Origin of the sequence: Pantoea sp. Mb-10, from assembly GCF_021272205.1 — a bacterium.
Classification (GTDB): domain Bacteria; phylum Pseudomonadota; class Gammaproteobacteria; order Enterobacterales; family Enterobacteriaceae; genus Pantoea.
In genome coordinates, this window is sequence record NZ_JAJSDX010000001.1 from 1 (window position 1) to 230,686 (window position 230,686).

Below are 230,686 nucleotides of genomic sequence, written 5' to 3' on the forward strand. Positions count from 1 at the left end.
ATATCGCCGTGCTCAGCGGTGAGAGAGGAATCAACAACCAGCATGTCGCCATCGTTTATGCCACCCTCGATCATTGAATCACCGCTGACCTTGATGAAATAGGTCGCGCTTGGGTGCTGCACAAGCAAATCATTCAGGTCAATACGCTGTTCAACGTAGTCCTGTGCAGGTGAAGGAAAGCCGCACGGCACGCGGCTTACGTAGAGTGGCAATTCCAGAATGGCGCGGATATCCGCAGGTCGTAAAAGCTCCATTTTCATTATCTCAATGAGTTACTGTATATAAATACAGCAATATCAATCAGTGAAAATGATCAAGCCGTCTCGCTCGGGGGATTTGTAAAGTGTTTGGTGGGAAAGGAGATTTATTTGATGGGTCGGGTTATTGCTGGCTGCGCTTTAATCACTCACCCCGTAGCTCGCTTACAGATGTGCGCGGTATACCTCTGCCCCGTCGACGGGGCTTTTTTAGCCGTCCAGACCATCCAGGTCTTTGAGGCGGCCCCCCATCGCTTTGATGATTTCATATTGTTTTGAGTTATCGCTTTTTTATTCATCAATAATATCCATCAAAGATAGGATCGCCTCGTGGTGGAGCGCTGCAGCCACACCTGATGTGTCTGGACTAAGCACATTCTCAATTAGTGTTCCATCTTCAAGGCTTCTGTTCCCCATAGATGTAACACTGTCGGGGAAAACTTTCTGAACGCTTGCGCGATAAAACCAATCCCCGGAGCGATATCGTCCAGCCTTTCCCATGTTACGCCTTTAATAAGGCGCATTTTTTCCAGCGGGTCTTAGATCCTTTGGATATTTTTTTAAGCCTCATATCCGACAAGGAAACCCATGAGTCTGGAGCGTAAGCACTGCGCGACTGGTTGGACTGATATCGGGTATAGGCGCCTCCTGTAATGGTCTGAACTGCAACAATGCCACTTGAGCCAGAACCTTCTACAACAGAGGTATGGAACAATGACCTTATCTGCGCATATGCGCCAGAGTTATGAATGTTGAAGGCAAAGTAATGAAAATTCTTTGCTATCATTTTGATTTATAAATGGTAACAGAGAATGGGTATTATTTTTTGTACTCATTTATGCACGCAGCTCAATGGTTGAAATTTCAACAAATTTTTGGGTTGGGATGGATCAATCATTTCAAAGAGGATTTATAAGATGTGGAAAAAGCATGAGTTCGTGGATTTGCGCCTTGGACTTGAAGTAACGCTGTACATGTCCAGTCGCTGATAATGATGCTCGCGAAACTGCGGGCATTTTCATCCAATAAACATTTTTACCTTGAACAGCGCCAACAACATTGATCTCAAAAGCATAATAAACAATACTTTTTTTTAAACAGTTTTTCGCGGGTTTTCAATGAGTGATATTGATAAATAAAACATTGGCCGCATGCCGGAGCTCACTGACTTTGGGATGATTTATAGCGCGTGGGGACGGATTCTGGTGCTGAACCTCAAGATGAAAGACTTACTGACGGATCATATCTATAACACGCAGATTCTTCCAGATATGGCAATCAGCATCCCTACTGAAATTGCGAAATGGTTTGTGAATAAATTGCTAGGTGTTGTTGAAATAATTGAAGCGGGAAGGCACGATCCTATCCTAAAAGTGCTTCATTGAAACCTGATTACATACAAAGGGATTTTTATGAATAAAAAGTCAAAAGAAACACGCGATCCTGTAAGAGTAAAAAAATTACAAGGTTTTATTGGTGATAGTACCTTAGATTATCTAGCGTCTAGAATGTTGTTTCTTAATTACATGCCTGTACAGGCATCTATCCTTGCAAGCACTGCAATTGAAAAAGCTTTAAAAGCTTACTTATCTTTTAATGGAAATGAAAGTCATGGGCATCTCAAAAAGGCTCATTGGACAGCTTTGAAAAACTTTGATAGAAACTTATACTCTTCACTCAGTGAAGATTTCTTACTCTTAAATCAGAAAGTGTATAAAATGAGATACACTGACGACCTCACCGCTGGGTACAATGTTGTTATTGCTACAAATGAGTATCTCGCTGAACTCGATTACACAATAATGACGCTGCTAAGACAGTTTGAAGCACACACTCAAAATCCCCAAGACTACAGGCCCGACAGATTACAAACCATGATAAATCAAAGAGATGCAAGATTGTGGCAGCGTAACCATGTTTTACTTAATCAAGATAAAAATAATTTCATTTACTCTACACCCCAATATGTGCATGAACTTAGAAATTATAAAGGTGCCGTCGTTGAAGCATCTTATAGCACAAATAAAAAAGCTTTTGACCCAAGCTTCCTTCGAGAAGCGCTAATCGCTGAATCGGGTGAGCATTTAAGCTTTAGAATGAGTCATGACCGTTAACTCGTAAAGCCATTAAGCTTAACGTAGCTGTTAGCCCCGTCGCCGGGGCTTTTTTACGCATCCAGTCCATCCAGTGCTTTTGGACGCTTCTGCAGTTCTTCTATTGCAGAGTCACGCGCCATCAACTGTTCCTGCTGGGCCTATATGGCATGTGTCAGCTTGGCGACCATCGCTATAACGTTTAGCGAGTACGCATCTGGGTTATTGGGGTCGGTCACAATATCGTAATCATCGGGCAGGCCTTTTCCGTTAACGCACTCTGGTGACGCAATCACCAGATTGTTTGCGATAAAACCCAGCGTGTCGTCACTTTCAGGAATTATACCCCTTTCTTTCATTTGAATCGCCACGGATAATCTAGACACTTCTGAGCCGTTAATGATACTGGTTTTCATATTCTGTCGGTGACATCTTATCGCTCGAACCATGTCGACGCTTACTGTTATAGAACATTTCGATGTAATCAAAAATATCGCTTCTGGCTTCGTCTCTCTTTCCGTAGATTCTTTTCTTAATTCGTTCGCGTTTCAGTAACTGGAAAAAGCTTTCCGCAACCGCATTATCGTGGCAGTTACCGCGACGGCTCATGCTGCTCTCCAGGCATTGTGATTTCAGGAACGGCTGCCACTCATGGCTCGTGTACTGACTACCCTGATCAGAGTGAACAAATACCTGTTTTTGAGGATTACGCCTCCACACCGCCATAAGTAATGCGTTCAGGACAATCTCTTTTGTCATACGGGGTTGCATTGACCAGCCAATAATTTTGCGTGAGAACAGATCAACTACCACGGCAAGATACAGCCATCCTTATTGGGTCCTGATGTAGGTTATGTCCGTTACCCAACGCTTATCCGGAGCATCCGGATTGAACTGCCGCTGGAGCCAGTTAGGCGACACGATACTGGCTTCGCCTTTACGTGCCCGTGGGCTACGGTACCCAATCTGAGCTTTTATTCCGGCACGCTTCATCAGCCGCAAGACCCGGTTCACTCCGCACTGCTGCCCGGTATCACGCAGCTCGAGATGGATCTTGCGATAAACATAGACGCAGCCAGACTCAAGCCAGAACCGTTTGATCTGCCCGGTCAGCATCTGGTCTGCATGGTGACGCTGTGAATGTGGTTGCTGAAGCCAGAAATAAAATCCACTCGGATGTACATCCAGAACCCGACAGAGCAGGCGAACAGGCCAACAACGGCTGTTGGCGCGGATAAAGGCGTACCTCACTCGGACAGCTTTGCGAAGTACGCCGCGGCTTTTTTAATATGTCCCGTTCGTCGGTAACCCGCTTCAGCTCCTTCTGGAGTCGGTGGATCTCGGCCTGAGCATCTGGCTGTTCTTTATTAGTGGAAGAATCCGGACCGTACTTCTTTGTCCAGGCTTAAGTGCTGTGGGTGGTGATATCAAGACGTGTTGCAACGCTGGAAACAGAGTAACCACGATCAACAACCTGTTTGACTGCTTCAATTTTAAACTCTTAGGGATAACGCTTACCGCTAATTGGCACCTCTCTTTAAGTCATCTTAAATGACTCTGAGATGTCTGTTAAACCCGTGGCGATTCAATCTCGGTGCAGAGACAGAATTTTAAGTAAGTTTGTGATCCACCATCATCACACCACTGCCCAAGCAAAACGCGGTGAAGCCCTTACCATTAGCTCAATCACTACCGGATTTAGCAAAGCAAGGAAGATGACCACTATTGACTGGAAAAATGGAAGCCCCCCAACATTCCATGAACAGCGTTCGCTTGCAGAGCGCCTCTGTCGAGATCAGGGATGGGCACAAAGCGTTTGCTCGGACATAAAAATCAGGTCCAAACAGATAAATCTAATGATGACCGTGGTAAGGAATGGTTGATTGTCGCCATTTGAATTAGGTGGATTTATCACCCGTTTTGCAGAAAGGTTTTGCAGAAGAGTTTTTAGGCTGGGGAAATCACCCCAACTTCCAGACAAGAAATTGGGGTTACAATAACTTACGTTATTACATGTTAGCGATGATTGCGTCACCAAACTCTGAACATTTCAGCAGTTTAGCGCCATCCATCAGACGCTCGAAGTCATAGGTCACGGTCTTAGCAGCGATTGCGCCTTCCATGCCTTTAACAATCAGGTCCGCCGCTTCGAACCACTCCATATGACGCAGCATCATTTCTGCAGACAGGATCACGGAACCGGGGTTCACTTTGTCCTGGCCCGCGTACTTCGGTGCGGTACCGTGGGTGGCTTCAAACAGCGCGCACTCGTCGCCAATGTTAGCGCCCGGTGCGATACCGATACCGCCAACCTGCGCTGCCAGCGCATCAGAGATGTAGTCGCCGTTAAGGTTCATACAGGCGATAACGTCATATTCGGCCGGACGCAGCAAGATCTGCTGCAGGAACGCATCGGCAATCACGTCTTTCACCACAATCTCTTTACCGGTGTTTGGATTCTTGAACTTCATCCATGGACCGCCATCGATCAGCTCGCCGCCGAACTCGTCCTTCACTAACTGGTAACCCCAGTCTTTGAAAGAGCCTTCGGTGAACTTCATGATGTTGCCTTTGTGTACCAGCGTCAGCGAATCGCGATCGTTGGTGATGGTGTATTCAATGGCCGCACGCACCAAGCGCTTGGTGCCCTCTTCCGAGCACGGCTTCACACCAATACCGCACTGCTCAGGGAAGCGAATTTTCTTCACGCCCATCTCTTCGCGCAGGAACTTGATGACTTTGTCTGCTTCTGGCGTGCCCGCTTTCCACTCGATACCAGCATAGATATCTTCTGAGTTTTCACGGAAGATCACCATATCCGTGTCTTCAGGGCGCTTAACCGGGCTTGGCGTGCCTTTGTAGTAACGCACCGGGCGCAGACACACGTAAAGATCCAGCTCCTGGCGCAGCGCAACGTTCAGAGAACGAATACCGCCGCCAACGGGCGTCGTCAGTGGGCCTTTGATGGCAACGCGGTACTCTTTAATTAAATCGAGGGTTTCCTGCGGTAACCAGACGTCCTGGCCGTAAAGTTCGACCGATTTCTCGCCGGTGTAAATTTCCATCCAGGAAATTTTACGCTCGCCGTTGTAGGCTTTCTTCACAGCGGCGTCTACCACTTTCAGCATGACTGGGGATACGTCAACGCCGATACCGTCACCCTCAATGTAAGGAATGATGGGATTGTTAGGGACGTTGATTTTTCCCTCATTCAGGGTGATTTTTTGACCTTCCGCCGGAACAACTACTTTGCTTTCCATTAACCTCTCCTTCGAGCGCTTTTTTGTTAATGATTTGTAAGATGCGCGTCAATACTACTTGAATATTTACGCCACGCCAATCACCACGGTTTCGCGCTATAATGCGCCGACTCAGACTAACTGCAAAGCCCATGCGAAAAACTTCTCAACGACATCAGCCGGATAGACGTCCCAGTGGCGTTTCGCGTCGCCCTGCGCGCCCGCGCGGCCCGCGGCGCGTCATTCTTTTTAACAAACCTTTTGATGTACTGCCGCAATTCAGTGATGAAGCCGGCCGCCAAACGCTCAAAGATTTTGTTTCCGTGAGCGACGTCTACGCCGCAGGCCGCCTCGATCGCGACAGTGAAGGACTCATGCTTTTAACCAACGACGGTGCGCTACAGGCGCGGCTGACGCAGCCCGGCAAACGCACCGGGAAAATCTATTACGCGCAGGTTGAAGGCGTACCTCAGGAAAGCGATTTACGCCGTTTGCGCCAAGGCGTGACGCTTAACGATGGGCCGACGCTGCCGGCGGAGGTGGAGTGTGTGGCGGAACCCGCGTGGCTCTGGCCGCGCCAGCCGCCGATTCGGGCGCGTAAATCTATTCCGACCTCGTGGCTTAAAATCACCCTGTACGAAGGGCGTAACCGCCAGGTGCGCCGGATGACGGCACACGTAGGGTTGCCGACGCTGCGCCTGATTCGTTTTGCTATCGGCGAACACCAGTTGGATAATCTGGCACCGGGCGAGTGGCGCGACATTAGCGCAGCGGTGTAATCTGCACCTATTCGATAACGTTAGGTTAACAATGATGGAGTTACGATGTTTAAACCTCATGTAACCGTCGCCTGTATCGTGCAGGCGGAGGGGGAATTGCTGGTGGTCGAGGAGCGCGTTAAAGGCCGCATCACCTGGAATCAGCCTGCGGGCCACCTCGAAGCCAACGAAACCCTGCTGGAAGCGGCGCAGCGCGAACTGTTTGAAGAGACCGGCATCAATGCAAAACCCGAGTATTTTCTCGGTGTCCAGCAGTGGATCGCCCCAGACGATACACCTTTTGTGCGTTTTCTGTTTGGCCTCGATCTCCCGAAAAAATGTGAGACTTCCCCGCACGACCGCGATATTGACTGCTGCTGGTGGCTGCCGCCAGAGCAGATTTTGTCTGCCAACCGGCTGCGCTCGCCGCTGGTGGCCGAAAGCGTCCGTCTTTGGCAGCAGGGCGCGCGCTACCCGCTGCAGTTGATTGCGCCGTTTCAGTGGCCGTTTCACGAAGGTGCGCGCCCGGCTTCCGCATGATAGAATGCGCCGCCTGTTTTTAATGTAATTGTGAGTGCGTCATGTCTGACAACAGCCAGAAAAAAGTGATCGTCGGAATGTCCGGCGGCGTCGATTCCTCCGTATCCGCCTGGCTTCTGCAACAGCAGGGTTATCAGGTAGAAGGCCTGTTCATGAAGAACTGGGAAGAGGACGACGGTGAGGAGTACTGCACCGCGGCTGACGATCTGGCTGACGCGCAAGCCGTGTGTGACAAGCTCGGCATTAAACTGCATAAAATCAACTTCGCGGCGGAGTACTGGGACAATGTGTTTGAGCATTTTCTGGAAGAGTACAAAGCCGGACGCACGCCCAATCCCGACATTCTGTGCAACAAAGAGATCAAATTTAAAGCGTTCCTCGAGTTCGCTGCCGATGACTTAGGCGCTGACTTTATTGCGACCGGTCACTACGTGCGCCGCGCGGACGTTGCGGGCAAGAGCCAGCTGCTGCGCGGCTTAGACGGCAATAAAGACCAAAGCTATTTTCTCTACACGTTGAGCCACCAGCAAATTGCACAGAGCCTGTTCCCGGTAGGCGAACTGGAGAAGCCCGAAGTGCGCCGCATTGCGGAGCAGCTGGACTTGATCACCGCCAAGAAAAAAGACTCTACCGGCATCTGCTTCATTGGCGAGCGGAAATTCCGCGATTTTCTGGGCCGCTATTTACCCGCACAGCCGGGTGAAATTGAAACGGTCGAGGGTGAGATCGTGGGCGAACATCAAGGATTGATGTACCACACGCTCGGCCAGCGTAAAGGCCTGGGCATCGGCGGGCGTAAAGAGAGCAATGATGACCCGTGGTACGTGGTGGACAAAGACGTGGCGCGTAACCGTCTTATTGTTGCACAAGGCGGCGACCATCCGCGCCTGATGTCAGTGGGGCTGATCGCACAACAGCTGCACTGGGTTGACCGTCAGCCTATTACCACGCCGCTGCGCTGCACGGTGAAAACGCGCTATCGCCAGCAGGATATTCCCTGCGAGGTTATCCCACACGAGGACGATCGTATCGAAGTCCGCTTTGACGAGCCGGTTGCTGCGGTGACGCCTGGCCAGTCGGCCGTGTTTTATCAGGGTGACGTCTGTTTGGGCGGCGGCATCATCGAACAGCGCCTGCCGCTGGCAGAAGGCTAACGTCGGCGCTGCCGACGCGGTTACAGGAGGTGAGCGTGGCCCGCAACTATTATGACATCACTCTTGCGCTGGCGGGCATTTGCCAGTCGGCGCATCTGGTGCAACAGCTGGCGCATCAGGGCCAGTGTGACAACAGCGCCCTGCGCGTCTCGCTTCAGAGCCTGCTGGATCTCAATCCGGCCTCGACGCTTGCGGTTTTTGGCAATAACGAAGCCAATCTACGCTTAGGCTTAGAAACCTTAATGGCCGTGCTTAATAGCGGCGCGCGCAAAGGCGCTGGCGCTGAGCTCACGCGCTACACGCTGAGCCTCATGGTGCTGGAGCGTAAGTTACACGGCAACAAAACGGCCCTTAATACGCTGGCCGAGCGCATTGCACAGCTTGACCGCCAGTTGGAACATTACGCCCTGGATTCCGATACCCTGACCGGCGCCATGGCCAGTATTTATGTCGACGTCATCAGTCCGCTTGGCCCGCGCATTCAAGTCACCGGCTCAGCCCAGGTGCTACAAAACACGCAGGTCCAGCATCGCGTGCGTGCGGCCCTGCTGGCCGGTATTCGTGCCGCCGTGCTGTGGCAGCAGGTAGGCGGTGGTCGCTTGCAGCTGATGTTCTCGCGCCAGCGGTTGCTCAATGAAGCCAAAACCCTTTTATCTCGGCTGGATCCGGCGTATTAACCGTCGCCCAGCCCCATTTTGTTAACGATTCAGGAGTTGCACTGATGGAATTATCCTCTCTGACCGCCGTCTCACCTGTCGATGGTCGTTACGGCGATAAAGTCAGCCCGCTGCGCGCAATTTTCAGCGAATTTGGTCTGCTGAAATTCCGCGTTGAGGTTGAAGTTCGCTGGTTACAAAAACTGGCTGCGACCGCAGAGATCAAGGAAGTTCCTGCATTTGACGCTGACGCAAACGCTTTCCTTGACGCCATTGTGGCAAATTTCAGTGAAGAAGACGCTGCGCGTATCAAAACCATTGAGCGCACCACCAACCATGACGTTAAAGCGGTGGAGTATTTCCTGAAGGAAAAAGTGGCAGACGTCCCCTCACTGCACGCCGTATCTGAATTTATCCACTTCGCCTGCACCTCTGAAGACATTAATAACTTGTCCCATGCGCTGATGCTGGAAACCGCGCGCCGCGACGTTATCCAACCGTTCTGGCAGCAGCTGATTGATGCGGTGAAGGGACTGGCGCACGCCTATCGCGATATTCCTCTGCTGTCGCGCACCCACGGCCAGCCCGCCACGCCTTCTACCATCGGTAAAGAGATGGCTAACGTCGCCTACCGCATGGAGCGGCAGCTGCGGCAGCTGGGCAAAATCGAAGTACTGGGTAAAATCAACGGCGCGGTGGGCAATTACAATGCGCACATTGCCGCGTATCCCGAAGTGGACTGGCATCAGCTGAGCGAGCAGTTCGTTACCTCGCTGGGCATCACCTGGAACCCGTACACCACCCAGATCGAGCCACACGACTATATTGCCGAGCTGTTTGACTGCGTGGCGCGCTTCAATACCATTCTCATCGACTTCGATCGGGATATCTGGGGCTATGTGGCACTTAATCACTTCAAACAAAAAACTGTGGCCGGTGAAATTGGCTCCTCGACCATGCCGCATAAAGTTAACCCGATTGATTTTGAAAACTCTGAGGGCAATCTGGGCTTGGCCAATGCGGTGATGCAGCATTTGGCGAGCAAACTGCCCGTGTCGCGCTGGCAGCGCGATCTCACCGACTCCACCGTGCTGCGCAACCTCGGCGTGGGCGTGGGTTATGCGCTGATTGCGTACCAGGCTACGCTGAAAGGTATCGCAAAACTGGAAGTGAACCGTGAGCGTCTGCTGGACGAACTGGATCACAACTGGGAAGTGCTGGCGGAACCGATTCAGACCGTCATGCGCCGCTACGGCATTGAAAAACCGTATGAGAAACTCAAAGAGCTGACGCGCGGTAAACGCGTTGACGCCGCCGGCATGCAGGCCTTTATTGATAGCCTGGCGCTACCGGAAGCAGAAAAGACGCGACTGAAGCAGATGACGCCGGCTAACTACCTTGGCCGCGCGGTACAGATGGTTGACGAGCTAAAATAAGCGCGTTGCGCGAACGTCAGGCCACGGACGTGCCGTACTGGCACCCGTTGCCTGGCGTTTTAAGCACTCGAGCGCGTTGCTCTCCGGTTTAGCTCTTTTCACGTATACTTTTCGCCATCATCATTGCGTTTGAAGGTAAGGAAATATTATGCGTGTCCTGGTTGTGGAAGATAATGCGCTACTGCGCCATCACCTCTCCGTTCAGCTGCGCGAGATGGGACATCAAGTGGATGCCGCGGAAGACGCCAAAGAGGCCGACTATTTCCTTCAGGAACATGCGCCGGATATTGCCCTGGTTGATTTAGGCTTGCCCGACGAAGATGGTATGTCGTTGATTCGTCGCTGGCGCGGTGACGCCGTGCGCCAACCCATTCTGGTGCTGACAGCTCGCGAAGGCTGGCAGGCAAAAGTTGAGGCGCTGGAAGCGGGTGCGGATGATTATGTGACCAAGCCTTTCCATATCGAAGAGGTGGCCGCACGTCTGCAAGCGCTGATGCGCCGCAACAGCGGACACGCGTCACAAATTATCGCTATGGCGCCTTTCCAGGTGGATCTCTCCCGCCGCGAGCTCACCGTCAACGATGAACCCGTAAAGCTCACCGCGTTTGAGTACACCATTGTTGAAACGCTGATCCGCAACGCAGGCAAAGTGGTCAGCAAAGATTCGCTGATGCTGCAGCTCTATCCCGATGCTGAACTGCGCGAAAGCCACACCATCGACGTGTTAATGGGACGACTGCGCAAAAAGATCCTCGCGCTGCATCCTGTGGACGTCATTAACACCGTTCGCGGCCAGGGTTATCGCTTTGATCTGTAATGTATGCGCGGGTTAGGCCGCCTGCGTCCGTTCTCACTACGCGCGCGCTTTCTGCTGGCTACAGCGGCGATTGTGCTGTTTTTATCGCTCTCCTACGGCATGGTAGCGGTGATTGGCTACGTGGTGAGCTTTGATAAGAACACCTATCGCGTTATGCGCGGTGAGAGCAATCTGTTCTTCACGCTCGCCCAATGGCAGGACAATAAGCTGACCATTGCGCAGCCCGAACGCATGACGCTGAACTTCCCTACGCTGGTGTTTATCTACGACGAAAGCGGCAAATTGTTGTGGCAGCAGCGCGACGTGCCCGCCATTCGCAAGCACATCCGCCGCGAGTGGCTACTGAAACCCGATTTCTATGAAATCGACACCAGCAATCGCACCAGCCTGGCCGCCATTGGCAACAATTCCGAAGTCAAAGAGCGTCTGCACAAGCTGGACAGCAACGACAACGACACCTTTACGCACTCGGTGGCGGTGAATCGCTATGACGCCACCGTAAATCTGCCGGCACTCACTATCGTGGTGGTGGACTCCATCCCTCAGGAGCTCCAGCACTCTGACGTCGTTTGGTCGTGGTTTAGCTATGTATTGGCTGCCAATTTATTGCTGATCATCCCGCTTTTGTGGCTAGCGGCGCACTGGAGCCTGCGTCCTATTGGCGATCTCACCGCGCAAGTGCGCGAACTGGAGACCGGGCACCGCGAAAATCTCGATGATAATCCGCCGCAGGAACTGCGCAGCCTGGTGCGCAATCTCAATTTGCTGCTGACCAACGAACGGCAGCGCTACACGCGCTACCGCACCACCCTTTCCGACCTCACCCACAGCCTGAAAACGCCGCTTGCGGTGCTGCAAAGCACCCTGCGCTCGCTGCGCAACGGCAAGGCGCTCACGATTGAAGAGGCGGAGCCGGTGATGCTGGAGCAAATCAGCCGCATTTCCCAGCAGATTGGCTATTACCTGCACCGCGCCAGTATGCAGGCGGATCACAATCCGCTGCAGCGCGATCTCCATTCGGTGTCGGCGCTGCTCGATAGCCTCTGCTCGGCGCTGAACAAGGTGTATCAACGCAAAGGCGTGGCGATTAATTTGGATATTTCGCCGGAGCTGACGTTTATCGGCGATCAAAACGATTTTATGGAAGTGCTGGGCAACGTGCTGGATAACGCCTGTAAGTACTGCCTTGAGTTTATCGAAGTGACGGCGCGCCAAACCGATAAAGCACTGCATTTGTATATTGATGATGACGGGCCAGGCATTCCCGAAAGCAAACGCGACCTGATTTTCGTCCGCGGTCAGCGCGCCGATACGCTGCGCCCTGGTCAAGGGCTGGGGCTGGCGGTGGCACGCGATATCCTGGAACAGTACGCAGGTAACATTGTTGCCACCACCAGTCCGCTGGGCGGCGCACGCATGGAAGTGGTTTTTCAGCGCCAGGAAGTTGAGCATCATCGCGAGTAGAACGGGCCGCAGGCTGTTATACTTGGCACCATTCATGCCCCTTACCGGAACCTCCGTATGGACTATCAGCTCGATATTAATTGGCCCGACTTTCTTCAGCGCTACTGGCAAAAACGGCCGGTGGTGCTCAAGCGTGGCTTTAAAAACTTCATTGATCCTATTTCTCCCGATGAGCTGGCTGGACTGGCAATGGAAAACGAGGTCGACAGCCGCCTCGTGAGCCATAACAATGGTAAATGGCAGGTAGCTCACGGCCCGTTTGAAAGTTACGACCACCTTGGCGAAAACAACTGGTCGCTGCTGGTACAGGCAGTTAACCACTGGCACGAACCTTCCGCAGCCCTGATGCGGCCGTTCCGCTTCTTGCCTGACTGGCGCATTGACGATCTGATGATCTCCTTCGCCGTGCCGGGCGGCGGCGTCGGACCCCATTTCGATCAATACGACGTGTTTATTATTCAGGGAACCGGCCGTCGCCGCTGGCGCGTGGGTGAAAAAGTGGCGATGAAACAGCACTGCCCGCACCCCGATCTGCTGCAGGTTGAGCCGTTTGACGCCATTATCGATGAAGAGATGGAGCCGGGTGACATTCTCTACATTCCACCGGGCTTCCCGCACGAAGGGTATTCGCTGGAAAACGCCCTCAACTACTCCGTGGGCTTCCGCGCGCCCAATGGCCGTGAGCTGATCAGCGGTTTCGCTGATTATATGCTGGCGCACGAACTGGGCAGCCGCCGCTATAGCGATCCTGAGGTGCCAACGCGCGACTGCCCTTCGCAGATCCTGCCGTCAGAGATTGAAGGTATTCGTCAGGTGATGCTGGATGTCATTAACCAGCCTGAGCAGTTTTCGCAGTGGTTTGGCGAATTTATCTCCCAATCGCGCCATGAACTCGACATTGCGCCGCCAGAACCGCCTTATCAGCCGGACGAAATCTACGATGCACTGCAGCAAGGCGATGCGTTAACCCGCCTTGGCGGCCTGCGCGTGCTGACGCTGGGCGATGCGGTGTATGTCAACGGTGAACACGTTACCTGCAATCATCCGCAGGTACTGGCCGCGCTGGCCCGCAATCACGTGCTAACGCTGGACGATTTCGGTGATGCGCTGGATGACCCTTCGCTACTGGCGCAGCTCGCCGCGCTGGTCAACAGCGGCTACTGGTTCTTCGCTGAATAACCGGCGTCATCGCAGTCAAAAAGGTGCACCCTGGTGCACCTTTTTTTTCATCTGCCGTCCGCCAAACGCGTTACTTTTTCTCTGCGGCCAGTGCGGCGAGTCGCACGATCACCTCTACCGCCTGCGACATGATATTCAGCGAGGCAAACTCATGCTTGCCGTGATAGTTGTAGCCGCCGGTGAACAGATTCGGACACGGCAAGCCTTTCCAGGAAAGCGCTGAACCGTCAGTGCCGCCGCGAATCGGCTTCACATTCGGCTCAATGCCGCACTCGCGAATCGCCTGCAGCGCCAGCTCGATAATTTGTGGATGGGGTTCCACTTTTTCGCGCATGTTGCGGTAGCTGTCGCTGATCTCAACGACCACGGCGCACTCTTGCTGTAGTCCTTTACCCACGCGCTGTGCGATATCCTGCAGCTGCTGTTTGCGTTGCGCATAGCTGTCGGCGTCAAAATCACGAATCAGATACATCAGTTCCGCATGCTCTACCGTGCCTTTGATGCTGTGCAGATGAAAGAAACCCTCATAGCCATCGGTGAACTGCGGCTTCTCTTTCGCAGGCAGCTCGGCATGAAAGCGCATCGCAAGATCCAGCGCGTTAACCATCACATTTTTGGCGCTGCCTGGATGCACATTGTTGCCGGTGATCTTCACGATCGCCGTGGCGGCGTTGAAATTTTCAAACTCAAATTCGCCCAAATCGCTGCCGTCTATCGTATAAGCCCAGTCCGCCGCAAAACCTTCCACGTCAAAATGCGAGGTGCCGCGCCCAATTTCCTCGTCAGGCGTGAACGCCACGCGGATCGCACCGTGCGGAATATCGCCCTGCGCCAGCCGCGCCAAAGCCGTCATGATTTCCGCAATGCCCGCTTTGTCGTCGGCGCCGAGCAGCGTTTTACCGTCGGTGGTGATCAGCGTATGGCCGATGAGTTTGTGCAATACCGGGAACATCACCGGCGAGAGGACTTCCTCACCCGTGCCCAGTGCAATGTCCCCTCCGCGATAGTTTTCAATAATTTGCGGTTGCACGTTTTTTGCCGTGTAGTCTGGCGAGGTGTCCATGTGTGAAATAAAGCCGATCACCGGCGTTGGCCAATCGACGTTCGCAGGCAGGGTGCCCATGACGCAGCAGTGATCGCTTAACGACACATCCACACAGCCCAGCGCAATGAGTTCTTCCTGTAGCTGACGCGCCAGCGTCCACTGCCCTTCACTGCTCGGCACCTGCCGCGCCTGAGGTTTTGCCGTTGTCTCCACGGCGACGTAACTGAGAAAACGCTCAAGTAACTGTTCCATCTGCCAACCCTCTTAAAAACCTGCATTATTATTGCGGCGCCATGCGGACGCCGCGTTGCGTGAAATCATTATCCCTTAGGTTAGCGTGTTACGCGTTAATTTCTGAAGATATTGTCCTGAGCGGGGTCCGGCCGCTCATCCGGTATTATTCCGCGCGGGTGCCGGCCCGCTATGCCGGTTTTTAGTTGCGCGGACTGGCGCGTTGACCGCTGAGCTGGCCTGACTCTGCGCAGGTTCCGGCCGCTCAGTCGGCATTGCTCTGAGCGGGTTCCGGCCCGCTATGCCGATTTTTAGTTGCGCGGGCTCGCGCATTGGCCGCTGTGCTGGTCTGACCCTGAGCGGGTTCCGCCCGCTAACCGCACGGCAGTTTCATCCGCCCCGCTGCGGCGTACGGGCAAAGGGCCGATGGGCGCGGCCCTTTGCAATCCGCGCCCTGCGCCAGCCTGCGCTGTTCCCTCACTCCGCCGCAACGGCCTCACGGACCGCGCGGATTCGCCATCCCTGGCTCATTCCGCCCTCTCAGCGGCATCCATGCCGCTTCGTCCTGGCCGTCACGCTCCGTTCGGCGCTCCGGATAGCGCTCAACACCGCCGCCTTTAAGAGCCTTTTTCTTTTTTCTGTCTGGGGTTGTCTGGGTGGCCGTAAACGCGTCTGCGAAGACAATGGCTGGCTGAAAAAAACAGAAGACAGAAGGTTTCTGATGAACACCGCGCGGGCGGGATGGTACTTAAAAGTCTTTTCAGCCACGCGCTGGCGTCTACGGGCAAAAAACGCGAAAGAAAGGTTTTTGCTTAACACAGCGCAGTCTTAACGCATATTAAAATCTTCCCGCCACGCGGCGGCTGCGAAAAAAATCATGGCTTACAGCAGGAGTTGTGAAGCGCCATCCCCACTCGCTGAACGAATGAAGGCTTCCAGGACGAGCGGCATGGATGCCGCGAGAGGCGGCGTTGAGCAGGAGCGAATCGACGCCGGTCCGTCAGGAAGGCTGAGGGAGTGAAGGCACCGCGCAGCGGCGAGCGGGGCTGGCGCAGGGCCGGGGAGTGCAGAGGGCGCGGCCTGGCGCCCTCTGCTCGGTCGCCGCACCGCGGCAAAGGCACCTGCCATTGCTATGGCGAACGAAAGATGCACCGCGCCAGCGAGAAAGCACCCTGCCGCTGCCTGCGGCAAAAGCCTCGCCACGGCAAGTGGCAAAGGCACCTGCCAGTGCCAAGGCGAACGAAAGCCGCTCCGCCCCAGCGAGAAAGCACCCTGCCGCTGCCTGCGGCATAAGTCCCGCCACTGCAAATGGCTAAAGCCCCCCTGCCACTGCCCGTGGCAAACAAACCGTTACGGCTTATGAAGACTGTCGATGAAATCATGCACGAATTCCGGCACCACCTCGCTGGCAAGACCATATTCGCTCTCGGCGAACGCACTCCCTACCTGACTGGGCTCAAGATTCAACTCCAGCGTATGCGCGCCGTGCAGCTTGGCTTCGTGCACAAAACCGGCGGCGGGATAGACGTGACCGGAGGTGCCAATTGCCACAAACAGATCGGCCTGTTCGAGGGCGTGATAAATCTCCTCCATGCCGAGCGGCATTTCGCCGAACCACACAACGTGGGGGCGCAACCTTGCGGGGAATTGACAGCAGGTGCAGCGATCTTCCGGGGTAACATCGTCGGTCCAGCTCACCACCTGGCCGCTGTGTTCGCAGCGAACTTTAAGCAGCTCACCGTGCATATGCAGCACGCGCTGGCTTCCGGCGCGCTCGTGCAAATTGTCGATGTTTTGCGTCACCAGCAGGAAATTATCCCCCAGCACCTGCTCCAGTTCTGCCAGCGCGCGATGCGCCGCGTTGGGCTGAATGTCCGGCTGCTGTAGCTGACGCCGACGCGCGTTGTAAAACGCCTGTACGCGCGCCGGATCGCGCTGGAAACCTTCGGGCGTCGCCACATCTTCAACGCGGTGCTCTTCCCACAAACCGTCTTCGGCGCGGAAGGTGCGAATACCGGACTCGGCTGAAATACCCGCCCCGGTCAGGATCACCACACGCGGCAGCGGGTGCGCAGCCAGTTCAGCTTTGCGATCGCGCTCAAAGATTCGCTGACGAAAGCGCTGATGCACTTTACGGCGGTTCTTTTTATAACGGGCGAGTCGTAGGCGGCGGCGCGGTTGGCGCATAAAAGCTCCTTTATCTTCGGCGGTGATCGCCGTGCGTCGGTGTATCGTCGGTTGAGATTGCGATCATAACGATTACGGCTGCGCTCTGCATGCTCTTGGCGCTGAAAATATGCGCAGTCGCGATCGCGACTGCGCGTTTCGCTTTACTGACCGCTGAGCACGCGCGCCGGATCGATACGGCTGGCGCGGCGTGCCGGGTACCAGCTGGCGATCAGACTCAGTACGATGGCGGTGGCCAGCACGGAGAACACATCCAGCCAGTGCAGCTCGGAGGGCAGAAAATCAATAAAATAGATGTCGCCCGCCAGCAGCTGATGGCCGGTCAAATGCTCAAATCCGCGCATCAGCGGCGTCAAGTTGAGCGCCACCAGCACGCCAATCACCACGCCGCTAACGCTACCCAGCAAGCCGGCCAGCAAGCCGTACCAGATAAAAATGGCGCGAATCAAACCGTCTTTTGCCCCCAGCGTACGCAGCACGGCAATATCACTGCTCTTGTCTTTCACCGCCATCACCAGCGTAGAAACGATATTGAAGCAGGCGACACCGATCACCAGCACCATGGCTAAGTACATAATGGCGCGGATCATCTGGATGTCACGGTACATATAACCGAAGGTGCCGATCCAACTTTTGATGTAGACATAGGCATGCGTGACTTCTCCAGCATCGCGTACAAGCTGCTGCGCCTTGAAGGGATCGGCCATTTTCAGGGCAATACCGCTCACGCTGTCCCCCAAATCCAGATAGCGCTGCGCATCCGCCAGCGGCACCAGCGCCAGACTGTGGTCAAGCATACCGCTGAGCTGCAAAATCCCACTCACCTGCAGGCGGATGCGTTTGGGCTGCAGCAGTTTATTGTCACCGTCATTATTAGGGATCATGATGGTGATCCAGTCGCCCTGCTTCACGTTCAGTGACTGAGCGATGCCACCGCCCAAAATGATTTGCTGCTTGCCCGCGGCAAACTGCGACCACGCGTTATTGGCCACGAAGTGCGGTAAGGCACTGAGGCGCGGCTCCTGCTGCGGATCGACGCCTTTAACCTGCAGCGCCTGCAGCTTGGCTCCGCTCTCAATCAGGCCCGTGAAGTTAACGTAAGGCGCAGCGGCGGCAATACCCGGCACCTGCTCAATCGGCGCAATCAGCGGCTGCCAATTGCGGAACGGCTGATTGACCGGCTCGATTTCACCGTGAGGCACCACCGCCAGAATGCGGTTGTTGAGTTCACGTTCGAAGCCGTTCATGGCGCTCAGCCCGATAATCAGCACCGCAACCCCCAGCGCAATCCCGAGCGTTGAAATGATGGAGATCAGCGAGACCATGCCACCGCGCCGCCGACCGCGGCTAAAGCGCAGCCCGAGCAGCAGAGACAATGATGAATGCATTACAGCGCCCCCAGCGTCAGGTGATCGCTCAGCTGCCCGTCGCGCATCTCCATTTGACGACTCAGACGCTTCGCCAGGTGAAGATCGTGCGTCACCACCAGAAACGCCGTGCCCTGCTTGACGTTTAGCTCGCCCAACAGTTCAAAAATGGCGTCCGCGTTGCGCGCATCCAGATTGCCCGTAGGCTCGTCTGCCATCACTAAACGCGGGCGATTCACCAGCGCGCGCGCAATCGCCACGCGCTGGCGCTCACCGCCCGACAGCTCAGACGGGCGGTGCGCCGCACGCTTGTCGAGACCGACCGCCGCGAGCATTTCGCGCGCGCGCGATTCCACTTCGGCTTTGCCGATTTTGCCAATCAGCAGCGGCATCGCCACGTTTTCCAGCGCGCTGAAGTCAGGTAGCAGATGGTGGAACTGATAGATAAACCCGAGCTCGCGGTTGCGCAGCTCCGCTTTGGCCGAAGAAGACATGGCATTGAGCGATTTGCCGTCGAAAATCACGTCGCCGGAGGTGGGCGCATCGAGCCCGCCCAGCAGGTGCAGCAGCGTACTTTTGCCCGATCCGGAGCTACCAACAATGGCGGTCAGTTCGCCCGGTTGCAGGCTGAAAGCCACATTGCGCAGCACATCGGTCTGCACGCTGCCTTCCTGATAGCGTTTACACAGGTCGCGACACTGCAACAAAGGGGTATTACTCATAACGTAAAGCCTCAGCGGGTTGAACGGCGGCAGCGCGCCATGACGGATAAAGGGTTGAGAGCAGCGCCACAGTCATGGAGACGAGCGCAATGGTGACCACCTGCCAGACATTAATATCCACCGGCAGCGCCGCGCCATCCAGGAACAGCCCCAGCACCGGCAGCAGGTGGTTAAGCTGGCTGGCCAGCAGCACGCCCAGCAGCGTGCCCAACAGCGCACCGATGATACCCGCGCTGGCGCCTTGCACCATAAACACCGCCACAATCTGGCGCCGGGTAAGGCCCTGCGTTTGTAAAATAGCCACTTCCGCCTGCTTCTCCATAATCAGCAGGCCCAGCGAGGTGATAATGTTGAACGCCGCGACCGCGATGATCAAACTCAGCAGCAGGCCCATCATGTTTTTTTCCATGCGCACCGCCTGGAACAGATCGCCTTTGCGCTCGCGCCAATCTTTCCAAATCAGCCCCTGCGGTAGCGTCTGATGGCTGAGGGCATCGACGTCCAGCGGCTTGTTCAGCCACAGGCGCCAGCCGGTGATATTGCCCGACGGATAGCGCATGATGCGTGAGGCATCTTGCTGATTCACCAAAATCTGGTAGCCATCCACTTCACTGTTCGCGGCATAAGTGCCTGCCACCGTGAAAATGCGCTGGCTCGGTAAGCGTCCTACCGGCGTAAATTGGCTAACGGAAGGCACCATCAGGCGCAGCGTATCGCCACGTTTCACGCCGAGTTGCGTGGCAAGCTGTTCACCAAGAATCACGTTGTATTGACCCGGTTGCAGCACGCTTTGCGGCGTATTGACCAGATAAGGCGTCAGCGGATCTTGCTCATCTGGCTGTATGCCGAGCATCACGCCCACCGACACATTGCGTGCACTTTGCAGCACCACATCCGCGGTGGTAAGCGGCGCAACGCGGCGGACACCCTGTAACGTAAGGTGATCAGCGGGAATCTGCTGCGGGTTGATACTGCCTTTGTCACTGGTGATCAGCGCCTGCGGCATCAGGCCAAGAATGTTGCCTTCCAGCTCGCGCTCAAAGCCGTTCATCACCGACAGCACGGTGACTAACGCCAGTACGCCAAGCGTAATACCGATTGTGGAAAGCCAGGAGACGAAACGCCCAAAGCGGTCTGAAGCACGTCCACGCATGTAGCGTAAACCAATGAATAACGCGACTGGTTGATACATAAGATCCGTCTTGGCAGTTGCCTGAAAAAGAGTAGAGGGATGATAAAGGAGCCGGGTGCTTTATGAAACCTTTAACCCACGGCGCGGGCGGCAAAGTTGCATCGAAATGCATATGACGGCGGCTTGCAAAGACCCGCGTTGCCCCGCACAGGGTGCAACACGCCCTTCGTATTGCGCGCCGCGTGACTGACAAAAGCACAGAAAAAGCGGCGTTACGGCACGGTTATTGCCTGTGAGGCCGATAATCGCGGCTATCATTAACCAAAAGCCAGAGAGAGGATGGCGCGCGCGTCCCTGTCACTGCTTTATACCGCCGCCAGTCCGTACTGCTCACCGAGAAATCGCACCGCGACAGATGATCCTCGGGTCGGATTATGGAATGATGGCGCCCTTGAATGAAAAGGAGAGAATGTCGAGTCCTTATGTCGGAACAGCCTCGTTATACCCTGCCCGCTAACGCTGGCGATCATCGTCAGCTTGGCCAACTGGCCGGTGCCGCGCAAGCGGTTGAGTGCGCCAGCATCACCGAGCGTCACTCTGGTCCGGTGCTGATGATTACGCCGGATATGCAATCTGCCCTGCGTCTACAGGAAGAGATCCGCCAGTTTACCGATCTGCCGGTGATGCATCTTGCCGATTGGGAAACGCTGCCGTATGACAGCTTTTCACCGCATCAGGACATTATTTCCGCCCGTCTCTCCACGCTTTATCAGCTGCCCACCCTTACGCGCGGCCTGTTAATTATGCCCGTGAATACGCTGATGCAGCGCGTCTGCCCGCACAGCTTCCTGCATGGTCACGCGCTGGTGATGCAGCAAGGACAGAAGCTGTCGCGCGATGCCCTGCGCGATCAGCTCGAACAGGCAGGCTATCGCCACGTGGACCAGGTCATGGAGCACGGCGAGTACGCCACGCGTGGCGCCCTGCTGGACCTCTTTCCGATGGGCAGCGACCAGCCGTATCGCATCGACTTCTTTGATGATGAAATTGACAGCCTGCGTCTGTTTGACGTGGACAGCCAGCGCACGCTGGAAGCGGTAAGCGCTATCAATCTGCTGCCTGCCCACGAATTTCCAACCGACAAAGCCGCGATTGAGCTGTTCCGCAGCCGCTGGCGCGAGATGTTCGACGTGCGCCGCGAGCCGGAGCACATTTATCAGCAGGTGAGTAAAGGCACGCTGCCCGCCGGGATCGAATACTGGCAGCCGCTGTTTTTTGAGCAGCCGCTGCCCACGCTGTTTAGCTACCTGCCCGCCAACGCCCTGCTGGTGAACAGCGGCAACTTAACACAGAGCGCCGAGCGCTTCTGGCAGGATGCCTGTGCGCGCTACGACAATCGACGCGTTGATCCGATGCGACCGCTGCTGGAGCCCGCCGCGCTGTGGCTGCGCCCTGACGCACTGCTGGGTGAGCTAAAAGCCTGGCCGCGCGTCCAGCTGAGCGCGGAAACGCTGCCGGAAAAAGCGGCGAACACCAATCTGGGGTATGAACCGCTGCCTGACCTCGCCATTCAGGCGCAGGCGAAAGCGCCGCTTGATAATCTGCGCCAGTTTCTGGAGCAGTTCGACGGCAGCGTGGTGTTCTCGGTGGAGAGCGAGGGGCGCCGCGAGAGCCTGCAAGAGCTCCTGGCGCGGATTAAACTGCGGCCTCAGCCCATCACCGGCTTTAACGAGGCGCACGCGCATCCCTACAGCCTGATGGTGGGTGCCAGCGAGCGCGGTTTTATCGACCACGCGCGTCAGCTGGCCCTGATCTGCGAAGGCGATTTGTTGGGCGAGCGCGTCAACCGCCGCCGCCAGGACACGCGCCGCACCATTAATCCGGATGTGCTGATCCGTAACTTGGCCGAGCTGCATCCCGGTCAGCCGGTGGTGCATCTGGAACACGGCGTAGGCCGCTATATCGGCCTGACCACACTGGAGGCGGGCGGCATCGTTGCCGAGTATTTGATGCTCTCTTACGCGGGTGAGGCCAAACTTTATGTCCCGGTCTCCTCGCTGCACCTGATTAGTCGCTATGCAGGCGGTGCCGATGAAAACGCCCCGCTACACAAGCTGGGCAGCGATGCCTGGTCGCGCGCGCGGCAAAAAGCGGCGGAAAAAGTGCGCGATGTGGCCGCTGAACTGCTGGATATCTACGCCCAGCGCGCGGCGAAAAGCGGCTTTGCCTTCAAGCACGACCGCGAGCAGTATCAGCTGTTCTGTGAAGGTTTTCCCTTTGAAACCACGCCGGATCAGGCGCAGGCCATCAATGCGGTGCTCAGCGACATGTGTCAACCCTTAGCGATGGATCGCCTGGTGTGCGGCGACGTGGGCTTCGGGAAAACCGAAGTGGCGATGCGCGCCGCCTTCCTGGCGGTAGAGAACAACAAGCAGGTCGCCGTCCTGGTGCCGACCACGCTGCTGGCGCAGCAGCACTTCGACAACTTCCGCGATCGCTTTGCTAACTGGCCGGTGCGCATCGAAATGCTGTCGCGATTCCGCAGCGCGAAAGAGCAGACGGAAGTGCTGCAACTGGCCCAGGAAGGCAAGATTGATATTTTGATCGGCACGCACAAGCTGCTGGGCAACGAGATGAAATGGCACGATCTCGGCCTGCTGATCGTGGATGAAGAGCACCGCTTCGGCGTGCGCCACAAAGAGCGCATCAAAGCGATGCGCGCCGACGTGGATATCCTCACGCTGACCGCCACGCCGATTCCGCGCACGCTGAACATGGCCATGAGCGGCATGCGCGATCTGTCAATAATTGCCACGCCGCCGGCGCGGCGCCTCGCGGTGAAAACCTTTGTGCGTGAGTACGACAGTTTGGTGGTGCGAGAGGCGATTCTGCGTGAAGTGCTGCGCGGGGGCCAGGTGTATTACCTTTACAACGACGTTGAGAATATCGAGAAAGCGGCGCAGCGGCTGGCTGACTTAGTGCCCGAAGCGCGCATCGGCATCGGCCACGGCCAGATGCGCGAGCGCGATCTTGAGCGCGTCATGAACGATTTCCACCATCAGCGCTTTAACGTGCTTGTCTGCACCACCATCATTGAAACCGGTATCGACGTACCGAGCGCCAACACCATTATCATTGAGCGCGCCGATCACTTTGGCCTGGCGCAGCTGCACCAGCTGCGTGGGCGCGTTGGCCGTTCCCACCATCAGGCCTATGCGTGGCTACTCACGCCGCATCCGAAAGCCATGACCAGCGATGCCCAAAAGCGTTTGGAGGCCATTGCCTCACTCGAAGATCTGGGCGCCGGTTTTGCGCTGGCGACGCACGATCTGGAGATCCGCGGCGCGGGCGAACTGTTGGGGGAAGATCAAAGCGGACAGATGGAAACCATTGGCTTCACGCTCTATATGGAGCTGCTGGAAAACGCGGTGGACGCGCTAAAAGAAGGACGAGAGCCGTCTCTGGAAGATTTGACCAACAATCAAACGGACATTGAGCTGCGTATGCCTGCCCTGCTGCCGGACGACTATATCCCCGATGTCAGCACCCGTTTATCGCTGTACAAACGCATCGCGTCGGCCAGCGATGAGCAGGAGCTGGCTGAACTGAAAGTGGAGATGATTGACCGCTTCGGTAAGCTGCCCGATGCCGCGCGCAATCTGCTTGATGTGGCCGCATTAAGGCTGGTGGCGCGTGAGCTGGGCGTACGCAAAATCGAAGCCAGTGAGAAAGGCGGCTTCTTCGACTTTGCCCCGCAAAACCGGGTCGATCCTGGCTGGCTGATCGGCCTGCTACAAAAAGCGCCGACGCAGTGGAAACTGGACGGGCCTACGCGGCTGAAATTCACGCGTGATCTCGCTGAGCGCAAGCTGCGCATGGAGTGGGTACAAGAATTTGTGCGCGAGCTGGCCGCGCATCAGGTTTAAGCCGCCGCTGCCTGATGCCCCTAATAAAAAAGCGCCTTTCGGCGCTTTTTTTATTACATCATGTTATTGCAGCTGTGCGTGTGCTTTGCCCAATTAGGCCTGATTCGAATTCAAGATCAGCTGACCATTACGGTCCAGCGGAATGCGGGTGCCAGGGTCGTTTTCCATACGAATTTTGCCCTGCTGGTCACCAATTTTATAGGTCACGTCATAACCCAGCATTTTATCCTGCTTGTCATATACCGTTCTGCAGCGCTGTTCGCTGGTGGTGTAAGTGTCGCGATCCTGCAGCGCACCCTGCACCTGGTTACCACCGTAGCCACCTGCCAGCGCGCCCGCTACCGTCGCGACGTCGCGTCCACGTCCACCACCAAACTGATGGCCCAGCACGCCACCGGCCACAGCGCCCAGCACTGAACCGGCGATGCGGTTTTCATCCTGCACCGGACGACGATGCGTGATGGTCACGTTGCGACACTCCTGTCGCGGCTGCTTGATACTCTCTTTTATCGGCGTGGCCGAAAGCACCTGTGCATATTGCGGACCACGATCAAAGACATCCATGCTGGCTACCGCGGCAACACCCAAGGCTGCTGCTACACCGATCCCGATACCCGCTAACATTGATTTATTCACAGGAATGTCCTCCTGAAGATGGTTATCGCGCATTCCTGCCGCTACACAAATCTGTGTAACCGAGGCATAACCGGCGTGCGCGCCGCGCCGTTTTCGTTGAGATAAGTTTTACAGATGGTCCGTAATTGCAACATCAGATTAATGGAAGAAACGCAGCGGAAAGGGAGTAGTACCGTTTTTTCGGAGAGTTCTGAACGGCGAGGACATCCTGCTGTAATGCGTCAATGCACGTGCCATTTCAGCGCGATACAGCAGGAAATCGTGATGGGCGGCAGCAGGCCGCCCGCGAGGCTTAGTGCAACTTCAGGCGTGGACGCAGTACGCGGTTCAAGCTGCCTACCAGCATCATCAAGCCGGTCTTGAAATATCCGTGGAGCGCAATCTGGTGCATGCGATACAGCGAGATGTAGACAAAACGCGCGATGCGCCCTTCCACCATCATTGAACCGCGCATCAGGTTCCCCATCAGGCTGCCGACGGTGCTGAAGCGTGACAGGGAGACCAGCGACCCGTGATCTTTATAGACATACGCCTTCAGCGGCTTGCCTTTACGCTGCGCCAGGAGGTTTTCAAGCACGCGTGAAGCCATCTGGTGCGCAGATTGCGCGCGTGGTGGCACAAACCCGCCGCCCGGTAGCGCACAAGATGCGCAGTCCCCGATAGCGTAGATGTCATCATCGCGCGTGGTTTGCAGTGTCTCTTTGACCACCAGCTGATTGATGCGATTGCTCTCCAGCCCGCCGATCGCCTTCAAGAAGTCCGGCGCTTTGATGCCCGCCGCCCACACCATCAGGTCGGCCTCAATGAACTCGCCCCCTTTGGTGTGCAGCCCGTTTTCTGACGCGCTGGTCACCATGGTTTGCGTCAGCACGCGTACGCCAAGTTTGGTGAGCTCCTGATGGGCCGCAGCTGAAATACGCGGCGGCAGCGCGGGCAGAATACGCTCGCCCGCTTCCACCAGCGTGACGTTCAGCGCCGCGCTGTCCAGACCTTTGTAGCCATAGCTGTGCAGCTGCTTCACGGCGTTGTACAGCTCCGCAGAGAGTTCCACGCCGGTCGCCCCGCCGCCGACGATCGCAATATTCACTTTCTCCAGGCGCCCTTCGCTGGCGGAGAAGCGCAGGAACAGATTGAGCATTTCATTGTGGAAACGGCGCGCCTGATGCGGATTATCAAGGAAGATGCAGTGATCTTTGACGCCTGGCGTACCGAAATCGTTGGAGGTGCTGCCCAGCGCGATCACTAGCCGGTCATAGGCCAGGGCGCGCTGCGGCACCAGGATTTCGCCGTTGGCGTCGCGTATTTCCGCCAGCTCAATGGTTTTGCTGTCGCGGTCGATCTGGGTCAGCGATCCAAGCTGGAACTGGAAACCGTGGTTGCGCGCATGCGCCAGATAGCTAAGCGCATCAATGCCTTCGTCCATCGAGCCGGTGGCCACTTCATGCAGCAGCGGTTTCCACAGGTGACTGTGGTTGCGGTCCACCAGGATAACCTCAGCCTTCTTTTTACGGCCAAGTTTATGGCCAAGCTGGGTTGCCAGCTCCAGCCCACCTGCACCACCGCCGACAATGACGATTTTTTCCATAGATGTAGTCAACAAGGACCCCCTCAAAGTTGTAAACCAATAGTTAACTAAAGGTTAATAAAAACCTTAGTAAACATAGGGTTGGCGACATTACTCGCAAGCTGAGGCCAGAATATCACGGCGATAGGGGCTGTACAGGGGAAATTTGATGCAGATCAATCTTTCAGCAGCATTATCAGAATGTTACACATTTTGTGAACACCATCACACAGTAAACGGATGCCCGGCTCGGCGCGCGGCCTGCCGGGTTCATCTGCACCTCAGCCCTGCGCTGCCTTGTGCGCCAGCCAGCGCGCCTGCAGCGCGCCGAGTGATTGATAGTTTGCTTTCCAACGCGTTGAACGCTGCAATGTCTCGCGCGTGACTCGTCCGCGATGATAGAGCTGCGTGACGCGTTTGGCCTCAACGGGCGCAAGGTTATCCAGCACGCTGATCGCCCCTTCCCGCTGATTGCACACCAGCACCATATCGCAGCCCGCCGTCAGGGATTGCTGCGCGCGCTCCGCATAGCTGCCCATGATCGCCGCACCTTCCATTGAGAGATCGTCCGAGAAAATCACCCCATTGAAACCCAGCTCCTGCCGCAGCACAGTCTGCAGCCAGTAAGGCGAGCCGCTGGCAGGCAATGCGTCAACCTCAGTATAGATAATATGTGCAGGCATTACGGCGTCGAGCAGCTGTTCGTCGATCAGCTGTTTAAATATCGTCATATCGCGCTGGCGCAGCGCCTTCGCATCCCGCGCATCGCGCGGCGTCTCTTTGTGCGAGTCGGCACTCACCGCGCCGTGACCCGGGAAGTGTTTACCGGTGGTTTTCATGCCCGCTTCGTGCATACCGTGAATAAATTCCCGCGCGACCTGCAGCGCAATCGCCGGATCCTCGTGGAATGAACGATCGCCGATCGCCGCACTGATGTGGCCAATGTCGAGCACCGGCGCAAAGCTGATGTCGATATCCAGGGCGATCATCTCGGCCGCCATCTGCCAGCCGGCCTCACGCGCCAACGTTCCCGCTGTGGGGAGATCGTTCAGCGCCGCGAAAGACTGCATTGCCGGCAGCGCCGTAAATCCTTCGCGGAAACGCTGCACGCGCCCGCCTTCCTGATCCACCGCCACCACCAGTCGATGACGCGAAGCCGCGCGGATCTGCCGCACCAGCTCCGCCAGCTGATCGGCATCATGGAAATTGCGGGCAAACAAAATCAGCCCGCCGGTCAACGGGTGTTGCAGAATCTCGCGCTCTTCAGCGTCCAGCGTGTAGCCAGCGACGTCGAGCATTAGCGGTCCGGGTGAGGTCATGGTCATGGTTCGGGTCCTGAATTAAAGATCGTGCCAGCTGGCCTGCGCCAACTGCTGTAAAAAAGCGTCTTGGGTTTGCTCGGCGCGCAGCTGATACCAGCTGGCCATGAGCAGATGCAGCCAAGGCTGCCAGCGACGCACCTGCTGCAAGAGTTGCGTCGGGCTGAGATTAGCACGCTGAGCGTATCCAATGATCCAGTGCGTCTCTTCGCCGTTCACCGCCGCGCACAGCGCCGCCACTTCCAGCGCTATATCGCCGTCAGCGGCGTACTCCCAGTCAATCAGCCGCAGGCCGTCGGCGGTGGCGACCACATTCCCCGGGTGGATATCCATGTGGAGCGGGGCCAGCCGTAGCGGTGACGGTTCGCCCTGCGCCAACAGGCGGCTTAACTGCCGCTGCCAGCGCCAGTGGCGCCGTTTACATAGCTGCCAATACCGCAGCAGCAGCGGGCCGAGTTGCAGACGATAGCCGGTTAACGGTTGTTGATGCAGCCTACGCACCAGCGTCAGCACGGCCTCCTGCTGCTCGGTAAATTGCTCGGGCGTCAGCGCCTCTCCGGACAGCCAGGTTTGTAGCAGCCACGGCGCGCGCCACGCCAGCGGTGCCGGGCCAAGCGCCGCGCCGCGCATTTTGCGCAACACGCGAAACTCCCGTTGCCGATCCACAAAAGGGATGGGCTGTGCGGGCGCACGGCGCGCCAGCAGCGTGCGGTTCGCCTGTTCTACGCGAACGCTGCCGCCGCTCAGTCCCGGCAGCGCGAAAAAATGACCGGCGGCTTGCGCCGTCGGCCAGGTGTGCTGCAGTGTCTCAAGCAGATACGGATCAGGGTTGTGCAATACCGTTTCCTGACCAGACGATTTCACCGGTTTGCACCAGCATCAACTGCATTTGCAGCGTTGGGGATTTCACGTCGCCTTGCGCATTACTGTAGAGCACGTACTGCGCGTTGACGTTACGCGCCAGGCCGATCGCCTTGCTGCGTGAATTTAAACTGTCATCCGCTGAGAGCCCCAGCGCCTGCTTAGCCTGTGCCAGCTGTTCAGGCGTGACCAAGGTGAACTTGCCGTTATTGGCCAACGCGTTTTGAATCGCGTCTGTGGCTTTATCACTTTGTAAGGCACCGTTGGTGCTGTTTTTGATGCGATCCACCAGCAGGACGCTGCCGGGGTTTACGCCTGCCGACTGCACCATATTTGCCACCAGCGGCTGCACGCTGGCGCTCCAGTTAATGGTCTTCAGCTTGGGAGGCTGTGGCACGGGCTGCGGCTGCGGCACCGGTTCGGGTTGCTGTTCAGGTGTCGGTTGCGGTGTTGTTGGCGTCGTGGATTCGACCGGTGCCGGGGTCTGTTTTTGCACCACACAACCGGTAAGCATCAGCGCAAACATGAGCGCGCTGGAACGTTTAAGACTGCGAATCACAGATTACTCCTCAGAGATAAAGATAAAGACGCACGCGGCTAGCCGTCAGGTTGCCGATTTGCGAAGAGACTTCGACACTGCCGTGCGCCGGAACGATTTGCGTCTGCGCAGGCTCTTCCGGGGTAATTTCCAGGCCCTTATCGTCGTACCAATAGAAACGATAATGGACCTTCACCGGCGTTTCACGCTGATTATAGAGCATGCTTGACGCACGCTGCTGCCCATCGCTACCCGTGAGCGTCGGTTCATCAGTGATAATGCCCGCTGATAGCACCGACGACTCCATCACCAAAGACTGTGAGGTATTGATCATCGGTTTGTCGCTGCTACAGCCCGCGAGGGTCAGTAAAACTAAGCCACTCAGCCATTGACGCATCTGGAGCTCCGTCCGAAGTTAGTGAGCCAGCATCGGGCCCAGAGGCTTACCGCCGACCAGGTGCATATGGATGTGATACACTTCCTGCCCGCCATGCTTATTGCAGTTGACGATCAGGCGATACCCATCCTCCGCAATGCCTTCTTCACGCGCAATTTTTGCTGCTACCGTTATCATGCGGCCCAGCGCCTGCTCATGCGCTTCCTCTACGTCATTGGCCGTGGGGATCACCACGTTAGGCACAATCAGAATGTGCGTTGGCGCTTTCGGGGCGATGTCGCGGAAGGCAGTCACCAGCTCATCCTGATAAACCACGTCGGCGGGAATTTCGCGACGAATGATCTTACTGAAAAGGGTTTCTTCAGCCATGGGGCATTTCCTTAAACAGGGAGTTTAATCAGGCAGTATGCGTGAGAAATTCTCTTTCTTTCAACCTCGACGCCACTTTTCTTATGCTGACCGGCTGCCTTAGCAGCAGTTTGGTTTCCGCTAGCCACGTGATTACCCATCGGCACTCCCGGACGCAAAAAGGAAACGCCGTATCATAAACGCGATTTTCCCCGCTTTTCTTTCTTTGCAGGCCGGATGAGGTCGATCCCGCGCCGGACGCAACGGTTTTGTGCCGCACGGATCGCTTCTGTCTGTAGATAAAAAAAAACCCCTCAACGAGGGGTTTTTTAACGATTCACAGAGAGTTACAGACTGCGAATGTAGTCGTCCATTTCGGTTTTCAGGTTATCCGATTTGGTGCCAAAGATAGCCTGAACACCCGAGCCTGCTACTACCACGCCGCGAGCGCCGAGGTTTTTCAGCTCGGTCTGATCGACCTTCGCGACGTCTGCCACGCTCACGCGCAGGCGCGTAATACAGGCGTCGAGGTTGGTGATGTTCTCTTTACCGCCAAAGGCGCTCACCAGTTTGCCCGCCATTTCGCTGCCGGTCGCGCTGCTCTGCTCGGTAGCCGTATCTTCACGGCCCGGCGTTTTCAGGTTCAGCTTAGCAATCAGTACGCGGAACACGGTGTAATAAATCAGGCCATAAATGATCCCTACGATGGGGAACAGCCAGATCTTACTGCTGTTGCCGCTCAGGACGATGAAGTCAATCAAACCGTGCGAGAAGCTGGTGCCATCGCGCATGCCCAACAGAATACAGATAGGGAACGCCAGGCCTGCCAGAATGGCGTGGATCACATACAGGATCGGGGCCACGAACATAAAGGAGAATTCGATCGGTTCGGTGATACCCGTCAGGAACGAGGTCAGCGCAGCGGAGATCATGATGCCGCCCACTTTAGCGCGGTTTTCCGGCTTGGCAGAGTGCCAGATAGCAATTGCCGCGGCTGGCAGACCGTACATTTTGAACAGGAAGCCACCTGACAGCTTACCTGCCGTTGGGTCGCCCGCCATGTAGCGAGGAATATCGCCGTGGAACACCTGTCCTGCTGCGTTGGTGAATTCACCGATTTGCATCTGGAAAGGTACGTTCCAGATATGATGCAGTCCAAACGGCACCAGTGCCCGCTCAATTACGCCGTAGATACCAAAGGCGACCACGGGGTTCTGATACGCAGCCCACTGTGAAAAGTCCTGAATTGCGGTACCCACTGGCGGCCAGATGAATGCCAGTACGACGCCGGTAAAGATCGCGGTCAGACCGGAGATAATCGGCACAAAACGCTTACCTGCAAAGAAGCCAAGGTATTCAGGCAGCTTAATGCGATAAAAGCGATTAAACATATACGCGGCAATGGAACCGGCAATAATGCCACCCAACACGCCGGTATCCGCCAGGTGCTTGGCCTCTATTTCCGCTGCCGGCAAATGCAGCACCAGGGGGGCGACCACCGCCAGCGTTTTCACCATAATGCCGTAGGCCACCACGGCCGCCAACGCAGACACGCCGTCATTATTGGTGAAACCCAACGCCACGCCAATGGCGAAAATCAGCGGCATGTTAGCGAATACCGATCCGCCCGCTTCGGCCATCACGTGTGAAACCACAGCAGGCAGCCAGCTGAAATTGGCTGAACCAACGCCTAATAAAATACCGGCAATCGGCAAAACCGATACCGGCAACATCAGCGATTTACCTACTTTTTGCAGGTTCGCAAATGCGTTCTTGAACATAAAAGCTCCTGAGTATGAGTGCAGTTTTTTTGCGCGATGCGCATGGCAAAGGGGGAGGACCTTTACCGGGATGACGCTGAGCGCCTTTTGATTTATTACGAAGGGTAAAATAAATAGCGTTTTTTTAACTTGACGGCCATCACGTTTCACTAAGGATCCGCACCGTTTTTCAGTGATTTCTGGCGTGCCTGCGCAGATAAGCGCCATAAAAAATGGCCTGCGGGCGGGTATAGCGCCTGCAGGCCGGGTTAAAGATTTATTACAACCTATGAAATAAAAGGCGTTACCCGCCGAGGCGCTCCATCGGCACCTTGAAGAGGCGCGAGAAGTTGGCGGTTGTTGCGGCCGCAAGCGTAGCCAGATCAACCCCTTTGACTACCGCCATGTACTCCGCGACATCGCGGGTGAAAGCCGGCTGATTCTCTTTGCCACGGTGGGGTACCGGTGCCAAATAGGGTGAGTCCGTTTCTACCAGAATCCGATCCAGTGGAACGTAGCGGGCTGCCTCACGGATCTGCTCGGCGTTACGAAACGTCACAATACCGGAGAAAGAGATATAAAAGCCGAGATCCAGCAGCTTGGCCGCTGTCTCTTTGTCTTCGGTGAAGCAGTGCAGCACGCCGCCACATTTCTCTACCTGCTCTTCACGCAGAATGGCAAGCGTATCTTCACGCGCGTCGCGCGTATGCACAATGATCGGCTTATTGAGCGCAATCCCGGTGCGAATATGTTCGCGGAATGATGCCTGTTGCTGGGCCTTGGTTTCCTGCTGATAAAAATAATCCAGTCCGGTCTCTCCCAGCGCAATGACCTGCTCTTCTGCAGCCAGGCGGCGAAACTCTTCGACATCGTAAGGGGTTTCTTGATTCAGCGGATGTACGCCGCAGGCCAGCGCGATATTCGGGCGAGCGCCTACCAACTGTTTGATTTTGTAGTAATCCGGCAGCGTGGTGGCAATCGCCAGCATAAACTTCACGTCGCGCGCCGCGGCTTTCGCGATCACGTCGTCCAGATCGCGGTGCTGTTTTTCGTAATCAAGGCCATCAAGATGACAGTGCGAATCGACAATAAACATAGGTTTCTCTTTTCTCGCTTAATCGACCGCGGCCGGGGACAGCAGACGCCCCCACATCAGCAGACGGTCGGTCAGGATAAGTTCTCGGTTTAGCGCGGCCACGTGCAGCAGCTGCGCGCGACACGCCATCCAGAGCTGCACGCTGGCATGCAGCGCACTGCCGTTAAGCTGCTGCGCGAGCTGGGCGACAACTTCGGGCCGATCGCTGTTTGTCAGCCATTGACCTGCTCCCTGCTGGAGCTTCATGGCGTCGACCAATAGCGCAATGAGCCAGCTCAGGCGCTCAGCCGCGTTATCGTTGTTCAGGACGGGCAGCAGTTGCAGGATATCCGTGCCAAGAGCGCGGTTAAGGGCTTCACACAGCGCGTCACGCGTTTGCCAGCGTGTGGGGTCGAGCAGTGCCAGCGCCGCGCCGGGCGCGCCATTGCACAGGCGCAACGCCGTACGCAGCACGGCATCGGGCTGCGTGACCTGATGCTGCAGCCAGCTTACCCCTTGCGTTTCATCCGGCGGCGGCAGGTGCCACGTCATGCAGCGGCTACGCAACGTCGCCAATAACTGCGACGGTTCGCGCGCGCTCAGGAAAAACCAGCAGTTTGCGGGCGGCTCTTCCAGCGTTTTCAACAGTGCGTTGGCGGCAGCTTCGGTGAGCTGCGCTGCATCAGGCAGCCAGACAATTTTTGCCCCCCCCTGCTGAGCAAAGTGGTAAAGCTTTTCGGTCACGTCGCGCACCGCGTCGATTCCTAGCGAAACTTTGCCTTTCTCGGCCTCCAGGCGGTACCAGTCTGGGTGCGTGTGGGCCTGCATCAGTTGACAGCCATGGCAGTGACCGCAGCTTTTCAAGCCATCCGGTTTCTGACACATCAGCCAGCGGCTTACCCCCCAGATCAGCGCCTCATCGCCCATGCCATCAATAGCGTGAACCAGCAGGGCATGATGCGCCTGCTGTTGCTGATGACGGGCGATAATATTGCGATAGGGCTGATTCAGCCACGGATACCACTTCATTGGGTTTGACCAGCCAGCCAGGCGTAGACAGCCGTTTTTAGGGATGCTGTTACGTCATCCAGCGCCTGCGTCGCGTCAATCACAAGAGTGTGAGGATCGGCGGCGGCCAACGTCAGATAACGCTCGCGCGTGCGCTCAAAGAAGCGCAGCGACTCCTGCTCAATGCGGTCAAGCGCACCGCGCGCACGGGCGCGCGCCAAACCCACTTCGGGCGTCACATCCAAATACAGCGTCAGATCCGGGCGAAAATCGCCCAGCACGGTATCGCGTAAGGTGGTCATCAGCTGCATGTCCATTCCGCGGCCGCCACCCTGATAAGCTTGTGACGAGAGATCGTGACGATCGCCAATGACCCAAGCGCCGCGCGCGAGCGCCGGTTTAATGACATTGTCCACCAGCTGAACGCGTGCGGCATACAGCATCAGCAGTTCCGCTTTATCGGTTATCTGCTCTCCTTCGATGCCTTGCTTGATTAACTCGCGCAATTTCTCAGCCAACGGGGTGCCGCCGGGCTCACGGGTGAAGACCACCTCATGGATGCCCTGCTCACGCAGCACCGCAACGACCGCGTCCCGCGCTGTCGTTTTGCCCGCCCCTTCCAGGCCCTCGATGACAATAAACTTACTGTTCATTTTTATCCTTAATAGCCTGCCGGTATGCCTGAACCGCCTTATTGTGACTGGCAAGGTTAGTGGTAAAGGTATGGCCACCTTTGCCGTCGGCAACGAAATAGAGGAAATTGCTTTTTTCCGGGTGCGCGGCGGCTTCCAGCGACGCCCGGCCGGGCATGGCGATCGGGCCCGGTGGCAGTCCACTGATGGTATAGGTATTGTACGGGGTAGGTGTTTCCAGATCGCGCCGCGTCAATGTCCCGCTATAGGCGTCACCCATACCATAAATTACCGTGGGATCGGTTTGCAATTTCATCCCGGTGCGCAAGCGATTAATGAAAACGGAGGCCACGCGCGCGCGCTCTTCGCTCACGCCGGTCTCTTTTTCGATGATCGAGGCCATCGTGACCATTTCCTGCTTGTTTTTATAAGGCAGATCGGGCGTTCGTTCCTGCCAGAGTCGATCGACCAGCTTCTCCATTCGCGCATGCGCACGCTCAAGCAGCGCCACATCGGACGTATTCGCCGTGTACAAATAGGTATCAGGATAGAACGCGCCTTCAAGCTGATTCGCGTCGAGCTTCATCGCCGTGGCCAGCGTCGGCAACGTATCATCGCTGAGCGTGTGTTTGATGTAAGGTGCTTTGCGCAATTCCGCCAGCCACTCTTGCAGGCGCAGCCCCTCCACAAGACGCAGCGGAAATTGCGCTTCCTTCCCACTTGCCAGCAGCTGTAACAGCTGGCGTACCGTCATGCCCGTCTCCAGCCGATAAGTCCCCGCTTTGAACTTGGCCAAATCAGGTTCGAGCTTGAGTAGCGGGCCAAACCAGAAGGTTTTTGGAATGATATGCTGGCTTTCTAACTGCGCTTCCAGTACCACGCGCCCACTGCCGGCAGGCAGCGTGTAAATCGTTTCCTGGCTGATGGTCAAAGGCGTATCGGCTAAACGTTCAATCTGCCAATAGCTAAAGGCTGCCGCAAGGCCAGCGATCGCCACGGTGCTGGCGATAATCTTTTTCATTCGAGTCATGATGCTTCCATCGTTTGGCAACTGGCGAGCAGCTGCTGATACAGCGTGCGGGCGGTAAAGGCCACCTCATCAATGTATTTTACGGGCAGAACCGGCATCAGTGCATTACAGATCACCACTTCATCGGCGCCAAGTAGCGCGTCCCGCCCGATGGCTTTCACCTCACAAGCGTGGCCGTTTGCGGCCAACTGCGCCATCAGATAACGACGCATAATGCCGTCAACGCCAGCCTGGTCAACCGGCGGCGTGTAAATGTTTGTTCCAACGCGCCAAAACAAATTGGCCGCACAGCATTCCACTACGGTCCCGGCAGTGTCAAGCACCAGCGCTTCGTCTGCCTCACACTGATCAAGCTGCTGTCTTATCAGTACCTGCTCCAGCCGATTAAGATGTTTAATTCCCGCCAGTAGCGGATTCCGGGCTAAGCGAACGTCGCTTGTGATCAGGCGAACGCCGTCACCCAGCGTCGCGTAATGGTGCGGCCAAGGCGACAGTGAAATGATGCGCGTTGGTGTACTGCAGCCCGCGCGGCTGTAACCCCGTCCGCCGGGACCGGGGGTGAGAATAACTTTAAGAACCGCCTGAGGCTGATCCGCTGCCGCGTGGCGCATCTCATCGGCAAGCTGCACCCTATCAGGCTCCGGCAAATACAAGCGCGCGCATCCTTCTCTAAGGCGCTGGAGGTGCGCATCCAGCAGCTGGATTTTTCCTGCAATCACGGCGGCCGTGGTAAAACAGCCGTCACCAAACTGCACGGCGCGATCGCGCGCAGAGAGCATTGATTCCGGGTGCCCATTAATCCACATGCGTTATTCTCCTGGCGAAGATGTCTGCTTGATGTCGCATCGACGCGGGTAAACCTTTACGCCGCAGCGCGATAAAATACAAAAAAGGCCCGCTAAGCGGGCCTCGATTTGATGGGATGTGCCGTTTACACCTTGCGGAAGATAAGCGACCCGTTAGTGCCGCCAAATCCAAAGGAGTTACACAGCGTGTACTCCAGCCCGCTGACTTGACGCGCCGTATGGGGCACGAAATCCAGATCGCACCCTTCATCCGGGTTATCAAGGTTGATGGTCGGCGGTACAGCCTGATCGCGCAGTGCCAGAATCGAATAAATCGCTTCTACCGCACCCGCCGCGCCGAGCAAATGGCCAGTCATCGACTTGGTCGAGCTCACCATCACGCTGTGCGCGGAGGCCCCAAATACCGATTTCACTGCCTGTGCTTCCGCTTTGTCACCCGCCGGCGTTGATGTGCCGTGCGCATTGACATAACCGATCTGCTCAGCGTTAAGCTGGGCATCACGCAGTGCATTCACCATCGCCGCCGCAGCACCAGAACCATCTTCAGGCGGAGACGTCATGTGATAGGCGTCGCTGCTCATGCCGAAACCAACGATTTCTGCATAAATTTTCGCGCCGCGCTTTTTCGCATGCTCGTACTCTTCCAGCATGATGATGCCCGCACCGTCACCCAACACAAAACCATCACGGTCTTTGTCCCATGGACGGCTTGCAGCCTGAGGATTTTCGTTGCGCGTTGACAGCGCACGTGCAGCGCCGAATCCACCTACGCCCAGTGGCGTACTGGCTTTTTCAGCACCGCCCGCCAGCATCGCGTCGGCATCATTGTACGCAATGATACGCGCCGCATGGCCGATGTTGTGCACGCCAGATGTACAGGCGGTGGCAATCGAAATGCTTGGACCTTTCAGGCCGTACATGATCGTTAAATGTCCCGCGACCATATTAACAATGGTAGACGGTACGAAGAACGGGCTGATTTTTCGTGGGCCACCGCTGACCAAGGCGCTGTGGTTGTCTTCGATCAACCCTAGTCCACCGATGCCAGAACCAATAGCTGCACCAATTCGACCGGCATTTTCATCGGTTACGACCAGACCGGAGTCCGCCATAGCTTGAATACCAGCCACAACGCCGTACTGGATAAAATCATCCATCTTGCGCTGATCTTTGCGAGAGATATATTCATCGCAATTGAAATCTTTTACTAAGCCAGCAAAACGCGTTGCGTAGGCACTAGTATCAAAATGGTCGATCAGGTTAATGCCGCTCTGACCGGCAAGGAGAGCACTCCAGGTAGACTCTACGGTATTGCCGACAGGAGACAACATGCCAAGACCGGTCACAACTACACGACGCTTAGACACGTTCTCGTCCTCCAGGGAGGGAAAAAATAACGCTATGTGGGGCAAAAATAAAACTCAGGCGGTCAATTGACCGCCTGAAGATATTCATTAGCCTTGATGGCTAGTGATGTAGTCGATCGCTGCCTGAACGGTAGTGATTTTCTCAGCTTCTTCGTCTGGAATTTCAGTATCAAACTCTTCTTCCAGAGCCATTACCAGCTCAACGGTGTCAAGAGAATCTGCACCCAGGTCTTCCACGAAAGAAGCAGTGTTAACAACTTCTTCTTCTTTAACGCCCAGCTGCTCAGCTACGATTTTCTTAACGCGTTGTTCGATATCGCTCATACTATTTAATTTCCTATCAAAACTCGCTTTCGCGATGGTTTTCGTAGTGTATAAAATGTTGAAAAAGATGCAACAAAATCCCGGCTGGTCGAACCACGATTTTGCGCTATTCTGCGGTCTTTACCGCAGATAATGCAAATGTTTTCGTGATTATCAGACCATGTACATTCCGCCGTTGACGTGCAGCGTTTCACCCGTAATGTAGGCTGCTTCGTCAGAGGCTAAGAATGCAACAGCATTGGCAATTTCCTGCGGATCGCCTAAACGACCTGCCGGCACTTCTGCCAAAATGCCCGAGCGCTGATCTTCGTTCAGTGCACGCGTCATGTCCGTCTCAATGAAGCCCGGTGCCACGACGTTTACGGTAATGCCACGTGACGCAACTTCTCGCGCCAGTGATTTGCTAAAGCCAATCAAACCTGCTTTTGCTGCCGCATAGTTTGCCTGACCCGCGTTACCCATAGTTCCAACCACAGAACCGATGGTGATGATACGGCCCACACGCTTTTTCATCATTGCACGCATGACCGCCTTGGACAGGCGGAACACCGACGTCAGGTTGGTATCAAGGATATCCGCCCACTCGTCGTCTTTCATGCGCATCAACAGATTGTCGCGCGTAATGCCTGCATTATTGACTAAAATATCCACTTCGCCAAATTCAGCGCGCACTTTTTCTAACACGCTCTCAATGGAACTGGCATCAGTGACATTCAGAACCAAGCCTTTGCCCTTATCGCCGAGGTAAGCGCTGATGGCTTCCGCACCGCTTTCGCTGGTCGCGGTTCCTACTACTTTGGCACCGCGCGCAACCAGCGTTTCCGCTATGGCGCGACCAATGCCGCGGCTTGCGCCCGTAACCAGCGCTACTTTACCGTCAAAGCTCATTTTTTTCCTCTCATTCCTGCGTAAGCGCAGCGCTCAGTGAAGCGGGGTCGTTCACGGCCGCTGCGGTCAGGCTATCAACAATGCGTTTTGTCAGACCGGTCAGGACTTTACCCGGACCCATCTCAAAAAGCTGCTCCACGTTTTGCGTGGCAATGTATTCAACGGCTTCTGTCCAGCGCACCGGGCTATAAAGTTGGCGAACCAGCGCGCTGCGAATTGCTGCGGCGTCGGTTTCGCATTTTACATCCACGTTGTTGACCACCGGTACGCGAGGCGCGCTGAAGGCCACGTTTTCCAACGCCAGCGCCAGCTTCTCAGCGGCCGGTTTCATCAGCGCGCAGTGAGACGGTACGCTGACAGGCAACGGAAGTGCGCGCTTGGCGCCAGCGGCTTTGCATGCAGCGCCCGCGCGCTCTACGGCTTCTTTGTTGCCCGCAATCACCACCTGGCCTGGGGAATTGAAGTTCACCGGCGAAACAACCTGACCTTGAGCACTCTCTTCACAGGCTTTGCGGATGGATTCATCGTCCAGGCCAATAATTGCCTGCATCGCACCCGTGCCTTCCGGCACCGCTTCTTGCATCAGTTTGCCACGCAGTTCAACCAGTTTTACCGCATCAGCAAAGTCAATGACACCGGCACACACCAGCGCGGAATACTCGCCGAGGCTGTGGCCCGCCATCAGGGTGGGCTGCGGTCCCTGCTTGCTCTGCCAGACGCGGTACACCGCCACGGATGCCGCTAACAGCGCGGGCTGGGTCTGCCAGGTTTTATTTAACTCTTCCGCCGGGCCCTGCTGCACCAGTTGCCATAAGTCGTAGCCTAAAGCCTCAGAGGCTTCGCGGAAGGTTGCCTCAACCTGCGGATTTTCCGCAGCAAGTTCCGCCAGCATGCCAAGGGTCTGCGATCCCTGTCCGGGGAAAACAAAAGCAAATTGCGTCATCTTTCGTTCCTGTCAATCAAAAGCGAACCAGTGCCGAACCCCAAGTGAAACCACCACCAAAGGCTTCCAGCAAAATCAGTTGTCCCGGTTTAATACGGCCATCGCGTACCGCTTCGTCCAGCGCGCTCGGTACGGATGCAGCGGAAGTGTTACCGTGACGATCCAGCGTTACCACGACTTTCTCCATGCCCATGCCTAATTTTTTGGCGGTGGCACTGATGATGCGCAGGTTCGCCTGATGCGGCACCAGCCAGTCGAGTTCAGCGCGGTCAAGGTTGTTAGCCTCAAGCGTTTCGTCAACGATATGTGCCAACTCGGTAACAGCAACTTTAAACACTTCGTTGCCTGCCATGGTCAAATACGCTGGCTCATCTTGGTTCGCGCGATCCTGGTAAGGCAGCGTCAGCAGTTTGCCGTAGCGACCATCCGCGTGGAGATGGGTAGACAAAATACCCGGCTCTTCGCTCTGGCCAAGCACCACAGCACCGGCTCCGTCACCAAACAGAATAATGGTACCCCGATCGTTCGGATCCAGCGTGCGGGCGAGCACGTCTGCACCGATGACCAGCGCATGTTTGACCACGCCATTTTTGATGTATTGGTCAGCGACACTCAATGCGTAGGTAAAGCCGGCGCAGGCGGCGGCTAAATCGAACGCCGCACAGTCGTTGATTTCCAGCATCTGCTGAATCATGCAGGCTGAACTGGGGAAAGCGTGACTTGAAGAGGTCGTGGCCACGATGATCAGGCCGACGTCGCTGGCGGCGACGCCAGCCATCTCGAGCGCACGCTGTGCCGCCGTGAAACCCATGCTGGCAACGGTTTCTTCCGGTGCTGCAATGCGACGTTCACGGATGCCGGTACGGGTGACAATCCACTCGTCCGAAGTCTCCACCATTTTTTCCAGGTCCGCATTTGAGCGAACCTGTTCAGGCAAATAGCTGCCCGTACCGATAATTTTGGTAAACATCTACGCTTTGTCACTCCTGGCTAATACAGCGTCAAGGCGCGCTGCAATCCTCGCGGGAACTTGCTTACGCACCGCCTGCTCTGCCTGTTCTATCGCCACGGCAAAGGCGCGTTCATTGGCCGCGCCGTGGCTTTTGATCACTGTCCCGCGCAATCCTAACAGACAAGCGCCATTGTACTGGTCGGGGTTGAGATGGCCGAAACGTGCAGCCAGACGCTTTTGTATCAAGCGCCCGAGCAATGTCATCCACCAAGCCCGTTTTTTTCCTTCACCTGACGATTTGAGCAGGGAAAGAAACATTCTTACCACGCCTTCCATGGTCTTCAACGTGACATTACCCACGAAGCCATCACAGACCAGCACGTCCGTTTTGCCGGTGAGGAGATCGTTCCCCTCGAGGTAACCAATATAGTTGAGATGCGGCGTCTCACGCAGTACCGCAGAGGCGGCGCGGATGGTTTCCAGTCCTTTGGTCTCTTCCTGACCAATGTTCAAGAGCGCCACACGCGGTTGCGGAATGTCCAATACCTCTTCCGCCATAACCGCCCCCATCACGGCAAACTGCACCAGCATCGTGCTGTCTGAATCGACATTCGCGCCGAGGTCCAGCAGCACCGTTTTGCCATGCTGTTGATGCGGCAATACCGTCATCAACGCCGGACGTTCAATGCCATCCAGCGGCTTCAATAATAGTTTTGCCAGGCCCATCAGCGCCCCGGTATTTCCGGCGCTCACGCAGGCCTGAGCGGTGCCCGCTTTTACCAGCTCCAGTGCCACGCGCATTGACGTTCCACGGCTGTTGCGAACCGCCTGTGCGGGTTTAGCATCGCTTGCAATAACCGATTCGGCAGGAACAACCTGCACACGCCCCATTAAAGAGGAATCCGCTTTGGCAAGAAATGACGTGATGATGTCGGGATCGCCGACCAGAAGAAGATACAGCTGCGAATGAGAGGCCAGTGCCTGCAAGGATGCAGGCACTGTCACGCAGGGACCGAAATCCCCGCCCATGGCATCAACTGCCAGGGTCAAACGTGTCAAGGTATCGCCTTGCGTAAACGCAAAGAATTACTTGGTGATAACCTTGCGACCGCGGTAGTAGCCATCCGCAGTGATGTGGTGACGCAGATGAGTTTCACCAGAAACTTTATCTACTGACAGAGTGGTAGTGGTCAGCGCATCGTGCGAACGACGCATACCACGCTTAGAACGGGTTGGTTTATTCTGTTGTACGGCCATGGACCTTACTCCTATTACTTACGCTTTAAACTGGCTAATACGGCAAATGGATTTGGCTTTTCTGCCTCTTCAGGCAGCTGGCCAAAGACCATGTCCGCGTCGGACACTTCACAGTGTTCAGATTCATGCACCGGAACCACAGGCAGCGCGAGAATGAGCTCATCCTCGATAACTGCCAGCAAGTCGATTTCACCGAAATCGTTGACATCAACTGGCTCGTAGGCTTCCGGCAGCGCTTCGGCCTGTTCATTAGAGGAAACAGGACTGAAGCAATAGCTTACGTGAACGTGTTGAGGGAAAGGTTGGTTGCAGCGCTGACACGACAACGTAACCCGCACTTCGGCAGTTCCCTGCAGAACCGCGAGACGCTGGTTGTCAACCGCAAACGACATGGCACATTCCACATCACTGTCCACACTCACGACCGATTCGTTCAAACGCGCCACCAATTCAGGTGCATAGACACCCTGATAATCAAGGCGTTTTTGCGCGGCGCGGACCGGATCGAGCGTCAGGGGTAATTTTACCTTTTGCATAGGGCGCGCATATTAACTTTGTAACGTCTTAGAGTCAAAGAAAAAGGCCGGATTACAGCATCTTTCACCCGTTAGTCGCATCCAGTGCGGCGCATAGTTTAAAATGCCTGTCACCTTTACGCTATCTATTCTGTAAAAAAATGATGATACCGCTCGTTCTGGCCTCAACCTCCCCTTTTCGTCAGGCTTTACTTAGCAAGCTGGGCCTGCCTTTCATTAGCGCCGCGCCAAACTGCGATGAAACACCGCATCCCGGCGAACCTGCCTCGGCGCTAGTTGAACGCCTGGCGCTGGAGAAAGCCCGCTCGCTAGCGTCGGCCTATCCCGAAAGCTGGATCATTGGCTCCGACCAAGTCTGTGTTGTCAACGGGCGCATCACGGGTAAACCCCATACAGCGGAAAATGCGCGATCGCAGCTCGCCGCCGCCAGTGGACAAATCGTGACGTTTTATACCGGACTGGCGTTGATCCATCCTCAGCGTCACCAACAGCAGGTCATCTGTGAGCCCTTTAATGTTCATTTTCGCAGCCTTTCACCGAGTGAAATTGAACATTACGTCGCTAAAGAGCAGCCGCTAAACTGCGCCGGCAGTTTTAAAAGTGAAGGCATGGGGGTTTGTCTGTTTGATAAACTGGAAGGGCGCGATCCCAACACGTTGATTGGATTACCGCTTATTGCGCTCAATGACATGCTAAGAAGCGTGGGCATCAATGCATTAGCATGATGCCCGTCATGGCCACTATTTTTTGCGCAACTGCGCGAGGCACGTTTTCAACGCCGCATCAAGCGGCGCTTCCATGCGTAAGGTTTCGCCGGTATGAGGATGCGTGAAGGTGAGCGCGGCCGCGTGCAAAAACAGGCGCGCCAGCCCTGTACTGGCCAGCTCACGATCAAACTCGCGGTCGCCGTAGCGATCGTCGAAGGCAATGGGATGTCCACCATGCAGCGTATGGACACGAATCTGGTGCGTCCGTCCGGTCACCGGGCTGGCTTTCACCAGCGTCGCGAAGCCGAAACGCTCTTCCACTTTAAAACGCGTTTCAGAGGGTTTCCCCTCCGCACTCACGCGCACAATGCGTTCACCACTCTGGAGAATATTTTTCAGCAGCGGCGCCTGGACGACTTTCAAATGTGAAGGCCAGTCGCCGCGCACCAGAGCCAGGTAATCTTTCTGCATGCCCTTTTCGCGCAGCTGTTCATGCAATGCGCGCAGCGCAGAGCGTTTTTTGGCGACCAGCAAAATACCGGACGTATCGCGATCGAGCCGGTGAACCAGCTCCAGGAAACGGGCTTCAGGACGCAGCGCACGCAGCCCTTCAATCACGCCAAAACTTAATCCGCTGCCGCCGTGCACGGCCGTACCGGCCGGTTTGTTAAGCACCAGCAGATAATCGTCTTCGTACAGGATGGCATGCGCCAACGCGGCAACTTTATCCAGCTTCGGCGATACCGCTTGCTCCTCGCGCTCTGCGACGCGCACGGGAGGAACGCGGATCTCATCGCCGTCTTCCAGTTTGTATTCGGGTTTAACGCGCTTTTTATTTACCCGCACCTCGCCTTTACGCAGGATGCGATAAATCATGCTCTTGGGCACGCCTTTCAGCTGAGTGCGCAAAAAATTGTCAATGCGCTGCCCGGCATTTTCAGCCGTAATGGCGACATATTGTACGCCAGGATTCTCTGTTTTCATGGCGGCGATTCTAATTAGTGTCCCCTAATAGCGCCACCCCTTTTTCTATGCTTAACTCTCAGCGTAACGCGTTTAAGCGCGTTAGATTGATGACTTTTGCAGCGTTATGATGAATAGCCCGGCAAATGAATCAGTTAAGGATCGACAAACTTCACAGCTCGGTAAAAGTCGCCTTGCTATATGTTGGTCAGCAATGGAATAATGCAAAGGTTTCTGACCTGGAAAGTATCAGGCGGAAAAAAGAGCGAAATTAAGGTATTTTGCCCGATGAAACGAACACGCGGCAATGGCGTAAGACGTGAAGTTAAATCAGGCACTTAGCGGGCTGCGGGTTGCGGCCTGGACGACAGACTGGGATGTGTGGATTTTTTGATTACCGTGTAGCACTTCCACCTTCAGGCGCTGGTTTTCCTTATGAAAAACAGGCCACCGACAAGATTTGCGCCTCTATAGCCGCCGACAACCGTGAGGTTGACGTCAGTGCATGCAGACACGAGGCCATCGGTTGATTCTCGTCCAGGGTAACGATGCCCGCAGCTTTATCACTCATGTGAGAATAACGAGTAAGTCACGATGAAAAGAATGTTAATTAACGCAACTCAGCAGGAGGAGTTGCGCGTTGCCCTGGTTGATGGACAACGTCTGTACGATCTGGATATCGAAAGCCCAGGACACGAGCAGAAAAAAGCCAATATCTACAAAGGAAAAATCACCCGCGTTGAACCTAGCCTTGAAGCGGCATTTGTCGACTACGGTGCAGAGCGTCACGGTTTTCTCCCTCTTAAAGAAGTTTCCCGCGAATATTTTCCTGCTAATTACAACGCGCACGGTCGCCCTAATATCAAAGATGTGCTGCGCGAAGGACAGGAAGTTATCGTTCAGATAGATAAAGAAGAGCGCGGTAACAAAGGCGCTGCGCTAACGACCTTTATCTCCCTGGCGGGCAGCTATTTAGTGTTAATGCCCAACAATCCCCGCGCAGGCGGTATTTCACGCCGCATTGAGGGCGATGACCGCACCGAGCTGAAAGAGGCGCTGTCGGCGCTGGAACTGCCGGACGGCATGGGCCTGATCGTGCGCACGGCGGGCGTTGGCAAATCCGCCGAATCCCTGCAGTGGGATTTGAGTTTCCGCCTCAAGCACTGGGAAGCCATCAAAAAAGCCGCTGACAGCCGCCCTGCTCCGTTCCTTATCCATCAGGAAAGTAACGTGATCGTGCGCGCCTTCCGCGACTATCTGCGCCAGGATATCGGTGAGATTCTGATCGACAACCCAAAAGTGCTTGAGCTGGCGCGCCAGCATATCGCTGCACTGGGCCGTCCCGATTTCAGCAGCAAAATAAAACTGTACACCGGTGAGATCCCGCTGTTCAGTCATTATCAGATTGAGTCGCAAATTGAATCAGCCTTCCAGCGCGAAGTGCGTCTGCCTTCAGGCGGTTCGATCGTTATCGACAGCACCGAAGCGCTGACGGCCATCGACATCAACTCGGCACGTGCGACTCGCGGTGGCGACATTGAAGAAACCGCCTTTAACACCAACCTGGAAGCGGCGGATGAAATCGCGCGCCAGCTGCGCCTGCGCGACCTGGGTGGCCTGATTGTTATCGATTTTATCGACATGACGCCTGTGCGCCATCAGCGCGCGGTTGAAAACCGTCTGCGCGAAGCCGTCCGTCAAGATCGCGCCCGTATTCAAATCAGCCACATTTCTCGCTTTGGTCTGCTGGAGATGTCGCGTCAGCGCCTCAGCCCGTCGTTGGGTGAATCCAGCCATCATGTCTGCCCGCGCTGTAGCGGTACCGGCACCATTCGCGACAACGAATCGCTGTCACTCTCTATTCTGCGCCTGATTGAAGAAGAAGCGCTGAAAGACAACACCAAAGAAGTGCACGCCATTGTGCCCGTTCCGGTGGCGTCTTACCTGCTGAACGAAAAACGCGAAGCGGTCAGTGCCATCGAAAAGCGTCAAGGTGGCGTGCGTGCGGTGATCGTGCCAAACGAACAGATGGAAACGCCGCACTATTCGGTGCTGCGCGTGCGTAAAGGCGAAGAAACGCAAACGCTCTCTTATCATCTGCCAAAACTGCATGAAGCAGAAATGGCGATGCCGTCAGAAGAAGAGCACGCTGAGCGCCGCCGTCCTGAACAACCGGCTTTAGCCGCCTTTGTCATGCCTGATGCGCCGCCAGCGCCGGTTGAGGTGGAAAAACCCGCGGTTCAGCCGAAGATGGAGACCAAGCCAGCCGCTGCCCCTGCCGCAACGGTGACGACCGGCTTCATGGGGCGCCTAATTGGCGGCCTGAAAAAGCTGTTTGCGCCTGAAGCCGCCGCACCGGCACCTGTTGAAGAGAAGCAGGACGTTCAGGCTGAGCAGAGTGAAAACACGCAGCAGCGTGGTGAACGCCGTAGCAACAACAACAATCGTCGTAATAACAATCGCCGTGAACGCACGCCGCGCAATGGTGAAAACGCTGGACGTGAAGCGCGTGAGCCACGCGAGTCACGTGAACCGCGTGAAGCCCGCGAATCGCGTGAACCCCGTGAGCCGCGTGAAAACAGCGACAACCGCCGCAATAAGCGTCAGCAAGAGCCGCGTGGTGAGCGTCCTGAACTGACGGAAGAGCAGCTGCAGCAGCGTGATGAACAGCAGCAGCAGCGTCGTGAGCAGCGCGCTGAGCGTCAGCGTCGCCGTCAGGAAGAGAAGCGCAATCAGCAGCAAGAAGCCAAAGCCGCTGAGACCGTACAGCCTGAGGTGGTAGAAGAAGCCGCTACGCAGGAAGACGATCGTGTTCAGGTGATGCCGCGCCGTAAACCGCGCCAGCTTAACCAACGCGTGCGCGTGGGTGAGACCCGTGAACAAACGGCCGACGTTGCGCCAGTTGCTGCAGCTGCAACCGAACCGCATGCTGACGTGCAGGCGCAACCCGAGGCAGCGCACGATAATCAGGATGAGAACGAGAACCGTGATGGCGCAAATATGCCACGTCGTTCGCGTCGTTCGCCACGCCACCTGCGCGTAAGCGGTCAACGTCGTCGTCGCTATCGTGATGAGCGCTACCCGACCCAATCGGCAATGCCGCTGGAATCTGCCGCCGCTTCGCCAGAAATGGCCTCGGGTAAAGTGTGGATCAGCTACCCTGTCGCACAGACCCAAGACGAGCAGGCCATGCAGGCGGATGCAGCCGATGCCGCTCAGATCGACACCGCTGCTGCGGTGGCACTGCCTGCCGCAGAAAGTGTTGCGCCAGCAGACGTGACCTCAAACCGTGCTGACGAAGCGGTGCATCAGGCTGAACCGCAGGCACAGGTTGATGTGCCAGTGGTAAACACCGATGACCTGACGCCGGTTGCCGCCCCGGTTAACGCCGAGCCTGCTGTTATCTCTGCCGCTGACGACGCTGTCGCCCAGACGATTGCGGCACAGGCGGAACCCGTAGCTGAGACGCCAGCGCACCACGGTGACATGGCTGCCGAGCAAGAAACGATCGCGCAGCAGGCGCCCGTTGAGGTTGCACCGGCGCTTGAAGCGCAAGTGGATGAGGTGCTGAGCGCGCCGGTCGCCGCTGAGGCACCGTCAGCGCCGATCGCCGAACCCCATGCGCCTGTCGCTGCGCGTGACACTGCCGTTAACGGTGATGAGACGCGTTTCAAGCATCACGCTACCGCGCCGATGACCAAAGCGCCCGCGCCAGCATGGGAACCGGAACCGGCTCGCGCTAGCGACTGGGTTCGCCCTGCATTCGCCTTCGATGGCCGCGGTTCTGCGGGTGGTCACAGCGCGACGCATCAGGCCACCGCGCCAGCTACCCGTCCGGAAAGCGCATAACTGCGCCACGTCCGTCTCGGTAAACCCCGGCTTGTCCGGGGTTTTTTTATGGCCTGCGTTTACCGCCCTGCCACCTGACCGCTCTCACCGTGATGCCCGCACTTCCTGCACCGCTTCCCTGCCGGTTTAGCCGATTGTAGTGCCCTCTTCTCATTCACCCTGCGTCACGCTCGCGGCTCGCCCCATCGGCATAATGACGGGCGGCCGACCACCAAGCGGTAAAGACCCCGCCATCTCCTGGCGAGGCGCTGGGCAGCTTGACCACAAAAGATCGTCACCGTATCGGATGCCCCGAAGCCGTCCGCGCTTGGCTGTGCGTGCCAAGTATGATGGTTAGCAACCCTGCGTCATCGACAACACCCGCTCAACAGACAGGCAAAAAAAATCCCACGGCCCCGAAGGGCGGTGGGAGAAACTAAGCGCACCCGGTTTAAGCGCGCTCAAATATTCAGGACAGGTTAATTAAGAGTTAAGCTGGAACAGTGACATCTTAGACATGTCTGTAAAGGTTTTATAAGAAGCCTGCAACGCCGTCTGCTTCATGGTGTAGCTGGAGATCGCGGCGGTGTAATCCACATCCACCAGGTTACTCATCTGCGAGTCCAGGATCAGCTTACGGTCGTCAGACTGCTGTCCGAGCTTATCCAACTCGTCCATTTTGGTACCGATATCGGAACGGACCTTAAGCACATTATCCAGCGCGTTGTTCAGGCCGCGGTTGGATTTCGCCATGGTGTTTTTTGCGCTTTCGATGTCGGCATCACTGGCGTTGGCCAGCGGCACCTTCAAGGACGCAATCGCGCTATCCAGCATATTAAAAATGTTTTTCTCGCTGGCAGAACCATCGGGCTCAGGCTTGGCATTGCTGGTCAGCGCCATAAACACGTTGTTGCCCGTATCACCTACGTTCATGGTGCGGCTGTCATCCACTTTCTGCGAGATAGCCTCGGTGCCACCCACGTAGGTGACTGCACTACCGGTGTCACTGAACGGCGGCTGATCGGTTTTGTAGCCAGCAAAAATATAGCGTCCATTGCCGTCACGGCTATTGGCTTGGCCCAGGATCTGATCGCGTATCCCTTGCAGCTGCGTAGCATAAGAGGCGCGGTCTTCATCATTGAGCGTGCCGGTTGAGGCCGCCACCACAATCTCTTTGGCTTTCGTGATGGCCGTCGTCACGCTGCTCAAAGCGTTCTCTTCCATCGACAAGCTTTGGTCAGCAAAATTGCGGGCGGTGCCATACTGGCTGCTCACCGCCTGCGCCTGCGATAACACCACGGCGCGCGAAGCAGCGATGGGATCGTCGGAGGGATTATTGACCCGACGGCCGGTAGAAAGTTGCTCACCCACTTTCAACCAGGAGGATTGCGATTCACTGATTCCGCGCACCTGCTGGTCAAAAATCATACTCGTACTCAGACGCATACCTTACTCCTCTTATTAGCGAATGCTGATCAGCGCGTTAAAGATCGCACTGGCCGTCTGCAGAACCTGCGCATTCGCCATATAGAACTGCTGATATTTCGACAAGTTGGCGTACTCTTCATCAAGGTTAACGCCCGATACGGATTGCTGGCGATCGCTCAGCTGCGTCACTACGCTTTTCTGCGTGGTGCTGGCGGTATCCAGAGAGTTCGTCTTGTTCCCCACCGTGCTCACCAGGCTGGCATACGCCTGCGAAACGGTCGCGTTGCCATTAACAATTTTGGTGTCCTGCAGATTCAGCAGTTTTTTGGCATTGGTGTTATCACTTTCACCGCTGGTGGCGCTGGCCGCGGCGGCAATTTGCGACTCATCGGTAATGGCGACGGTCATGCCGTTGATCACGTCCTGAACCGGCTTCACCAGGAAACTGTCTTTGTTGCCCGGGGTGCCGCTTGGCGTCAGCTTCAGTCCGTCAAAGTTCAGCGAGCCATCGGCAGCAGGCGTCACGTTAAAATTCACGTTGTCTGACATGCGCGTCACAGACCAGGTGCCGCTGTTGTAGCTCACCGTGTAGTTAGATGCCTTAATGGCGTTGGTGTCAGACCAAGCCGCGGTAATACTCACATTAGAGCTGTTTTTGGTATTACCCAATACCGTTGGAGAACCAATGGTGAAAAAGTCTGTACCGGCGTCGCCGTTGCTGTCGAAGCCCTGCTTGTGCACGGTATTGAAGCTGGTCGTAAACGCAGCAGCCAATTGTCCAAGCTGGTTTTGCGCGCCATCCAAATCCTCAGAACGGAATTTAAACAGGCCGCCCAGTGAACCGGTGGGAATGTTCTTTTCCGCGATTTGCACGTTGCCCGCTTGTTTATCAACGTAACCGACCGTAAGGCGCGAATTATCAGCGCTGGACGGCATAGCGACCAAACTGGTGGCATTGCTGCCGTTGACCAGCGTGATGCCATTCATCGATACGATATAGCTGCCGTCCTGCTGCGCCACGGTCACACCGACGACGTTGTTGAGGTTGTTCACTAGCTGATCGCGCTGATCCATCAGATCGTTCGGTACCGCGCCGCCGCCAGTAGAGAGCTTCGCGATCTGTGTGTTCAGGTCAGCAATCTGGCTGGTGAAGGTATTGATCTGATTAACGCTCGACGACACATCGGTGTTGACGTTGTTCTGCATGTTGCTTAAGTACTGCGCCGTGGTCTGGAACTGATTCACGAGCCCCTGCGCATAGCCGAGCATAGACTGACGGGCAGACGGATCGCTGGCGTTGCTCACCACGTTCTGTACGTTATTGAAAAAGTTTTGAATCGATGAAGAGAGGCTGGTCGTCGACGTCGACAGCAGGTCATCGATATTCGAAATCTGGTTGTACTGCGTATTCACTGCATTGTAATTGGCGCTGGAACCACGCAGCTGAGCGGTAATAAAGTCATCATACTCACGCTGAACGCCAGACACCTTCACGCCGTTACCGTAATAGCTGTTACCCTGCAGGGTGCTGTTCGCCTGAGACAGGATAGTGGTCTGACGCGAGTAGCCCGCCACCGAGTAATTACTGATGTTATTGCTGGTGGTGCTTAAGGCAGCCTGTGCGGCGCTCAGCCCACTCATCGCTGAGTTAATTATGTTGGACATCTGGGTTCCTTTATTTCCCGTTAACCGGGCTGGCAGTCATCAGGGTAATCTGGCGGGCGTTGCGGCCCGCGTCATGAGACAGTTATCGGCGTGCTTAAGCGAAACTTGAGGTGAAAGATCAGAACAATGTGGTGATATCCTGGCTATAGGCCTTCACAACTTTTTCACCCATGTTCTTGAATTGCTGAATCATTCCCACCAGTTTTTGGGCGTATTTAGGATCGGTTGCGTAACCCGCCGCCTGCAGCGCGCGTGCGCCCTGCTCAGGGCTGGTGGCATTGGTTACCGCGGCATAGCGCGGATTGCGCGACAGCAGCTTCACGTAGTCGCTAAGCGCTTCCATATAAGAGCCATACACGCGGAAACTGGCGCGCACTTTTTTCGCCACGCCGCCGTCATACTCGGTGGTCATGATATCAGTGGTCTCCCCCTGCCAATCGCCGGAGGCTTTAATCCCAAACACGTTATAGCTCGGCTTGCCGTCGCGCGTCAGAATCTGGCGCTGGCCCCAGCCGGATTCCAGCGCGGCCTGCGCCAGAATCAGGTGGTGCGGAATGCCGCTCTGCTGGCTGGCCACCTTCGCGGGCTGCGCCAACTGCGCGATAAAATCGTTGCTGTCAGAGGGCAAGCTGGCGGGTGAAACCGGCAAGCGCGGTACCGCTTTGCGCACCATCTGCTCCAGCTGCGTGGTCGGAAGGTTACTGTAGATGTAGCCATTTTCCAGCGGCATCGGCACGGTGCCCGCGCTTTCATCGGGCGCTGCGTTAGGCTGCATCTGCTTGACGATCATATCGGCCATCCCCAGACCGCGCTTGCCAATCTCTTGGGCAATCTGCTGATCGTACATCGATGTAAACATGCGTGTGGAGTCGTTGCTAAAGACGCCGTCTTTCGGCAACGCATCACGCATGCTCTTCAGCATCATCTGCACGAACATCCCTTCAACCTGCTTCGCCACCTGCAGCGCCTTGCCTTTCGGATCGGCACTGGCTTCACGTTTCAAGTCGTTAAGTGAGCGGCTGTCATAAGCCGCGTTCATCAGCGATTGCGTATCCATGATTAGATGATTTCCAGCTTGGCGCGCAGGCAGCCTGCACTTTCCATCGATTGCAGAATCGACATCAGCTCAATGGGCGTTGCCCCCAGCGCGTTAAGCGCACGCACCACGTTGTTCAGGTTGGCGCCCGCATTCACCCGCTGCAGTGCACCGCCGCTCTGGCGTACGTCGATCTGCGTTTGCGTGGTCGCCACAGTCTGCCCACCGGCAAACGGCGTGTTCGGCTGACTGACGTTCTGCTGCTGGTTTACCGTCACCGACAGGTTGCCCTGCGCCACCGCACAGGTGTTCAAGGTCACTTCGCGGTTCATGACCACCGAACCCGTGCGTGAATTGATGATCACTTTGGCATCTTCAAGCGGTACAGACACATCGATATTCTGGATCTCAGACAGCACACGCACCTGCGAACTGTTATTCGCCGTGACGCGGATCTGCACCGTGCGCGCATCCAAGGGTTGCGCAAAGCCAAGACCGCGGCTGTTGACCGCATCAGAAATGCGCTGCGCCATGGTGAAATCTTCATTATTCAGCTGCAGGTTAATGGTGTTCTGGCTGCCAAAGTTGCTCTGTAGCTCACGCTCAACCGTTGCGCCGTCGGTGATACGCCCGCCGTTCAACTGGTTAACCTGTACGCTGCTCCCGCCTGCCGACGCGCCCGCGCCGCCCACCAGAATGTTGCCCTGTGCCAGCGCATAAACCTGGTTATCGACCCCTTTCATCGGCGTCATTAACAGCGTACCGCCGCGCAGACTTTTGGCGTTACCCAGTGATGACACCACCACGTCAATGGTCTGGCCCTGACGGGCAAAGCTGGGCAGCTTAGCCGTGACCATCACGGCGGCCACGTTTTTCAACTGCATATTGGTGCCGGTTGGCACGGTGATGCCCAGCTGTGACAGCATGTTGCTTACCGTCTGCGTGGTAAATGGCGTTTGGGTTGTCTGGTCACCCGTGCCATCCAGTCCAACCACCAGACCGTAACCGATCAGCTGGTTTTCACGCACGCCCTGTATCGAGGTCAGGTCGCGAATGCGGTCAGCGTGGGCCAGCACGCTAACACCGAGCAGCAAGCTCAGGCCCAGACGCAGCAGTGTGTTCATCTTCATCATTACCTCAATTACATCGGCGACACGTTCAGGAAAAAGCGCTGGAACCAGCCCATGGTCTGCGCCTCATTGATATATCCGTTTCCGACGTACTCAATACGTGCATCGGCCACCTGCGTTGACAACACGGCGTTGCTGGCGCTGATGGTGCGCGGGTTAACCACACCCGAGAAGCGGATAAACTCTGTTCCCTGGTTAATTTCAATTTGCTTCTCACCCACCACGCGCAGGTTGCCGTTGGACAAGACCTGATTCACCGTGACGGTGATGGTGCCGGTAAAGGTGTTGTTGGCGGTTGCGCCGCCTTTACCTGCGAAATCGTTTTTACCGTCGGCGGACAGGTTGGCTTTTTCGCCGCCTGCGCCCACTAAACCGGCCAGACCGGTCGGCACGCCCGTGACGCCGAAGCTGTTGCTGCCATCGCGCGAGGCGTTGGCGGACGAGCTCTTACTGGCGCTGACGTTCTCTTGCAGCGTAATGGTTAGCGTGTCACCGATGTTACGTGGACGGCGATCCTCAAACAGTGGCTGATAACCGTAGTTGAGTGGCGCAACGCCCTGAAAAATGGAACCGTTTACCACAGGCGGGGCAGAAGGCGTCGGCTCAGCCGTCGTCGAACCCTGTACCAGTGGCGTGCGCGGAACCAGCGCACAACCGTTAAGTGTCAGTAGCAGCGTGGCTACTAACCAATGCCCAGGCTTGAGAATCACTTGCTTCGCCACGGAGTTCTGACCTTTTTCATGTTCTTACACAGGCCAGTCAAGCTGGCCTGATGCCACCAGATTAAATCTGGGTTAACTTCGCCAGCATCTGATCGGAGGTGCTGATCGCCTTGCTGTTAATTTCATACGCGCGCTGCGTCTGGATCATCGAGACCAGCTCTTCCGCCACGTTGACGTTAGAGGTTTCAACATAGCCCTGATACAGCAGCCCGGCGCCGTTCTGGCCCGGCGTGCTTTGTGTCGGCGCGCCTGACGCCTGGGTTTCCTGATAGAGGTTTTCCCCGACGCTGTTGAGACCCGCATCGTTAATAAAGGTGCTCAACGTCAGCGTACCGACCTGCGCCGGGTTGGTTTGTCCCTGCTGCGTCACGCTCACGACGCCATCACGCGACACGGTGATGCTGGTGGCGTTCGCGGGAATCGTGATCCCTGGCTGCACCGGAAAACCCGAGTTGGTTACCAGCTGACCATTTTGATCGACCTGGAACGAGCCATCGCGGGTATACGCGGAGGTGCCATCGGGCATCTGCACTTCAAAATAGCCCTGGCCGTTGATCGCCACGTCTTTCGAGTTGCTGGTCTGCGACAGGTTACCTTGCGTGTGCAGACGCTCCGTGGTCACGGGACGCACACCGGTACCGATTTGCAGGCCCGACGGCAGCGTAGTCTGTTCGGAAGACTGCGTACCCGGCTGACGCAGGGTTTGATACATCAGATCTTCAAATACCGCGCGCGAACGTTTAAAGCCGTTGGTGCTCACGTTGGCGAGGTTGTTGGAGATGACGTCCATATTGGTTTGTTGGGCGTCAAGACCGGTTTTAGCGATCCACAAAGAACGAATCATGGTGTTTTCCTTACGCCTTAGCTGCTCATGTTGAGAAGCTGGTTGGCTTTCTGTTCGTTTTCATCGACGTTGCTGATGACTTTCATCTGCATCTCAAAACGTCGGGCGTTGGCGATCATGTCGACCATGGTTTCCATCGGCTTCACGTTACTGCCTTCAAGCACACCCGGCATCACGCTCACCGTCGCGTCGTTGGCCAGGGTCGCGCCGCGCGTGGCCTGTGCGGCCTGCGTGGGTCGAAACATGCCGTCGTCACCGCGCTGCAGCTCTTTGCCGGTGGCGCGCACCAGCTTCAGGCGGCCAATTTGCACCGTGGCGTTGGGCGCATCGCCCGCGTTACGCGAGGTGATGGTGCCATCGGCCGCGATGGTCAGTTCGGCACCTTGAGGAATGGCGATGGGGCCGCCGTCGCCCATCACCGGATTCCCCTGAACGGTCAGAATGCCGGTAGGGCTGATCTGCATGTTGCCGTTGCGGGTATAGGCTTCTGTGCCATCTGCGGTGCGCACCGCCAGCCAGCCATCCTGCTGTACCGCCACGTCCAGAGAGCGGCCAGTGTTATCCATGGCGCCAGGGCTCATGTCCGCGCCGGGCGTCGAAGCGGCGACCATGGTGCGCGTGGGCAATGACCAGCCGGTGACCGGCACGGCGCGCAGCGCGTTGAGCTGGGCACGAAAGCCCGGCGTAGACGCGTTGGCAAGGTTGCTCGCCGTCACCGATTGCTGTTCCATCGTCTGACTGGCGGCGCCCATGGCGGTGTATATCGCGTGATCCATAATGCAATCCCGTTAACGTTGTCGTATCAGTGACCAGGGTAATAACCGACTGGCCGTGCGCGTGTCAGAGAATCTGACGAACCTCATCCAGGGTGGCGGAACCCAACGTGCCAAGATCCAGCTTGCTGGTGCCGTTCACGGTGGTAACGCCATTGACGTAAGCCAGGTTGAGCGGCTGCGCCACCAATTGGTTGGTGCCATCGCTGGCCGCCAGGCTGAAGCTGTATTTGCCGTCTGGCGCGACGCTGCCATCATCCAGCTTGCCGTCCCACGAGAAGGTGTGCACGCCCGCGCTGAGTTTGCCCAGATCGATGGTCCGTACCGTTGTGCCATTGCTGTCTTTCACCGTGACGCTGCTGCTGGTCGCGGCGGAAGCCAGCTCCAGGCCGAACGGCGTGGTGGTGCCACTGCCAACCAACACCTGCGAACCTTTCACCATCACACCGTGACCGATCAGCGTTGAACTCTGCAGTGACTGGCTGGTGCTGATCTGCCCAGAGATCGATCCCAGCGTGGTATTGAGTTTCTCAATGCCGCCCAGGGTATTGATTTGCGCCAACTGCGTGGTGAGCTGGCTGTTGTCCATGGGATTGGTGGGATCCTGGTTTTTTAACTGCGCCACCAGCATGGTCAGAAATTGATTCTGCAGGTCGGCAGAGCTGTTGGTGCTGCTTGTACTGCTGGACGACAGAACCGTTGGGTCCAGATTGTCTTTAATTCCTACTGATAAACTCATGTTCGCGCTCCGTTACTGGCCGAGTGTCAGGGTTTTCATCATCATCGACTTCACCGTATTCAGCACTTCCACGTTGGCCTGATAGCTGCGCGAAGCGGACATGGTGTTCACGCTTTCTGCCACCACATCCACGTTAGGCATCTTGACGTAGCCCTTTTCATCCGCCATGGGATTGCCTGGGTCATAGACCAGCTTCGCCGGCGAGGGATCGTCAACGATGCTGGCGACTTTCACCCCGCCAGTTGCGCTGCCGGGGGCCGCATTGGTCTGGAAAACCACTTGCTTGGCGACGTAAGGCTTGCCGTCTGGCCCGGTCACGCTGTCGGCGTTTGCCAGGTTACTGGCGCTGACGTTCAGGCGCTGAGACTGGGCCGTCATCGCCGAGCCCGCGATATCAAAAATGTTTAGCAATGCCATGCTTATTGCCCCTGCAGTACGCTCATCATGCCTTTGATTTGGCTGGTGATGAGAGTGAGATCGGTTTGGTATTTCAGGCTGTTATCCGCAAACTGCGTACGTTCACGATCCATATCCACGGTGTTGCCATCCGCGGCAGGTTGATCGGGAATGCGGTACATCAGGTCCAGCGACGCTGGCGTAGCGGCTTCAGCGGCGATGTGGCGCGAGGACGTCACGTTTAGCGCCATGCTGCTGCCGGCAACGCGGCCATTTTCCATCACCTTGCTGAGCTGGCTGGCAAAATCGATATCCCGCGCCTGATAGCCTGGGGTGTCAGCGTTGGCGATATTAGACGCCAAAATTTCCTGGCGCTGCGCCCGCAGGTTTAACGCTTCTGTACCGAATCGCAGCGCGGCATCGAGTTTGTCGAGCATGCTTCCTCCGCGAATGAGAATTTTGAGCTGACAGCTTAAGTGGAGGAATGCAAGAGCGATCGTCTGAATAGCAGCAAAAATCGCAGCTATTTTCGACATTGATTTTTTCAATACGCGCGTAAACTCTGCCCATCATTGTTCAGGAGGCGTTTATGCGCAGAACCCTTCCCTTCATCGCTGTCTGCTGTTTGCTGCTGGCGCTGCCCGCTGCGGCGGCGGATTTAACGGCACAGCTGACGCAATTTTTTAAAGCGCGCGATCCCCAGCATGCGGCAGGTATGACGGTGGTGATCCGCACACCACAGGCACAGTGGCCCACGTGTGACACGCCTGCGCTTGAGCTGCCCGGTAACAGCCGCCAATGGGGCAATTTGAGCCTGAAAACCAGCTGCGATCAGAATCGCCGTTTTTTGCAGGTGCAAGTGCAAGTGACCGGTGAGTATTTAGTGACCAGCCGCCAGATTACGCGCGGCAGCACGCTGACCGCTGATGATTTCAAACTGGAGAGCGGCCGCCTCGACCAGCTGCCGCCGCGCGCGCTCTTTGATAACAGCAGCGTTGTGGACGGCATCGCGCTGCGCGACATCTCGCCCGGTCAGCCGGTTACCGCAAGCATGCTGCGCCAACCGTGGCGCGTGAAAGCAGGACAAAATGTCATGGTAGTGGCAAGCGGAAACGGCTTTAACGCCAGCAGTGAAGGTCAGGCGCTTAACAACGCCAGTGCCGCGCAACAAGTGCGGGTACGCATGGGAAATGGTCAGGTGGTTAGCGGTCGCGTCGATGCGGATGGGAATATTCTGATATCACTCTAAAGCGAGAAAGAACACTAAAGAACACAGGTGTTCTGCCGATAGAGTTATCAACGAAGACATTACCCTAGGCTGATTCAGCAGGTTAACTCCCGCTGACCCCACAAGGAGCAAGACCATGAGCATCGACAGAACGCAGCCCCTTAACCCGGTTAGCACTGTTCAATCACGCGACGCCAACGATAACAGCGGTAAAGTGCGTCAAAATGCCGCCCCCGCTGCTCGTACTCCTACTGAGAACGGTGCGGAGGTCAAGCTGAGCAGCGCCCAGGCGCAGCTGATGCAACCCAGCAGCAAAGATATTAACACAGCGCGCGTAGAGCAGCTGAAAACCGCCATTCGTAATGGTGAACTGAAAATGGATACCGGTAAGATCGCCGATGCGCTGATTGCCGATACCAGGGCATATTTAGAGGGGAACTAATCCCAATGGATAATCTGCAGACCACGTTAGATAAAATGCAGGATGTGCTGTCGTCGCTGAGCCACGTCATGGACGAAGAGCAACAGCAGCTTTCTGCCGGCCAGGTTAATGGCAACCTGCTGCAGCGCATTTCAGAAGATAAAAGCGCGCTGCTCACCACGTTGAACTATCTGGACGAGATGCGCCGCAACGCTGAAAAGACGTGTGGCGCGCAGGCACCTTACAGTGGTCATAGCGACATTGCCCGTCGCTGGCAGAGTATCCAGCAGCACACCCGCCGCTTACGCGATACCAATACGCATAACGGCCTGCTGCTGCAGCAGCAACTCACCTTTACCCAAGAGGCGTTGGCGGTATTGAAACCGCATCAGACCCAGGCGTTTTATGGACCTGATGGCCTTGGGAAAGGGCATTCAACCCTCAGTCACAAAGCATAAAAAATCCCGCCGCGGCGGGATTTTTTTTACGCCTGCGTACGGCGGGCGAAATCTTTGGGGCGGAACCCTAACAGCGCCAGCATCACAAAGTAGCTGCCGCCGCCTACCGCACACACCGCCGCAAGCCGCAGCAGTCGCCATACCATTTGGCCCTCTTCCCACGCGGGCATCACCTGCAACAGACCTAACAGCGCGGCGGCCATAACGCCCACCGCCAGCATCAGGCGCAGCAGGAAGCTGAGCCAGCCCGGCTGCGGCTGAAAGATATCCTGTTTACGCAGTTGCCAGTAAAGCAAACTGGCGTTAACGCAGGCCGCGAGACCAATCGACAGCGATAAACCGGCGTGTTTCAGCGGTCCGATAAAGGCCAGATTCATGAGCTGCGTCATGACCAGCGTCACAAGGGCGATCTTCACCGGGGTTTTGATGTCCTGACGGGAATAAAAGCCCGGCGCCAGCACCTTCACCACAATCAGCCCCATCAGCCCCACCGAGTAGGCGATCAGCGCGCGCTGCGTCATGGCCGCGTCAAACGCGGTAAATTTACCGTACTGGAACAGCGCCACGGTGAGCGGCCCCGAGAGAATGCCCAACGCAACGGCGCACGGCAGCGCCAGCAGGAAGCAGAGGCGTAACCCCCAATCCATTAGTCGCGAATACTCGGCCTGGTTGCCGCTCGAGAAACTTTTTGCCAGCGACGGCAACAAAATGGTACCCAGCGCGACGCCAAGCACGCCGGACGGGAACTCCATCAGGCGGTCAGCGTAATACATCCATGACACCGAGCCGGACACCAGGAACGAGGCAAAGATGGTGTTAATGATCAGCGAGATTTGGCTTACCGAGACGCCGAGAATAGCGGGCCCCATTTGCCGCATCACGCGCCACACGCCGGCATCGCGCAGGTTGAGGCGCGGCAGCACCAGCATGCCAATTTTTTTTAGGTGCGGCAGTTGATAGCCCAGCTGCAGCACTCCGCCTACCACCACCGCCCACGCCAGCGCCATCACCGGCGGATGGAAATGCGGCGCGGCAAAGACCGCGAACCCAATCATGCTGATATTCAGCAACGTCGGCGCAAAGGCCGGCACCGAGAAGCGGTTCCACGTATTAAGAATGGCCCCCGCCAGCGAGGCCAGCGAGATCAACAAAATATAGGGGAAAGTGACGCGCAGCAGCGAGCTGGTCAGCGCGAATTTATCGGCGGTGTCGGCAAAGCCCGGCGCCGTAACGATGATCACCCACGGCGCCGCGATCATGCCCAGGATCGTCACCACCGCCAGCACCAGCGTGAGCAAGCCGGAAACATACGCGACAAACACGCGGGTCGCCTCTTCTCCCTGCTTGCTTTTATATTCCGCCAGGATGGGCACAAAAGCCTGTGAAAATGCCCCTTCGGCAAAAATACGCCGCAGTAAGTTGGGCAGTTTAAACGCCACAAAAAAGGCATCGGTGGCCATACCGGCACCAAAGACGCGCGCCACAATGGCATCGCGGGCAAAGCCCAGCACGCGGGAAAACAACGTCATCGAACTGACCGCAGCCAGCGATTTCAGCAAATTCATAATGTGAGGCACACCCTGAAAAGTGTCGGAAAAATGAGCGACTTAGCGCGGGCATCGGCAGATGCCCGGCGATAGTCTACTGCGGTGCAGGGAAATGACCAGCGTTGAGTGTTACAAGGGGTTATTCCTGCTCGGCCTGACGAATCAGTTTTTCTACCAGACGCTGCGCCGCCAGCGCCTGTTCACCGCTGGTTTCAGGCATCGTCTGATTTTGCACGCAGGCAATAAAGTGCTGTGCAGCGCCGGTGAAACCGCGCTGCGTTAAATGGCTTTGCCACGACGGCGGCAGATCCAGTCTCAAGCCGCTGGCGCTCTCCTGCTGCCACTCGCGCATATCGTTGATCTGGATGTAATCGCCGTCGCACACCGCCGTGACCACTTCGCGCTGCGTACCGGCGCGGCGATGCATGCTGGTGGTAACCTGCAACGCGCCAGCAGAAAAATGGTGCTCTGCATAGCGCATCTGGCCGTCGTCGTTGGTGTCCATATAGCCATGCTGATGCGCGAGTTTGCCGCCCGCCAGCCACAGCGCGGTATCCACGACGTGCAGGTAGTCATCGAGCAGCGTGAAGCGCAGATCGTGCGGACCGATGCTATCGGTGCGGTGCTTCTCAATGCGCAGCGCGGCGGCGTGCGGCATCGCGGCTTTGAGCTGCTGATAGTGCGGGGCAAAGCGACGATTAAAAGCCACCATCAGCTTTCGCCCCCGTTTCTCGGCCAGTGACACCAAGGTTTCGGCCTGATGCAGCGTCTCGGCCAGCGGTTTGTCGACGCAGACATCTTTGCCCGCCAGTAACAGCGCCTGTACCACCTCAAAATGCGAGGCGGTGCTGCTGTGTACAAACACAGCGTCGCTGGCCGCGGCCAGCGCGTCCAGCCGGCTAAAGCACGGCATGCGATAGCTGGCGCACAGCGCCTGTGCCTTCTCCTGATTCGGCGAAAAAGCCCCGGCCAGCTGCCACTCCGTGGCCTGCGCCAGCACCGGCAGCCAGGCCTTTTGCGCGATACCGCCCAATCCCACGATTCCTATCCGCAGCGTCATCTTAAGATTCCTTATTCAGTAACTGCTGCAGTTGCAGCTGCATGTGCTGTACCGTCGCCTCGAGCTGCGCCACGCGCGCTGCCAGGGGGTCGTCATCCAGGCGCTCGCCGTGATCCAGGGATGGCGCGACGGGCTCTTCATCGCCAAACAGGTGCATGTAGCGGCATTCGCGCTTGCCGGGCTCACGCGCCAGCCGCACGACCATTGCCCCCTCGTCGCGGGCGCTAAGCTGCGCCAGCGTATACTCCACCTCCTCAACATCGCTGAACGCATGCAGACGCCCGCTGCGCGAACGCAGTTCGCCCGGCGTCTGGGCGCCGCGCAGAAACAGCAGCGTCAGCACCGCCACTTCGGCACTGTTTAACCGTATATTGCCGAAGGCTGAATTGCAGAAGCGCTGCTCATATTTACTCACGCGCTGGCCAAAACCACTGTTGGCGGTGACCAGATGCTGCTTTTCCAGCGCGTCGAGCTGCGCCTGCACATCCGCTTCGCTCAGGTTCATCACGGGCTCGCGATTGGATTTTTGATTACATGCGCTCACCAGCGCATTAAGCGAGAGCGGATAGAGTTCCGGCGTGGTGACCTGTTTTTCCAACAGCGAGCCGAGAATGCGCAGCGCCTGCGCGGATAACGCCATTTTCATGAATTTTCCTTAAAATTGGCCGCGCTGACCTGGCGTCCACTCCCGCCAGGTCAGCGCGGTGAGCACGTGATCCTGCCAGCGGCCATCAATCATTAAATAATCTTTCGCGTAGCCCTCTTTCTCAAACCCCAGACGCGCAAGAAGATCCCCGCTGCGCTGATTGTGCGGCATGTAGTTGGCCATAATGCGGTGAATATGCTGCTGACGCTGCATATAGCGGATCGCCGCCTGCAGTGCTTCAAACATCATGCCTTGCCCCTGCCACTTTTCCCCCAGCGAATAACCGAGGTAACAGGCGTGAAAAGAGCCGCGCAGCACGTTGCTGAAATTCGCCACGCCACGGACTTCGTTCTCTTCCGGGTCCATCAAAATAAAATAGAAGGCCGATCCCTGTTTATGCATGTCGGCAATCAGGCTTAGCCGCGCCTGCCAGCCGGAGGGATAGCAGTGGCTGTCATCACGCACCGGCTCCCAGGGCTTGAGAAAGGCGCGGTTTTCCGCGTAATAATCTGCCAGTCGCCAGGCATCTCGCTCGTGGACTAACCGGACAACTAATCTATCGGTGGTAAGGCGCGCACGTGGGCCGGCAGAACGATAGCCAAACATCTTTTCTCCTGAAATCCATGACGTGAGAAGGGATCGCCAACGGCGATACGCTCCACTATAACCGCCTGTCCGGCTGCGGTAAAACGGTGCGGCGACCGCGTGCAGGTGCGACGCGTTTGCTGCCCTTCTCGATCTCTTCCATACTTTTCTCGCAACCGGAAAAAAAGGTGACGGCGGTCACCCCATAACCTCAGGAGATGCGAAATGAAACTCTACATTTACGAGCACTGCCCTTTTTGCGTTAAAGCACGCATGATTTTTGGTTTAAAAAACCTACCGGTAGAGCTGATTGTGATGCAGAACGACGACGAGCAGTTGCCTAACAAGCTGGTGGGGCAAAAAATGGCCCCTATCCTGCAAAAAGAGGACGGCAGCGCGATGCCCGAAAGCATGGATATCGTGCATTATATCGACAACCTGGATCGCCAGCCTTTGCTGCAAGGCAGTACCAATCCTGCCATTCAAGACTGGCTGCGCCGCGTGAATGGGTATATCAATAAGCTGCTGATCCCGCGCATTGCAGAGGCCGGCTTTGCGGAGTTTGCCACGCCCGAAGCGCGTCGCTACTTCCGTGAGAAAAAACAAGCGAGCCTGGGTGACTTTGCCGAACTGCGCAAGCACGCGCCGGGACTGATAAAAAATATCAGCGACGATTTACGTCAGCTGGATAAGCTGATTGTGAAGCCCAATGCGGTCAACGGTGAGCTGTCGGAAGACGATCTGCATCTGTTTCCTCTGCTGCGCTCCCTCACGTTAGTTGCTGGCATTGAGTGGCCGAGCCGCGTGGCCGATTACCGCGACAACATGGCAAAACAGACGCAGATTAACCTGCTCTCCTCACTGGCGGCTTGATCTTTTGCGATGGGAAACGCTGCGGCGTTTCTCATCCCTCTCCTGGTGACACCTCAATCCGATTCAGGCAGGCTATGGCTGTTTTGCCGCACAGTTCAGGATGAGGGAAAAAATGAAAAAGGCACTTTACGGGCTCACCGCCCTGTTTTTCGCGCTGACGTTGAGCGCGTGTAATCAATTAACGCAGTACACCATCAGCGAACAGGAAGTGAATCAGGCGCTGCAAAAGCGTAATAACTTTGAGAAAGACATTGGCGTGTCTGGCCTGGTCAACGCCCATATTGTTCTGAGCGAGCTGAACAGCCAAATCGGCCGGGAAGAGCCGGGTAAAGTGACGTTATCCGGTAAAGCGAACATCAGCGTTACGTCGCTGTTTGGCCCGCAGCAGGCTGAAATGCTGCTGAAAATGAAAGCCCAGCCGGTGTACAACGCCCAGGAAGGCGCCATCTATCTGCATGATTTGCAGATTATCGATGCGCAGGTGCAGCCGGAAAAAATGGCGTCGATCATGAAGACCCTCACGCCTTATCTCAACCAATCGCTGGCGCGCTACTTTAATGACAATCCGGCTTACGTGCTGAGCGCCGATCGCAGCAAGGCCGAAGCGCTGGCGAAAAAGCTCGCCAAAGGCATTGAAGTCAAACCGGGCGAGCTGGTGATTCCGTTTACCGAATAAGCGTTACCGCCGCACCTGCGGGTGCGGTTTTGTTCCCTTGAACAAAATCCCGTGCAAACGGTTGCTTACAACTCTATGATAACGCCCCGACCTAAACGCGCCCTTTCGTTTTCCTATCAGTCGGAGCCCAACAATGACAGCCCAACCCCAGCACCTCACGATTCGCCGCCCTGACGACTGGCATATTCATCTGCGCGACAACGCCATGCTTAATGCGGTCTTGCCCTATACCAGCGCGGTCAATGGGCGAGCGATTGTCATGCCCAACCTGGTTCCGCCAGTAACCAGCGTTGAGGCCGCTGTGGCCTATCGTGAACGCATTTATGCGGCGTTACCTGCAGAACACGCTTTCACACCGCTGATGACCTGCTACCTCACCGATTCACTGGATGCGGACGAAATCGAACGCGGCTATCGCGAAGGGGTGTTTACTGCGGCAAAGCTCTATCCCGCCCACGCCACCACTAACTCCAGCCACGGCGTCACCAACATTGCATCGATCGCCAAGGTATTGGAGCGTATGCAGCAGATCGGTATGCCGATGCTGGTACACGGTGAAGTGACCGCGGCGCATGTGGATATCTTCGATCGCGAAGCGCGCTTTATTGAGACGGTGCTGGAGCCGCTGCGCCAGCAGTTCCCCGCGCTGAAAGTGGTAATGGAGCACATCACCACCAAAGAAGCCGCGGAGTACGTCGCCGCCGGCAACGAGCTGTTAGGCGCAACAATCACGCCGCAACATTTGATGTTTAACCGCAACCACATGCTGGTGGGCGGCATACGACCTCACCTTTACTGCCTGCCGATTTTGAAGCGCAATATTCATCAGGAGGCGCTGCGTCAGCTGGTCGCCAGCGGCAACCGTCGGGTGTTTCTCGGCACCGATACCGCGCCGCATTTGCGCCATCTCAAGGAAGCCAGCTGCGGCTGTGCAGGTGTGTTCAACGCCCCAACCTCGCTGCCCGCCTATGCCACGGTGTTTGAGGAGCTGGGCGCGCTGGCGCATTTTGAAGCCTTCTGTTCTGAAAACGGCCCCCGTTTCTATGGTCTTCCGCTGAATGAAGGCACCCTGACGCTGGTGCGCGAACCGTGGACCGTGCAGGAGACGATCGCGCTGCCGGATAACGACACGCTGGTGCCGTTCCTCGCCGGAGAAACGCTCAACTGGCGCATCAAAGAATAAGTGCGATTCGCTTGCCTTCGAAACGGCAATACTGTACAAATAAACAGTAAACTGTTTCGGAGGCGCTTATGCGTGTTGAAATTACCGTAGCAAAAACGCAACCCCTACCTGCGGGTGCATTGGACGCGCTTAGCGCAGAACTTACTCGCCGTATTCACCGCGATTTCCCCGATGACGATCACCACGTAAAGGTGCGTTATGCAGGCGGCAATCAGCTCAGCGTGTTCGGCGGCTGTAAAGCATCTCGCGAACGCATCACGGATATCTTGCAGGAAACGTGGGAGAGCGCCGACGACTGGTTTGTTACCGATTAACCGCCACTGTGCCGTTTTTGCCGGGCGTCGCCGTCCGGCTTTTTTATGCCCGCAACTCAGCGTCCTTGAAAAAACAGAACGGGCTCTGGACGCCGGTTTAACGATCTCCTATTCTTGCCAGGTCATGCTTACAGGAGATGTTTTACATGACCACTGAAAAACCCGAAGAGGCGATGACCTTTGGCGAATTGCTCGCCTTGATTGCCGATCAGCAGCGCCGTCTGACCGTGCTGGAAAACGCCTTTACCAGCTTGACCGTATGCCTCGACGATCGTGCCAGCCAGCTGCTCGTGCACAGCCTGCTGCTGGAGGCGCAAAATCAGAATTACGACGCGCAACTACAGCAGCATTTCAGCCAGCTGGCGCTCGCGATTCAGAAGCGTAACGGACACGCTGCGCCAGAATTGTCCTCCGGAGCGTGAACACATTTTCGTTTTGCTGCGCGTTAAAGTTTTTAATTCTCACAACCGATAACTCTACTGTGAACGCAGCAAAAGCCGATTGATAAGAGACCCGCTGTTCTGGCATCTTATTATCTGCTGGTAAACAGAAGGCAAGACGCAAAAAATGTTGTCGTTTACGCGCGTCTTTGCATTTCAACGAATGAACCGTCTGTTTCATGTTATAATTACCTGGCTAGTGTAAGCATCAGCCGCATTGAACCTCAAGAAGCACTTCGTTTAACGAGTAATAAGGAGGTTATAATGGACAGAAATAAAGACGTCATTCAGACGCATCCGCTCGTGGGATGGGACATCAGCACTGTAGACAGTTATGATGCCATGATGATTCGCCTGCACTCGCTGTCATCGCAGGATCAAAAAGAAGAAGAAGCAGATGTTGGCCCAACTTACTGGCTAACCACCGATGTGGCCAGGCAGTTCATCTCAATTCTTGAAGCGGGTATCGCTAAGATTGAGTCCACAGAAGAGTACCTCCGTGATAACCAAAAGCATTAACTGCTTGCTTCGTGTAAAAAGGCACCCCCTGGGTGCCTTTTTCATATCTGCACTCTTTTGGTATGCTGTTGAAAAATTTCAGCGTTTTCGGGAGTGATGACGTTATGGTTTACGATCTGATTGTGGTTGGCAGTGGCTCAGTGGGCGCAGCGGCGGGATTCTATGCCACCCAGGCGGGCTTATCGGTGCTCATGATCGACAGCGCACATCCGCCACACAGCCACGGCACCCATCACGGAGAGACGCGCCTGATACGTCATGCCTATGGCGAAGGTGAACGCTATGTGCCGCTGGTCCTGCGTGCCCAGCAGCTTTGGGATGCGCTTGAACGACAAAGCGGAGAACGCATCATGCACCGCAGCGGTATCCTGAATCTTGCGCCGCGCACCTCGCCGTTTATCCACAATGTCGTCAAAAGCGCCGAGCAGTATCAGTTGAATGTGCAGGTGTTGCAGGCGGATGAGGTGCAGCAGCGCTGGCCGCAAATCACCGTGCCAGAAGGCTATATCGGCGTTTTCGAACCTGACTCCGGCTTTCTGAAGTGTGAGCAAGCGGTGCGGAGCTGGATAATGCTGGCCGAACAGGCAGGCTGTGCGCAGCTGTTTAACTGCGGCGTCACGGCCATTGGCCGCGATGGCGACTTACAGCAGGTCACCACGCAGGAAGGCACGTTCCGCGCCCGTAAGCTGCTGGTCAGCGCGGGAACGTGGGTAAGTCAGCTGGTCGATAACCTGCCGATAACGCCCGTGCGTAAGGTATTTGCCTGGTATCAGGCGGATGGCCGCTACAGCGAGAACAATCAGTTCCCAGGATTCACCGTTGAAATGCCGAACGGCAGCCATTTTTACGGTTTCCCGGCCGATAATAACGCCCTTAAAGTGGGGCGACACGATGGTGGCCAGCCAATGCGCGCGCCGGGCGATCGTAAACCTTTTGGCAGCGTTGCTGCGGACGGCAGTGAAGCCTTTGCTTTCTTGCGTCAGTTCCTGCCCGGCGTGGGCGTATGCCTGCACGGTGAAGCCTGCAGCTATGACAATACGCCAGACGAAGATTTCATCGTGGACACGCTGCCAGGTGAGCCTAACCGCCTGATCGTCACTGGCCTGAGCGGGCACGGCTTCAAATTCGCCAGCGTGTTAGGCGAAATCGCCAGCGATTTTGCCCAAGACAAACCTTATGCGTTTGATCTCACGCCATTTTCCCTGGCGCGCTTTGCCTAATCGCCCTGCTGGCGCCGCAGTGCGCCGGCAAAAATTGTCATCCTTACAATACGTGACACTTCTTTAACTAAGTTGACAGCAAAAGGCGCGTTTGGTTAAGACGCGCGAGACCCCTGCTATTCTCCTGGCTTTTAACACTTATCCTGTTCAATATATTTGCCTGTCTACGCGACTACTCGCTCATTAATTCTGAATGGCCCTCCCCAATTTATAGAAGGGTAAGCATCGTTGATTTTATATTTCAAAATGTAGATTCTCATTAACTCTTATTTCTTTTGAGTTAAGACTATGTGGCGTAATTCACCGCAGCATTACGGTGCCGTCTCTATTGCGCTGCACTGGGCAAGCGCGTTAACGGTCTATGGGATGTTTGCGCTCGGGCTCTGGATGGTGGGGCTGGGGTATTATGACAGCTGGTACCACACTGCCCCCGAGCTGCATAAAAGTATCGGTATTTTACTGGTTGCTGCCCTGCTGTTTCGCCTGCTATGGCGCGTTATCTCTCCACCGCCTGCGCCGCTGCGTACCTATTCTGTGACGGTACGCCGCGCCGCCGTCGCCGCGCATTGGCTGCTTTACGGCCTGTTATTCATGCTGTTCATCAGCGGCTATCTCATTTCTACGGCCGATGGCAAAGCCATTAGCGTCTTTGGCTGGTTTGCCCTGCCCGCACTTTTGCACGGAGCAGGCACGCAGGCGGATCTGGCAGGCGAAGTGCACCTTTGGCTGGCGTGGTGCGTGGTGCTGTTTTCCGCGCTGCACGCGTTAGCAGCCCTCAAACATCACATTATCGATCGCGATATCACGTTGAAAAGGATGCTGGGCTACCGCATCGCCGTTATCTCTGAAAAGGAAAAGTAATATGCTAAAGAAAACCCTGATTGCGCTCAGTGTAATGGGCATGATGAGCACCACTTATACGGCCCAAGCGGCAGAATATAAGATTGATAAAGAAGGACAGCACGCGTTCGTGCAGTTCCGGATCCAGCATTTAGGATATAGCTGGCTCTACGGAACCTTCAAAGACTTTGACGGTGCCTTCACGTTTGACGAAGCGAATCCCGCAGCGGATAAAGTCAATGTCACCATCAACACCAACAGTCTGGATACCAACCATGCGGAACGCGATAAGCATCTGCGCAGCGCGGATTTCCTGAATACAGAAAAATATCCGCAAGCCACGTTTACCTCCACATCCGTGCAGAAAAACGGCAGCGCTTATAAAATTAACGGTGATCTTACGCTCAATGGGGTCACAAAACCCATTACGCTGGATGCCAAACTGCTGGGTGAAGGCAAAGATCCGTGGGGCGGTTATCGGGCCGGATTTGAAGCCAGCGGCGAAATCGTGCTGAAAGCGTTTAACATCGATAAGGATCTTGGTCCAGCGTCGCAAAAAGCCGAACTGATTATTTCCGTTGAGGGCGTCAAGCAATAACCGCGAGCAGCCTGATGTTGATGAACATCAGGCTGCGTCAGGCTTACTTTTTCTCGGGCGCGGGAATGGTCATGCTCAGCAAGCCGCGCGACTTGTTAAACACCTTATTGCCGTTTTCACGACCCGCACGCCGCGCGCGCTGCTCTTCAGGTGGCAGCTTTGCCTCTTCCATGCAGAGCGGACTGCAGCAGTTTTCATATTTTGCCGCGCAGCTGGGGCACTGAATAAACAGCAGGTGGCAGCCATCATTTACGCAGTTGGTGTGCGTGTCGCACGCTGCACCGCACTGATGGCAGTGAGACAGGATGTCATCCGTGATGCGCTCGCCCATACGCTCATCGAAGACAAAGTTTTTACCTTTGAAGCGCACCGGCAAGCCCTGTTCACGGGCGCGACGGGTGTACTCAATGATGCCGCCCTCGATGTGGTACACATCATCAAACCCGTTGTGCTTCATCCAGGCGCTGGCTTTTTCGCAACGAATGCCGCCCGTGCAGTACATCACGATTTTTTTGTCTTTGTGGGTTTTAAGCATATCCACGGCCATGGGCAGCTGATCGCGGAACGTATCGGCAGGCACTTCAAGCGCATTGTCAAAGTGGCCCACTTCGTACTCGTAGTGGTTACGCATATCGACAAACACCGCGTCGGGATCGTCGAGCATGGCGTTAACATCGGCCGCCTTGAGGTAAGCCCCGACGTCACTGGCGTCAAAACTGCTGTCTTCAATGCCATCGGCCACAATGCGATCGCGCACTTTCAGGCGCAATACCCAGAATGATTTTCCGTCATCGTCCAGCGCGATATTCATCCGCAAATTTTCCAGCGCCGGATCGAAGGCGTACAAAGCCGCTTTCATATTTTCATACTGGCTGGCCGGCACGCTGACTTGCGCGTTGATGCCTTCCTGCGCCACGTAAATACGACCAAACACCTTGAGTTTGGTCAGCGCCACATATAGGGCATCACGGAATGCTTTGGGATCGGCAATCTGGAAGTATTTATAAAAAGAGACTGTGGTACGCGGCTCGGTTTCAGCCAGCATACGTTCTTTCAGCTCTTTATTGGAAACGAGGTTATGTAACACTGGCATGGTGAACACCTGTTAGCAATCAGAGAAATTTAGCGCGCATATGATACCTGAATTCACTCTGATGCAAACCCCATGCTGCAATTATCCTTGTGGCGCGCAGCCTGCGCGCGCGCGCAGGCCAGCATGACACGATCTCGCATCTGCCCACGCCTCGCCCGCGCCGCTGGATTTCAGTCAGCCAGAAAAAATGGCATAATCGCGCTCAACAACAGAAACCGGACTCTCTGGCACAAGACGCAGGATACTGACTTTTCCATGACGCAACTTCCGCAATTCAGACGTGAACTTCTTCATCCCCGCTACTGGCTCACTTGGCTTGGTATCGGATTTCTTTATGTTCTGGTTCTCCTGCCCTACCCTGTCCTGCACGCGCTGGGTTGCGGACTCGGCAGGCTCGCCATGCGCTTTATGAAGCGCCGCGTTCAGGTCGCACAGCGGAATTTGCAGCTGGCTTTTCCTGATATGCCCACCAGCGAGCGGGATGCCATGGTAAAGCATAATTTTGAATCCGTTGGCATGGGGCTGATTGAGACCGGCATGGCGTGGTTCTGGCCAGACTGGCGACTGCGTAAGTGGGTGCACGCCACAGGTTTGGAGCATATCACTCACGCGCTGGCTGAGAAGCGCGGCATTTTACTGATTGGTATGCACTTCCTCACGCTTGAGCTGGGCGCGCGGGTATTCGGTATGCACAATCCCGGCATTGGTGTTTACCGCCCCAATGACAATCCCCTGCTAGACTGGCTGCAAACGTGGGGACGTATGCGCTCGAACAAAAGCATGCTGGATCGCAAAGATTTAAAAGGCATGATCCGCGCCATGAAAAACAACGACATCATCTGGTATGCGCCTGACCACGACTACGGTCCGCGCAGCAGCGTCTTCGCCCCGTTCTTTGCCGTGAAAGAAGCGGCCACCACCACCGGCACACATATGCTGATTCGATTGGGTAACCCCAGCGTGGTGCCGTTCCTGGCACAGCGCCTGCCGCACGGTCGCGGCTACGAATTAAAAATCCTGCCGGATATTCGCGACAAATTCTCTCTGGAGAATGAACTTCATACCGCCACCGTTATGAACAAAGTTGTTGAGGAGACGGTGCTGCTGGCCCCTGAACAATATATGTGGCTACACCGTCGCTTCAAAACGCGGCCGGAAGGCCAGCCTTCGCTTTATTAACGCAACGGGGCAGATTTCTGCCCCGTTTTATTTCTTCCGCACTCGCTTCTCAACTGACTCGGTATTTAGCGTTTCGCTAATATTGTTATTTCCGCTCGTCAGGCCCAGCGTTCATTTCAGTAACTGCACGTTATGTTTTGCACATTGCGTTTTATTTAATGAATAAAAGGCAAGGGTAAGTTCTGTGCGTGCCTCACAGGCAGTGCAGGCCGCTCAAAAGGTAAGCCGGTTTAATAAATAACGTTGGAGCATACTGGCCCTGATTGCCTAATATACCCGGCCAATTCCTATTTAATATTGACGGAAAGGTTTAGCACGCTTATCAATGCTTTAAAATTAACTTACTTTACAAGCAATTGTCTTATTCATGAGTGTGCTTATATTAATAAAAACAAAAAACAAAGCTTTTTATTACTTTCTGTAATTTGTCGGTGAAATCGATTCCCGCTAGTTTCGGAAACGGCAGTTAGCACAAAAACTGCACAGCAAAAAAAATAATAAGACGACACCCAGCAAATCTCTCAGGATTCTATTCTATGAATAAAGGCATCTACTACTACGTGACTATCGGGACCGATCATGACGGTTATCATTTGTTGCACCGAAAAGAGTGTAAGCGGCTGCCTGATAAAGCCGACATCATTTTTATCGGCACGCTGTATAACCTCAATCAGGCATTAGCCACTGCCAGAATTAACTTCAAAAAGGTGAAGCCCTGTATCAAATGTTGTATCCGCTACGCTGCCCCCGTGCGGCATGAGTCCGTACGGCCAGTGCTGCATTTTCCGCAAAAAGTGCTTTAAGCGGCGAGGGGCAGTGGTGGCTTAACTGCCCTTTCGCTTCGCTGCGCCAGCACGCTGTGATTTTTCGTCTATTCTTCTGGAAATCACTTTTATTAGACAAGGAGTTTACCATGAGCCTGTTTAGCACGCTGGAAGAAGCGATTGAAGCCGCACGAGAAGAGTTCCTTGCCAACCAGCCGGGGACAAATCAAGAGGAGGCTGATGTCAGCCAGTTTGCACTGCAAAAATATGTGATGCAGGACGGCGACGTAATGTGGCAGGCGGAATTTTTTGCCGACGAAGATGAGCAAGGCGAGTGCCTGACCATGCTCACTGACGAAGCCGCTCAGGCCGTGTTCGACGGCGATTACGATGACGTTGAACTGCGACAAACGTGGCAAGCGGAAAATACCCTGCACGAGTGGGATGACGGCGAATTTCAGCTTGAGCCGCCGCGCGAGCTGGAAGAAGGTGAAGCGGCTGCGGAAGAGTGGGAGGACGACAATAGCCCTTCCGACAACCTGAGTTAAGGGTTATTCATACGGACCATGGTGGGCATCGACAGGCAACAATAAGGTGTCCATCACCAGCGAGAGCGGAAGATCCAGAATGGTCACCAACCGCCATGGTCCATCACGCACATCCCATTGTACGCCGGGAAAATACTGATTACCGTGGCCTTGTCCCGGCACCGTCCGGCTGATAATGCTGCCGCAGCCGCTCAACAGCAGGGCTAGCAAGCCCATCGCAATGAATCTGAACAAGCGTTTTACGCTCCCTTTGATTCGCACGAGAGTGCGTAATCTGCCCTTGCCAGCGACCTTATTTTGCCAGCCCCGAAATGAAAAAAAGCGGCATTGCTGCCGCTTTTTGGTGTCATCGTTTAGCGCTGTGGCAGCGCCTGCGGATTCAGCGTCAGTTTCTGATAGCTCTCAACCCACTGATGATATTTATCGGCGCTCTCCCACAGTCGGGTGTGAACGCGCGCCAGCACCACGGGATCGCTGATCAGCTGCAAACGCTGTTCGCGATTCAGCTTCTCAGGCGCCTCGCTCAACGCCTGATCGACCCGGCGATCGCGCGCGTGATCCAGCAGCGTACTTTGCTTGTGGCGCGACGTCGCCAGCGCGGTCGCCAGCGCGTTGAAGGCAGGGTTAAACAGCGCGTGCATAAAGCCGTGCTTCAACGCCCGCTCGCGGTTGAGCTGCAGGTAATGATCGGTATCCACCAGCTCTTTCGGTGGCTCAAACTCTTCCGGGATCAGGAACAGCTTCGCGCGCTTGCTTTTCAGACCCACGGTTGAGCGACTCGACATCACCGAGACAAACGGCGAGAGAATCAGCGACACCACGATAGGCGCCAGCCACCATAGGAAGTTGAGATCCAGCACGCCCATACCTACGGCCCACACGATACCCAGCAGCATCTGAGAACCGTGGCGACGGAATGCTTCGCTCCACGGCGTAGCGTCATCATCGCGCTGCGGAGAGTTCCAGACCACTTCCCAGCCCAGGAACGCGCTGACCACAAACACGGTGTGGAACAGCATGCGCACCGGCGCCAGCAGCACCGAAAACAGCATCTCCAGCAGCAGCGAAACGAACAAGCGGATTGCGCCACCGTAAGGCTTCGCGCCTTTGAACCAGATCAGCACAACGCTGAGCAACTTCGGCAGGAACAGCAGCACCAGGGTGGTCGAGAACAGCGCAATCGCCAGATCCGGACGCCACTGCGGCCACACCGGGAACAGCTGACGCGGCTGCAGGAAGTAGGTTGGCTCCATGAGCGTATGCACCACCTGCAGCGCGGTAGAGAGCGCAAGGAACATAAACCACAGCGGCGCTGACAGGTAAGACATCACGCCCGTCAGGAACACGGCGCGGTGCACCGGGTGCATCCCTTTAACCAGGAACAGACGGAAGTTCATCAGGTTACCATGGCACCAGCGGCGGTCGCGCTTGAGTTCATCCAGCAGGTTTGGCGGGAGTTCCTCGTAAGAGCCCGGCAGATCGTAAGCGATCCACACGCCCCATCCAGCGCGGCGCATCAGGGCAGCTTCCACGAAGTCGTGCGACAAGATGGAACCGGCAAACGACCCTTCACCCGGCAGCGGAGCCAACGCACAGTGCTCGATGAAGGGCTTCACGCGGATAATGGCGTTGTGGCCCCAATAGTGCGATTCCCCCAGCTGCCAAAAGTGCAGACCAGCGGTAAACAGCGGGCCGTAGACGCGCGTTGCAAACTGCTGGCAGCGTGCATAGAGCGTATCCATGCCCGACGCTTTCGGCGACGACTGAATAATACCGGCGTTGGGATTGGCTTCCATCATGCGTACCAGCCCGGTCAAACATTCACCGCTCATGACGCTATCGGCGTCCAGTACCACCATGTAGCTGTAGTTGCTGCCCCAGCGACGGCAGAAGTCATCGATGTTGCCGCTTTTGCGCTTCACGCGACGACGACGACGACGATAGAAGATTTTCCCTGCGCCGCCGACATCACGCACCAGCTCCATCCACGCTTTCTGCTCGGCGATGGCGATGTCAGCGTCATAGCTGTCGCTGAGGATGTAGACATCAAAGTGCTCGGCATTGCCGGTGCGCTTCACGGATTCCCAGGTCGCGCGCAGGCCAGCGAACACGCGTTCGACGTCTTCATTACAGATAGGCATGATCAACGCGGTGCGATGCGCCGGATTGATTGGCTCATCGCCAGTGGTGGAGTACGAAATACTGTACTTGTCGCGGCCAATCAGCAGCTGCAGGAAGCCCATGAGCGCCGTCCAGAAACCGGCCGACACCCAGCAGAACAAAATGGCAAACAAGAAGAGAATGCCGGTTTGCAGGATATAAGGCAGCACCAGCTCCACCGACTCCAGCCAGTTCTGATTAAACAGCTCAAGCGGATCCAGCAGCGTCCAGCCTTGATAAGGCAGGATGGTCTTCATGTACCACGTCGCCACGATCGTCTGCGCCAGCGTCAGAAACAGCAGCACGTAGCGTCGCATGGACCCCACGTGACGCCACTTGTCTTCAGCCTTTTGCTCTTCTACCGTTGCGTAGCGCGGCGTGTTCTTCTGGCCGCGCAGCGAAGCCCAGGCGCGCGCAAGCGGGTTGGTACGCCAGGCTTCCGGGAACATCAGAGAACGCTTCACTTTCGGCATGGCCTTAAGTGTGGTGCGTCCAAGATAGTCTTGGCTGAATTGCTCACCGTCCGCTACGGCATCTGGCCAGGCCATCTGCACGCGGGAGGAGACCGATTTTAACGGCGCGTCATCAGGACGTTCGCTGGCGGCAATGTCATGCCCCAGCAGCGTATGAATGGCGTGAAACGCCTGGGCGTTCTGCAGCGAATCGCTCAGGCGGGCGCGCCCCGCCGCATCAAGCGGCAGGGCTTCCACATACGATTGAGGTAAATAAGTCGATTTATTCATTGGCAGGTAACTGATAGCTCCAGGTTTCCGTCAATGTCTTGTCACCGCTAACCAGCGCGGCGCGCATTTCCGTCGGCTGTTTGGTATCTTTCACACGCAGACGCAACACCAGGCGCCAGCCTCTTGTGACCGGGTTGTAGCGAACATTCTGATCGACCACTTCGCCATTTTTCCCCACGCTCACCTGCGGCGCAACTTGGGTATCTTCTGGCAGTTTGCTCATGTCTTTGCCGGTGAAATCCACGGTAAAGGCAATTGTGCCGTCCGGCTGACGCACCAGGTTGGACTGCTTCACATCCCCCGCCGAGCGCAGCGTGTCTTTCACCCAAGCCACGTCATTCTGATGCAGCTGATTCTCATCGCGCGTGAAATGCAGGCGATACTGGAAGTTCATCTCTTTGCCCGGTTCCGGCAGCGTTTCCGGCGTCCAGAAAGCAACGATGTTGTCGTTGGTTTCGTCTGCGGTTGGAATCTCTACCAGCTCAACGCGCCCTTTGCCCCAGTCACCCTGTGGCTCAACCCAGCCGCTTGGACGTAAATCGTAGCGATCGTCCAGATCCTGATAGTGGCTGAAGTCACGACCACGCTGCAGCAGACCGAACCCTTTTGGATTCTCGACGGTGAAGGTGCTCACGGCCAGATGTTTCGGATTGTTCAGCGGACGCCAGATCCATTCGCCGTTACCGGCATGAATAGACAGACCGTTGGAATCGTGCAGCTCTTCACGGAAGTTTGCTACCGGCGAAGGCTGGTTAGCCCCAAACAGGAACATACTGGTAAGCGGCGCTACGCCCAGTTTGCCGACGTTATCACGCAGGTAAACTTTCGACTGCACGTCCACCACCGACTCTTTGCCGGGCTTGATCACAAAGCGATACGCACCCGCCGCGCGCGGCGAGTCCAGCAGCGCATAAATCACCAGCTGTTTGTCCTGCGGTTTTGGCCGTTCGATCCAGAATTCTTTAAAGCGCGGGAACTCTTCGCCGGACGGTAACGCGGTATCAATGGCCAAACCGCGCGCCGACAAGCCGTAGACCTGGCCTTCGCCAATCACGCGGAAATAGCTGGCGCCGAGGAAGCTGGAAATCTCGTCGTCTTTCCCTTTTTTATTCAGCGGGTAAAGCACCTTAAAGCCCGCAAAGCCCAGGTTCTTCACCGCATCAGCGTCGTGTTTTACGTTGCCGAAATTGAAATAGTCCGGGTTGTATTTGATTTCACGCACCGAAGATGCAGTGACTTCATTGATTTTTACCGGCGTATCGAAATACATGCCCTGATGATAAAATTCGAGCTTAAACGGCGTGCGCAGTTTGCCCCAGTATGCTTTATCGTGGTTAAACTGAATTTGCTGATAATCAGCAAATTTCATTTCACGAAACTGAGAGGGTAAATTGCTTTTCGGCGCTTCAAAACCTTTCCCTGCCAAGGCCTTAGCCTGTTTTGCAACGTCATCAATGTTGAACGCCCAGCTATTATTGGCATACAACGCCAGTAGAACAGCCGCGCCTACCCAGCGCATCGGCATCAGTCCAACTTTATTTTTTTCAGTATTCAGCACATCCCCCCCTTTCGTGTGCTTAGATCAAACTCGCTCATCTTAATTGATAATTCCGTTTTCCGACAGCGTGCGGTTAAGATTGTTCCGCTGATTTGTAAGCAAAAAGTGAACTTTTCAGATAATTAAACCCAACCCGTTCAGATACAGATTCACCTGATAGTATACGCTGTTTACGACAGGTAGAATTTTGATTCGCCATAATCTGGTTTCAGGGTGAAACCGGCATAAAACTGACTAACTGGAAGCTTATGAGTTCAGCAAAACCCGAACGCGAATATTTTCTCGACTCAATCAGAGCGTATTTAATGCTGTTAGGCGTGCCGTTTCACGTCTCCTTGATTTACTCAATGCAGCGCTGGTCGGTAAACAGTCAGGAAGCGTCGCTGTGGCTGACCGTATTCAATGATTTTATCCACTCTTTCCGCATGCAGGTTTTCTTTGTTATCTCCGGCTATTTCTCCTACATGCTCTATTTGCGCTATGAGCCGCAGCGCTGGTTGAAAGTACGTATTGAACGCGTGGGGATCCCCTTGCTGACGGCGGTGCCGCTGATCACGCTGCCGCAGTTTTTTATCCTGAAAAATCTCACGGATAAAATTGGCGACTGGAACAGTTTTTCCCTGTACGAGAAGTACAACACGCTGGCGTGGCATTTAATCTCCCACCTGTGGTTTTTGCTGGTCCTGGTGATTCTTACCGCACTCGGCACGGTGACGTTCCGCTGGTTACGCGCGCAGCGCAGCGCCCGTAATTATGACCACGTGGGCTGGGGCAAAGTCACGCTGGCCCTGATGGGCTATGCGCTGGCGTGGTGCCTGCTGCGCCGCGCACTCTTTTACACGGTGCCCGCTGTCTTCGCCGATGGCGTGTTCAGCATTGCCGTGATGCAAACCCTGACGTTCCTGCCTTTCTTTATGCTGGGCGCCCTGTGTTGGAAACATCCGGCGCTGAAGGCGCTGTTTATCCGCTTTAATCCGGTGATGTGCTTCGGGACGATCGCGGTGTTTGTGGCGTATAGCTTGAATCAGCGCTATAGCAGCGGTGAGGGTTGGCTGTATGAGATCGACGCGCTGGTCTCGACGCTAATGGGACTGTGCATGCTCAACGTCTGCTTTAGCTTGGGGCACAAGCTGCTCAACAGCCACTCGCCGCGCATTATGTATCTGGTGAACGCATCGCTGTTTATCTACCTGGTGCACCATCCGCTGACGCTGCTTTATGGCATTTACGTTGCACCGCACATCAGCAGTAATACGCTCGGCTTCTTTGTCGGCCTGATCCTGGTGTTTGGCGTGGCGTTTACCCTCTATGAACTGCATCTGCGCGTGCCGCTGCTGCGCTTTTTATTCTCGGGTAAGCCGCAGCGTAAAGCCTGAACTCGCCTACCCCATTAAGGGGTGGGATTTACAGCAGCCACTCCACCGGCAATCGCCATACTAACCGCACTAATAGCCGCTGTAGCCACGTGCACTGCGGCTCGTGTTTATGCACGGTCTCATGCGCCTCACCGGGGTACTCCACCCAATTCACGCGTCCCCATTTATCCAGCCGCAGCGTCCAGGCACGGTCGCGCATCCCGGCGATAAAGTGCTGGTGCGTTTGCTGCGCCAGGCTTTCACTCTCAATCACCAGCCCCATCTCGGTGTTAAGCACGGCGGATCGGGGGTCGAAATTAAACGAGCCAATGAACACTTTGCGATTATCCACGGTAAAGGTTTTGGCGTGCAGGCTGGAGCCAGAGTTACCCGTTAAGCCGCGATCGTGCGGCGCCTCGCCGCTCTGCTGCTGCGGTTTCAATTCATACAGAGCGATGCCGTGGCGCAGCAATTTTTTTCGCCAACGCGCATAGCCCGCATGCACCACTGACACGTCATTCGCCGCCAGCGAGTTGGTCAATATGGCGATTTTCACCCCGCGCCGCTTTAGCGTCAGCAGCTGCGCCACGCCGGCGCGGGTTGGCACGAAATAGGCGGAAATAATGTCAAACTGCTGCTGCGGCGCGCCAATTACCTCCAGCATGCGCTGCGGAAGCAGGCTGCCACGCCTGGCTTTACCCAGCCCTTTACGCGGGTCGTCGCTCAGCAGCCGCGCGGCGGCCCACGTCACCTCCAGCGTGCCCTGCGCCATCTGGTTAACAAACTCAGCATGCTCCAATCGTGCCAGGTAGCGCTGTACCGCCTCACTCTGTTGCCACTCTGACGGTAAACGCACCGCCTCTTGCGCCGTCTCCGTCACATCCACGACGCTGCGCAGCGGTGATACTGCCTTGCTCTGCCAATAGCGGGCGAAATCCGCTTCCACCTCCTGCACCACCGGCCCCATTGCCAGCACGTCGAGATCGGTAAACAGCGGCTCATCGCCCGTACCAAAATACTCGTCGCCGACATTGCGGCCCCCCACCAGCGTCACCGCGCCATCCACCGTTAAACTTTTGTTATGCATACGGCGATTCAGGCGGGCGAAATCCGTGAGGTAGCCCAGCGCGCGCAGCGTCCTGAAGGAGAAAGGATTAAACAGGCGCACGGCAATATTGGGATGGCGATCGAGTTCTGCCAGCGTGTCATCGAGACCTGGCGTATTGTTGTCGTCCAGCAGCAATCGCACTTTAACGCCGCGCTCCGCCGCGTCCAACAGCGCGCTAAACAGCAGGCGCCCAGAGAGATCGTTATGCCAAATGTAGTACTGCACATCGATGCTGTGCTGGGCCATCCCCATTAGCAAATAGCGCGCGGCGAAGGCATCCAGCCCATCATTCAGCGGATAGATGCCGCTCAGGCCGGGATGCATCGCACAGCGGGCCTCCGCCAACGCTTTTAGCCCTGCGCCCTCCGGCGGCAAAGACGCTGCTTCACTCATAGTAAGTCCCTGAAATAAATTATTTTATATAATACGTTAGGATGCCGGGTACCGAAACGCCGCGTGATGCTGACGCCACATTCATTTAGAGTCTAGACTTAGCCTTGCATTCTGCACCCGGCGTTAACCGTGAGGAGAGGATGATGAGCCAGCAATCCCCGCGCTATCACCCGCAGCTGTTCCGCAGTTTCTTTCAGGGCAGTTTTCCCTGTTCCACTGCCTGCCGCACCGGTGGGCGGCGGTTAGATATGGTGGTCAGCAGTGGACACGACATGCTGCTGGAAAAAGATTACGCCGCTCTGGCCCAGCTGGGCCTGCACACGGCACGAGACGGTGCCCGCTGGCATCTGATCGAAGCCACCCCCAATGAATATGACTGGCGTACTTTTCTTCCCATGGTGCACGCCGCAGCGCGCCACGATATGCAAATCATCTGGGAATTGGCCCATTTTGGCTATCCCGATCACCTCGACATATGGCGCGCGCCTTTTGTGGATCATTTTGCACGCTTTGCTGGCGCCATGGCGCAGCTGATGCGCGATGAAGGCGTGACTTGCCCCTTTTTCACCCCCATCAACCAAATTTCGTTCTGGTCGTGGGCAGGGGCCGATGTCTCTTGGCTCGATCCCTATGCCAGCGACTGCGGACGCGAACTCAAGCGCCAGCTGGTGCGCGCCTCGTTGGCGGCCATGCATGCTATTCGTGAGGTTTACCCGGACGCACGCTTTGTGCTTACCGACCCGCTGGTACAGATAGCCGCCGATGCAGACAACCCGGAAACCAAACCCTACGCCGATGAACAGCAGCAGGCGCAATTTGAAGCCTGGGACTGGATAGCGGGCCGTGCGGCACCGGAGCTGGGCGGCCAGGCCGATTTCCTCGATATACTGGGCCTCAACTACTATCCCGATAATCACTGGTTTTTTTCTGGCGATACCATCCCGGAAACCGATCCTGCTTACCAACCGCTGCATCAGCTGTTAGCGCAGTGCTGGCAGCGTTATCAGCGCCCGCTGCTGCTGGCAGAGACCGGTGCGGAAGGCGACGCACGATCGCGCTGGCTGCGCCATGTCACTGAACAAGCCATGCTGGCGCTGGATAACGGTGTTGCCCTTGAGGGCATTTCGCTTTATCCGGTGGTCGAGTATCCGGCTTGGGCGGACGATCGGCGCTCGCCAGGCGCTTTACTGGGGCTGGGCGATCCTAATGGCAATCGGACGGTATACGAGGCGCTGGCGCTGGAGTTACGCAGCCAGCAAATTAAGTGGCAAAACCGGGAGCAGGCTTAGCTGTGCTGAGGGGAAGAGGCCTGCGGCGTGCAGGTTTTGACGTCTTGTGGCGCCTCAACAGGGTGACGATCCGCCGTGAGCCAGGTCAGGGTAAAGAGAAACACCACGCCAATTAAACAGGCGGCCAATAAGCCGATGATGGCGATGAGTTTGTCATCCCGGGCTTCCATTGACATGTTTACAGCCTCCCCGATGTGTCTGACGTTACCCCATCCAGAGCGTGACTATCAGCACCGCCGCAATCAGCATGACGGAGGTGACAGTGAGCACCACGATAGCAAAGTGCGCGTCGTCCAGCTGCTGCCGTAAAGGCTCGTCGTGATCGTCGGGTGGCGCAGGTGAACGCATGTTGACTCAATAACACAGGGTGAAGTTTCGCGCAGGATTGCCTTGACGAGTGTAATAGAAAGCGCAGACAGAAGCAGGATTTTTTGCAGCCGTTGAAAAAACGGGGCGTCACCGCCCCGCTTACCGATCAGAAATCGTAACTCATCGACACTTTTACCGTGCGCGGTTCACCCTGCGTGAGATAGGTGCCGCTGTCATCCACGTTGGCCCAGTACTTCTCGTTGGTGACGTTATCCACGCCTACGCGCCAGACAACCTCGTTCTGCTTAAGCTTCATGCGGTAGCGCAGTCCCAGATCCAGCGTGGTGTAGGCGTCCAGCTTCATGGTATTCGCCAGGTTTGCATACTGCGAACCGGTATAGTTCAGCAGCGCAGTTGCCGTCAGTCCATCCACGGGCTTAATGTCATACTCGGCACCCAGCGCCGCAGTAAACCGCGGCACGCCAATCGCGTTTTTGCCGTCTTCGTTGCTGTCGCCCGTTTTGGTCATACTCGGGTCGATCCACGTGGTGCTGCCGTTAAGACGCAGTCCCAGCAGCGGCTCGCCAAACACATTGAGCTCGACGCCGCGGTTACGCTGCTCCCCGTTCAACTGGTAGACGTTATTGTTCTTGATGCCCACCGGCTGCTTGATCTCAAACAGCGCCAGCGATCCGCCGACGCGACCAAAGTCCGCTTTGACCCCGACTTCGTTCTGTTTAGCATGCACAATACCGGTCACGCTGCCGTAGTTATCGGTGCCAAATGGCGCAGCCGTACCCGGCGTCAACGACTCGGTGTGATTCGCATACAGCGACAGGTTATTGGTCGCCTTGTACAGCAGGCCATAGGCTGGCAGCCAGCGCGCGCTGTCAAAGCGCGTTCCCACATCCTCTTTGCCGTCATAGCCGTAGTTGCGCACCACGACCTTTTGATGGCGCGCCCCCAGCGTTGCTAGCAGGCGGTCGTCAAAGAAGCCCAAGGTATCGCTGAGCAGATAGCCCTGCGAGCGTGAGCGATAGGTGGTCAGCGGATCGCCAAACTTGTCGCCGCCGGCGAACACGGTGGCAGGCTGCAATACGTCGTCAGTGTCGTAGATGTTGGTGGCAGCATCGTTTCCGGACGACATGCGATAGCTGTTTTTCGCGTTGGCGGTCATGGCGGCGTAGCCGAAATTCACCTTGTGTGTCACCGGGCCGGTGGCAAAGGTGCCGCGAAGCCCTGCCATGCCGCTCATGTTGTCCTGAATACGGTTGGTCTGGAACCGACCAATGGTGGCGTTCCCTGCTGCATCCTCAATCTTAGGCGTCCCGTAGTTGCCCACTTCATGCGTGTGCTGGGCGCCCAGCGCCGCATAGGCTGTCCAACTGTCGGTAAGATCGTACTCCGCTTTGGCCAGACCAAATTCCGACGCAATGTCGCTGAAAATCCATGGCTGACTGTAATTGCGTCCATTTTTCGGCACGGCGGGAATAAAATCGATGTCGCTGATATTGATGCCGTTGACCGCGTGGTGGAACGTCTTTTTCTGGTAGCCCATATCCAGCGACGTGCGCAGGCGATCGCCACGGTAATCCAGACCCAGCGAGGCCGCCGTGGTGCGTTTTTTCTCGCCGTCGATTTCCGTGCCCCCTTCGCGGTTCACCGCGTTGAACCGCACGCCAAACTGATCGTTATCGCCAAAGCGGCGACCGATATCGGTGCTGGCGCCGACTTGGGAACCGGAGGTGTAATCCACGCCCACGCGGGTTAAAGGCAGATCGTCGGCGTGTTTGGGTTCAAGGTTAATCATGCCGCCCACGCCGCTTTCCGCCGAGCCGTTCAGCAGCGCATTGGCACCTTTGAAAATCTCTACCCGATCGATCATCGATGCATCCATGACCTGACGCGGCACAATGCCCGCCAGGCCCCCATAGGTCATGGCATCGCCGTCAAGTTTGAAGCCGCGAATGCGGTAACTTTCAGCAAAGTTGCCGTACCCCTTCACGTTTTGCACGCCCGCGTCATTGCGCACCACATCCGCAATGGTCTGGGCCTGCTGGTCCTGGATCATCTTCGCGGTGAAGCCAATCACGTTAAACGGCACGTCCATGGCTTTTTGCTCGCCAAGCATGCCCAAGCGGCCGCCGTGCGCGACCTGACCATCGAGAAAGGCAGGAACCGGATCGTTACCGCCTGCGGTGAAATCTGCTTGCGGTGCGGCCGTCACCGTCAGCGTAGGCTGTTCGGTGTGCGTTGAATTGCTGGTGGCAGCCATCACTGGCCAACACGCTGCGCTCACCATCAGAGCAAGCAGCGTCGGTTTCCGACCGGGGTTGAAAGGCGTCGTGCGCATAAAAGCCCCCTAACACGAAATTGATAATCATTATTATTACGGTTTGCGATTATGCGCAGGCCGGCAGCGAAATCAAGCAGATTTAGCAGCGGGGTAAAAAACAGCCGGGCGGAAGGTTGAGATAACCCCACCGACCAGCGTGAAGATACCGTCGTTCAGGCTGAGAGAGAACGCGTAGCCTCGTCTGACGAAGCTACGCGAATCGGAGACTGGGTTTAGCGGCGTTACGCTTGCCAACCGCCGCCAAGTGCGCGATAGAGATCGATCTGGGCCAGCAGGAGCGCGTTTTTCACCGAGACAATATTCAGCTGCGTACTGAACAGCGTACGCTGCGCATCCAGCTCATCCAGATAAGAGGCATAGCCGTTTTGATAACGGTTGTGTGCGATACGGTAGGCTTCCGCCACGTAGCGCGCCTGTTGCTGCAAGGCTTCCAGCTGCTGTTGGTTACGCTGAATCGCGTCCAGGGCATCATCCACTTCCGAGAAGGCGTTACGAACGGTTTTCTCATAGCCATAGAGCGCTTGATTGCGCGAGGCGGTAGCCACATCCACCTGCGCCGTCAATGCTTCGCGATTGAATATCGGGGCCAATATGCTGCCACCCACGCTCCACAGGCGGAAAGGATTGTCCAAAAGCTGGTGCAGCGCGCCGCTTTGTAGCGTTCCGCTGGCGGTGAGATTGAGCGACGGCAGCAGGCTGGCCTGCGCAGAGGTCAGCGAGGCGTCCGCCGCCAGCAGCTGACGCTGCGCCTGAACAATGTCGGGTCGGCGGTTGAGCAGCTGCGAAGGCAGTACGTTAGGCAACGCTTGCGGCCGCAGGTGATCAAACCCACGGCTGCGGGCGATGGCGCGCGGGTTCATGCCCACCAGCACGCTCAGCGCATTCTCCTGTTCGGCAATCTGGTGCTGCAGCTGCGGGATCTGCGCGCGCGCGGTTTGATATTCCGACGCCGCCTGCATCCACTCCAGCCGGGAGGTGTAGCCGGTTTCAAACTGACGCTGCGCCAGATTGAGCGAGTTTTCACGTGTTTTCAGCGTGGCTTCGGTGACGCGTAGCTGTTCATCCAGCGCGCAGAGGCTGAGATAGCCCGACGCCACTGAACTGGCCACAGTGAGCTCGGCGGCCGACGCGGCGGCCCGCTGCGCCTCCAGCGAGGCTTCGGCGGCGCGCAGCGTATTACGGCGACTGCCCCATAAATCCACATCATAGTTAGCTTGCAACAGGCCTTGATACACCGTGCTTTCACGCGGTAAGCCGGTAGCCGCTGACAGCGCGCGCTGGCGCGTGCCGGCCACCCCAGCCGACAGCGTAGGCAGATCGTCGCCCTGCGCCGCGCGGAGCTGCGCACGGTACTGATCTACCCGGGCGCGGGCAATCAAGATATCGCTGTTATGCTGCAAAGCCTGTTCCACCAGCCGATTCAGATCGCTGTCACCAAAGCGACGCCACCAGTCCGCTTCAGGCGGCGCAGACGGCCCTACCTGTTGCCGCCACGCCGGGGGAATGGGCAGCGACGCCGGCGCTTTTTCTACCTGCTGGGCGCATCCCGTCAGCGCTATCGCGAGCCCACAAAAACGTAGCAACCGCTTCATGGTGTGTCCTTACTGGCCCCATCAGGCTCAGCAGCAGTGTCAACACTGACTTCCACCGACATGCCGGGACGCAGCGCCTGGGTATCGCCCAACAGCTGAATGCGCACCGGAATACGCTGGGCAATTTTCACGAAGTTGCCCGTGGCGTTGTCGGGTGAGATGGCGCTGAATTCAGAGCCTGCCGCTGGCGAGATAAACTCCACGCGCCCGTTAACCTGTCTGCCGTCCAGGGCGTCCACCCGTATGGTCACCGGCAGGCCGGGGCGCACGTGTGCTAACTGCGTCTCTTTAAAATTGGCAATCACCCACTTGTTGTCCGGTACCACCGACGTCAGGCGCGTCCCGGCGGTCACATAGCTTCCTTTACGCACTGATAATTGCCCAAGTTGGCCGCTATCCGGCGAGACAATGCGCGTGTTGGCGAGATCGATATTGGCCAACTCCAGCGCTGCCCGCGCGCTGGCCACATCACCCTCCAGCGAGGCGCGATTCACCGTGACCGTTTGCAGGTTCTGCTGTGCCACCGCCACCTGCGCTTCTGCCTGTCGCAGCTGCGCCTGCGCTTGGGCATGGGTGGCGCGGGCGGCATCACGTTCGCGCACCGACAGCGAACCATCGGCCGCCAGGTTTTCTACGCGCTGCAAATCAAGACGGCTTTTCAGCGCTTGCGCTTTGGCATTTTCCACCGCTGCTTTATTGCTGAGAATGGTCGCCTCGGCGCTGCGGCGCTGCTGCTGGTTGTTGTTTTGCGCGGCGATTTTCATCGCCAGCTGCGCCTCAGCCTGATGTACGCGCTGGCGGTAAATACGGTCATCAATCACCATCAGTGGCTGACCTTTTTTAACCGGCTGCAAGTCCACCACGCTCACCTCAGTGAGATAACCGTTAACCTGCGGGCTGATAAACGTCACCTGGCCGCGCACGTAAGCGTTTTCTGTGGTTTGCACGGCGCTGGTAAACGGCCACAGTTGCCAGGCATATAAAATCACCAGCACGCCGACAATCGCGATGCCGCTTCCCACGGCGATGGAAAGAATACGCCGACGCTGGATGCGCTCGCGCTCCGCGGCCTGCATGTCGTCCTGTTGGCTCATGATTGCTCCGTTTGTGTTGCTGAAGAGGCGGCGGGTCCCTGCCCGCTCGGGGCGGTTGGCATCTCACGTCGCTGCAAATAGCGCTGACGCGCTAAACGCCATAGCACCCAAAGCAACGTGATCATTGCCATGCCGGCCGTCAAAAGATAGGTGTCGTTATACGCCAGCACGTTCGCCTGCAGCGTGGCGACCGTTTGCAACTGGCTGGTGCTCTGCGCGCTGAGCAGCACGGGGTCGGTAAGCTGGGTGCCAAACAGCGCGCGGTATTGATCAAGCCTTTCCGCGACGTTGGGATCCAACTGTGAGAGTTGATCGCCCAACATGCTGGAGTGATATTTTTCACGCCACGTTTGAAACGTACCCAGCATGGCCGAGCCAATCAGTCCGCCAAGGTTCTGACTCATGCCAAACAGCACCACAAAACTCACCAGATTTTTAGGCTGCGTCACAACGCCACCAATACCGAGCAGCATGGCAGGCGCAAGAAAGAACGCGCTGCTGAATCCCAGTAAAAATTGACTGATATACAAATTATTTGCGCGCGTTATCGGGCTGGACTGCGCGTCCATCAGCGACGCCACGATCATCACCACCAGCGAGGTGACAATTGGCCAGCTGAGGTGCGCAGGCTTGATCGTTAACGCGCTGGCCACCATGCCGCACAGCACCCCGGCGATGATCGCCAGCGCCAGTCCGCGCATTTGATCATTCTGCAGGCCAACCTGCTGAAGAAAACCGATCGCGCCCGTGTTTTGCTCCGCAAGCACCACGCGCATCATAATCATCACGATACCCAAGCGCACCATAGCCCCGTTGCTGAGCCAGCGCGTATTGATCAGCGGATTCACGCGGTTGTGCTCCACGACCAGTGCAGCCACGATCAGTACCAGCGACAACGCCAGTGAAACACCCAGCCACGGCGTGGAGAACCACCATTCAATGCGCCCCAGCGACAGTACACCGCACAGCAGCGCCATACCGGGTGCCAGCAGCATAAAGGTCACGAAGTCCATTTTTTCAAACGCTTTGAAACGATCCCCTGGCGGTAACTTCAGCATCAGCACGCAGCCAAGCGAAATCATTGCCAGTCCAAGCTCAAGTAAATAGAGGCCGCGCCACTCTTCTAACTGCAGCAGTTCGGTGGAAAAAAGCCGCGCCAACGGAATCGCCAGCTGTGAAGCGGTAATGCCAATCACCAGCGCTTTCAGTCGGTGCTTCGCTGGCCAGGCTTGAATCTGATAATAGATACCGAGCGAGCTGAGGGCGGCACCGACCATGCCATGCGCGGTGCGCACAATGATGGCGGAACTAAGATCGTTCGCGAGGAGATGGAAAAAGGCGACGATGACGTAGAGCAGCAAAAACGCCTCGGTAAACAGGCGCAAGCCAAATTGTTGACGAAATTTCACCAGCAGCAGGTTGATAGAAATATTGCCCATCACGTAAACGGCGGGCAGCCAGGCGATTTCATTGCTGTAGGCCCCGAACGTACCTTGCAGGTTAGTCAGGTTGGCCGTGACCAGCGCATTGCTCAGCGCGCCGGTGATAGAAATGAGCAGCCCGACCAGGCCAAAAGCCAACCGTTTACCGGGCGAATGCAGAGGCGTTGAGGGCGAACCGGGCAGCATCGGCTTTTCATGCGGCAGCCACTCACGCGGGGCATAAGGATTGCGCTTTGCCACGGTTACGGGTTTCCGAGACGCACAAGCAGCTGCTTCAGCACTTTTTCAGTGATCGCCAACTCTGCGGGATCGACGTCGGCCAGCAGCTCTGTGCGCAGCGCATCGGCTTGGCTCTTTACTTCGATAAACGCCTCATTGCCAAGATCGGTCAGCACCAGCAGCCGCTTGCGGCGATCTTCTTTGGGCTGCACGCGCGCCAGCAGCTGTTGATTCACCAGCCTATCCACCAGCGGCACCACGCTGGCATCTTCCAATCCCAGCAGCTGCGCCAGCGCTTTTTGCGTAGGCGGTTCAGGCGCGGTGGCCACCGTGGCAATGGCCAGCCAGCTGCTCATACTGAGCCCGCTGTCTTTCAGGCGACGATCGACCGCTAACCGCCAGGCATGCGCAGTTTGGTGCAGTAAACGAGAGAAAGAGTGCGGTGAGTGGCTCAAATCGTAGCGACCTAATGGTTAGATATCTAACTAAACAGGATGATGATTATAAGATAAAATCTTTCGTCTTTTAAAGGGCGGCGCATAGCGCACAGCTGAGACTGAATTAACCTTAGTACGGCACGCGCACGTTGGGGGCAGCAATCTTAAAAATCTTATTCTGGACAACATAAGCCTCTGGTTTTACTGCACCCTGCGACGTGCAAGGCCCTATAAAACGTAAATATATGGGCTGGGAGTAAAATTTAGTTGTACAAATAAGCGTTAATTGTATAACTTCTTGCGCCATGAGCCCGTTAGGGCTTCGTAACGAATGATGCACTTTGCGTCGCCTCTGAAGGTGTAGTGGATTTCCACCTTCAGAGGTCACTTTTTGCGTTACCTGATGAGTTATGTGTTACGCGTCTGTCCGCGCGTGGGGTTCATCAAGGCGCTGAAGGCCGTTGCCATCAGGCCGATTATAAGGTCTCCGTCATGCCTAATATCGCCAATAGTCATGAACCTTTCGCCGATCGTGTTACACAGGTGCGTCAGCTCGACGCCAATGCCATGACCTTGCTCGGGCATATCATCGCCGAGATCCTGCACAACAACCTTCCTGTTACGAACAAAGGCATTATCAGCGCCTTGATTGCCCGTCTCGATCAGCACTCTGACCCGATACAGCGCGACACCTACCGTTATCTTTTAGAGATGGTCGTGAATAAAACGCCGGACGATTTTTCATTGTAAGTGCCTTTTTGCCCTTGTCAGCCCCGCGCCACTGAACGCACAACGCTGGCTTCACACGCCATTGCCCGGTAATATCGCTGCGGTAAAAAATGTCACTGTTCACCGCCTTGCCGCGACGGCTTGCGCATCACTGTTTGAGAGTTCAAAAGCTTATGTCCCAACCTGCTCCTCAGGCCCCTGTAGTGGCCGATATTACCGTGGCCCGCGTGCTGCGATCGCCCGCGCTCTTGACCCGTGAGTGCCTTGCTGGCGTCATCACCGCGCTGGCGCTCATCCCGGAAGTGATCTCCTTTTCAGTGATTGCGGGTGTTGATCCCAAAGTCAGTTTGATTGCGTCGGTGGTGCTTTGCCTGACGCTGTCGCTGCTCGGTGGGCGCCCCGCCATGGTCACAGCCGCCGCAGGATCAGTGGCGCTGGTGATCGGTCCAATGGTGCACGCGCACGGCGTGGCTTACATTCTGCCGGCGGTGATTTTAGGCGGCATGATTCAAATTATCTTTGGCGTTGCCGGACTGTCGCGCATGATGCGCTACATTCCGCGATCGGTCATGCTGGGTTTTGTTAACGCGCTGGGCATCCTCATCTTTTTTGCGCAGGTGCCGCACGTGTGGGGGCAATCCGCGCTGGTCTGGGCACTCTTTGCGCTGACCTTAGCCATCGTACTGCTGCTGCCCTACGTATTAAAGAGCGTGCCTGCGCCGCTGATTGCCATTGTGGTCGTCACCGCCGTGGCGCTGCTGATGGGCTATCGCGTGCCGAATGTGGGTGATGAAGGCCCCATGAGCGCCGGGCTGCCCGGCCTGAATGCGTTGCAGGTGCCGTTGAACCTCACGACGCTCCAAATCATCTGGCCAACAGCACTGAGCGTGGCGTTTGTGGGCCTGATGGAGTCGTTATTGACCGCGAAGTTGGTCGATGATATTACCGATACGCCCTCCGGCAAGCGTCGCGAATCCTGGGCGCTGGGCGTGGGTAACATTCTTGCTGGCTTTTATGGCGGTATTGCTGGCTGTGCCATGATTGGCCAAACCATTGTCAACGTTGAGTTGGGGAAGGCGCGCACCCGCGTCTCTACCGTGGCCGCCGGCCTGGTTCTGCTGCTGCTCGTGACGGGTTTGAGCCACATCATGGCGCAAATTCCCATGGTGGTGCTGGCCGCGATCATGATGGTGGTGGCGGTGAAAACGCTCAACTGGCACAGCCTGCATCCCGCCACGCTGAAGCGCATGCCGTGGTCCGAAACCAGCGTCATGGTGCTGACTGTGGTCGTGACCGTATGGACCGGCAACCTCGCGCTGGGCGTGCTGGTGGGTGTCGTTCTCGCCATGATGCTGTTTGCGCGCCGTATTGCGCACGTGATTCACGCTGAACGGCAGCTCAGCGAAGACGGTGAGCAGGTCACCTATCGCGTGCGCGGCCCGCTGTTCTTTGGCAGCAGTAACGATCTGTTTGAACACTTCGATTACGCACACGATCCTCATCACGTGACCATCGACCTCACCCATGCGCAAATTTGGGATGCGTCCAGCGTTGCCGCACTGGACGCGATCGAGCACCGCTATCATCGCCATGGCGCCGCCGTCACTTTTATCGGCCTCGACAATCGCAGCAGCGATTTTCGTGACCGCCTGAGCGGCACATTAGGTTAACGCCTCGTATTCTGACGCCGGAGGCCATCCGGCGTCCCCTCTCCCGCTTCGCTTGTCTCATTACGCTTTTTTGTCTTTGCTTAATGGGCACTTAACCCACTGACATCATGAGCGGCCACATTTCTGGCGCATAAAAGGAGAAACCATGCATTTTTGGCAAAAAGCAGGCGTTATGGCTGTGACATTGATGGCGCTGACGGGCTGTATGCACCGCAGCAATGCCGTGGGCGGCGACGGTCGTCCGCACGCCCCGAGTAATCAGCCGGTGGTAGGTGCCAGCGAGGGTGAAGGCCCGGTAGGCCAACCGCAGGGAGATTAATCACGCCCTCCTGCGTTCTCTCCTCCAGTGCCAACCTTTTTGTTGGCACTGTTCACGCTCGCATACTGTTCAGTATCCGTTGAACGCTCTCATCTCGAAACCGATCGGGTTTCAAAAAAAACCGGCATACTTATTAAAAAAATTTAATTTTTTCATCCTTCTGCCGATAACCCTCCTGACATTCTGATGAAGGGTCTATTCAAAAAAACCCATAATATCAGCGTGCCCAGGCGCGATTGTCTCGTTTTATTTTTTAACAAGGATATGTCAATGTTTAACCGCTCTGCTTTAATTGCAGCTATTGCTGCTGCCAGTCTTATGCTCTCCGGCTGTGGTGCTATGAGCACTGCCATCAAGAAACGCAACCTCGACGTTAAAACGCAAATGAGCCAAACAGTGTGGCTCGAACCTTCCAATCAAAAAACCGTTTTCCTGCAAGTTCGCAATACCTCCGATAAAGATATGAGCGATCTGGAATCCCTGCTGGCGCAGGATCTCCGCGCGAAAGGCTATACCGTTACTTCCAGCCCGGATACGGCATACTATTGGATTCAGGCAAACGTACTTAAGGCGGAAAAAATGGACCTGCGTCAGTCGCAAGGTTTCCTGAGTACGGGCTATGAAGGTGCCGCAACTGGCGCGGCACTGGGTGCCGGTATCACTGCTTACAACAACGCATCTGGCGGAACGATGTTAGGCGTTGGACTTGCTGCAGGCCTTGCAGGTCTGGCGGCAGACGCGATGGTTGAGGATGTTAATTTCACCATGGTCACGGACCTGCAAATTTCAGAACGCAGTAAAACCGCGGTGACAACGGATAACATCGCGGCACTTCGCCAGGGTACTTCCGGTATCAAACTGCAGACCAGCAGTGAAGAAGGCAATCGCATGAAGTACCAGACCCGTGTCGTGTCAAACGCCAACAAGGTCAACCTCAAATTTGAAGAGGCCAAACCGGTGCTTGAAGCCCAGCTGGCGAAATCAATCACAGCGATTCTGTAATCGCGCTACCCGCGCAGCGGAGTCTGGCGTTCAGCGCCTTATACCCGCTGCGTATTATCGTTGCCGAGCGCAGTCCCAACAACGAGCCGGTGCCAGACACTTTCCGGGAAAACGTTAACTTGCCCCCTCCTCTGTTGATTTCCCTTTGTTGAAAGCCGCCGCGCCAAGGTTTGAATTTCTCGCCGGGCTTTTCATTCAAGCGCGATACTTTTCCAGTTCTTATACCTGCTGTAAGGCGGTGATACTGCGCATAAAGGGGAGCGATAGAGAGTGGGCAAAAACTGCTGATATTATGAAGTCATATTATGAAGATAACTAAAGACACAAAAAAACCGCCCATGGGCGGTTACGACATTGCTTATAGTGCTTTGATTTTATTCGGTCTTAAATATGGTGCCCGGGGCGGGACTTGAACCCGCACAGCCATAAGCCGAGGGATTTTAAATCCCTTGTGTCTACCGATTTCACCACCCGGGCAGGGTGTAAATTGGAGGCGCGTCCCGGAGTCGAACCGAGGTAGACGGATTTGCAATCCGTTGCATGGCCACTCTGCCAACGCGCCTTTATTCTGAGCCGTAATCCGTTTGAAACGCATTACTTAATTTGGAGCGGGAAACGAGACTCGAACTCGCGACCCCGACCTTGGCAAGGTCGTGCTCTACCAACTGAGCTATTCCCGCATTACTTTGTTTTCAGTTTCACATTGGAAGGGAAACTGAATAGTGCCACTAGCTTTTCGAACTCTCTGATTTTTATAAACTTCTTTGTTAATCAGCGCCGTTCGATGCGATGCATTCTACTTATCTGACGCAATGAGTCAATAAAATTATCCACCTACCGCGTCCGTTTGCTGCTTTTTGAATCGCATCGATCAGCTATCGAGCAAATCACCCCGCGCGGCGCTTAAATACTGGAACATTGACCAGAAAGTGAGCACGGCGGCAATGTAAAGCGCGACAACGCCCACGCCCACCAGCGTGGCATCAGGACGCCATAGCAATGCGAAAAGCGAGAACATCTGCGCAGTGGTTTTGACTTTGCCAATCCACGATACCGCGACGCTGCTGCGTTTGCCAATCTCCGCCATCCACTCGCGCAGCGCTGAGATAATGATTTCACGCGCAATCATGGTGGCAGCAGGTAGCGTAATCCACCAGGCATGGAAATACTCAGCAACCAGCACCAAAGCAATGGCTACCATCACTTTATCCGCCACCGGATCGAGAAAAGCGCCAAAACGCGTTGTCTGCTTCCAGCGTCGCGCAAGAAAGCCATCAAACCAGTCAGTCACGGCGGCAATCACGAAGATCAGTGCAGTGGCGAACGGTGCCCAGTGAAAAGGCAGATAAAATGCCAGCACGAAAAAAGGAATCAGTACAACCCGGAACAGGGTAAGACACGTCGGAATGTTAAATTGCATATGCCAGTAACTGTCTGGAGTGAGGGGAGTTAACGTATGTTGCTACATTGCCCCCCCTGTTTCAATGTTAGTGTTTGAGAGAATAGTAGATTTTTTCTGCCAATGCGGTCGAGATGCCCGGCACTTTGGCAATTTCCTCTACGCTGGCGTTCATTAACGGCTGTAGGCCACCCATGTATTTCAGCAGCTGCTGACGGCGCTTAGGCCCAACGCCTTCAATGCTCTCTAACGCGCTGGTGTTTTTTACTTTGGCGCGTTTTTTACGGTGCCCCGAAATTGCGTGATTGTGAGCGTCATCACGAATGTGCTGAATCACATGCAGCGCGGGTGAATCAGGCGGCAGTGCGACACCCTCGCCCTCCGCTTCAAAAAACAGCGTCTCCAGTCCTGCTTTGCGATCGCTGCCTTTGGCAACGCCCAGCAAAATCGGCCGATCTTTGTCCCACTCTACGTTCAGTTCAGCGAACACCTGTTTTGCCTGCGCCAGCTGTCCTTTACCGCCGTCGATCAAAATAACATCGGGGATTTTATCCGCTTCCAGCGCCTTGCCGTAACGGCGGCGCAGCACCTGATTCATCGCGGCATAGTCATCGCCGGGCGTAATGCCGACGATATTGTAGCGACGGTAATCCGACCGAAGCGGACCATCCTTGTTAAATACCACACAGGATGCAATGGTCTGCTCGCCCATGGTATGGCTAATGTCGAAACACTCCATGCGCGCAATGCTGTCGAGCTCCAGGAACGTCGCCAGCGCGGCCAGACGCTGCTGTATGGTGGAATGCTGCGACAGCTTTGTAGTGAGCGCGGTTGCGGCGTTGGTGCGCGCCAGCTTGAGGTAACGCGCCCGGTCGCCGCGCGGTTTGCTCTGAATCGTTACCTTGCGTCCCGCCAGGACGCTCAATGACTCCGCCAAAAGTTCGCGCTCGGGCAGCGTAAAGTCGAGCAGGATATCGCCCGGTAAGGTGCGCGCCTCGCTGCCTTGCAGATAAAACTGGCCGACAAAGGTCTGCACCACTTCCGTCAAATCGGTATCCGCAGGCACTTTGGGGAAATAACTGCGGCTGCCCAGCACCTTGCCCTGGCGAATAAACAGAACGTGCAGGCATGCCATACCCGCATCATAAGCCACGCCCATGACGTCAAGATCGTCCCCTTGGTTAGAAACAAACTGCTTTTCGGTCACGCGGCGCACGGCCTGAATCTGATCGCGTAAGCGCGCGGCTTCTTCAAAACGTAAGCCACTGCTCGCCGACTCCATCCGCTTGACCAGCTGATTGATCACCTGATCGTCTTTGCCTGCCAGGAAGAGGCGCACGTAGTCGGTCTGCTGGGCATACTCTTCGTCGCTCACCAAACCCGCGACGCAAGGACCAAGGCAGCGACCGATTTGATACTGCAAACAGGGCCGCGAGCGATTTCGGTAAACGCTATTTTCGCACTGACGAATCGGGAAGACTTTCTGCAGCAGCGCCAAGGTTTCGCGTACCGCGTAACCGTTGGGAAAAGGCCCAAAGTATTCGCCTTTGGCATGTTTCGCACCCCGGTGCATCGCCAAACGCGGATGCGTATCGCCGCTGAGGAAAATATAAGGATAGGACTTGTCATCGCGTAAGAGAACATTGTAACGCGGCTGATAGAGCTTGATGTAGTTATGCTCAAGCAGCAACGCTTCGGTTTCGGTGTGGGTTACGGTGACATCGATATGGTGAATGTTGCTTACCAGCACTTCCGTTTTACGGCTACCGACATGGCTGCGGAAATAGCTGCTTAAGCGCTTTTTGAGATCTTTTGCTTTACCCACATAAATCACCGTGTCAGATGCGTCGTACATGCGGTAGACGCCAGGCTGACTGGTCACGGTGCTGAGAAAGGCTTTGGAATTGAAGACGTCACTCACTACTGATTAATGGCTCCGCATTGAACAGGCCGTGTCTGATGGCCAAATGCGTTAACTCTACGTCGCCGCTGATGTTCAACTTGCTAAACATGCGATAGCGGTAGCTGTTAACGGTTTTCGGGCTGAGATTGAGCTGCTCGGAAATTTCCGTCACCTTTTGCCCCCGGGTGATCATCAGCATAATCTGCAATTCCCTTTCCGACAAACAGCTGAACGGCGATTCCGCACGTTGCGGCTCAATCTGGCTCAGCGCCATCTGCTGTGCAATGTCCGATGCGATATAGCGTTGGCCAGCGTTTACCGCGCGAATAGCACACACCAGCTCTTGCGGTGCCGCGCCCTTACTTAGGTAGCCCGCCGCGCCCGCCTGCATGACTTTTGCGGGCAAAGGGTTTTCGGTATGGATAGTGAGCATAATGATGCGCGTGTCCGGACTGTAGCGCACAATTTTTCGCGTGGCTTCCAGGCCCCCTATGCCGGGCATATTCATATCCATCAGCACCACGTCGACCGGATGCGCTCGGCACCATTTAACCGCATCCTCGCCACAGGCGACCTCACCTGCGATAACCAATCCTTTCATATCTTCTAAAATGCGGCGAATACCGGCACGCACCAGTTCATGGTCATCAACAAGAAGCAGGCTAATCAACGGGACATACTCCGCGAGTAAGGAAGAATATATTATGGGCGCATAGCTTACCGCGTCTCAGTAAAAAGATCATCTTCACCGATCGCTAACCCCTTAATACAATAACTAAATCAATTCTTTTTACTTAATGTTTTTATCATTCACTGACACGCAAATACACCAGAAAAATAAATCATTAACAAAAACTTAAAAATCAATAACATAAAAATAAATAATTCACTTTCTCGAACTTTCCAAATAAGGTGCTAAATAGGTTTTCATTGCCCTATTCATTACCTGTAAGCGCTGTCAACGACGGATAACAGTCATTTATCACATACCGCTTCGCTTACGTGAAATTCTTTCAACAAGCATATGATATACTCTGTTTTTTAGGCACAACTAAACTGTGTCAACAATTAGCCACACCACTAAGGAGATCATGATGAGTGATGAAGACTTTTCCACCCAACAGGACACGCAGGCACTGGCAGATGAAGTCGCTTGCCTCAAAATGATGATCACGCTGATCCTGAAAGGAATGGGTCAGGCGGACGCGGGTAAAGTCATTATAAACATGGAGCGTTACGTGCAAAGTGCGCTGGTTGATAAACCGCAGGCCGAAGTGTTCAACAACACCATCCGCCAGATCAAAACCGCCTACCGCCAATAAAATTTACGCCCCGCGCAATGCGCGGGGTATTAATTGTGCGACTGCCAGCTAATGGAAACTCCCAGCGATGGCAAAACCTCTTCAGGACTAAAGCGGCGCGTACCCCGGTATTTTTCCGCCAGCGCGGGCTGATGCACGGGAATACGGATGGCAAACAAATTGTCCTCTGACTGAATCAAACCCGGCGAGAGCGGCTCATAGACAACCTGATGCTGCTCAAACATTTTTTCCAGCATGGGCGTTGCTGAGCTGATCAAGTATTCCATTCCGTTCAACTCTGCCAGCTGAACAGAATGCCACAGAATAGTGAGCGGCAATTCATCATCCACATCGCGACGGGCAGAAAACCGCGACATTTCCCATACGCGCTGCTGATCGAACGGGAGAACAATTCCTTCCGAGACCTCAGGTTCGCTCCAGGGCAACAGACGCGCACAGCCACAGATACCCTGCCGTGCATGCCAGGCAATAAGCCAAGTCACGTCTGATCGGTCATAGCGATCGTATTCCTGTCCCGGAGTATTAAGTCTGGGTGGAATGGACCACCCCTCACCACGGGCAAAAACGCTGTAGCGGTACGTGCCTAATTCGGCCAACAGAGAGGATGGCATATCCCTAAGCTGTGTTTGAATCATTTTCATCATGCGCCCTGACATCCTCGTTTAACAATGATCTCTGTGCGCCAGCCCGTGATAGGTACCGGCGCAGAGTAGACAACTGACCTCAAGCCGTGAACTACTAAAGTTGGTAGTTGCCTTTTTCTATATCAGGCCAATTGCTGCTGCGTAGCAGGCAATTTGCGTTTTATTGGAAACATTGAAGCGCTTTTGCATATTTTTTTGGTGAAAATTTACCGTATGTTCAGAAATGGCCAGAATGAGCGAAATTTCTGCAGACGTTTTTCCTTCAGCAGTCCATTTTAAAATTTCCAGCTCTCGCTGACTAAAATCCTCTGCCAAAATCACCATGGAATTATCGTGAAGTCTGTCCAGCGTGCGCATGCTCAGATCGGCTAAAAGATGCAGTTTGACCTCCAACTGCACACGCGCATTGCGGGTGTGACTTTCATGCTGAGATGCAATGGATAATATACCAAGGGCACGATTAGGTGCCATGGCTGAACATGAAAAGCCGCTGTTTAACCCCGCCGCATTGGCTTCAGACCAGAGATTGCCCGCACCGGTGAAAAGATCAGCCGTCCATTCAACGCCGCGTCCAGGGTGTTGACACAGCAGTAAAACAGGGTCGATCGTGTGGTAATGTCGGCTTTCGTAGTGCTTCACCCAGCTCTCTGGATAGGTGCTGAATAAAAAAGCACGCGGCCGGGTAAAAGGCACAGGGTGTTGCACCATAAACGCGAAGAAATCGAACCCCAACGCATGGACGTGTCTTTGCAACTGCGTTTTCAATTGCTGTACTTCCGTCAGCGCCTGAAATTCAATTTCAGTTTCGCCTCGCCAGACGAAATAATTATCGGTTGTCATTATTGCCTCAGCGTAATTTTACGCTATAACCTTGTTATTCAATCTGGTTAACACAAAACATCAATTAATCATTAAGCGCATTCAAAGCGAAGCGAATCAATGGGTCGTTCGCGGCACCCTCTTCCTTTAACGTGTTGACATTACGGTAAAATGATGAACCTCGTTTTGCTAACAACTTCACAAGTGCATTGGAAAACCACAGACAGAATAAGATTTTTCTTAAAGATTTTCAATCGCCGTGATGACGGAAATTCAGCATTATGTTCGTCATATTTAATCAATATCATTAACTAAAATCATTCTCAATTGGGTGATTTTAATCGCAATCATGCTTAACAAACATGACGCGCCTCTCGTTATTTACCTGGCCGCAGTGGCAGGGGTGGCACGGCAATGAAAAACAGTCTCTATATAGTAAAGCGTTTTAACCACTATTACAGCTACGCTTAACATCAGAGTAGAGAATAGCGGGAAAGCAAAAAGGCGAAGCGATTCTCTTTTGACGCTTTGTGTTCGATACAGTCTGAATTAGGGGTGAAAACGCGATGTTAAATCAGTGGGCATTACCTTTTCTCGCAGTGGGCGCGTGCACTGCTTTGATGATACTCAAAGACCTGTTTCAACATCGCCAACCCATAGCGATCATGAATCTCATCTGGCCATTAACCGGGCTTTACATGCCTTTCATTGGCTGGTTAGCGTGGTGGTATCTGGGTCGGGTACCTTCACGTCAGGCAAAGCTGGCAATCGTCCTTGCACAAGAAAGGCATCTTAAAACCCGCTGGCACCCCCTTTTTATTTCGACCTCCCTTTCCGCAGCGGCATGTATATTTGGGGGCATGTTGACCATCCCGATAATCACGTTACTGAATCTGTACGCATTTGATCCTGCTTATTGGGTGCAAGAAAGTATTTTTGTGGCCATATCTCTTCTGGTCGGATTATTTTTCCAATATCTCGCCCTTCGTCAGCGTGAGAAAATTTCATTTAGGGCAAGATTATTATTAGCGTTTAAAATGGAAGCGTTTCCGTTGCTGATTTATCAATCAGGAATTTTTATCTTTATGACATTAGCGCTAAAGTTTGTTCTTAATCACCAACTCAATCCCATGCAGATTGCATTTTGGTTTATGCTGCAATTAGCCCTAATAATCGGTTTTATTTTCTGCTGGCCGGCTAATCATTTCCTGATAAAACGCGGCCTTCGTATTGCCGTTTAATTAGCGACAATACCCTGCGCCGCGCAAACCAAAGTGAAAATGACTGGCGTGGGCGGCATTGTAGTCTGGGCCCAGTGCGTTGCCGAACGTGGCGCAACCATTGCGCCACAGCGCACGCAGGCCAGCCGCCGATCGCGCGGGTTGCTGCCAATTTTTCCCCACACGCAGCGTTTGACCATCGGCCAGCGTAAAGGCTGTGACGTCCCACGCTTCGGCAGTCGCGTGTTCGCTTAATCGTCCTTGCTGGCGATGATAGATATTGCGGCATGCATAGCTCCCCACATGGGTAATGCGTTTCAGCGGACTCTGAAACCCTGCCTGCTGTAATGCTTCACGGCTGTGCGCGACGAACATCACGCTACTTACTGCCATAGGACAGGTCGCAAGGAAGCTGCTGCTTAATCCTACCTCACCAAACCCCGTGATGCGTATTGGCTGCGGCACCGAGCAGGCGCCATTGATCGCTGGGGCTTGTCGGAATTGCACCTGTCCTTGTTCGCGGGCCTGCCGTAGCACGCTCAGGCAAGCTGCGGGATCCCCACTCAAACGCGCCAGTTTATAGCGCATCATCCACCCCGGCGGATCGCTGACGTTCAGTGGCGTGAACGGATTCCACTGCGGCGGAAGATGCACTTTAACCCAGGGAAATCCCCACCAGCCCAGCAGCGCTAATCCGGCAATTGCGATAAATGCGCGCACGTATCCTCACTGTTTTTACGAAAACTCTTCTCCAGTTTAGGCGCCGCTGATAAGCCGCAAGAAAAAAACGTGAGAATTGACGAAGGTTTACGCAATAGACCGCGTCTACCTACGCTGCAAACGTGGATCACGTCTTAAAAAGTGAAAAAGCTCGCAATTGTTTAAAAACCATTACCAAACCCATGCCCCTTTCCTCTATCTTATGGCCCTCGCCTCACCCGACGGCACACTCTTCTATGAAACAGCCAGCAGAGCTGACACAACATCCAGACAGGAACGATATTTATGGTTGATCAAACAAAAACCGACCTTAAAACAACGCAGGAGCCGGAAACCCTGCGGCGCACGCTTCACAATCGTCATATTCAGCTCATTGCCATTGGTGGCGCCATCGGCACCGGGCTATTTATGGGCTCGGGCAAGACCATTAGCCTGGCCGGCCCCTCAATCATCTTTGTGTACATGATCATCGGCTTTATGCTGTTTTTCGTGATGCGCGCCATGGGTGAATTGCTGCTCTCTAACCTTGAATACAAATCGTTTAGTGACTTCGCGGCTGACTTACTCGGCCCCTGGGCAGGTTATTTCACCGGCTGGACTTACTGGTTTTGCTGGGTAGTCACCGGCATCGCCGACGTAGTCGCGATAAGCGCCTACTTCCAGCTATGGTTCCCCGAGTTTTCCATCTGGATGAGCGCCCTGCTGTGCGTGTGCGTTTTTCTGACGCTGAATGTCGCCACGGTGAAGCTGTTTGGCGAGATGGAATTTTGGTTTGCCATCATCAAGATCGTGGCGATCGTAGCGCTCATCGTTACCGGTATCGTGTTGGTGGCAATGCACTACCCTTCTCCCGAAGGCAGTCACGCAGCATTAAGCAATATTTGGGATCACGGCGGTATGTTTCCTAAAGGCCTGAGCGGTTTTTTTGCCGGCTTCCAGATTGCCGTGTTTGCCTTTGTCGGTATTGAGCTGGTCGGGACGGCCGCCGCAGAAACCAAAGATCCGCACAAGGTGCTGCCGCGCGCCATTAATGCGATTCCGGTGCGCATTATTATGTTTTATGTGCTGGCGCTGCTGGTCATCATGGCGGTAACGCCGTGGAATCAGGTCATGCCTAATCGCAGCCCGTTTGTGGAAATGTTTGTGCTGATTGGCCTGCCTGCTGCAGCCAGTATCGTGAACTTTGTTGTGCTGACATCAGCCGCCTCTTCTGCCAATAGCGGCATCTTCTCTACCAGCCGCATGCTTTACGGTTTGGCGCAACAGGGCGTGGCGCACAAGGCCTTTGGCCGCTTGTCTGCGCGTGCAGTGCCCACCACCGGCCTGTTCTTCTCCTGCCTGTGCTTGCTGGGTGGCGTCGCGTTAATTTATCTTATTCCCGATGTCATGACGGTGTTCACACTGGTCACTACCGTGTCCGCCATCCTGTTTATGTTTGTCTGGACAATCATCTTGTGCAGCTATTTGGCGTATCGCAAGCAGCATCCTGAGCGCCACGAGGCCTCAACCTTTAAGATGCCGCTGGGCAAGTTTATGTGCTGGGCATGTATGGCCTTTTTTGCGTTTGTCCTGGTGCTGTTAACGCTGCAGGACGATACCCGCCAGGCGCTGATGGTGACGCCGCTGTGGTTTGTTCTGCTGACCGCTGCCTGGCTGTTACGCCGCCGCAAAGCACAGCCTCGCTAACAAAAAAGCCCCGCACTGCCGGGGCTTTTTTTATAACCGTTCACGCAGCTTGTGCCACGCTTGCATCAGCGAGGGACGAAGCGAAGGCGCCCGTTCGGGCGCTTGGGTGGGTGCCTCTGCTGACCCAAGGTTGAACGTAAAGCTGTAATGGGGCGCCTCGCCCATGCGCAAATCAGCAATAAGCGTTTGCCCCTCTTCTTCACGCAGTGCATAAAAGCCATGGCTAAACCAGGCGACACGTTCGGCGTGCCAGTGGCCTTTAAACGGCGTGAAAAGCTGTGCGTTACGCGGATACCACTGCACCTTAAGCGGGCGGTGGGGGGAAAAAAGTGACCAGTACGCTTCCCCATAGCGCGCTGGCGTCATGATCACCGTGCGCCAGACCAGGGTGTTGAATGCCGTTGGCGTGACCAGGAGCTGTTGATAAGAGAGCGACTCGCGCGCGAGATCCTGTTTGATCTGGTGCGTCGCCACGCCCTGGATGACCATACTCCATGCAAGATAAAGCGTGCTCACCAGCAGGCCCCACCGATTCCAGCGGAGCTGCTGACACCATAGCGTGATCCCCAGCGCCACCAGCAGCGACACGGTATACAGCGGATCGACGATATACATACTGCCGATCGCCCAAGGATAGTCCGTCAGCGGCAAGCCCAGCTGCGTACCGTATACCGTGGTGAGGTCGAGCAAAGGATGGGTCACCAACGCCAGCCATACCGCCAGGCACCAGGCGCGCCAGTGCGGGCGGCTTCGCGTCAGCCTCGCGACCAGCCAGCCGAGCAGCGGGGCAAACAGGGTTAATAGCAGCAGCGCATGGCTTTCGGTGCGGTGCAACGTCATGTTGCGAACAGCATCACCGTGATCGATAAAGACATCCAGATCGGGCAGCGTGCCCGCCACCGCGCCAACCACTGCAGCCTGCCACAGCGGTACCCGTTTGCCCATCACCGCGACCGTCACCGCTGCGCCAAGCGTCAGCTGCGATAGTGAATCCATGCGCACTCCTGCTGTGTGGGATCAGCGAACGCGAATCCCTTCGATAATCATGCGTTGAACATTTTCCAGCGTTTGCTCGAAAAACGCCGCATCGCTGAGCGTTTGCCCCGTAATCGCCTCAACCTGCGAGGCAAAATCAGCGTAGTGCTGCGTGGTTGCCCATAGCAGGAAGAAAAGGTGCTGCGGCTGCACACCGGCCAACCGCCCTTCTGCTATCCACTGCTCTATAATCGCCGCTTTCTCATCCACCAGCGCTTTAAGATCGCCAGCCAATTCGCCGCGCAGCAGCGGCGCGCCCTGTAGCATCTCCAAACAGAATAGACGTGACGCCTGCGGATGATCCCGCGAGACCTCCAGTTTGAGACGAATATATTTACGGATAGCGTCAAGCGGGTCTTGATCGTGTCGCAGCGCGCGCAGCGGCGCGAGCCAAACGTCAAGGATCTCTTTTAACACCGCCACATAGAGCACTTCTTTTGACGGATAGTAATAAAGCAGATTGGTTTTTGAGACATCGGCGCGCTCCGCCACTTTATCAAGGCTGGTGCCGTGGATGCCGTACTGCGAGAAGAAGGCCAACGCCGCCTCAAGAATCGCCGCCCGCTTTGCCGCGACGGCCCGCGAACGTCGTCCCGGCTTTATATCATCGCTTTTCACTCTGTTACCTCATCCATGCAGGGTTCCGCATCATAGCAAAGGCCTGTCACGCTGCCTAATGACGCCCCTGCACCTTTTTTGACCAAACGCGCATGGAAAGCGTGCAGCCAATTTTGACCAAATGGTCCAAATCGGACTCGTTGCTCCAGTTTTTACGGCAGTAATATTTTAACTTAATGTAATTAAAAGCTTTTTAAAACATGGCACAGCCTTTGCAATTTTCAACTTGCGCGCCGCCCACATCGTGCAGCGCAGCGCGAATCCCGTCTCCATTCCATGCAGCGAGGTTTTCCATGAAAATTGGCGTATTTGTTCCTATTGGTAATAACGGCTGGCTCATCTCGACGCATGCACCGCAGTACAAGCCCACTTTTGAACTCAATAAAGCCATTGTAATGAAGGCCGAGCATTACCACTTTGATTTCGCGCTTTCGATGATCAAACTGCGCGGCTTCGGGGGTAAAACCGAATTCTGGGATCACAATCTGGAGTCCTTCACGCTGATGGCAGGCCTGGCGGCGGTGACTTCACGCATTGAGATTTACGCCACTGCGGCCACCCTGACGTTACCGCCAGCGATTGTGGCGCGCATGGCGTCCACTATCGACTCCATTTCAAACGGCCGTTTCGGGGTCAACCTGGTGACCGGCTGGCAGAAACCTGAGTACGAACAAATGGGCTTGTGGCCGGGTGATGACTACTTCTCTCGCCGCTATGACTACCTCACCGAATATGTCACCGTACTGCGCGATCTCTGGGGAAGCGGCAAAAGTGACTTCAAAGGCGAGTTTTTCACCATGAACGACTGCCGCGTCAGCCCGCAGCCGCAGAAGCCAATGAAAGTGATCTGCGCCGGGCAAAGCGACGCGGGCATGGCATTCTCGGCGCAGCACGCCGACTTCAATTTCTGCTTTGGCAAAGGAGTGAACACCCCCGGCGCCTTCGCCCCCACCGCCGCCCGCATGAAGCAGGCAGCAGATCAGGCCGGACGTGAGGTCGGTTCCTACGTTCTGTTCATGATTATTGCTGCAGAGAGCGATGAGGCCGCGCGGCAAAAATGGGAACACTACAAAGCGGGAGCCGATCACGAGGCGCTCGCGTGGCTGACCACCCAAAGCCAACAGGACACGAAGTCCGGCAGCGATACCAATGTGCGCCAGATGGCCGATCCCACCTCGGCGGTGAATATCAATATGGGCACGCTGGTGGGGTCATATGCCAACGTTGCCCGTATGCTGGATGATGTGGCGCAGGTTGAAGGCACCGCGGGCGTGCTATTGACCTTTGATGACTTCCTTCAGGGCATTGAAGATTTTGGCGAGCGCATTCAGCCGCTGATGGCGTGTCGCCGCGAGGCCATCGTTGCTCAACAGGAGGTCGCGTAATGTCTACCGTTATTTGCGCCCACATGCCTGATATCGCGACCGTCGAACTGCCCGCACGCCCGGAAGCGATCGCGCTGCCGCCTGCCCAGAGCGCGCTAATCGTCGTGGACATGCAGAACGCCTATGCCACCGAAGGCGGCTATCTCGATCTGGCCGGCTTTGATGTCTCGACCACTAAGCCGGTGATCGCCAATATCCATAAGGCGGTGACCGCCGCGCGCCACGCGGGCATGCAGATCGTCTGGTTCCAGAATGGTTGGGATGCACAGTACGTTGAGGCCGGTGATGCCGGTTCGCCCAACTTTCACAAATCCAACGCGCTGAAAACCATGCGCAAGCGTCCGGAGTTGCAAGGAACACTGCTGGCGAAAGACAGCTGGGATTATGCCCTGGTTGATGAGCTGGTGCCGCAGGCGGGCGATATCGTCCTGCCAAAACCGCGCTACAGCGGTTTCTTCAATACGCCGCTCGACAGCATGTTGCGCAGCCGTGGCATCCGTCATCTGGTATTTACCGGGATTGCCACCAATGTGTGCGTGGAGTCGACCCTGCGTGACGGTTTCTTCCTGGAATACTTTGGGGTCGTGCTCGCCGATGCCACGCATCAGGCTGGCCCTCCCTTCGCCCAACAGGCTGCACTCTTCAACATCGAAACCTTTTTTGGCTGGGTCAGTGACACTGAGACCTTCTGTGAAGCGCTTCAAGCCTGATGCGCAACGCTCACGCTCTTTCACTTTAAACAGGAAACCAAGTCATGCCTAAAAGCGTCATTATTCCCGCAGGAAGCGGCACGCCCATCGCCCCCTTTGTGCCCGGTACGCTGGCCGACGGCGTAGTGTATGTTTCCGGTACGCTGCCTTTCGATACCCATAACAACGTGGTGCATCCCGGCGATGCGGCCGCGCAGACCCGTCACGTGCTGGAGACCATCAAACAGGTAATTGAAACGGCAGGCGGCAAGATGAGCGACGTCACCTTCAACTCCATCTTTATTACCGACTGGCAAAACTATGCGGCGGTCAATCAGGTCTACGCCGAGTATTTTCCCGGTGATAAGCCTGCACGCTACTGCATTCAATGCGGCCTAGTGAAGCCCGACGCGCTGATTGAGATTGCGAGCATTGCGCACATCGGCCGCCAGGAGGCGTAATGCACCTTGAGATTCATGGTCTTAGCAATGTCGATGCCCCTACGCTGGTGTTGGCATCAGGATTGGGTGGCGTCGCGAGTTTTTGGCAGCCTCAGCTCGCCGCGCTGCTGCCACACTATCGCGTGGTGACGTATGACCAGCGCGGTACCGGGCGTAGCACCGCAACGCTGCCTGACGCGTACAGCATGGCAGATATGGCTGCAGAGCTGGCGGCGGCGCTGGCACAGCGCGGCATATCCCATTACGACATCATCGGCCACGCATTAGGAGGGCTCATAGGATTGCAGCTGGCCCTTGATTTTCCCGCTCGCGTGGGGCGTGTGGTGGTGGTGAATGGGTGGCTGTCGCTTAATGCGCATACCCGACGTTGCTTCCGGGTACGTCAAGATCTGCTGCTGCACGCGGGCGTCGAGGCCTTTGTCCGTGCGCAGCCGCTGTTTCTCTACCCCGCCGAGTGGCTGGCGCAGCATGAAACGCGCATCGCAGAAGAAGAAGCGCAGCACATCGCGCATTTTCAAGGCCAGCACAATCTGCTGCGTCGTTTAAACGCGCTCATGACATGTGATTTCAGCCAGCACGCGGCGCATATCCGTCAGCCCGTTCTGGCGATCTCCAGCCGCGATGACCTGCTGGTGCCCCACTCGTGTTCAGCGCAGCTCGCGGCGGCGTTGCCTCACGGGAACCTGATTGAAATGCCCTGGGGCGGGCATGCAATGAGCGTGACCGATGCCGACAACCTGAACGCCCTGCTGCTGCGCTGGTTGCAACAGACTGCGTCCGTCCCTGTAACCGTTAGCTAACAGGAATCCCTTTATGAGCCTTCATGAACTGCCTGTTTTACCTCACGTTGAACGCGAGGCCTTTCGTGATGCTATGTCACGCCTCGGCGCTGCGGTAAATATTATTACCACCGAGGGTCCGGCCGGCCGCGCCGGGTTTACCGCCTCCGCTGTATGCAGCGTCACCGACGCGCCCCCTACGCTGCTGGTGTGCCTCAATCGCTCGGCATCGGTATGGCCGGTATTTCGCGACAATGGGTATCTGTGCGTTAACACCTTGAGCGCCGATGATGCGGCGTTATCAACGCTGTTTGGCGGCAAAACCAGCATGCACGAACGCTTTGCCGCCGCGCGCTGGCGGACGCTGGCGAGCGGATCGCCGCTTTTGGAAGGGGCGTTGGTCTCTTTTGACTGTCAGATCGCCCAAACGCTGAGCGTCGGCACGCACGACATTCTGGTATGCGAAGTGCTGGCGCTGGTGCGCAATGACCCGGCGCCGGGGCTGGCATGGTTTGACCGCGGTTATCATAGGTTTTCACGGTAGGACGCCCGCTAACGCGGCACGCTGCGGTTCCGGTTCCGTTCCACTCATATTCTGGAGAAGACAATGGCGAGTTCCTGGTTTCCACGCTGGCAAAAAAAGTCGGCGATGACGGAAAATGGGCTGATTGCCCCGGACGAAACGCTGCCCCTCGGGCAGACGCTGGTTCTGGGCTTGCAGCACGCGGTGGCAATGTTTGGCGCAACGGTGCTGATGCCGCTGCTGATGGGGCTGGACCCGAATCTGGCGATTTTGGTATCCGGGATCGGGACGCTGCTGTTCTTTTTCATCACGGGTGGCCGCGTCCCCAGCTATTTGGGTTCCAGCGCCGCCTTTGTCGGCGTTGTCATCGCCGTAACTGGCTTCAATGGACAAGGGCTGAATGCCAATCTGGCGCTCGCTTTAGGCGGTGTTATCGCCTGTGGCGGGCTCTACACGCTGATTGGTTTTGTGGTGATGAAAGTGGGTACGGGCTGGATTGAACGCCTGATGCCGCCAGTGGTCACCGGCGCGGTGGTGATGGCGATCGGCCTGAATCTGGCGCCGATTGCGGTACACAGCGTCTCCGCGTCAATGTTTGATAGCTGGATGGCGGTGATGACCGTGCTGTGCATCGGCCTGGTGGCGGTATTTACCCGCGGCATGGCGCAGCGCCTGCTGATCCTCATCGGTTTGATCGTGGCGTGGGCCATCTATGCGCTGCTGACCAACGGGCTAGGCTTGGGTAAGCCGGTGGATTTCAGCGCGCTGCGCAATGCCGCCTGGTTTGGCCTGCCCCATACCACCGCGCCCGTGTTTGACATGCAGGCCATTGTACTGATTGCCCCGGTGGCCATTATTTTGGTGGCAGAAAATCTGGGACACCTGAAAGCGGTTGCCGGAATGACCGGCCGCAACCTGGATCCGTGGATGGGGCGCGCTTTTGTGGGGGATGGTCTGGCGACCATGATTTCCGGCGCCATGGGCGGCAGCGGCGTCACCACCTATGCGGAGAATATCGGCGTGATGGCGGTGACAAAAGTCTATTCAACGCTGGCGTTTGTCGCTGCGGCGCTGATTGCGCTGCTGCTGGGTTTTTCGCCAAAATTTGGCGCACTCATCCATACCATCCCGGGCCCGGTGATCGGGGGTGCCTCCATCGTGGTTTTCGGCCTGATCGCCGTAGCCGGCGCCCGAATCTGGGTGCAAAATCACGTCGATTTTAGCCAGAACGGTAACCTGATCATGGTGGCGACGACGCTGGTGCTGGGAGCCGGTGACTTCGGGTTAAAAATGGGCAGCTTTACGCTGGGTGGCATTGGAACGGCAACTTTTGGTGCCATTCTGCTCAACGTTATACTGCAACGACGCGGCGCAGCGCTTGCCAACACCGCCGCCCGTTCACAGCTCTAACCCTCACGCGGTGCCTGTTCCGGCACCGCTTTTTTGCGCCGCAGGCGCAATTCGCTGACGATAACACCGCAAACGATCAGCACCCCGCCTAACAGTGCCGTGGCGGGCAAGCGCTCACCCGCTAACCGTCCCACCACGCCTGCCCACACCGGCTCGCCGGCATAAATCACCGTTGCGCGCGTGGGTGAGACGCTGCGCTGCGCCCAGTTCATGGTGACCTGAATCAGCGCACTGGCGCCCCCTAATCCCACGGCGCTCAGCAGCAGCGGCATCGACATCGAAGGAAAAGACTCACCGTTAGGGATCATAAACAGAAAGGCACAGCATGACGCGACGATCAGCTGAACCAGCGTGACGCGCCGCACATCCACCCGGCCAGCAAAGCGGCTAATCAGGATAATTTCCGCCGCGATCGCCACCGTACTGAGCAGCGTGGCACTTTCACCCGCATTCAGCGCCAGAGGCCCCGCCTGCGGCCCGGCGACCAGCAGCAGGCCAGCAAAGGCCAGCAGAATGCCGATCCACGCCATAATGCCTGGCGGGCGACGTAAAAACAGCCACTGCAGCAGCGGCACCACCGGCACATACAGCGCGGTGAGAAAGGCAGACTGACTGCTGGAAATGGTTTGCATGCCCCAGGTTTGCAGGCCGTAGCCGCCCGCGATAGCGAGACCAATCAACGTGCCGGCTTTGATCTCCAACCCGCTAATCATGCGCAAATGGCGGCGAAAGAACAGCGCCAGCAGCAGCGAGGCGGTGGCAAAACGCAGCCCGACAAAAAAGAACGGACCGGAGTAACTCATCGCCCGGTGCACCACCAGAAACGTTCCTCCCCATACCATCGTGATGAAGATAAGCACCAGCTCCTGACGTGAAACACGCAGGGTAAAACGTGGTTTAGTAACCGACATAGCACACCTTAAGAAGAGACTGGCAATGATTGTGCGCATCGCACCATGACATTGCAATCCTTGCGCGCGGGCAATCGCGCAGGGGCGTTCGATGCGCGTTCTATTTACACATTGAAACAGGTAAATCATCCTAATTACGCTGCGCTTCATGGTGTCCAGCCCCTGCACACGGCGTTATGAAAGGGCACGCGATACATGAGCGGTGTCGCACCGGCCGCAACTTGCGCAGGCTCTTCTATACTTTTTTCACCCGTTCTTCATCAGGATGAAAATCATGGCAAAAATTTTGGTGCTTTATTACTCGATGTACGGACATGTGGAAACCATGGCGCAAGCGGTAGCTGAAGGCGCTAAGCGCGTGAGCGGCGCGGAAGTGACCGTGCTGCGCGTGCCAGAAAGTATGGATGCCGAGCGCTTTGCTGAAGTGGGTGGCAAAGTCCACCAAACTGCGGCTGAAGCAAAGCCCGAAGATTTACCGCAATACGACGCCATTATCGTGGGCACGCCAACGCGCTTTGGTAACATGGCTGGGCAAATGCGTAACTTCTGGGACCGTACTGGCGGACTCTGGGCCTCCGGCGCGCTGTACGGCAAAGTGGCCAGCGTCTTTGCGTCCACGGGCACCGGCGGTGGTCAGGAGCAGACGATTACCTCTGTCTGGACCACGCTGGCGCACCACGGCATGGTGATCGTTCCCATTGGTTACGGCACGCAAGAGCTGTTTGATATTTCGCAGGTGCGCGGCGGCACGCCTTACGGCGCCACAACATTGGCAGGCGGGGACGGCTCGCGTCAACCGTCTGAAGACGAACTCAATATTGCCCGCTATCAGGGCGAATACGTTGCCGGACTGACGGTAAAACTCAAAGGATAAATCCACAACAGGAGACCTTTATGTCAACAGAACAGTCAAAAGCGCACCACGTCGGCGAATGGGCCACTTTGCGTCACACTTCACCTGAAATCGCGGAAGCCATTTTTGAAGTGGCTAACTACGACGAGCGACTGGCCGAGGAGATTTGGCGCCAGCAAGGCAGCGATGACGTACTGATTCGCGCCTTCGAGAAAACTGACCAGGATGTATTGACCTGGGATGACAAGACCGTCGAACGTAAGAACGTATGACTGCACGGCGGGCATAGCCCGCCTTTGTTTTTCTTCGCACCAAGGAGGTTCTATGACAGCCTATCAAAGTATCAATCCGGCCAATAATGAGGTACTTAAAACCTGGCCCGATCACGATGATGCCCATGCGCAGCGTGCACTTAAGGTGGCCGATGAGCTGTATCACTCCTCCTGGAGCAAAGGGGATATTCAGCCGCGCTTACAGGTTCTTCACCGTTTGGCTGACCTGCTGGATGAGCATAATGAAGCGCTTGCCACCCTTGCCAGCCGCGAAATGGGTAAACTGATTGCCCAAAGTCGGGGAGAAGTTAAAATCTGTGCGCAAATTGCGCGTTACTACGCTGAACATGCCGCAACCTTCCTGAAACCCCAGTCTTATCCCAGCGAGTTGGGAGAAGCCTGGGTCGAGTACCACCCGATTGGGGTCATTGTCGCGGTTGAACCCTGGAATTTCCCTTTTTACCAACTGATGCGCGTGCTGGCACCCAATCTGGCGTTGGGTAATCCGGTGCTGGCTAAACATGCCAACAGCGTGCCGCACTGCGCCGATGCGTTTGAAAAGCTGGTAGCCGAAGCGGGTGCGCCTGCAGGTGCGTGGACCAACCTGTTTATCTCCAATGAGCAAGTGGCTTCGCTGATTGCCGATTCTCGCGTACAGGGCGTGGCGCTTACCGGCTCAGAGCGCGCGGGCAGCGCCGTTGCCGAACAAGCCGGCAAGCATCTGAAAAAATCCACGCTTGAGCTGGGCGGCAGCGATGTGTTTGTGGTGCTGGACGATGCCGATATCGATGAGGCGGTACGCCAGGGCGCGCAGGCACGTTTAAGTAACTGCGGCCAGGTATGCACCGCAGCCAAACGCTTTATCCTGCACGAGAAAATCGCAGAGAACTTTATGGCGAAATTTACCGCTGCGCTTCAGTCAGTGGTGCCAGGCGATCCGCTGGATGAGAAAACCACACTGGGCCCGCTCTCTTCCAAAGAGGCGCGCGATCGCTTAGTCAAACAGGTTGATGAGGCCGTCGCACACGGCGCCCGCGTGGAGATTGGCGGTAAAGCGATTGAAGGCGTCGGCTGCTATTATCAGCCCACTATTCTGACGGGCCTGACGCCGGAAAACCCCGCGTATTATCAGGAGTTCTTTGGCCCGGTGGCGCAAGTTTATGTGGTGGCGGATGACCGTGCCGCCGTGGCGCTGGCGAACGATTCGCACTACGGCCTGGGCGGCTCTGTATGGACTAAAGACCTTGCCCGCGCACGTGCGATGGCGGCGCAGATTGAGACAGGCATGGTATTCATTAACTCACAAAGTGATACCGCAGCCGAACTGCCGTTTGGCGGTGTGAAACGCTCTGGCTACGGTCGCGAATTGTCCGATCTGGGTATTAAAGAGTTTGCCAACCAAAAGCTGGTGGTGATTGCTAAGTAGCTCGCTCATTTCGCCCATAAAAAAACCCCGCCGCGGCGGGGTTTTTTACGGCAACATCACTGCCCTTGGGGCGCAGCCTGGGCAGGCTTTGCCGTCTCATCTTGCGGTTTGGCTGGCGCGCTGTCGGCCTGTGCTTTTTGCGCTTGCGCAGCATCAGCTTTGGCTTTCTCTTCAGCGGCTTTATGCGCCGTGGCTTTTTCCGCCTGCGCTTTTTCAGCAGCGGCCTTCTGCTTGGCATCAGCCCCGTTGTCCGGTGCTGGCTTCGCGGTCGCCGCTTTCTCTTCGGCCTTGTTATCCGCTGCTGGGGTTTTAGCAGCATCGGCCGCAGCAGGCGCGGACTCACTCTGGGTATCACCCGCGTTGTCAGTCGCGGCCGGTGCCGGTGCCGGTGCGGCAGGCTGCATTGGCGTGCCCTGCAGCGCGGCATTCAGTGCGGCAGAGAACTGATCCCAGCTGCAATAGCCATTGGCGTCGGCCTCACACCCAGCCAGCTGAAGCGTGACGCGCTTGGGCGGGTTGTTCAGGCTTAATACGTCGGCGTTACGCAACTGTTCCGCTGTCTGGTAGACATACTCCACTTTAAGCAGGTCTTTGTTGTTTTTCGCATCGTGCCAACGCTCAAACACCACTTGGCCACCAATCGGCGTTTTTTCATCGTTACCCGGCAGCTCATACGGTTTTACCTGCAAGGCACTCAGCAGCGACGCGATATTGGAGTCGTGTCCAACCATCAACGTGACTTTTGGCGCACTGGCTTTATCTTCGTTAATAAGCTGGCTGCGGATGTAATCGACCAGCGGCGCGGCCACTTCACGCGCGATCACTGGAGAACCGAACAGCGCATCCTGATAACCATTTTTAATGGCAGCCAGCTCTTTCCACTGCTCTGGCGTTTTGATCTGGCCCCATGCGACCTGATCGGCTGGGAATCCCTGGTAGTATTGCAGAGTGAACGCATCCACCAGTGAATTGCCTACCTTCAGCGGGCCGCTGACGTTTGGCTCTTTGCCATTCTCCGCGCTAAAGACGTTCTCACCGCTGCTGAGGTCACACTGCTTTTTACCGTTACAGGCCGGTGACGACTTGTAATCAATGATCTTTTCCAGCCGCTGCAGCGCGGGTTTCAACGCCAGTTTTTCATTGGACGCCGTCATTGCAGCCAGCGCTTTTTTGTTGAAGTCGTCGCTGCCGTCAGTAATGGCCGGATTGAAGATAGGATCCATGGTGCCCATGGCATCCTGATGCGTCACAGCGATATCGCAACCGGGGAAGGCGCCGGCCACAAAATATTGCGCGGTGGCAACGGTACGCTGCAGGCTGTTGGCGTAAACAAAGATAGTGCTGCTGTCAGGGCAACTGCCGTTTTGCACCAATCCCTGCTGCGCGAGCCACTGACGCGTGTAGTTTCCCATGTACACCTCAAGCACGCCGCCTTTGGTGGTTAATTCACCACCAGCCACGTCCCATTGAGGCCAACTTTTCTTCGTGGATTGCTCCAGCACGCTGCCATTATTCGCCAGCGGCGCACGCAGATTGTGACGACTCAACATCAATACCTGCTGTAACTGCATATCCCCATCCGCGGCGTAGGCGGACATTCCCATTGGGAGCGCAGCGATAACTGACAATGCGCAAAGACTCAGTTTCTTGATCATTGTGCTTATTCCATAGTTCATCAGTGAAACACTCTGGCTTTCAAACGATTAGCATAGCGAGGAGCATAGTGGCAGACAGTGTAACCCAGCTTGCATCAGAAAATCGCCAGATGTTTACAAAAACAGTGAATCGACTATAGCAGTAAACGCATCGATCGGCGGTGTCGATAGAAAGATTAAAAACCAGGCGGGTGCGTGAGCAGGCGTGACCGATTAAAAATGCAAAAAGCCCGCATTGCTGCGGGCTTCTTTAATGTGGCGGAGGAAGAGAGATTCGAACTCTCGGATGGTTGCCCATCGACGGTTTTCAAGACCGTTGCCTTAAGCCACTCGGCCATCCCTCCGGAAATCATATTGTCATATCACTCTGCAAGAGTGATGGCGGAGGAGGAGAGATTCGAACTCTCGGATGGTTGCCCATCGACGGTTTTCAAGACCGTTGCCTTAAGCCACTCGGCCACCCCTCCGCAATGAGGCGCACTATAAACATCCCCCTGAGCGATGTAAAGAAGGGAATGAACCGTTCGCCTGAAAAACAGCCAAAAGCTGATTTTTTGCCGTTGAAATCGCCATTCTGCTCAACGAAACAGCATGTTATCGCGTAAAGATGGGTAAAACGCCTTGGTCGTTTTCTCTGCGTTGCGTATTCTGCGCCCATTATTGGTGTTTTTATCTTTCTATCAGGAGCAAATGATGGACAGAATTATTCGCGCATCACAGCAGCAATCACTGATCAGCACCCACAAAGTGCTGCGTAATACCTATTTCTTACTGGGGCTGACCCTCGCATTTTCGGCAGTAACCGCAACGCTCAGCACCGTCTTCGCCCTGCCGTCGCCCGGTTTCATCTTAATGTTGGTCGGTTTTTACGGTCTGATGTTTTTGACCTATCGCCTGGCCAATAGCCCGGCTGGCATCCTCGCTGCCTTTGCCTTTACCGGCTTCCTCGGTTACTGCCTGGGACCGATTCTGAATTCGTTTCTGACGGCGGGCATGGGTGACGTTATTGCGATGGCGTTAGGAGGGACGGCACTGGTGTTCTTCTGCTGTTCAGCGTACGTCCTTACCACGCGCCGCGATATGTCCTTCCTCGGCGGTATGATGATGGCAGGTTTTGTTGTGCTGCTGGTCGCGGTGATTGCAAATATTTTCCTGCAACTGCCTGCCCTGCATCTGGCCATCAGCGCGCTGTTTATCCTGTTCTCTGCCGGCGCGATTTTGTGGGAAACCAGTAATATTATTCACGGCGGTGAAACTAACTACATACGCGCGACCGTAAGCCTGTATGTTTCGCTGTATAACATCTTTGTTAGCCTGCTCAGCCTGTTGGGCTTTGCAAATAAAGAGTAACGTTTAACCGCGTGTAAAACCTCGCTTCGGCGGGGTTTTGTTTTTTGCGGTGAAGGAAATTACAATGGCACCTCATTTTATGAGGAGGCAGTGTGAATTTTGCCGGTAAAGAGATAGCCACCGACGCGGAAGGCTATTTGAAAAGTAGCGCAGACTGGAGCCCTGAGCTGGCCACGGTCATTGCCGATCGGGAAGGCATCCCTATGAGCGATGCGCACTGGGAGGTCGTGAATTTTGTGCGGGCGTTCTACCAAGAATTTAACACTTCCCCGGCGGTGCGCATGCTGGTTAAAGCGATGGCACAGAAATACGGGGAAGAGAAAGGCAATAGCCGCTATTTATTTCGCCTGTTCCCGGATGGACCGGCAAAGCAAGCAACGAAAATTGCCGGCCTGCCAAAACCGGCCAAGTGTTTGTAATTAGCCCGTAGTGAAATCCGTGGGGGGCTGCGCAATCTGGTGCGGCTCCACCAGCACTTTTTTTACCTGCGCGCTGCGAGGACCTCCCTGCTCAAACCACGCGATCAACGCCTTTACCTGCTCATCATCACCGACCGCCAACACTTCCACACTGCCATCCTGAAGATTATGCGCATAGCCGCGGATACCCAGTGATTTGGCCTGTGTCTGGGTATGATAGCGAAAGCCCACCCCCTGAACGACGCCGTGCACCCAAATTTTGTAGCATGTTGTCGCCATAGCAATTCCCCCTTGCGCGTTGCAATTTTCCGCCATCCACCGGAGAATGACGCCTCATTTTTTTAGGTAAGCATAGCAAACATGACCGTTCGATTGATTCTCGCCAAGGGACGCGAAAAATCCCTGCTTCGCCGCCATCCTTGGGTATTTTCAGGTGCCGTTGCGCGTATGGAGGGCAAAGCCCAGTCTGGTGAAACCGTGGATGTGTGTGACAGCAGCGGTAAATGGCTGGCACGCGCCGCTTTCTCGCCGCAGTCACAAATTCGGGCGCGCGTGTGGTCCTGGCAGGAAGACGAGTCGATCGACATTGCATTCTTTGTGCGCGGCCTGCAAAAAGCGCAGCAGTGGCGCGACTGGCTGGCAAAACGCGACGGCCTCAACAGTTATCGCCTGATTGCAGGTGAATCCGATGGCATGCCGGGCGTAACCATTGACCGCTTTGGTGATTTTCTGGTGCTTCAGCTGCTGTCTGCTGGCGCTGAGTATCAGCGTCCTGCCCTGATTTCAGCGTTGCAGCAGTGCTATCCCACCTGCGCCATCTACGACCGTTCTGATGTCGCGGTGCGTAAAAAGGAAGGACTTGAGCTTACGCAGGGCCCCGTTATGGGCGAGCTTCCTCCCGCGCTGCTGCCCATTACCGAGCACGGCATGAAACTCCTGGTTGATATTCAGGGTGGCCATAAAACGGGCTATTACCTTGATCAGCGCGACAGCCGTTTTGCAACCCGCCGCTATGCCGAAAACGCACGCGTCTTAAACTGTTTTTCCTATACCGGTGGCTTTGCAGTCGCCGCGCTGATGGGCGGCTGCCAGGAAGTGATCAGCGTGGACACGTCACAAGAAGCGCTGGATATCGCCAAACAGAACGTTGAGTTGAACAAGCTTGATGTTAGCCGCGCGCAATTTGTACGCGACGATGTGTTCAAACTGCTGAGACGCTATCGCGACAGCGGTGAGAAATTTGATCTCATCGTGATGGATCCGCCCAAGTTTGTTGAAAACAAAAATCAGCTGATGGGTGCCTGCCGCGGCTATAAAGATATCAATATGTTGGCAATGCAACTGCTTAACCCCGGCGGCATCTTGCTCACGTTCTCCTGCTCTGGACTGATGGCGACAGATTTATTCCAGAAGATTATCGCCGACGCCGCCCTTGATGCGGGTCGTGATGTACAATTTATAGAGCAGTTCCGCCAGGCAGCCGACCACCCAGTGGTGGCCAGCTATCCCGAAGGGCTTTATCTTAAGGGGTTTGCCTGCCGCGTTCTGTGACTTGAAAACCTTCTTTCTGCCTCCATATTGTTGGCAGAGTAAAGTTTTGGGAGGTCACAATGATTGCCAGTAAATTTGGAATTGGACAGCAGGTCCGTCACCGTCTCTCCGGGGTGCTGGGCGTTATCGTGGATGTCGATCCGGAGTATTCATTGGACGAACCCGAGATGGATGAGGTTGCGGCAGCAGAATCGCTGCGTGCCGCACCCTGGTACCATGTGGTGATGGAAGATGAAGAAGGTGAACAGGTTCATACCTATATCGCTGAAATTCAGCTAGCCGGTGAAACGACCATAGAGCATCCCGAACAACCGTCGATGGATGAACTGGCCGCTTCGATTCGTGAGCAACTGCAGGCGCCGCGTCTCCGGCATTAATGCCTCTTATCCGCATAACGGCGACGCTCGCGTCGCCGTTTTTTATTGTTGCACAGGCGGAATGCCCAATCGCGGAATCTCAATTTTGGGGCAGCGATCCATTACTACCGTTAAGCCTGCCTCGCCAGCCAGAACTGCCGCCTGTTCGTTGATCACGCCGAGCTGAAGCCAGAGCACTTTTGCCCCTACCGCGATTGCCTCTTGGGCTACGCCCCACGCCGCTTCCGCGTTACGAAAAACGTCAACCATATCAATCTTTCCCGGTATTTCCTGCAGCGAGGCGTAGACCGTTTGCCCCAATAGCTGCTGCCCCGCCAGTTTCGGGCTCACCGGAATCACCTCATAACCCTGATCCAGTAAAAACTTCATTACCCCATAGCTGGGGCGCTGAGCGCGGTCGCTGGCGCCCACCAGCGCAATGCGTTTGGTATCGGTCAACACGTCACGAAGCAGATCGTCATTCATCGTATTCTCCTTATATCTGCGTTTCAGTGTAGATAAGCTGGACCTGAATACTGCCTGCGCCAACGCGAAATGTTTGCGCTGGGGCACGATTAAATATGTTAAATTGTAAATTAAGTGCCATAATGTAAGAATTTGCTACACACAATTCTGTGAGCCCACGCTGGGAGAGGAAATGAAGCGGATTTACGCTGTTACGGGTTTACTCGTATTGCTCGTATCGGCTACGTGTCAGGCGATTAGCCTTAGGCTCGATTCCGACATCGATATTTTGGTGCTGGATGGACACAAAATGTCTGGTTCTCTTCTTAAAGGGGCTGACAGCCTCGAACTTGATCGCGGCCAACATCAGCTCCTTTTTCGCGTGCACGATACCTCCGCTAACGCGCCGCCTTTCACGTCTGGCCCAATGATTGTCACATTTAGCGCCGACGCGCGTACGGTGGCTGTTCGCCTACCCGCACTTACCCATCCACATGAGCGTATCGCTTTTGAAAAAGGGCTGACTTTTACCATGGTGGATGAACGGGGGAATGAAATTGCGAGTCGTCGCGACCGGTTAGCGCTGACAAACAGCGCGGATGCGGAGCAAGCCATGCTTCGCTATAACCGCACGGCCCAGGCGGCCTCCGTGCCCGGCTTTGCGCTGCGTGCACCCGCTGCACCCAGCAGCGAAATGAATGTGGATTTTGCCTGGCAGGAGGCGGCTGATCTACCCTCTTTACAGCGCTGGTTCCAGCGCTTTGATGCCGCGACCCGTTTGCGCTTTCTTAGCTGGATGAAAACGTTACGCGCCAGTTGATAGCGGAGAAATCACAGAGGTAAACTCATGCCTGATCCCCTTTTATCAGGACACCTCATGGAGCAGACTCTTCGTACCCTTCCGGTGCAAAAACATATCGCCCTTGTAGCCCACGATCACTGTAAATCCTCTCTGCTGGAATGGGTTAACAATAATCAGGCTGCGCTACAGCCTCATGTCCTTTATGCCACTGGCACTACCGGCAATTTAATTACTCGTCACAGTAATCTTGATGTGAACGCCATGCTAAGCGGCCCGCTGGGCGGCGACCAGCAGGTAGGCGCGCTAATTTCTGAAGGCAAAATTGATGTGCTGTTTTTCTTTTGGGATCCGCTCAATGCCGTGCCACACGATCCGGATGTTAAAGCACTGCTGCGCCTCGCCACCGTCTGGAACATTCCGGTTGCCACCAACCGTGCAAGCGCGGACTTCATCATTCAGTCACCGCTCTTTTCGCAACAGGTGGCGATCCAGATCCCCGATTACCCTCGCTATCTTGCTCAACGGCTCAACGCATAAGCGTTAAGGCTTACGACTTTGCGGCACGCCCAGCTCGCGTAATGATTCGACAAACGTCGAGGGCTGGGTCTTATCAAACAGCAGCCACACCTGCTGTCGCGCACGCGTCATCGCCACGTAGGCCAGCCGCCGCTCTTCTGCATCCGGGAAATCCTCCGGCTGAGGCAGTAATCCCTCCTCAATAATGGATTCACGCGCCTGCGCCGGAAATCCATCTCGACCTTCATGTAACCCGCAGATAATCACATAATCTGCCTGCTGGCCTTTACTGGCATGAATCGTCATAAAATCCAGCTGCAGCGTTGGCCATCGCGTTCGGGCCTTATCCAATAGACTTGGACGTAAATGGTGATAGCGCGCCAGAATCAGTATCCGCTCATCTGCTGCAGCATAGCCGCTGAGCTTATCCAACAGCGGCTCAAGCTGATCCTCAGGCAAGAGGACGATGGACTTTTTATTGCCTTTGCTAAGGCTATTAAGCGGCTTACGCAACTGGTGTGGATTTTGCTGAATGAAGCGGTTGGCAATGTCACCGATACGATCGTTAAAACGATAGGTGGTATCTAAAACGCAGCGATCGCCATCGCCAAAATAGTGATGAAACGCGGTGGTTAGGCTCATCTCAGCACCGCTGAAGCGGTAAATCGCCTGCCAGTCATCGCCTACGGCAAACAGGCTGGTACGGGCATTCTGCTGACGTAACGCCGAAAGCAACGCGGCGCGCTGGGGCGAAATGTCCTGAAACTCATCCACCAAAATATGCTTCCATGGGCTAATGAAACGGCCCTTTTCGAGCACGGCGATGGCTTGATGAATCAGGCCGGAAAAGTCGACGGCGCCCTCATCTTTAAGGGCGCTTTTCCACGCTTTAAGCAGCGGGGCCATCAGTTTGATCCGTTTACTGAAGCGCTCACGTAAGGCGTCTGGCGCATCTTGAATCATTGCGGCTTGCGCGCCGCCGTGCATGCGCATCAGGCTAACCCAGCGCTCAAGACGCGGCGCGAGCCGCTGAGCAAGGCGCTCATCTTGCCAGAACGGTCCCTCTGCAATCTCCCACGCTAACTCCTCCTGCAGCCACTGCCGCCAGCCACTTGCCTGCGCTTTTTTACTGGCACACTGCTCACGCCACGCCTCAATGAGCAGCTGGCGGCGGGCGACGCTATCCCCCTCAAGCTTGCTGACAATCGGCTGTTTTTTACTGCCTTCACGAATGATGTGCAGCGCCAGCGCATGAAAGGTGCGCGCCTGCATGTCGCGCGCATTGAGCCGTGATTGAAGGCGGTCGTTCATCTCCTCTGCCGCCTGACGACCAAATGCCAGCAGCAGGATCTGTTCGGGTTCAGCCAATTTGCGTTGTAACAACCAACCGGCGCGGGCCACCAATACCGATGTTTTACCGCTACCTGCCCCAGCCAGTACCAACAGCGCATCTTCGCCATTCACCACTGCTTCGCACTGAGAGCGATTCAGTGGCGTGGTTTCCACCGTGTTGAAAAAATTGGCGTTACTCTCCAGCACGCTGTTTGTCCAGGCGCGATTGCGCTGACGAACGGCCTGTTCCCCTTGCGCCAGCCATTGCTGACAGAATTGCCAGCATTCGCGGCAGTTATCGAATGATTCGATTCGCGCCAGCGGTAAAGGCAGAGCAGAAAACTGGCGCGTAATGCGTGCTTTAATCTCGGCTAGCTCGCTGCGCTTTAACCAGCGATCCTGCTCAACAATGTGCAGAATATCCTGCTTAAGCGCGCTGAGAACCTCTGCGCTGATCGCGCTCATTTCCTCGCTCCATTGCAGCCAGGCCTGCTGCAACGCGTGGAAAAATCGCTGGGTCTCCTGCCACTCCGTGCCGTGCAGGCGAACGACTTTTTCCTCGGGCAGCACAAATTCCAGCTCGCCCCAGACTAATCCTCGCTTGCAGGCGATACTGATTAACTGGTTAAACGGAATCAAATACTCATGGCGGTCGCCGCTGACTTCCACGCCCGCAGCCAGTAAGCGCACCCGATTGTAAGGATGCTGGGCCAGACGTTTGCCCATTGATGTTGCTTTTAATTCCATGTCCGCATCGCCATCTGCCCGTTAATTATCGCGCAGTTTACCTGCGAGACCCTTGGCGCTCCAGCCTTAAAACACGCTAAAATGGCGACTCATATTGCGGATTGCAAAAGGAAAATCGCGTTATGCGCACCGTGTTGAATATTCTTAATTTTGTCCTTGGCGGCGTCTTTACTACGCTCAGCTGGCTGTTTGCCACCCTCGTCAGTATTGTGTTGATTTTCACCTTGCCGTTGACGCGCTCCTGCTGGGAGATCGCCAAACTTTCGCTGATCCCCTTCGGCAACGAAGCGGTGCACGTCGATGTGCTGTATCCGGAGCGTAAAAACGCGGTAATGAATGCAGGTGGCACGTTCTTAAATGTGTTTTGGCTGATCTTTTTCGGTTGGTGGCTCTGCTTGATGCACATCTCCGCGGGCATCGTACAGTGCCTGACGGTCATCGGCATTCCTGTAGGGATTGCTAACTTTAAGATTGCTGCCATCGCCCTGTGGCCAGTGGGCCGTCGCGTGGTGTCCGTTGAAGAGGCACAAGCGGCAAGAGAGGCGAATGCTCGCCGTCGATTCTAAGGCAGATGCCCATGAGGCTTAACGTAATGGCAGAGTGGCGGCGTTACCTGTTCAACAACAGTTTGCGCTATTTACTGCGGATCTTCTTCGCGCTCGCAGGGTGCGCGGCCGTGCCGTGGTGGGTAAGTCAGATAGAGTGGACCATTCCCCTCACCTTGGGCGTGGTGGCTGCCGCGCTGGCCGATCTCGACGACCGCTGGACAGGGCGCCTTCGCAACCTGTTGATTACGCTTATCTGCTTTTGCGTCGCCTCGGTTTCGGTCGAACTGCTTTTTCCGCATCCGTGGGCCTTTGCGCTGGGGCTGGCGCTCTCCAGCTGGGGATTCATTTTGTTGGGGGCGCTGGGCCAACGTTATGCCACCATCGCCTTTGGCGCCTTGCTAATCGCCGTTTATACCATGCTGGGCATCGGTTTGTTCCCACAATGGTGGATGCAGCCCGTTCTACTGCTGATTGGTGCCCTTTGGTATAACTTGCTGACCTTTATTGGCCATTTGATGTTTCCGGTACGACCGGTGCAGGAGCAGCTTGCCGCCAGTTTCTCCCAGCTTTCACGCTATCTGGAAGCGAAGGCCAACCTGTTTGATCCCGATGCAGGCAATCAGGACGACGCGGCGTTTGTTGCTGCGGCAATGGTGAATAGCCAGCTGGTCGCGCAGCTCAACCTCACCAAAAGTACGATTCAAAGCCGTCTGCGCGGCGATCGTGGCTCGCGCAGTACGCGTCGCAGCCTACATTACTATTTTGTGGCACAGGATATTCACGAGCGCGCCAGCTCCTCTCACCTGCAATATCACCTGTTGCGCGATAACTGGCGTTACAACGAAATTCTGTTTCGCTTTCAGCGCCTGCTGAATATGCAGGCACAGGCGTGTCGAGAACTGGCTGAAAGCATTCTATTGCGGCAAACCTGGCATCACAGTAACGCGTTTAATCGTACTTTTTCACGACTGGAGAGCGCGCTTGAGCGGTTAAAACAGCAGTCACCGCAGGATGAACACCTGCGCCCACTGTTTTGGCTGCTGCGCAATCTTCGGGCGATTGACGGCCAGCTGAGTTCGATTGAATCCGATCGGGGTTTAGCTGACTCGCCTCTCTCGGCAGACGATGACTTATCGCGTGAAGGCCTCAGCGGTTGGACGGATATCCGCTTGCGGCTGAGCCGGCATCTTACGCCGCAATCTGCTCTATTCCGCCATGCGATGCGGATGACGCTGGTGCTGTGCGTCGGGTATGCCTTTATACAAATCACGGGTGTCCAACGCGGTTATTGGATATTGCTCACCAGCCTCTTTGTTTGCCAGCCTAACTACAGCGCCACTCGCCGACGACTGGCATTGCGCATTGGCGGAACGCTAGCCGGCATAGCCATAGGTTTACCCGTGCTTTGGCTGGTTCCATCGATTGAAGGGCAGCTCATTTTAATTGTGCTGAGCGGCGTGCTGTTTTTTGCGTTCCGCCAGATCCAGTACGCGCAGGCAACGCTGTTTATTACCCTTCTGGTGCTGCTGTGCTTTAACCTGCTGGGTGAAGGCTTCGACATTGCGATTCCCCGCGTCGTGGACACCCTGTTGGGCTGTGGCCTGGCATGGTTGGCAGTGGCGTTCGTCTATCCTGACTGGCGCTATCGTAAGATGAGCGTGGTCGTCGATCGTGCGTTAGAGGCTAACTGCCGCTATCTGGATGCGATTATGGAGCAGTATCATCAGGGCAAAGATAATCGTCTGGCTTATCGCGTAGCGCGACGTGATGCGCATAATGCCGATGCAGAGCTGGCCTCGGTGGTTTCGAATATGAGCAGTGAGCGCAAAATGAAGCAGCCGTTGCGCGAAACGGCTTTCCGGCTACTCTGTTTAAATCACTCGTTCTTGAGCTATATCTCTGCTCTCGGTGCGCACCGTGAACGCTTGTCCGATAGCCAACTGCTTGCGTTACTCGATGACTCAGTCTGTTTCGTAGAGGATGTCCTTCAGATTGAATGCGTTTCCGAAGAGGAAGCGCTTGCCATGCAGCAATCACTGGCGCAGCGATTGAGCGCGCTCAAAAGCAGTACAGAAAATCAGGCGCCCTTGGTCTTGCAGCAGCTAAGTTTACTTATTGCACTGCTGCCCGAAATTGCGCGCCTGCGTCGTACGCTACCTCATTAATGCCGACGCTCCGCCGCATAACGCTGGCGGAGCGTATTTTCATACCACGCCCGAAGTTCAGCGCGAATGGCCGGAGACAATGCCGCTTCATGGTGTCCGGTAATCGCCCCTTCTAACGCCAATAACGTCTTAAACCCGATATTATTGTTAACCTCATACAATCTCAGCCAGCTTTGTCTGGAACCCAAATCGATCAGTAATCTGACAGAACAAATCCCGACATGATGGAGCATCATCTCTATTCGTAGGCTCAAATTGGCCAAGTCTTTAATGCGCATTGAGACAAGTCTGTCCTCAACTTCCTGTTTTGCCGCCGCAAGTGAACAGGCCGAGAGCCGCAACAATTGTTCGCGATCTTCCCAAAGCTGCGTATCGACTTTGAAGTAGTTGAGCTGCACCGGAACCCCACGTTTGCGATAGATCAGGGGTTCAAGTTTACGCGTGGCGTTATAGTGCTGAATCGCTTCACATGCCCGCAGGTAAAGAACATTGTCGTTAATATACGCAAACGTTATTTTTTCTACGGTCAGGGCATAACCGCCAAACTGAGTACGAGATTCGATCTTACCTAACTCGGCTAATTCAACTTTTGACTGTTCAACAACGGTATTTTTGCTCTTCATGACATCTCCAACTAAGAGTCCATCCTAAGGAAATTTCCTATAAAAAGTGTGGATATTCATCCGTTTAGAAGATAAAAAAAATGCATTAGCTATTCAATTAATAAAATGCCTCAGGAGCGATCTTGTTGCGTTTTTGAGAGCTGTTTTCCGAAATTGAGGTTGATCTTTACGCACGACCGCAGTACTGTACATCCATACAGTTCATTGCTGAGTGATTAAAAAATGCGTATTCAACTTCCTGGTCTTGCCGATCGTGCTACCCGTTTTGCTTCAACTGGATTAGCACAACCTGCCGTAGGTGGAATCACTGAACTGCGTTACAACGAGCAACCCGGTATCATGCCACTGCTGCTGCTACCTGTTTTGCAAAAACTGAGTGAGCAATCGCGCTGGCAACTCTGGCTCACCCCCGCACACAAGCTAAACCGCAATTGGATGCAGCAGGTTGGGTTGCCGCTGGAAAAAAGCATGCATATTACGGAATCAGAACGCTTCACCACGGTTCAAAGCATGGTAAAAGCGCTCCGTACAGGAAATTACAGCGTGGTTTTGGCGTGGATTCCCTATGAACTCAGTGGTGAAGAACGGCGTGAATTGGAAATGGCGGCGGAACAAGGTGAGTCGCTGGGCTTGATTATGCGTCCTCAATCTTCTGAGCAGGCCCTCTCAGGACAACGCAAAACGACAAAAATTCCCCCGGATTTGTTTCATTAAGTAAAAAAGCGGAATTTTCTCAGGTTAATTTTTATGAAACTTGCGCCTAAGCTACTGATTCTTTTCCCGCCAGCTTTGACAAGGGGTTAGGCGTTTTTTCTCCCTTCGACACCAATAAATTTGCCATGTTATTTGTTAAAATGTGTGTATAAATCGCTGTTTTTTTGCTGCCCGGCCTAACATCATACTTGTAACTTTCCAATCTCGTTGTAGACTTTATCTCGCCAGGGTGCTCAATAACCTCCGTTTTTTTGCGGTAGAGTCATAAGCGAGCAGTAAGACCCGGCGAAGGATTACAACCAAGAGCAACCTTTTTGCTCATTGCCTATTTGGATGATAACGAGGCGCAAAAATGAAAAAGACAGCTATCGCAATTGCAGTGGCACTGGCTGGCTTCGCTACCGTAGCGCAGGCCGCACCTAAAGATAACACCTGGTACACCGGTGCTAAACTGGGCTGGTCTCAGTATCATGATACTGGATACTACGGTCACGGTTACGAGAACAACAACGGTCCAACTCACGAATCACAGCTGGGTGCGGGTGCCTTCATGGGCTACCAGGCTAACCCATACCTGGGCTTCGAGCTGGGCTATGACTGGCTGGGTCGTATGCCTAACAAAGGCACTGTGACCAACGGCGCATTCAAAGCACAAGGCGTTCAGCTGGCTGCTAAACTGAGCTACCCAATCAATGACGATCTGGACGTATACACCCGTCTGGGCGGCATGGTATGGCGTGCAGATGCAACTCAGACCAACCCAACCACTGGCCGCATCAGCGACCACGACACCGGCGTTTCTCCGCTGGCTGCTGTTGGTGTTGAATACGCACTGACCAAAAACTGGGCAACCCGTCTGGACTACCAGTGGGTTAACAACATCGGTGATGCACAGACCGTTGGCGCACGTCCAGACAACGGCATGCTGAGCGTGGGTGTTTCTTACCGCTTCGGTCAGGATGAAGCAGCAGCACCTGTTGTTGCTCCAGCACCTGCTCCAGCACCCGTTGTTGAAACCAAGCGTTTCACGCTGAAATCAGACGTACTGTTCACCTTCAACAAGGCAACTCTGAAGCCAGAAGGTCAGCAGGCACTGGATCAGCTGTACAGCCAGCTGAGCTCAATGGATCCGAAAGACGGTTCTGTTGTCGTACTGGGCTTCACCGATCGCATCGGTTCAGAGCAGTACAACCAGAAGCTGTCTGAGAAACGTGCGCAGTCTGTTGTAGACTACCTGGTTTCTAAAGGCATCCCTTCTAACAAGATCTCTGCACGTGGCATGGGTGAATCTAACCCAGTTACTGGCAACACCTGTGACAGCGTGAAAGGCCGTAACGCCCTGATCGACTGCCTGGCGCCAGACCGTCGCGTAGAAATCGACGTTAAAGGCATCAAAGACGTTGTAACTCAGCCACAGGCTTAAGTTATCGCGTAAAAAAACCCCGCTTCGGCGGGGTTTTTTGTTTTACGTCGTTGGAGAACAATTACTCGCCGTCAGCCTCTTTGCCGCCAAGGATAGCCTGTAAATCCTGCTTTAGCGTGGACATCTGCGAGGCGTATTTCTCTTTGCGTTCAGCATCCTCAATCAACTGCACCACCGTTTCAGACAACGTATTGCCGCGACGCTGCGCTAACCCGGCTAACCGCTGCCAAACCAGATACTCCAAATCAATGGATTTTTTTCGCGTGTGCTGATGTTCAGCATTGAAATGGCGTTTACGGCGCGCGCGGATAGTCTGCTTAAGGCGATTTTCTAACGCCGGATGGATATGCTCATCTATCCACTCGTTAACAGTGATGGGATTGTTCTCCATCGCCAGCAATAAATTAACCGCCGCCTGCGCAGCGCTCAGCTCAAGATGACGGGTGATTAACTCCCCTTCCCGATGCTTTTTCACCAGGTATTTCCACTTCCATCCGCTTTCAAGATTTTCGAGTTGCTGGTATTTCATCGGAATCTCATCATGATCACGTAACGAGCTAAGAATAACAGCTTTTTTCCCGGATGCAGCAACGAAAAACATGTTGTGAACATCACAGTTCGCGCCAGAACTCTGCCGTGATTAACCCTGCTAATTCCTGTATAATCGCGCTTTTCCTGAATCTGACTAATGCGAATATTTTGACCAACACTCAAATTACGTGGCAAACCCTGCAGCCGGATAGCGCGCGCTACCACTCCATTTTTTCAAGCCTCTCCCTGGAAGATAGCGATAGCCTCGCCGCGGTTCAGCCGCGTCTGCTGAATGCATTGGCGCATTTACATCATCAAACCCTCGGCCTTCCGCTGCTGCTGTTACGCAGCCAGGAAAACCGTGACTACCTGAGCTGTATTGCCGAAGCGGCCGAGCGCTTTCAGCCGGACGAGCCCGTACTGCACGGTGGTGATTATCTCATCATGGGCGATAGCGTCAGTCTACAGCCCGCCAGCAATCCAGCCCGCCCGTTCACGAGCCAAGGAGGCGTGCATTTTGCCGACTGGATAGAGCCTGAGCAGCTGTTTGGCTGCGTGCGGCAGTATAAGGATCGCATACAACCGGAACCCGGGCTGATCCACCGCGCTAATGGGGGAACGTTGATCCTCGCCGTTACCCCGCTGCTGGCCCAACCGCTGATGTGGCTACGCCTGCGTAAATGCCTTGAGCTGGGTCGCTTTGACTGGTACTCCCAGGATGAGCGCCAGCCGTTGCCGGTGGCGATACCGGCTCTGCCGTTGACGCTTCGGCTAGTGCTGTGCGGTGAGCGCGACGCGCTGGCGAGTTTCCAGGAGATGGACGCTGAAGTGCACGAGATGGCGTTGTACAGCGAGTTTGAAGAGAATTTGCAGATCAACGATGAAGATGACATCACAAATTGGTGCCAGTGGACACTCGCTCAGGCAGAAAAAGCCGAGCTCACCGCACCGGATGCGGATTTTTGGCCGCTGTTGATTAACGAAGCGGTCAGAATGACCGGCGATCAGGAAACGTTGCCGCTTTGCCCGCGCTGGCTCCGTCGTCAGCTACAGGAAGCTGCGCTGCACGGCGATAGCCTGAATGCGGTGGCGCTTAAAGATGCGCTGGAGGCCCGCGAATGGCGTGAAAGCTATCTCGCAGAGCGGATGCGCGATGAGATCTTACTTGATCAAATCATGATTGAGACCGATGGCGAGCGCGTTGGCCAAATTAACGGCCTGTCTGTCGTGGAATTTCCCGGCCATCCGCGTCCATGGGGCGAACCGTCACGTATTACCTGCGTGGTGCATCCGGGCGACGGTGAATTTAACGACGTGGAGCGCAAAGCCGAGCTGGGCGGGAATATTCATGCCAAAGGCATGATGATTATGCAGGCGTATTTGATTGCTGAACTCGAGCTGGATCAACAGCTGCCCTTCTCCGCCTCGGTGGTATTTGAGCAATCTTATTCAGAAGTCGACGGCGACAGCGCCTCGCTGGCCGAGCTCTGTGCCTTGATCAGTGCGTTGGCAAATCAACCACTTAGTCAGCAAATTGCCGTCACGGGCTCGGTTGATCAGTTTGGCAACGTGCAACCCGTGGGAGGCCTGAATGAAAAAATTGAAGGCTTCTTCCACATTTGCAACGCACGCGAACTCACCGGCAAACAGGGTGTTATTCTGCCTGCCAGTAACGTGCGCCATCTGAGCCTGAGCCAGGAAGTGGTAGAGGCGGTGAAAGCAGAGCAATTCCATCTCTGGGCTATCGAAAGCGTTGAAGATGCGCTGCCGTTGCTCACCGGCATGGCCTGGAACAGCGAGAACGGCGAGTCGCTGATAAACCTGATACAGGAACGTATTACCCAATTTAATCAGCCTGAAGTGCGTCAGCGCCCTTGGCCGTTGCGCTGGATGAACTGGTTTAACCACCGCTGATTGCATTGCCCAGCGTACAACTGTTCGCTAATATTCGGGCTTCACTAAAAGAAGGCATATTAAGAACATGGTAGATAAACGCGAATCCTATAGCAAAGAAGACCTGATTGCCTCAGGCCGCGGCGAACTGTTTGGTGAGAATGGACCACCGCTTCCGTCCGATAACATGTTGATGATGGACCGCGTGGTCATGATGACCGAAGACGGCGGCAAGTTCGACAAAGGTTTTGTGGAAGCTGAACTGGATATCCGTCCCGACTTGTGGTTCTTTGACTGCCACTTCAAAGGCGATCCTGTTATGCCGGGCTGCCTCGGTCTGGATGCTATGTGGCAGCTGGTTGGCTTCTATCTCGGCTGGCTGGGTGCAGAAGGCAAAGGCCGCGCATTGGGCGTGGGCGAAGTCAAATTCACGGGTCAGGTACTGCCTTCCGCGAAGAAAGTCACCTATAAAATCCATTTCAAGCGCGTCATCAACCGTAAGCTGGTGATGGGCGTTGCAGATGGCGAAGTATTCGTTGACGGAAATTTGATCTATACCGCGACGGATTTGAAAGTCGGTTTGTTCAAAGATACCAGCGCGTTCTAAGTTTCCAACGAAAACCTCCGCACGCAGCGGAGGTTTTTTCCCTTTCGATATAGACATTCGACGGTGCTATGCCACTGCCGACCTGTCCTCCATGGCTTGTCGCCAACCTCCCAACCAGTGAGACCGGGCATCGATCATTTGATATGGGCATATCTCTTTAGAGCGGCCGGTAATTCCCGCTTGATAGCCCCGAGAATGTGCTCGTTCCAGGCGGTCTCGTTTCTGTCTCTTCATACCTCGTTTCCCTCATTTCAGGTCTGGTGGAATCTGGTGGAAAGATAGAGTGGCGAATTAATGTTCAACCACAGTAATGTTCTAACGCTGGTTGAATGAAAGGTCAATGCGCAATATTCACGCCAATGTCATCTTTTTGCCGTTAAAATGACATCTATTTTTGTAAAAAATCCGTCTATCTCTCTGAATTTCAGATAAAAAAAGCCCCTGATTTGAACCCCGTCACGCGACGGCAAATCAGGGACTTAGCGCAGCTTCAACTTTTTCTTAATTTAGCGAAGCCACACTATTTGCCATCTGCTGTGCGGCCTGCTGCCATCCCTGCGCCAGTGCACGCACCATTGCGTCATACCCATCTTCGGTCTGCGGAACTGTCACATCGAAACCCTGCTTAATAAAGCGGCCCTGATGGTCTAACAGCCACTCACCGCTGATGACCACTTTCCCATCATAGCGCCCCTGGAAGCCGCTCACCGTCACGGACAGCGTATCGTGCAGCTCAGCAGGCGTGTTGCTGGCCACCAGCCTGCCCGGCAGCGCTTTGCTCAGGTTTGTCACCAGCGTCTGCTTGAGTTGCTGATCCAGCGGACTGGCCCACAGATTGTTTGCCGCAATCACATACTTTACGTCGCTGGTTTGATACACCAGCCCATTGCCGGCAAGGTAATCCGGCACGGTGACCTGCTCCACCCACAGCATCGGCGGGTTGCCCGACGCCGAACTGCTTATTTGGGCGGAATTGCCTGCAGGCAGTTGGTAATAGGTCGTCTCAATGGTGCTACTGCAGCCTGCCATCAGCAGGATCGCGCCGATAATCAGTGCTTTTTTCACTGTTTCGCCCTCTTTGGCTGTGGATCTTCGCCGGGCTTCGCTTCAAACACCAGCGCATTGCTTTTACCGTTGATGGTTTTCAGCACCGGCTGCAGCTCACGCAGCACTTGGTCGAGACGCTGCATGTCGCCTACCAGCTTGTTATAGGCTGGCGAGCCAGGCTGGAGACCTTTCATACTGCGATTAAGTTCGCGCAGCGTCTGTTGCATATCCGCAGGCAAGGTTTTCATCGCCGGACTGCCGGTGATTTGATTGAGGTTATCCAGCGTTTTTTGTAGCTGCTGTAGCGTGCGCTGGCTCTCTTTTAACGTGCCTGTGGCTTGCGTAATCATCGGATTAAGCGGCAGCGCGTTGATCTTATCCAGTGCCGCAGTAAGTTTCTGCTGAATCTGGCTCAGACCGCCGCTGGTTGTAGGGATAACCTCAAGTCCGGCCACCTCGTTCGGTCCTTTATAGGCCGGAACGTTATCGTAGAAGTCGAGGTCAACGTAGAGCGCGCCTGACAGCAGGTTACCGGTTTTCAACGTCGCTCGCAGGCCACGTTTCTTGCCCTCTTGCAGATGCTGCTCAAGATTGAAATCGCCACCCAAGCGGCTAACAAAGCGATCGGGTTCAATGCGGATCAGGACCGGTACGCGATAATCGGTGTTCAATGCCTGGTCCATGCCCGGAATGGTATAAGGCACCTGCGATACCGTGCCCAGGCGGATGCCGCGGAATTCAACCGGCGCACCCACTTGCAGACCGCGAATCGAATCGCTGAAGAACAGCAGGAAATCGGTGTGCGCGGTGTACAGCGAATCCTGAATACTGCGCTGGTCGTCAAACAGGTGATATTCCGCTTTGTTCTGCGCAACCTGACCTAGCTCGGCGCCGTCCGGTACGTCAAAACTCACGCCGCCGCTGAACAGCGTAGTCAGTGAGCCCATTTCTACGCGCATGCCCGAGGCTGACATATCCACCGCAATACCGCTGTCTTTCCAGAAGCGCACGTTGGTGGTCACCAAACGATCGTAGGGAGCGGAGATGAACAGTTGATAGGTCATCATACGTTTTTCGGTATCGAAGGCGCTGGTTTCCACCGTGCCCACGCGATACCCCCGGAACAGAACCGGATCGCCCGCGTTAAGCTGCCCGGCTTTTTTGCTGTCCAGCGTAATACGGATACCTTTCGCATCCGGCGGTGCCAGCGGAGGCGCATCCAGCAGCTGATACTGTTCTGGCATCTCCCCTTTTTCGCCGGGCTGCAGTTCGATATACGCACCGGAAAGCAGCGTGCCTAATCCGGTAATGCCTTCCCGCCCAACCTGCGGTTTCACCACCCAAAACACACTGTCTTTGTGCAGCAGTTTTTCCATACCCGCATTCAGGCGCGCTTTGATTTCGACGTGGTGCAGATCGTCAGTTAATACCGCGCTCTCCACCACGCCGACATTCACGCTGCGACTCTTGATCGCCGTTTTGCCGGCTTCAATCCCCTCAGCGCTTTCGGTAATCAGCGTTACCTCTGGCCCTTGATGACTGAAATGATAAAAAAGAATCCAGCCGCCAATGAGTAGCGTCACAATAGGTACGATCCAGACTGGCGACCAGCGTTTTATCTGGTCGACATTAGCAGTCCCGTGATGGTTGTCCGTCAAAACGCGGCTCCTCAGATGCAGTTTCCTTTTGTCGATCCCAGATCAACCGCGGATCAAACGTCATTGCCGCAAACATGGTCAGAATCACCACTAATGCAAACAACAGCGCACCCGGCGCGGGATAAACACTCATTAGCCGCCCCATGCGCACCAGCGCAGAGAGGACGGCGATCACAAACACATCGATCATTGACCAGCGGCCAACAAATTCGACAACTTCATACACCACATGCATGCGTTCGCCATCAAAGCGCCCGCGACCGCTGGCATGCCAGCACAGCCAGCCAATGGCCAGCATTTTGAGCGATGGCACCATGATGCTGGCGATAAAAATCACCAGGGCCACGGGCCAGGAACCGTCTCCCCACAGCAGGATCACCCCCGACATAATGTTCGAGGGATAGGCGGACCCCAGGGTTTCCGTCACCATGATCGGTAAAATATTTGAAGGCACGTAGAGAAGTAGCGAGGTCAGCAGCAGGGACAATGTCCATTGCAGGCTGTGCCTGCGTCGCGCCTGCGCCTTCACGCCACAGCGCGGACATGACGCCTGGTGCGCCGGCAGAATGGCCGTACAGCACGGGCAACTGCGCAGCCCCTGCTTCAATCCGCTGATACCCGCTTTGGGCTGCTGCGGCAAGGCGGGCAGCGCGTCAATGCGCTGCCACAGCCAACGTTTGTCCACGCATTGAAAGGCGCGAAGCTGCAACAAGCAGAACAGGCACCACGGCCAAAAGCTGGTGCCCAAGCCAATTTCACCGTAGGCCATGAGCTTAACGAAGCTCACCAGCACACCCGCCATAAAGATCTCAGCCATGCCCCAGCTGCGCAGATGAAAGAGGATGCGCGCCAGGCCCTGCCGCACACTGTGCGGCAGGCGGACCGGGTTAACCAGCAAGAGGATAATCACCATCGCGCACGCAGGAATGGCCTGCACAAACAGCAAAAACAGCGTGGCCAGACTGCGGTAATCCTCACTGACCATCACCTGCGGGATGTCCGTTAGGGCGATTTGACTGCTCAAGCCCGCAACGTGCATGCTGATGAAAGGAAAGAGATTCGCCAGCACCAGCATAAACAGCGCCGCGCAGGCGTAGCCCGTAGGCCGCCTGCGCGGCTCATGCCAGTTGGCCGTGAGTGTCGTGTGGCAGCGCGGGCAGCGCGCACGGCTGCCGACCGGAATAGCTGGCAGCTTTACTGTTAAATCACACTGTGGACACAAGATCCACTGATGCGCCTGTTCCGCTGCACACATACTCACTCCCAGGGATTACCCACCGTTTTTCAGTGCTTCCAGCTCTTCCCAGCGCGCGAAAGCCACCTCAAGCGCCTGTTCAGCGTCGGCTAACGCGTCCAGCACCGGCTGCGTTTCGCTATGCGGCTGACTGAAAAAGTCAGGATGGCTCATCTTGGCCTGCAGCTCACCGATACGTGTTTCCAGCTGCTCCAACTTTTGCGGCAACTGTTCAAGCTCACGCGTTAGGTTATAGCTTAATTTGCTCGCGCTGCGCTTGGTGGCGTCGCTTTTTTCCGCACTTTTCGCAGGCGCGGTGGAAGTCTTCACCGATGCCGATTGCGTTTGCTTCCAGGCCGCGCGCTGCTGCTGTGCATCGTGATAGCCACCCACAAAGGCGCCGATGTTACCGTTACCGTCAAAAATCCAGCATTCGGTCACGGTATTATCAACAAATTGACGATCGTGGCTGACCAGTAAAACCGTGCCTTGATAGCCATCCACTAACTCCTCAAGCAGCTCGAGGGTTTCGACATCCAGGTCATTGGTTGGCTCATCAAGAATCAGTAAGTTGCTGGGTTTCAAAAACAGCCGCGCCAGCAGCAGACGGTTACGCTCGCCGCCCGACAGCGCGCGCACCGGCGTCATGGCGCGTTTGGGATGGAACAAGAAATCCTGCAGATAGCCCAGCACGTGGCGCGGCTTACCGTTGACCAGCACTTCCTGCTTACCTTCGGCCAGGTTGTCCATTACGGTGCGATCCGGATCGAGCTCGGCGCGGTGCTGATCGAAGTAAGCGATCTCCAGTTTGGTGCCGCAGTGCACGCGGCCGCTGTCAGCCTTGAGCTGCTCCAGCATCAGGCGCAGCAGCGTGGTTTTACCGCAGCCGTTGGGGCCGATAAGGGCGATTTTATCGCCGCGCTGCACTTGGGCGGAAAAATCGCGCACCAGCGTTTTGCCACCCACGCTGTAGTTCACGTTTTCCAGCTCAAACACAATTTTACCGGATCGCGCCGCTTCACCGACCTGCATATTGGCTTTGCCCATCACATCACGGCGCTCGGAACGCTCCCGGCGCAGCGCTTTGAGCGCACGCACGCGGCCCTCATTACGGGTGCGGCGCGCTTTGATGCCCTGACGAATCCACACCTCTTCCTGCGCCAGTTTGCGATCGAACTCAGCGTTCTGCATCTCTTCTACGCGTAGCGCTTCCTCTTTACCCAACAGGAACTGATCGTAGTCGCCCGGCCAGGACACCAGCTTGCCGCGATCGAGGTCGACAATGCGCGTCGCCATATTGCGAATAAATGAGCGGTCATGGGAAATAAACACGATGCTGCCGGTAAAGGTTTTCAGGAACGTTTCCAGCCAGTCGATGGTTTCGATATCGAGGTGGTTGGTCGGCTCATCCAGCATCAATACGCGCGGATTGCTCACTAACGCGCGACCCAGCGCCGCTTTGCGCAGCCAGCCGCCGGAAAGCGAAGAGAGCTCGGTGTCCGGCTGCAGGCCAATCTGCTGCAGCACATCATTAATACGGCTATCCAGCTGCCACAGATTCTGATGATCCAGGATCGCCTGCAGGCGTCCCATTTCATTAAGGTTCTTCTCGCTGGGATCCTCCATGACCACATGCGAGATAGCATGGTAGGCCTTGAGGTGCTCAGCCTGTTCCGCCACGCCTTCGGCCACAAAGTCATAGACGGAACCGGTGATGTTACGCGGCGGGTCTTGCTGCAGGCGTGACACCACCAAATCCTGCTCATAAATGATGCGGCCATCATCCAGCGGCTGCTCGCCGTTGATGATTTTCATCAGCGTGGATTTACCGGCGCCGTTACGGCCAACCAGACAGACGCGCTCGCCCTCTTCGATGTGAAGCTCGGTGTTATCCAACAGCGGCGCATCGCTGAATGAGAGGTAAGCGCCATGGATACTGATCAGTGACATAAACCTTATTCCTTACCGGCGTGGCTAACCAGCCAGCAGTTGTGAATTTGACGATTGCGGGCGAAATCCTGCGACAGGGTTTTTTGCGTAATTTCCTGCGCCTGTAGGCCCAGTTTCTGCAACCCTTCCCGATCCATTTTGAAGCCGCGCTTGTTGTTGGAGAACATGATAGTGCCGCCGCGCCGCAGCAGACGCTTAAGATTCTGCATCAGCATCAGGTGGTCGCGCTGGACATCGAAATCCGCCTCCATGCGTTTGGAGTTAGAGAACGTTGGCGGATCGATGAAGATCACATCAAATTGTTCGTCACTCTCGCGCAGCCAGCTCAGGCAATCGGCCTGCATCAGGCGATGTTGACGGCCGGTTAAGCCGTTCAGACGCAGATTGCGCTCTGCCCACTCCAGATACGTGCGTGACATATCCACCGTGGTGGTGGATTTTGCCCCGCCCAAGCCAGCGTGGACGCTGGCGCTGCCGGTGTAAGCGAACAGGTTAAGGAAATCTTTGCCCTTGCTCATGTTACCGAGCATTTGGCGCGCGATACGGTGATCGAGGAACAGACCGGTATCGAGATAATCGGTAAGATTGACCAGCAGGCGCGCATTAAATTCCTGCACCTCCATGTAATTGCCCTTCTCACTCAGTTTTTGGTACTGGTTTTTACCCTTTTGCCGTTCGCGCGTTTTCAGCACCAGACGGTTGGCAGGCAGCGCAAGCACGCTCAGCGTCGCGCTAATGACATCGAGCAGGCGCTGGCGCGCCTTGCTGGCATCCACGCTTTTCGGCGGGGCATATTCCTGAATCACCACCCAATCGGCGTAGCGATCCACCGCCACGTTGTATTCAGGGAGATCGGCGTCATACAGGCGATAACATTGAATGCCGGATTGCTGCGCCCACTTTTCCAGCTTTTTCAGGTTCTTGCGCAGACGATTGGCGAAATCTTCAGCAATCTGCGCGCTGCTTTCACCGCTGCTCGCGGCCAGCTGATAGTTTTTCTGTACGCACTCTAGCGGGCCGTTTTTCGCCTTGAACTGGCGTTCTGCGCGCAGCTGCAGACAGCTCAGCAGCTCTGGGGATGCGCTGAAGAGCGACAGCTGCCAGCCGCCAAAGTGCTGCTTCATCAGCCGGCCAAGCTGGCTGTGCAAGGCGATGAGCGCAGGCTCGCTCTCAAGACGCTCGCCGTAAGGCGGATTGCTTAACACCGTGCCGGTGACGTCCGTCTCTGCCAGCGGGTTCTTGAGCTGTAGCACGTCCTGCTGTTGCAGCGTGAACAGCGTATAGACGCCAGCACGACGGGCGTTGGCGCGCGCCGATTCCAGCACGCGGCCGTCGTTGTCATAGCCAAAGAAGCGTGCCTTCGCCGCCGCGGTTCCCACGCGGGCGCGCTCTAGCGCGTCGTTATGGACTTCCTGCCACAGCGCGGCATCATGCTTTTTCCAGGCGTTGAATCCCCAGCGCGTGCGCAACAATCCCGGTGCGCGATCGCAGGCGATCAGTGCGGCTTCAATCAGCAACGTACCGGAACCGCACATGGGATCGACCAGCGGCGTCTCTTTCTGCCAACAGGCGCGCATCACAATCGCGGCCGCCAGGTTCTCTTTCAGCGGCGCCTGCCCCGTTTGCTGACGATAGCCGCGCTGGTGCAGCGCATCTCCGCTGAGATCAAGCGCAATGCTCACGCGATCTTTATTCAGCCAGGCATTAATGCGGATTCCCGGCTGCTCGCGATCCACGCTAGGCCGCTCAAGATTCTGGCGGGTAAAGCTGTCTACAATGGCATCTTTGATACGCAACGCGCCAAATTGGCTGTTGCGAATCACGTCATTGGTGCCGCTGAAATGGATGGCAAAGGTGGTCTCGCTGCCGAACAGCTCGGTCCAGGGAATACTTTGCGCGCCGACGTAGAGATCGAGATCGCTCCAGACACCGAATTCTCCCAGCGGCAGCAAAATACGTGAAGCGAGTCGGCTCCACAGCAGGCTTTGATACATTGTGCGGTCATCGGCGCGGAAGTGGACGCCGCCCTGCACCACCTGCAAATCCTGCGCACCCAGCGCGTCCAGCTCAGTTTTCAATAGCTCTTCGAGCCCACGCGCCGTACTGGCAAACAGAGAATTCATATCGTCACTTTTACTCTTGCTAAAATTGCTGCGCATTATAGCGAATCAGCGTCCTATGTCATAAAGTTAGCTTCTTTTTGCCCTTACTTTACCTGCACGGCGCCGACGCCGGCGCGATGCGCAGCCAGGTTTTTGGAGAAACGATGCTTACCCTGTCTCGTCTTTATATCCACCCGGTGAAATCCATGCGCGGCCTGCAGCTCTCACACGCACAGGCGCAGGAAAGCGGTCTGGGCTTTGACCGCATCTTTATGCTGACTGAACCCGACGGCACCTTTATTACCGCCAGACAGTTTCCCGAGATGGTGCGCTTTATACCGGCCCTGCTGCCCGAAGGCCTGTTTCTTACCGCGCCTGACGCCTCTCAGGCGCTGGTGCGCTTTGCCGACTTCGATGCGCATCCCGCGCCGACCGAAGTGTGGGGCAACGCTTTTACCGCTTTCATCGCGCCAGAGGCGATCAACGCCTGGCTTAGCGGCTTTTTTCCGCGTCCGGTACAGCTGCGCTGGATCGGTGCCCACCCTACCCGACGGGTAAAACGTTTTGAGCAGGTGCCATTGGGGTTTGCCGACGGCTTTCCCTATCTGCTGGTCAACACGGCGTCACTTGACGATCTTCAGCGCCGCTGCCCGGCCAGCGTGCGCATGGAGCAGTTTCGCCCGAATATCATCGTCAGCGGTGCGCAGGCGTGGGAAGAGGACAGCTGGAAGCGAATCCAGATTGGCCCCGTTCAGTTTGAAAGCCCGAAACCGTGCAGCCGCTGCGTCTTTACCACCGTGGGCACCGAGAGCGGGCGCAAACACCCTGACGGCGAACCGCTGGTCACGCTGCAGCGTTTCCGCAGCGCCCAAGACGGCAGCGGTGACATCGATTTTGGCCTGAATTTGCTGGCGCTAAACAGCGGGATTTTGCGGGTCGGCGACGAAATCAGCATTCTTGAGCGCCATACGCCACGTCAATACGGTGCGGGTGCGGTCACGGAAAGCGTCAAACCGCAGGCCGTGCAGCAAGCCGACGTGCGTATTACTTATCAGGGAAAAACGTTCAGCGGGGACAATCAGCAGGTACTGTTGGAACAGCTTGAAATGAACGGCTTTCGCGTGCCTTATTCCTGTCGCGCCGGGATTTGCGGCAGCTGCAAAATGACGCTGCTGTCGGGTGAGGTCAAGGCGCTGAAACAGAGCGCGGTGCGCGCGGATGGCACGATTCTCAGCTGCAGCTGCATTCCAGCAGGCGACGTTGAACTGGGATAAACGTTATACCGCCCGCGCTAAAAGCGCGGTTTCTGCCTGCGGCTGCAGGCGATCGTGCATAATCTTGATCGCATCACCCAGCTGCATGGCTTTGCCTGCCACGCTCAGTGCGTTCTGCGCCAGCAGGCACAGCGCGGCGTTTTCACCGCTTTCAACCACCAGCAGCTGCGCATGTTCACCGCTGTCAGCCAGCGTCACGGTCACCATATCTCCGGCGCTCGGCTGACAGGCTCGCGGCTGAGTCGTGAAGTGCCAGCTCTTGGGCATCAGGGGTTTGAGAAAACGGCTGGCAACCAAGGCATTAAGCACCAGTTCGGCGCGCTGTTGACCATTGAGGTCCGTTTGGCGGCAGCGTTCCTCGAAGCTGAAATAGAGTGCGGCATCGTCCACGCAAAAACCGCTTTCATTGAACGCATCGGGCGTGAGCATTTTGCGTGAAAAACGTGAGCGAAATATCATTCCATCAGCCAGATCCAGCATCATGCGATCGTGATCTGCGTCAAAATACCAACGCCAGTTATCATCAGGTTTTATTTTCATAATGTGCCCTGCAGATTGTGGATTTTCGCTGCGCTAATTAGCGTGAAAATAATAAATAGCAAGTTGGGAAAAAGCTGAAAAATGCAACAGCAGGATAAAATATAAACGAGCCGAAGGGATAAATAAACCCCCCGGCGCGGGAAAGTAAGAAATGTCTTAGAGATGGGTGACAATATCTTTAATTAACGATGGACCTTTATAAATAAAGCCGGAGTATATCTGCACCAGCGTCGCGCCCGCCGCAATCTTTTCGCGCGCAGCGGTGAGCGAATCAATGCCGCCAACGCCAATAATTGGCAGCTGACCTTGCAGTTCCTGCGCCAGACGACGAATCACCTCGGTGCTGCGTGACTGCACCGGACGCCCGCTTAATCCGCCCGCTTCATCGGCGTATTTTAGGCCCGTTACCAGCGAACGATCCAGCGTGGTATTGGTCGCAATGACACCGTCAATTTTATGGCGCACTAAACTGTCTGCCACTTGGATCAATTCCGCTTCGGAAAGATCCGGGGCGATCTTAACCGCCACCGGCACATATTTAAGGTGCCGCGCTTCGAGCTCGTGCTGTTTTAATTTAATCGCCGCCAGCAGATCGTCCAGCGCCTCACCGTATTGCAGAGTGCGTAATCCTGGCGTGTTCGGCGAAGAAATATTGACGGCAATATAGCCTGCATGGCCATACACCTTTTCCATGCAGATTAAATAATCCTCTTTGCCCTGCTCAACCGGCGTGTCTTTATTTTTGCCAATATTGATGCCCAGCACGCCTTTGAAGCGCGCTTTTTTGACATTCTCAATCAGGTGATCGACGCCATGATTGTTGAAGCCCATCCGGTTGATAATGCCTTCTGCTTCCACCAGCCGGAACATGCGCGGTTTATCATTACCGGGCTGCGCGCGCGGCGTGACCGTGCCGACTTCCACAAAACCAAACCCCATCGCGCCAAACGCATCAATGCACGATGCATTTTTATCCAGTCCCGCCGCAAGGCCGAGCGCATTCGGGAAGGTTAATCCCATGCAGTTGACTGGACGCGAAGGCAGAGACTGACGGATTAGCCCTTCCAGCGGCGTGCCGCTGATAAAGCGCAGTTGTTGAAAGGTGAGTTCGTGCGCGCGCTCGGGATCGAGTCTGAACAGCGCGGGCCGGACGAGGGGATAAAACATGCACTCTCCTGAATAGCAGCTTCAAAGACGTCGGGGTGCACGGTCAATTGTGCGCCAGAATGGTAAAGGCCTCTGGCGCAAAAGTAAATTATTCCCGCTCTGGCGGCGTTGATCGCGATCAGTGGCGCGCCGAATAGCGCCCCAGCCGCTGGCGGCACACCTGCAGGCCGCTGTAGAGGGTTGGGCAGTACCAGAGCAGTTTCATGCGGGCGTTGTGCTCCAGCATTTTTCTCACCAGCGCCGTGGTGGGTGCTTGCCACTCAGCGGGGACAGTTAAATGGTGGCGACGCAGCTGCGTCAGGCATCCTTGCATGATGGTATGGTAATACTCATCCAGCAGTGCCTCATCCCCTTCCGGCAGGCGCGCGCGCAGGAAGGCCTCACTACTGCGCCGGGCGATGAAATAGTTTGCCACCCACGAGAAATCCGGCGTGCGTTGCGAAAGCGACGCCGGCATAAAGCGTTTGTAATAGTAGCTTTGATTGGTGCAATAGAGCTGCGTGGCGTCCATATAGAGGGCGAACATCCAGGGCGCATCCTCATGGTTCTGAATAGGCAAAAACTGGAGCGCCAATCGGTCGATCAGCCGCCGGGCAATAATGGCGCTCCAGATGACCCGATGCGCAGACTGGTGGCGCAACAGGTTGCGCAGGGTGGTGCTTCCGCCAGGCATCAGGCCGCTGAGATGGCGCTGGTGGATGGTTTCATACTGGCGCGCATCGGCGGGCAGATCGTAAAACATGCGGGCGCCAAAGCAGAACAGCTCAACATCGTGATGCCGCGCCAGCACGCGGCGGAAATCCGCAAACAGCGCGGTCGAAACGAAATCATCCGCGTCCATAAAATAGATATACTCGCCGCTGGCGTGCGCTAACCCTTTCATGCGGGCGGCACTCACACCACCGCGGTTGCTCTGCAACACTTTTATCTGCGGGTGGCGCTGCGCCAGCGCGCTAAGCCAGGCCACACTGTTATCATCCGATCCATCATCAATGACGATAATCTCATCGGGCGGCGATGACTGACGCAACAAAGAGGCCATGGCCTCCGGCAACCACGGCGCGCAGTTCCAATTCGGCACGATCACCGATACCGTCGGCACATGACGCGAAATTAGCCCCTTCATCCTCTCTCCTCCACGTTGATCGCTGGCAGGCGCAGACGGCGCAGCACCAGCGAATGCAGCAGTGCGCAGACGCCAAGATTGCAGGCGCCGATCAGCCCAAGCCACAGTAAATTAAGCCAGCGGTTTTCATTCCAACTGATAGGCAGCAGCGTGCTCAGCCCCGTAATCAGCGCGGAGGTCAGCCAGATCGCCAGTACGTCACGCGTAAGCCAGGTGAGATGTATCCCCGGCGCAAAACGGCGGTGCACCACGCCAGCCCAAATCACCAGATAAAAAATGTTTTGCCCCAGCCACAGCCAGGCGGTGCCCAGCGCGCCAAAATGCAGGGCGCAGGCGATGTTAAGCGGCACCAGCAGCAGCGCAAACGCGGTGAAGCCCTGCATATGCAGCTTGAGATTGCCATTGATGTACTGCAGGTGATAAAGCAGGCCGCAGATGGCCTGTAATCCGCTGCCCAGCGCATACAGGCTGAGCACCCATGCCATCTGGTCGACGATCTGTGTTTTCTGCGTCCAAGCCCACAGCAGCGGACCGGCATAGCAGGCAATGGTAATGCTGAGCGGCGCCATGAAAATGGCCACCGCTTGCGTGGTGTAGCGATAAAGCCGCAGCGCCTCGGCGTCGCCGTCTTTACGCGTTTTCATGCCGGTCATGCGCGGCACAATGGCCTGCATAATCGGACTGCTGAGCAGCAAAATACCGGTTGACGCCGTGGCGACCACGGTAAAAGCGCCGTATTGGCTGAGCGGTAAGGTTTTCGACAACACCAGGCGATCGATTTGGGAAATAAATGTCCAGATGGCGCTGGAAAAGGCGGCGCTTAACGCAAAACGAATGAAGGGTCGCAGCACCGCGCTCAGATCGTCTCGCTTATCGCGCCGCGCCGCACGCGGCACCAGCTGCCAGGATTTGTAAATACAGCAGGCGGCTTCAGCCACCGAAACCAGCAGCTGCCAAATAAAGAAGCTCAGCACCGGATTCGAAAACAGCTGGATCACCAGCACCGCGCCGAAGGTACGCAGGGTTGTGATGATCAAATTCACCCCGTTCAGCCAAACCTGGTGTTCAAAGCCCACGATGACGCTACGATACGGGCTGGTACGCCAGCGGATCGCCGCGGTGATGACCATAATAGCCACAGCAATTTTTAACTCGCCCGCAGGCAAATGCTGCGCATCCAGCCAGTGGGTGGCAATCCACGGCGTCGCCAGCCAGCCTAGCCCTACCAACACCAGCGTTGAGAACAGAAAGAACTTGGTTAGCGTCGCAAACAGCGCCGGAAACCAAACGTACTCGACCTGGTTGGCACGGTAGCGCGCCGCTTCGCGCATCAGCGTGGTGGAGACCCCGGCATCCAGCAGCTGTAGCCACGTCAGTAAAATAGAAAAGAAGCCAACCAGCCCATAGGCTTCCATGCCGAGGTGCTGAATATAAAGCGGAACCACTAAAATACCGGATAACGTTAGGTAAATTTGGCCAATGTAATTGGCTATGGCATTACGTTTAATGGACATAAAGCGTGCTGGGCCTAATTGGACGATATCCCGTTATCCTGGCAGAGAATGTTGAGGCAAAATACGGGGTATATTCTTAATTAGCGCCGCCGTATTAACTGCTACGTTTTTTATATTTTAACAAAGTGAAATAAATATCGGGATTTTTTAACAATAAACGCTCGCGCACCGTTTTTGCTGGCAGAAACTCAGCGTAATAGCGAATCGCATCGCGCAACCGCGGAGAAAGTGCCGATTGGGTTTTTACTTCCTGGTGAAATAACTGCTGCAGGTTACTGCGCAGATAACTTTGACGATAGGATTTCCGCTCAGGAAGCAGCTGCGTCAGCCGAGTTAATTTCTCATAGTGGGCCATAAATTGCTGATAGCTTAACGGCGCCTCCGGCGGTGAAACGGGGTTTTTAGCCTGCGCCTCAAGTACCCATACCGATTGGGTAGGAATCAATCCGGCCCAGATGATTTCCTGCATCTGCTCAAACGGCGCCGCGGTTACGGCCAGTTCGGCACGCATTATCACTGCTCCTACCTTAGCCCACAGGCGCTGCTCGGCGAATTGGCTGAACAACGCCAGCGAGGGTTGCAGCCCAGCTCGCAGCGCCTGAGAATCGGTAGACACGAGAAGGCAGCTGAGCTCGGGCCGCGCATCACAGTGGCTAAACGCCGCGTTCAATAGCCCCTCACTCGGAGAAAAACCTGACGGAGCGAACAGTAAAAAGGTGTTGCCGTTGGCTTCATTTTCGATAAATGACGAAAAGTCTACCGGCATTGAGGTAAACCGATCCGCTGCTGGCCGTAACGCATAACACTGGAAAAGTTGGGCGGAAGACCGGGCGTCGCGAGTAAAGGTGCGCTCAGGTTGTTCTCCTGAACGAAGAGCAGTCTGAATTTCCATAGGTTATTCCTGATGTATAAAAAGTCGCGGACTAAAAAAAGCCTCCGCCTAATTAAACTGCTGCGTTTTTAATTTCTATCGCAGCGTATATCAACAAACTATAAACAAAATTCAACCGCAAAAAATGAAAGTGTTGTCTTGGAAAAAATTTTATGAGTATTGATAAGAATAACTTCAGCTGCCAATATTAATCATCTCGTCAGGTTGAACTCCGTAAGCCGCGGGCATGAAAGAGTACGCCATTTTTAACAATTACAGATTTTTAGTGACAAATAACCCGGCGCAATTCAGTTTATTCCCACTTCCCCTTTTTCAATTTCCTTCTCCCTTACGCTCGTGAACGTGGAATATGTAAAAAAGTGTGCCACAGGATTGCCCATAATGCCTTGTAGATATTGAAGATGCGGTTTTAATTCTGCGCCCGAGAACATGTTTGCTCACATCTTGTCAGAATCCGGTCATTTATCATTTTATTTAACCAATTTCCTCATTACCCCGCGCACGCTTTTTTGCTTATGCCGCGCGCGCCGCTCAGATCGCCTTAAATGGCCGGCTTATGCCAGTTTTTGGCTTTGGAATGCCGGAAAAATCATTTAAGCCCATCCTCAGGCTCTGCCAGTATTGAAGCCATCAGTTCTCAATAAAAGATAATCAATAACTTTCAGTTATAAGGAGTATGCATGCGGGTTATTACGTTAGCGGGCAGCCCCCGCTTTCCGTCGCGTTCTACGGCGCTGCTCAGCCTCTGCCAGCAGGCGCTGGAGGCGCGCGGCATTGAAGTGATTCCATGGAATATTCATAACTTCCAGCCCGAAGACTTGATCTCGGCCCGCATGGATTCAGCCGCGCTGGCTGCACTGAAAGCCGATTTGATGCGGGCGGATGGCTTGATTGTGGCCACGCCTATCTACAAAGCGTCATTTTCGGGCGCGCTGAAGACGCTGCTGGATCTCCTGCCTGAGCGGGCGCTGGCACACAAAGTGGTGCTGCCGCTCGCCAGCGGTGGCAGCGCGGCGCACATGCTGGCGGTGGATTATGCCCTCAAGCCGGTGCTGAACGCGCTCAAAGCGCAGGAAGTGCTGCACGGCGTCTTCGCCACGGACGAGCAGATTGCCCAGTATGACCGTCAGCCCGTGCTGGCCCCGGCGTTGACGGAACGCCTGAACGACGCGCTGGAGACCTTTATCCATGCGCTGCAGCGTCGCCACGCCCCTCTAGCCCACGCTGTATAAAGGAAAAAATCATGAAAGGAAAAGTAAAACATGCCGTCCTCGCTGCGTTCGCGACACTGGCGACGCTTGCGGCGCTTAGCGTGAGCGCGCGCGCCGACGAAGCACCCGCACAGTTGCGCATCGGCTATCAAAAAGGGTCGGTGAGCATGCTGCTGGCGAAATCACACCGGATGCTGGAGCAGCGCTTTCCGCATACCACTATTAAGTGGGTTGAATTTCCCGCCGGGCCGCAGATGCTTGAAGCACTCAATGTCGACAGCATTGATTTAGGCAGTACCGGCGATCTTCCGCCGCTGTTTGCCCAAGCCGCGGGCGCCGATCTGCTGTATGTCGGCGCGGAGCCGCCCAAGCCCAAAGCGGAAGTGATTCTGGTGCCAAAAGAGAGCCCGGTGCACAGCGTCGCCGATCTCAAAGGCCGTAAGGTAGCGTTTCAAAAAGGCTCAAGCTCACACAATCTTCTGCTGCGCGCCCTGTCGCAGGCTGGGCTAAGCCTGAAAGATATCCAGCCGGTTTACCTGACCCCCGCTGACGCCCGCGCGGCCTTTCAGCAGGGCAATGTCGATGCCTGGGCGATCTGGGATCCCTACTACTCTGCTGCGCTGCAGCAGGGCAACGTGCGGGTGCTGCAGGACGGCAGCACGCTGAATTTAACCGGATCGTTCTACCTCGCCACGCGCAAATACGCGGAAGCCAACGGCGCATTTGTTCAGCAGGTGCTCGACACCTTCACCGAAGCTGATGCACTGACGCGTAGCCAACGCGATCAGAGTATCGACCTGCTCGCGCAGGCAATGGGCTTACCCAAAACGGTGCTGGCCAGCTATCTCGACCACCGTCCGCCGACCACGATTACCCCGGTCAGCGCGCAGACAGCGCAGGCGCAGCAGCACACCGCCGATCTCTTTTATGCCAACCATTTGATTCCGGTGAAATTGACCATCGCCGATCGTATCTGGCATCCCCACTCTACCCGTCAGCAATAAGGAACATCCCCATGAGCGTATCCGTATTCTGGTTTCTCCCTACTCACGGCGACGGACACTATCTTGGCACCGCCGACGGTGCACGTCCCGTTGACCACGCCTACTTACAACAGATTGCACAGGCTGCCGACAGGTTAGGCTTCGGCGGCGTATTGATCCCTACCGGCCGCTCGTGCGAAGACGCCTGGCTGGTGGCGGCCTCGCTGATCCCCGTGACCCAGCGCTTGCGTTTTCTGGTGGCGCTCCGTCCGGGCGTGATCTCACCGACGCAGGCCGCGCGTCAGGCGGCGACGCTGGATCGTTTGTCTAACGGTCGCGCCCTGTTCAACCTGGTTACCGGCGGCGACCCGGAAGAGCTGGCCGGCGACGGCGTGTTCCTCGATCACCGTGAGCGCTATGCCGAATCGGCCGAGTTCACCCGCGTTTGGCGGCGCGTCTCCGAAGGAGAAACCGTGGACTACGACGGTAAGTATGTCAAAGTGCGCGGGGCTCGCCTGATGTTCAGATCGGTACAGACACCGCGTCCTCCTCTGTGGTTTGGCGGCTCGTCGGATATCGCGCAGGATCTGGCGGCAGAACAGGTTGATGTCTACCTTACCTGGGGCGAACCCCCGGCGCTGGTGAAAGAGAAGATTGAGCAAGTGCGCGCGAAAGCCGCCGCACAGGGGCGCAGCGTGCGCTTTGGCATCCGTCTGCATGTCATTGTGCGCGAAACCAACGAAGAAGCCTGGCAGGCGGCGGACCGGCTTATCGCCCATCTCGATGACGCCACCATCGCCAAAGCGCAGGCCGCCTTTGCCCGGACTGACTCAGTGGGACAGCAACGCATGGCCGCACTGCATGGCGGCCGCCGTGACAAACTGGAAATCAGTCCCAACCTGTGGGCAGGCGTGGGGCTGGTGCGCGGCGGGGCCGGCACGGCGCTGGTGGGCGATGGACCCACCGTTGCCGCGCGCATGCAGGAGTACAGCGACTTAGGGATTGAGACGTTTATTCTTTCCGGCTATCCGCACCTTGAAGAGGCCTACCGCGTGGGCGAACTGCTGTTCCCCCACCTTGACCTGGCCATTCCTGAGGTACCTAAACCTCGAGTCGTGCAGGCGCACGGGGAAGCGGTCGCCAACGATTTTACCCCGCAGAAAGTGTCGCAAAGCTGAGGAGTTTGATCATGGCAAAGCTGCATAAAGCCGGGCGCGATGCGCTGCTGCCCTGGCTCCTACCCATCGGGCTGCTCGCACTCTGGCAAGTGGCCTCGCAGGTGGGTTGGCTCTCCACGCGCATTCTCCCCGCGCCCGAAAGCGTCGTGGTGACGTTCTGGCACCTGACCGTGAGCGGCGAGCTATGGCAAAACCTGGCGATCAGTAGCTGGCGTGCCGCCGTAGGCTTCGTCATCGGCGGATCGATCGGTTTCCTGCTCGGGCTGCTCACCGGCACCTCGCCGCTGGGAGAGCGCCTGCTGGATACGTCGGTACAAATGCTGCGTAACGTGCCGCATCTGGCGCTGATTCCGCTGGTGATCCTGTGGTTTGGTATTGATGAGTCGGCGAAAATTTTCCTGGTGGCGCTGGGTACCCTGTTCCCGATCTATCTCAATACCTACCACGGCATGCGCAACGTGGATCGCGGCCTGGTAGAGATGGCGCGCAGCTACGGTTTGTCAGGCTGGCGCCTGTTTATTGAGGTGATGCTGCCCGGTGCGCTGCCGTCGATTATGGTGGGCGTGCGCTTTGCGCTGGGCCTGATGTGGCTCACCCTGATCGTCGCCGAAACCATCTCCGCCAACGCTGGCATTGGCTATCTGGCGATGAACGCGCGCGAGTTTCTGCAAACCGACGTGGTGGTGGTCGCCATCATTCTCTACGCCCTGCTGGGTAAACTGGCCGATGTCGCCGCGCACGGGCTGGAACGTGTGTGGTTACGCTGGCATCCGGCTTATCAGCCCAAGGAGCACGCATGAGTCATCCTATTAATACGCCCGCGCGCCTGAACAGCGGGACGCCCGTCGGCGTTAAAGGCGTGAGTAAACGCTACGGTAATCGCACCATTCTTGACCAGCTCGACCTGCATATTCCCGCCGGGCAATTCGTCGCCGTGGTGGGGCGTAGCGGCTGCGGCAAAAGCACGCTGCTGCGCCTGCTGGCCGGGCTGGAGTCCACCAGCGCGGGCGAGCTGCTGGCCGGTAATGCGCCGCTGGAACAGGCGCGCGACGACACGCGACTGATGTTTCAGGACGCGCGCCTGCTGCCGTGGAAACGGGTGATTGATAACGTGGGGCTAGGCTTGAAAGGCCGCGCATGGCGGGCAGCCGCACAGCAGGCGCTGGAGACCGTCGGGCTGGCCGATCGCGCTCAAGACTGGCCAGCGGCGCTCTCCGGCGGCCAAAAACAGCGCGTTGCCCTGGCGCGGGCGCTGATTCACCGCCCGGGGCTGCTGCTGCTGGACGAACCGCTGGGCGCGCTGGATGCACTGACCCGCATTGAGATGCAGACGCTGATTGCCTCGGTGTGGCAGCAGCAGCATTTCACAGTGCTGTTGGTGACGCATGACGTGAGCGAAGCCGTAATGATGGCCGATCGCGTACTGCTGATCGAAGAGGGAAAAATTGGCTTGGATCTGACGGTGGATCTGCCGCGTCCGCGGCGGCGCGGCTCAGCGCGGCTGGCAGAACTCGAGGCGGAAGTGTTGGATCGCGTGATGAAACGCCCCGCTCCGCCCTCTGGGCTGAAATACGCCGGCAGGCGCTGAGATATGCCAGCAGGCACAGAGATGCGCCATCAGGCGCTGAAATACGCCAGTAAGCGCAGACATACGCCATCAGGCACTGACATACGTCGGCAGGCACTGACGTGCGCCGGCAGGCACTGACGTGCGCCGGCAGGCACTGACGTGCGCCGGCAGGCACCGACATGCGCCGGCAGGCACCGACATGCGCCGGCAGGCACTGACGTGCGCCGGCAGGCACTGACGTGCGCCGGCAGGCACTGACGTGCGCCGGCAGGCACTGACGTGCGCCGGCAGGCACCGACATGCGCCGGCAGGCACCGATAAGTGGGCGTTAAAAAGGGCCGTCAGTTAGCACTGACGGCCCTTTTACGCTTAGGCGTTTAACGCCTTGCTGATTTTTTCGTACAGGTCGCCGGATAGCTTATCCAGGCCTTTTAGGGTTTCCAGCGCGCTGCGCATCATGATTTGGCGCTGATCGTCGTAGCGTTTCAACCGAATTAGCGGTTCTATCATGCGCGCTGCGACCTGCGGGTTGCGCGTGTTCAGGTCGGTTAGCATCTCAACCAGGAACTGATAGCCACTGCCGTCTTTGGCATGAAACGCCGCCGGGTTGCCGTTGGCGAACGCGCCGATCAGGGCACGGATGCGGTTCGGATTGCCCATGGTGAACGAGCGATGCGTCAGTAATGCGCGCACGGTGTGCAGCACGTCGGCCGCCGGGCTGGTGGCTTGAAGCATAAACCACTTGTCCATGACCAAGCCGTCCTGATGCCAGCGTTCATCGTACGCGGCGAGCAGCGCATCGCGGCATGGCAGCTGCGCCGCGACGGCGGCAGAGAGCGCGGCCAGGGCATCGGTCATGTTGTTGGCGTGGTGGTATTGCGCCTGCACCAGCTTGTCTGCCTGCTCCGCATCGCCAAAGGCGAGGTAGCCCAAACAGACGTTTTTCAGACTGCGCTTGCCTATTTCTGCATGCGTGACCTGATATTCGCCACTCTGGTTGGCCAGATAGAGCGCGTAGAACTCGTCATTCAGCTCCTGTGCCAGCGTGCGCACCAGCGCGGAACGCACCGCGGCGATAGCCAGCGGATCGATCACGCTAAACAGTTCCGCGATCTCATTTTCCGACGGCAGCGTCAGGATCAGCGCCATGAGCGCGGGATCGCCCTGCGCATCCAGCAGTACCGCGCGGAAGGCATCGGCAACGTGCAGCGGCAGAGAGAGCGGCTGCCCCTGCTGATGACGCGCCACATTCAGACGGATATAGGTGGCCAGCAGACTTTGCGCCGCATCCCAGCGGGAGAAATCATTACGCGCGTGACGCATCAAGAAGGTGAGCTGCGCGTCGCTCCATTTGTAGTCAAGCTTGACCGGTGCTGAAAATTCACGCAGCAGCGACGGCACGGGCTGGAAATACACGTTGTCAAACACGAAGGTCTGCACCGCTTCGGTTACGTTAAGCACAGGGTGCACCGGATGGCCGTTGTGCTGCAGGGGAATCACCTTGCCTTCGTTGTCATAGAGTTCAATATCCAACGGAATGTGCAGCGGCAGCTTCTCTTTTTGATCGGCGGTAGGCGGCGTCTGCTGCGACACGTGCAGGGTGTACTGCTCCAGTTCTGGATTGTAGTCGTCACGCACCGAGAGCACGGGCGTGCCTGACTGGCTGTACCAGCGACGGAACTGCGTGAGATCCACCGTTGACGCATCTTCCATGGCCTGCACAAAGTCATCACAGGTCGCGGCGCTGCCGTCGTGACGCTCGAAATAGAGCGCCATGCCTTTCTGGAACGCGTCCTCGCCCAGCAGCGTGTGCATCATGCGGATCACTTCCGATCCTTTCTCATACACCGTTAAGGTATAAAAGTTGTTCATCTCAATCACCTGATCGGGACGGATCGGGTGCGCCATCGGGCTGGCGTCCTCGGCGAACTGCGCGCCGCGCATCACGCGTACATTATCGATACGATTTACCGCACGCGAGCCAAGGTCAGAGCTAAACTCCTGATCGCGGAACACGGTCAAACCTTCTTTCAGGCTGAGCTGGAACCAGTCGCGGCAGGTTACGCGGTTGCCGGTCCAGTTATGGAAGTATTCGTGACCAATCACCGCCTCGATGCCGAGGTAATCTTTGTCCGTTGCGGTTTCTGCCTTCGCCAGCACGTATTTCGAGTTGAAAACGTTAAGGCCTTTGTTCTCCATCGCCCCCATGTTGAAGAAGTCCACCGCGACAATCATAAAGATGTCGAGATCGTATTCGAGGTTAAAGCGCTCCTCATCCCACTTCATACTGGCTTTGAGCGAGGTCATTGCCCAGTCCGCGCGGTCCAAATTGCCGCGATCGACGAAGATCTCCAGCGCCACATCGCGACCAGAGCGGGTGGTGAAACTGTCGCGCAGCACATCAAAATCGCCCGCCACCAAGGCAAAGAGATAGCAGGGTTTGGGGAACGGGTCCTGCCACTTTACCCAGTGGCGCCCGTCTTCGTGGCGGCCGCTCTCCAGCTTGTTACCGTTAGAGAGCAGGTACGGGTATTTTGCCGCATCAGCGATAAGCGTCGTTGTGAAACGTGCCAGCACGTCCGGCCGATCAAGATACCAGGTAATGTGGCGAAACCCCTCGGCTTCGCACTGGGTGCACAGCGCGTCGCCAGACTGATAAAGCCCTTCCAGCGCGGTGTTTTTATCGGGATGGATGCTGTTAACAATGGTTAACGTAAAGCTTTCAGGCAACTCAGCGATCACCAGCGCCCCCGCCTCTTCGCGGTAGTGTGCCCACGGCTGTCCATTAACGGCCAGGCTGTGCAGGGTCAACTCTTCACCGTCCAGGCGCAACTCAGCTCCCGCAGCGCCCAGGCGTTTTACCTCGCTCACAGCTGTTACGCGCGTCATCGCCGCATCCAGTTCAAAGGTCAGGTCGATGTCGGTGATGGTGAAGTCCGGCGCCCGGTAGTCGTGGCGGTATTTAATTTGCGGCTGCTGCGTCATATCTTTACTCACCTTGTTAAAATGTTGAACCGTAAAAGTTTAAGCGTGTTCTGCCCGCGTGGCTATGCCCAATGCACGTTCGGCTTATCGGGCTACAATAAATTAACAATGGCACAAATGTCCCTCGACCAGCCAGCCGCAATTGTGGTGTGATCGCGAACATTACTGTTTTATACTCCTGCGTCTTTATGACTTTTAAACACCGGGCCCTGCTCCGCGGAAGAGGATGCTGAAACGCACCATGACTGGACACGCTTCCCCGATTTTGACCACGCTGCTTGATACCGATGCTTATAAGCTTCACATGCAGCAAGCCGTATTTCATCGTTATTACGATGTCCCGGTGACGGCAGAGTTTCGCTGCCGCAGCGATGAACGCCTTGGCCAGTATGCCGATGAGATTCGCCTGCAAATTGACAGCATGCAAGCGCTTGCGCTCACCGACGACGAGTATCACTATCTCAGCGGCCTCCCCTTCTTTCAACAAGACTATCTCGACTGGCTGCGTCAGTTCCGCTTTAACCCGGCTCAGGTGCGCGTGCGCGACGTGCACGGTGAACTGACCTTGCAAATCAGCGGGCCGTGGCGTGAAGTCATTCTGTGGGAAGTGCCGTTGCTGGCGTTGATCAGCGAAGTGGTGCATCGTCACCGCACGCCGGACATGGGCGCTGAGCAGGCAGTTGATCACCTGCAAACCAAGTTACGTACGTTCCGTGAGCAGGCTGATGCCTTCGACATGTCACGCTTCCAGCTGATGGATTTTGGCACGCGACGCCGCTACTCGCAGGCGGTGCAAAATGCGATTGTCGCCACGTTAAAAGACGATTTCCCGTGGCTGCTGGGCACCAGCAACTACGATGTTGCGCGGCGCCTAAAGCTCAATCCGGTGGGTACCCAGGCCCATGAGTGGTTCCAGGCGCATCAGCAAATCAGCCCGGTGTTGGCAAACAGTCAGCGGGCGGCGCTGCAGTCATGGCTGGATGAGTATGACGATCAGCTCGGGATTGCCCTGACCGACTGCATTACCATGGACGCATTTCTGCGCGATTTTGGTCCCGGATTCGCCCACCGCTACAAGGGCCTGCGCCATGACTCCGGCGATCCGGTGGAGTGGGGCGAAAAAGCCATCGCGCATTACCAGCGGCTCAATATCGATCCCAAAAGTAAAACGCTGGTGTTCTCGGATAACCTCAACCTTGACAAAGCGCTGGCGCTTTATCGTCACTTCGGCCAGCGCGCCAACGTGGTGTTTGGTATTGGTACGCGTCTGACGTGCGATATCCCCGGCGTGACGCCGCTCAATATCGTGATCAAGCTGGTGAGCTGTAACGGTAAACCGGTGGCGAAACTCTCTGACAGCCCGGGAAAAACCATCTGTCAGGACAAAGCCTTTGTGCGCGCGTTGCGCAAAGCGTTCGATCTGCCGCTGGTGAAGCGCGCCAGCTAATTCCCTCCGCAGGGTGTGCGCACCCTGCTCCGCGCGATAAATATCCCTCTGCTGCGGCAAAATTGCTTGTTTCCTGTGGTCTCGCAAGTAACATAGCAACACCCTGAAAACGGGGGTTTTGCTTGTTCCGGGTGAGTCAGCGGGCTTTGTGGCAGTGTGCCCAAACCTGCTAAAGTCCCCCGCCATTCATTCATCTATATAGAGAGATTTTTATGAGCGTAGTGCCTGTAGCGGATGTACTGCACGGCCGAGTCGCGGTTGACAGTGAAGTCACCGTGCGTGGTTGGGTGCGTACCCGAAGAGATTCCAAAGCCGGTCTTTCCTTTATCGCCGTTTATGACGGTTCCTGCTTTAATCCCGTTCAGGCCGTCGTCAATAATTCTCTGAATAATTATCAGGATGAAGTGCTGCGCCTGACCACCGGCTGCTCGGTGGTGATTACCGGTAAAGTGGTGGAATCGCCGGGTGAAGGCCAGGCGTTTGAGCTGCAGGCCACCCGCGTTGAAGTCACCGGCTGGGTTGACGATCCCGATACCTACCCTATGGCGGCTAAGCGCCACAGCATTGAATATCTGCGTGAGGTGGCTCACCTGCGCGCGCGTACCAACATTGTGGGCGCGGTTACCCGCGTGCGCCATACTCTGGCACAGGCGCTGCATCGCTTCTTCCACGAAAACGGCTACTTCTGGGTGTCAACGCCGCTGATCACCGCCTCGGATACCGAAGGCGCAGGCGAGATGTTCCGCGTGTCGACCCTTGATCTGGAAAACCTGCCGCGCGACCCGCAGGGCAAGGTCGATTTTGATAAAGATTTCTTTGGTAAAGAAGCGTTCCTGACGGTTTCCGGCCAGCTGAACGCCGAAACGTATGCCTGCGCCCTGTCAAAAGTGTATACCTTTGGTCCGACCTTCCGTGCCGAAAACTCCAATACCAGCCGCCACTTAGCCGAATTCTGGATGCTGGAACCGGAAGTGGCCTTCGCCACGCTGGATGATGCCGCGGCCCTGGCGGAGTCGATGCTGAAATATGTGTTTAATGCGGTGCTGACCGAACGTGCCGATGACATGGCGTTCTTCGCTGAACGCGTGGACAAAGACGCCATCGCCCGCCTGGAGCGTTTTGTTACCACCGACTTTGCTCAGGTGGATTACACCGACGCCGTGGAGATTCTGCTGAAGAGCGGCCAGACGTTTGAAAATCCGGTTTCCTGGGGCGTGGATCTCTCCTCGGAGCATGAGCGTTACCTGGCAGAGAAGCACTTCAAAGCGCCGGTGGTGGTCAAAAACTACCCGAAAGACATCAAAGCGTTCTATATGCGCATGAACGACGACGGCAAAACCGTGGCGGCCATGGACGTGCTGGCGCCGGGTATCGGCGAAATCATCGGCGGTTCGCAGCGTGAAGAGCGCCTGGATGTGCTGGACGCACGTCTGGCAGAAATGGGCCTGAATAAAGAAGATTATTGGTGGTATCGCGATCTGCGTCGCTATGGCACCGTGCCGCATGCCGGTTTTGGTTTAGGTTTCGAACGCTTGATCGCTTATGTCACCGGCGTACAAAATGTAAGAGACGTTATTCCTTTCCCACGCACACCGCGCAATGCGAATTTCTAAGATTCGCGATTAAATATAAGAATTTCATATATATAACGAGGTCGGCACTGCCGGCCTTTTTTTATTTTTGTAAATTTTGAGATGTCTCACAAAGTTCCCTAAAAATTACATTTTGTAATACAAAATTGCTTTTTGATACCTATTTACGAGATTTGAATCATTTTCGGGCTAGAATTAGCAATCACGGGATGGAAAGATGCGTGCAGACACAGGAGACATCAAACTTCTTTCAAGGTTCCCGTAAAGGTTTCTTGACGGCAGTGGCAGATGTCCAAATAACTCCAATGAGGGTAATAAATAATGATGAAGCGCAACATTCTTGCAGTGGTTATTCCTGCTCTGTTAGCTGCCGGCGCAGCAAATGCAGCAGAAATCTATAACAAAGACGGCAACAAGCTGGATCTGTACGGTAAAGCAGTTGGCCTGCACTACTTCTCTGACGATGCCAGCAACGACGGTGACCAGTCTTATGTTCGCTTCGGCTTCAAAGGTGAAACCCAGATCAACAGCCAGATCACAGGCTACGGTCAGTGGGAATACAACCTGCAGGCAAACAACTCTGAAGGTTCTGACGCACAGAACGGCAACAAAACCCGTCTGGGCTTTGCCGGTCTGAAATTCGGCGATGCCGGTTCTATCGACTACGGCCGTAACTACGGTGTGGTTTACGACGCAATCGGTTGGACTGACGTTCTGCCAGAATTCGGTGGCGACTCTGGTTACTCCGATAACTTCATGAACGGTCGTAGCACCGGTCTGCTGACCTACCGCAACACCAACTTCTTTGGTCTGGTTGACGGCTGGAACTTCGCCCTGCAGTACCAGGGTAAAAACGATCGCTCTGATATCCGTCGTGCGAACGGTGACGGCTACGGTATCTCTACCTCTTACACCTCACCAATCGGTGTTGGCGTAGCTGCAGCATATAGCAGCAGCGACCGTACCAACGCACAGTCTGCTGGCGGCGTCAACACCTTCAGCGGCGGCAACTCGTCTAACACCACTGATACCGTTGCTGGTATTGGTCAGGGCAAACGCGCCGAAAACTGGGCGACTGCTATCAAGTACGACGCGAACAACGTTTACCTGGCAGCGATGTACGGTGAAACCCGTAACTCAACCCCAATCTCTACTTCAAACAGCGGTACTTTTGTTGCGCAGAACGGCAACACCTATAGCGACGTAGCGTTCAGCGGCTTCGCTAACAAAGCACAGAACATTGAATTGGTTGCACAGTATCAGTTCGACTTCGGTCTGCGTCCATCCATCGCTTACGTCCAGTCTAAAGGCAAGGACATCGAAGGTATCGGCGATGCTGACCTGGTTAAATACATCGAAGTGGGCGCAACCTACTACTTCAACAAAAACATGGCCACCTATGTTGATTACAAAATCAACCAGCTGGACGACAACAACCCACTGGGCATCGCGACCGACGACGTCGTAGCACTGGGTCTGGTATACCAGTTCTAATCACCCGATTAGCAACTTTGCATACCGTCAAACGGAGCCTTCGGGCTCCGTTTTGTTTTTCAGTGATCGTCCTCTCAATTAGCGCTGCTTATTTATCCGCGCAGGCGATTTCTTTTTTATGTCAGCGGTTGGCAAGCGAATCGTCTGACGCTACCCTGATAGCTCATTTCGCTAAAGTTCACCTACACGGAACTGACTCATGTTTGAATCTATCTCTGCCGCACCCGCCGACCCTATTCTGGGACTGGCTGACCTGTTTCGCGCCGACGACCGCCCGAATAAAATCAACCTTGGCATTGGTGTGTATAAAGATGAAACCGGTAAAACGCCGGTTCTGACCAGTGTGAAAAAAGCTGAGCAGTATCTGCTGGAAAATGAAACCACCAAGAATTATTTGAGTATTGATGGCCTGGCCGATTTCGCCCGTTGCACCCAGGCGTTGCTGTTCGGCAACCAGAGCCCCTTGATCTCCGCCGGTCGCGCTTGTACGGCGCAAACGCCGGGCGGCACCGGCGCGCTGCGCGTGGCGGCGGATTTTCTCGCTAACCAAACCGCCGTCAAGCGCGTTTGGGTCAGCAATCCAAGCTGGCCGAACCACAAAAACGTGTTTAACGCGGCGGGTCTGGAGGTGTGCGATTACGCCTACTACGACGCCGCCAGCCACAGCCTGGATTTCGACGGCATGATCGCGTCGCTGCAGGACGCGCAGGCAGGTGACGTGGTGCTGTTCCACGGCTGCTGCCATAACCCCACCGGCATCGATCCTACCGCTGAGCAATGGCAGCAACTGGCAAAACTGTCGCAAGAAAAAGGCTGGCTGCCGCTGTTTGATTTTGCCTATCAGGGCTTCGCACGCGGCCTGGATGAAGATGCTGAAGGGCTGCGTATTTTCGCCGCTTCGCATCAGGAATTGCTGGTCGCCAGCTCTTATTCGAAAAATTTCGGTCTTTACAACGAGCGCGTGGGCGCGCTGACTCTGGTTGCGGCGAACAGCGACGCGGCTAAAACCGCGTTCAGCCAGGTGAAGTACAGTATCCGCGCTAACTACTCTAACCCACCTTCACACGGTGCCGCTGTCGTGGCGACCATTCTGGGTAACGACGCACTGCGTACCATCTGGGTGCAGGAGCTGACCGATATGCGTCAGCGTATTCACCGCATGCGCCAGCTGTTTGTGAATACCCTCGCCGAGAAAGGTGCCAACCGCGACTTCAGCTTCATCATTAAGCAGAACGGCATGTTCTCGTTCAGCGGCTTGACCAAAGATCAGGTGGTTCGCCTGCGCGAAGAGTTCGGCGTGTATGCGGTGAACTCAGGCCGCGTAAACGTGGCAGGCATGACGCCGGATAACATGTCCGCGCTGTGCGAGGCGATCGTCGCCGTGCTGTAATGCGGCGGGCGCACTCATGCGCAACAGTCACAAATAGGGCGGCCCTTGAGCCGCCCTTTTTTTATGCCATCAACACCGCGAAAATTTATTGCAGGAAAGGATTGTGCAGACGTTCGTGGCCGAGCGTAGAGATGCCGCCGTGACCGGGTACAAAGGTCACGTCGTCGCCGAGCGGTAACAGTTTGGTGTGGATAGCCGCGATCAAATCGCTGTGGCTGCCCTGCGGAAAATCGGTGCGTCCAACCCCGCCGTTGAAAATCACATCGCCCGAAATCAACAGCCGACCCGCACGGTCAAAAAACACAATATGGCCTGGCGTATGGCCGGGACACAGCAGCACCTCCAGCGAGACATTGCCTACCTGCACGGTATCCCCTTCTTCCAGCCAGCGGTGCGGCGTCAACGGCGCGCACTCGGGTAAGCCAAACATGCGGCTTTGGGTAGGCAGATTTTCTAGCCAGAAGGCATCGTGCTTATGCGGGCCGACGATGGGCACCTGATAGTGCGCCGCCAGCTCGGCAGCGGCGCCCACGTGATCAAGATGCCCGTGCGTCAGCAGAATCTGTGCAGGTATCAGGCCACGCTCGGCCAATACGGCGATGATCGTTTCCGCATCGCCGCCCGGATCGACCAGCGCCGCCTGCTGCGTTTCGTCATCCCAAATCACTGAGCAGTTTTGGGCAAAAGCGGTAACCGGAATAATGTGGTAATTCATAGCGCTCCATGACCGACACACGCAGCGCTGCCGGTATCAGGACCAGTGCCTTACAGGCCCGGTATCTATGTGTACGAAGTTGCTGCGCGGGTAATATCCTACACCACCTGCGCGCAGAGATAACGCCGCTTTGCGAACATTGCTCAATGCGATCCCCTCGATATGGAAATCCATCGCCTGGCCCTTGGTGTGATAACTGTGCTTGGCCACGCCCGGCCCCGATTCGCGCAGCATGTTGTTGGTCGCCACCGTGCGGTAGCCTGAAATCAGCTGCACCGGTTTGCGCGTATCCAGCAGCGCCTGCAGACGATAAAGCTGATCGAACAGATGGGGATCGATGTGTCTGACCTGATTAGCACGGTAGTCACGGAAAAAGTGATTCAGGCGAGCGAGTTCGTCTTTGTCGTAGCGCTTACCGTTGAAAAACTCCGTTTTCAGCTTCTCGCCGGTGTGCATGTTGCTCAGGGTTAATACGCGAGGACGAGACGTTGAAAGCGAAGCCAGCGCGGAACCGGGGAGGAGCGACAGACCCGCCGCAGCGCCTCCAAGCAGGAGTAAACGGCGACGTTGGGAATCAAAATTAGCCATGTTGCGGGGTTACCTAGTTTAAAGCGACAAAATATGTGCAAAAAGTACACAAGGGCGAACAGTACCCGCAGCAAGAATCACAGTCAACCCGCAAAAAAAGCGCATAGCAATGTGCCGACGCGAAAGCAGCGTTTCGCGTCGGCACATACCGTTTTTACCGTTGGAAGGAGCGTCAGTAAATCAACAACTAAAGCAGCAGCTGCCCCGCTTTTACCAGCGCCTGGCTGCCCGAACGCGCCGGATTATCGTAATTGTAAATATCTGTACGATACTGCGGCTGTCCATCATCCGCGACCCATGCAGTTAAATAGTACAAATTCACCGGTATGCGATGACGGATAGGCACATAGCGCGTATCCCCCTGCTTGAGGGTGTCTGAGATGCGGCTGTCATTCCAGCCGACATCCTGTAGCAGCAGGTCAGCCAGCTCCGAGGCTTTATTCACGCGCACGCAGCCGGAACTCAGCGCGCGGATATCGCGCTGGAACAGCGCATGGTTAGGCGTGTCGTGTAAATAAATGGCATCCGAACTTGGCATGTTGAATTTATACCGGCCAAGCGAGTTGGTGGCACCCGGCGCCTGACGAATGCGATAAGGAAAATTGGCCGCGGAGACCATTTGCCAGTCAATCATTGAGGGATCAATCACTTCCGCATCCGCATTCCAACCCGACAACAGCGTATAACCGTGCTTATAGAGATACATCGGGTCCTGTTTCACTTTCGGCACGATGTCCTGACGCACTAATGTCGTGGGAACATTCCACGGCGGGTTCAGCACCACGTTGTTTAGCGCACTGCGCATCAGCGGCGTTTTACGATCCGGCCGCCCAACAATTACGCGCGAAGAGAGGATGGTGGCACCGTTGTTATAGTAGGTCAGCGAATAGTTGGGAATGTTGACCATGATGCCATTGTGCATATCGTCCGGCAGCAGGCGCAGACGCTGAATATTTAGCGCCAGCAGCGAGGCGCGCCGCTGCGGCGAGACATTTAACCATTCGCGCGTGCGCGGACCGATAGCCCCATCGTCAGCGAGTCCTTGCCAGTGTTGAAAGCGTTTAACGCCTTCCACCAGCGTGGCATCAAACACGTTATCGCCCGTGGGATTCTCCGTGCCCGCGACATTGCCTACCGGCTGCGGTACCGGTGCTGCCAGCTCGTTGACGCTGGTGGCTGAAGGGCTGACCGCCACCGGCGGTTGAGGCTGACTGGTTGGCTGCGTCTCTGGCGTCGCCAACGGCGCCTGCCCGGCTGTTAACATGCCGGTGCGCTGTAAAATTTCACGCAGCGCTGGCACATCGCTGCTCACCTGGCCGGGACGCAGGGTGGCGCTGTCGCGCAGCTGCGGCCAGGGACGGTTATCCGCCAGCAGCGTTTTTAACGCGCGGTGCATCGGGACGTACTGTGGATGTTGCGGCTCAAGCGACGTCACGAATGCGCGGCTGGCCCCGCTGTTCACGGCATGCTGCCACTGATTGACCACGGACAACGGCGGCATCGTGAGCTTGTAAGGCACATTGCTGTAGAGCCAGGTTTCACCCTGCGTGGGAACATTGGCCACAAACTGCAGGTAGCCCAGCATGGCATCACTTAGGGTGATATCCCGCGCCAATCCTTGAATGGCCGGATTGGTTAACCGTTCGATCCAGCGCGTAAACTGCGGCTGCACGCCGGACAGCGCCACTTCGGCCAGCTGCTGCTGAAACGCCTGAATCGCCTCGCGATCCTGCCAGATCGGCGCCATATTGCGCGCGGCATAGATCCCGGCTAATCCCGGCAGATAAAACGGTTGATCGCGGGCGCTGAGCGCCTGCTGAATCTGATGTTGGCTGGCGGCAACGGAGAGAGTACCTTGCGAGGTGCCCGGCAGCGCCGCAATGATCGCGGCCTGACTCACGGCCATTGGGAACAACGCGAGTGCCAGCCCGAAGGCAACACCGGCACGATTGAATTTCAGTTTATTGGTCAGCCACATCCCTGCCCCCTTCTCACTTAAGACACGGCGCCCTGTTTTCGCCATGTAAAGCCTGATTCTTATGAATGAGTATATGAATAAAAAACGGCATCTGCCCAACAAGGCCGATGCCGCTTACAGAGTAAACTTCGCGCTGCTTTTTAACCAGATTCAGCGCGAGGAATTTTCTGTTTCTAATCCTGAATCAGCCCGCGTTTCGCGCGTGGGTGCCGGGTCAGCCGAGAAGCCGCGCAGCCCTACCACGTGCACGTGCTCGGTATTGTTGAACACTTTACGCACCAGCTTGTAGGTAGTGCCTTTTTCCGGACTGATATTCTCTGGCGCAGCGATAACCAGCTGCATTTCCAGACGCTCACACAGCTCAAACAGCGTCGCAATCGAGCGTGCATCAAGGCGCGCGGCTTCATCCAGGAACAGCAGGCGACACGGCGAGATATCTTTGCCGCGCAGACGCCGCGACTCCTCTTCCCAGCTCTGCACCACCATCACCAGAATCGACATACCGGTACCGATCGCTTCACCGGTCGACAAGGCGCCGCTCTCAGCGCGCAGCCAGCCGTCTGAGCCGCGGTTAACTTCCACCTCCATCTCCAGATAGTTGCGGTAGTCCAGCAGCTCTTCACCAATGGTTTGTGGCGTACGCTGCCCCATATCAATGTGCGGATTCAGGCGCTGATACAGCTTCGCCAGCGCTTCTGAGAAGGTCAGACGGTTGCTGGTAAACAGATCCTGATGCTGCTCGTGTTCTTCTGACAGCGTATCCAACAGCGTCGCATGCGCTTCGCGCACGTTGACGTTAAGCCGCACGCTGCGCACCTGGCCAAAGCTCACCGCCTGCAGCCCTTGGTTGAGCTGACGGATACGGTTCTGCTCACGCTGAATGGTCTTGCGAATGATGTTCGCCGCGCTGCGCGAGCTGATCGCCAGCGTCTGTTCACGCGCCGTTAACTCTTCAGTCAGGCGATTGAGCTCAATCTCCATTTGCTCAATGGCTTCTACCGGATCGTCGGTGCGAATAATGTCCTGGCGAATACGCTCGCGCAGATGCTGATAGACCGCAATAAAGAACTGAATTTTGCGCTCGGGCCGCTTGGGATCTTCGGACAAGCGCAGCACGTCGCGCAGATGTTCGTTATCCGCCACCGCCAAACGCAGCGCACCCAGCGCTTTATCCGACATCGAGCGCAGCTCATCACCGCTGAGATACGCCAGCTCGCGACGATGCAGCCGACGCTCCACACCGTTCTCTTTAACCAGGCGAAGCACCGTGCACCAGCCCGCTTTGGCATTCACCACCTGCTCGCGCATCACGCGGTAATCACGCTCCAGCTTGCGCAGTTTCTTCTGCAGCCCGTCCATTTCGGCTTCACAGAAGGTGAGCTGCTTCTCGAGCTGATTGCGGCGGGCGCGATTATGGCTCAATGCGGTGTACAACTCATCGCGCCGCGTACGGGCACGCGCTTCGGCGCTGGCATCGGCTTGCACGCCAATGTCTTGCATCTCCTGCTGCAGCTCTTTAAGCATGTCGCGTTTGGCGTCGTAGGAACTTTTCAACGAGGCCAGCACTTGGCTGTACTGCGTCAGCTGCGCCTGATGCGTGCGCAGACGTTCACGCGCGCGTGCGCGCTCGCCTTCTGCCTGCTCCAAACGCTGACGCAGCTGCTCATTGAGATCGCTGTTGCCGGTCAGCATGTCTGCGGAGCCTTCGTAGCTGAAGTGGGCGCGACGCTGCACCACTTCAGTCAGGGCAAAGGCGCGCTGACGGGCTTCGCGCTGCTGCTGCTGCGCCTGCTGGTAATCGTGTTGCAGCTGTTCGTGCTGCTGCGGATCGCTCTGCAGCACGGCAATCAGCGGCTCCAGCTTGCTCAGTTTACTGCCGTGCTGGTGCAGGAAACGCGCCGCGTCCTGGGCTTCTTCCACCCGCTCGCGGATCTCGTCACAGCGATCGGCCAGCGTATCGTCCAGAAGCAAATTCACACGTGGCAGCAAGCGGTTGAGCTGCGCCACGCCTTCACGCGCCTGTTCGAACTGCGCGCGCTGCTGCTGATTGTCGTTCTCATGCTGTGCTAAGGCGCGTTCCAGCTCAGCTCGGCGAGTATTGAGCAGACGCATCTGCGCTTCGGGATCTTCATCAAACGCCACCGCCAGGTGACTGCCAATGAAACGGCTAAACGACTGGTGTAAACGCTGCGTTTTCTGTACGTCAAACGACAGGGTGGCGTAGCGCTCGGCCAGACGATCGCGTTCGTTGCTCAGCAGCTCAAGCTGATTTTCCCGCGCGGCGCGGCCAAACAGCGGCACTTTCGGGAAACGCGAATAGCGCCACTGGCGATCCGCAACTTTTACCACCACCGCGTTGTCCAGCTCGTCCACGCTAAATACGCTGTCGTCGAAGGATTGCGGATCGCCCTCAATCAGGTAGAGGTCTTCCGGGCACTCTTCAAGCCCATCAAGCAAGTCGCGCACCCGCGACAAATCCGGTACCACAATCGCATGGCGGGAGGGGCCATAGAGCGCCGAGAAATACGGCGCGTCATCCAGCGTGACGTCATCGTAAATTTCCGACAGCAGCACGCCGCCAAACCGCTCCGCCAGCTGGGTTAAGCGGGCGTCTTCGGCGCCGCCTGGCTGGCTGAGGCGTTCAATTTGCTGTTCGACCTCGCGCTTGCGCGCCGCAATTTCATCACGTTCAACGGTGGTTTCACGCTCGCGCTCCAGCAGCTGCTGCATAAATTCGGTGATCTGCTGGCTACTGGTCAGGGATTGTCCGGTCTGCTCGCTGAGCTGGGTTAAAATCTCCTGCGCCGCCAGCCAGTGTGGCGCGCGCGCCGTCAGCGCGGCGATGCGCTCGCGCAGCTGCTCCAGCTCCTGGCGCATCAGCATCCGACGTTCGCCTGCGTCAGCGACGCTTTCGCCGAGCTGTTCAATTTGCGCTTCCAGCTCACGCTGTAACGCTTCCAGCGCATCCGCATCGTACTGCTGCCCCTGGCGCTTGCAGAAATCCGCCAGCAGCCGCTCGGCATCGTGCTGTTCACGCAGACGCGTCTCAAGCTCATTAAGGCGCAGGCGCAGCGATGAGAGTTGGTCGGCGTGATGACGCTGATTCGCCGCGTCACGCAGCAGTTCGCGCCCCACCTGCCAGGCGTCCTGACGGCTTACCTCGCCGGCAATACTGGTCACCAGCGCCAGCGCCTGTTCAAACTGTCCGTGGGCGGCTTCTGCCACGCTCAGTTTCTGCTCAAGACGCAGCAGGCGATCGGTGGCTTCTTCTTCGCGCGCCTGGAAAACTTCCTGCCATTCCGCCGCATTATCAATGGTCAAATCCGGCAGCTGGCACTGCGCCCGCGCTTTTTCCAGCGCCTGAAGCGCCTGCTGATATTGAATGGCGCGCGTCTGCTGTACATCCAGCGCCTGCTGGAAATCCGCCAGCTGGCTCTTGAGTTCATCGACTTCAATTTCAGCGGCTTCAACGCGCGCTTCGTTCTCTTCCTGCACCTCACGCGCTTCCGCAACGACTTCGTTTTGCTCTTCGAGGCGGTAGGTCAGCTCCTCCAGATCGGCGTCGTAACGGGTGATTTTCTCCTGCTGGCGCATGGCGGTCTGCACCAGATTCAGGTGATCGCTCGCCGCCTGATAATCGGTTTCCAGATCGCTCTCGGCGCCGGTGTGCTCCGACAGCTCGCGCGCCATTTCAATATGGCGATACTGCTCTGAACTGAGCTGATTCCGCGCCGTAAACAGCTCGTTGCGCAGTTGTAGCGCGCCATCCAAATGAATGCGGCGCTCGTTGGCGTGGCGCATATAATCAGCAGAGACGTAGCTGGTGGCCTCGGAGATCAAATGCTTAAACAGATCGCGATCCGACTGCGTCACGCGAATCGCTTCCAGCGTCATGCGGTTTTCGCGCAGCGCGGCTTCCATATCCTGGAACGCTTTGCGCACGCCGCCGTTTTCAGGCAGCAGGTAGTCGCGCAGTGAACGCGTGATAGCGCTGGAGATGCCGCCATACAGCGACGCTTCAATCAGACGATAGAACTTGCTGCGATCGCCGGCCGTACGCAGGCGACGCGGCACCACACCCAGCTCAAACAGCACCGAATGGTAGTCGGTAACCGAATTGTACTGGCGGAACTGCACGCCCTCCTGCGCCTCAACGCGCTCTTTCACCTCGGCCAGCGGCAGGACCCGCGCCTGACGACTGTTGAGGATTTCAGTCAGCATGTCGGTGGGCTGCGCGTCGCTGGGCAAACCGTGAATGCTGAACGGTTTGATGTCCACTTTTTTGTCACGCCCCGCCACCTGCTGCAGACGCACGCCGACGATCACCCGCTGATGACGGGAGTTGATCACATCCAGCACGGAATAGCAGACGCCGGCGCGCAGTTTGCCGTGCAAACCTTTATCGCGTGATCCTGAGGTCGCCCCTGCTTCCGTGGTATTGCGGAAGTGCAGCAGGGTGAGATCGGGGATCAGCGCCGTGACGAACGCCGCCATGGTGGTGGATTTACCGGCGCCGTTACCGCCCGATAGCGTGGTGACTAACGCATCGAGATCAAACGTGCGGGCAAAAAAGCCGTTCCAGTTGATCAGCGTAAGCGAGCGAAATTTGCCGCGTTCAATCATGCTTCTTCATCCTCCGCGTTATCGTTCGCGTCGCGTTCACTGTCCAGGTCGTTTTCCAGTTCATCCCTTTCCGCTGCCGCCGCTTTGCTCTCCAGCGTCATGGCTTCACCATCGCGGATCAGTCGCAGCTGGGCATCGCGCGGGTCATCACCGCTGCGCACGTCGGCACCAAAGCGGAAGACCGACTCGGTAATGCGAAACTTGCTGCTGTCATTGCCCATAAACCACACCATGCCCAAACGGCGCAGGCGACTCAGGGAAGCGCGCATTTTTTCCTGCAGCTTCGCGCGGTCCAGGTCCGATCCGGTCGAGCGCTGGTTGACCAGCTTGAGCAATTTGCTTTCATCGGCCAGCGACAGCAGTTCGTCATACAGCTCTTGCTGGGTGAAGATGCCCTCGTTCGCCAGACGCTCCGGACTGAGGTAGAGATAACAGAGGATTTTACCCACCATCATATCCAGCTCAGAGAGCACCGAGCGCGGGATCAGCGTGGTTGAGCGCGGTCGCAGGTAGAAAAAGCCCTCGGGCGCGCGAATCAATTCGACGTTATACCGCGTATAAAATTCTTCCAGGTACTCCTGGTAGTCCATCAAAAAGGCGTGGTTATCCAGCTCTTCGATGCCAACGTGACGACCCGCGCGCAGCTGGCTATCTAGTGCCGGAAACAGCGGGTTTGCCAATGCCAGCGCCAGTTTGACGGGCATCACTTGTTCAATATTTGTCGATGACATGTGCCTGCACCTTGGCTCCGTAATCATTAATTGTTTGCCATTCTGCCGGTAAGCCGGCTAAGTCTGCTTCGGCTACGCCAAGCCGCACGGCCTGATCGATGACGATACGCGCCAGATCGAAATGGCGCGCGCGTGGGTACTGCGATAAGTAATCGCGCATCACCGATGCAAGGTGAAGCGGCTTTTGCTCCCGCTTGTAGACCAGCAATGCCTCTTCGATCATCGCGGCCAACTGCTCGCGGATCTCGTTGAATTCTTCATATTCCATTTCCGGCGGCAGCTCGCCCATCACTTCGTCGTTACGCAGCGTCATTTCGTCGTCGCGCATGTCGTAAAGGCGATCGGCGTTGGCGTAGGTCAGCGCCCATGGGCTGTCGAAGTAGCTCTGCACCGACTGACGCAGGCGCTGCGCAAACACGCGGTTTTTATCCATGTCGATTGCCGTACGGATAAATTTATGTACGTGTCTGTCGTAGCCAATCCACAGGTCAATGGCCTGCTGGCCCCAGCTGATAATGCGATCGAGCTTGTTTTGCAGGTCGAACACCAGTTTGTCGACAAAACCGAGATCGGGGCTGCTGAGCGTGGCATCCTGAATGCGTAACAGGTTGGCCTGCAGCTTATCGCCCGCGGCCTCCAGCGTATCTTGCAGTTCACGCAGCGTGCCGGAGGTTTCAGACAGCAACAGCTCGCAGCTGGAGATGGCGGCGCGCCAGTCTTTGTTAAGCAGATCGGCAATATCATTTTTCACCGCTTGCTGCTGCTCATCCATCAGGCGCTGCGTCATATCGATGCTGTCAAAAATCTCCGCCACAGAGTATTTCAGCGGGGCAAATACGTTGCGGTGCCAGTGGAATTCATCGCCATCTTCTTCTGCGGCGTCGGCGGCGCGCTTCAGCTCCTGCGCCACGATCGAGAGCTGCATAGAGAGACGAAGCGTAGAAAATTCACGCTGGCGGATATAGTAATCGGTAATGCCTATGGCGAGCGGCGTCAGGCGATAAATTGCATGGCCTTCGGTGAGCTCGCTGGTGAAGCGGTTCAGGAGTCGCTGCCGCACCATGTCGTTAATGGCGTTATTGGCACGTACCTGAACGGTTTCATGGGTCTGTTCAAACGCTTTGCTGACGTGCCGGAAGGCGTCAATTAACTCGCCCTCACTCATTTCACCGTCCATCCGCTCGCCGTTTAACGTCGCGATAGCCAGCAAAAAGGCCAGACGTTCAACCGGCAGCGCAAGCGAAAAGTCATTCTTGCGCGCCCATGCCACCAGTTCGGGGACCGTCTGGGAAAATTCGCTCATAGTTGATCCTTCTCACGGGGTTTGCGCGCAGTCACGTGGATATAGCGCCCCAGGCTTAAAAAGGGCTCCTGGCGACAGTAGCGCCGTTCCATCTCAATGATCTCCTCGACGCTTTTCCCTGCGCCGGGTTGCGGCTTCATGTAATCACTAAATACGCGAATGCCCGCGCGCCGCTCAATCTCAAAGCCGCAGTTTTCTAGCCACTGATTCACCTCCAGCGGATCGCGGGGGAAATCAGGCGACAGCGTGCGCTTCTTGCGTTTGGTCATATTGGCGCGCAGATAGCCGAAATTGCCCAGCGTCAGGGTGCGAAACGTCAAGCCGTGCGCGTTGTAAAACATCAGTGACAAAATGCCACCCGGTTTCAGCGTCTGCCACAGCGCTTTCAGCACCTGCTCCGGCTCTGCCACCCACTCAAGCACAGCGTGAAACAATACCAGATCAACCGGCTTATCCAAATGTTCGCCCACCTGCTGCGCGCTAATTTGTTTGAATTGCATGTTGTGGCTCACGCCTGCCGACGCAGCGTGCGCTTCGGCCAGTTTCAACATCTCCGCAGAGAGATCGCACAGCAGCACTTTGTGACCGCGCTCGGCCAGTCCTGATGAGATTTGTCCCACGCCGCCACCGGCATCTAATACCGTCAGCGGACCGGGCGGCAAGCTCGGCAAGAGGGCCTCCAGCTCATCCCAAAGCAGGGCCTGGCGGACCTGACCCTTGCGGGTGCCGTAAATGTTTTGCGCGAATTTATCCGCCAGATCGTCAAAGTTGCGATCCTGCATGCTGGAACTCCGGTTAGCTGCATTCAACGTGTGCTATTTTGTCACAGGCTCAGGCAGAATGAACCTTTCACACCGCAGTAACTGTCTGGCTGCTGTTTTTTCGGACAAAAGGAGCAAATTTCGATGTTTTTTGCGTTAAAAAAATGGATTGGCGCGATGTTACTGCCCTTGCCGCTGCTGCTGTCGCTGATGGCGCTGGGACTTTTGCTGCTCTGGTTTAGCCGCTGGCAGAAAAGCGGCAAAATTTTGATCTCCTTGAGCTGGCTGCTGCTGTTACTGCTCAGCGTCCATCCGGTGGCTGACCGCCTGCTGCTGCCGCTGGAACGTCAGTACGCCACCTGGAACGGCAGCGATCCCATGGATTATATTGTGGTGCTCGGCGGTGGCTACACCTACAACCCTGACTGGGCGCCAGGATCGAACCTGCTGGGCAACAGCTTGCCCCGCGTGACCGAAGGCGTTCGCCAGTGGCGCCGCTATCCGCAGGCCAAAATGATTTTTACCGGCGCTGCAGCAGGCTATAACCGCTATAGCAATGCCGCCGTGGCGGCAAAGGTGGCCGAAAGCCTGGGCGTTCCCGCCAGCGCGATTATTACGCTGGATCAGCCGCACGATACCGGTGAAGAGGCGCAGGCGGTACGGCAAATTGTGGGGCAGCACCCTTTCCTGCTGGTCTCCTCTGCGAATCATCTGCCGCGCGCCATGCGCTTTTTCCGCGCGGCGGGCTTGAACCCTCAAGCCGCGCCGGCCAACCAGCTGGCCATACGCTCGCCGCTGAGCCTGTGGGATCGCGTGCTGCCTTCGCCGATGTGGCTAAGCCACAGCGAACGGGCGATTTACGAGACGCTGGGTCTGATCTGGCAGCGGATACGCGGCACGTCGTCTGACTCAGACCAGCCAGGGCAATAGCTGCTGACGGGCATAATCAAAACGCGGACGGTCAAACTGTCCGCTGTCCATCCAGCATTCAATACAGTCCCACAGTTGGTAAAGCCAGCGCCGCCAGAGAAAACCTTCCGACACCGGCGCGCGCTGCAAATAATTTTGCAGCAGCGTCGCGTCTTCCCCCAGGTCTGACAATCGCCTCAGCTCAAATTCGCGCGGCCCCCATAGAATATCGCCCGGATTGACCATCGCCACCTGCGGCGTGTGCTGGGTGGCGAGACGAATGTGAGATAAACGCAGATTGCCGTGCAGCAATACGCAGGGATCGGCAAACCCGTGAAACAGTTTTGCCAGCTGGTCGCGGCTACGGAACAGGATCTGGCGATCCTCCAGCGTCAAAAAGGCGGGAGCCCGATAACCCAGCGTTGCCCAGAGCACTTCCACACGCTGGCGGTACCACGCGGGCCAGCTATTGCGCTGTACGCTGTCCACGTTGCCTACCAACCCCTCACTCTCCACACTGTGCCACCTCTGCAGCATCTCGAGGGTGTGCTGAAGCCAGGCAGTATTTGACGTCTCCGCCGCTGAGACACCCGCCAGCCGGGACATCAACAGCATTTCATGTACCGGCGGCTGCTGACTTAGCACCAGCCCCAGCACCGCAGGCACCGCGCCCGGGCTTTCTTGCCCCAGCAGCGTCAGCTTGCGCGCCTCCAGCGCCGCGCGTCCCTGCTGGCGATAATATTTCGCCACCAGCGGCATTGGCTCACCGTGATTGTCGTAGAGCGCGTAAAGCCGCGTTTGCGCGTGTTCGCTAAGCGTTTCGAGGCGGCTGACGTCTTCACCTAACACCAGCGTCAGTTCAGTACGGAGATTTTCCATACGCTCCCCTTTTACAGTGGTTTCATGAAGTTGGACGTGACGAAAACGGTGCGGCGGGCGAAAGCAATGGCCAGCGTGAACCGCTGGCCGACAGGCGTTACGGCTGCATAGCCGCGCGAACGCGCGTTAAATCTTCGGGTGTGTCGACGCCCACGCTGGGTACGGTGTGCGCCACGTCCACGTGAATTTTTTCCCCGTACCACAGCACGCGCAGCTGTTCGAGCAGTTCAATATGCTCCAGCGGAGACGGCGCCCATGCGACGTAACGACGAATAAAGCCGGCGCGGTAAGCGTAGATGCCGATATGCCGCAACAACGTGTCGCCGATGTGCGCCTGCGACTGGCTAAACCGTTCGCGATCCCAGGGAATGGTGGCGCGTGAGAAATAGAGCGCATAGCCTTCACGGTCGCGTACTACCTTCACCGCGTTAGGATTAAAGGCCTCTTCGACGTCGACAATCGGCACCGCCAGCGTAGCCATACCCGCTTTGGCGCAGGCCAGGTTATCGGCAACCTGCCGCACGATCGCTGCCGGGATCATCGGCTCATCGCCCTGTACGTTCACGATGATTGTGTCATCGGCGAACTGATACTGCTCCACCACTTCGGCTAAACGTTCAGTGCCGGATTGATGGTCGGTACGCGTCATGCAAACCTCCCCACCGGCAGCGGTCACCGCTGCAGCAACATCCGGATGGTCGGTGGCGACAATCACACGCTCCGCGCCCGACTCACGCGCGCGCGCCATGACGTGCAGTACCATCGGCTTGCCGTGGATATCCACTAGCGGTTTTCCTGGCAAGCGCGTGGAAGCATAACGCGCCGGGATAATGGCAACGAAACTCATGGATGAATCTCTTCGGCCGACAGCGTGCGCGCTTCCACTTCCAGCAGCACGGGAATGCCGTCACGCACCGGGAAAGCCAGCCCATCGGGCTTACAGATCAGCTCCTGCTGCGCCTTATTAAAGTACAACTTTCCGTTACATACCGGACAGGCCACGATCTCAAGTAAACGGTGATCCATCATTTTCTCCTTCAACACCGATTCGTCGGGGGATTAGCATACCATAGCGTAGCCTTGCCGCGTGCGCGGGATGGCAGCAGGGGGCAAAGTATTAAACATCGGTGCGCCAGCGCGCTGACCAGGCATCCACGAGCGCGGCAGGTGCGTTTTCCACAATGACCTCACGCGCCCCTTGCCAGCGGGCAAAACGGGTGATCGCCAGCTTAACATCCTTGAGGAACGCGCTACTGAGCCGCACGCCCGCCTCCAGCCAACATCCACGCACCACCAGCTGTTGCGCCTGACGCGACATTTTCGCGTCCAGCCGCGCTTTGAGGACGCCACGGTGTAACACGGGCAGAACGAAGTAGCCATACTGACGCTTGGGTGCGGGGGTATAACACTCAAGGCGGTAATCAAAGTTGAATAATTCTCGCGCGCGGCGGCGATCCCATACCACCGGATCAAAGGGGGACAGCAGCGTGGTGTGCGTCGCCGCCGGGCAGTTTTCCAGCAGCGCATACAGGCTATGGTGGAGCCACATTTCGCCCAATGTCTCCACGTCCACACGCACAATGTCGCCCCGCGCCTGCGCGCCCTTGAGCCAGGCGGTTAACGGCGTCCGCTTCAAACGGTAATAATCCGGCAGCCAGCTGGCGCGAAAAATCCCCAAGCTGCGAGCGCTGCGGTTGAGCATCTCCGTGACGGCATCCGCTTCGCTCAGTGCATGTTCAGCGTCGTTCCAGGCAGGCATGACGCGGTGACGTACATCATAAACGCGCTGAAAATGGTGGCGGGCCACGACCATAAGCTCACCGGCGCTGAAAAGATTCTCCAGATGACGCTTGTGCGGTTTCCATGCCCACCAACCGGGCTTGGTCTGTCGATCATTTTTGAAGTCCGCCGCACGCACCGGGCCATGGGCGGCGATATCATCCAGCAGGGTCGCGATCTCTTGCGCGTGCTCTGCCATCCATTGCGCATTGTATTTCCACCCCAATTTCTCCGGCTGCCACATGCGATGCCGCAACAGCGCATAATCTTCAATGGGAATAAAGCAGGCTTCGTGCGCCCAATATTCGAACAGCGCGCCGGAGGCCAGCGCGTCTTCCAGCCAATGGGGTGGGAAAGCGCCTAAGCGGCTGAACAGCACAAGATAGGGGCTGCGCGCGACCACATTGATGGTGTCTATTTGCAGCAGGGACATTTGCCGGATAGCGGCAAGCATATCGTCGGACCGCGGCTGGCGCACCGGAGAACGCAGTACGCCCTGTGCCGCGAGGTGCAGATTACGTGCAGTTTGCAGAGAGAGATAAGCAGTGGTCGACATCACGTCTCTCCCGAAAGGTTAGCGCGAGCGCGCCTCAGCGCAAAGTTGCGTCAGATCGTCGAGCAAGGCTGCCAGCGGGGCACCCGTGAGATGCGCCTCTACGGGCACGTACCACCAATGAGAACGAGCAAAGTTTCTGCATTTCACCGCATCTTTCTCTGTCATGACCAGACACTGGTCGGCTTGCGTCAGCTGTGCCAGCTCCTTTTCGCTGTATGCGTGGTGATCCGCAAAGGCCACTTCGGCAACCGGCGTCACGCCCTGCTGCTTCAGCGTGCTGAAGAAACGCGGCGGATGGCCGATACCCGCCATCGCCACCATCGCAGGCAGCTGCGTCAGCGGCAGGGCCACGCCCGTATGCAAATTGATGGCCGGGCCTGGCGTTAACGTCATCGCGATCTCATGCCCCTGCGCCTGGCCACCGTTAACAATCACCGCGTCGACGCTCTTTAAACGCCCCGCGCGCTCACGCATTGGGCCTGCGGGCAACCACCACCCGTTGCCAAAACGCCGCACGCCATCAATCACGACAATTTCCCGGTCGCGCTGTAAGGCATAATGCTGCAAGCCATCGTCGGTGACGATGACATCAAGGTCGTGCGCGGCCAGCAGTGCCTCAACCGCTGCGCGTCGCACGGGAGCCACCGCCACTGGCGCGTGGGTGCGCTGGGCAATCAGCACCGGCTCATCCCCCGCCTGCTGCGTGGGGGTGTCCGCCGTGACGAGCAGCGGATAGTGTGCCGCTTTACCGCCGTAACCGCGGGATACCACGCCCACGCGAAAACCTCGCTGCTGCAAGGTCTGTACCAGCCAAATCACCACGGGCGTTTTACCGTTGCCTCCCGCCGTGAGATTACCGGTGACGATCACCGGTACGGGCGCGCGCCAGCTTTTACGCCAGCCGCGCTGATAGCTCAGGCGAATCAGCCCGGCAACCGCACCGTAAAGCAGGCTCAGCGGCCAGAGCAGTAGCCACAGCGGCGAACGACCGCTCCAGATACGCTCAATCATTGACCAAACTGCAGCTTATGGAGCTGCGCATAAGCGCCTTTTTGCGCCAGCAACACGTCATGCGTGCCGCGCTCCACGATACGTCCCTCTTCCACCACCACGATTTCATCGGCTTTTTCGATAGTGGACAGACGGTGCGCAATCACCAGTGAGGTACGGTTTTTTTGTAACTCATCAAGGGCAGACTGGATGGCACGTTCTGATTCAGTATCCAAGGCCGATGTCGCCTCATCAAGAATCAGGATGGGGCAATCGCGCAGTAGCGCGCGCGCAATGGCGATACGCTGACGCTGTCCACCTGACAGCAACACGCCGTTTTCGCCAATCACCGTATCAAGCCCGTTATCCATGCGGTTGATAAAGTCCATGGCATGCGCCATGGTTGCCGCCTGCTCAATTTGCTCACGGGTATACTCTTCCGTGCGCGCATAGGCAATGTTATTGGCAATGGTATCGTTGAACAGATGCACGTTCTGCGACACAAGGGCCACCTGATTACGCAGCGAACGCAGCGTGTATTCACGTAAATCATGCCCGTCGAGCAAGATTTCGCCCGAGTCGATGTCATAGAAGCGCGTCAGGAGGCTCGCAAGCGTGGATTTGCCCGATCCTGATCGTCCCACCAGCGCCACGGTTTTGCCTTCTGGCAGCGACAAGTTGATGTCGCGCAGCGCGGGAATGTCACGTCCAGGGTAGGTAAACGTCACATTGCGGAACTCCACGTCCCCTTTCGCACGGACGATTTCACGTTTGCCATTGTCGATCTCTTGCTCACTGTCGAGAATGGAGAACAGCGTTTGGCACGCCGCCATGCCGCGCTGGAATTGCGCGTTGACGTTAGTCAGTGATTTCAGGGGGCGCATCAGAGCAATCATTGATGAAAACACCACGGTAATGGTACCCGCCGTTAACGTTTCCATGACGCTTGGGAAGCTGGCCGCGTAAAGCACAAACGCCAGCGCCAGCGAGGCGATAAGCTGGATCACCGGATCGGAAATGGAGGAAGCGGAGACCAACTTCATGCCCTGCTGGCGCATCTTGTTACTGACGCGCGCAAAACGCTCTGACTCAATTTCCTGTCCGCCAAAAATCAGCACTTCTTTATGCCCTTTCAGCATCTGTTCCGCGCTGGTGGTGACCTGGCCCATGGTGTTTTGCATGTTCTTGCTGATGCTGCGGAAACGCTTAGAGACCGTGCGGATCGCAAAGGAAACCAACGGCGCGAGCAGAATCAGGATCAGCGAAAGCTGCCAGCTGTAGTAGAACATCATGATGAACAGGCCAATGATAGAGGCCCCTTCCCGCACCACGGTCACGAGCGCGCTGGAAGACGATGACGCGACCTGTTCAGAATCATAGGTGATGCGTGACAGCAGCGTCCCGGTAGATTGCTGGTCGAAAAACGCCACGGGCATGCCCATCATGTGGCTGAATAAACGACGGCGCATGTTCATGACGACGTTGCCGGAAACCCATGAAATACAGTAACTCGAAATATAGCTGGTCACGCCGCGCACCAGCATAAGGCCGATCACCGCCAATGGCATCCACAGCATCACCGACTTATCCGCTTTACCGAAACCGTCATCTAACAAGGGTTTCAACAGCGACAGCATTAAGGTGTCACCGGCCGCATTGAGAATCAGTGCGACTGCTGAAACCAGCAGGCCAGCCTTATGCGGTGCAATCATTGGCCAGAGTCGGCGGAATGTCTGCCACGTCGAAAGATCTTTATCTTGATGCATTATTTATTCACGCTGTTTGAAATAGCCGCTCATTCTACCTGGATTCACGTTTGACGCCAAACCACTGATGATACCAGCGCGGCTTAATTTGCTCTCGGAAACGACTTATCTGCCACTTGCCCGCACGAATGCCAATATGGATCTGCCCTGACTGCGCCGTATCGTACCAGGCGTAACCCTGTGCCTGGTAACGCGCCATGACGGCTTGATTCGGCAGTCGCCACGCGCTGTAACGCGCCACAGAGGCAATGGCGACCTGCCCGGCAACGCGGCGCAGCAGTAACGCGCCCGACGAGGTCCGGCTCCCGTGATGAGGCACCTGCATAAACGTGCTGCCCAGTTGCGCCTGCTCCAGCGCCACTAACTTTTTCTCCGCCTCCGCTTCAATGTCGCCAGTAAGAAGCAGGCTGATGCGCCCGTCATCCACGCGAATAACGCAGGTATCGTTGTTGTGGCCTTGGGTTGGATTTTCCATTGGCCACAATACCGTAAAGGTGAGTTTTCCCCATTGCCAACGCTCTCCCCGCTTACAAGGCACATGATCGGGTTGCCCCAGCGCGCTTTTAATCGGCGTCAGTGGCAATGCACGCTGGATGGCATTTAGACCGCCGCGATGATCGAGATGTTTATGGCTGAGAATGACGGCGTGCAATCGCCGGTGGTGATAATGCAGCCATGGCAGGATGATACGCGCCCCGGCATCGCTCTGCGTCCATGCTGGGCCGGTATCATATAACACCACCTCTTCGCCTTGGGAGATGGCCACTGCGAGTCCATGGCCGACATCCAGCATATCGATTTGCCAATCGTCTTGTGGCTGCGCATGGCGCCACAGCATTACCGCCAGCGCAATGCAGCAGCAGTGGATGCCCGTGACGTAAATCAACCGGCTCCGCCAGATTATTATCCCAAGCCACAGCACAATAGCGGCAGGTAACGCCGCACTGACTGGCCACCAGCCGGCAGGCAGCAGCGCCAACCCGTATAGCACGCCGCTGAGCGAGAGGTCGGCCAACGTCCACAACGTGGTGGCAACGAGCGGAAACGAGAGCAGCATGGCGCCCAAAATGAAGGGGACAGTCACCAGCGAGACAATTGGCACCGCGAATAAGTTTGCCAGCCAGGCGCTTACGCTGACGCCGTGAAAAAGATACATCTGCAGCGGCGCCATCAGCACCATCATGCCCAGCTGAAGGTGCAATAACCGCAGTACTAACCAGCGTTTTCCGGTGCGAAAACGCACGGGTAGCCTCAGCCATTGAAAGACGATCAACAGCATTGCCACGGCCAATGTGGAAAGCCAAAAACTTTCTGAAAGTACGGCGAGCGGATCCAGGGCGAGCATGCCTCCCACGCACAGCGTCCAGACGTGCCAGCCAGAAAGCTGCCAGCCCGCCAAGCGCACGCTGGTCCAGATCATCAGAGCCAATAACGCGCGCTGCGCAGGCGCATGGCTTCCGGCGATCCAGCAATAAACGGCTGCCGCCGCCAGGCCAGCGCACAGTGGAAAAACGTACCCTATCCATTTCGCCGGCAGCAGTCGCTGCAGGCCGCGCGCCAGCATCCAACCCAGCCCGGCCGCCAGGGCGATATGCATCCCTGAAATCGCCATGAGATGAGCGGTGCCCGTGTCGCGCAAAAGCTGGCGCTGCGCTGTGGTGATATCTTCGCGCTGCCCAAATGCCAGCGCCTGCAAAAGAGCTGAATGCTTTGTCTCACGCATCAGCCTCGCGTGATAACCCAAAAAGCGTGCGCGCCAGCCACAGGCAGAGGATGTCACCTGTTGCTGCAGGATCCGTCCTTGTAAGGGCGTGTGATTCGCCAGAGAAAACCGCTGCAGGTCGAAGCCGCCCGCATTTAAACGGCCGTGGACCGGGCGCATACGTAACGTCATTTTCCAGCGCTGTCCTGCACAGAGGGGCGGATTGGTTGTTACCTGATTGAGCGTCACCCAGCGCGGCGGAAAGAGATAGCGCTCGCCTACGCGCACTATCTTTGCGGTCACCTGCTGCTGCGAATGTTTGACGTCGCTAATGCTGACCGTCACGTCTACTGCCTTTACAGTGAGTTGCTCAATGTCATCCAGCATTTGGCGCGCTTCAAATAACGCCCATGCAGCAAGCAGTAGCACAATGCCAATGATGCGCAGATGCCGCGATGACATGGCGCATATCACCGCGGCCACCGCCATGAATGCAATGGCCTGTGATGAAGGAATGGTGGGTAACACACCCAGCGGCAGCGCCATCAGGATCATTAAGCGCGCCAGTAAAATCCACGTTATCTGCATAGCCTCTCTCCCTGAGGCCGACGATTATGCGGAAACGCGGCGTGAGGCGCCTGCGTCACATGCGCGCGTTAGAAGATAGCGTCAGAGGAAAGTGCGTGATTACCGCAGAAGACATTATTTTTGAGCGGGCGCGCACAGGACGCGAATTTTGGGTAAAAAAAAACGACACCCTGGGGTGTCGTTTCTGCGGTTCGGTAACGGCTTAGCCGTAAATATTTGCACGGTCACGCAATTCTTTGCCCGGCTTGAAGTGGGGAACGTATTTACCTTCCAGTTCCACTTTGTCACCCGTTTTAGGGTTACGGCCGGTGCGCGGTGCGCGGTAGTGCAAAGAGAAGCTGCCGAATCCCCGGATTTCAATGCGTTCGCCTTGTGCCAACGTTGTGGCCATGTGCTCAAGCATCTCTTTAACCGCATCCTCAACGACTTTCGCCGGGATATGAGTATGCTGGCCAGCAAGTCTTTCAATCAGTTCTGACTTGGTCATGTAACCTCCGGTTAATCCCTAAATGGAAAGGTATGACAGCTTTTACCGAAACCGGACGATTGATATCGTCCGGTGCCTCGGGTCGATTACTCGCCTTTAGCCGCTTTGAACGCTTCAGCCATCGCGTTAGAGAAGTTGCCTTCTTCCTGTTTGGTGTTAACAGTGTTGATAGCTTCTTTCTCGTCAGCCTGGTCTTTAGCACGTACAGACAGGCTTACAACGCGGTTTTTACGGTCAACGCCGGTGAATTTAGCTTCAACGTCGTCGCCCACGCTCAGAACCAGCGTTGCGTCTTCGATGCGGTCCATAGAAGCTTCAGAAGCGCGCAGGTAACCCTCTACGCCGTCAGCTAATTCTACTGTAGCACCTTTAGCGTCAACTGCAGTGACTTTACCGGTCACGATAGCGCCTTTCTTGTTCAGGGTGATGTAGTTGTTGAATGGATCTTCAGCCAACTGCTTCACGCCCAGAGAGATGCGCTCGCGCTCTGCGTCAACCTGCAGTACAACTGCAGCGATTTCGTCGCCTTTCTTGTATTCACGAACGGCTTCTTCGCCGGTTGCGTTCCAAGAGATGTCAGACAGGTGAACCAGACCGTCGATGCCGCCGTCCAGGCCGATGAAGATACCGAAGTCAGTGATTGACTTGATTTTACCTTCAACGCGATCGCCTTTGTTGTGGGTCTCAGCGAACTGCTGCCATGGGTTAGATTTGCACTGCTTCAGACCCAGGGAGATACGACGACGTTCTTCGTCGATGTCCAGAACCATAACTTCAACCACATCGCCCACGTTAACCACTTTAGATGGGTGGATGTTTTTGTTAGTCCAGTCCATTTCAGAAACGTGCACCAGACCTTCAACGCCTTCTTCAATCTCAACGAAGCAGCCGTAATCAGTCAGGTTGGTTACGCGACCGGTCAGGCGAGTGCCTTCTGGGTAACGCTTAGCGATAGCAACCCATGGATCTTCGCCCAGCTGTTTCAGGCCGAGGGATACGCGGGTACGCTCGCGGTCGAACTTCAGCACTTTAACAGTGATTTCGTCGCCCACGTTGACGATTTCGCTTGGATGCTTAACGCGCTTCCACGCCATATCGGTAATGTGCAGCAGGCCGTCAACGCCACCCAGGTCAACGAATGCGCCGTAGTCAGTGAGGTTCTTAACGATACCTTTGACTTCCATGCCTTCCTGCAGGTTTTCCAGCAGCTGATCGCGCTCAGCGCTGTTCTCAGATTCGATAACCGCACGACGTGAAACCACGACGTTGTTACGTTTCTGATCAAGCTTGATTACTTTGAATTCAAGCTCTTTGCCTTCCAGGTGCAGCGTGTCGCGGACCGGACGAACGTCAACCAGTGAACCTGGCAGGAACGCACGAATACCGTTCAGCTCAACTGTGAAGCCACCTTTAACTTTGCCGTTGATAACACCGGTAACAGTTTCAGCGTCTTCGTAAGCTTTTTCCAGCGTGATCCAAGCTTCATGACGTTTAGCTTTCTCACGGGACAGCAGGGTTTCACCGAAGCCGTCTTCTACTGCATCCAGAGCAACGTCAACTTCGTCGCCCACCTGGATTTCCAGTTCGCCAGCTGCGTTCTTGAACTGTTCTGCAGGAATTGCAGATTCAGATTTCAGACCCGCATCAACCAGAACGACGTCTTTGTCGATAGAGACAACAACGCCACGAACGATGGAACCCGGACGGGTTTCGATTTCTTTCAGGGACTCTTCAAAGAGTTGAGCAAAAGATTCAGTCATATTGATAATCTTAGGATTCTTCAATTTAACGTCCACCTGACTTCACTGTCGGATGGGGTTGTTTCACATGCCCTGCACCCATTCCCTGGTACAGGGTTACAGCAATTCTGTGGCCGAAAAAGATTAAATGCCCAGCTTTTGGCGGGCATAATCCAGCGCCTTCTCAATCACTTGCTCAATAGACATGCTGGTTGAGTCCAGCACCAGAGCATCAGCGGCAGGCACCAAAGGGGCGATAGCGCGATTGCGGTCGCGGTCGTCGCGTTCCTTCGTCTCGGATAAAAGGCGATCAAAGTTAACATCAAAGCCCTTTTCCTGCAACTGTAGCATACGCCGATGCGCGCGCTCTTCCGGGCTGGCATCGAGAAAAATTTTCACCGGCGCGTCTGGGAAAACCACCGTTCCCATGTCGCGTCCGTCAGCGATAAGGCCCGGTTCTTCGCGAAATGCGCGCTGCCGACGCAGCAGCGCTTCGCGCACGCGTGGGAATGCCGCAACGCGTGATGCGGTATTGCTAACTTCCTGCGTACGGATCTCGCCCGTCACCTCTTCGCCTTCCAGGATAACCTGCACTTCACCCTCTACCGACAGGAAGCGCACATCAAGGTGGGCCGCCATCGGCACCAGCGCCTCTTCAGATTCAATATCCACCTGATGATGAAGGGCGGCCAGAGCCAATACGCGATAAATCGCACCTGAATCAAGCAGATGCCACTGCAATGACTCCGCCATCGCTTTACATAACGTCCCTTTACCCGCGCCGCTTGGGCCATCAACGGTAATTACCGGGGCGATTGCCGTCATTGTTCTCTCCTGTTACTGCCTGTCTGGTGCCAGCCTGACGTGGCTGACTAAATTGCGCGGCATTATACGCTGCCCACGCCGGGGGCGTTACCCCTTAACGTAGACAACGTTGTAATTTTAGACAGATTCGGAAGATTTTCCGCCAGCAGGACCAGCAGAATGAAGAACAACCCGGCCGTGCTGCGCCGGGCTGGCAGCATCAGGCGGAGTGGCTGATACGGGATAGTTGCTGGAAATAATCTGGGAACGTTTTTGCCGTACAGCCAGGATCGAGAATGGTGACCGGAGTGTCAGACAGCGCCACCAGCGAAAAACACATCGCCATACGATGGTCGTTGTAAGTGCCAATCTCCGCATGCTGCAAACGCACAGGTGGCGTGACGCGGATAAAGTCATGTCCTTCTTCCACTTCCGCACCGACTTTGCGCAATTCGGTCGCCATCGCGGCCAAACGATCGGTCTCTTTAACGCGCCAGTTATAAATATTGCGCAGGGTCGTGGACCCTTCAGCAAACAGCGCGGCGGTGGCAATGGTCATCGCGGCATCAGGAATATGGTTCATATCCATGTCGATGGCCTTGAGCGTTCCGCGTGAACAGGCGATGTAATCCTCTCCCCACTCAATCTCCGCGCCCATTTTTTCCAACACATCGGCAAAGCGGATGTCACCCTGCACGCTGTTGCGGCCGATGCCGGTAACGCGAATAGTGCCCCCTTTGATCGCCGCCGCCGCCAGGAAGTAGGAAGCGGAAGAGGCGTCGCCTTCAACCAAATAGTCCCCGGGTGATTGGTACTGCTGCTGCCCTTTGATCACAAAGCGCTGGTAAGCCTGATTTTCCACGCTGACGCCGAAACAGCGCATTAAATGCAGGGTGATATCAATGTAGGGTTTGGAGACCAGATCGCCTTTGATGGTCAGCATGGTGTCATGCTGAGCCAGCGGTGCGGTCATTAACAGAGCGGTCAGGAATTGGCTAGATACGCTGCCGTCAACGCTGACTTCCCCGCCGGTGAATCCACCCTGCAGGCGAATGGGAGGATAATCCGTCTGCTCAAGATAGGCGATCTTTGCGCCGCCCTGGCGAAGCGCATCCACCAGATGCCCAATCGGGCGCTCCTTCATGCGTGGCTCGCCGGTCAGCACAATGGATTGCTCACTCAGGCAGAGCGCAGCGGCAAGCGGACGCATTGCGGTACCGGCATTGCCTAAAAACAGCTCCAGCGGTTGGTCAGCCTGTAATGGACCGCCTTTGCCCTGCACCTCACATACGGTGCGATCGGCGGAAAGGGTGTAGTTGACCCCCAGCGCCTGCAAGGCATTAAGCATGTGTTTAACGTCATCGCTGTCCAGCAAGTTAGTCAGGCGCGTCGTGCCGTTGGCCAGCGCGGCCAGTAAAAGAGCGCGATTGGACACGCTTTTAGAGCCCGGTAAGTTTACCGTGCCTGCAACGTGTGCAATTGGTTGAAGCGTCAGGGAGTCCTGCATGTGAAACCAAATCTCCAAAAATATGCGACCCCGCGCATGGGCGGGGTCTATGGCCAGCCAGGCTGGCGTGATAAGCGTAATTAGCCGTGGCGACGTTCGAAGTCTGCCATGAAGTCCGTCAGCGCTTTTACGCCTTCCAGTGGCATCGCATTGTAAATGGAGGCACGCATACCGCCAACCACGCGATGGCCTTTTAGCGCGTGCAGACCCGCCGCCAGGGACTCTTCAAGAAAAAGCTTATCTAAACCGGCATCCGCCAGCTGGAACGGTACGTTCATGCGTGACCGGTTTTCTTTCGCTACATTGTTTTGATAGAAGCTGCTGTTATCTATGGTGCCGTAGAGGAGATCGGCCTTCGCCTGATTTAACTTATCCATTTCGGCGACGCCGCCCTTCTCTTTCAACCATTTGAATACCAGTCCGGACAGGTACCAGGCGAAGGTGGGCGGCGTATTGAACATCGACTCGTTCTCGGCCAACACGGTGTAGTCGAGGATCGAAGGCACCCAACGTTGCGCTTTGCCTAGCAGATCCTCGCGCACCACCACCAGCGTTAAACCGGCCGGGCCAATGTTCTTTTGTGCTCCGGCATACAGCATACCGTAACGGCTAATGTCCAAAGGACGAGAAAGAATGGTTGAGGAGAGATCCGCGACCACCACTTTGTCGCCAAAGTCCGGCTCTTCGTCAATGGCAAGACCGTCAATGGTTTCATTCGGGCAAAAATGTACGTAGGCCGCATCATCACTCAGCCGCCATTCACGCATCGGCAGCAGCGCGCGTTTGCCGTCGCGGGTGGTTTTAATATCGATGGTGTTAGGGGTGCAGAATTTTTCCGCTTCTTTTATCGCGCTGTGCGCCCAGTAACCGCCGTCCACGTAGTCCGCCTGGGTCGCATTGCCCAGCAGGTTGCCCGGCAGAGCGGCAAATTGCGCCCGCGCGCCGCCGTGGCAGAATAAAACTTTGTAATTGTCAGGGATTTTCAGCAGATCGCGAAAATCTTGCTCTGCGGTAGCGGCAACCGCCATAAACTCTTTGCTGCGGTGACTGATTTCCATCACCGAGGTTCCTAAGCCATGCCAGTTTGTTAATTCTTGTTCGGCACGCCTGAGCACTTCTACCGGCAGCATGGCCGGACCAGAGCTGAAATTATAAACCTGCGTCATTTACCCTCACCACTGTCATATCGAACGGTTATGAATATCTTTTCGGTTTTATCACTGCCATTCGTGGGCTGCAATCATTAATCCGGCAGCGATCACATTTCTGTGTGATGCCCCACCGCAGCTTATATTACGAACGGCATCCGCCATGGCATTTTGTGAGGCAATATCCACCCGCGCATACGCCTGTCCGACAAATGGATTAATTTGGTATCACGAATAGCGCCGCACGCGCAAAACCCGTATTATTGCGCGCTTTACGCCCACCCCATAGACTTGAGAGAGCGCCATCATGACGCAAACCTTTATCCCCGGAAAAGACGCCGCGCTGGAAGACTCCATCGCCCGCTTTCAGCAGAAACTGCAAGACCTGGGCTTTAACATTGAAGAAGCCTCCTGGTTAAATCCGGTTCCCCACGTTTGGTCGGTGCACATTCGCGATCGCGACTGCCCGCTGTGCTTCACCAACGGCAAAGGCGCCAGCAAAAAAGCGGCGCTGGCCTCCGCGCTGGGTGAGTATTTTGAGCGTCTCTCAACCAATTACTTTTTTGCCGATTTTTGGCTTGGCCACACCCTCGCCAACGGCGACTTTGTGCACTATCCCAATGAAAAATGGTTCCCGCTGCCGGAAGATGACAGCCTGCCGGAGGGGATTCTCGATGCGCGCCTGCACGCCTTCTACGATCCTGAGCAGAGCCTAAGCGCGTCGGATTTGGTTGACCTGCAATCGGGCAACGCCGCGCGTGGGATTTGTGCCCTGCCCTTTGCCCGTCAGTCCGATCAGCAAACGGTCTATATCCCAATGAACATCATTGGCAACCTCTATGTGTCCAACGGCATGTCAGCGGGTAATACCGCCAACGAAGCGCGGGTGCAGGGCTTGTCAGAAGTGTTTGAGCGCCACATCAAAAACCGCATCATTGCTGAATCCATTAGCCTGCCGGAAATTCCTGCAGAGGTGATGCAGCGCTATCCCTCCGTGGTAGAAGCCATTGCGCGGCTGGAAGCAGAAGGCTTCCCGATCTTCGCTTACGATGCCTCACTTGGCGGCCAATACCCGGTGATTTGCGTGGTGCTGTTTAACCCTGCCAACGGCACCTGCTTTGCCTCGTTTGGCGCACACCCGGATTTCGGCGTGGCGCTGGAGCGTACCGTCACAGAACTGCTGCAGGGCCGCGGCCTGAAAGATCTGGATGTGTTCACGCCGCCGACGTTTGATGACGAAGAAGTCGCCGAGCATGCCAACCTGGAGACGCACTTTATCGATTCCAGCGGTTTAATCTCGTGGGATATGTTCAAAGATGATGCCGACTATCCTTTCGTGGATTGGAGCTTTGCAGGTACCACGCAGGAAGAGTTCGCCACTTTAATGGCCATCTTCCAGGCTGAAGACAAAGAGGTCTACATTGCCGATTACGAGCATTTAGGCGTTTACGCTTGCCGTATTATTGTGCCCGGCATGTCAGATATCTATCCGGCAGAGGATCTGCTGCTCGCCAACAACAATATGGGCGCATCGCTGCGTGACACCCTGCTGGCGCTGCCCGCCAGCACTTGGGAACCCGAGGCCTACCTCGACCTGATTGTGCAACTCGATGAAGAAGGCCACGACGATTTCACCCGCGTGCGTGAGCTGCTGGGCCTGGCGTCCGGTAAAGACAACGGCTGGTACACGCTGCGCATTGGTGAGTTGAAAGCGATGCTGGCGCTGGCGGGCGGCGATCTCGATCAGGCCTTGATCTGGACGGAATGGACCATGGAATTTAACCAGTCCATCTTTAGCGAGACGCGTGCAAACTACTACCGCTGCCTGCAGACCCTGCTGCTGCTGGCGATGGAAGAAGATCGCGATCCCATTCAGTATCATCGTGCTTTTGTGCGCATGTACGGTGAAGAAGCCGTGGATGCGGCGTCAGCGGCCATTAGCGGCGAAGCACCGTTCTACGGCCTGCAGGCAGTAGACAGCGATCTCAACGCATTCCCGGCGCATCAAGCGCTGTTGGCGGCGTATGAAAAACTGCAGGTTGCCAAGCGTCGCTACTGGTCGGCCAAATAAAGGCACGTATGCCTCAGCCTTAATCAGAATACCGTGCAAGCACCGGTCTCCCGGTGCTTTTTTTATGCTGGCGAGATGCGCTGCTTAACGCCTCTGCACAGCGTTCCCCCCCGCTCACCTCCCCTCAATTAAAAATATATAGCAAAATTTAAAATATTTTTAATATAGCAAAATCAATAAATTAAACAGCAAAACATCCCTATATGCGGCCTGGAGCACGCGCGGTCGCAGGCTAACATGATCCATATCAATTCCGGGATTGTTGCGCCTTGTTAGTATCTCCATAGGCAATTTGTGGAGACCGCGGGTATGAAAACTGATAACCCATTCAATGCACTATTACCGGCGGCAATGGCAAAAGTGGCAGAAGATGCCGGCGTCTATAAAGCCACAAAGCATCCTCTTACCACGTTTTTTCTCGCCCTCACCGCCGGCGTTTTTATTTCCATCGCCTTTACTTTTTACATCACCGCGACCACCGGCGGCGGCGCTCTGCCTTACGGGATCGCGAAATTGATCGGCGGGATCTGCTTTTCACTCGGCCTGATGTTGGTGGTGGTGTGTGGCGCGGATCTTTTCACCTCGACGGTGCTAATTGTGGTGGCAAAAGCCAGCGGTCGCATTACCTGGCGACAGCTGGGCTGCCACTGGATGAATGTCTACCTCGGTAATCTGGTTGGCGCGCTGTTTTTCGTGGCCTTGATCTGGCTGGCAGGTGAGCACGCCGTGGCGAATGGCGCGTGGGGCGTAAATGTCCTGATGACTGCCGACCATAAAATGCACCACACCTTTATCGAGGCCGTGAGCCTGGGCACCCTGGCCAATCTGCTGGTGTGTTTAGCAGTCTGGATGAGCTATTCCGGCCGCAGTCTGATCGACAAAATGTTTGCCATGGTACTGCCAGTGGCGATGTTCGTTGCCAGCGGCTTTGAACACAGCATTGCCAATATGTTCTTGATCCCCCTGGCGATGGTCATTCGCGATTTCGCCCCGCCTGACTTCTGGCAAATGGCCGGAGCCAGCGCCGCACAGTTTCCCGCGCTTACCCTGAGCAACTTTATTGTGAATAACCTGATTCCCGTCACGCTGGGAAACATCATCGGGGGCGGTGTGCTCGTGGGATTGACCTATTGGATGATCTACCTGCGTGGTCACGATCCCGCGCAGGCGCAATGAATCACAACGCGCGGGTACCGCGTATCCGCCGTTCATGTCTCGTAAAATAAGGCAGGTCTATTATGTGCAATTATGATGAAAACATGGCGTCAGCCTGGGAAGGATTCAACGCAGGCGAATGGCAGCACAGCGTCAACGTGCGCGATTTTATCCAAAAAAACTACACGCCCTACGAGGGTGACGAATCTTTCCTCGCGGGCGCAACGCCGGCTACCACACAGCTTTGGGAAAGCGTGCTCGAGGGCATCAAGATTGAGAACCGCACCCATGCGCCGGTTGATTTTGATACTGACGTCGCCTCTACCATCACGTCGCATGAAGCCGGCTATATCAATAAAGCGCTGGAGACCATTGTCGGGCTACAAACCGATGCCCCGTTAAAACGCGCGCTGATTCCGTTTGGCGGGATCAAAATGGTCGAGGGCTCGTGCAAAGTGTATGGTCGGGAACTCGATCCCGGCTTAAAAAAAGTGTTCACCGAGTACCGTAAAACCCATAACCAAGGCGTCTTTGACGTTTACACGCCGGATATTCTGCGCTGCCGTAAATCCGGCATTCTGACCGGTTTGCCGGATGCCTACGGGCGTGGCCGCATCATCGGCGACTACCGCCGCGTCGCGCTGTATGGCATCGATTTCCTGATGAACGATAAACTCGCGCAGTTCACTTCCCTTCAAAGCGATTTGGAAAATGGCGTGAATCTTGAAGCGACGATTCGCCTGCGCGAAGAGATTGCCGAACAGCACCTGGCGCTGAACCAGATCAAAGCAATGGCCGCTAAATATGGCTTTGATATTTCTCGGCCCGCCACCACCGCGCAGGAAGCGGTGCAGTGGACCTATTTTGGCTATCTGGCCGCGGTGAAATCGCAAAACGGTGCGGCGATGTCGTTTGGCCGCGTCTCAACGTTCCTGGATATCTATATTGAGCGGGATCTCAAGGCAGGCAAGTTGGATGAGCAGGCCGCGCAGGAGCTGATTGACCATCTGGTGATGAAGCTGCGTATGGTGCGCTTCCTGCGTACGCCTGAGTACGATGAGCTGTTCTCCGGCGATCCTATCTGGGCGACAGAATCGCTAGCGGGTATGGGCGTGGACGGCCGTACGCTGGTCACGAAAAATACGTTCCGCTTCCTGAATACGCTCTATACCATGGGCCCGTCGCCTGAGCCCAACATGACCATTCTATGGTCGGAAAATCTGCCGCTGAACTTCAAAAAATACGCGGCGAAAGTCTCCATCGATACGTCCTCCCTACAGTACGAAAACGATGATTTGATGCGCCCCGATTTTGATAACGATGACTACGCCATCGCCTGCTGCGTGAGCCCAATGATTGTCGGCAAACAAATGCAGTTTTTCGGCGCCCGCGCCAACCTGGCAAAAACGCTGCTCTATGCCATCAACGGCGGCGTGGACGAGAAGTTAAAAATGCAGGTTGGGCCAAAAGAAGCACCTATCACCGACGACATTTTGGACTTTGATACCGTCATGGAACGCCTCGATCATTTCATGGACTGGCTGGCGAAACAGTATGTGACGGCGCTGAATATCATTCACTATATGCATGATAAGTACAGTTATGAAGCGGCACTGATGGCGCTGCATGACCGCGACGTTTATCGCACCATGGCGTGCGGCATCGCCGGACTGTCAGTTGCGGCTGACTCCTTATCCGCCATCAAATACGCCAAAGTGAGACCGGTGCGTGACGCAGACGGCCTTGCCATTGATTTTGCTATCGAGGGCGAGTATCCCCAGTTTGGCAATAACGATGCGCGCGTGGACGACATGGCCTGTGACCTGGTCGAGCGCTTCATGAAAAAAATCCAGAAGCTGCAAACCTACCGTAACGCCGTACCGACACAGTCCGTGCTCACGATTACCTCCAACGTGGTGTACGGCAAGAAAACCGGTAATACGCCAGATGGCCGTCGCGCCGGCGCGCCCTTTGGTCCGGGTGCCAATCCGATGCACGGCCGCGACCAAAAAGGCGCAGTCGCCTCGCTGACCTCGGTGGCTAAGCTGCCGTTTGCCTATGCCAAAGACGGCATCTCCTACACCTTCTCCATTGTGCCGAATGCGCTCGGAAAAGACGATAACGTGCGCAAAGCCAATCTGGCTGGGCTAATGGACGGGTACTTCCATCACGAAGCGGGTTTTGAAGGTGGGCAACACCTGAACGTCAACGTGATGAATCGCGAGATGCTGCTGGATGCGATGGATAACCCGGAAAAATATCCGCAGTTGACCATTCGCGTCTCTGGCTATGCCGTGCGCTTCAACTCGCTGACCAAAGAGCAGCAGCGAGACGTGATTACCCGGACCTTCACGCAGTCACTTTAATCGCACCTCTCCTTACAAGGCTCCTGCGGGAGCCTTGTAACCGAGTCCGTTTTGCTGGTTCGCTCCGTGGGCTATCCACCAAAACAGATTCACCTGTCTGGCGCGCAGCAAAGAATGCGCCCTACGCTCAGGTTTAACCGGAGGACACATCGCTATGTCTGCCATTGGTCGTATCCACTCGTTTGAATCCTGCGGTACCGTTGACGGTCCCGGTATTCGCTTTATCACCTTCTTTCAAGGCTGCCTGATGCGCTGCCTCTACTGCCACAATCGCGACACGTGGGATACGCACGGCGGTAACCCCATCACCGTCCCAGAATTGATGCAGGAGGTGAGGGCTTACCGCCACTATATGCGCGCTTCTGGTGGCGGCGTCACCGCGTCCGGCGGCGAGGCGATTTTACAGGCGGAATTCGTGCGCGACTGGTTCCGTGCCTGCCAGGCGGAAGGCATTCATACCTGCCTGGACACCAACGGCTTTGTGCGCCGTTATGAACCGGTTATTGATGAACTGCTGGACGCCACCGATCTGGTGATGCTCGATCTCAAACAGATGAATGACGATATGCATCAGATTCTGGTCGGCGTGTCCAACCACCGCACGCTGGATTTCGCCCGCTATCTGCAAAAAAAAGGCAAACGCACCTGGATTCGTTATGTCGTGGTGCCGGGCTACTCTGACGACGATGACGCCGTTCATCGCCTCGGCGCATTTACGCAAGGGATGGCGAACATTGAGAAGATCGAATTACTGCCCTACCACGAATTGGGTAAACACAAATGGACTGCGATGGGTGAGCAATATCAGTTGGATGACGTCCGCCCACCGGATGGTGCCACTTTGGCGCGCATAAAGGGGATATTAAGCGGCTACGGCCATGAGGTGGTGTATTAGGAAAAGCGAAAGGCGCAGCGCGCGCCTTTCAGCCGGTGATTAAGCGTGTGCCACAGGTGTCGCGTGGTGATCAGCTTTGCGCAGCAGCATCACCAGATACACCAGCGCGACAGCTGCGATCATCACAAACAGCAGGCGATCGGAATAGTTTTGCATCAGCATGGAGGTCATCGCTGGCCCCACCAGGCTGCCCACCGTATAGCTAAACAGCAGCGCCTGATTCATGGCGACCAGTTCATGATGCGCGACGGTTTCACACGCCCACGACATCGCCACAGGATAGAGCGTAAAGCCCGCCAGACCGAGAACAAACAGCGCCGGCGCCATGGCGGTATCGCCCAACATCGCGATAGCCCCCAGAATCACCACGAACACCTGAACCCGCAGCACCATCAAGCGTCCGAAACGGTCAGCCAGACGCCCAATCGGCCACTGCCCAACAATCCCTGCGCTCACCAGCAGCGCCATCCAGTAACCTACCGTGGCATCGCTCATGCCTTGATGAGAAAGATAAAGCGGCATGAGACCATAAAGCGAGCCGAGCACAATGCCAGAAATAATGCAGCCATTGATGCCCAGGCGCGAACTGCGGCGGCGCAGCATTTGCCAGATACGACCGGTTGACGCCTCTTCGGTGGCGCTGCCCGCCTGCACCTGCACAAACACCACCGGCAGCACCGCGCAGAGAATCAGCATTGTGACCCAAGGGATCACGTGCAGCAGCGCAGTGGATACGCCGCTCACCAGAAGCTGCCCCGCCACGGTGCCGAGATAATAAACGATCATGTACGCTGCCAGCAGCTGGCCGCGGTTACGCACGGTGCCGCTGCACAACAAGGCACTTTCCACCACCACCCAGATCAGCGCACAGCCGACGCCCGCGCTAAAGCGCAACAGGGTCCAGCTATAGAATCCCTGTAGCATCACCATGCCGGTGGTCGCAACCGCAAACACGACGCTGGCAAGGTAGAAACAGCGATTAAAACCATATCGGTTTATCAGCCAGCCAGCCAACAGCGTGCCCAGTAAATTGCCGGTGTAATACGCTGAACTGGCCATGCCGACCTGCCAGGTGGGCAGCAAATCGTGCGTGAGCCACAGCGGCACCAGCGTATTAAGCACAGCAATAGAGACCGTCATCAGCAATAAGCCACAAAGCAGCAGCAAGACGGGGCGCGACCAGGTTGACATAGGATGTAAAGCCAGAGAAATGAAGAGAATTGCGCGCAGTTTGCCATTCACTTTTTTAAAGTCAATGTGCCGAAATTTATCGCCGCACATTTTGCTGCAGAACAATTTAATTTATTAATCTTCAGCAGCTTAGAAAGCTTAATAACAGTCTTAGGTAAGAAGATAACATCATGAATTTATAGCTTTTCACGCCGCAATAGCAGGAAGCTATCGATAACGTTTATTTGTGATAAATTTCGCCGCGTGGAACCCTAAAAAAAGCCCGGCGTGGCCGGGCTTTTTGCTGACGCAGGGATTAGCCAATGTATTCGAGGCCACCCATATACGGGCGCAGCACATCCGGCACCGTAATGCGTCCGTCGGCCTGCTGGTAGTTTTCCAGCACCGCCACCAACGTCCGTCCTACCGCTAAGCCTGAACCGTTCAGCGTGTGCACAAGGCGCGGCTTTTTGTCGGTTTTACTACGGCAGCGCGCTTGCATACGGCGCGCCTGGAAATCCCCCATGTTGGAGCACGAAGAGATCTCCCGATACGTGTCTTGCGCGGGCAGCCACACTTCCAGATCGTAGGTTTTTGCCGCACCAAAGCCCATGTCGCCGGTGCACAGCAGCACTTTACGATACGGCAAATTCAGCAGTTGCAGCACTTTCTCGGCGTGCCCTACCAATTCTTCCAACGCATCCATTGAGTGCTCTGGGGCAACAATATGCACCATCTCGACTTTATCGAACTGGTGCATGCGGATCAGGCCGCGCGTGTCGCGTCCATACGATCCGGCTTCAGAACGGAAACAGGGCGTATGGGCGGTGAGTTTCATCGGGAGATTTTCCTCTTCCACAATCTCATCGCGTACCAGATTGGTCAGCGGCACTTCTGCCGTCGGGATCAGCGCATAATTACTGCTGCCCGCCTCTTCGCCCAGCGGTTTCGTATGGAACAGATCCTCGCCAAACTTGGGCAGCTGGCCGGTGCCGAACAGCGTCTCTTGATTCACCAGGTAAGGCACGTAGGTTTCAACATAGCCGTGCTGCTGCGTGTGCAGATCCAGCATAAACTGGCTCAGCGCACGGTGCAGTCGCGCAATCTGTCCCTGCATTACAATGAAGCGCGAACCGGTCAGTTTTACCGCGGCCGCAAAATCCAGCCCTTTCGCGGCTTCACCGAGTTCAACGTGATCTTTAACCGGGAAATCAAACTGACGCGGCTGGCCCCAGCGGCTAATTTCCAGGTTTTCGCTGTCATCTTTGCCAAGCGGTACTTCATCCACCGGCAGGTTGGGTAACGCCAGCGCGAAATCACGGATTTCACTTTGCAGGGTATCCAGCTCTGCTTTTGCCGCATCCAGGCGTTCACCTAACGCGTTCACTTCCAGACGCAGCGGCTCGATATCTTCCCCACGGGCTTTAGCCTGACCGATGGATTTGGATCGGGCGTTGCGCTCGGCCTGCAGGTTTTCCGTTTCTACCTGCAGCACTTTGCGGCGCTCTTCGAGCGTGCGCAGCGTTTCCACATCCAGTTTAAATCCCCGGCGTGCCAGTTTTTCTGCGACTGCGTCTGGCTCGTTACGCAGCAGATTGGGATCGAGCATGCTTATCCTGTGTAATAAAAAGTTGATTAATAAGGGCGGGATGCACGCCGCCTGGCGCGCATGAACGTCTCACTAACCTTACCGTAAGCGGTTTATCAGCGGTAGCGTTTTATCGGGCTATTTTGATCCTGTTCAGCGAGCCAGGCGAGTTTTTCGCCAATTTTCGCTTCTAAGCCGCGAGTGGTAGGTTGGTAGTAGCGTGTTTGTGCCATTTCAGGCGGAAAGAACACCTCACCCGCCGCGTACGCGTTGGGTTCGTCATGCGCATAGCGATACTCCTTGCCCAGTCCCATCTCTTTCATGAGCTTGGTGGGTGCATTGCGTAAGTGCTCCGGCACATCGTAATCCGGCGACTCACGCGCATCGCGCATTGCGGCCTTGAAGGCAGTATAAACAGCGTTACTTTTAGGGGCACAGGCTAGATAAACAATGGCTTGGGCAATAGCACGCTCGCCTTCCGCAGGACCGACGCGCGTAAAACAATCCCATGCGGCAATTGCGACTTGCATAGCGCGCGGGTCAGCGTTGCCCACATCCTCTGATGCAATGGCCAGCAAGCGGCGCGCCACGTAGAGCGGATCGCCGCCCGCTGTAATAATACGTGCATACCAGTAAAGTGCCGCATCAGGCGCCGAACCGCGCACGGATTTATGCAGCGCGGAGATGAGGTCATAGAAACGGTCGCCTTTATTGTCAAAGCGCGCGGCGCGCTCACCGGAGACCTCATTCAGCAGCTGGGGCGTCAGCTCGCGCTGCCCTTGCGCATTGCGCTCTGCCATATCCGCCATCATTTCTAACGTATTCAGCGCGCGCCGAGCATCGCCATTCACTAATTCTGCAATGGTGCGCCGTGTGTCATCGGGTAACACAATATCGCTACCGCCGTAACCGCGCGCCTCATCCTGCATCGCCTGATTCAGCACCTGCTCAATATCGTCTGCGGTCAAGGATTTGAGCAGATACACGCGCGCCCGTGACAGCAGTGCCGAGTTGAGTTCGAAGGAGGGATTTTCCGTGGTGGCACCGATAAAGGTAATCGTGCCATCCTCGATATGCGGCAAAAACGCATCCTGCTGACTTTTGTTAAAACGGTGCACTTCGTCCACAAAAAGAATGGTGCGGCGACCTACCTGACGGCTTTGACGCGCACGCTCAATGGCTTCGCGGATCTCTTTGATACCTGACGTCACCGCAGAAATACGCTCAACGTCAGCCTGACCATAGTGTGCGATAAGTTCCGCTAACGTGGTTTTCCCGGTCCCTGGTGGCCCCCACAGAATCATTGAGTGCAGCTGCCCGGCCTCAATCGCACGCGGCAGCGGTTTGCCAGGGGCAAGTAAATGCTGCTGACCAATGTATTGTTGCAGGGTCACTGGCCGCATACGCGCGGCCAGTGGCTTGAACTCATTTGACGGGGCGAAATCCAGGGACAGGTTACTCACCGTTACCTCACTGACGTTGGTCGTCCACCGTCACGCCTTTAGGCGGGGTGAACGTGAACTTATCTGGGCTAATCGCCCCATTCTTCTGGCTTTTCAACTGATAATCGCTGCGCTGGCCATCCTGCTCAACCGCGCTGAATTTATTGATGGTACCCGCAGACGTCACGTTAATGGTGAACTGTTTCAGGTTGCCATCACTGCTCTTTGGCGTCAGTTCAAAATTGTCACCCTGCTGTTTAATGTTGTATTGCTGCCAGTCGCTTGGCTGGTTACGCGCAATGAGCATAAACGGCGTATTGCTGGTGGCGTTTTGCAGCAGGCTGACGCTGGCCTGTTCGACAAACGGGTTATAGAACCACAGGTTTTTGCCATCAGAGACGATCACGCTTTCATCCGGCGCGGTCATGTGCCAGTTAAACAGGCTGGGGCGTTTAACCCAAAGCTCGCCTTCACCGTCTTGCACATTGGCTCCACTTCCATCGGTGACTTTTTGACTAAAGCTGGCGTGGAAGCTGTTGACCTTGTTCAGACGCTGCTGTAAATCGCTTGAAGCATCAGCCAGGACGGAGGCGGAAACAAAGCTGGCCAGCAGGCCGCAGGCAATAACGTGTAATTTCATCTGATATGATTCCTTTTTCATCTTTCCCGATAAACCTACCGCATTAAACGTAGCTGCCTTGAGGGGGGTCCGACAGAGGAAAATGCCGAAACCAACCAAAAATATGGGGATAAACCTACAGATAAACAACGGGCCAGCGTTAACTGGCCCGAAATTAAGCGCATCGTATGAGCAAATTACATTTCGTGCGGCGGCGGGGAAAGCACTTCACGGTTACCGTTATGGCCCGGCTCTGAAACAATACCCTGCGCCTCCATCTGTTCGATGATGCGCGCGGCACGGTTGTAGCCAATACGGAACTGACGTTGTACCCCGGAAATGGAGGCGCGCCGTTTTTCTACCACGAACGCCACGGCCTGGTCGAACAGCGGATCGAGCTCCTCGTCGCCATCCAGCCCGCCTGATGCACCTTCGCTTTCCTCACCCGCCGTAATGCTGTCGATGTACTGCGGACGGCCGCGCGCTTTCCAGTCCTGCACCACCGCATGCACTTCTTGATCGCGCACAAAGGCGCCGTGAACACGGACAGGCATTGAGGAGTTAGGCGGCATGTAAAGCATGTCGCCCATGCCCAGCAGCGACTCGGCACCGCCCTGATCCAGGATAGTACGCGAGTCAATTTTGCTGGACACCGTAAAGGCAATACGCGTAGGAATGTTCGCTTTGATCAATCCTGTGATCACATCAACGGAAGGACGCTGCGTGGCCAGCACTAAATGAATACCCGCGGCGCGCGCTTTTTGCGCCAGGCGCGCAATAAGCTCTTCCACTTTTTTGCCCACGGCCATCATCAAGTCAGCAAACTCATCGACGAGGACCACAATGTAAGGCAGTTTTTCCAGCACTGGCGGCGTGGTATCCATGCTATCGCCGGGCTTCCAGAAAGGATCGGGAATAGGCCGACCCATTGCCGCAGCCTGCTCGATTTTCTCGTTATAACCGGCAAGGTTACGCACACCCAACGCCGACATCAGCTTATAGCGTCGCTCCATCTCCACCACACTCCAGCGCAGCGCATTGGCCGCGTCTTTCATGTCGGTAACGACTTCGGTCAGCAGATGAGGGATACCTTCGTAAACCGAGAGCTCAAGCATTTTCGGGTCGATCATAATAAAGCGCACTTCTTCCGGCGTGGCTTTATACAGCATGCTGATGATCATGGTGTTTACGCCCACCGATTTACCTGAACCGGTAGTACCGGCCACCAGCAAATGGGGCATTTTGGCTAAATCGGCCACCACTGGCTGACCCGCGATATCCTTCCCTAACACCACGGAGAGCGGCGACGGGTTTTCACGGAAGCGAGGGCAATCCAGCACTTCACGCAGATACACGGTTTGCCGGCGTTTGTTCGGCAACTCCAGGCCAACGTAAGGTTTGCCGGGAATCACTTCCACGACGCGCACCGCAACGGCGGACAAAGAACGGGCCAAGTCACGCGACAGATTCGATATGCGGGCGGCTTTTACACCGGGTGCTAAATCCAGTTCAAAGCGCGTAATGACCGGACCGGGCGAGATACCAACCACTTCGGCTTTGACACGGTAATCCGCCAGTCTTGCTTCAACCAGACGCGCCGTTTGTTCCAGTGCAAACATATCCACCGGCTCTTCTTCCGCAGGCGGTGCGGTGAGCAGCTCCAGCGTCGGCAACGGCGTTGTCGGCTTTTCTAACGGCTGTTCATGACGCACCAGGAACGGATGGAACAGGCTGTCTTGCGCAGCAGGAGGCGGCGTTGCCGCTTCGCGCGGCGCCGTATAACTCTCCGGCTCCGGCGACGACCACGGACTGCTCTCCGGCGCCAGCGACGGCAGCGGTTCCGCTGGCGGGGCAGTGACAGGCTGCTGCACAGCAGGTTGCTGCGTCATGGTAGGTTGCTGCGGTTCAGCAGGTTGCTGCCACATCGGTTCAATGTCGGTTTCTGGCGTGGCTGCAATCGTAAAGATCGGCTCGTTCGGCGTATCATCAACCAGATCTTTCATCGGCGAGAAATCAAAAGCCGCCGAGGTATCCAGCGTGAACGCAGGCGTTTCAGCAGGCGTTGGCTGCTCGTAACGCTGCTGCTGGGTAGCAGCAAACTGCTGTGCCAGCTGCGCTTGATGCAGCGCCTCTGCCTCGTCTTCATCAGGCTGATGCTGCGGATCGTCGCCGTAACGCGCCTGCTGCTGTGCCGCAAACGCTTGACGCAACTCCGCTTCTTGCAGGGCCGCTTCGTCATCACGATCGGGCTGCGAAGGCAACGATGTATGATGGCTTTCCGGCTGAAGCTGCTCAGAGTCGCTGCGCATCTTTTCTTCTGCCAGGCGTTGCGATGGCAGCTTAATACCATACGACGCCAGTTCGCGGCGTGTCGGCAGTTTCACTTTGTTCGGCCGCGGCAGCTCTGGCCCAATGCCCTGCTTAACCTGCGGATTGTAGTCACGCTCTGGCACCGCATCGAAAGTGGGTGTCATTGGCGCGCCTGCTTTCGCCGCCCCGATACCGGCACCGAATGCAGCGGCTGCCTGCGTCGCCTCTATCGCCGGTGAAGGCTGCGTCGCGCTCTGCCAATTCCCCATCTGCGGGCCGTCATCGTCAGTGGCCGGCGTGAAGGCAGAAGAGACAGGCGTCTCCGGCACCTCAAAGCGATAAAGCGGCGGCGCAGACGCTGCAGCTGGCTCTGTCTGGAGCGGAGGTGGAGGTGGCGACACAGCGTGTGTTGGGGCCGGAGTGACCGCGTGGTTAAGCGGTGCCGCGGGCGTGTTCGGCGTGGAATGTTGCGCTGGCACAGACTGCGCCCCGGACGCAGGGTTGGCATGAACCGCATTGAGCGAGGCCGAATCCGGCATTTCCGTTTGCCGCGCCGCCGCGCTGGAGGCCGCTATTGCGGCTGCGGTTGCAGCGCTCGCTTTGGCCAGCAAAGGATCGTGTTCAGGCTGAGCAGCAGCAGGTTCGTCAACACGACGCGGTTTTGCCAACAACACGTCGTCTTCATCCGCGTACGCTGCACGCAAGGTGGGTGCGTCCGCGTGTTCTTCATCCAGATGCGCATCGTGCTCGTCATATTCGTCTTCGTGCCATGGCTCATCGTGACGCGACCGGTTACTGGCAAACGTCAGGACGCCCATCACCACGCTGCCAATCTTCTCGGCAATCGTAAGCCATGACCAGCCGGTATAAAGCGTGATGCCAGCGGCCCAGACGCACAGTAGCGTCAAGGTGCCGCCCGGGGAACTAAACCAAGGCGTCATGGCATTACTCACCAAACTGCCAATCACGCCCCCCGAGGCGAAATACCAAATATCGTCAACGTTAAGCGCTGCGAGACCACAGGTAGTTACCACCAGCGCCAATACGCCAATCAAGCGTAAGCCTACGGCAAAGTAGTCGATGTAATCCTGGCGATCGCGCTGGCGGAAGGTCGTCCAGCACAGCCCAACAATCACGGGTGGAATGGCATAGGCCATCACGCCAAAAATGAATAACAGGGTATCAGCCAGCCACGCGCCGACGCTGCCACCCAAATTATGGATAGGCTCATGCCAGGCGGTTTGCGACCAGCTTGGATCGGAAGGATTGAAGCTCACCAGCGACACCATCAGGTAGATGGCAAACAACGCGACAAGAATGAGCAAGGCTTCAAGCAGACGACGTCCACTGCTCATTGGTTGTAACGAAACATCTTTATCTTCTGTGTATTCCTGGCTCAAGAGTACTCTCCAGGTGCCTGTAAATTAAGAAGGCAACAGCGTCGGGCAAGCCCGACGCTGGTCCTGTATGAATTCACAGGAGTGTACCGAAATCTGGCAAGCTTTGCACCTGCCCTGCATCAACGGGTTTTGATCACCAGACGATTACTCTGTTTGACCTCTTCCATCACCACATAAGTCCGGGTGTCATTTACACCGGGTAGGCGCAGCAAGGTCTCGCCCAGCAGTTTGCGGTAGGCGGACATATCAGGAACGCGGGTTTTCAGCAGGTAGTCAAAATCACCGGAAACGAGGTGACACTCTTGAGTTTCCTCAAGTTTTTGCACAGCGGCGTTAAATTGCTCAAACACATCAGGCGCGCCACGATTCAGAGTAATCTCAACAAAGACCAGCAGTGAGGCATCCAGGTAATGCGGGTTAAGCTGCGCGGTGTAACCAAGAATAAAACCCTGTCGTTCCAGACGGCGTACGCGTTCGAGACACGGCGTAGGTGATAAGCCAACGCGCTTAGAGAGCTCTACGTTTGAAATACGTCCATCTTTTTGCAATTCATTCAGAATATTTCTATCGATCCTGTCCAGATCTTTTCCGGGGCGCTTCTTATTGTCTACCATTATTATTGTCTCTCTTCATTCCTTCCCTTTACCTGCCATACCCTGAAAACGCTCATTGTTCAGGGCCTTACTGATTCGAAGTCTGTAAGCCTGTGCAGAAACGCGACCATCCGTATGACGCATGTTGTCTGTCCACATCATGCGTCATTACCAATGTCAGGCTGAGTTTATCTGGCGAAAAAACGCGAAACAGAATGGAAAACTCTGCTCCTCATCGCTAAATCTTCTCTGCTTCTCACACTGTTTTCGCAAAAGCGCAGGCGATTGTCAAAGTAAAACATCCGTTTTCAGTACAAGATGCCAGACACTCTCCTGCGTTGCTGATTTTTAATGAGAATTTTTACAGGGCTGCACCACAAATTGCCGAGCTTTGCACCCTTTTAGCGCAAGTGCCGTGCAAATTTCCGGCACATCGACTACGCCGTTTGCAGTGATTGTTAACAAAAATGCTGAAACCTTTTTTTGACGTGCTAATTTCCCTACAATCAAAAACTATGTTGTCAAAATATTGAGGAACGCATGAGTACAGCCAAACACAGCAAGCTGCTCATTCTGGGCTCCGGCCCTGCTGGCTACACCGCTGCCGTTTATGCAGCCCGCGCTAACCTGAATCCTGTTTTAGTGACTGGATTGGAAAAAGGCGGTCAACTTACCACCACGACCGAGGTCGAAAACTGGCCTGGCGACCCACACGACTTAACGGGCCCTGCGCTGATGGAGCGTATGCAGGCGCATGCTGAGAAGTTCAACACTGAAATTATCTTTGACCACATTCATACCGTCGATTTGCAGAATCGCCCTTTCCGCCTCACCGGTGATAGCGGGGAATACACCGCGGACGCGTTGATCATTGCGACCGGCGCCTCCGCGCGTTATCTGGGCCTGCCCTCGGAAGAGGCGTTTAAAGGTAAAGGCGTCTCTGCGTGTGCCACCTGTGATGGTTTCTTCTACCGCAACCAAAAAGTGGCGGTGATCGGTGGCGGTAACACCGCCGTTGAAGAGGCACTCTACTTAGCGAATATCGCCTCGGAAGTGCATTTAATTCACCGTCGCGATAGCTTCCGGGCGGAGAAAATCCTCATTGACCGGCTGATGGATAAAGTGCGTAACGGCAACATTGTGTTGCACACCGATCGCACCCTTGACGAAGTGGTGGGTGATCAAATGGGCGTAACCGGCGTTAAGCTGCGTGCGACACAGGGCGATGCAACTGAGACGCTGGAGGTTGCGGGTCTGTTTGTCGCCATCGGCCACAGTCCTAACACCGCCATTTTCGAAGGGCAGTTGGCGCTGGAAAACGGCTATATCAAAGTGCAATCGGGCTTACACGGCAATGCCACACAAACCAGCGTGCCTGGCGTGTTTGCTGCCGGTGACGTGATGGATCATATTTACCGCCAGGCCATCACATCAGCAGGCACCGGATGCATGGCCGCGCTGGATGCCGAACGTTATCTTGATGGCTTGGTTAAAAATACTCAGTAAGTTGTTAATAAGCTGATCATATCTACTGAAGGGCGACCCATTTTGGTCGCCTTTTTTATTGCCGCCGTGCTAAAGTTTGAGCGCCTGTTATACCCGGACTCTTTGTCTGGATTTCGCCTCTTTCACAGTGATAATACGGCTCAGCATGAACACATCCCGGCAACACGATCTTCTTCGCTGGCTGCGTCAACAGCGCCACTATGGCGCGCGCAGTTTGCGCCTTGCCTCCCTGTATGGCTGCCTTGGCGCACTGGTCATCATTGCCCAAGCGGCGCTGCTGGCTTCGCTGCTGCAAAATCTCATTGTCCTGCACACGCCACGGGCAGCACTCGTCGCCGACTTTCTCCTGCTTTTGCTGTGCTTTATTCTGCGTGCAGGCTTGAATTATGCCCGTGAAATCGCCGGATACCATGCAGGTGAAGCCATTCGCCGCGGACTGCGACAGCAGGTGTTAGACCGCCTTGAGGCCGCAGGCCCCGCATGGATTCAGGGTAAACCCGCCGGTAGCTGGTCCACGCTGCTGCTGGAGCACATCGAAGAGATGCAGCTCTATTACGCGCGCTATGTGCCACAAATGTCGCTGGCGGTGTGTATTCCTGCCGCTATTTTACTGGCGGTGTTTGCTGTTAATTGGGCAGCAGGCCTGATTCTGCTGGTCTCCGCCCCGCTTATCCCTTTGTTTATGGCCCTTGTGGGTAGGGGCGCGGCCGACGCCAACCGGCGCCATTTCTATGCGCTGGCGCGGCTCAGCGGCGATTTTTACGATCGTCTGCGCGGACGAGAAACGCTGCGGCTGTTTCATCGTGCGGCTGCCGAGCGGCAGGCGATTGCGCAGAGCACGGCGGATTTTCGTCAGCGCACCATGGACGTATTACGCCTGGCCTTTCTTTCCTCCGCCGTGCTGGAATTTTTCGCCTCGCTGGCCATCGCAGTGGTCGCGGTTTACTTTGGGTTCTCCTATTTGGGCGAGCTCAACGTTGGCCATTACGGCACTGGCGTAACGCTGTTTGCGGGCTTTCTCGCCTTGATTTTGGCCCCCGAATTCTTTCAGCCATTACGCGATCTTGGCACGTTCTATCATGCCAAAGCGCAGGCTGTGGGCGGCGCTGACGCGCTGGAAGCCTTCTTGTCCGAGGCGCCAGCACCTGCTGCTACGCAAAGCCCTTCACTTCCCTTTCCCACAGCACCTTACACGCTTGAAGCGCGCAATTTAATTATCCTCACTGCGCGCGGCGAGCCGCTTTCCCAACCCATGCAGTTTATCCTTACGCCGGGCAAGCGTGTCGCATTAATTGGGCAAAGCGGTGCTGGGAAAACGGCATTGATCAATGTGCTGCTCGGCTTTCTTCCCTATGCGGGATCGCTGCGCGTTAACGGGCAGGAACTGCGCGATCTGCCGCGCGCGCAGTGGCAGCAGCAGCTGGCATGGGTGGGTCAGCACCCTTGCCTTCCCGCCAATAGCGTAAAAGACAATCTGTTTATTGGGCAAGATGAGCAACCCGATGTGCTTGCTGACGTGCTTGAACGCGCTGGCGTGCAAGAGTTTATTCCGCGTCTTCCGCAAGGTTTGGACACGCAATTAGGCGATGGTGGAACAGGACTTTCTATTGGACAAGCTCAGCGCGTCGCCGTGGCGCGGGCACTGCTCAAACCGGCGCATTTGCTGCTGCTGGATGAACCCGCTTCCGGTCTTGATAGCCTCAGTGAAAAGCGGGTCATGGACGCGTTGCGCGACGCCGCAAGGCGCCAGACCACACTCATGATTACGCACCAGCTCATTGACCTGGAGAGCTGGGATGAAGTCTGGGTCATGCAATCGGGTCAACTGGTGCAACAGGGCCCCTGGCAGACATTGATTGAACAAGAAGGTGCTGCGCGTGACCTTGTTCAGCGGAGTGCTGAGGAGTCCAGAGGATGATCACGCTATTCTCTTTTCTGCGTTTATTCCGCCGTCACCCCTGGCGGCTGGCACTGGGGATTATTCTGGCCATCGCGACGTTGCTTGCCAGCGTAGGCTTACTTGCCCTTTCCGGCTGGTTCCTCGCCGCCTCATCACTGGCCGGTGCAGCAGGACTTTACAGCTTTAACTATATGTTGCCTGCTGCGGGCGTGCGTGGGGCAGCGATTGTGCGCACCGCTGCACGATATTTTGAGCGCCTTGTGAGTCACGACGCCACCTTTCGTGTATTACAACATCTCCGCGTATACACCTTTGCCAAAGTGACGGCCTTAGCGCCAGAGCAGCTGGCCCGTTTTCGCCAGGGGGATCTGCTTAACCGTTTTGTCACCGACGTCGATACGCTCGATCACCTTTATTTACGGGTCCTGTCGCCGCTGATTGGCGCGGCGGTCGTGATCGTTGTCGTCACCCTTGGGCTTGCGTTCATTGATGCCTCTCTGGCTTTATTGCTCGGGGGCATCATGCTCGCCACGCTGCTGTCCATGCCCGCTGTTTTCGGGTATTTCGGGGCTTCTACAGGCGAGCGTATCGCCCATCATCAGGCCCGCTGGCGACTCCAGCTTACGCGCTGGATCACCGGTTTAGCAGAGTTACAGCTCTTTGGTGCAGCCGCTGCGTGGCGCCATGCGCTGAATGAAGAGGAAAACGCCTGGCAGCACGCGCAACGTAAACAGTTTCGGTTACAGGCGATGGCTAACAGTCTGCTGCTGGTGATTACCGGTTCCACCGTTACGCTGCTCTTGTGGTTATCCGCAGGCAGCGTAGGCGCCAGCAGTATGCCCGGCGCACTCATCGCCCTGTTCGTGTTTTGCGCCCTGGCCGCGTTTGAAGCGCTGGCACCGGTTGCCGGGGCGTTTTTACCGCTGACGCAGGTGGCGCGCGCCGCAGAACGCGTAAATGCGCTGATTTCTCAAACGCCCGCAATCATGTTTCCTACGACGATGCCTGATTCAGCACCGGGCCTGAGCGTGACGCTGGATAACGTTGTTTTCCACTACCCGCAGCGTCCAGAGGCGGTACTGGCTGATTTTTCATTGCAGCTGCAAGCGGGAGAGCATGTGGCGCTGCTTGGCCCCACGGGCTGTGGTAAGTCAACGGTGTTGAGCCTGCTCACGCGCGGCCATGAAGCACAGCAGGGAACCCTTGCCCTGAATGGCATAGCGATAAATCGCTGGGACGAGGCGAGCTTGCGTCAGCGCATCAGCGTGGTTCCCCAGCGGGTGCACCTGTTTAATCAATCGCTGCGCGATAATCTTCTGCTTGCGCGTCCTGACGCCAGCGATGCAGAGTGCCTTGCCGCGTTGCACCAGGTTGAGCTCGGTCACTTAGCTGACGCGCAGGACGGATTGGATGCATGGATGGGAGAAGGCGGTCGCCCGCTTTCTGGCGGTGAATTGCGGCGTTTGGGCATTGCACGGGCAATTTTGCACGACGGTGACTTATGGCTGCTGGATGAACCAACCGAAGGGCTGGATGCCACCACGGAGCAACACATTTTAACACTATTAAATCGCGTCAGCGGCGGTAAAACCGCCATCATGGTCACGCATCGGCTTAGCGGCCTGAGCGCGATGGATCGCATTTGTGTCATGGACAGGGGCCAAATTGTTGAGTCAGGAACGCATCACGAATTAATCTCAAAAGCAGGACGCTACTGGCGTTTCTGCCAGCGCTTTAGGCTATAGTCTTAGCGAACAGCCAAGAGTAGAAAATGCAATGAGACTGGTACAGCTTTCACGCGATTCGCTAAATTTTCCGCCGCCCGAAATGGCGCTGCGCGAGCCCAACGGATTGCTGGCAATGGGCGGTGATCTCTCTCCGGCTCGCCTTATGAACGCCTACCAGCGCGGCATTTTTCCGTGGTTTTCGCCCGGCGACCCTATTCTGTGGTGGTCACCGGATCCGCGCGCTGTTTTGCTGCCTGAGACGTTTCATCTTAGCCGCAGCATGGCCCGATTCCACCGCCGTTCGCCCTACCGCGTCACGATGAACCACGCCTTTTCTCACGTGGTGGACGGGTGCGCTGAGGGCAGGCAGGAAGGCACCTGGATCACCTTCGAAGTCAAACGCGCCTGGCTGCGTTTGTATGAATTGGGCCATGCACACTCCATCGAAGTGTGGCGAGACAACTGCCTGGTGGGTGGCATGTACGGACTCGCGTTGGGGCAAATTTTTTGCGGCGAATCCATGTTTAGTCGTCAAGAGAATGCGTCTAAAACGGCGCTGTGGGTATTCACGCAGCATTTCATCGCGCATCAGGGAAAGCTAATTGATTGCCAAGTCTTAAATCCCCACACGGCGTCGCTGGGTGCCCAGGAAATTCCGCGCGAAGCCTATCTGCACCATGTGGAAACGCTGGCTGGTCAGCAAGCTCTTGCCGGGTGCTGGCAAACACAAACCCTTTTTTAACCGGCTCCGCAGATGTTTTGCACACAATTCCCGACAAAAGTGATACAATAGCCGAGTTTGGTATGTCGTCCGCGCTTCGCTGTGGCGAGCCGGAATTGCCAGGCTGGGAATCACACGCCGTTCCTGGAACTGCTTCAAGTGCGCACCTGTTGCAGATTCTTAGCCCGCTAATCCTCCGCAGACGTCAATAAACACCCCTATTTTATCCGTACTGCACGCGCATAGGCGCGACGCACGGCGAAGCGTTGGCAAAAACAGTCAACGTTTCTTTACATAAATCATGGAATTCGGCATTATCTTGCCGGTTCAACAGTTTGGTAGTTCACCCAGAGGATTCGATGGCCAAAGAAGACAATATTGAAATGCAAGGTACCGTACTGGATACGTTACCTAACACCATGTTCCGCGTAGAGCTTGAAAACGGGCACGTGGTTACCGCTCATATCTCCGGTAAAATGCGCAAAAACTACATCCGCATCCTGACGGGCGACAAAGTGACTGTCGAGTTGACCCCGTACGACCTGAGCAAAGGCCGCATTGTCTTCCGTAGTCGCTAACTAGCGTTAACTCGCGCCCGCGCTTATAGCAAACCGGGCAAAAAAAAGGCCGGATAATCTATCCGGCCTTTTTCATATCCATCCACGGTGATCAGTGGACAGTGCCTTCCGTTTTACGTTTTTCCGCGCTCAGGAAGTGGTAAGTAAGCTGGTTCTTCTCTTTATCCAGCGCCACGGAGACAGAGCCACCGTCAACCAGTGAACCAAACAGCAGTTCGTTAGCCAGCGGCTTTTTCAGGTTCTCCTGGACTGCACGTGCCATCGGACGCGCGCCCATCGCTTTGTCGTAGCCTTTGTCAGCCAGCCAGTCGCGCGCTTCATCGCTGACTTCCAGCGACACGCCTTTCGCATCCAGCTGCGCTTGTAACTCGACGATGAACTTGTCTACCACCTGATGAATCACTTCCGTAGACAGATGACGGAACCAGATAATGTTGTCGAGACGGTTACGGAACTCTGGAGTAAAGATCTTCTTGATCTCTTCCATAGCGTCCGTGCTGTTGTCCTGTTGAATCAGGCCAATGGATTTACGCTCGGTTTCACGTACGCCCGCGTTGGTGGTCATAACCAGCACCACATTGCGGAAGTCCGCTTTACGCCCGTTATTGTCGGTAAGCATCCCATTATCCATGACCTGCAGCAGCAGATTGAACACGTCTGGATGCGCTTTTTCAATTTCATCCAGCAGCACGACCGCATGCGGATGCTTGATCACGGCATCGGTGAGCAGACCGCCTTGGTCAAAACCAACGTATCCCGGAGGCGCACCGATCAAGCGACTGACAGTATGCCGCTCCATGTACTCCGACATATCAAAGCGCAGCAGCTCAATGCCTAACGCTTTCGCCAGCTGCACGGTTACTTCCGTTTTACCCACGCCCGTTGGGCCGGCAAACAGGAATGATCCCACCGGTTTGCGATCCTGGCCGAGGCCAGCACGACTCATTTTAATCGCTTCCGTCAGCGCTTCAATGGCGTTATCCTGGCCAAACACCAGCATTTTCAGACGATCGCCCAGGTTCTTCAGCGTATCGCGATCGGTAGCCGAAACGCTCTGTTCCGGAATACGTGCGATACGTGCCACGACCGACTCAATATCCGACACGTTGACGGTTTTCTTGCGCTTACTCACCGGCACCAGACGCGCCCGCGCCCCCGCCTCATCAATCACGTCAATCGCCTTATCAGGCAGATGGCGATCGTTGATGTACTTCACTGCCAGCTCTACCGCTGCGCGCACCGCTTTGGCGGTATAACGCACATCGTGATGCGCCTCGTACTTCGGCTTAAGGCCGTTCAGGATTTGCACCGTCTCTTCAACCGATGGCTCGGTAATATCGATTTTCTGGAAGCGACGGGCCAGCGCCCGATCCTTTTCAAAGATGTTGCTGAATTCCTGATAGGTGGTTGACCCCATCACGCGGATTTTCCCGCTGGAGAGCAGCGGCTTAATCAGATTCGCCGCATCAACCTGCCCACCCGATGCCGCACCGGCACCAATAATGGTATGAATCTCATCAATGAACAGAATACTGTTGTTATCCTGCTCCAGCTGTTTCAGCAGTGCTTTGAAACGCTTTTCAAAGTCGCCGCGGTATTTGGTACCCGCCAGCAGCGAACCGATATCCAGTGAGTAGATGGTGCACTCTTTCATCACTTCCGGCACATCGCCCTGCACAATACGCCACGCCAGACCTTCGGCAATGGCCGTTTTACCGACGCCCGATTCGCCCACCAGCAGCGGGTTGTTCTTGCGGCGGCGGCACAGCACCTGAATCGCACGTTCCAGCTCTTTATCGCGGCCGATCAGCGGATCGATACCGCCGACGCGAGCAAGCTGATTAAGATTGGTGGTGAAGTTTTCCATACGTTCCTCCCCGCCTGCTTGCTCTTCGTTAACGGGATTTTCCGCGCCGCTTTGCGGCTGGCCCGGCTCATCTTTACGGGTACCGTGGGAAATGAAGTTCACCACATCAAGACGGCTGACTTCGTGTTTACGCAGCAGATAAGCAGCCTGCGACTCCTGCTCGCTGAAGATAGCGACCAGCACGTTAGCACCAGACACTTCGCTGCGGCCGGAGGACTGGACGTGGAATACCGCGCGCTGCAGCACACGCTGGAAGCTGAGCGTGGGTTGCGTGTCGCGCTCCTCTTCACTGGCTGGCAGCACCGGTGTGGTTTGTTCGATGAAGGCTTCGAGTTCCTGACGCAGAGCCACAATATCCACCGTACAGGCTTCCAATGCCTCTCTGGCCGACGGATTGCTGAGCAGCGCCAGCAACAGGTGTTCGACGGTCATAAACTCGTGACGGTGCTCGCGCGCTCTGGCGAAAGCCATGTTTAAACTGAGTTCCAGTTCTTGATTGAGCATTTGGCACCTCCCCCAATTATCGCTCTGACGCTCTCTCTCCTATATGGAGACAGACTCAGGCTTTTTCCAGCGTACACAGCAACGGATGTTGATTCTCTCGTGCGTAGTGATTCACCTGCGCGGCTTTGGTTTCCGCCACCTCTGCGGTGAATACACCACATATCGCCTTTCCATGGTAGTGAACTTTAAGCATCAGCTGCGTTGCGCGTTCAACATCATAAGAAAAGAACTTTTGCAGAACGTCAATAACAAATTCCATAGGTGTATAATCGTCATTATTCAGGATGACTTTATACATAGAAGGCGGTTTTAACCCTTCGCGTACTTTGTCTTCGGCTAAATTGTCGAAATTAAGCCAGTCGTTTGTGTTTGCCATAATGTTCCGTCGAAACTCTGCTTTACGGTAGCGCACTCAGTGTGCTCTACCCTCAAGTTTAACACGCCTGTCAAGCGGCTTTTTCCGTGCCAACCGCTGGCCCTAAAAGCGCATGCGCGACCTGTATCACAAAATTCGCAATAGCGTTAACTGCCTCAAATTTTGATGAATTTCTCCCCTGCACACAGGGCCGTTCGCTTGACGATAAGAACCGTTTCTCTACATTCTACCTGCACAAGCTGATTGAGTTTTATACAAACTCGCTCACAGCTTCAATGACCTCACCTACTTTTCAAAATGTCTTGCGAGGGAAGTAAAAGCATGGAGACGGGTACTGTTAAATGGTTCAATAACGCCAAGGGTTTCGGTTTTATCTGTCCGATTGGCGGCGGCGACGATATCTTCGCACACTACTCCACCATTCAGATGGAGGGTTACAGGACGCTGAAGGCGGGTCAGCAGGTGCAATTTGACGTTCATGAAGGGCCGAAAGGCAACCATGCCAGCTTGATCGTGCCGGTTGAACTGGCACAGCACGCTTAATCGACCACGCCCTCTACGCATTCTGAACACTCGCGAAAAAAAATGCCAGCCGCAGATGCTGGCATTTTTTTTGCCTGGTGCGGAGCGCATTTCCCGCGCCTGTGCGGCTTACCGCACCGGCTGCCTGAAAACGGAACCCACATATGGGCATAACGCCTACCCTGCTTGCCGTCTGCACGGGACGGTACTCGCGCTTGGCATAGCGCTGCGGTGAACCGCCATAATATGCCTGAGTGTCCTCATCACGTTTAACGGCAGGTGCGTTGGCGCATCGGTGGCGTCGAGATCGCACCTGGCCGCTATCGTGCACGGATTTATCATGAGCGTACCGGCCCCGATCCCGATCGCGCTGTGCTCCGCCTGACAGCGCATTTTTTCACGGCTGCGCTCGCGCACCATCGTCTACGCTTTGACACGGTACTCTTTTGCCATCGGGGGAGATGGCTAACATCAGACAGGAGCGAACGATGAAACAGACTGTGGCGGCACTGCTGGCCAAAACGCTTGAAAGTGCGGGCGTAAAGCGGATTTGGGGCGTCACCGGCGACTCCCTCAACGGACTGAGCGACAGCCTGAATCGCATGGGCACCATTGAATGGATGCCCACGCGACATGAAGAAGTGGCGGCCTTCGCCGCAGGGGCTGAAGCGCAAATCAGCGGTGAGCTGGCGGTATGCGCCGGTTCGTGCGGTCCCGGCAACCTCCATCTGATTAACGGCTTGTTTGACTGCCACCGTAATGGCGTCCCGGTTCTGGCCATTGCCGCGCATATTCCCTCCAGCGAAATTGGCAGCGGCTATTTTCAGGAGACGCATCCGCAGGAGCTGTTCCGTGAATGCAGCCACTATTGCGAGCTGGTGTCGAACCCGGAACAGCTGCCACAGGTGTTAGGCATCGCCATGCGTAAAGCGATTTTGAATCGCGGCGTGTCGGTGATTGTGCTGCCGGGCGACATCGCACTCAAACCCGCGCCGGAAAGTGCCAAAAGCGCATGGTATCCGCCGCAACAACCGCATGTCGTGCCGAATGCCAGCGAAATTGCCCGGCTGGCCGAAACGCTAAACAGTGCGAAAAACATTACGCTGATGTGCGGTAGCGGCTGTGCGGGCGCCCATGCTGAGGTGGTGAAGCTGGCTGAAACACTTAAGGCGCCTGTGGTGCACGCGCTGCGTGGTAAGGAACACATTGAGTATGACAACCCTTACGACGTGGGAATGACAGGGCTGATTGGCTTCTCTTCTGGCTACCAGGCCATGATGAACGCCGATACGCTGGTGCTGCTCGGGACCCAGTTTCCCTATCGCGCCTTTTACCCCGCCGACGCCACCCTGATTCAAATTGACATCAATCCAGCCAGCCTTGGCGCGCACAGTCACGTGGACATGGCGCTGGTGGGCGATATCAAAGCCACCCTGCAAGCGCTGCTGCCGCAGCTTAATACACACGAGGATAGCCACCACCTTGATAGCGCCCTCAAGCACTATCAGTCGGCGCGTCAGGATCTGGACGCGCTGGCCACTGCCAATGATAAGCAGGCGATCCACCCCCAATATCTGGCGCAGCAGGTGAGTCACTACGCGGCGGAAGACGCGATCTTCACCTGCGACGTCGGCACGCCCACGGTATGGGCGGCGCGCTACCTCAAAATGAACGGTAAACGCCGCCTGCTGGGCTCGTTCAACCACGGTTCCATGGCCAATGCGATGCCGCAGGCGCTGGGCGCGCAATCGCTCGATCGAAACCGTCAGGTGGTGGCGCTCTGCGGCGACGGCGGCTTCAGCATGCTGATGGGGGATTTTATTTCACTGGCGCAGCTTAAGCTGCCGGTCAAGCTGGTGATTTTCAATAACAGCGTGCTGGGATTCGTGGCGATGGAGATGAAAGCGGGCGGCTACCTCACCGATGGCACCGATCTCAACAATCCTGACTTCGCCGCCATCGCCACCGCCTGCGGCATTAAAGGCATTCGCGTGGAAAAAGCCTCGTCGCTGAATGCCGCGTTGGAAGAGGCGTTTGCGCACGACGGGCCGGTGCTGCTGGACGTCATTACCGCAAAAGAGGAGCTCTCCATGCCGCCGCAGATCAAGGCAGAGCAGGCAAAGGGCTTCAGCCTCTATATGCTGCGCGCCATCATGAACGGGCGCGGCGATGAAATCGTTGAACTGGCGAAAACCAACTGGCTCAGGTAAAACGGTTAACCCCACTGTATTGATAACAAGGCGGGCGCTAAGCCCGCTTTTTTTATTTCAGGAGAGCGCCGTGATCGATTTACGCAGTGATACCGTAACCCGCCCCAGTGCCGCCATGCTCGATGCGATGATGACCGCCGAAACGGGCGATGATGTCTATCGCGATGACCCTACCGTTCAGGCGCTGGAAGCCGAAGCAGCGCGCTTAAGCGGTAAAGCCGCCGCCCTGTTCTTCCCAACCGGCACCCAGGCAAACCTGGTGGCCTTGCTCAGCCACTGCCAGCGCGGCGACGAATATATCGTGGGTCAGCAGGCGCACAATTATAAATACGAGGCCGGCGGCGCCGCCGTGCTGGGCAGTATTCAGCCGCAGCCGATTACGCATGCCGAGGATGGCTCTCTGCCGTTGCACGATATTATCGCGGCCATCAAGCCCGATGATATCCACTTCGCCCGCACCCGTTTGCTGAGCCTGGAGAACACGCACCACGGCAAGGTGCTGCCGCTGAGCTACCTTGAACAGGCATGGCAGCTCACCCGCACGCACAATCTGGCATTGCACATAGACGGCGCGCGTATTTTCAATGCGGTGGTGGCACAAAAAATCGCCCTTATCGATATCACTCGCTACTGTGACACCCTCACTATCTGCCTGTCGAAAGGGCTCGGCACGCCGGTGGGTTCACTGCTGTGCGGGGATAGCGCCTACATCGACACCGCGCGCCGCTGGCGCAAAATGACCGGCGGTGGCATGCGCCAGGCCGGGATTCTGGCTGCGGCAGGTTTGTATGCGCTGCAGCACAATGTTGCCCGCTTGCAGGAGGATCACGATAACGCCGCCTGGCTTGGCGAGCAGCTGAGCGCGGCGGGCATTGCGGTGATGAATCAGCACACCAATATGCTGTTCGTGAAGGTGCCGGATGCGCAGGTCAGCGCGTTAAAAGCCTGGATGGCCGAGGGCGGCTTTGCCCTGAGCGTGGGGCTGGTGACGCGCATTGTCACCCATTTGGACGTGAATCGCGCCGATTTAGCGCAGTTTGTTGCCCACTGGCAGGCCTTTCTGCGGCAGCGCTAACGCAGTGAGGCGCTACTGCGCCGCACCGTATTTCGCCACCAATGCGCGGGCTATCGCCAGCGTTTCTGCGTCGGCGATGCCCCGATAATCGCGCGCACGGAAATGCATCTGAAACGCCGCGATTAGCCTGCGCTGCATTGCGGGCGTGGTGGCTGCCGCCGCGTCGTATCCATAGCGCGCCAGCATGTCCAGCAGCTCACCTTGGTCCACAGGCGCACTGGCCGCGCGACCGTGCAGATACGCCTGCACCGTACGGGCGTCGGGCCACGCCCCCAACCCGCGCGCCGCCAGCTGCGACCAGGGAAACCCGGGGCCCGGGTCCTGTTTGCGCTGTGGCGCAATATCGCTATGGCCAACGATATTTTCTGGCGCGATACCGTATCGCTGGCGGATATCCAGCAGCAGCGCCTCCAGCACCCGAATCTGGGCGTCAGTAAACGGTTCCCAGCGAAGCCCGGTAAGCGTGCGGCGATAGCCGCGATTCACAATTTCAATGCCGATCGAGGTATCGTTGATGCGCGTCGCCCCACGCCAGAAGCTGGGGCCGGCATGCCACGCCAGCTGGCTTTCAGGCACCAATTGCCAAATCACCCCTTCTCCTCGCCGCTGTACCGGCTGCTGCGGGATCACGTAGTGGGCGCTGACCTCACGATCGGTCAGCGTCGCCAGCGACGCGGGCAGGTCTTCCGCCGTGTAGTGAATCACCACCACTTTTACGCGCGGGCGTGCCCCCTGTGCCGGATGCGCCGTATCCACCCAGTAACCCGGGCGCGGCTCAAGGGTGCTCTGACAGGCGCTCAGTAGCAGCGCCAGTATCACAACCGCTGCGGCGCGCATCAGCGCACAATCACTGCGGTTCCGGTCACGCTTACCATCAGCATACTGCTGTCTTTGCCCACGGTTTCGTAGTCAATGTCGATGCCCACGACCGCATTGGCACCCAACGCCTTTGCCTGCGCTTCTAACTCTTCAAACGCAATTTGGCGCGCCTTACGCAGCTCTTTTTCATAAGCGCCAGAGCGGCCGCCCACGATATCGCGAATCCCGGCAAAAAAATCGCGGAAAATATTGGCCCCGAGAATGGCTTCGCCGGTGACAACACCGCAATACGCTTCGATGGGATGGCCTTCCAGCGTTGGGGTGGTAGAAAATTTCATTGTCTTCTCCTGATCTGAATGCGTGAGCAACAGCGCTTACCGCCAAAAAGCGCGACTATACTCTATGCTAAAAATGGCGCTTTGCCAGTGAACAATAAGGAAATCGAGATGAAAAACAACACCTTTGCGCTGCTTGTTCCCGCCGCATTACTGCTCAGCGCCTGCACCACCGTCGAGCCGGTGTTTAAAGATAATGGCCCGCGCAGCGCAGCCTGTGTGGAGGGCGGCCCCGATAGCGTCGCGCAGCAATTTTACGACCTGCGCATCCAACAGCCTACGCAGGGCCTGCCGGATAGCGCCACCTTAGCCAAGTATCGCCCTTATCTCAGCGATCATCTGTATCAAACCCTGCTTCGTGCCAGCAGCGAGCGCAAGAAGCCCGCTGATTGGCAGCAGGGCGACCTCTTCTCCAGCCTGGCGCAGGGGCCGGATGCCGCCGATGTCAGCAGCGCCTCACGCATCCCGAATCGCGACGCGCGCAATATTCCGCTGCGCGTCACGCTGAGCCGCGGTGATACCCGCTGGCAGGACGAAGTATTGATGATTCACCAAGGCAGCTGCTGGGCAGTGGACGATGTGCGTTACATGGGAAGCTGGCCGCACGCCGGTGGCGGATCGCTGAGTCAACTGCTGGAAACCAAACAGTAATCGCTGGATTTGTCGCCATCCCGATTCTTGTATTAGCGCGCCGCATGTTTGCGGTGGCGGCGCGCGGCGTTTTTCGGGCGGCTTGAGACGTCCTTACCCCTTGTAAGCGCTGAAGCACGCGATTTTGTGCTGCGCTTTCGGGGTTTAACTGCCCTTAAATAAATTTTAACCCACTTCAATTGCATAACTATTCTGGTGACGTTAAGATTTGCGGCACTAATTGCTATTCATTTTTTGCGCATGAGTATTCAACTAAACGCTATTAACTGCTTTTACGGTGCCTATCAGGCGCTGTTTGATATCAATCTTGCCTGCCCGCAAGGTGAAACGCTGGTGCTGCTTGGCCCTAGCGGCGCCGGCAAAAGCTCACTCCTGCGCGTGCTAAATCTGCTGGAGATGCCGCGCGCCGGCACGCTGCAGATTGCCGGTAATGAATTTGACTTTGCCCAGGCACCGTCTGAAAGCGCCATCCGCGAACTGCGTCAAAATGTGGGCATGGTGTTTCAACAGTATCATCTGTGGCCCCACCTGACCGTGGTGCAAAACCTGATGGAAGCGCCGTGCCGCGTGCTGGGCTTAAGCAAGGCCGCCGCACGGGCACGGGCCGATGCCCTGCTGGAGCGCCTGCGCCTGACATCCTTCGCCGACCGCTTTCCGCTGCATCTGTCGGGCGGCCAGCAGCAGCGCGTCGCGATCGCACGTGCGCTGATGATGGAGCCGCAAGTGCTGCTGTTCGATGAGCCCACCGCTGCGCTCGATCCAGAAATCACCGCCCAGATCGTCAGTATTATCCGCGAGCTCGCGCAAACCCACATTACGCAGGTCATTGTGACACACGAAGTGGAGGTGGCGCGTAAAACGGCCAGCCGCGTGGTGTATATGGAAAACGGCCGCATCGTTGAACAGGGCGATGCCAGCCACTTTAGCCAGCCGCAAACCGAGGCGTTTGCGCACTATCTTTCGCACTGAATCAGGATGCTCTCAATGAAAAAAGTTGTACTTGCTGCACTGCTTGCCAGCCTTAGCCTGAGCGCGTCTGCCGCGCAGACGCTGCGTTTTGCTACCGAAGCATCTTATCCGCCGTTCGAGTTTGTTGATGCCAGCAACAAAATTCAGGGTTTTGACGTCGACCTCGCCAACGCGCTGTGCAAAGAGATCGACGCCACCTGCACCTTTACGAATCAAGCGTTTGATAGCCTGATTCCCAGCCTGAAATTCCGTCGTTTCGATGCGGTAATGGCCGGCATGGATATTACGCCTGAGCGTGAAAAACAGGTGCTGTTCTCCAAGCCTTATTACGATAACTCCGCCATCTTTATTGCGCAAAAAGGCAAGCTGGCCGATGTCAGCGCGCTGAAAGGCAAACGCGTCGGCGTGCAGAACGGGACTACGCATCAGAAATACCTGTCTGACAAGCACAGCGATATTACCATCGTGCCTTACGACAGCTATCAGAATGCGGTGCTGGATCTGAAAAATGGCCGTATCGATGCGGTATTCGGCGACACGGCCGTGGTCAACGAGTGGCTGAAGCAAAACGCCAACCTCGCGGCGCTGGGTGACAAAGTCACCGACAAAGATTACTTCGGCACCGGCCTCGGCATTGCGGTCCGTCAGGGCAATACCGAGCTGCAAGGCAAATTCAATGCCGCGCTGGATAAAATCAAAGCCAATGGCACCTACAAAACCATCTACAACAAATGGTTTCAGCAATAATTAGCGATGAATGAACTGATACCACTCGCAAGCGCCGCCGGGATCACCGTCGGCCTTGCCGTTTGTGCCCTGGTCGCCGGCCTTGCGCTGGCGATGATGTTTGCTGGCTGGGAGTCGGCGCGCCTGCGTCCGGTGGCCTGGCTCGGGACCGCACTGGTGACGCTGATTCGCGGCCTGCCGGAAATCCTGGTGGTGCTGTTTATTTATTTCGGCGCCTCGCAGCTGCTGCTGACGCTGTCAGACGGTTTCCATATCAATCTCGGGCTGGTCAATATCCCCGTACAGGTTCAGATTGAGAACTTTGATGTGAGCCCCTTTCTGTGCGGCGTGATCGCGCTGGCCATGCTCTATTCGGCTTACGCCTCGCAGACCTTGCGTGGCGCGCTGAAAGCGGTTCCCGTCGGGCAATGGGAGTCTGGCCAGGCGCTCGGCATGAAAAAGTCCGCGATCTTTTTCCGCCTGATCCTGCCGCAGATGTGGCGTCACGCGCTGCCCGGTCTCGGCAACCAGTGGCTGGTGCTGCTGAAGGACACGGCTCTGGTGTCACTGATCAGCGTCAATGACCTTATGCTGCAAACCAAAAGCATCGCGACGCGCACCCAAGAGCCGTTTACCTGGTATCTGGTCGCCGCGGCCATCTACTTGATTATCACGTTATTGAGCCAGGCGGTGCTGCGCCGCATTGAATTGCGCACCACCCGTTTTGAGCGGGGAGCCTGATATGCTTGGCTACTTACCTGAACTGCTAAAAGGCCTGCACACCAGCCTGACGCTGACCGTCGCCTCGCTGGCGGCCGCGCTGCTGCTGTCACTGCTCTGCACGGTTATTCTGGCGCTCAAAGTGCCCGGGTTGAATTTGTTGGTAAAAGGCTACATTACCGTCTTCACCGGCACCCCGCTGCTGGTACAGATCTTCCTGATCTATTACGGCCCTGGCCAGTTTCCCGCCATTCAAAGCGTGCCGTGGCTGTGGCATCTGCTGTCAAAGCCGTGGCTATGCGCGCTGATCGCCCTGTCGCTGAACAGCGCCGCCTACACCACGCAGCTGTTCTACGGTGCGGTTCGCGCGATTCCTGCCGGACAGTGGCAATCCTGCGCCGCGCTGGGCATGGACCGTACAGCGACGCTGCGTATTTTACTGCCCTATGCGTTTAAACGTGCCCTCTCATCGTATTCCAACGAGGTGGTACTGGTGTTCAAAAGCACATCGCTGGCCTACACCATTACGCTGATGGAGGTGATGGGACACGGTCAACTGCTCTACGGACGCACCTATGACGTGACCGTCTATGCGGCAGCGGGCCTGATCTATCTGGTCGTTAACGGTTTACTGACGCTGATGATGCGCCTGGTTGAAAAGCGCGCGCTGGCTTTCGAACGCCGGAACTGAGTCGTCGGCCGTTGGCCGGCGGCGGCATATCGATTTTAAAAGCAAAAATATTGCATATCCATTCATTAACTGTCATGTTATAGACCACTTTTTTTAGTCTATTTACTGGAAATGTACGATGAAAAAATGGATAGCTGCCGCTGCGCTGGCCTCGTTAGCAATGAATGCTTATGCAGTAGATAAGATTCGCTTCGCCGTCTCTGCCACTTACCCACCGTTTGAATCTCTCGACTACAACAACCAAATTGTGGGCTTCGATATTGACCTTGCGAAAGCCCTCTGCGCCGAGATCAAAGCGGAGTGCTCGTTCACCAATAATGCCTTTGACAGTTTGATTCCGTCGCTGAAATTCCGCCGCTACGACGCGGTTATCTCCGGCATGGATATCACGGCAGAGCGCAGCAAGCAGGTCGATTTTACCCAGCCTTACTACGCCAACTCCGCCATTGTTATTGCGCAAAAGGGACAGTTCACGGATTTCAGTCAGCTGAAGGGCAAGCGCGTGGGCGTTGAGAACGGCACTACGCACCAGAAGTACCTGATGGAGAAGCATCCCGAAGTGATCGCGGTGGCTTACGATAGCTACCAGAACGCCATTCTCGATTTAAAAAATGGCCGCCTGAACGGCGTCTTTGGCGACAGCGCGGTGGTGAGCCAGTGGCTGAAAGCCAATAGCGATCTCAGCAGCGTGGGCGAGCACATCACCGACCCGGACTATTTTGGCACCGGTCTTGGCATCGCCGTGCGTCAGGGCAACGCGCCCCTGCTGGCAGCGTTTAACCGTGCGCTCAGTACATTGAAAAGTAACGGCAGCTGGCAACAGATCAATCAGAAGTGGTTCCCGGAATAAGCGCGAGCGCGTAGGCACCGGCTAAGCCGCGTGGCTGCGCGTTAACAGCGTCAGCACCTCGAAATGCGCCGTGTGCGGGAACATATCAAACAGCTGGACGCGCGTCACCGCATAGTCAGGTAGCCTGGCGATATCCTGCGCCATTGTGGCCGGATTACAGCTGGAATACAGCAGGTAATCCGGTGCCATCTCACTCAGGTAAGCGCACAGTTCAGCGCCGATGCCACGACGCGGTGGGTTGACCAGCACCAGCTGCGGCACCTGATCGCGTGACGTGGCGAACGCAGTGGAATCCAGCGCGGCAAACTGCACGTTGTTCAATCCCAGCTGCTGCGCCGACTGCCGCGCGCAGGCAATGGCTTCGGCATTGATCTCAATCCCCGTGAGCTGCATGTCCGGCGTGGCGCAGTGCAAGCCGAAACCGCCGACGCCACAAAACAGATCCCACATGCTGCTAACCGGCAGCTCAGCCACCCACGCGCGCGCGGTTGCGTAGAGCGACGCGGCCACCGCCGGGTTGGTTTGGAAAAAGCTTTGCGGCCGAATGTAGAGCGGCACCTGATTGAATCGCTCTTTCAGCGCCTGATCCTCGGTGAGCGCAATCTCCTCTTCCCCTTCCAGAATCGCCATGTGCACCGGCTGGATATTGGCGGAGATCACTTTGAGCTGCGGTAACGGCTGCTGCAACGCCGGTAGCGCCGCGCGCAGCTGCGCCAGCTTGCGCGTGGAGCGCAGCACAAAACGCAGCATCATCTCCCCGGAGGTGCTTTCGGTTAGCAGGATAAATTTGAGCTCGCCGCGCTGACGCGCCACGTCATAGGGCGTCAGGCCGGCGCGGGCAATAAACGGCTTCAACCGATCGAACACCGGGGCGAACGTGTCGGGATAGAGTGGACACGCGCAGAGATCCACCGCCTCGCCATCGCGGTTCACAATACCCAATACCGGGCGCTCTACGCTACCGCTCACCACCATCTTGGCTTTATTACGGAACCCCTGCTGCGCCGAGCTGACCGGCGGCCGCCAGTCGGCTACGGCGTGCGCGGCCAGCAGCTGCGCCAGCTGTGACTGCTTATCGTCCAGCTGTAGCGAGTAGGGTTTGTCCAGCCACTGACAGGAACGGCAGCGGCCAGCGTCGTAAAGCGCACAATGCATGAAAGGGCCTGTTGATTAATCCGGGAAAAAACGGGGGCAGATTGTATCACCGGGCACGGAAAAAAGCGCGGCTGCTGGCCGGAACAAACAGCAGCAGCAGCACCAGCGCGTCGGGCACCTTTTGCAGCAAGGTGTGATGGATAATTTGCGCGTTGGTTTCGCCGGGAATACTGAAGATTTCCGGATAGATCCAGCCGGTTGAGGCCAGCAGCATATAAAACAGCACGACGCTCTGCGCTATCGCGTATCCCCAACGGCCGCGATTGCTGCCGCGCATCAGCGTGAACGCACAGCGCAGCTCAAACAGAAAAATCAGCTGGCTGGCGATAAAAATCAGCGTGGAGTCCCATGCCTGCGCGCTGCGGTGGACAAAGTTTGCCAGCTCCTCGTAACCCAGTTCGTTGGCCAGCATCAGCACGCTAATGCAGCGCGTCGCCACAATCGCAATACCCGCCACGGTGACCGGCACGGGGGCCAGCGACATCATCGCACTGTTTTTCAGGATTTCCGACATGGGTAAGCTCCGTAACCAACGAAAAACGGACCGATTTCCGGCGCACTGCACCTGAAGAAATCAGCCCGTTCTTATAGTGGCAAAAGTTACGGCTTTCAGCCACGTCTGGCTTTCTGAATATCGCGCAAACGCTGCTTTTCTTCATGGGCCATAAAGCGCCAGGCGATAAAGCCCACCAGCCCGACAATGAACAAAATCAGTGAGGCCAGCGCGTTTATCTCCGGGTTTACGCCGCGCCGCACAGTAGCAAAAATCGCCATCGGCAGCGTGGTGGCACCCGGGCCAGTGACAAAGCTGGCAATCACTAAGTCGTCGAGCGACAGGGTAAAGGCCAGTAGCCAGCCGGTGATCAGCGCAGGCGCAATCATCGGCACGGTGATCACAAAGAACACCTTCAGCGGCGTGGCGCCGAGATCCATCGCGGCCTCTTCAATGGAGCGATCCAGCTCACGCAGGCGCGAATTGATCACCACCGCCACGTAAGCAGTACAGAAGGTCACGTGCGCCAGCCAGATAGTCAGCATGCCGCGATCGCTCGGCCAGCCAAAGGCGTTGCCCATCGCCACGAACAGCAGCAGCAGCGACAAACCGGTGATCACATCCGGCATCACCAGCGGCGCGGTGAGCATAAAGGCGAAACCGCTGTGCCCGCGGAAGCGGCCAAAGCGCACGATAATCACCGCAGCCATCGTGCCCAGCACCACGGCCGTGCTGGCCGACAGGGCCGCAATCGTCAGGCTGAGCCCCACCGCATCCAGCATCGCCTGATCCTGGAACAGCACCTGATACCAGTGAAACGAGAAACTCTCCCACACCGTCACCAGCTGCGAGCTGTTAAAGGAATAAACCACCAGCAGCAGCATGGGTGCATACAGAAACAGGAAGCAGCACGCCAGAATCGCCGTGCGCCACGGTGAACGAATGGTCGGTAGCTGATTCATTCTTTCTCTCCTGTGGCGCGGTTTTGATGCTTGTGGAACCAGATGATAGGCAAAATCAGAATCAACAGAATGATCACCGCCAGCGCAGAGGCCACCGGCCAATCACGGTTATTAAAGAACTCCTGCCACAAGATACGGCCGATCATAATGCTGTCAGGTCCGCCCAGCAGTTCAGGAATAACGTACTCCCCCACCGCCGGGATAAACACCAGCATGGAACCGGCGATAATCCCGCCTTTGGTGAGCGGGACGATCACGCTAAAGAAAGTCTTAAGCGGACGCGCGCCTAAGTCCAGCGACGCCTCGACCAGCGAATAGTCAATGCGCGTCAGCGCGGTGTAAATCGGCAGCACCATAAACGGCAGATAACAGTAAACAATGCCGATATACACGGCGGTGTTGGTATACAGAATCACCAGCGGATGATCGATCACCCCCAGCCACATCAGGAAGCGGTTCAGGATGCCGTTATTGTTCAGCAGTCCCATCCAGGCGTAAACGCGCACCAGAAACGAGGTCCACGACGGCAGGATCACCAGCAGCAGCAGAATGGTGCGCATTGATGGTTTACTGTGCGCCACGGCCCACGCCAGCGGATAGCCAATCAGCAAACAGATAAGCGTAGAGATTGCTGCGACCTTGAGTGAGGTCAGATAAGCTTCCGCGTACAGGGGATCGTCAGTGAGCGTGATGTAGTTACCCAAATTCAGCACCACATTCAGCTGATCGTCAGCCCATGTCACCAGATCGGTATACGGCGGGATAGCGCGGGCAATATCGGCAAAACTGATCTTTAAGACAATCAGGAACGGCAGCATAAACAGCAAGATCAGCCACAGATAGGGCAGCGCAATCACCAGCTTGCGTCCATGCTGCATTTTCAGGCGTGTCGCCCAGCGTTGCAGCGGCGTACCAACCACGGTTGGCGCGCGGCGTTGAGAAATCTGGCGCATATCGCCTCCTTAGACCGTCAGGACCACGCAGCTGTCCGCATCCCAGCACAGGCGCACTTCGTCACCCCACGTCGGCGCACCTTTGCGGTAGCGGTGGGCATTTTGCAGCTGCGCGCTGATCATCTGACCACTGTGCAAACGTACGTGGTAAATCGACAGATCGCCGAGATAGGCGATATGCACCACTTCCCCCACGGCAAAATTGCAGCCATCCGCCGGCACCTCGTCGCACAGCATCACTTTTTCCGGACGCAGCGCCACGTGCACCGGCACGTTGTCTACGATAGAGACGTCCGTTTGCACTTTGAGCGGATGCTGTAACCCAGGCGACTCCAGCACCAAGCCCTCTTCACGACGCTCACGCAGTAAGCCCTCGAAGACGTTCACGGAACCGATAAACTCTGCGCTGTAGCGACTGGTAGGATGTTCATAGATCTCCTCCGGTTCGCCAATTTGCACAAACTTACCGCGGTTCATGATGGCAATGCGGCCTGCCATGGTCATTGCCTCTTCCTGGTCATGCGTCACCATCACACAGGTGGCGCCCACGCGCTCAAGAATATCCACCACTTCATGCTGCATGCGGTCACGCAGCTTTTTATCCAGCGCGCCCATGGGCTCGTCCAGTAGCAGCAGCTTGGGCCGCTTCGCCAGGCTGCGCGCCAGCGCCACGCGCTGCCGCTGACCACCCGAGAGCTGGTGCGGCTTACGTTTGGCGTACTCTTCCATGTGCACCAGCGTCAGCATCTCTGCCACGCGGCTGGCGATCTCATTTTTGGGCAGCTTGTCCTGCTTCAGGCCAAACGCGATGTTCTGTTCCACCGTCATGTGCGGAAACAGCGCGTAGGATTGAAACATCATGTTGATAGGACGCTGATACGGCGGCACGTGAGACAGATCTTGCCCGTCCAGCACAATTTGCCCGCTGCTGGGGATTTCAAAGCCCGCCAGCATGCGTAATAGCGTGGATTTCCCGCAGCCGGACGCGCCGAGCAGCGCGAAAATCTCGCCTTTGTAAATGGTCAGGCTGACATCATCCACGGCATGCTGGCCGTCAAACGATTTCGTCAGGTTACGGATCTCCAGCAGCGGCGTTAACGCCTTTGCGGTTTTATTCTGAGGGCGGGGAATCGCGTCGTTCACTCACATCTCTCCGGCGCTAAGCGGGGTAGCGCGGCACAGCTCGCCGCTAAAAAGGCACAACAGAGGCCGTCACTGCGCCTCTGTTGTCATCTGATTGTGATCGAATTCGTTCAGAACGAATCACTTACCACTTTTTACTTTAGTCCAGGCACGGGTACGTGCACGATCGAGTTTTGGATCCTGGACTTTGAGCACAAACAATTTCGCCATGGCGTCCGGCGTCGGGAAGATGCCAGGGTTGTTACGCACGTCCGCGTTGATCAGCGGCAGTGACGCTTTATTGCCGTTGGCGTAATTCATTTTGTTGGACACATCAGCAATCACTTTAGGATCCATGATGTAGTTAAGCCACTGATAGGCCGCGTCTAAATTCTTGGCATCTTTTGGAATCGCCATCATGTCAAAGAAGGCAAGTGCGCCCTCTTTCGGCACGCTGTAGCCCAAGTGCACGCCGTTGTTGGCTTTCGCCGCGCGGTCTTTGGCCTGCAGAATATCGCCGGACCAGCCGATCGCCACGCAAATGTTCCCGTTGGCCAAGTCGTTGATGTACTGCGACGAGTGGAAGTAGCGAATATTTGGACGCAGCTTCAGCAGCAGATCGGTCGCCGCCCCGGTGTAATCTTTGGCATCTTCACTGTTGGGATTTTTACCGAGATAGTTAAGAACGGTGGCAAAAATCTCTTCAGGTGCATCCAGGAATGACACGCCGCAGCTTTTCAGTTTTTCCAGGTTCTCTGGCTTCAGCACCAGATCCCAGCTGTTTACCGGTGCATCCGCACCTAACGCGGCTTTCACTTTATCAATGTTATAGCCGATGCCCGTGGTGCCCCACAGATAGGGAATGGCGTACTTGTTGCCCGGATCGTGCTGCGCCACTTTTGCCATCAGATCGGGGTCGAGATTTTTGTAATTGGGCAGCTTGCTCTTATCCAGCTCCTGGAACACACCGGATTGCAGCTGGCGCGCAAGGAAACTTGAAGAGGGCACCACCACGTCATAACCGGTTGAACCCGCCATGAGTTTGCCTTCCAGCACCTCATTGGAATCAAACACGTCGTAGACCACTTTAATGCCGGTCTGCTTTTCAAAATTCGGAACGGTATCTGGCGAAATATAATCAGACCAGTTATACACGTGCAGCGTCTTATCCTCTGCCTGCACGCCGACGGCCGCAGCCATCAACACACCAGCAACCACACCTGGCAACCATTTTTTACGTTGGTTGATCATGTTTTCCTTCCTCCTGAGCGGGTCATCACAGCGCTGCATACACGCGATCCAGAAATTGCGCAGCCTGAACGTTGTCAGACATACAATGAATCAATATTCAGCGGGAGTTTAATAGCAAAAACCTATATCCGACGTTCTGACGACACGCAGCTTCACGGCTTACGGTTCAAAGGCACAACGTGTTTCGGATAAAGATCGGCACTGCGGTTGCATGGTTATGCGCAGCTCCGCAAGAATAGCCCCGCGATGGAGCGCGTACCAGAGCCCAGCGTAAAAAACGCCTTTTTGCGATAAGTTATGCATGTTTCTGCTATGGGGTTTGGCAATAGCGGCATAAGGCACAACTAATATCTGGCATTAAAGGGCGAAAAGCAGAATATTAAACGGCGGGGCACAAACAAAAACTGCCGCAAAAAGCGGCAGTTAGCAGGGCGGGAGCGTAATCAGTGCAGCAAGCTTTGGCTGCTGGCGGTGCTGGGACGTTCATCCTCGTCGCCAATCATCAGCAGATGATTCGCAAAGGCTTCCATGATCACCATTGAAACCCCCTCTTCGCTTTGCTTCATAAACTGCGCAAACTGACCAAAGGTGATGCCGGCGCTGATGCTGAGGGACTGGCACACAATCAGCTTGGGCAAATTGTCGTCCTGAATATCAATAAATGCCTTCACCGTGAGTGAACTGGCGTTGATTTGCGACAAATCGCCCACCAGCGGGATCAGTGCGGTGGGTTTAACTTCCGCCAGCGCGGAAAACAGAATGACGTTATCCACCAGGTCGATTTTTGCATCAAACACCCCGTCAAAATTCTGCATGTGCGGCAGATGCAGCGCCTGGCAGGCGTCACACTCGAACCAGGTGATATTTTGTTGATCCAGCCAGCGACGCAGCATGTCGATGTCAGGAACGACCAGTGAATCCATCGTTTCATCCTGTGGGGTGAAGAAATAAGCGCCTTAGCTTACGGAAAAAGTGGCGACGACGCCATGAAAAGAACGTTTTTGCGCGCTTATCCGCCGGTTTTGAGCCGATAATCGGCACAGGCGTGCTGCTCAATCCAGTGGATCATCATGCCCGCAATATCCAGCCCGGTGCAGCGCTCGACGCCTTCCAGCCCAGGGGAGGCATTTACCTCCATAACCAGCGGCCCGCGCGCCGCGCGCAGAATATCCACGCCCGCGACGTCCAGCCCCAGCGTGGCCACGGCGCGAACCGCAATCTCACGCTCCTGATCGGTAATCGTGACCGCCTGCGCGGTGCCGCCGCGGTGCAGATTAGAGCGAAACTCGCCCTCTTTGGCCTGCCGCTCGATCGCGGCCACCACCTGATTGCCAATCACTAAACAGCGAATATCGCGCCCTTGCGCTTCCTGGATAAATTCCTGCACCAGAATATGCGCATTCAGACCGCGAAAAGCATCGATGACGCTCTCCGCCGCCTGACGCGTTTCGGCCAGAACGACACCAATGCCCTGCGTGCCCTCCACCAACTTCACCACCAGCGGGGCGCCGCCCACCATCGCAATGACGTCCTGCGTATCATCCGGCGAAGAGGCGAATCCCGTCACGGGCATATCAATGCCCTGACGCGCCAGCAGCTGCAGCGATCGCAGTTTGTCACGCGCGCGGGTAATGGCAACCGACTCATTCAACGGATAGCTGCCGCACATCTCAAACTGGCGCAGCACGGCCGTGCCGTAAAACGTGGTCGCGGTGCCGATGCGAGGAATCACCGCATCAAAATGCCCGAGCGCGTCCCCGCGATAGTGCACCGTCGGCGAAGCCGAATTGATATTCATATAGCAAGAGAGCGGATCGATAAACTGCACCTGATGGCCACGCTCCTCCGCGGCATCACGCAGTCGTTTGCACGAATAGAGCGTGCCGTCGCGGGTGAGAATGGCCATTTTCATTGCGGTATCCCTGTGATTAACGCGTCGCCCAGCCCTGCTTATGCAGATAATCCAGCATAAACGGACGGGTTTCTTTGATGATCAGGCGCTGGATCATCGCGCTCCACGTATCTGAACGCTGATGACTGTCGCGCTGCTGGTAGTAAGCCATGATCTGCGCGTCGTATTCCGCAAGCACAGCCTGATCAACGTCGTGATAGCGGTTTTCGTGCACCAGCATCGCCTGCGGCATGCGCGGCTTCACGTCTGGGTTATCCGCCGGATGCCCTACGCAAAAGCCAAACAGCGGCAGCACAAACTTCGGCAGTCCCAGCAGCTCAGTGACCTCCGCAATACTGTTGCGGATGCCGCCAATAAACACGCCACCCAGTCCTAACGACTCGGCCGCCACCATCGCATTCTGCGCCATCAGCGCGGTATCCACACAGCCCAGCAGCAGCTGCTCTGCGCGGCCCAGCTGCGCGTCAGGACAGATTTGTTGATGACGGTTAAAGTCGGCGCAAAAGACCCAAAATTCCGGTGCGGCAGCGACCCAAGACTGGCCGCCGGTGAGTTCCACCAGCGTGTCTCTCATTTCCCTGTCGGTGATGCGAACAATCGAAGAGCACTGCAAAAAACTGGAGGTCGAAGCCGCCTGTGCTGCAGCAATGATCGCGCTGCGCTGAGCATCATCAATACTCTGCTCAGTAAAAGCACGAATGGAACGGTGGCTGCACAATAGATCAATCGTCGGCGTCATAATCCTCTCCGGTTACTTTCTTTTTGTGGGGTGGCTAAACAGCTGAGGCGCCATCGCTTTGGCGGTTCGCCACATCATCAACCAGGCGGCAGGTAGCATACCCGCCACGCCCAGCAGAAAAAGCAGCGTTGCCAAGGGCTTGGCGGCAAAAGCATCAGGTGCATCCATCCAGCCGTTGACCAGCAGCAGCGCGGCAATCACCGCCGCGACGCCCAGGACTTCTAACAGCAACACCGGTTTCGGCAACGTCGCCAGGTTACGCATGAATGGATTCCTCATCAGTTCAGCAGGTTAATCGCGCTCAGGCCCAAACGCGTGCGTTTGGTGAAGTAAAGTATACAAGCCATCGTGCGTACCCATCAGATTAACAGGCATTTTCTACTTTGCTTAAGCCGAACGGGCGGGCATGATAATGGGCATTATTGACGCTGGGTTATGACAGTACGCATAACGCAGGTGACAAAGGAGAGACGTAATGATTGCAGTGATTTTTGGCCGCGAAAGCTGCCCTTACTGTGTGCGGGCAAAAGAGCTGGCTAGCCGCCTGACCACTGAACGCGATGACTTCAACTATCAGTATGTGGACATTCAGGCGACCGGTATCACCAAGGCTGATTTGGAAGCGCGTGCGGGTAAGCCCGTGAGCACCGTACCGCAAATTTTCCTCGACGATAAGCACATCGGTGGCTACACCGAATTCGCTGCCTGGACCAAAGACAATCTGGGCGTAGAAGCGTAATTCAACGGGCCTGCGGGCCCGTTTTCATTCAGGCTATTCAGCGCGCATAGCTAGCATAATGCGCAGCAAACGCACCAGCAGCGCACCGCACCCCGCCCAGAACCACGCGCTTAAGCTCCAGGCCAATACCAGCAGCCCGCTATGGGTCATCGTCATGGCCAACATCACCCACGTTGTGCCCAACAGCGTGCCCGTCAGCGCCACCCAAAGCGTTCTGATCAGTGCACTTTCCGCATGCAATAGCGCCATTAAGGCGCCAGGCAACAGAAACAGCAGCAGCTCCGGTTGACCACGCACCGTCTGGGCGGACGCTGCCGCCCAAAAATGGTGGGCAAAAATAAATACCAGCGTATAAAACATCACGCCCAGAACCCATGACGGCCAGCGGTTATTGCGCTGCAACATACCCATCCTCAACTTTGACGTTAACAATTTTGAAACGTTTACTGCCCGGGTGCGCACAACTGGAAATAAAAATAAACAGCTTTAAGCAGCGCGAATGAAACTGCGCATAGCTGAGGAAGTTAATTATGTTTAGAATAACGCCGTTTTATTAGCTGGCCTGCGTCTTTGAGACGCTAAGCGCACTTGCGTTTGGCACACGATAGCGAAAAAAGGCCCTTTCATCAACTTGTTACAGGTTAAGAAGAAGTTAAACCGTGAACATTAACGTCGCAGAATTGTTAAGTAAAAATGACGTTCTGTTATTATTTGTCGTCCTGGCACTCGGGCTGTGCCTGGGTAAATTACGTCTTGGCTCTGTTCAGCTTGGTAATTCAATTGGCGTGCTGGTGGTGTCACTGATTTTAGGCCAGCAACATTTCGCGATAAATACCGATGCATTAAGCCTTGGCTTTATGTTGTTTATTTTTTGCGTTGGCGTGGAAGCGGGGCCTAACTTTTTCTCGATTTTTTTCCGTGACGGTAAAAACTATTTTTTCCTGGCGATTGTGATGGTGGTGAGCGCCCTGCTGGTTGCGCTAACGCTGGGCAAACTGTTTGGTTGGGATATCGGCCTGACCGCCGGGATGCTGGCCGGCTCGATGACCTCAACACCGGTGCTGGTAGGCGCGGGCGACACGCTGCGCCAGAGCATTAGCGACGCGCACCAGCTCGGCCTGATGCAGGATAACCTGAGTCTTGGCTACGCGCTCACCTATCTGGTGGGGTTAGTCAGCCTGATTTTTGGCGCGCGCTACTTACCGCGCCTGCAGCACCAGGATCTCCCCACCTGCGCCCAGCAAATTGCCCGGGAGCGCGGTCTGGATGCCGACAGCCAGCGCAAAGTTTTCCTGCCGGTAATCCGCGCCTACCGCGTCGGCCCAGAACTGGTGGCCTGGACCGGCGGCAAAAACCTGCGTGAGCTGGGCATCTATCGCCAGACCGGCTGCTATATTGAGCGCCTGCGCCGCAACGGCATACTGGCCAGCCCCGACGGTGATGCGGTGCTGCAACTGGGCGACGAAATTTCGCTGGTGGGTTATCCCGACGCGCATGCGCGGCTGGATGCCAGCTTCCGCAACGGCAAAGAAGTGTTCGACCGCGATCTGCTCGACATGCGCATTGTGACCGAAGAGATCGTGGTGAAAAACCATAACGCGGTGAACAAGCGCCTGAGCCACCTCAAACTGACCGATCACGGCTGTTTTCTAAACCGGGTGATTCGCAGCCAGATTGAGATGCCCATTGATGACAGCATCATGCTCAATAAAGGCGATGTGCTCCAGGTCAGCGGCGAAGCGCGGCGCGTGAAGCAGTTGGCCGATCGCATCGGCTTTATTGCGATTCACAGCCAAATCACCGATCTGCTGGCCTTCTGCGCCTTCTTTATTCTGGGCTTGATGATCGGCATGATCACCTTCCAGTTCAGTAATTTCAGCTTTGGCCTCGGCAACGCAGCCGGCCTGCTGTTTGCCGGGATCATGCTCGGCTTCCTGCGCGCCAACCATCCGACCTTTGGTTATATTCCCCAGGGCGCGTTGACGATGGTGAAAGAGTTTGGGCTGATGGTGTTTATGGCTGGCGTGGGCCTGAGCGCTGGCAGCGGCTTGCAGCACGGCTTTGGCAGTGCGGGCGCACTGATGTTACTGAGCGGCCTGTTAGTCAGTTTGCTGCCGGTTGTCATCTGCTACCTGTTTGGCGCTTACGTATTGCGCATGAACCGCGCCCTGCTTTTTGGCGCCATCATGGGCGCGCGCACCTGCGCGCCGGCCATGGAGATCATCAGCGATACCGCCCGCAGCAGCATTCCCGCTCTGGGCTATGCTGGCACCTATGCCATTGCCAACGTGTTGCTGACGCTGGCCGGTACCTTAATTGTGATCGTCTGGCCGCTTTTACCGTTTTAAAATATTTTGAACCGGTCGAGAACTAATCATCTCGACCGCAGTCTGAATAAGTGCCACTGCTTTTCTTTGAAATCCCCAAATTGAGGAGCCCGCCCGTCACTGACCGGCGGGTTTTTTTATGCCCTGCCCACGCAGCTTAAGGTTGCGTTAAGCGTAACTTGCGACCCTGCCTGTCCGATCTCTTTTGCGCAAAATCGTCATGCAACCGTCATCAAAGTTAAACCTATCCATAACCCCCGACCAGATTAAGAGCACGACTATATATTCTCTTTCCGGGCGCTTTTACGCTATCAACTTCATTTTACTGGCAATCTTGGGACTGGCATTTTTGCTCT

214 protein-coding genes, 5 tRNA genes and 1 pseudogene (1 of these 220 cut by a window edge) are annotated in these 230,686 nt (G+C 56.0%); 91 read left to right on the forward strand and 129 right to left on the reverse strand.

The window, feature by feature from the left end; translation table 11 throughout:
- The coding region (locus tag LU196_RS00005; RefSeq protein WP_304622720.1) for a S24 family peptidase at nt 1–254 on the reverse strand (254 nt) is incomplete at its 3' end.
- Nucleotides 255–1,174: 920 nt separating this feature from the next.
- On the opposite strand from LU196_RS00005, the gene pqqA reads away from it, so the two are divergent.
- The 3 genes from pqqA (at nt 1,175) to LU196_RS00020 (ending at nt 2,371) form a co-directional block, all read left to right on the forward strand.
- Complete coding sequence (pqqA, locus tag LU196_RS00010) at nt 1,175–1,246, forward strand: pyrroloquinoline quinone precursor peptide PqqA (RefSeq protein WP_232758239.1); 72 nt, start codon at nt 1,175–1,177, stop codon at nt 1,244–1,246.
- A 231-nt stretch (nt 1,247–1,477) separates the two neighbouring features.
- On the forward strand, nt 1,478–1,642 hold the full coding sequence (locus LU196_RS00015) for a hypothetical protein (protein WP_232757700.1): 165 nt from the start codon (nt 1,478–1,480) through the stop codon (nt 1,640–1,642).
- Between the two features lie 27 nt (nt 1,643–1,669).
- Nucleotides 1,670–2,371: a hypothetical protein gene (locus LU196_RS00020; protein ID WP_232757701.1), complete on the forward strand. Its 702-nt coding sequence runs from the start codon at nt 1,670–1,672 to the stop codon at nt 2,369–2,371.
- 140 nt (nt 2,372–2,511) lie between these two features.
- On the opposite strand, the gene LU196_RS00025 is transcribed toward LU196_RS00020, so the two are convergent.
- From LU196_RS00025 to icd, 3 genes and pseudogenes are all read right to left on the reverse strand, one after another.
- Complete coding sequence (locus LU196_RS00025; protein WP_232757702.1) at nt 2,512–2,766, reverse strand: hypothetical protein; 255 nt, start codon at nt 2,764–2,766, stop codon at nt 2,512–2,514.
- Nucleotides 2,747–3,842: pseudogene (locus LU196_RS00030) on the reverse strand (IS3 family transposase). Before LU196_RS00030 ends, LU196_RS00025 begins: the two are co-directional and overlap by 20 nt.
- A 517-nt stretch (nt 3,843–4,359) precedes the next feature.
- Nucleotides 4,360–5,610 (reverse strand): NADP-dependent isocitrate dehydrogenase, encoded by a 1,251-nt coding sequence (icd, locus tag LU196_RS00035; RefSeq protein WP_232757703.1) that lies wholly within the window; start codon nt 5,608–5,610, stop codon nt 4,360–4,362.
- Between the two features lie 101 nt (nt 5,611–5,711).
- On the opposite strand from icd, the gene rluE reads away from it, so the two are divergent.
- From rluE to LU196_RS00075, 8 genes are all read left to right on the forward strand, one after another.
- The gene (gene rluE, locus LU196_RS00040; protein WP_232757704.1) at nt 5,712–6,368 is read left to right on the forward strand and encodes a 23S rRNA pseudouridine(2457) synthase RluE; all 657 of its coding nucleotides are present in this window, start codon (nt 5,712–5,714) and stop codon (nt 6,366–6,368) included.
- A gap of 45 nt (nt 6,369–6,413) precedes the next feature.
- On the forward strand, nt 6,414–6,887 hold the full coding sequence (locus tag LU196_RS00045) for an NUDIX domain-containing protein (protein ID WP_232757705.1): 474 nt from the start codon (nt 6,414–6,416) through the stop codon (nt 6,885–6,887).
- Nucleotides 6,888–6,928: 41 nt separating this feature from the next.
- Nucleotides 6,929–8,041 (forward strand): tRNA 2-thiouridine(34) synthase MnmA, encoded by a 1,113-nt coding sequence (gene mnmA / locus LU196_RS00050; protein WP_232757706.1) that lies wholly within the window; start codon nt 6,929–6,931, stop codon nt 8,039–8,041.
- Nucleotides 8,042–8,076: 35 nt separating this feature from the next.
- A complete protein-coding gene (gene hflD / locus LU196_RS00055) occupies nt 8,077–8,718 on the forward strand; it encodes a high frequency lysogenization protein HflD (protein ID WP_232757707.1) in 642 nt (213 codons plus the stop codon).
- Between the two features lie 44 nt (nt 8,719–8,762).
- The gene (purB, locus tag LU196_RS00060; RefSeq protein ID WP_232757708.1) at nt 8,763–10,133 is read left to right on the forward strand and encodes an adenylosuccinate lyase; all 1,371 of its coding nucleotides are present in this window, start codon (nt 8,763–8,765) and stop codon (nt 10,131–10,133) included.
- Between the two features lie 148 nt (nt 10,134–10,281).
- On the forward strand, nt 10,282–10,950 hold the full coding sequence (gene phoP / locus LU196_RS00065; RefSeq protein WP_255697693.1) for a two-component system response regulator PhoP: 669 nt from the start codon (nt 10,282–10,284) through the stop codon (nt 10,948–10,950).
- Nucleotides 10,951–10,953: 3 nt separating this feature from the next.
- Nucleotides 10,954–12,414: a two-component system sensor histidine kinase PhoQ gene (phoQ, locus tag LU196_RS00070; protein WP_232757709.1), complete on the forward strand. Its 1,461-nt coding sequence runs from the start codon at nt 10,954–10,956 to the stop codon at nt 12,412–12,414.
- A gap of 57 nt (nt 12,415–12,471) precedes the next feature.
- Nucleotides 12,472–13,593, forward strand: a complete 1,122-nt coding sequence (locus LU196_RS00075; RefSeq protein ID WP_232757710.1) for a cupin domain-containing protein — start codon at nt 12,472–12,474, stop codon at nt 13,591–13,593.
- Between the two features lie 70 nt (nt 13,594–13,663).
- Here LU196_RS00075 and pepT read toward each other — a convergent pair whose 3' ends face one another.
- The 5 genes from pepT to lolC form a co-directional block, all read right to left on the reverse strand.
- The gene (gene pepT, locus LU196_RS00080; RefSeq protein WP_232757711.1) at nt 13,664–14,890 is read right to left on the reverse strand and encodes a peptidase T; all 1,227 of its coding nucleotides are present in this window, start codon (nt 14,888–14,890) and stop codon (nt 13,664–13,666) included.
- Nucleotides 14,891–16,219: 1,329 nt separating this feature from the next.
- Nucleotides 16,220–17,056, reverse strand: coding sequence for a Sir2 family NAD+-dependent deacetylase (gene cobB / locus LU196_RS00085; RefSeq protein ID WP_232757712.1), 837 nt, complete (start codon nt 17,054–17,056; stop codon nt 16,220–16,222).
- A gap of 143 nt (nt 17,057–17,199) precedes the next feature.
- Nucleotides 17,200–18,444, reverse strand: coding sequence for a lipoprotein-releasing ABC transporter permease subunit LolE (gene lolE / locus LU196_RS00090; RefSeq protein WP_232757713.1), 1,245 nt, complete (start codon nt 18,442–18,444; stop codon nt 17,200–17,202).
- On the reverse strand, nt 18,444–19,145 hold the full coding sequence (gene lolD, locus LU196_RS00095; RefSeq protein WP_232757714.1) for a lipoprotein-releasing ABC transporter ATP-binding protein LolD: 702 nt from the start codon (nt 19,143–19,145) through the stop codon (nt 18,444–18,446). Before lolD ends, lolE begins: the two co-directional genes overlap by 1 nt.
- Complete coding sequence (gene lolC, locus LU196_RS00100) at nt 19,138–20,337, reverse strand: lipoprotein-releasing ABC transporter permease subunit LolC (protein WP_232757715.1); 1,200 nt, start codon at nt 20,335–20,337, stop codon at nt 19,138–19,140. The genes lolD and lolC overlap by 8 nt, the downstream gene beginning before the upstream one ends.
- Before the next feature lie 422 nt (nt 20,338–20,759).
- Between lolC and mfd the strand changes: the two genes are divergently transcribed.
- Nucleotides 20,760–24,203: a transcription-repair coupling factor gene (gene mfd, locus LU196_RS00105; RefSeq protein ID WP_232757716.1), complete on the forward strand. Its 3,444-nt coding sequence runs from the start codon at nt 20,760–20,762 to the stop codon at nt 24,201–24,203.
- A gap of 93 nt (nt 24,204–24,296) precedes the next feature.
- Here the strand turns inward: mfd and LU196_RS00110 are convergent, their stop codons facing one another.
- From LU196_RS00110 to yceD, 21 genes are all read right to left on the reverse strand, one after another.
- Nucleotides 24,297–24,839: a glycine zipper 2TM domain-containing protein gene (locus LU196_RS00110; protein WP_232757717.1), complete on the reverse strand. Its 543-nt coding sequence runs from the start codon at nt 24,837–24,839 to the stop codon at nt 24,297–24,299.
- 292 nt (nt 24,840–25,131) lie between these two features.
- On the reverse strand, nt 25,132–26,436 hold the full coding sequence (locus LU196_RS00115) for an NAD(P)/FAD-dependent oxidoreductase (RefSeq protein ID WP_232757718.1): 1,305 nt from the start codon (nt 26,434–26,436) through the stop codon (nt 25,132–25,134).
- Nucleotides 26,437–26,684: 248 nt separating this feature from the next.
- Nucleotides 26,685–27,728 carry a beta-N-acetylhexosaminidase gene (nagZ, locus tag LU196_RS00120; protein WP_232757719.1) on the reverse strand — a complete coding sequence of 348 codons (1,044 nt, stop codon included), beginning with the start codon at nt 27,726–27,728 and terminating at the stop codon, nt 26,685–26,687.
- Between the two features lie 15 nt (nt 27,729–27,743).
- Complete coding sequence (thiK, locus tag LU196_RS00125) at nt 27,744–28,559, reverse strand: thiamine kinase (protein ID WP_232757720.1); 816 nt, start codon at nt 28,557–28,559, stop codon at nt 27,744–27,746.
- Nucleotides 28,546–29,142 (reverse strand): penicillin-binding protein activator LpoB, encoded by a 597-nt coding sequence (gene lpoB / locus LU196_RS00130; protein WP_232757721.1) that lies wholly within the window; start codon nt 29,140–29,142, stop codon nt 28,546–28,548. Before lpoB ends, thiK begins: the two co-directional genes overlap by 14 nt.
- Before the next feature lie 10 nt (nt 29,143–29,152).
- Nucleotides 29,153–29,518 (reverse strand): YcfL family protein, encoded by a 366-nt coding sequence (locus LU196_RS00135; protein WP_232757722.1) that lies wholly within the window; start codon nt 29,516–29,518, stop codon nt 29,153–29,155.
- Nucleotides 29,519–29,536: 18 nt separating this feature from the next.
- Nucleotides 29,537–29,887, reverse strand: a complete 351-nt coding sequence (gene hinT / locus LU196_RS00140; RefSeq protein WP_232757723.1) for a purine nucleoside phosphoramidase — start codon at nt 29,885–29,887, stop codon at nt 29,537–29,539.
- Nucleotides 29,888–30,213: 326 nt separating this feature from the next.
- Nucleotides 30,214–31,647, reverse strand: coding sequence for a PTS glucose transporter subunit IIBC (ptsG, locus tag LU196_RS00145; protein WP_232757724.1), 1,434 nt, complete (start codon nt 31,645–31,647; stop codon nt 30,214–30,216).
- 283 nt (nt 31,648–31,930) lie between these two features.
- Nucleotides 31,931–32,722 (reverse strand): metal-dependent hydrolase, encoded by a 792-nt coding sequence (locus LU196_RS00150; protein ID WP_232757725.1) that lies wholly within the window; start codon nt 32,720–32,722, stop codon nt 31,931–31,933.
- 18 nt (nt 32,723–32,740) lie between these two features.
- On the reverse strand, nt 32,741–33,730 hold the full coding sequence (holB, locus tag LU196_RS00155; protein ID WP_232757726.1) for a DNA polymerase III subunit delta': 990 nt from the start codon (nt 33,728–33,730) through the stop codon (nt 32,741–32,743).
- Nucleotides 33,727–34,362 carry a dTMP kinase gene (gene tmk / locus LU196_RS00160; RefSeq protein ID WP_232757727.1) on the reverse strand — a complete coding sequence of 212 codons (636 nt, stop codon included), beginning with the start codon at nt 34,360–34,362 and terminating at the stop codon, nt 33,727–33,729. The genes holB and tmk overlap by 4 nt, the downstream gene beginning before the upstream one ends.
- Nucleotides 34,352–35,371: an endolytic transglycosylase MltG gene (gene mltG / locus LU196_RS00165; protein ID WP_232757728.1), complete on the reverse strand. Its 1,020-nt coding sequence runs from the start codon at nt 35,369–35,371 to the stop codon at nt 34,352–34,354. Before mltG ends, tmk begins: the two co-directional genes overlap by 11 nt.
- Nucleotides 35,368–36,177 (reverse strand): aminodeoxychorismate lyase, encoded by an 810-nt coding sequence (gene pabC, locus LU196_RS00170; protein ID WP_232757729.1) that lies wholly within the window; start codon nt 36,175–36,177, stop codon nt 35,368–35,370. The genes mltG and pabC overlap by 4 nt, the downstream gene beginning before the upstream one ends.
- A gap of 125 nt (nt 36,178–36,302) precedes the next feature.
- Nucleotides 36,303–37,544 carry a beta-ketoacyl-ACP synthase II gene (gene fabF, locus LU196_RS00175; protein ID WP_232757730.1) on the reverse strand — a complete coding sequence of 414 codons (1,242 nt, stop codon included), beginning with the start codon at nt 37,542–37,544 and terminating at the stop codon, nt 36,303–36,305.
- 87 nt (nt 37,545–37,631) lie between these two features.
- On the reverse strand, nt 37,632–37,868 hold the full coding sequence (gene acpP / locus LU196_RS00180; protein WP_232757731.1) for an acyl carrier protein: 237 nt from the start codon (nt 37,866–37,868) through the stop codon (nt 37,632–37,634).
- 153 nt (nt 37,869–38,021) lie between these two features.
- A complete protein-coding gene (gene fabG / locus LU196_RS00185; RefSeq protein ID WP_232757732.1) occupies nt 38,022–38,756 on the reverse strand; it encodes a 3-oxoacyl-ACP reductase FabG in 735 nt (244 codons plus the stop codon).
- A 10-nt stretch (nt 38,757–38,766) separates the two neighbouring features.
- Nucleotides 38,767–39,699: an ACP S-malonyltransferase gene (gene fabD / locus LU196_RS00190; protein WP_232757733.1), complete on the reverse strand. Its 933-nt coding sequence runs from the start codon at nt 39,697–39,699 to the stop codon at nt 38,767–38,769.
- Between the two features lie 16 nt (nt 39,700–39,715).
- Nucleotides 39,716–40,669 (reverse strand): beta-ketoacyl-ACP synthase III, encoded by a 954-nt coding sequence (locus LU196_RS00195; RefSeq protein ID WP_232757734.1) that lies wholly within the window; start codon nt 40,667–40,669, stop codon nt 39,716–39,718.
- The gene (gene plsX / locus LU196_RS00200; protein ID WP_232757735.1) at nt 40,670–41,710 is read right to left on the reverse strand and encodes a phosphate acyltransferase PlsX; all 1,041 of its coding nucleotides are present in this window, start codon (nt 41,708–41,710) and stop codon (nt 40,670–40,672) included.
- 27 nt (nt 41,711–41,737) lie between these two features.
- Nucleotides 41,738–41,908: a 50S ribosomal protein L32 gene (gene rpmF / locus LU196_RS00205; RefSeq protein ID WP_016192161.1), complete on the reverse strand. Its 171-nt coding sequence runs from the start codon at nt 41,906–41,908 to the stop codon at nt 41,738–41,740.
- Nucleotides 41,909–41,922: 14 nt separating this feature from the next.
- Nucleotides 41,923–42,444 (reverse strand): 23S rRNA accumulation protein YceD, encoded by a 522-nt coding sequence (gene yceD, locus LU196_RS00210; protein ID WP_232757736.1) that lies wholly within the window; start codon nt 42,442–42,444, stop codon nt 41,923–41,925.
- 140 nt (nt 42,445–42,584) lie between these two features.
- Here yceD and LU196_RS00215 point away from each other — a divergent pair, with 140 nt between their 5' ends.
- On the forward strand, nt 42,585–43,169 hold the full coding sequence (locus tag LU196_RS00215; protein WP_304622715.1) for a nucleoside triphosphate pyrophosphatase: 585 nt from the start codon (nt 42,585–42,587) through the stop codon (nt 43,167–43,169).
- 15 nt (nt 43,170–43,184) lie between these two features.
- On the opposite strand, the gene rluC is transcribed toward LU196_RS00215, so the two are convergent.
- Entirely contained in the window at nt 43,185–44,135 is a 951-nt protein-coding gene (gene rluC / locus LU196_RS00220; protein ID WP_232757737.1) for a 23S rRNA pseudouridine(955/2504/2580) synthase RluC, read from the reverse strand.
- Between the two features lie 573 nt (nt 44,136–44,708).
- Here rluC and rne point away from each other — a divergent pair.
- Entirely contained in the window at nt 44,709–47,963 is a 3,255-nt protein-coding gene (gene rne / locus LU196_RS00225) for a ribonuclease E (protein ID WP_232757738.1), read from the forward strand.
- A 462-nt stretch (nt 47,964–48,425) separates the two neighbouring features.
- Here rne and flgL read toward each other — a convergent pair whose 3' ends face one another.
- From flgL to flgB, 10 genes are all read right to left on the reverse strand, one after another.
- Nucleotides 48,426–49,388, reverse strand: coding sequence for a flagellar hook-associated protein FlgL (flgL, locus tag LU196_RS00230; RefSeq protein ID WP_232757739.1), 963 nt, complete (start codon nt 49,386–49,388; stop codon nt 48,426–48,428).
- A 15-nt stretch (nt 49,389–49,403) separates the two neighbouring features.
- Nucleotides 49,404–51,035 (reverse strand): flagellar hook-associated protein FlgK, encoded by a 1,632-nt coding sequence (gene flgK, locus LU196_RS00235; RefSeq protein ID WP_232757740.1) that lies wholly within the window; start codon nt 51,033–51,035, stop codon nt 49,404–49,406.
- A 118-nt stretch (nt 51,036–51,153) separates the two neighbouring features.
- Nucleotides 51,154–52,095 (reverse strand): flagellar assembly peptidoglycan hydrolase FlgJ, encoded by a 942-nt coding sequence (flgJ, locus tag LU196_RS00240; RefSeq protein WP_232758242.1) that lies wholly within the window; start codon nt 52,093–52,095, stop codon nt 51,154–51,156.
- Entirely contained in the window at nt 52,095–53,201 is a 1,107-nt protein-coding gene (locus LU196_RS00245; protein WP_232757741.1) for a flagellar basal body P-ring protein FlgI, read from the reverse strand. Before LU196_RS00245 ends, flgJ begins: the two co-directional genes overlap by 1 nt.
- A gap of 11 nt (nt 53,202–53,212) precedes the next feature.
- Nucleotides 53,213–53,923: a flagellar basal body L-ring protein FlgH gene (locus LU196_RS00250; RefSeq protein ID WP_232757742.1), complete on the reverse strand. Its 711-nt coding sequence runs from the start codon at nt 53,921–53,923 to the stop codon at nt 53,213–53,215.
- Between the two features lie 61 nt (nt 53,924–53,984).
- Complete coding sequence (gene flgG, locus LU196_RS00255; RefSeq protein WP_232757743.1) at nt 53,985–54,767, reverse strand: flagellar basal-body rod protein FlgG; 783 nt, start codon at nt 54,765–54,767, stop codon at nt 53,985–53,987.
- Between the two features lie 17 nt (nt 54,768–54,784).
- Nucleotides 54,785–55,543: a flagellar basal body rod protein FlgF gene (locus tag LU196_RS00260; RefSeq protein WP_232757744.1), complete on the reverse strand. Its 759-nt coding sequence runs from the start codon at nt 55,541–55,543 to the stop codon at nt 54,785–54,787.
- 64 nt (nt 55,544–55,607) lie between these two features.
- The gene (gene flgD / locus LU196_RS00265) at nt 55,608–56,279 is read right to left on the reverse strand and encodes a flagellar hook assembly protein FlgD (RefSeq protein WP_232757745.1); all 672 of its coding nucleotides are present in this window, start codon (nt 56,277–56,279) and stop codon (nt 55,608–55,610) included.
- Nucleotides 56,280–56,291: 12 nt separating this feature from the next.
- Nucleotides 56,292–56,696, reverse strand: coding sequence for a flagellar basal body rod protein FlgC (gene flgC / locus LU196_RS00270; RefSeq protein WP_232757746.1), 405 nt, complete (start codon nt 56,694–56,696; stop codon nt 56,292–56,294).
- Nucleotides 56,697–56,698: 2 nt separating this feature from the next.
- Complete coding sequence (gene flgB, locus LU196_RS00275) at nt 56,699–57,112, reverse strand: flagellar basal body rod protein FlgB (RefSeq protein ID WP_232757747.1); 414 nt, start codon at nt 57,110–57,112, stop codon at nt 56,699–56,701.
- 152 nt (nt 57,113–57,264) lie between these two features.
- Between flgB and flgA the strand changes: the two genes are divergently transcribed.
- The 3 genes from flgA (at nt 57,265) to flgN (ending at nt 58,782) form a co-directional block, all read left to right on the forward strand.
- Complete coding sequence (gene flgA, locus LU196_RS00280; RefSeq protein ID WP_232757748.1) at nt 57,265–57,924, forward strand: flagellar basal body P-ring formation chaperone FlgA; 660 nt, start codon at nt 57,265–57,267, stop codon at nt 57,922–57,924.
- Between the two features lie 115 nt (nt 57,925–58,039).
- The gene (gene flgM / locus LU196_RS00285; protein WP_232757749.1) at nt 58,040–58,345 is read left to right on the forward strand and encodes a flagellar biosynthesis anti-sigma factor FlgM; all 306 of its coding nucleotides are present in this window, start codon (nt 58,040–58,042) and stop codon (nt 58,343–58,345) included.
- A gap of 5 nt (nt 58,346–58,350) precedes the next feature.
- Nucleotides 58,351–58,782 (forward strand): flagellar export chaperone FlgN, encoded by a 432-nt coding sequence (gene flgN, locus LU196_RS00290; protein ID WP_232757750.1) that lies wholly within the window; start codon nt 58,351–58,353, stop codon nt 58,780–58,782.
- A gap of 26 nt (nt 58,783–58,808) precedes the next feature.
- On the opposite strand, the gene murJ is transcribed toward flgN, so the two are convergent.
- The 4 genes from murJ to rimJ form a co-directional block, all read right to left on the reverse strand.
- Nucleotides 58,809–60,347 carry a murein biosynthesis integral membrane protein MurJ gene (murJ, locus tag LU196_RS00295; RefSeq protein WP_232757751.1) on the reverse strand — a complete coding sequence of 513 codons (1,539 nt, stop codon included), beginning with the start codon at nt 60,345–60,347 and terminating at the stop codon, nt 58,809–58,811.
- A gap of 121 nt (nt 60,348–60,468) precedes the next feature.
- Nucleotides 60,469–61,389, reverse strand: coding sequence for a Gfo/Idh/MocA family protein (locus LU196_RS00300; protein WP_232757752.1), 921 nt, complete (start codon nt 61,387–61,389; stop codon nt 60,469–60,471).
- A gap of 1 nt (nt 61,390) precedes the next feature.
- Entirely contained in the window at nt 61,391–62,035 is a 645-nt protein-coding gene (locus LU196_RS00305; RefSeq protein ID WP_232757753.1) for a YceH family protein, read from the reverse strand.
- A gap of 9 nt (nt 62,036–62,044) precedes the next feature.
- Entirely contained in the window at nt 62,045–62,641 is a 597-nt protein-coding gene (gene rimJ, locus LU196_RS00310) for a ribosomal protein S5-alanine N-acetyltransferase (protein WP_232757754.1), read from the reverse strand.
- 204 nt (nt 62,642–62,845) lie between these two features.
- On the opposite strand from rimJ, the gene grxB reads away from it, so the two are divergent.
- The 9 genes from grxB (at nt 62,846) to LU196_RS00355 (ending at nt 69,283) form a co-directional block, all read left to right on the forward strand.
- A complete protein-coding gene (gene grxB / locus LU196_RS00315) occupies nt 62,846–63,493 on the forward strand; it encodes a glutaredoxin 2 (RefSeq protein ID WP_232757755.1) in 648 nt (215 codons plus the stop codon).
- A gap of 112 nt (nt 63,494–63,605) precedes the next feature.
- A complete protein-coding gene (locus LU196_RS00320; protein ID WP_232757756.1) occupies nt 63,606–64,169 on the forward strand; it encodes a lipoprotein in 564 nt (187 codons plus the stop codon).
- 133 nt (nt 64,170–64,302) lie between these two features.
- Nucleotides 64,303–65,352: a dihydroorotase gene (pyrC, locus tag LU196_RS00325; RefSeq protein WP_232757757.1), complete on the forward strand. Its 1,050-nt coding sequence runs from the start codon at nt 64,303–64,305 to the stop codon at nt 65,350–65,352.
- A 68-nt stretch (nt 65,353–65,420) separates the two neighbouring features.
- Entirely contained in the window at nt 65,421–65,666 is a 246-nt protein-coding gene (gene dinI, locus LU196_RS00330) for a DNA damage-inducible protein I (RefSeq protein ID WP_232757758.1), read from the forward strand.
- 146 nt (nt 65,667–65,812) lie between these two features.
- The gene (locus tag LU196_RS00335; protein WP_232757759.1) at nt 65,813–66,088 is read left to right on the forward strand and encodes a hypothetical protein; all 276 of its coding nucleotides are present in this window, start codon (nt 65,813–65,815) and stop codon (nt 66,086–66,088) included.
- A 282-nt stretch (nt 66,089–66,370) separates the two neighbouring features.
- Nucleotides 66,371–66,625, forward strand: a complete 255-nt coding sequence (gene bssS, locus LU196_RS00340; protein ID WP_232757760.1) for a biofilm formation regulator BssS — start codon at nt 66,371–66,373, stop codon at nt 66,623–66,625.
- Between the two features lie 104 nt (nt 66,626–66,729).
- Nucleotides 66,730–67,845: an N-methyl-L-tryptophan oxidase gene (solA, locus tag LU196_RS00345; protein ID WP_232757761.1), complete on the forward strand. Its 1,116-nt coding sequence runs from the start codon at nt 66,730–66,732 to the stop codon at nt 67,843–67,845.
- A gap of 288 nt (nt 67,846–68,133) precedes the next feature.
- Nucleotides 68,134–68,706 carry a cytochrome b gene (locus LU196_RS00350; protein ID WP_232757762.1) on the forward strand — a complete coding sequence of 191 codons (573 nt, stop codon included), beginning with the start codon at nt 68,134–68,136 and terminating at the stop codon, nt 68,704–68,706.
- Between the two features lies 1 nt (nt 68,707).
- Nucleotides 68,708–69,283, forward strand: coding sequence for a YceI family protein (locus LU196_RS00355; protein ID WP_232757763.1), 576 nt, complete (start codon nt 68,708–68,710; stop codon nt 69,281–69,283).
- Between the two features lie 43 nt (nt 69,284–69,326).
- On the opposite strand, the gene LU196_RS00360 is transcribed toward LU196_RS00355, so the two are convergent.
- Complete coding sequence (locus LU196_RS00360; RefSeq protein ID WP_232757764.1) at nt 69,327–70,376, reverse strand: rhodanese-related sulfurtransferase; 1,050 nt, start codon at nt 70,374–70,376, stop codon at nt 69,327–69,329.
- 255 nt (nt 70,377–70,631) lie between these two features.
- On the opposite strand from LU196_RS00360, the gene LU196_RS00365 reads away from it, so the two are divergent.
- From LU196_RS00365 to LU196_RS00375, 3 genes are all read left to right on the forward strand, one after another.
- Nucleotides 70,632–71,555, forward strand: a complete 924-nt coding sequence (locus LU196_RS00365; protein WP_232757765.1) for a Kdo(2)-lipid IV(A) acyltransferase — start codon at nt 70,632–70,634, stop codon at nt 71,553–71,555.
- A 536-nt stretch (nt 71,556–72,091) separates the two neighbouring features.
- Entirely contained in the window at nt 72,092–72,358 is a 267-nt protein-coding gene (locus LU196_RS00370) for a hypothetical protein (RefSeq protein WP_232757766.1), read from the forward strand.
- Between the two features lie 110 nt (nt 72,359–72,468).
- A complete protein-coding gene (locus LU196_RS00375) occupies nt 72,469–72,867 on the forward strand; it encodes a MysB family protein (protein ID WP_232757767.1) in 399 nt (132 codons plus the stop codon).
- A gap of 3 nt (nt 72,868–72,870) precedes the next feature.
- Here LU196_RS00375 and LU196_RS00380 read toward each other — a convergent pair whose 3' ends face one another.
- From LU196_RS00380 to LU196_RS00390, 3 genes are all read right to left on the reverse strand, one after another.
- On the reverse strand, nt 72,871–73,083 hold the full coding sequence (locus tag LU196_RS00380; RefSeq protein WP_232758243.1) for a YceK/YidQ family lipoprotein: 213 nt from the start codon (nt 73,081–73,083) through the stop codon (nt 72,871–72,873).
- A 137-nt stretch (nt 73,084–73,220) separates the two neighbouring features.
- Nucleotides 73,221–75,770: a glucans biosynthesis glucosyltransferase MdoH gene (gene mdoH, locus LU196_RS00385; RefSeq protein WP_232757768.1), complete on the reverse strand. Its 2,550-nt coding sequence runs from the start codon at nt 75,768–75,770 to the stop codon at nt 73,221–73,223.
- Nucleotides 75,763–77,298, reverse strand: a complete 1,536-nt coding sequence (locus LU196_RS00390) for a glucan biosynthesis protein G (protein WP_232758244.1) — start codon at nt 77,296–77,298, stop codon at nt 75,763–75,765. Before LU196_RS00390 ends, mdoH begins: the two co-directional genes overlap by 8 nt.
- Nucleotides 77,299–77,576: 278 nt before the next feature.
- Here LU196_RS00390 and mdoC point away from each other — a divergent pair, with 278 nt between their 5' ends.
- Nucleotides 77,577–78,704: a glucans biosynthesis protein MdoC gene (gene mdoC / locus LU196_RS00395; RefSeq protein ID WP_232757769.1), complete on the forward strand. Its 1,128-nt coding sequence runs from the start codon at nt 77,577–77,579 to the stop codon at nt 78,702–78,704.
- Between the two features lie 28 nt (nt 78,705–78,732).
- Here the strand turns inward: mdoC and LU196_RS00400 are convergent, their stop codons facing one another.
- On the reverse strand, nt 78,733–80,184 hold the full coding sequence (locus tag LU196_RS00400) for a phosphatidylserine/phosphatidylglycerophosphate/cardiolipin synthase family protein (RefSeq protein WP_304622716.1): 1,452 nt from the start codon (nt 80,182–80,184) through the stop codon (nt 78,733–78,735).
- Nucleotides 80,185–80,327: 143 nt separating this feature from the next.
- On the opposite strand from LU196_RS00400, the gene LU196_RS00405 reads away from it, so the two are divergent.
- Nucleotides 80,328–81,473 carry a beta-glucosidase gene (locus LU196_RS00405; protein ID WP_232757770.1) on the forward strand — a complete coding sequence of 382 codons (1,146 nt, stop codon included), beginning with the start codon at nt 80,328–80,330 and terminating at the stop codon, nt 81,471–81,473.
- Here LU196_RS00405 and LU196_RS00410 read toward each other — a convergent pair.
- The 7 genes from LU196_RS00410 to LU196_RS00440 all read right to left on the reverse strand — a co-directional run bounded on the left by LU196_RS00410 (nt 81,470) and on the right by LU196_RS00440 (nt 88,940).
- Nucleotides 81,470–81,649, reverse strand: coding sequence for a hypothetical protein (locus tag LU196_RS00410; RefSeq protein ID WP_232758261.1), 180 nt, complete (start codon nt 81,647–81,649; stop codon nt 81,470–81,472). The two genes, LU196_RS00405 and LU196_RS00410, sit on opposite strands and share 4 nt — an antisense overlap.
- A 28-nt stretch (nt 81,650–81,677) precedes the next feature.
- Nucleotides 81,678–81,821, reverse strand: coding sequence for a hypothetical protein (locus LU196_RS00415; RefSeq protein ID WP_232757771.1), 144 nt, complete (start codon nt 81,819–81,821; stop codon nt 81,678–81,680).
- A 127-nt stretch (nt 81,822–81,948) separates the two neighbouring features.
- A complete protein-coding gene (locus LU196_RS00420) occupies nt 81,949–84,135 on the reverse strand; it encodes a TonB-dependent siderophore receptor (protein ID WP_232757772.1) in 2,187 nt (728 codons plus the stop codon).
- Nucleotides 84,136–84,359: 224 nt separating this feature from the next.
- The gene (locus LU196_RS00425; protein ID WP_232757773.1) at nt 84,360–85,730 is read right to left on the reverse strand and encodes an efflux transporter outer membrane subunit; all 1,371 of its coding nucleotides are present in this window, start codon (nt 85,728–85,730) and stop codon (nt 84,360–84,362) included.
- Nucleotides 85,727–86,824, reverse strand: a complete 1,098-nt coding sequence (locus tag LU196_RS00430; RefSeq protein WP_232757774.1) for an HlyD family secretion protein — start codon at nt 86,822–86,824, stop codon at nt 85,727–85,729. Before LU196_RS00430 ends, LU196_RS00425 begins: the two co-directional genes overlap by 4 nt.
- Nucleotides 86,821–88,506, reverse strand: a complete 1,686-nt coding sequence (locus LU196_RS00435; RefSeq protein ID WP_232757775.1) for an MFS transporter — start codon at nt 88,504–88,506, stop codon at nt 86,821–86,823. The genes LU196_RS00430 and LU196_RS00435 overlap by 4 nt, the downstream gene beginning before the upstream one ends.
- Before the next feature lie 2 nt (nt 88,507–88,508).
- Nucleotides 88,509–88,940: a MarR family winged helix-turn-helix transcriptional regulator gene (locus LU196_RS00440; RefSeq protein WP_232757776.1), complete on the reverse strand. Its 432-nt coding sequence runs from the start codon at nt 88,938–88,940 to the stop codon at nt 88,509–88,511.
- Between the two features lie 474 nt (nt 88,941–89,414).
- Between LU196_RS00440 and LU196_RS00445 the strand changes: the two genes are divergently transcribed.
- From LU196_RS00445 to traT, 4 genes are all read left to right on the forward strand, one after another.
- Nucleotides 89,415–89,672, forward strand: a complete 258-nt coding sequence (locus LU196_RS00445; protein ID WP_232757777.1) for a biofilm development regulator YmgB/AriR family protein — start codon at nt 89,415–89,417, stop codon at nt 89,670–89,672.
- Nucleotides 89,673–89,824: 152 nt separating this feature from the next.
- On the forward strand, nt 89,825–91,321 hold the full coding sequence (locus LU196_RS00450; RefSeq protein WP_232757778.1) for a SulP family inorganic anion transporter: 1,497 nt from the start codon (nt 89,825–89,827) through the stop codon (nt 91,319–91,321).
- A 145-nt stretch (nt 91,322–91,466) separates the two neighbouring features.
- Nucleotides 91,467–91,640: a hypothetical protein gene (locus LU196_RS00455; protein ID WP_232757779.1), complete on the forward strand. Its 174-nt coding sequence runs from the start codon at nt 91,467–91,469 to the stop codon at nt 91,638–91,640.
- A gap of 270 nt (nt 91,641–91,910) precedes the next feature.
- Nucleotides 91,911–92,642, forward strand: a complete 732-nt coding sequence (gene traT / locus LU196_RS00460) for a complement resistance protein TraT (protein ID WP_232757780.1) — start codon at nt 91,911–91,913, stop codon at nt 92,640–92,642.
- Between the two features lie 391 nt (nt 92,643–93,033).
- Here the strand turns inward: traT and LU196_RS00465 are convergent.
- The 6 genes from LU196_RS00465 to uvrY form a co-directional block, all read right to left on the reverse strand.
- Nucleotides 93,034–93,119: transfer RNA gene (locus LU196_RS00465), tRNA-Leu, on the reverse strand.
- A gap of 11 nt (nt 93,120–93,130) precedes the next feature.
- Nucleotides 93,131–93,204: transfer RNA gene (locus tag LU196_RS00470), tRNA-Cys, on the reverse strand.
- 42 nt (nt 93,205–93,246) lie between these two features.
- Nucleotides 93,247–93,322, reverse strand: a tRNA-Gly gene (locus tag LU196_RS00475).
- Nucleotides 93,323–93,513: 191 nt separating this feature from the next.
- Nucleotides 93,514–94,062 (reverse strand): CDP-diacylglycerol--glycerol-3-phosphate 3-phosphatidyltransferase, encoded by a 549-nt coding sequence (gene pgsA / locus LU196_RS00480; protein ID WP_232757781.1) that lies wholly within the window; start codon nt 94,060–94,062, stop codon nt 93,514–93,516.
- A gap of 67 nt (nt 94,063–94,129) precedes the next feature.
- Complete coding sequence (uvrC, locus tag LU196_RS00485) at nt 94,130–95,962, reverse strand: excinuclease ABC subunit UvrC (protein WP_232757782.1); 1,833 nt, start codon at nt 95,960–95,962, stop codon at nt 94,130–94,132.
- Complete coding sequence (gene uvrY / locus LU196_RS00490) at nt 95,955–96,614, reverse strand: UvrY/SirA/GacA family response regulator transcription factor (protein WP_232757783.1); 660 nt, start codon at nt 96,612–96,614, stop codon at nt 95,955–95,957. The genes uvrC and uvrY overlap by 8 nt, the downstream gene beginning before the upstream one ends.
- Nucleotides 96,615–97,038: 424 nt before the next feature.
- Here uvrY and LU196_RS00495 point away from each other — a divergent pair, with 424 nt between their 5' ends.
- On the forward strand, nt 97,039–97,266 hold the full coding sequence (locus LU196_RS00495) for a DUF2594 family protein (RefSeq protein ID WP_232757784.1): 228 nt from the start codon (nt 97,039–97,041) through the stop codon (nt 97,264–97,266).
- Between the two features lie 29 nt (nt 97,267–97,295).
- Here LU196_RS00495 and LU196_RS00500 read toward each other — a convergent pair whose 3' ends face one another.
- Nucleotides 97,296–97,907, reverse strand: a complete 612-nt coding sequence (locus LU196_RS00500) for an acyl-homoserine-lactone synthase (protein WP_232758246.1) — start codon at nt 97,905–97,907, stop codon at nt 97,296–97,298.
- A 120-nt stretch (nt 97,908–98,027) separates the two neighbouring features.
- Nucleotides 98,028–98,750 carry a transcriptional regulator SdiA gene (sdiA, locus tag LU196_RS00505; protein ID WP_232757785.1) on the reverse strand — a complete coding sequence of 241 codons (723 nt, stop codon included), beginning with the start codon at nt 98,748–98,750 and terminating at the stop codon, nt 98,028–98,030.
- Nucleotides 98,751–99,295: 545 nt separating this feature from the next.
- Between sdiA and LU196_RS00510 the strand changes: the two genes are divergently transcribed.
- Nucleotides 99,296–99,970 (forward strand): DUF4396 domain-containing protein, encoded by a 675-nt coding sequence (locus tag LU196_RS00510; protein WP_232757786.1) that lies wholly within the window; start codon nt 99,296–99,298, stop codon nt 99,968–99,970.
- Here the strand turns inward: LU196_RS00510 and LU196_RS00515 are convergent, their stop codons facing one another.
- Nucleotides 99,971–100,669: an extensin family protein gene (locus LU196_RS00515; RefSeq protein WP_232757787.1), complete on the reverse strand. Its 699-nt coding sequence runs from the start codon at nt 100,667–100,669 to the stop codon at nt 99,971–99,973.
- A gap of 285 nt (nt 100,670–100,954) precedes the next feature.
- On the opposite strand from LU196_RS00515, the gene cycA reads away from it, so the two are divergent.
- Nucleotides 100,955–102,355 carry a D-serine/D-alanine/glycine transporter gene (cycA, locus tag LU196_RS00520; RefSeq protein WP_232757788.1) on the forward strand — a complete coding sequence of 467 codons (1,401 nt, stop codon included), beginning with the start codon at nt 100,955–100,957 and terminating at the stop codon, nt 102,353–102,355.
- A 30-nt stretch (nt 102,356–102,385) separates the two neighbouring features.
- Here the strand turns inward: cycA and LU196_RS00525 are convergent, their stop codons facing one another.
- The gene (locus LU196_RS00525) at nt 102,386–103,351 is read right to left on the reverse strand and encodes a metal-dependent hydrolase (RefSeq protein ID WP_232757789.1); all 966 of its coding nucleotides are present in this window, start codon (nt 103,349–103,351) and stop codon (nt 102,386–102,388) included.
- A 21-nt stretch (nt 103,352–103,372) separates the two neighbouring features.
- Nucleotides 103,373–104,008, reverse strand: coding sequence for an HTH-type transcriptional regulator RutR (gene rutR / locus LU196_RS00530; RefSeq protein ID WP_232757790.1), 636 nt, complete (start codon nt 104,006–104,008; stop codon nt 103,373–103,375).
- 293 nt (nt 104,009–104,301) lie between these two features.
- On the opposite strand from rutR, the gene rutA reads away from it, so the two are divergent.
- The 6 genes from rutA (at nt 104,302) to rutG (ending at nt 109,255) form a co-directional block, all read left to right on the forward strand.
- A complete protein-coding gene (gene rutA, locus LU196_RS00535) occupies nt 104,302–105,393 on the forward strand; it encodes a pyrimidine utilization protein A (RefSeq protein ID WP_232757791.1) in 1,092 nt (363 codons plus the stop codon).
- On the forward strand, nt 105,393–106,103 hold the full coding sequence (gene rutB / locus LU196_RS00540) for a pyrimidine utilization protein B (protein WP_232757792.1): 711 nt from the start codon (nt 105,393–105,395) through the stop codon (nt 106,101–106,103). The genes rutA and rutB overlap by 1 nt, the downstream gene beginning before the upstream one ends.
- A gap of 44 nt (nt 106,104–106,147) precedes the next feature.
- Nucleotides 106,148–106,543: a pyrimidine utilization protein C gene (gene rutC / locus LU196_RS00545; protein ID WP_232757793.1), complete on the forward strand. Its 396-nt coding sequence runs from the start codon at nt 106,148–106,150 to the stop codon at nt 106,541–106,543.
- Nucleotides 106,543–107,343 carry a pyrimidine utilization protein D gene (rutD, locus tag LU196_RS00550; RefSeq protein WP_232757794.1) on the forward strand — a complete coding sequence of 267 codons (801 nt, stop codon included), beginning with the start codon at nt 106,543–106,545 and terminating at the stop codon, nt 107,341–107,343. The genes rutC and rutD overlap by 1 nt, the downstream gene beginning before the upstream one ends.
- 13 nt (nt 107,344–107,356) lie before the next feature.
- Nucleotides 107,357–107,866 carry an NADH-dependent FMN reductase RutF gene (gene rutF, locus LU196_RS00555; protein WP_232757795.1) on the forward strand — a complete coding sequence of 170 codons (510 nt, stop codon included), beginning with the start codon at nt 107,357–107,359 and terminating at the stop codon, nt 107,864–107,866.
- A gap of 63 nt (nt 107,867–107,929) precedes the next feature.
- Complete coding sequence (gene rutG, locus LU196_RS00560) at nt 107,930–109,255, forward strand: pyrimidine utilization transport protein G (RefSeq protein ID WP_232757796.1); 1,326 nt, start codon at nt 107,930–107,932, stop codon at nt 109,253–109,255.
- Here rutG and LU196_RS00565 read toward each other — a convergent pair.
- Nucleotides 109,252–110,166, reverse strand: a complete 915-nt coding sequence (locus tag LU196_RS00565; RefSeq protein WP_232757797.1) for a DMT family transporter — start codon at nt 110,164–110,166, stop codon at nt 109,252–109,254. The genes rutG and LU196_RS00565 overlap by 4 nt on opposite strands.
- 274 nt (nt 110,167–110,440) lie before the next feature.
- Here LU196_RS00565 and wrbA point away from each other — a divergent pair, with 274 nt between their 5' ends.
- From wrbA to LU196_RS00580, 3 genes are read left to right on the forward strand one after another with little or no spacing between them, the layout of a single operon-like run.
- Nucleotides 110,441–111,040, forward strand: a complete 600-nt coding sequence (gene wrbA, locus LU196_RS00570; RefSeq protein ID WP_232757798.1) for an NAD(P)H:quinone oxidoreductase — start codon at nt 110,441–110,443, stop codon at nt 111,038–111,040.
- Between the two features lie 20 nt (nt 111,041–111,060).
- On the forward strand, nt 111,061–111,291 hold the full coding sequence (locus LU196_RS00575) for a YccJ family protein (protein WP_232757799.1): 231 nt from the start codon (nt 111,061–111,063) through the stop codon (nt 111,289–111,291).
- A gap of 52 nt (nt 111,292–111,343) precedes the next feature.
- A complete protein-coding gene (locus LU196_RS00580) occupies nt 111,344–112,717 on the forward strand; it encodes an NAD-dependent succinate-semialdehyde dehydrogenase (protein ID WP_232757800.1) in 1,374 nt (457 codons plus the stop codon).
- Nucleotides 112,718–112,773: 56 nt separating this feature from the next.
- On the opposite strand, the gene agp is transcribed toward LU196_RS00580, so the two are convergent.
- From agp to LU196_RS00595, 3 genes are all read right to left on the reverse strand, one after another.
- Nucleotides 112,774–114,372, reverse strand: coding sequence for a bifunctional glucose-1-phosphatase/inositol phosphatase (gene agp / locus LU196_RS00585; protein ID WP_232757801.1), 1,599 nt, complete (start codon nt 114,370–114,372; stop codon nt 112,774–112,776).
- 256 nt (nt 114,373–114,628) lie between these two features.
- Nucleotides 114,629–114,716: transfer RNA gene (locus LU196_RS00590), tRNA-Ser, on the reverse strand.
- A gap of 35 nt (nt 114,717–114,751) precedes the next feature.
- Nucleotides 114,752–114,839 (reverse strand) — tRNA-Ser (locus LU196_RS00595).
- 226 nt (nt 114,840–115,065) lie between these two features.
- Here LU196_RS00595 and yccA point away from each other — a divergent pair.
- On the forward strand, nt 115,066–115,722 hold the full coding sequence (gene yccA, locus LU196_RS00600) for an FtsH protease modulator YccA (protein WP_232758247.1): 657 nt from the start codon (nt 115,066–115,068) through the stop codon (nt 115,720–115,722).
- 92 nt (nt 115,723–115,814) lie between these two features.
- Complete coding sequence (locus LU196_RS00605; protein WP_232757802.1) at nt 115,815–116,141, forward strand: TusE/DsrC/DsvC family sulfur relay protein; 327 nt, start codon at nt 115,815–115,817, stop codon at nt 116,139–116,141.
- On the opposite strand, the gene yccX is transcribed toward LU196_RS00605, so the two are convergent.
- The gene (gene yccX / locus LU196_RS00610) at nt 116,142–116,420 is read right to left on the reverse strand and encodes an acylphosphatase (protein WP_232757803.1); all 279 of its coding nucleotides are present in this window, start codon (nt 116,418–116,420) and stop codon (nt 116,142–116,144) included.
- 81 nt (nt 116,421–116,501) lie between these two features.
- On the opposite strand from yccX, the gene rlmI reads away from it, so the two are divergent.
- Together rlmI and hspQ are read left to right on the forward strand one after the other, a co-directional pair.
- Entirely contained in the window at nt 116,502–117,692 is a 1,191-nt protein-coding gene (gene rlmI, locus LU196_RS00615) for a 23S rRNA (cytosine(1962)-C(5))-methyltransferase RlmI (protein WP_232757804.1), read from the forward strand.
- Between the two features lie 59 nt (nt 117,693–117,751).
- Entirely contained in the window at nt 117,752–118,069 is a 318-nt protein-coding gene (gene hspQ / locus LU196_RS00620) for a heat shock protein HspQ (protein ID WP_232757805.1), read from the forward strand.
- Between the two features lie 42 nt (nt 118,070–118,111).
- Here hspQ and LU196_RS00625 read toward each other — a convergent pair whose 3' ends face one another.
- On the reverse strand, nt 118,112–118,534 hold the full coding sequence (locus LU196_RS00625) for a CoA-binding protein (protein ID WP_232757806.1): 423 nt from the start codon (nt 118,532–118,534) through the stop codon (nt 118,112–118,114).
- 172 nt (nt 118,535–118,706) lie between these two features.
- On the opposite strand from LU196_RS00625, the gene LU196_RS00630 reads away from it, so the two are divergent.
- Together LU196_RS00630 and LU196_RS00635 are read left to right on the forward strand one after the other, a co-directional pair.
- Nucleotides 118,707–119,333 carry a DUF2057 family protein gene (locus LU196_RS00630; protein ID WP_232757807.1) on the forward strand — a complete coding sequence of 209 codons (627 nt, stop codon included), beginning with the start codon at nt 118,707–118,709 and terminating at the stop codon, nt 119,331–119,333.
- 57 nt (nt 119,334–119,390) lie between these two features.
- Entirely contained in the window at nt 119,391–119,852 is a 462-nt protein-coding gene (locus LU196_RS00635; RefSeq protein ID WP_232757808.1) for a methylglyoxal synthase, read from the forward strand.
- 3 nt (nt 119,853–119,855) lie between these two features.
- On the opposite strand, the gene helD is transcribed toward LU196_RS00635, so the two are convergent.
- Nucleotides 119,856–121,910, reverse strand: coding sequence for a DNA helicase IV (gene helD / locus LU196_RS00640; RefSeq protein WP_232757809.1), 2,055 nt, complete (start codon nt 121,908–121,910; stop codon nt 119,856–119,858).
- 122 nt (nt 121,911–122,032) lie between these two features.
- On the opposite strand from helD, the gene LU196_RS00645 reads away from it, so the two are divergent.
- Nucleotides 122,033–122,476 (forward strand): YccF domain-containing protein, encoded by a 444-nt coding sequence (locus LU196_RS00645; protein WP_232757810.1) that lies wholly within the window; start codon nt 122,033–122,035, stop codon nt 122,474–122,476.
- A gap of 11 nt (nt 122,477–122,487) precedes the next feature.
- Nucleotides 122,488–124,623, forward strand: a complete 2,136-nt coding sequence (yccS, locus tag LU196_RS00650) for a YccS family putative transporter (protein WP_370640953.1) — start codon at nt 122,488–122,490, stop codon at nt 124,621–124,623.
- Here the strand turns inward: yccS and LU196_RS00655 are convergent.
- Nucleotides 124,620–125,246 carry a TfoX/Sxy family DNA transformation protein gene (locus LU196_RS00655; RefSeq protein WP_232757812.1) on the reverse strand — a complete coding sequence of 209 codons (627 nt, stop codon included), beginning with the start codon at nt 125,244–125,246 and terminating at the stop codon, nt 124,620–124,622. The two genes, yccS and LU196_RS00655, sit on opposite strands and share 4 nt — an antisense overlap.
- A gap of 222 nt (nt 125,247–125,468) precedes the next feature.
- On the opposite strand from LU196_RS00655, the gene sulA reads away from it, so the two are divergent.
- Together sulA and ompA are read left to right on the forward strand one after the other, a co-directional pair.
- Nucleotides 125,469–125,960 carry an SOS-induced cell division inhibitor SulA gene (gene sulA, locus LU196_RS00660; protein WP_232757813.1) on the forward strand — a complete coding sequence of 164 codons (492 nt, stop codon included), beginning with the start codon at nt 125,469–125,471 and terminating at the stop codon, nt 125,958–125,960.
- Nucleotides 125,961–126,312: 352 nt separating this feature from the next.
- On the forward strand, nt 126,313–127,383 hold the full coding sequence (gene ompA, locus LU196_RS00665) for a porin OmpA (RefSeq protein ID WP_232757814.1): 1,071 nt from the start codon (nt 126,313–126,315) through the stop codon (nt 127,381–127,383).
- A gap of 61 nt (nt 127,384–127,444) precedes the next feature.
- Here ompA and matP read toward each other — a convergent pair whose 3' ends face one another.
- The gene (matP, locus tag LU196_RS00670; RefSeq protein WP_232757815.1) at nt 127,445–127,912 is read right to left on the reverse strand and encodes a macrodomain Ter protein MatP; all 468 of its coding nucleotides are present in this window, start codon (nt 127,910–127,912) and stop codon (nt 127,445–127,447) included.
- Nucleotides 127,913–127,965: 53 nt separating this feature from the next.
- On the opposite strand from matP, the gene LU196_RS00675 reads away from it, so the two are divergent.
- Both LU196_RS00675 and fabA read left to right on the forward strand, forming a co-directional pair.
- The gene (locus tag LU196_RS00675) at nt 127,966–129,828 is read left to right on the forward strand and encodes a Lon protease family protein (RefSeq protein ID WP_232757816.1); all 1,863 of its coding nucleotides are present in this window, start codon (nt 127,966–127,968) and stop codon (nt 129,826–129,828) included.
- Between the two features lie 67 nt (nt 129,829–129,895).
- Nucleotides 129,896–130,414, forward strand: coding sequence for a bifunctional 3-hydroxydecanoyl-ACP dehydratase/trans-2-decenoyl-ACP isomerase (fabA, locus tag LU196_RS00680; protein ID WP_232757817.1), 519 nt, complete (start codon nt 129,896–129,898; stop codon nt 130,412–130,414).
- 66 nt (nt 130,415–130,480) lie between these two features.
- On the opposite strand, the gene rmf is transcribed toward fabA, so the two are convergent.
- The 6 genes from rmf to rlmKL form a co-directional block, all read right to left on the reverse strand.
- Nucleotides 130,481–130,648, reverse strand: coding sequence for a ribosome modulation factor (rmf, locus tag LU196_RS00685; RefSeq protein ID WP_013508548.1), 168 nt, complete (start codon nt 130,646–130,648; stop codon nt 130,481–130,483).
- Nucleotides 130,649–130,915: 267 nt separating this feature from the next.
- Nucleotides 130,916–131,479, reverse strand: a complete 564-nt coding sequence (pqiC, locus tag LU196_RS00690) for a membrane integrity-associated transporter subunit PqiC (RefSeq protein WP_232757818.1) — start codon at nt 131,477–131,479, stop codon at nt 130,916–130,918.
- Nucleotides 131,476–133,119, reverse strand: a complete 1,644-nt coding sequence (pqiB, locus tag LU196_RS00695) for an intermembrane transport protein PqiB (RefSeq protein WP_232757819.1) — start codon at nt 133,117–133,119, stop codon at nt 131,476–131,478. Before pqiB ends, pqiC begins: the two co-directional genes overlap by 4 nt.
- Nucleotides 133,091–134,374, reverse strand: coding sequence for a membrane integrity-associated transporter subunit PqiA (pqiA, locus tag LU196_RS00700; protein ID WP_232757820.1), 1,284 nt, complete (start codon nt 134,372–134,374; stop codon nt 133,091–133,093). The genes pqiB and pqiA overlap by 29 nt, the downstream gene beginning before the upstream one ends.
- Nucleotides 134,375–134,389: 15 nt before the next feature.
- Nucleotides 134,390–136,303, reverse strand: coding sequence for an ABC transporter ATP-binding protein (locus tag LU196_RS00705; RefSeq protein WP_232757821.1), 1,914 nt, complete (start codon nt 136,301–136,303; stop codon nt 134,390–134,392).
- Between the two features lie 5 nt (nt 136,304–136,308).
- Nucleotides 136,309–138,426, reverse strand: a complete 2,118-nt coding sequence (rlmKL, locus tag LU196_RS00710) for a bifunctional 23S rRNA (guanine(2069)-N(7))-methyltransferase RlmK/23S rRNA (guanine(2445)-N(2))-methyltransferase RlmL (RefSeq protein WP_232757822.1) — start codon at nt 138,424–138,426, stop codon at nt 136,309–136,311.
- 143 nt (nt 138,427–138,569) lie between these two features.
- Between rlmKL and LU196_RS00715 the strand changes: the two genes are divergently transcribed.
- The gene (locus LU196_RS00715) at nt 138,570–139,679 is read left to right on the forward strand and encodes a YcbX family protein (RefSeq protein ID WP_232757823.1); all 1,110 of its coding nucleotides are present in this window, start codon (nt 138,570–138,572) and stop codon (nt 139,677–139,679) included.
- A gap of 3 nt (nt 139,680–139,682) precedes the next feature.
- Here the strand turns inward: LU196_RS00715 and LU196_RS00720 are convergent, their stop codons facing one another.
- From LU196_RS00720 to LU196_RS00740, 5 genes are all read right to left on the reverse strand, one after another.
- A complete protein-coding gene (locus tag LU196_RS00720) occupies nt 139,683–140,219 on the reverse strand; it encodes a cell division protein ZapC (protein ID WP_232757824.1) in 537 nt (178 codons plus the stop codon).
- A gap of 156 nt (nt 140,220–140,375) precedes the next feature.
- The gene (pyrD, locus tag LU196_RS00725) at nt 140,376–141,386 is read right to left on the reverse strand and encodes a quinone-dependent dihydroorotate dehydrogenase (protein WP_232757825.1); all 1,011 of its coding nucleotides are present in this window, start codon (nt 141,384–141,386) and stop codon (nt 140,376–140,378) included.
- Between the two features lie 118 nt (nt 141,387–141,504).
- Complete coding sequence (locus LU196_RS00730) at nt 141,505–142,512, reverse strand: glycosyltransferase family 2 protein (protein WP_232757826.1); 1,008 nt, start codon at nt 142,510–142,512, stop codon at nt 141,505–141,507.
- Nucleotides 142,509–144,026, reverse strand: a complete 1,518-nt coding sequence (locus tag LU196_RS00735) for a lipopolysaccharide biosynthesis protein (protein ID WP_232757827.1) — start codon at nt 144,024–144,026, stop codon at nt 142,509–142,511. The genes LU196_RS00730 and LU196_RS00735 overlap by 4 nt, the downstream gene beginning before the upstream one ends.
- Before the next feature lie 94 nt (nt 144,027–144,120).
- Complete coding sequence (locus tag LU196_RS00740) at nt 144,121–144,918, reverse strand: hypothetical protein (RefSeq protein ID WP_232757828.1); 798 nt, start codon at nt 144,916–144,918, stop codon at nt 144,121–144,123.
- Nucleotides 144,919–145,598: 680 nt separating this feature from the next.
- Here LU196_RS00740 and ssuE point away from each other — a divergent pair.
- Genes ssuE through ssuB form a run of 5 tightly spaced genes read left to right on the forward strand, consistent with a single transcriptional unit; the run spans nt 145,599 to nt 149,878 of the window.
- Nucleotides 145,599–146,150, forward strand: coding sequence for an NADPH-dependent FMN reductase (gene ssuE, locus LU196_RS00745; protein ID WP_232757829.1), 552 nt, complete (start codon nt 145,599–145,601; stop codon nt 146,148–146,150).
- 11 nt (nt 146,151–146,161) lie between these two features.
- Nucleotides 146,162–147,133, forward strand: coding sequence for a sulfonate ABC transporter substrate-binding protein (locus tag LU196_RS00750; RefSeq protein WP_232757830.1), 972 nt, complete (start codon nt 146,162–146,164; stop codon nt 147,131–147,133).
- 11 nt (nt 147,134–147,144) lie between these two features.
- Nucleotides 147,145–148,290, forward strand: coding sequence for an FMNH2-dependent alkanesulfonate monooxygenase (gene ssuD / locus LU196_RS00755; RefSeq protein WP_232757831.1), 1,146 nt, complete (start codon nt 147,145–147,147; stop codon nt 148,288–148,290).
- Between the two features lie 11 nt (nt 148,291–148,301).
- Complete coding sequence (gene ssuC / locus LU196_RS00760) at nt 148,302–149,090, forward strand: aliphatic sulfonate ABC transporter permease SsuC (protein ID WP_232757832.1); 789 nt, start codon at nt 148,302–148,304, stop codon at nt 149,088–149,090.
- Complete coding sequence (gene ssuB, locus LU196_RS00765) at nt 149,087–149,878, forward strand: aliphatic sulfonates ABC transporter ATP-binding protein (RefSeq protein ID WP_232757833.1); 792 nt, start codon at nt 149,087–149,089, stop codon at nt 149,876–149,878. Before ssuC ends, ssuB begins: the two co-directional genes overlap by 4 nt.
- A 351-nt stretch (nt 149,879–150,229) precedes the next feature.
- On the opposite strand, the gene pepN is transcribed toward ssuB, so the two are convergent.
- Nucleotides 150,230–152,845 carry an aminopeptidase N gene (pepN, locus tag LU196_RS00770; RefSeq protein WP_232757834.1) on the reverse strand — a complete coding sequence of 872 codons (2,616 nt, stop codon included), beginning with the start codon at nt 152,843–152,845 and terminating at the stop codon, nt 150,230–150,232.
- A 226-nt stretch (nt 152,846–153,071) separates the two neighbouring features.
- Between pepN and pncB the strand changes: the two genes are divergently transcribed.
- The 4 genes from pncB to LU196_RS00790 all read left to right on the forward strand — a co-directional run bounded on the left by pncB (nt 153,072) and on the right by LU196_RS00790 (nt 158,768).
- Entirely contained in the window at nt 153,072–154,292 is a 1,221-nt protein-coding gene (gene pncB, locus LU196_RS00775) for a nicotinate phosphoribosyltransferase (protein ID WP_232757835.1), read from the forward strand.
- 212 nt (nt 154,293–154,504) lie between these two features.
- The gene (gene asnS, locus LU196_RS00780; RefSeq protein WP_232757836.1) at nt 154,505–155,905 is read left to right on the forward strand and encodes an asparagine--tRNA ligase; all 1,401 of its coding nucleotides are present in this window, start codon (nt 154,505–154,507) and stop codon (nt 155,903–155,905) included.
- Nucleotides 155,906–156,205: 300 nt separating this feature from the next.
- The gene (gene ompF, locus LU196_RS00785; RefSeq protein WP_304622717.1) at nt 156,206–157,378 is read left to right on the forward strand and encodes a porin OmpF; all 1,173 of its coding nucleotides are present in this window, start codon (nt 156,206–156,208) and stop codon (nt 157,376–157,378) included.
- Nucleotides 157,379–157,577: 199 nt separating this feature from the next.
- Nucleotides 157,578–158,768, forward strand: coding sequence for an amino acid aminotransferase (locus LU196_RS00790; RefSeq protein WP_232757837.1), 1,191 nt, complete (start codon nt 157,578–157,580; stop codon nt 158,766–158,768).
- Between the two features lie 85 nt (nt 158,769–158,853).
- Here the strand turns inward: LU196_RS00790 and LU196_RS00795 are convergent, their stop codons facing one another.
- From LU196_RS00795 to cmoM, 7 genes are all read right to left on the reverse strand, one after another.
- On the reverse strand, nt 158,854–159,483 hold the full coding sequence (locus tag LU196_RS00795; RefSeq protein WP_232757838.1) for an MBL fold metallo-hydrolase: 630 nt from the start codon (nt 159,481–159,483) through the stop codon (nt 158,854–158,856).
- A 36-nt stretch (nt 159,484–159,519) separates the two neighbouring features.
- Nucleotides 159,520–160,071 (reverse strand): YcbK family protein, encoded by a 552-nt coding sequence (locus LU196_RS00800; protein ID WP_232757839.1) that lies wholly within the window; start codon nt 160,069–160,071, stop codon nt 159,520–159,522.
- Nucleotides 160,072–160,258: 187 nt separating this feature from the next.
- Nucleotides 160,259–162,049 (reverse strand): L,D-transpeptidase, encoded by a 1,791-nt coding sequence (ldtD, locus tag LU196_RS00805; protein WP_232757840.1) that lies wholly within the window; start codon nt 162,047–162,049, stop codon nt 160,259–160,261.
- A 150-nt stretch (nt 162,050–162,199) separates the two neighbouring features.
- Nucleotides 162,200–166,672, reverse strand: a complete 4,473-nt coding sequence (gene mukB, locus LU196_RS00810) for a chromosome partition protein MukB (protein WP_232757841.1) — start codon at nt 166,670–166,672, stop codon at nt 162,200–162,202.
- Complete coding sequence (mukE, locus tag LU196_RS00815; RefSeq protein ID WP_232757842.1) at nt 166,669–167,403, reverse strand: chromosome partition protein MukE; 735 nt, start codon at nt 167,401–167,403, stop codon at nt 166,669–166,671. The genes mukB and mukE overlap by 4 nt, the downstream gene beginning before the upstream one ends.
- Nucleotides 167,384–168,706, reverse strand: coding sequence for a chromosome partition protein MukF (mukF, locus tag LU196_RS00820; protein WP_232757843.1), 1,323 nt, complete (start codon nt 168,704–168,706; stop codon nt 167,384–167,386). The genes mukE and mukF overlap by 20 nt, the downstream gene beginning before the upstream one ends.
- Nucleotides 168,703–169,488: a tRNA uridine 5-oxyacetic acid(34) methyltransferase CmoM gene (cmoM, locus tag LU196_RS00825; RefSeq protein WP_232757844.1), complete on the reverse strand. Its 786-nt coding sequence runs from the start codon at nt 169,486–169,488 to the stop codon at nt 168,703–168,705. The genes mukF and cmoM overlap by 4 nt, the downstream gene beginning before the upstream one ends.
- Nucleotides 169,489–169,611: 123 nt before the next feature.
- On the opposite strand from cmoM, the gene elyC reads away from it, so the two are divergent.
- Nucleotides 169,612–170,397, forward strand: a complete 786-nt coding sequence (gene elyC / locus LU196_RS00830) for an envelope biogenesis factor ElyC (protein ID WP_232757845.1) — start codon at nt 169,612–169,614, stop codon at nt 170,395–170,397.
- On the opposite strand, the gene LU196_RS00835 is transcribed toward elyC, so the two are convergent.
- From LU196_RS00835 to serC, 12 genes are all read right to left on the reverse strand, one after another.
- Entirely contained in the window at nt 170,377–171,255 is an 879-nt protein-coding gene (locus LU196_RS00835) for a phosphotransferase (protein WP_232757846.1), read from the reverse strand. The two genes, elyC and LU196_RS00835, sit on opposite strands and share 21 nt — an antisense overlap.
- Before the next feature lie 97 nt (nt 171,256–171,352).
- On the reverse strand, nt 171,353–172,102 hold the full coding sequence (kdsB, locus tag LU196_RS00840; RefSeq protein ID WP_232757847.1) for a 3-deoxy-manno-octulosonate cytidylyltransferase: 750 nt from the start codon (nt 172,100–172,102) through the stop codon (nt 171,353–171,355).
- Entirely contained in the window at nt 172,099–172,281 is a 183-nt protein-coding gene (locus LU196_RS00845; RefSeq protein ID WP_232757848.1) for a Trm112 family protein, read from the reverse strand. The genes kdsB and LU196_RS00845 overlap by 4 nt, the downstream gene beginning before the upstream one ends.
- Nucleotides 172,282–172,372: 91 nt before the next feature.
- A complete protein-coding gene (locus LU196_RS00850) occupies nt 172,373–173,590 on the reverse strand; it encodes a winged helix-turn-helix domain-containing protein (RefSeq protein ID WP_232757849.1) in 1,218 nt (405 codons plus the stop codon).
- Nucleotides 173,591–173,608: 18 nt separating this feature from the next.
- On the reverse strand, nt 173,609–174,601 hold the full coding sequence (gene lpxK / locus LU196_RS00855; protein WP_232757850.1) for a tetraacyldisaccharide 4'-kinase: 993 nt from the start codon (nt 174,599–174,601) through the stop codon (nt 173,609–173,611).
- A complete protein-coding gene (gene msbA / locus LU196_RS00860; RefSeq protein WP_232757851.1) occupies nt 174,598–176,346 on the reverse strand; it encodes a lipid A ABC transporter ATP-binding protein/permease MsbA in 1,749 nt (582 codons plus the stop codon). The genes lpxK and msbA overlap by 4 nt, the downstream gene beginning before the upstream one ends.
- A gap of 34 nt (nt 176,347–176,380) precedes the next feature.
- Complete coding sequence (locus LU196_RS00865; RefSeq protein ID WP_232757852.1) at nt 176,381–178,636, reverse strand: DNA internalization-related competence protein ComEC/Rec2; 2,256 nt, start codon at nt 178,634–178,636, stop codon at nt 176,381–176,383.
- Nucleotides 178,637–178,838: 202 nt separating this feature from the next.
- On the reverse strand, nt 178,839–179,123 hold the full coding sequence (gene ihfB / locus LU196_RS00870; RefSeq protein WP_010618275.1) for an integration host factor subunit beta: 285 nt from the start codon (nt 179,121–179,123) through the stop codon (nt 178,839–178,841).
- A gap of 86 nt (nt 179,124–179,209) precedes the next feature.
- A complete protein-coding gene (rpsA, locus tag LU196_RS00875; RefSeq protein WP_232757853.1) occupies nt 179,210–180,883 on the reverse strand; it encodes a 30S ribosomal protein S1 in 1,674 nt (557 codons plus the stop codon).
- 123 nt (nt 180,884–181,006) lie between these two features.
- A complete protein-coding gene (gene cmk / locus LU196_RS00880; protein WP_232757854.1) occupies nt 181,007–181,687 on the reverse strand; it encodes a (d)CMP kinase in 681 nt (226 codons plus the stop codon).
- A gap of 199 nt (nt 181,688–181,886) precedes the next feature.
- A complete protein-coding gene (gene aroA, locus LU196_RS00885) occupies nt 181,887–183,173 on the reverse strand; it encodes a 3-phosphoshikimate 1-carboxyvinyltransferase (protein WP_232757855.1) in 1,287 nt (428 codons plus the stop codon).
- Nucleotides 183,174–183,253: 80 nt separating this feature from the next.
- Nucleotides 183,254–184,339, reverse strand: a complete 1,086-nt coding sequence (gene serC, locus LU196_RS00890) for a 3-phosphoserine/phosphohydroxythreonine transaminase (RefSeq protein ID WP_232757856.1) — start codon at nt 184,337–184,339, stop codon at nt 183,254–183,256.
- 289 nt (nt 184,340–184,628) lie between these two features.
- Here serC and ycaO point away from each other — a divergent pair, with 289 nt between their 5' ends.
- The 4 genes from ycaO (at nt 184,629) to pflA (ending at nt 190,808) form a co-directional block, all read left to right on the forward strand.
- Nucleotides 184,629–186,392 (forward strand): 30S ribosomal protein S12 methylthiotransferase accessory factor YcaO, encoded by a 1,764-nt coding sequence (gene ycaO, locus LU196_RS00895; RefSeq protein WP_232757857.1) that lies wholly within the window; start codon nt 184,629–184,631, stop codon nt 186,390–186,392.
- Between the two features lie 309 nt (nt 186,393–186,701).
- Entirely contained in the window at nt 186,702–187,568 is an 867-nt protein-coding gene (focA, locus tag LU196_RS00900; protein WP_232757858.1) for a formate transporter FocA, read from the forward strand.
- Nucleotides 187,569–187,630: 62 nt separating this feature from the next.
- Nucleotides 187,631–189,913, forward strand: coding sequence for a formate C-acetyltransferase (gene pflB / locus LU196_RS00905; protein WP_232757859.1), 2,283 nt, complete (start codon nt 187,631–187,633; stop codon nt 189,911–189,913).
- Between the two features lie 154 nt (nt 189,914–190,067).
- A complete protein-coding gene (pflA, locus tag LU196_RS00910) occupies nt 190,068–190,808 on the forward strand; it encodes a pyruvate formate lyase 1-activating protein (RefSeq protein WP_232757860.1) in 741 nt (246 codons plus the stop codon).
- Nucleotides 190,809–190,847: 39 nt separating this feature from the next.
- Here pflA and LU196_RS00915 read toward each other — a convergent pair whose 3' ends face one another.
- From LU196_RS00915 to lrp, 6 genes are all read right to left on the reverse strand, one after another.
- Complete coding sequence (locus tag LU196_RS00915; protein WP_232757861.1) at nt 190,848–191,999, reverse strand: MFS transporter; 1,152 nt, start codon at nt 191,997–191,999, stop codon at nt 190,848–190,850.
- A 295-nt stretch (nt 192,000–192,294) separates the two neighbouring features.
- Nucleotides 192,295–193,587 (reverse strand): serine--tRNA ligase, encoded by a 1,293-nt coding sequence (serS, locus tag LU196_RS00920; RefSeq protein WP_232757862.1) that lies wholly within the window; start codon nt 193,585–193,587, stop codon nt 192,295–192,297.
- A gap of 95 nt (nt 193,588–193,682) precedes the next feature.
- Entirely contained in the window at nt 193,683–195,029 is a 1,347-nt protein-coding gene (locus LU196_RS00925; protein WP_232757863.1) for a replication-associated recombination protein A, read from the reverse strand.
- Between the two features lie 7 nt (nt 195,030–195,036).
- Complete coding sequence (gene lolA / locus LU196_RS00930; protein ID WP_232757864.1) at nt 195,037–195,648, reverse strand: outer membrane lipoprotein chaperone LolA; 612 nt, start codon at nt 195,646–195,648, stop codon at nt 195,037–195,039.
- A gap of 176 nt (nt 195,649–195,824) precedes the next feature.
- Entirely contained in the window at nt 195,825–199,337 is a 3,513-nt protein-coding gene (locus LU196_RS00935) for a DNA translocase FtsK 4TM domain-containing protein (RefSeq protein WP_232757865.1), read from the reverse strand.
- Between the two features lie 119 nt (nt 199,338–199,456).
- Nucleotides 199,457–199,951 carry a leucine-responsive transcriptional regulator Lrp gene (gene lrp, locus LU196_RS00940; RefSeq protein ID WP_006118610.1) on the reverse strand — a complete coding sequence of 165 codons (495 nt, stop codon included), beginning with the start codon at nt 199,949–199,951 and terminating at the stop codon, nt 199,457–199,459.
- A gap of 519 nt (nt 199,952–200,470) precedes the next feature.
- Here lrp and trxB point away from each other — a divergent pair.
- From trxB to infA, 5 genes are all read left to right on the forward strand, one after another.
- The gene (trxB, locus tag LU196_RS00945; protein ID WP_232757866.1) at nt 200,471–201,436 is read left to right on the forward strand and encodes a thioredoxin-disulfide reductase; all 966 of its coding nucleotides are present in this window, start codon (nt 200,471–200,473) and stop codon (nt 201,434–201,436) included.
- Between the two features lie 145 nt (nt 201,437–201,581).
- A complete protein-coding gene (cydD, locus tag LU196_RS00950; RefSeq protein WP_232757867.1) occupies nt 201,582–203,354 on the forward strand; it encodes a heme ABC transporter permease/ATP-binding protein CydD in 1,773 nt (590 codons plus the stop codon).
- Nucleotides 203,351–205,081, forward strand: coding sequence for a heme ABC transporter ATP-binding protein/permease CydC (cydC, locus tag LU196_RS00955; protein ID WP_232757868.1), 1,731 nt, complete (start codon nt 203,351–203,353; stop codon nt 205,079–205,081). Before cydD ends, cydC begins: the two co-directional genes overlap by 4 nt.
- Before the next feature lie 31 nt (nt 205,082–205,112).
- Complete coding sequence (aat, locus tag LU196_RS00960) at nt 205,113–205,805, forward strand: leucyl/phenylalanyl-tRNA--protein transferase (protein ID WP_232757869.1); 693 nt, start codon at nt 205,113–205,115, stop codon at nt 205,803–205,805.
- A 338-nt stretch (nt 205,806–206,143) separates the two neighbouring features.
- Entirely contained in the window at nt 206,144–206,362 is a 219-nt protein-coding gene (infA, locus tag LU196_RS00965; protein ID WP_002211347.1) for a translation initiation factor IF-1, read from the forward strand.
- A 91-nt stretch (nt 206,363–206,453) separates the two neighbouring features.
- Here infA and clpA read toward each other — a convergent pair whose 3' ends face one another.
- Nucleotides 206,454–208,733, reverse strand: a complete 2,280-nt coding sequence (gene clpA, locus LU196_RS00970) for an ATP-dependent Clp protease ATP-binding subunit ClpA (protein ID WP_232757870.1) — start codon at nt 208,731–208,733, stop codon at nt 206,454–206,456.
- 55 nt (nt 208,734–208,788) lie between these two features.
- Nucleotides 208,789–209,109, reverse strand: a complete 321-nt coding sequence (clpS, locus tag LU196_RS00975) for an ATP-dependent Clp protease adapter ClpS (RefSeq protein WP_232757871.1) — start codon at nt 209,107–209,109, stop codon at nt 208,789–208,791.
- A 321-nt stretch (nt 209,110–209,430) separates the two neighbouring features.
- Here clpS and cspD point away from each other — a divergent pair, with 321 nt between their 5' ends.
- The 3 genes from cspD to ltaE all read left to right on the forward strand — a co-directional run bounded on the left by cspD (nt 209,431) and on the right by ltaE (nt 212,916).
- Complete coding sequence (cspD, locus tag LU196_RS00980) at nt 209,431–209,652, forward strand: cold shock-like protein CspD (protein ID WP_232757872.1); 222 nt, start codon at nt 209,431–209,433, stop codon at nt 209,650–209,652.
- A gap of 467 nt (nt 209,653–210,119) precedes the next feature.
- Nucleotides 210,120–211,841, forward strand: a complete 1,722-nt coding sequence (poxB, locus tag LU196_RS00985; RefSeq protein WP_232757873.1) for a ubiquinone-dependent pyruvate dehydrogenase — start codon at nt 210,120–210,122, stop codon at nt 211,839–211,841.
- Between the two features lie 70 nt (nt 211,842–211,911).
- Nucleotides 211,912–212,916 carry a low-specificity L-threonine aldolase gene (ltaE, locus tag LU196_RS00990; RefSeq protein WP_232757874.1) on the forward strand — a complete coding sequence of 335 codons (1,005 nt, stop codon included), beginning with the start codon at nt 211,912–211,914 and terminating at the stop codon, nt 212,914–212,916.
- A 12-nt stretch (nt 212,917–212,928) separates the two neighbouring features.
- Here ltaE and LU196_RS00995 read toward each other — a convergent pair whose 3' ends face one another.
- Nucleotides 212,929–213,753 (reverse strand): N-acetylmuramoyl-L-alanine amidase, encoded by an 825-nt coding sequence (locus LU196_RS00995; RefSeq protein WP_232757875.1) that lies wholly within the window; start codon nt 213,751–213,753, stop codon nt 212,929–212,931.
- Nucleotides 213,753–214,073 (reverse strand): heavy metal-binding domain-containing protein, encoded by a 321-nt coding sequence (locus LU196_RS01000; protein ID WP_232757876.1) that lies wholly within the window; start codon nt 214,071–214,073, stop codon nt 213,753–213,755. The genes LU196_RS00995 and LU196_RS01000 overlap by 1 nt, the downstream gene beginning before the upstream one ends.
- A gap of 108 nt (nt 214,074–214,181) precedes the next feature.
- Between LU196_RS01000 and LU196_RS01005 the strand changes: the two genes are divergently transcribed.
- The 6 genes from LU196_RS01005 (at nt 214,182) to artJ (LU196_RS01030) (ending at nt 218,677) form a co-directional block, all read left to right on the forward strand.
- Complete coding sequence (locus LU196_RS01005; RefSeq protein WP_232757877.1) at nt 214,182–214,721, forward strand: lipoprotein; 540 nt, start codon at nt 214,182–214,184, stop codon at nt 214,719–214,721.
- A gap of 240 nt (nt 214,722–214,961) precedes the next feature.
- On the forward strand, nt 214,962–215,690 hold the full coding sequence (gene artP, locus LU196_RS01010) for an arginine ABC transporter ATP-binding protein ArtP (RefSeq protein ID WP_255697695.1): 729 nt from the start codon (nt 214,962–214,964) through the stop codon (nt 215,688–215,690).
- Between the two features lie 15 nt (nt 215,691–215,705).
- Nucleotides 215,706–216,437 (forward strand): arginine ABC transporter substrate-binding protein, encoded by a 732-nt coding sequence (gene artJ, locus LU196_RS01015; protein ID WP_232757878.1) that lies wholly within the window; start codon nt 215,706–215,708, stop codon nt 216,435–216,437.
- A 6-nt stretch (nt 216,438–216,443) separates the two neighbouring features.
- Complete coding sequence (gene artQ / locus LU196_RS01020; RefSeq protein WP_232757879.1) at nt 216,444–217,157, forward strand: arginine ABC transporter permease ArtQ; 714 nt, start codon at nt 216,444–216,446, stop codon at nt 217,155–217,157.
- Between the two features lies 1 nt (nt 217,158).
- On the forward strand, nt 217,159–217,827 hold the full coding sequence (artM, locus tag LU196_RS01025) for an arginine ABC transporter permease ArtM (protein ID WP_232757880.1): 669 nt from the start codon (nt 217,159–217,161) through the stop codon (nt 217,825–217,827).
- A 118-nt stretch (nt 217,828–217,945) separates the two neighbouring features.
- Nucleotides 217,946–218,677: an arginine ABC transporter substrate-binding protein gene (gene artJ, locus LU196_RS01030; protein WP_232757881.1), complete on the forward strand. Its 732-nt coding sequence runs from the start codon at nt 217,946–217,948 to the stop codon at nt 218,675–218,677.
- Nucleotides 218,678–218,698: 21 nt separating this feature from the next.
- Here the strand turns inward: artJ (LU196_RS01030) and rlmC are convergent, their stop codons facing one another.
- The 10 genes from rlmC to LU196_RS01080 form a co-directional block, all read right to left on the reverse strand.
- Nucleotides 218,699–219,832 (reverse strand): 23S rRNA (uracil(747)-C(5))-methyltransferase RlmC, encoded by a 1,134-nt coding sequence (rlmC, locus tag LU196_RS01035; protein ID WP_232757882.1) that lies wholly within the window; start codon nt 219,830–219,832, stop codon nt 218,699–218,701.
- Nucleotides 219,833–219,878: 46 nt separating this feature from the next.
- Complete coding sequence (locus LU196_RS01040; RefSeq protein WP_232757883.1) at nt 219,879–220,346, reverse strand: YbjO family protein; 468 nt, start codon at nt 220,344–220,346, stop codon at nt 219,879–219,881.
- A 95-nt stretch (nt 220,347–220,441) separates the two neighbouring features.
- Nucleotides 220,442–221,287: a putrescine ABC transporter permease PotI gene (gene potI, locus LU196_RS01045; RefSeq protein WP_232757884.1), complete on the reverse strand. Its 846-nt coding sequence runs from the start codon at nt 221,285–221,287 to the stop codon at nt 220,442–220,444.
- A complete protein-coding gene (gene potH, locus LU196_RS01050; protein WP_232757885.1) occupies nt 221,284–222,240 on the reverse strand; it encodes a putrescine ABC transporter permease PotH in 957 nt (318 codons plus the stop codon). The genes potI and potH overlap by 4 nt, the downstream gene beginning before the upstream one ends.
- 9 nt (nt 222,241–222,249) lie before the next feature.
- Nucleotides 222,250–223,383, reverse strand: coding sequence for a putrescine ABC transporter ATP-binding subunit PotG (gene potG, locus LU196_RS01055; RefSeq protein WP_232757886.1), 1,134 nt, complete (start codon nt 223,381–223,383; stop codon nt 222,250–222,252).
- A gap of 120 nt (nt 223,384–223,503) precedes the next feature.
- A complete protein-coding gene (potF, locus tag LU196_RS01060; protein ID WP_232757887.1) occupies nt 223,504–224,613 on the reverse strand; it encodes a spermidine/putrescine ABC transporter substrate-binding protein PotF in 1,110 nt (369 codons plus the stop codon).
- Between the two features lie 443 nt (nt 224,614–225,056).
- Nucleotides 225,057–225,536, reverse strand: coding sequence for a YbjN domain-containing protein (locus LU196_RS01065; protein ID WP_232757888.1), 480 nt, complete (start codon nt 225,534–225,536; stop codon nt 225,057–225,059).
- An 86-nt stretch (nt 225,537–225,622) separates the two neighbouring features.
- Complete coding sequence (gene rimK, locus LU196_RS01070) at nt 225,623–226,525, reverse strand: 30S ribosomal protein S6--L-glutamate ligase (RefSeq protein ID WP_232757889.1); 903 nt, start codon at nt 226,523–226,525, stop codon at nt 225,623–225,625.
- A gap of 16 nt (nt 226,526–226,541) precedes the next feature.
- Nucleotides 226,542–227,264 carry an oxygen-insensitive NADPH nitroreductase gene (gene nfsA, locus LU196_RS01075; protein WP_232757890.1) on the reverse strand — a complete coding sequence of 241 codons (723 nt, stop codon included), beginning with the start codon at nt 227,262–227,264 and terminating at the stop codon, nt 226,542–226,544.
- Between the two features lie 12 nt (nt 227,265–227,276).
- Nucleotides 227,277–227,528, reverse strand: a complete 252-nt coding sequence (locus LU196_RS01080; RefSeq protein ID WP_232757891.1) for a DUF1418 family protein — start codon at nt 227,526–227,528, stop codon at nt 227,277–227,279.
- A 211-nt stretch (nt 227,529–227,739) separates the two neighbouring features.
- Here LU196_RS01080 and LU196_RS01085 point away from each other — a divergent pair, with 211 nt between their 5' ends.
- Nucleotides 227,740–228,003, forward strand: coding sequence for a GrxA family glutaredoxin (locus LU196_RS01085; RefSeq protein WP_232757892.1), 264 nt, complete (start codon nt 227,740–227,742; stop codon nt 228,001–228,003).
- A 33-nt stretch (nt 228,004–228,036) separates the two neighbouring features.
- On the opposite strand, the gene ybjM is transcribed toward LU196_RS01085, so the two are convergent.
- Nucleotides 228,037–228,408 carry an inner membrane protein YbjM gene (gene ybjM / locus LU196_RS01090; RefSeq protein ID WP_232757893.1) on the reverse strand — a complete coding sequence of 124 codons (372 nt, stop codon included), beginning with the start codon at nt 228,406–228,408 and terminating at the stop codon, nt 228,037–228,039.
- A 254-nt stretch (nt 228,409–228,662) separates the two neighbouring features.
- On the opposite strand from ybjM, the gene LU196_RS01095 reads away from it, so the two are divergent.
- Together LU196_RS01095 and LU196_RS01100 are read left to right on the forward strand one after the other, a co-directional pair.
- Nucleotides 228,663–230,351 (forward strand): aspartate:alanine antiporter, encoded by a 1,689-nt coding sequence (locus tag LU196_RS01095; protein ID WP_232757894.1) that lies wholly within the window; start codon nt 228,663–228,665, stop codon nt 230,349–230,351.
- 199 nt (nt 230,352–230,550) lie between these two features.
- Nucleotides 230,551–230,686: the 5' end (the start) of a phosphatase PAP2 family protein gene (locus tag LU196_RS01100; RefSeq protein WP_232757895.1), read on the forward strand. It continues 620 nt past the right edge of the window; 136 of the gene's 756 nt are visible here — the first part of the coding sequence; it begins with the start codon at nt 230,551–230,553; its stop codon lies off the right edge, out of view.

Bases quoted from the DNA above. Each gene is read 5' to 3' on its own strand.
- LU196_RS00015 (WP_232757700.1), top strand. From the start codon at position 1,478: ATGAAAGACTTACTGACGGATCATATCTATAACACGCAGATTCTTCCA.
- LU196_RS00020 (WP_232757701.1), top strand. From the start codon at position 1,670: ATGAATAAAAAGTCAAAAGAAACACGCGATCCTGTAAGAGTAAAAAAA.
- LU196_RS00025 (WP_232757702.1), bottom strand. From the start codon at position 2,766: ATGAAAACCAGTATCATTAACGGCTCAGAAGTGTCTAGATTATCCGTG.
- icd (WP_232757703.1), bottom strand. From the start codon at position 5,610: ATGGAAAGCAAAGTAGTTGTTCCGGCGGAAGGTCAAAAAATCACCCTG.
- rluE (WP_232757704.1), top strand. From the start codon at position 5,712: ATGCGCCGACTCAGACTAACTGCAAAGCCCATGCGAAAAACTTCTCAA.
- LU196_RS00045 (WP_232757705.1), top strand. From the start codon at position 6,414: ATGTTTAAACCTCATGTAACCGTCGCCTGTATCGTGCAGGCGGAGGGG.
- mnmA (WP_232757706.1), top strand. From the start codon at position 6,929: ATGTCTGACAACAGCCAGAAAAAAGTGATCGTCGGAATGTCCGGCGGC.
- purB (WP_232757708.1), top strand. From the start codon at position 8,763: ATGGAATTATCCTCTCTGACCGCCGTCTCACCTGTCGATGGTCGTTAC.
- phoP (WP_255697693.1), top strand. From the start codon at position 10,282: ATGCGTGTCCTGGTTGTGGAAGATAATGCGCTACTGCGCCATCACCTC.
- phoQ (WP_232757709.1), top strand. From the start codon at position 10,954: ATGCGCGGGTTAGGCCGCCTGCGTCCGTTCTCACTACGCGCGCGCTTT.
- LU196_RS00075 (WP_232757710.1), top strand. From the start codon at position 12,472: ATGGACTATCAGCTCGATATTAATTGGCCCGACTTTCTTCAGCGCTAC.
- pepT (WP_232757711.1), bottom strand. From the start codon at position 14,890: ATGGAACAGTTACTTGAGCGTTTTCTCAGTTACGTCGCCGTGGAGACA.
- cobB (WP_232757712.1), bottom strand. From the start codon at position 17,056: ATGCGCCAACCGCGCCGCCGCCTACGACTCGCCCGTTATAAAAAGAAC.
- lolE (WP_232757713.1), bottom strand. From the start codon at position 18,444: ATGCATTCATCATTGTCTCTGCTGCTCGGGCTGCGCTTTAGCCGCGGT.
- lolD (WP_232757714.1), bottom strand. From the start codon at position 19,145: ATGAGTAATACCCCTTTGTTGCAGTGTCGCGACCTGTGTAAACGCTAT.
- lolC (WP_232757715.1), bottom strand. From the start codon at position 20,337: ATGTATCAACCAGTCGCGTTATTCATTGGTTTACGCTACATGCGTGGA.
- mfd (WP_232757716.1), top strand. From the start codon at position 20,760: ATGTCGGAACAGCCTCGTTATACCCTGCCCGCTAACGCTGGCGATCAT.
- nagZ (WP_232757719.1), bottom strand. From the start codon at position 27,728: ATGACCATGACCTCACCCGGACCGCTAATGCTCGACGTCGCTGGCTAC.
- LU196_RS00135 (WP_232757722.1), bottom strand. From the start codon at position 29,518: ATGCGTCAATGGCTGAGTGGCTTAGTTTTACTGACCCTCGCGGGCTGT.
- hinT (WP_232757723.1), bottom strand. From the start codon at position 29,887: ATGGCTGAAGAAACCCTTTTCAGTAAGATCATTCGTCGCGAAATTCCC.
- ptsG (WP_232757724.1), bottom strand. From the start codon at position 31,647: ATGTTCAAGAACGCATTTGCGAACCTGCAAAAAGTAGGTAAATCGCTG.
- LU196_RS00150 (WP_232757725.1), bottom strand. From the start codon at position 32,722: ATGTTTATTGTCGATTCGCACTGTCATCTTGATGGCCTTGATTACGAA.
- holB (WP_232757726.1), bottom strand. From the start codon at position 33,730: ATGAAGTGGTATCCGTGGCTGAATCAGCCCTATCGCAATATTATCGCC.
- tmk (WP_232757727.1), bottom strand. From the start codon at position 34,362: ATGAACAGTAAGTTTATTGTCATCGAGGGCCTGGAAGGGGCGGGCAAA.
- mltG (WP_232757728.1), bottom strand. From the start codon at position 35,371: ATGACTCGAATGAAAAAGATTATCGCCAGCACCGTGGCGATCGCTGGC.
- pabC (WP_232757729.1), bottom strand. From the start codon at position 36,177: ATGTGGATTAATGGGCACCCGGAATCAATGCTCTCTGCGCGCGATCGC.
- acpP (WP_232757731.1), bottom strand. From the start codon at position 37,868: ATGAGCGATATCGAACAACGCGTTAAGAAAATCGTAGCTGAGCAGCTG.
- fabG (WP_232757732.1), bottom strand. From the start codon at position 38,756: ATGAGCTTTGACGGTAAAGTAGCGCTGGTTACGGGCGCAAGCCGCGGC.
- fabD (WP_232757733.1), bottom strand. From the start codon at position 39,699: ATGACGCAATTTGCTTTTGTTTTCCCCGGACAGGGATCGCAGACCCTT.
- LU196_RS00195 (WP_232757734.1), bottom strand. From the start codon at position 40,669: ATGTTTACCAAAATTATCGGTACGGGCAGCTATTTGCCTGAACAGGTT.
- rpmF (WP_016192161.1), bottom strand. From the start codon at position 41,908: ATGGCCGTACAACAGAATAAACCAACCCGTTCTAAGCGTGGTATGCGT.
- yceD (WP_232757736.1), bottom strand. From the start codon at position 42,444: ATGCAAAAGGTAAAATTACCCCTGACGCTCGATCCGGTCCGCGCCGCG.
- LU196_RS00215 (WP_304622715.1), top strand. From the start codon at position 42,585: ATGATGATACCGCTCGTTCTGGCCTCAACCTCCCCTTTTCGTCAGGCT.
- rluC (WP_232757737.1), bottom strand. From the start codon at position 44,135: ATGAAAACAGAGAATCCTGGCGTACAATATGTCGCCATTACGGCTGAA.
- rne (WP_232757738.1), top strand. From the start codon at position 44,709: ATGAAAAGAATGTTAATTAACGCAACTCAGCAGGAGGAGTTGCGCGTT.
- flgL (WP_232757739.1), bottom strand. From the start codon at position 49,388: ATGCGTCTGAGTACGAGTATGATTTTTGACCAGCAGGTGCGCGGAATC.
- flgK (WP_232757740.1), bottom strand. From the start codon at position 51,035: ATGTCCAACATAATTAACTCAGCGATGAGTGGGCTGAGCGCCGCACAG.
- LU196_RS00245 (WP_232757741.1), bottom strand. From the start codon at position 53,201: ATGAAGATGAACACACTGCTGCGTCTGGGCCTGAGCTTGCTGCTCGGT.
- flgG (WP_232757743.1), bottom strand. From the start codon at position 54,767: ATGATTCGTTCTTTGTGGATCGCTAAAACCGGTCTTGACGCCCAACAA.
- LU196_RS00260 (WP_232757744.1), bottom strand. From the start codon at position 55,543: ATGGATCACGCGATATACACCGCCATGGGCGCCGCCAGTCAGACGATG.
- flgD (WP_232757745.1), bottom strand. From the start codon at position 56,279: ATGAGTTTATCAGTAGGAATTAAAGACAATCTGGACCCAACGGTTCTG.
- flgC (WP_232757746.1), bottom strand. From the start codon at position 56,696: ATGGCATTGCTAAACATTTTTGATATCGCGGGCTCGGCGATGACGGCC.
- flgB (WP_232757747.1), bottom strand. From the start codon at position 57,112: ATGCTCGACAAACTCGATGCCGCGCTGCGATTCGGTACAGAAGCGTTA.
- flgA (WP_232757748.1), top strand. From the start codon at position 57,265: ATGCGCAGAACCCTTCCCTTCATCGCTGTCTGCTGTTTGCTGCTGGCG.
- flgM (WP_232757749.1), top strand. From the start codon at position 58,040: ATGAGCATCGACAGAACGCAGCCCCTTAACCCGGTTAGCACTGTTCAA.
- flgN (WP_232757750.1), top strand. From the start codon at position 58,351: ATGGATAATCTGCAGACCACGTTAGATAAAATGCAGGATGTGCTGTCG.
- murJ (WP_232757751.1), bottom strand. From the start codon at position 60,347: ATGAATTTGCTGAAATCGCTGGCTGCGGTCAGTTCGATGACGTTGTTT.
- LU196_RS00300 (WP_232757752.1), bottom strand. From the start codon at position 61,389: ATGACGCTGCGGATAGGAATCGTGGGATTGGGCGGTATCGCGCAAAAG.
- LU196_RS00305 (WP_232757753.1), bottom strand. From the start codon at position 62,035: ATGAAAATGGCGTTATCCGCGCAGGCGCTGCGCATTCTCGGCTCGCTG.
- rimJ (WP_232757754.1), bottom strand. From the start codon at position 62,641: ATGTTTGGCTATCGTTCTGCCGGCCCACGTGCGCGCCTTACCACCGAT.
- grxB (WP_232757755.1), top strand. From the start codon at position 62,846: ATGAAACTCTACATTTACGAGCACTGCCCTTTTTGCGTTAAAGCACGC.
- LU196_RS00320 (WP_232757756.1), top strand. From the start codon at position 63,606: ATGAAAAAGGCACTTTACGGGCTCACCGCCCTGTTTTTCGCGCTGACG.
- pyrC (WP_232757757.1), top strand. From the start codon at position 64,303: ATGACAGCCCAACCCCAGCACCTCACGATTCGCCGCCCTGACGACTGG.
- dinI (WP_232757758.1), top strand. From the start codon at position 65,421: ATGCGTGTTGAAATTACCGTAGCAAAAACGCAACCCCTACCTGCGGGT.
- LU196_RS00335 (WP_232757759.1), top strand. From the start codon at position 65,813: ATGACCACTGAAAAACCCGAAGAGGCGATGACCTTTGGCGAATTGCTC.
- bssS (WP_232757760.1), top strand. From the start codon at position 66,371: ATGGACAGAAATAAAGACGTCATTCAGACGCATCCGCTCGTGGGATGG.
- solA (WP_232757761.1), top strand. From the start codon at position 66,730: ATGGTTTACGATCTGATTGTGGTTGGCAGTGGCTCAGTGGGCGCAGCG.
- LU196_RS00350 (WP_232757762.1), top strand. From the start codon at position 68,134: ATGTGGCGTAATTCACCGCAGCATTACGGTGCCGTCTCTATTGCGCTG.
- LU196_RS00355 (WP_232757763.1), top strand. From the start codon at position 68,708: ATGCTAAAGAAAACCCTGATTGCGCTCAGTGTAATGGGCATGATGAGC.
- LU196_RS00360 (WP_232757764.1), bottom strand. From the start codon at position 70,376: ATGCCAGTGTTACATAACCTCGTTTCCAATAAAGAGCTGAAAGAACGT.
- LU196_RS00365 (WP_232757765.1), top strand. From the start codon at position 70,632: ATGACGCAACTTCCGCAATTCAGACGTGAACTTCTTCATCCCCGCTAC.
- LU196_RS00370 (WP_232757766.1), top strand. From the start codon at position 72,092: ATGAATAAAGGCATCTACTACTACGTGACTATCGGGACCGATCATGAC.
- LU196_RS00375 (WP_232757767.1), top strand. From the start codon at position 72,469: ATGAGCCTGTTTAGCACGCTGGAAGAAGCGATTGAAGCCGCACGAGAA.
- LU196_RS00380 (WP_232758243.1), bottom strand. From the start codon at position 73,083: ATGGGCTTGCTAGCCCTGCTGTTGAGCGGCTGCGGCAGCATTATCAGC.
- mdoH (WP_232757768.1), bottom strand. From the start codon at position 75,770: ATGAATAAATCGACTTATTTACCTCAATCGTATGTGGAAGCCCTGCCG.
- mdoC (WP_232757769.1), top strand. From the start codon at position 77,577: ATGAGTTCAGCAAAACCCGAACGCGAATATTTTCTCGACTCAATCAGA.
- LU196_RS00400 (WP_304622716.1), bottom strand. From the start codon at position 80,184: ATGAGTGAAGCAGCGTCTTTGCCGCCGGAGGGCGCAGGGCTAAAAGCG.
- LU196_RS00405 (WP_232757770.1), top strand. From the start codon at position 80,328: ATGAGCCAGCAATCCCCGCGCTATCACCCGCAGCTGTTCCGCAGTTTC.
- LU196_RS00410 (WP_232758261.1), bottom strand. From the start codon at position 81,649: ATGTCAATGGAAGCCCGGGATGACAAACTCATCGCCATCATCGGCTTA.
- LU196_RS00415 (WP_232757771.1), bottom strand. From the start codon at position 81,821: ATGCGTTCACCTGCGCCACCCGACGATCACGACGAGCCTTTACGGCAG.
- LU196_RS00420 (WP_232757772.1), bottom strand. From the start codon at position 84,135: ATGCGCACGACGCCTTTCAACCCCGGTCGGAAACCGACGCTGCTTGCT.
- LU196_RS00425 (WP_232757773.1), bottom strand. From the start codon at position 85,730: ATGAAGCGGTTGCTACGTTTTTGTGGGCTCGCGATAGCGCTGACGGGA.
- LU196_RS00430 (WP_232757774.1), bottom strand. From the start codon at position 86,824: ATGAGCCAACAGGACGACATGCAGGCCGCGGAGCGCGAGCGCATCCAG.
- LU196_RS00445 (WP_232757777.1), top strand. From the start codon at position 89,415: ATGCCTAATATCGCCAATAGTCATGAACCTTTCGCCGATCGTGTTACA.
- LU196_RS00450 (WP_232757778.1), top strand. From the start codon at position 89,825: ATGTCCCAACCTGCTCCTCAGGCCCCTGTAGTGGCCGATATTACCGTG.
- LU196_RS00455 (WP_232757779.1), top strand. From the start codon at position 91,467: ATGCATTTTTGGCAAAAAGCAGGCGTTATGGCTGTGACATTGATGGCG.
- traT (WP_232757780.1), top strand. From the start codon at position 91,911: ATGTTTAACCGCTCTGCTTTAATTGCAGCTATTGCTGCTGCCAGTCTT.
- pgsA (WP_232757781.1), bottom strand. From the start codon at position 94,062: ATGCAATTTAACATTCCGACGTGTCTTACCCTGTTCCGGGTTGTACTG.
- LU196_RS00495 (WP_232757784.1), top strand. From the start codon at position 97,039: ATGAGTGATGAAGACTTTTCCACCCAACAGGACACGCAGGCACTGGCA.
- LU196_RS00500 (WP_232758246.1), bottom strand. From the start codon at position 97,907: ATGAAAATGATTCAAACACAGCTTAGGGATATGCCATCCTCTCTGTTG.
- sdiA (WP_232757785.1), bottom strand. From the start codon at position 98,750: ATGACAACCGATAATTATTTCGTCTGGCGAGGCGAAACTGAAATTGAA.
- LU196_RS00510 (WP_232757786.1), top strand. From the start codon at position 99,296: ATGTTAAATCAGTGGGCATTACCTTTTCTCGCAGTGGGCGCGTGCACT.
- cycA (WP_232757788.1), top strand. From the start codon at position 100,955: ATGGTTGATCAAACAAAAACCGACCTTAAAACAACGCAGGAGCCGGAA.
- LU196_RS00525 (WP_232757789.1), bottom strand. From the start codon at position 103,351: ATGGATTCACTATCGCAGCTGACGCTTGGCGCAGCGGTGACGGTCGCG.
- rutA (WP_232757791.1), top strand. From the start codon at position 104,302: ATGAAAATTGGCGTATTTGTTCCTATTGGTAATAACGGCTGGCTCATC.
- rutB (WP_232757792.1), top strand. From the start codon at position 105,393: ATGTCTACCGTTATTTGCGCCCACATGCCTGATATCGCGACCGTCGAA.
- rutC (WP_232757793.1), top strand. From the start codon at position 106,148: ATGCCTAAAAGCGTCATTATTCCCGCAGGAAGCGGCACGCCCATCGCC.
- rutD (WP_232757794.1), top strand. From the start codon at position 106,543: ATGCACCTTGAGATTCATGGTCTTAGCAATGTCGATGCCCCTACGCTG.
- rutF (WP_232757795.1), top strand. From the start codon at position 107,357: ATGAGCCTTCATGAACTGCCTGTTTTACCTCACGTTGAACGCGAGGCC.
- rutG (WP_232757796.1), top strand. From the start codon at position 107,930: ATGGCGAGTTCCTGGTTTCCACGCTGGCAAAAAAAGTCGGCGATGACG.
- LU196_RS00565 (WP_232757797.1), bottom strand. From the start codon at position 110,166: ATGTCGGTTACTAAACCACGTTTTACCCTGCGTGTTTCACGTCAGGAG.
- wrbA (WP_232757798.1), top strand. From the start codon at position 110,441: ATGGCAAAAATTTTGGTGCTTTATTACTCGATGTACGGACATGTGGAA.
- LU196_RS00575 (WP_232757799.1), top strand. From the start codon at position 111,061: ATGTCAACAGAACAGTCAAAAGCGCACCACGTCGGCGAATGGGCCACT.
- LU196_RS00580 (WP_232757800.1), top strand. From the start codon at position 111,344: ATGACAGCCTATCAAAGTATCAATCCGGCCAATAATGAGGTACTTAAA.
- agp (WP_232757801.1), bottom strand. From the start codon at position 114,372: ATGATCAAGAAACTGAGTCTTTGCGCATTGTCAGTTATCGCTGCGCTC.
- yccA (WP_232758247.1), top strand. From the start codon at position 115,066: ATGGACAGAATTATTCGCGCATCACAGCAGCAATCACTGATCAGCACC.
- yccX (WP_232757803.1), bottom strand. From the start codon at position 116,420: ATGGCGACAACATGCTACAAAATTTGGGTGCACGGCGTCGTTCAGGGG.
- rlmI (WP_232757804.1), top strand. From the start codon at position 116,502: ATGACCGTTCGATTGATTCTCGCCAAGGGACGCGAAAAATCCCTGCTT.
- hspQ (WP_232757805.1), top strand. From the start codon at position 117,752: ATGATTGCCAGTAAATTTGGAATTGGACAGCAGGTCCGTCACCGTCTC.
- LU196_RS00625 (WP_232757806.1), bottom strand. From the start codon at position 118,534: ATGAATGACGATCTGCTTCGTGACGTGTTGACCGATACCAAACGCATT.
- LU196_RS00630 (WP_232757807.1), top strand. From the start codon at position 118,707: ATGAAGCGGATTTACGCTGTTACGGGTTTACTCGTATTGCTCGTATCG.
- LU196_RS00635 (WP_232757808.1), top strand. From the start codon at position 119,391: ATGGAGCAGACTCTTCGTACCCTTCCGGTGCAAAAACATATCGCCCTT.
- helD (WP_232757809.1), bottom strand. From the start codon at position 121,910: ATGGAATTAAAAGCAACATCAATGGGCAAACGTCTGGCCCAGCATCCT.
- LU196_RS00645 (WP_232757810.1), top strand. From the start codon at position 122,033: ATGCGCACCGTGTTGAATATTCTTAATTTTGTCCTTGGCGGCGTCTTT.
- yccS (WP_370640953.1), top strand. From the start codon at position 122,488: ATGAGGCTTAACGTAATGGCAGAGTGGCGGCGTTACCTGTTCAACAAC.
- LU196_RS00655 (WP_232757812.1), bottom strand. From the start codon at position 125,246: ATGAAGAGCAAAAATACCGTTGTTGAACAGTCAAAAGTTGAATTAGCC.
- sulA (WP_232757813.1), top strand. From the start codon at position 125,469: ATGCGTATTCAACTTCCTGGTCTTGCCGATCGTGCTACCCGTTTTGCT.
- ompA (WP_232757814.1), top strand. From the start codon at position 126,313: ATGAAAAAGACAGCTATCGCAATTGCAGTGGCACTGGCTGGCTTCGCT.
- matP (WP_232757815.1), bottom strand. From the start codon at position 127,912: ATGAAATACCAGCAACTCGAAAATCTTGAAAGCGGATGGAAGTGGAAA.
- LU196_RS00675 (WP_232757816.1), top strand. From the start codon at position 127,966: ATGCAGCAACGAAAAACATGTTGTGAACATCACAGTTCGCGCCAGAAC.
- fabA (WP_232757817.1), top strand. From the start codon at position 129,896: ATGGTAGATAAACGCGAATCCTATAGCAAAGAAGACCTGATTGCCTCA.
- rmf (WP_013508548.1), bottom strand. From the start codon at position 130,648: ATGAAGAGACAGAAACGAGACCGCCTGGAACGAGCACATTCTCGGGGC.
- pqiA (WP_232757820.1), bottom strand. From the start codon at position 134,374: ATGTGTGCAGCGGAACAGGCGCATCAGTGGATCTTGTGTCCACAGTGT.
- LU196_RS00705 (WP_232757821.1), bottom strand. From the start codon at position 136,303: ATGTCACTGATCAGTATCCATGGCGCTTACCTCTCATTCAGCGATGCG.
- rlmKL (WP_232757822.1), bottom strand. From the start codon at position 138,426: ATGAATTCTCTGTTTGCCAGTACGGCGCGTGGGCTCGAAGAGCTATTG.
- LU196_RS00715 (WP_232757823.1), top strand. From the start codon at position 138,570: ATGCTTACCCTGTCTCGTCTTTATATCCACCCGGTGAAATCCATGCGC.
- LU196_RS00720 (WP_232757824.1), bottom strand. From the start codon at position 140,219: ATGAAAATAAAACCTGATGATAACTGGCGTTGGTATTTTGACGCAGAT.
- pyrD (WP_232757825.1), bottom strand. From the start codon at position 141,386: ATGTTTTATCCCCTCGTCCGGCCCGCGCTGTTCAGACTCGATCCCGAG.
- LU196_RS00730 (WP_232757826.1), bottom strand. From the start codon at position 142,512: ATGAAGGGGCTAATTTCGCGTCATGTGCCGACGGTATCGGTGATCGTG.
- LU196_RS00735 (WP_232757827.1), bottom strand. From the start codon at position 144,026: ATGTCCATTAAACGTAATGCCATAGCCAATTACATTGGCCAAATTTAC.
- LU196_RS00740 (WP_232757828.1), bottom strand. From the start codon at position 144,918: ATGGAAATTCAGACTGCTCTTCGTTCAGGAGAACAACCTGAGCGCACC.
- ssuE (WP_232757829.1), top strand. From the start codon at position 145,599: ATGCGGGTTATTACGTTAGCGGGCAGCCCCCGCTTTCCGTCGCGTTCT.
- LU196_RS00750 (WP_232757830.1), top strand. From the start codon at position 146,162: ATGAAAGGAAAAGTAAAACATGCCGTCCTCGCTGCGTTCGCGACACTG.
- ssuD (WP_232757831.1), top strand. From the start codon at position 147,145: ATGAGCGTATCCGTATTCTGGTTTCTCCCTACTCACGGCGACGGACAC.
- ssuC (WP_232757832.1), top strand. From the start codon at position 148,302: ATGGCAAAGCTGCATAAAGCCGGGCGCGATGCGCTGCTGCCCTGGCTC.
- ssuB (WP_232757833.1), top strand. From the start codon at position 149,087: ATGAGTCATCCTATTAATACGCCCGCGCGCCTGAACAGCGGGACGCCC.
- pepN (WP_232757834.1), bottom strand. From the start codon at position 152,845: ATGACGCAGCAGCCGCAAATTAAATACCGCCACGACTACCGGGCGCCG.
- pncB (WP_232757835.1), top strand. From the start codon at position 153,072: ATGCTGAAACGCACCATGACTGGACACGCTTCCCCGATTTTGACCACG.
- asnS (WP_232757836.1), top strand. From the start codon at position 154,505: ATGAGCGTAGTGCCTGTAGCGGATGTACTGCACGGCCGAGTCGCGGTT.
- ompF (WP_304622717.1), top strand. From the start codon at position 156,206: ATGATGAAGCGCAACATTCTTGCAGTGGTTATTCCTGCTCTGTTAGCT.
- LU196_RS00790 (WP_232757837.1), top strand. From the start codon at position 157,578: ATGTTTGAATCTATCTCTGCCGCACCCGCCGACCCTATTCTGGGACTG.
- LU196_RS00795 (WP_232757838.1), bottom strand. From the start codon at position 159,483: ATGAATTACCACATTATTCCGGTTACCGCTTTTGCCCAAAACTGCTCA.
- LU196_RS00800 (WP_232757839.1), bottom strand. From the start codon at position 160,071: ATGGCTAATTTTGATTCCCAACGTCGCCGTTTACTCCTGCTTGGAGGC.
- ldtD (WP_232757840.1), bottom strand. From the start codon at position 162,049: ATGTGGCTGACCAATAAACTGAAATTCAATCGTGCCGGTGTTGCCTTC.
- mukB (WP_232757841.1), bottom strand. From the start codon at position 166,672: ATGATTGAACGCGGCAAATTTCGCTCGCTTACGCTGATCAACTGGAAC.
- mukE (WP_232757842.1), bottom strand. From the start codon at position 167,403: ATGTCATCGACAAATATTGAACAAGTGATGCCCGTCAAACTGGCGCTG.
- mukF (WP_232757843.1), bottom strand. From the start codon at position 168,706: ATGAGCGAATTTTCCCAGACGGTCCCCGAACTGGTGGCATGGGCGCGC.
- cmoM (WP_232757844.1), bottom strand. From the start codon at position 169,488: ATGCAGGATCGCAACTTTGACGATCTGGCGGATAAATTCGCGCAAAAC.
- elyC (WP_232757845.1), top strand. From the start codon at position 169,612: ATGTTTTTTGCGTTAAAAAAATGGATTGGCGCGATGTTACTGCCCTTG.
- LU196_RS00835 (WP_232757846.1), bottom strand. From the start codon at position 171,255: ATGGAAAATCTCCGTACTGAACTGACGCTGGTGTTAGGTGAAGACGTC.
- kdsB (WP_232757847.1), bottom strand. From the start codon at position 172,102: ATGAGTTTCGTTGCCATTATCCCGGCGCGTTATGCTTCCACGCGCTTG.
- LU196_RS00845 (WP_232757848.1), bottom strand. From the start codon at position 172,281: ATGGATCACCGTTTACTTGAGATCGTGGCCTGTCCGGTATGTAACGGA.
- LU196_RS00850 (WP_232757849.1), bottom strand. From the start codon at position 173,590: ATGTCGACCACTGCTTATCTCTCTCTGCAAACTGCACGTAATCTGCAC.
- lpxK (WP_232757850.1), bottom strand. From the start codon at position 174,601: ATGATTGAGCGTATCTGGAGCGGTCGTTCGCCGCTGTGGCTACTGCTC.
- msbA (WP_232757851.1), bottom strand. From the start codon at position 176,346: ATGCATCAAGATAAAGATCTTTCGACGTGGCAGACATTCCGCCGACTC.
- LU196_RS00865 (WP_232757852.1), bottom strand. From the start codon at position 178,636: ATGCAGATAACGTGGATTTTACTGGCGCGCTTAATGATCCTGATGGCG.
- ihfB (WP_010618275.1), bottom strand. From the start codon at position 179,123: ATGACCAAGTCAGAACTGATTGAAAGACTTGCTGGCCAGCATACTCAT.
- rpsA (WP_232757853.1), bottom strand. From the start codon at position 180,883: ATGACTGAATCTTTTGCTCAACTCTTTGAAGAGTCCCTGAAAGAAATC.
- cmk (WP_232757854.1), bottom strand. From the start codon at position 181,687: ATGACGGCAATCGCCCCGGTAATTACCGTTGATGGCCCAAGCGGCGCG.
- aroA (WP_232757855.1), bottom strand. From the start codon at position 183,173: ATGCAGGACTCCCTGACGCTTCAACCAATTGCACACGTTGCAGGCACG.
- serC (WP_232757856.1), bottom strand. From the start codon at position 184,339: ATGACGCAGGTTTATAATTTCAGCTCTGGTCCGGCCATGCTGCCGGTA.
- ycaO (WP_232757857.1), top strand. From the start codon at position 184,629: ATGACGCAAACCTTTATCCCCGGAAAAGACGCCGCGCTGGAAGACTCC.
- focA (WP_232757858.1), top strand. From the start codon at position 186,702: ATGAAAACTGATAACCCATTCAATGCACTATTACCGGCGGCAATGGCA.
- pflB (WP_232757859.1), top strand. From the start codon at position 187,631: ATGTGCAATTATGATGAAAACATGGCGTCAGCCTGGGAAGGATTCAAC.
- pflA (WP_232757860.1), top strand. From the start codon at position 190,068: ATGTCTGCCATTGGTCGTATCCACTCGTTTGAATCCTGCGGTACCGTT.
- LU196_RS00915 (WP_232757861.1), bottom strand. From the start codon at position 191,999: ATGTCAACCTGGTCGCGCCCCGTCTTGCTGCTGCTTTGTGGCTTATTG.
- serS (WP_232757862.1), bottom strand. From the start codon at position 193,587: ATGCTCGATCCCAATCTGCTGCGTAACGAGCCAGACGCAGTCGCAGAA.
- lolA (WP_232757864.1), bottom strand. From the start codon at position 195,648: ATGAAATTACACGTTATTGCCTGCGGCCTGCTGGCCAGCTTTGTTTCC.
- lrp (WP_006118610.1), bottom strand. From the start codon at position 199,951: ATGGTAGACAATAAGAAGCGCCCCGGAAAAGATCTGGACAGGATCGAT.
- trxB (WP_232757866.1), top strand. From the start codon at position 200,471: ATGAGTACAGCCAAACACAGCAAGCTGCTCATTCTGGGCTCCGGCCCT.
- cydD (WP_232757867.1), top strand. From the start codon at position 201,582: ATGAACACATCCCGGCAACACGATCTTCTTCGCTGGCTGCGTCAACAG.
- cydC (WP_232757868.1), top strand. From the start codon at position 203,351: ATGATCACGCTATTCTCTTTTCTGCGTTTATTCCGCCGTCACCCCTGG.
- aat (WP_232757869.1), top strand. From the start codon at position 205,113: ATGAGACTGGTACAGCTTTCACGCGATTCGCTAAATTTTCCGCCGCCC.
- infA (WP_002211347.1), top strand. From the start codon at position 206,144: ATGGCCAAAGAAGACAATATTGAAATGCAAGGTACCGTACTGGATACG.
- clpA (WP_232757870.1), bottom strand. From the start codon at position 208,733: ATGCTCAATCAAGAACTGGAACTCAGTTTAAACATGGCTTTCGCCAGA.
- clpS (WP_232757871.1), bottom strand. From the start codon at position 209,109: ATGGCAAACACAAACGACTGGCTTAATTTCGACAATTTAGCCGAAGAC.
- cspD (WP_232757872.1), top strand. From the start codon at position 209,431: ATGGAGACGGGTACTGTTAAATGGTTCAATAACGCCAAGGGTTTCGGT.
- poxB (WP_232757873.1), top strand. From the start codon at position 210,120: ATGAAACAGACTGTGGCGGCACTGCTGGCCAAAACGCTTGAAAGTGCG.
- LU196_RS00995 (WP_232757875.1), bottom strand. From the start codon at position 213,753: ATGCGCGCCGCAGCGGTTGTGATACTGGCGCTGCTACTGAGCGCCTGT.
- LU196_RS01000 (WP_232757876.1), bottom strand. From the start codon at position 214,073: ATGAAATTTTCTACCACCCCAACGCTGGAAGGCCATCCCATCGAAGCG.
- LU196_RS01005 (WP_232757877.1), top strand. From the start codon at position 214,182: ATGAAAAACAACACCTTTGCGCTGCTTGTTCCCGCCGCATTACTGCTC.
- artP (WP_255697695.1), top strand. From the start codon at position 214,962: ATGAGTATTCAACTAAACGCTATTAACTGCTTTTACGGTGCCTATCAG.
- artJ (WP_232757878.1), top strand. From the start codon at position 215,706: ATGAAAAAAGTTGTACTTGCTGCACTGCTTGCCAGCCTTAGCCTGAGC.
- artQ (WP_232757879.1), top strand. From the start codon at position 216,444: ATGAATGAACTGATACCACTCGCAAGCGCCGCCGGGATCACCGTCGGC.
- artM (WP_232757880.1), top strand. From the start codon at position 217,159: ATGCTTGGCTACTTACCTGAACTGCTAAAAGGCCTGCACACCAGCCTG.
- artJ (WP_232757881.1), top strand. From the start codon at position 217,946: ATGAAAAAATGGATAGCTGCCGCTGCGCTGGCCTCGTTAGCAATGAAT.
- rlmC (WP_232757882.1), bottom strand. From the start codon at position 219,832: ATGCATTGTGCGCTTTACGACGCTGGCCGCTGCCGTTCCTGTCAGTGG.
- LU196_RS01040 (WP_232757883.1), bottom strand. From the start codon at position 220,346: ATGTCGGAAATCCTGAAAAACAGTGCGATGATGTCGCTGGCCCCCGTG.
- potI (WP_232757884.1), bottom strand. From the start codon at position 221,287: ATGAATCAGCTACCGACCATTCGTTCACCGTGGCGCACGGCGATTCTG.
- potH (WP_232757885.1), bottom strand. From the start codon at position 222,240: ATGCGCCAGATTTCTCAACGCCGCGCGCCAACCGTGGTTGGTACGCCG.
- potF (WP_232757887.1), bottom strand. From the start codon at position 224,613: ATGATCAACCAACGTAAAAAATGGTTGCCAGGTGTGGTTGCTGGTGTG.
- LU196_RS01065 (WP_232757888.1), bottom strand. From the start codon at position 225,536: ATGGATTCACTGGTCGTTCCTGACATCGACATGCTGCGTCGCTGGCTG.
- rimK (WP_232757889.1), bottom strand. From the start codon at position 226,525: ATGAAAATGGCCATTCTCACCCGCGACGGCACGCTCTATTCGTGCAAA.
- nfsA (WP_232757890.1), bottom strand. From the start codon at position 227,264: ATGACGCCGACGATTGATCTATTGTGCAGCCACCGTTCCATTCGTGCT.
- LU196_RS01080 (WP_232757891.1), bottom strand. From the start codon at position 227,528: ATGCGTAACCTGGCGACGTTGCCGAAACCGGTGTTGCTGTTAGAAGTC.
- LU196_RS01085 (WP_232757892.1), top strand. From the start codon at position 227,740: ATGATTGCAGTGATTTTTGGCCGCGAAAGCTGCCCTTACTGTGTGCGG.
- ybjM (WP_232757893.1), bottom strand. From the start codon at position 228,408: ATGTTGCAGCGCAATAACCGCTGGCCGTCATGGGTTCTGGGCGTGATG.